205 protein-coding genes, 5 tRNA genes, 2 pseudogenes and 1 riboswitch (2 of these 213 only partly in view) are annotated in these 230686 nt (G+C 70.8%); of the genes and pseudogenes, 83 read left to right on the forward strand and 129 right to left on the reverse strand.

Going from position 1 to position 230686, the window contains the following annotated elements:
* Together I2501_RS04155 and I2501_RS04160 are read right to left on the reverse strand one after the other, a co-directional pair.
* Nucleotides 1–301: the beginning of an FUSC family protein gene (locus I2501_RS04155; protein ID WP_328806190.1), read on the reverse strand. It extends 737 nt beyond the left edge of the window; the window shows 301 of its 1038 coding nt (coding positions 1–301); the start codon lies at nucleotides 299–301; its stop codon lies beyond the left edge, outside the window.
* Nucleotides 302–609: 308 nt separating this feature from the next.
* Complete coding sequence (locus tag I2501_RS04160; protein WP_215909265.1) at nucleotides 610–1788, reverse strand: lactonase family protein; 1179 nt, start codon at nucleotides 1786–1788, stop codon at nucleotides 610–612.
* Between the two features lie 511 nt (nucleotides 1789–2299).
* Here I2501_RS04160 and I2501_RS04165 point away from each other — a divergent pair.
* The gene (locus I2501_RS04165; protein WP_196192447.1) at nucleotides 2300–4021 is read left to right on the forward strand and encodes an MOSC and FAD-binding oxidoreductase domain-containing protein; all 1722 of its coding nucleotides are present in this window, start codon (nucleotides 2300–2302) and stop codon (nucleotides 4019–4021) included.
* Between the two features lie 20 nt (nucleotides 4022–4041).
* On the opposite strand, the gene I2501_RS04170 is transcribed toward I2501_RS04165, so the two are convergent.
* Entirely contained in the window at nucleotides 4042–4569 is a 528-nt protein-coding gene (locus tag I2501_RS04170) for a CGNR zinc finger domain-containing protein (RefSeq protein WP_196192448.1), read from the reverse strand.
* Nucleotides 4570–4721: 152 nt separating this feature from the next.
* On the opposite strand from I2501_RS04170, the gene I2501_RS04175 reads away from it, so the two are divergent.
* From I2501_RS04175 to I2501_RS04230, 12 genes are all read left to right on the forward strand, one after another.
* Complete coding sequence (locus tag I2501_RS04175) at nucleotides 4722–5588, forward strand: alpha/beta fold hydrolase (RefSeq protein WP_196192449.1); 867 nt, start codon at nucleotides 4722–4724, stop codon at nucleotides 5586–5588.
* 44 nt (nucleotides 5589–5632) lie between these two features.
* On the forward strand, nucleotides 5633–6328 hold the full coding sequence (locus I2501_RS04180) for an alpha/beta fold hydrolase (protein ID WP_196192450.1): 696 nt from the start codon (nucleotides 5633–5635) through the stop codon (nucleotides 6326–6328).
* A 52-nt stretch (nucleotides 6329–6380) separates the two neighbouring features.
* Nucleotides 6381–7346 carry a hypothetical protein gene (locus I2501_RS04185; protein WP_196192451.1) on the forward strand — a complete coding sequence of 322 codons (966 nt, stop codon included), beginning with the start codon at nucleotides 6381–6383 and terminating at the stop codon, nucleotides 7344–7346.
* Complete coding sequence (locus tag I2501_RS04190) at nucleotides 7343–7975, forward strand: DUF5134 domain-containing protein (protein WP_196192452.1); 633 nt, start codon at nucleotides 7343–7345, stop codon at nucleotides 7973–7975. Before I2501_RS04185 ends, I2501_RS04190 begins: the two co-directional genes overlap by 4 nt.
* Before the next feature lie 215 nt (nucleotides 7976–8190).
* Nucleotides 8191–9621: an alkaline phosphatase family protein gene (locus I2501_RS04195; protein WP_196192961.1), complete on the forward strand. Its 1431-nt coding sequence runs from the start codon at nucleotides 8191–8193 to the stop codon at nucleotides 9619–9621.
* Between the two features lie 151 nt (nucleotides 9622–9772).
* Nucleotides 9773–10444 (forward strand): hypothetical protein, encoded by a 672-nt coding sequence (locus I2501_RS04200; RefSeq protein ID WP_196192453.1) that lies wholly within the window; start codon nucleotides 9773–9775, stop codon nucleotides 10442–10444.
* A 131-nt stretch (nucleotides 10445–10575) separates the two neighbouring features.
* Nucleotides 10576–11451: a DsbA family protein gene (locus I2501_RS04205; protein WP_196192454.1), complete on the forward strand. Its 876-nt coding sequence runs from the start codon at nucleotides 10576–10578 to the stop codon at nucleotides 11449–11451.
* Nucleotides 11452–11482: 31 nt separating this feature from the next.
* Nucleotides 11483–12139: a vitamin K epoxide reductase family protein gene (locus tag I2501_RS04210; protein WP_196192455.1), complete on the forward strand. Its 657-nt coding sequence runs from the start codon at nucleotides 11483–11485 to the stop codon at nucleotides 12137–12139.
* Between the two features lie 539 nt (nucleotides 12140–12678).
* Nucleotides 12679–13239 carry a hypothetical protein gene (locus tag I2501_RS04215; RefSeq protein ID WP_196192456.1) on the forward strand — a complete coding sequence of 187 codons (561 nt, stop codon included), beginning with the start codon at nucleotides 12679–12681 and terminating at the stop codon, nucleotides 13237–13239.
* A gap of 97 nt (nucleotides 13240–13336) precedes the next feature.
* Entirely contained in the window at nucleotides 13337–13771 is a 435-nt protein-coding gene (locus tag I2501_RS04220; RefSeq protein WP_196192457.1) for a hypothetical protein, read from the forward strand.
* Between the two features lie 419 nt (nucleotides 13772–14190).
* Nucleotides 14191–14412, forward strand: a complete 222-nt coding sequence (locus I2501_RS04225; protein ID WP_196192458.1) for a hypothetical protein — start codon at nucleotides 14191–14193, stop codon at nucleotides 14410–14412.
* 468 nt (nucleotides 14413–14880) lie between these two features.
* Entirely contained in the window at nucleotides 14881–16059 is a 1179-nt protein-coding gene (locus tag I2501_RS04230; protein WP_328806191.1) for a nitric oxide synthase oxygenase, read from the forward strand.
* Between the two features lie 27 nt (nucleotides 16060–16086).
* Here I2501_RS04230 and I2501_RS04235 read toward each other — a convergent pair whose 3' ends face one another.
* A complete protein-coding gene (locus I2501_RS04235; protein WP_196192460.1) occupies nucleotides 16087–17256 on the reverse strand; it encodes an FAD-dependent oxidoreductase in 1170 nt (389 codons plus the stop codon).
* A 118-nt stretch (nucleotides 17257–17374) separates the two neighbouring features.
* Between I2501_RS04235 and I2501_RS04240 the strand changes: the two genes are divergently transcribed.
* The gene (locus I2501_RS04240) at nucleotides 17375–18064 is read left to right on the forward strand and encodes a TetR/AcrR family transcriptional regulator (RefSeq protein WP_196192461.1); all 690 of its coding nucleotides are present in this window, start codon (nucleotides 17375–17377) and stop codon (nucleotides 18062–18064) included.
* Between the two features lie 199 nt (nucleotides 18065–18263).
* Nucleotides 18264–20696 (forward strand): ricin-type beta-trefoil lectin domain protein, encoded by a 2433-nt coding sequence (locus I2501_RS04245; RefSeq protein ID WP_196192462.1) that lies wholly within the window; start codon nucleotides 18264–18266, stop codon nucleotides 20694–20696.
* A 78-nt stretch (nucleotides 20697–20774) separates the two neighbouring features.
* On the opposite strand, the gene I2501_RS40495 is transcribed toward I2501_RS04245, so the two are convergent.
* Complete coding sequence (locus I2501_RS40495; protein WP_196192463.1) at nucleotides 20775–21719, reverse strand: S16 family serine protease; 945 nt, start codon at nucleotides 21717–21719, stop codon at nucleotides 20775–20777.
* Between the two features lie 321 nt (nucleotides 21720–22040).
* Between I2501_RS40495 and I2501_RS04255 the strand changes: the two genes are divergently transcribed.
* The 4 genes from I2501_RS04255 (at nucleotide 22041) to I2501_RS04270 (ending at nucleotide 24289) form a co-directional block, all read left to right on the forward strand.
* Nucleotides 22041–22688, forward strand: a complete 648-nt coding sequence (locus I2501_RS04255) for a class I SAM-dependent DNA methyltransferase (protein WP_196192464.1) — start codon at nucleotides 22041–22043, stop codon at nucleotides 22686–22688.
* Nucleotides 22689–22882: 194 nt separating this feature from the next.
* Nucleotides 22883–23062 (forward strand): ribbon-helix-helix domain-containing protein, encoded by a 180-nt coding sequence (locus tag I2501_RS04260; RefSeq protein WP_196192465.1) that lies wholly within the window; start codon nucleotides 22883–22885, stop codon nucleotides 23060–23062.
* A gap of 1 nt (nucleotide 23063) precedes the next feature.
* Nucleotides 23064–23408 carry a VOC family protein gene (locus tag I2501_RS04265; RefSeq protein ID WP_196192466.1) on the forward strand — a complete coding sequence of 115 codons (345 nt, stop codon included), beginning with the start codon at nucleotides 23064–23066 and terminating at the stop codon, nucleotides 23406–23408.
* Between the two features lie 23 nt (nucleotides 23409–23431).
* A complete protein-coding gene (locus I2501_RS04270; protein ID WP_196192962.1) occupies nucleotides 23432–24289 on the forward strand; it encodes a class I SAM-dependent methyltransferase in 858 nt (285 codons plus the stop codon).
* 278 nt (nucleotides 24290–24567) lie between these two features.
* On the opposite strand, the gene I2501_RS04275 is transcribed toward I2501_RS04270, so the two are convergent.
* From I2501_RS04275 to I2501_RS04285, 3 genes are all read right to left on the reverse strand, one after another.
* Nucleotides 24568–25605 (reverse strand): hypothetical protein, encoded by a 1038-nt coding sequence (locus I2501_RS04275; RefSeq protein WP_196192467.1) that lies wholly within the window; start codon nucleotides 25603–25605, stop codon nucleotides 24568–24570.
* Between the two features lie 113 nt (nucleotides 25606–25718).
* Nucleotides 25719–26750, reverse strand: a complete 1032-nt coding sequence (locus tag I2501_RS04280) for an aldo/keto reductase (RefSeq protein WP_196192468.1) — start codon at nucleotides 26748–26750, stop codon at nucleotides 25719–25721.
* A 46-nt stretch (nucleotides 26751–26796) separates the two neighbouring features.
* Nucleotides 26797–27693 (reverse strand): helix-turn-helix domain-containing protein, encoded by an 897-nt coding sequence (locus I2501_RS04285; protein ID WP_196192469.1) that lies wholly within the window; start codon nucleotides 27691–27693, stop codon nucleotides 26797–26799.
* A 362-nt stretch (nucleotides 27694–28055) separates the two neighbouring features.
* Between I2501_RS04285 and I2501_RS04290 the strand changes: the two genes are divergently transcribed.
* From I2501_RS04290 to I2501_RS04310, 5 genes are all read left to right on the forward strand, one after another.
* Nucleotides 28056–28937, forward strand: a complete 882-nt coding sequence (locus tag I2501_RS04290; protein ID WP_196192470.1) for an aldo/keto reductase — start codon at nucleotides 28056–28058, stop codon at nucleotides 28935–28937.
* 36 nt (nucleotides 28938–28973) lie between these two features.
* Nucleotides 28974–29303, forward strand: a complete 330-nt coding sequence (locus tag I2501_RS04295; RefSeq protein WP_196192471.1) for a carboxymuconolactone decarboxylase family protein — start codon at nucleotides 28974–28976, stop codon at nucleotides 29301–29303.
* Nucleotides 29304–29346: 43 nt separating this feature from the next.
* A complete protein-coding gene (locus I2501_RS04300; RefSeq protein ID WP_196192472.1) occupies nucleotides 29347–29760 on the forward strand; it encodes a (R)-mandelonitrile lyase in 414 nt (137 codons plus the stop codon).
* A gap of 174 nt (nucleotides 29761–29934) precedes the next feature.
* A complete protein-coding gene (locus I2501_RS04305; protein WP_196192473.1) occupies nucleotides 29935–30411 on the forward strand; it encodes a hypothetical protein in 477 nt (158 codons plus the stop codon).
* A 151-nt stretch (nucleotides 30412–30562) separates the two neighbouring features.
* Nucleotides 30563–30838 (forward strand): hypothetical protein, encoded by a 276-nt coding sequence (locus I2501_RS04310; protein WP_196192474.1) that lies wholly within the window; start codon nucleotides 30563–30565, stop codon nucleotides 30836–30838.
* 9 nt (nucleotides 30839–30847) lie between these two features.
* On the opposite strand, the gene I2501_RS04315 is transcribed toward I2501_RS04310, so the two are convergent.
* The gene (locus I2501_RS04315; protein ID WP_196192475.1) at nucleotides 30848–33730 is read right to left on the reverse strand and encodes a M48 family metalloprotease; all 2883 of its coding nucleotides are present in this window, start codon (nucleotides 33728–33730) and stop codon (nucleotides 30848–30850) included.
* Nucleotides 33731–34327, reverse strand: a complete 597-nt coding sequence (locus I2501_RS04320) for a hypothetical protein (protein WP_196192476.1) — start codon at nucleotides 34325–34327, stop codon at nucleotides 33731–33733.
* A gap of 727 nt (nucleotides 34328–35054) precedes the next feature.
* On the opposite strand from I2501_RS04320, the gene I2501_RS39010 reads away from it, so the two are divergent.
* From I2501_RS39010 to I2501_RS04385, 12 genes are all read left to right on the forward strand, one after another.
* Nucleotides 35055–35543 carry a JmjC domain-containing protein gene (locus tag I2501_RS39010; RefSeq protein WP_328806192.1) on the forward strand — a complete coding sequence of 163 codons (489 nt, stop codon included), beginning with the start codon at nucleotides 35055–35057 and terminating at the stop codon, nucleotides 35541–35543.
* 378 nt (nucleotides 35544–35921) lie between these two features.
* On the forward strand, nucleotides 35922–38621 hold the full coding sequence (locus I2501_RS04335) for a BTAD domain-containing putative transcriptional regulator (RefSeq protein WP_196192477.1): 2700 nt from the start codon (nucleotides 35922–35924) through the stop codon (nucleotides 38619–38621).
* 383 nt (nucleotides 38622–39004) lie between these two features.
* The gene (locus I2501_RS04340) at nucleotides 39005–40039 is read left to right on the forward strand and encodes a LuxR C-terminal-related transcriptional regulator (RefSeq protein WP_196192478.1); all 1035 of its coding nucleotides are present in this window, start codon (nucleotides 39005–39007) and stop codon (nucleotides 40037–40039) included.
* Nucleotides 40036–40674 (forward strand): pyridoxamine 5'-phosphate oxidase family protein, encoded by a 639-nt coding sequence (locus tag I2501_RS04345; protein ID WP_196192479.1) that lies wholly within the window; start codon nucleotides 40036–40038, stop codon nucleotides 40672–40674. The genes I2501_RS04340 and I2501_RS04345 overlap by 4 nt, the downstream gene beginning before the upstream one ends.
* A gap of 150 nt (nucleotides 40675–40824) precedes the next feature.
* Nucleotides 40825–41697 carry a diiron oxygenase gene (locus tag I2501_RS04350; protein WP_196192480.1) on the forward strand — a complete coding sequence of 291 codons (873 nt, stop codon included), beginning with the start codon at nucleotides 40825–40827 and terminating at the stop codon, nucleotides 41695–41697.
* The gene (locus I2501_RS04355; RefSeq protein WP_196192481.1) at nucleotides 41694–42527 is read left to right on the forward strand and encodes a class-II aminoacyl-tRNA synthetase family protein; all 834 of its coding nucleotides are present in this window, start codon (nucleotides 41694–41696) and stop codon (nucleotides 42525–42527) included. Before I2501_RS04350 ends, I2501_RS04355 begins: the two co-directional genes overlap by 4 nt.
* Nucleotides 42524–42943, forward strand: a complete 420-nt coding sequence (locus I2501_RS04360; RefSeq protein WP_196192482.1) for a holo-ACP synthase — start codon at nucleotides 42524–42526, stop codon at nucleotides 42941–42943. Before I2501_RS04355 ends, I2501_RS04360 begins: the two co-directional genes overlap by 4 nt.
* Nucleotides 42944–42996: 53 nt before the next feature.
* Nucleotides 42997–43230: an acyl carrier protein gene (locus I2501_RS04365; RefSeq protein ID WP_196192483.1), complete on the forward strand. Its 234-nt coding sequence runs from the start codon at nucleotides 42997–42999 to the stop codon at nucleotides 43228–43230.
* A gap of 18 nt (nucleotides 43231–43248) precedes the next feature.
* Entirely contained in the window at nucleotides 43249–44073 is an 825-nt protein-coding gene (locus tag I2501_RS04370; RefSeq protein ID WP_196192484.1) for a class I SAM-dependent methyltransferase, read from the forward strand.
* Nucleotides 44073–45062 (forward strand): 3-oxoacyl-[acyl-carrier-protein] synthase III C-terminal domain-containing protein, encoded by a 990-nt coding sequence (locus I2501_RS04375; protein WP_196192485.1) that lies wholly within the window; start codon nucleotides 44073–44075, stop codon nucleotides 45060–45062. The genes I2501_RS04370 and I2501_RS04375 overlap by 1 nt, the downstream gene beginning before the upstream one ends.
* Nucleotides 45062–45328, forward strand: coding sequence for an acyl carrier protein (locus I2501_RS04380; protein WP_196192486.1), 267 nt, complete (start codon nucleotides 45062–45064; stop codon nucleotides 45326–45328). Before I2501_RS04375 ends, I2501_RS04380 begins: the two co-directional genes overlap by 1 nt.
* Nucleotides 45325–46194: a hypothetical protein gene (locus I2501_RS04385; protein ID WP_196192487.1), complete on the forward strand. Its 870-nt coding sequence runs from the start codon at nucleotides 45325–45327 to the stop codon at nucleotides 46192–46194. The genes I2501_RS04380 and I2501_RS04385 overlap by 4 nt, the downstream gene beginning before the upstream one ends.
* Nucleotides 46195–46357: 163 nt before the next feature.
* On the opposite strand, the gene rlmN is transcribed toward I2501_RS04385, so the two are convergent.
* The 6 genes from rlmN to rpsB form a co-directional block, all read right to left on the reverse strand.
* Nucleotides 46358–47491, reverse strand: coding sequence for a 23S rRNA (adenine(2503)-C(2))-methyltransferase RlmN (gene rlmN, locus I2501_RS04390; protein WP_196192488.1), 1134 nt, complete (start codon nucleotides 47489–47491; stop codon nucleotides 46358–46360).
* A gap of 120 nt (nucleotides 47492–47611) precedes the next feature.
* Complete coding sequence (locus I2501_RS39015; protein ID WP_196192963.1) at nucleotides 47612–48793, reverse strand: phosphatidate cytidylyltransferase; 1182 nt, start codon at nucleotides 48791–48793, stop codon at nucleotides 47612–47614.
* A gap of 233 nt (nucleotides 48794–49026) precedes the next feature.
* Nucleotides 49027–49584, reverse strand: coding sequence for a ribosome recycling factor (gene frr / locus I2501_RS04400; protein ID WP_196192489.1), 558 nt, complete (start codon nucleotides 49582–49584; stop codon nucleotides 49027–49029).
* A 137-nt stretch (nucleotides 49585–49721) separates the two neighbouring features.
* The gene (pyrH, locus tag I2501_RS04405; protein WP_196192490.1) at nucleotides 49722–50471 is read right to left on the reverse strand and encodes a UMP kinase; all 750 of its coding nucleotides are present in this window, start codon (nucleotides 50469–50471) and stop codon (nucleotides 49722–49724) included.
* A gap of 149 nt (nucleotides 50472–50620) precedes the next feature.
* The gene (gene tsf / locus I2501_RS04410) at nucleotides 50621–51454 is read right to left on the reverse strand and encodes a translation elongation factor Ts (RefSeq protein WP_196192491.1); all 834 of its coding nucleotides are present in this window, start codon (nucleotides 51452–51454) and stop codon (nucleotides 50621–50623) included.
* A gap of 164 nt (nucleotides 51455–51618) precedes the next feature.
* Nucleotides 51619–52551 (reverse strand): 30S ribosomal protein S2, encoded by a 933-nt coding sequence (gene rpsB, locus I2501_RS04415; RefSeq protein ID WP_196192492.1) that lies wholly within the window; start codon nucleotides 52549–52551, stop codon nucleotides 51619–51621.
* 459 nt (nucleotides 52552–53010) lie between these two features.
* Here rpsB and I2501_RS04420 point away from each other — a divergent pair.
* A pseudogene (locus I2501_RS04420) lies at nucleotides 53011–53406 on the forward strand (peptidoglycan DD-metalloendopeptidase family protein); the annotation flags it as partial.
* A gap of 80 nt (nucleotides 53407–53486) precedes the next feature.
* Here I2501_RS04420 and I2501_RS04425 read toward each other — a convergent pair.
* From I2501_RS04425 to proS, 18 genes are all read right to left on the reverse strand, one after another.
* The gene (locus I2501_RS04425; protein WP_196192493.1) at nucleotides 53487–54083 is read right to left on the reverse strand and encodes a TetR/AcrR family transcriptional regulator; all 597 of its coding nucleotides are present in this window, start codon (nucleotides 54081–54083) and stop codon (nucleotides 53487–53489) included.
* 83 nt (nucleotides 54084–54166) lie between these two features.
* The gene (whiG, locus tag I2501_RS04430; RefSeq protein WP_196192494.1) at nucleotides 54167–54994 is read right to left on the reverse strand and encodes an RNA polymerase sigma factor WhiG; all 828 of its coding nucleotides are present in this window, start codon (nucleotides 54992–54994) and stop codon (nucleotides 54167–54169) included.
* Between the two features lie 127 nt (nucleotides 54995–55121).
* On the reverse strand, nucleotides 55122–56354 hold the full coding sequence (gene dprA, locus I2501_RS04435) for a DNA-processing protein DprA (RefSeq protein WP_196192495.1): 1233 nt from the start codon (nucleotides 56352–56354) through the stop codon (nucleotides 55122–55124).
* 153 nt (nucleotides 56355–56507) lie between these two features.
* Entirely contained in the window at nucleotides 56508–58118 is a 1611-nt protein-coding gene (locus I2501_RS04440) for a YifB family Mg chelatase-like AAA ATPase (RefSeq protein ID WP_196192496.1), read from the reverse strand.
* Between the two features lies 1 nt (nucleotide 58119).
* The gene (locus I2501_RS04445; protein WP_196192497.1) at nucleotides 58120–58503 is read right to left on the reverse strand and encodes a YraN family protein; all 384 of its coding nucleotides are present in this window, start codon (nucleotides 58501–58503) and stop codon (nucleotides 58120–58122) included.
* A 212-nt stretch (nucleotides 58504–58715) separates the two neighbouring features.
* Nucleotides 58716–59042 carry a DUF2469 domain-containing protein gene (locus I2501_RS04450; protein ID WP_196192498.1) on the reverse strand — a complete coding sequence of 109 codons (327 nt, stop codon included), beginning with the start codon at nucleotides 59040–59042 and terminating at the stop codon, nucleotides 58716–58718.
* 13 nt (nucleotides 59043–59055) lie between these two features.
* A complete protein-coding gene (locus I2501_RS04455; RefSeq protein ID WP_196192499.1) occupies nucleotides 59056–59574 on the reverse strand; it encodes an NUDIX hydrolase in 519 nt (172 codons plus the stop codon).
* Between the two features lie 67 nt (nucleotides 59575–59641).
* Complete coding sequence (gene lepB / locus I2501_RS04460; RefSeq protein ID WP_236045864.1) at nucleotides 59642–60439, reverse strand: signal peptidase I; 798 nt, start codon at nucleotides 60437–60439, stop codon at nucleotides 59642–59644.
* A gap of 224 nt (nucleotides 60440–60663) precedes the next feature.
* A complete protein-coding gene (gene lepB, locus I2501_RS04465; RefSeq protein WP_196192964.1) occupies nucleotides 60664–61650 on the reverse strand; it encodes a signal peptidase I in 987 nt (328 codons plus the stop codon).
* 226 nt (nucleotides 61651–61876) lie between these two features.
* Entirely contained in the window at nucleotides 61877–62764 is an 888-nt protein-coding gene (gene lepB / locus I2501_RS04470; RefSeq protein ID WP_328806193.1) for a signal peptidase I, read from the reverse strand.
* A gap of 4 nt (nucleotides 62765–62768) precedes the next feature.
* Nucleotides 62769–63635, reverse strand: a complete 867-nt coding sequence (gene lepB, locus I2501_RS04475) for a signal peptidase I (protein WP_196192502.1) — start codon at nucleotides 63633–63635, stop codon at nucleotides 62769–62771.
* 71 nt (nucleotides 63636–63706) lie between these two features.
* The gene (gene rplS, locus I2501_RS04480) at nucleotides 63707–64057 is read right to left on the reverse strand and encodes a 50S ribosomal protein L19 (RefSeq protein ID WP_196192503.1); all 351 of its coding nucleotides are present in this window, start codon (nucleotides 64055–64057) and stop codon (nucleotides 63707–63709) included.
* Nucleotides 64058–64219: 162 nt separating this feature from the next.
* Nucleotides 64220–65041 carry a tRNA (guanosine(37)-N1)-methyltransferase TrmD gene (gene trmD, locus I2501_RS04485; RefSeq protein WP_196192504.1) on the reverse strand — a complete coding sequence of 274 codons (822 nt, stop codon included), beginning with the start codon at nucleotides 65039–65041 and terminating at the stop codon, nucleotides 64220–64222.
* Nucleotides 65041–65664, reverse strand: coding sequence for a ribosome maturation factor RimM (rimM, locus tag I2501_RS04490; RefSeq protein WP_196192505.1), 624 nt, complete (start codon nucleotides 65662–65664; stop codon nucleotides 65041–65043). The genes trmD and rimM overlap by 1 nt, the downstream gene beginning before the upstream one ends.
* Before the next feature lie 164 nt (nucleotides 65665–65828).
* Entirely contained in the window at nucleotides 65829–66068 is a 240-nt protein-coding gene (locus tag I2501_RS04495) for an RNA-binding protein (protein WP_196192506.1), read from the reverse strand.
* A 2-nt stretch (nucleotides 66069–66070) separates the two neighbouring features.
* Nucleotides 66071–66514 (reverse strand): 30S ribosomal protein S16, encoded by a 444-nt coding sequence (gene rpsP, locus I2501_RS04500; RefSeq protein WP_196192507.1) that lies wholly within the window; start codon nucleotides 66512–66514, stop codon nucleotides 66071–66073.
* 340 nt (nucleotides 66515–66854) lie between these two features.
* Entirely contained in the window at nucleotides 66855–67454 is a 600-nt protein-coding gene (locus I2501_RS04505) for a hypothetical protein (RefSeq protein ID WP_196192508.1), read from the reverse strand.
* Between the two features lie 266 nt (nucleotides 67455–67720).
* The gene (gene proS, locus I2501_RS04510; RefSeq protein WP_196192509.1) at nucleotides 67721–69133 is read right to left on the reverse strand and encodes a proline--tRNA ligase; all 1413 of its coding nucleotides are present in this window, start codon (nucleotides 69131–69133) and stop codon (nucleotides 67721–67723) included.
* 200 nt (nucleotides 69134–69333) lie between these two features.
* Here proS and I2501_RS04515 point away from each other — a divergent pair, with 200 nt between their 5' ends.
* Nucleotides 69334–70179, forward strand: coding sequence for a methyltransferase domain-containing protein (locus tag I2501_RS04515; RefSeq protein ID WP_236045866.1), 846 nt, complete (start codon nucleotides 69334–69336; stop codon nucleotides 70177–70179).
* Nucleotides 70180–70319: 140 nt separating this feature from the next.
* On the opposite strand, the gene ftsH is transcribed toward I2501_RS04515, so the two are convergent.
* The 3 genes from ftsH to ffh form a co-directional block, all read right to left on the reverse strand.
* Entirely contained in the window at nucleotides 70320–72251 is a 1932-nt protein-coding gene (gene ftsH, locus I2501_RS04520; protein WP_196192510.1) for an ATP-dependent zinc metalloprotease FtsH, read from the reverse strand.
* Nucleotides 72252–72271: 20 nt separating this feature from the next.
* Nucleotides 72272–72808, reverse strand: coding sequence for a GNAT family N-acetyltransferase (locus I2501_RS04525; protein WP_196192511.1), 537 nt, complete (start codon nucleotides 72806–72808; stop codon nucleotides 72272–72274).
* A 124-nt stretch (nucleotides 72809–72932) separates the two neighbouring features.
* Nucleotides 72933–74486 carry a signal recognition particle protein gene (ffh, locus tag I2501_RS04530; protein ID WP_196192512.1) on the reverse strand — a complete coding sequence of 518 codons (1554 nt, stop codon included), beginning with the start codon at nucleotides 74484–74486 and terminating at the stop codon, nucleotides 72933–72935.
* Nucleotides 74487–74658: 172 nt separating this feature from the next.
* Between ffh and I2501_RS04535 the strand changes: the two genes are divergently transcribed.
* A complete protein-coding gene (locus tag I2501_RS04535; RefSeq protein ID WP_196192513.1) occupies nucleotides 74659–75207 on the forward strand; it encodes an LbetaH domain-containing protein in 549 nt (182 codons plus the stop codon).
* Here the strand turns inward: I2501_RS04535 and I2501_RS04540 are convergent.
* The 4 genes from I2501_RS04540 to nsdA all read right to left on the reverse strand — a co-directional run bounded on the left by I2501_RS04540 (nucleotide 75141) and on the right by nsdA (nucleotide 81318).
* Nucleotides 75141–77729, reverse strand: coding sequence for a [protein-PII] uridylyltransferase (locus tag I2501_RS04540; RefSeq protein WP_408022703.1), 2589 nt, complete (start codon nucleotides 77727–77729; stop codon nucleotides 75141–75143). The genes I2501_RS04535 and I2501_RS04540 overlap by 67 nt on opposite strands.
* A 103-nt stretch (nucleotides 77730–77832) precedes the next feature.
* Nucleotides 77833–78171 (reverse strand): P-II family nitrogen regulator, encoded by a 339-nt coding sequence (locus I2501_RS39020; protein ID WP_236045925.1) that lies wholly within the window; start codon nucleotides 78169–78171, stop codon nucleotides 77833–77835.
* A gap of 1 nt (nucleotide 78172) precedes the next feature.
* Nucleotides 78173–79546 (reverse strand): ammonium transporter, encoded by a 1374-nt coding sequence (locus tag I2501_RS04545; RefSeq protein WP_196192515.1) that lies wholly within the window; start codon nucleotides 79544–79546, stop codon nucleotides 78173–78175.
* Between the two features lie 311 nt (nucleotides 79547–79857).
* Complete coding sequence (nsdA, locus tag I2501_RS04550; RefSeq protein WP_196192516.1) at nucleotides 79858–81318, reverse strand: transcriptional repressor NsdA; 1461 nt, start codon at nucleotides 81316–81318, stop codon at nucleotides 79858–79860.
* A gap of 386 nt (nucleotides 81319–81704) precedes the next feature.
* On the opposite strand from nsdA, the gene I2501_RS04555 reads away from it, so the two are divergent.
* Complete coding sequence (locus I2501_RS04555; RefSeq protein WP_196192517.1) at nucleotides 81705–82232, forward strand: bifunctional DNA primase/polymerase; 528 nt, start codon at nucleotides 81705–81707, stop codon at nucleotides 82230–82232.
* A 28-nt stretch (nucleotides 82233–82260) separates the two neighbouring features.
* On the opposite strand, the gene I2501_RS04560 is transcribed toward I2501_RS04555, so the two are convergent.
* The 19 genes from I2501_RS04560 to I2501_RS04650 all read right to left on the reverse strand — a co-directional run bounded on the left by I2501_RS04560 (nucleotide 82261) and on the right by I2501_RS04650 (nucleotide 102211).
* The gene (locus tag I2501_RS04560) at nucleotides 82261–83037 is read right to left on the reverse strand and encodes an SDR family oxidoreductase (RefSeq protein WP_196192966.1); all 777 of its coding nucleotides are present in this window, start codon (nucleotides 83035–83037) and stop codon (nucleotides 82261–82263) included.
* Nucleotides 83038–83235: 198 nt separating this feature from the next.
* Entirely contained in the window at nucleotides 83236–84450 is a 1215-nt protein-coding gene (ftsY, locus tag I2501_RS04565) for a signal recognition particle-docking protein FtsY (RefSeq protein ID WP_196192518.1), read from the reverse strand.
* 79 nt (nucleotides 84451–84529) lie between these two features.
* Nucleotides 84530–88255, reverse strand: a complete 3726-nt coding sequence (gene smc / locus I2501_RS04570) for a chromosome segregation protein SMC (protein ID WP_196192519.1) — start codon at nucleotides 88253–88255, stop codon at nucleotides 84530–84532.
* A gap of 244 nt (nucleotides 88256–88499) precedes the next feature.
* Entirely contained in the window at nucleotides 88500–88700 is a 201-nt protein-coding gene (locus I2501_RS04575) for a hypothetical protein (protein WP_196192520.1), read from the reverse strand.
* A gap of 392 nt (nucleotides 88701–89092) precedes the next feature.
* Complete coding sequence (locus tag I2501_RS04580) at nucleotides 89093–89371, reverse strand: acylphosphatase (protein ID WP_196192521.1); 279 nt, start codon at nucleotides 89369–89371, stop codon at nucleotides 89093–89095.
* A gap of 26 nt (nucleotides 89372–89397) precedes the next feature.
* A complete protein-coding gene (locus tag I2501_RS04585) occupies nucleotides 89398–90159 on the reverse strand; it encodes a hypothetical protein (RefSeq protein ID WP_196192522.1) in 762 nt (253 codons plus the stop codon).
* Complete coding sequence (locus I2501_RS04590) at nucleotides 90159–91295, reverse strand: WXG100 family type VII secretion target (RefSeq protein ID WP_196192523.1); 1137 nt, start codon at nucleotides 91293–91295, stop codon at nucleotides 90159–90161. Before I2501_RS04590 ends, I2501_RS04585 begins: the two co-directional genes overlap by 1 nt.
* A gap of 2 nt (nucleotides 91296–91297) precedes the next feature.
* Nucleotides 91298–91612: a hypothetical protein gene (locus I2501_RS04595; protein WP_196192524.1), complete on the reverse strand. Its 315-nt coding sequence runs from the start codon at nucleotides 91610–91612 to the stop codon at nucleotides 91298–91300.
* A 118-nt stretch (nucleotides 91613–91730) separates the two neighbouring features.
* Nucleotides 91731–92315, reverse strand: coding sequence for a hypothetical protein (locus I2501_RS04600; RefSeq protein ID WP_196192525.1), 585 nt, complete (start codon nucleotides 92313–92315; stop codon nucleotides 91731–91733).
* 7 nt (nucleotides 92316–92322) lie between these two features.
* The gene (gene mutM / locus I2501_RS04605; protein WP_196192526.1) at nucleotides 92323–93189 is read right to left on the reverse strand and encodes a bifunctional DNA-formamidopyrimidine glycosylase/DNA-(apurinic or apyrimidinic site) lyase; all 867 of its coding nucleotides are present in this window, start codon (nucleotides 93187–93189) and stop codon (nucleotides 92323–92325) included.
* Between the two features lie 41 nt (nucleotides 93190–93230).
* Entirely contained in the window at nucleotides 93231–93977 is a 747-nt protein-coding gene (rnc, locus tag I2501_RS04610) for a ribonuclease III (protein ID WP_196192527.1), read from the reverse strand.
* Between the two features lie 18 nt (nucleotides 93978–93995).
* Nucleotides 93996–94169: a 50S ribosomal protein L32 gene (rpmF, locus tag I2501_RS04615; protein ID WP_196192528.1), complete on the reverse strand. Its 174-nt coding sequence runs from the start codon at nucleotides 94167–94169 to the stop codon at nucleotides 93996–93998.
* Nucleotides 94170–94171: 2 nt separating this feature from the next.
* A complete protein-coding gene (locus I2501_RS04620; RefSeq protein ID WP_408022704.1) occupies nucleotides 94172–94768 on the reverse strand; it encodes a YceD family protein in 597 nt (198 codons plus the stop codon).
* Between the two features lie 203 nt (nucleotides 94769–94971).
* Nucleotides 94972–96123 carry a cell division initiation protein gene (locus I2501_RS04625; RefSeq protein WP_196192529.1) on the reverse strand — a complete coding sequence of 384 codons (1152 nt, stop codon included), beginning with the start codon at nucleotides 96121–96123 and terminating at the stop codon, nucleotides 94972–94974.
* A gap of 63 nt (nucleotides 96124–96186) precedes the next feature.
* Nucleotides 96187–96702 carry a pantetheine-phosphate adenylyltransferase gene (gene coaD, locus I2501_RS04630; RefSeq protein WP_236045868.1) on the reverse strand — a complete coding sequence of 172 codons (516 nt, stop codon included), beginning with the start codon at nucleotides 96700–96702 and terminating at the stop codon, nucleotides 96187–96189.
* 11 nt (nucleotides 96703–96713) lie between these two features.
* Nucleotides 96714–97292, reverse strand: a complete 579-nt coding sequence (gene rsmD / locus I2501_RS04635; protein ID WP_196192530.1) for a 16S rRNA (guanine(966)-N(2))-methyltransferase RsmD — start codon at nucleotides 97290–97292, stop codon at nucleotides 96714–96716.
* Nucleotides 97293–97563: 271 nt separating this feature from the next.
* On the reverse strand, nucleotides 97564–98076 hold the full coding sequence (locus tag I2501_RS04640) for a hypothetical protein (protein ID WP_196192531.1): 513 nt from the start codon (nucleotides 98074–98076) through the stop codon (nucleotides 97564–97566).
* A gap of 128 nt (nucleotides 98077–98204) precedes the next feature.
* Nucleotides 98205–100445, reverse strand: a complete 2241-nt coding sequence (gene recG, locus I2501_RS04645; RefSeq protein WP_196192532.1) for an ATP-dependent DNA helicase RecG — start codon at nucleotides 100443–100445, stop codon at nucleotides 98205–98207.
* Nucleotides 100446–100540: 95 nt separating this feature from the next.
* A complete protein-coding gene (locus I2501_RS04650) occupies nucleotides 100541–102211 on the reverse strand; it encodes a DAK2 domain-containing protein (RefSeq protein ID WP_196192533.1) in 1671 nt (556 codons plus the stop codon).
* Nucleotides 102212–102467: 256 nt separating this feature from the next.
* Between I2501_RS04650 and rpmB the strand changes: the two genes are divergently transcribed.
* On the forward strand, nucleotides 102468–102653 hold the full coding sequence (gene rpmB / locus I2501_RS04655; protein ID WP_035846000.1) for a 50S ribosomal protein L28: 186 nt from the start codon (nucleotides 102468–102470) through the stop codon (nucleotides 102651–102653).
* Nucleotides 102654–102762: 109 nt separating this feature from the next.
* Here the strand turns inward: rpmB and thiD are convergent, their stop codons facing one another.
* The 3 genes from thiD to I2501_RS04670 all read right to left on the reverse strand — a co-directional run bounded on the left by thiD (nucleotide 102763) and on the right by I2501_RS04670 (nucleotide 105765).
* Complete coding sequence (gene thiD, locus I2501_RS04660) at nucleotides 102763–103578, reverse strand: bifunctional hydroxymethylpyrimidine kinase/phosphomethylpyrimidine kinase (RefSeq protein WP_196192534.1); 816 nt, start codon at nucleotides 103576–103578, stop codon at nucleotides 102763–102765.
* Nucleotides 103579–103643: 65 nt separating this feature from the next.
* The gene (locus tag I2501_RS04665; protein WP_196192535.1) at nucleotides 103644–104669 is read right to left on the reverse strand and encodes a 6-phosphofructokinase; all 1026 of its coding nucleotides are present in this window, start codon (nucleotides 104667–104669) and stop codon (nucleotides 103644–103646) included.
* A gap of 124 nt (nucleotides 104670–104793) precedes the next feature.
* A complete protein-coding gene (locus tag I2501_RS04670) occupies nucleotides 104794–105765 on the reverse strand; it encodes a thiamine-phosphate kinase (protein ID WP_196192536.1) in 972 nt (323 codons plus the stop codon).
* A gap of 225 nt (nucleotides 105766–105990) precedes the next feature.
* On the opposite strand from I2501_RS04670, the gene I2501_RS04675 reads away from it, so the two are divergent.
* On the forward strand, nucleotides 105991–106224 hold the full coding sequence (locus I2501_RS04675; RefSeq protein ID WP_196192537.1) for an Lrp/AsnC family transcriptional regulator: 234 nt from the start codon (nucleotides 105991–105993) through the stop codon (nucleotides 106222–106224).
* 19 nt (nucleotides 106225–106243) lie between these two features.
* On the forward strand, nucleotides 106244–106771 hold the full coding sequence (locus tag I2501_RS04680; RefSeq protein ID WP_196192538.1) for a DUF3515 domain-containing protein: 528 nt from the start codon (nucleotides 106244–106246) through the stop codon (nucleotides 106769–106771).
* 86 nt (nucleotides 106772–106857) lie between these two features.
* Here the strand turns inward: I2501_RS04680 and I2501_RS04685 are convergent, their stop codons facing one another.
* The 3 genes from I2501_RS04685 to I2501_RS04695 all read right to left on the reverse strand — a co-directional run bounded on the left by I2501_RS04685 (nucleotide 106858) and on the right by I2501_RS04695 (nucleotide 109923).
* Complete coding sequence (locus I2501_RS04685) at nucleotides 106858–108018, reverse strand: D-alanine--D-alanine ligase family protein (protein ID WP_196192539.1); 1161 nt, start codon at nucleotides 108016–108018, stop codon at nucleotides 106858–106860.
* Between the two features lie 106 nt (nucleotides 108019–108124).
* A complete protein-coding gene (locus I2501_RS04690) occupies nucleotides 108125–109129 on the reverse strand; it encodes an NAD(P)H-dependent glycerol-3-phosphate dehydrogenase (protein ID WP_196192540.1) in 1005 nt (334 codons plus the stop codon).
* Nucleotides 109126–109923, reverse strand: coding sequence for a lysophospholipid acyltransferase family protein (locus I2501_RS04695; protein WP_196192541.1), 798 nt, complete (start codon nucleotides 109921–109923; stop codon nucleotides 109126–109128). The genes I2501_RS04690 and I2501_RS04695 overlap by 4 nt, the downstream gene beginning before the upstream one ends.
* Nucleotides 109924–110094: 171 nt before the next feature.
* Here I2501_RS04695 and cofC point away from each other — a divergent pair, with 171 nt between their 5' ends.
* Nucleotides 110095–110922 carry a 2-phospho-L-lactate guanylyltransferase gene (gene cofC, locus I2501_RS04700; RefSeq protein WP_196192542.1) on the forward strand — a complete coding sequence of 276 codons (828 nt, stop codon included), beginning with the start codon at nucleotides 110095–110097 and terminating at the stop codon, nucleotides 110920–110922.
* Between the two features lie 327 nt (nucleotides 110923–111249).
* Here cofC and I2501_RS04705 read toward each other — a convergent pair whose 3' ends face one another.
* The 4 genes from I2501_RS04705 to leuC form a co-directional block, all read right to left on the reverse strand.
* The gene (locus I2501_RS04705) at nucleotides 111250–111936 is read right to left on the reverse strand and encodes an HU family DNA-binding protein (RefSeq protein WP_196192543.1); all 687 of its coding nucleotides are present in this window, start codon (nucleotides 111934–111936) and stop codon (nucleotides 111250–111252) included.
* A gap of 125 nt (nucleotides 111937–112061) precedes the next feature.
* Complete coding sequence (locus tag I2501_RS04710; RefSeq protein WP_236045870.1) at nucleotides 112062–112340, reverse strand: SCO5555 family protein; 279 nt, start codon at nucleotides 112338–112340, stop codon at nucleotides 112062–112064.
* Nucleotides 112341–112476: 136 nt separating this feature from the next.
* Nucleotides 112477–113073 (reverse strand): 3-isopropylmalate dehydratase small subunit, encoded by a 597-nt coding sequence (gene leuD / locus I2501_RS04715; RefSeq protein ID WP_196192544.1) that lies wholly within the window; start codon nucleotides 113071–113073, stop codon nucleotides 112477–112479.
* Between the two features lie 6 nt (nucleotides 113074–113079).
* The gene (leuC, locus tag I2501_RS04720; RefSeq protein WP_196192545.1) at nucleotides 113080–114504 is read right to left on the reverse strand and encodes a 3-isopropylmalate dehydratase large subunit; all 1425 of its coding nucleotides are present in this window, start codon (nucleotides 114502–114504) and stop codon (nucleotides 113080–113082) included.
* Nucleotides 114505–114627: 123 nt separating this feature from the next.
* Here leuC and I2501_RS04725 point away from each other — a divergent pair, with 123 nt between their 5' ends.
* Entirely contained in the window at nucleotides 114628–115341 is a 714-nt protein-coding gene (locus I2501_RS04725) for an IclR family transcriptional regulator (protein WP_196192546.1), read from the forward strand.
* Nucleotides 115342–115447: 106 nt separating this feature from the next.
* On the opposite strand, the gene I2501_RS04730 is transcribed toward I2501_RS04725, so the two are convergent.
* From I2501_RS04730 to I2501_RS04765, 8 genes are all read right to left on the reverse strand, one after another.
* Nucleotides 115448–115519: transfer RNA gene (locus I2501_RS04730), tRNA-Gln, on the reverse strand.
* A 4-nt stretch (nucleotides 115520–115523) separates the two neighbouring features.
* Nucleotides 115524–115596: transfer RNA gene (locus tag I2501_RS04735), tRNA-Glu, on the reverse strand.
* A 20-nt stretch (nucleotides 115597–115616) separates the two neighbouring features.
* Nucleotides 115617–115689 (reverse strand) — tRNA-Glu (locus I2501_RS04740).
* Nucleotides 115690–115709: 20 nt separating this feature from the next.
* Nucleotides 115710–115782 (reverse strand) — tRNA-Glu (locus I2501_RS04745).
* A gap of 17 nt (nucleotides 115783–115799) precedes the next feature.
* Nucleotides 115800–115874, reverse strand: a tRNA-Gln gene (locus I2501_RS04750).
* A 76-nt stretch (nucleotides 115875–115950) separates the two neighbouring features.
* Entirely contained in the window at nucleotides 115951–116706 is a 756-nt protein-coding gene (locus I2501_RS04755) for an HAD family hydrolase (protein ID WP_328806195.1), read from the reverse strand.
* Nucleotides 116699–117466 (reverse strand): fumarylacetoacetate hydrolase family protein, encoded by a 768-nt coding sequence (locus tag I2501_RS04760; protein WP_196192547.1) that lies wholly within the window; start codon nucleotides 117464–117466, stop codon nucleotides 116699–116701. The genes I2501_RS04755 and I2501_RS04760 overlap by 8 nt, the downstream gene beginning before the upstream one ends.
* Before the next feature lie 158 nt (nucleotides 117467–117624).
* Nucleotides 117625–117816 carry a hypothetical protein gene (locus I2501_RS04765; protein ID WP_196193027.1) on the reverse strand — a complete coding sequence of 64 codons (192 nt, stop codon included), beginning with the start codon at nucleotides 117814–117816 and terminating at the stop codon, nucleotides 117625–117627.
* A 779-nt stretch (nucleotides 117817–118595) separates the two neighbouring features.
* On the opposite strand from I2501_RS04765, the gene I2501_RS04770 reads away from it, so the two are divergent.
* The 8 genes from I2501_RS04770 (at nucleotide 118596) to I2501_RS04805 (ending at nucleotide 129295) form a co-directional block, all read left to right on the forward strand.
* Entirely contained in the window at nucleotides 118596–122087 is a 3492-nt protein-coding gene (locus tag I2501_RS04770; RefSeq protein ID WP_236045872.1) for an ATP-binding protein, read from the forward strand.
* A gap of 14 nt (nucleotides 122088–122101) precedes the next feature.
* Nucleotides 122102–122515 (forward strand): roadblock/LC7 domain-containing protein, encoded by a 414-nt coding sequence (locus I2501_RS04775; protein ID WP_196192549.1) that lies wholly within the window; start codon nucleotides 122102–122104, stop codon nucleotides 122513–122515.
* 239 nt (nucleotides 122516–122754) lie between these two features.
* Nucleotides 122755–123123, forward strand: a complete 369-nt coding sequence (locus I2501_RS04780) for a DUF742 domain-containing protein (RefSeq protein WP_196192550.1) — start codon at nucleotides 122755–122757, stop codon at nucleotides 123121–123123.
* Nucleotides 123104–123688 (forward strand): GTP-binding protein, encoded by a 585-nt coding sequence (locus tag I2501_RS04785; RefSeq protein ID WP_196192551.1) that lies wholly within the window; start codon nucleotides 123104–123106, stop codon nucleotides 123686–123688. The genes I2501_RS04780 and I2501_RS04785 overlap by 20 nt, the downstream gene beginning before the upstream one ends.
* 366 nt (nucleotides 123689–124054) lie before the next feature.
* Nucleotides 124055–127513 carry a sensor histidine kinase gene (locus I2501_RS04790; protein ID WP_328806196.1) on the forward strand — a complete coding sequence of 1153 codons (3459 nt, stop codon included), beginning with the start codon at nucleotides 124055–124057 and terminating at the stop codon, nucleotides 127511–127513.
* A gap of 14 nt (nucleotides 127514–127527) precedes the next feature.
* Nucleotides 127528–127941, forward strand: a complete 414-nt coding sequence (locus tag I2501_RS04795; protein WP_037610761.1) for a roadblock/LC7 domain-containing protein — start codon at nucleotides 127528–127530, stop codon at nucleotides 127939–127941.
* 183 nt (nucleotides 127942–128124) lie between these two features.
* Nucleotides 128125–128718, forward strand: a complete 594-nt coding sequence (locus I2501_RS40500; RefSeq protein WP_328806197.1) for a DUF742 domain-containing protein — start codon at nucleotides 128125–128127, stop codon at nucleotides 128716–128718.
* Nucleotides 128699–129295, forward strand: coding sequence for a GTP-binding protein (locus I2501_RS04805; protein WP_196192553.1), 597 nt, complete (start codon nucleotides 128699–128701; stop codon nucleotides 129293–129295). The genes I2501_RS40500 and I2501_RS04805 overlap by 20 nt, the downstream gene beginning before the upstream one ends.
* Before the next feature lie 229 nt (nucleotides 129296–129524).
* On the opposite strand, the gene cimA is transcribed toward I2501_RS04805, so the two are convergent.
* The 4 genes from cimA to I2501_RS04825 form a co-directional block, all read right to left on the reverse strand.
* A complete protein-coding gene (gene cimA, locus I2501_RS04810; protein ID WP_196192554.1) occupies nucleotides 129525–131114 on the reverse strand; it encodes a citramalate synthase in 1590 nt (529 codons plus the stop codon).
* Nucleotides 131115–131370: 256 nt separating this feature from the next.
* Complete coding sequence (locus I2501_RS04815; protein ID WP_196192555.1) at nucleotides 131371–132468, reverse strand: branched-chain amino acid aminotransferase; 1098 nt, start codon at nucleotides 132466–132468, stop codon at nucleotides 131371–131373.
* A 177-nt stretch (nucleotides 132469–132645) separates the two neighbouring features.
* Nucleotides 132646–133692 carry a 3-isopropylmalate dehydrogenase gene (locus tag I2501_RS04820; RefSeq protein ID WP_196192556.1) on the reverse strand — a complete coding sequence of 349 codons (1047 nt, stop codon included), beginning with the start codon at nucleotides 133690–133692 and terminating at the stop codon, nucleotides 132646–132648.
* Between the two features lie 83 nt (nucleotides 133693–133775).
* Nucleotides 133776–133925 carry a hypothetical protein gene (locus I2501_RS04825; RefSeq protein ID WP_196192557.1) on the reverse strand — a complete coding sequence of 50 codons (150 nt, stop codon included), beginning with the start codon at nucleotides 133923–133925 and terminating at the stop codon, nucleotides 133776–133778.
* A 208-nt stretch (nucleotides 133926–134133) separates the two neighbouring features.
* On the opposite strand from I2501_RS04825, the gene I2501_RS04830 reads away from it, so the two are divergent.
* Nucleotides 134134–134769, forward strand: a complete 636-nt coding sequence (locus tag I2501_RS04830; RefSeq protein WP_196192558.1) for a DUF2461 domain-containing protein — start codon at nucleotides 134134–134136, stop codon at nucleotides 134767–134769.
* 195 nt (nucleotides 134770–134964) lie between these two features.
* Here I2501_RS04830 and serA read toward each other — a convergent pair whose 3' ends face one another.
* The 20 genes and pseudogenes from serA to I2501_RS04930 all read right to left on the reverse strand — a co-directional run bounded on the left by serA (nucleotide 134965) and on the right by I2501_RS04930 (nucleotide 161260).
* Nucleotides 134965–136557, reverse strand: coding sequence for a phosphoglycerate dehydrogenase (gene serA / locus I2501_RS04835; protein WP_196192559.1), 1593 nt, complete (start codon nucleotides 136555–136557; stop codon nucleotides 134965–134967).
* Nucleotides 136558–136828: 271 nt separating this feature from the next.
* Nucleotides 136829–137827, reverse strand: a complete 999-nt coding sequence (gene ilvC / locus I2501_RS04840) for a ketol-acid reductoisomerase (protein ID WP_196192560.1) — start codon at nucleotides 137825–137827, stop codon at nucleotides 136829–136831.
* 157 nt (nucleotides 137828–137984) lie between these two features.
* Complete coding sequence (gene ilvN, locus I2501_RS04845; RefSeq protein WP_196192561.1) at nucleotides 137985–138509, reverse strand: acetolactate synthase small subunit; 525 nt, start codon at nucleotides 138507–138509, stop codon at nucleotides 137985–137987.
* A 23-nt stretch (nucleotides 138510–138532) separates the two neighbouring features.
* Nucleotides 138533–140365, reverse strand: a complete 1833-nt coding sequence (locus I2501_RS04850; RefSeq protein ID WP_196192562.1) for an acetolactate synthase large subunit — start codon at nucleotides 140363–140365, stop codon at nucleotides 138533–138535.
* Between the two features lie 257 nt (nucleotides 140366–140622).
* Entirely contained in the window at nucleotides 140623–143604 is a 2982-nt protein-coding gene (locus tag I2501_RS04855) for a putative bifunctional diguanylate cyclase/phosphodiesterase (RefSeq protein ID WP_236045874.1), read from the reverse strand.
* A gap of 249 nt (nucleotides 143605–143853) precedes the next feature.
* Nucleotides 143854–144780, reverse strand: a complete 927-nt coding sequence (locus I2501_RS04860; protein ID WP_196192563.1) for a 2-hydroxyacid dehydrogenase — start codon at nucleotides 144778–144780, stop codon at nucleotides 143854–143856.
* Between the two features lie 198 nt (nucleotides 144781–144978).
* On the reverse strand, nucleotides 144979–148041 hold the full coding sequence (locus I2501_RS04865) for a helix-turn-helix transcriptional regulator (protein WP_196192564.1): 3063 nt from the start codon (nucleotides 148039–148041) through the stop codon (nucleotides 144979–144981).
* A gap of 29 nt (nucleotides 148042–148070) precedes the next feature.
* The gene (locus I2501_RS04870; protein ID WP_196192565.1) at nucleotides 148071–148259 is read right to left on the reverse strand and encodes a hypothetical protein; all 189 of its coding nucleotides are present in this window, start codon (nucleotides 148257–148259) and stop codon (nucleotides 148071–148073) included.
* Nucleotides 148260–148501: 242 nt separating this feature from the next.
* A complete protein-coding gene (gene gatB / locus I2501_RS04875; protein ID WP_196192566.1) occupies nucleotides 148502–150013 on the reverse strand; it encodes an Asp-tRNA(Asn)/Glu-tRNA(Gln) amidotransferase subunit GatB in 1512 nt (503 codons plus the stop codon).
* 34 nt (nucleotides 150014–150047) lie between these two features.
* On the reverse strand, nucleotides 150048–150287 hold the full coding sequence (locus I2501_RS04880; protein ID WP_196192567.1) for a hypothetical protein: 240 nt from the start codon (nucleotides 150285–150287) through the stop codon (nucleotides 150048–150050).
* Entirely contained in the window at nucleotides 150284–151777 is a 1494-nt protein-coding gene (gene gatA / locus I2501_RS04885; RefSeq protein WP_196192568.1) for an Asp-tRNA(Asn)/Glu-tRNA(Gln) amidotransferase subunit GatA, read from the reverse strand. Before gatA ends, I2501_RS04880 begins: the two co-directional genes overlap by 4 nt.
* Before the next feature lie 5 nt (nucleotides 151778–151782).
* Nucleotides 151783–152079, reverse strand: a complete 297-nt coding sequence (gene gatC, locus I2501_RS04890) for an Asp-tRNA(Asn)/Glu-tRNA(Gln) amidotransferase subunit GatC (RefSeq protein WP_042429343.1) — start codon at nucleotides 152077–152079, stop codon at nucleotides 151783–151785.
* A gap of 348 nt (nucleotides 152080–152427) precedes the next feature.
* Entirely contained in the window at nucleotides 152428–152844 is a 417-nt protein-coding gene (locus tag I2501_RS04895; protein WP_328806199.1) for a lasso peptide biosynthesis B2 protein, read from the reverse strand.
* Nucleotides 152841–153092 (reverse strand): lasso peptide biosynthesis PqqD family chaperone, encoded by a 252-nt coding sequence (locus I2501_RS04900; RefSeq protein ID WP_328806201.1) that lies wholly within the window; start codon nucleotides 153090–153092, stop codon nucleotides 152841–152843. The genes I2501_RS04895 and I2501_RS04900 overlap by 4 nt, the downstream gene beginning before the upstream one ends.
* Nucleotides 153093–153095: 3 nt before the next feature.
* Nucleotides 153096–154958, reverse strand: a complete 1863-nt coding sequence (locus tag I2501_RS04905) for a lasso peptide isopeptide bond-forming cyclase (RefSeq protein WP_328806202.1) — start codon at nucleotides 154956–154958, stop codon at nucleotides 153096–153098.
* A gap of 157 nt (nucleotides 154959–155115) precedes the next feature.
* Nucleotides 155116–155244, reverse strand: coding sequence for a lasso RiPP family leader peptide-containing protein (locus tag I2501_RS04910; protein ID WP_196192569.1), 129 nt, complete (start codon nucleotides 155242–155244; stop codon nucleotides 155116–155118).
* Nucleotides 155245–155485: 241 nt separating this feature from the next.
* Nucleotides 155486–156955 (reverse strand): annotated as a pseudogene (locus tag I2501_RS04915) (putative bifunctional diguanylate cyclase/phosphodiesterase); the annotation flags it as partial.
* 351 nt (nucleotides 156956–157306) lie between these two features.
* A complete protein-coding gene (gene ligA, locus I2501_RS04920) occupies nucleotides 157307–159460 on the reverse strand; it encodes an NAD-dependent DNA ligase LigA (RefSeq protein ID WP_328806203.1) in 2154 nt (717 codons plus the stop codon).
* Between the two features lie 40 nt (nucleotides 159461–159500).
* Nucleotides 159501–160514 carry a methionine synthase gene (locus tag I2501_RS04925; protein ID WP_196192572.1) on the reverse strand — a complete coding sequence of 338 codons (1014 nt, stop codon included), beginning with the start codon at nucleotides 160512–160514 and terminating at the stop codon, nucleotides 159501–159503.
* A 56-nt stretch (nucleotides 160515–160570) separates the two neighbouring features.
* Nucleotides 160571–161260: an SDR family oxidoreductase gene (locus I2501_RS04930; protein ID WP_196192573.1), complete on the reverse strand. Its 690-nt coding sequence runs from the start codon at nucleotides 161258–161260 to the stop codon at nucleotides 160571–160573.
* A 159-nt stretch (nucleotides 161261–161419) separates the two neighbouring features.
* Here I2501_RS04930 and I2501_RS04935 point away from each other — a divergent pair, with 159 nt between their 5' ends.
* A complete protein-coding gene (locus tag I2501_RS04935; protein WP_196192574.1) occupies nucleotides 161420–163150 on the forward strand; it encodes an NAD-binding protein in 1731 nt (576 codons plus the stop codon).
* Here I2501_RS04935 and I2501_RS04940 read toward each other — a convergent pair.
* The 3 genes from I2501_RS04940 to I2501_RS04950 all read right to left on the reverse strand — a co-directional run bounded on the left by I2501_RS04940 (nucleotide 163129) and on the right by I2501_RS04950 (nucleotide 166299).
* Nucleotides 163129–163659 carry an LOG family protein gene (locus I2501_RS04940; protein ID WP_196192575.1) on the reverse strand — a complete coding sequence of 177 codons (531 nt, stop codon included), beginning with the start codon at nucleotides 163657–163659 and terminating at the stop codon, nucleotides 163129–163131. The genes I2501_RS04935 and I2501_RS04940 overlap by 22 nt on opposite strands.
* Before the next feature lie 243 nt (nucleotides 163660–163902).
* Nucleotides 163903–165057, reverse strand: coding sequence for a tRNA 2-thiouridine(34) synthase MnmA (gene mnmA, locus I2501_RS04945; protein ID WP_196192576.1), 1155 nt, complete (start codon nucleotides 165055–165057; stop codon nucleotides 163903–163905).
* A 63-nt stretch (nucleotides 165058–165120) separates the two neighbouring features.
* Nucleotides 165121–166299, reverse strand: a complete 1179-nt coding sequence (locus I2501_RS04950) for a cysteine desulfurase family protein (RefSeq protein WP_196192577.1) — start codon at nucleotides 166297–166299, stop codon at nucleotides 165121–165123.
* Between the two features lie 186 nt (nucleotides 166300–166485).
* On the opposite strand from I2501_RS04950, the gene I2501_RS04955 reads away from it, so the two are divergent.
* Nucleotides 166486–167232: an IclR family transcriptional regulator gene (locus I2501_RS04955; protein WP_196192578.1), complete on the forward strand. Its 747-nt coding sequence runs from the start codon at nucleotides 166486–166488 to the stop codon at nucleotides 167230–167232.
* 153 nt (nucleotides 167233–167385) lie between these two features.
* A complete protein-coding gene (locus tag I2501_RS04960; protein WP_196192579.1) occupies nucleotides 167386–168147 on the forward strand; it encodes an enhanced serine sensitivity protein SseB C-terminal domain-containing protein in 762 nt (253 codons plus the stop codon).
* A 105-nt stretch (nucleotides 168148–168252) separates the two neighbouring features.
* On the opposite strand, the gene I2501_RS04965 is transcribed toward I2501_RS04960, so the two are convergent.
* The 5 genes from I2501_RS04965 to I2501_RS04985 form a co-directional block, all read right to left on the reverse strand.
* A complete protein-coding gene (locus tag I2501_RS04965) occupies nucleotides 168253–169356 on the reverse strand; it encodes an ABC transporter ATP-binding protein (protein WP_196192580.1) in 1104 nt (367 codons plus the stop codon).
* 24 nt (nucleotides 169357–169380) lie between these two features.
* Nucleotides 169381–170439, reverse strand: coding sequence for an ABC transporter ATP-binding protein (locus tag I2501_RS04970; RefSeq protein ID WP_196192581.1), 1059 nt, complete (start codon nucleotides 170437–170439; stop codon nucleotides 169381–169383).
* A gap of 67 nt (nucleotides 170440–170506) precedes the next feature.
* Entirely contained in the window at nucleotides 170507–171499 is a 993-nt protein-coding gene (locus I2501_RS04975) for an ABC transporter permease (RefSeq protein WP_196192582.1), read from the reverse strand.
* Between the two features lie 135 nt (nucleotides 171500–171634).
* Nucleotides 171635–173311, reverse strand: a complete 1677-nt coding sequence (locus I2501_RS04980; RefSeq protein WP_196192583.1) for an ABC transporter substrate-binding protein — start codon at nucleotides 173309–173311, stop codon at nucleotides 171635–171637.
* Between the two features lie 78 nt (nucleotides 173312–173389).
* Nucleotides 173390–174430: an ABC transporter permease gene (locus tag I2501_RS04985; protein WP_196192584.1), complete on the reverse strand. Its 1041-nt coding sequence runs from the start codon at nucleotides 174428–174430 to the stop codon at nucleotides 173390–173392.
* 489 nt (nucleotides 174431–174919) lie between these two features.
* On the opposite strand from I2501_RS04985, the gene I2501_RS04990 reads away from it, so the two are divergent.
* Complete coding sequence (locus I2501_RS04990) at nucleotides 174920–175579, forward strand: trimeric intracellular cation channel family protein (RefSeq protein WP_196192585.1); 660 nt, start codon at nucleotides 174920–174922, stop codon at nucleotides 175577–175579.
* Nucleotides 175580–175663: 84 nt separating this feature from the next.
* Here I2501_RS04990 and I2501_RS04995 read toward each other — a convergent pair whose 3' ends face one another.
* Nucleotides 175664–176428: an enhanced serine sensitivity protein SseB C-terminal domain-containing protein gene (locus I2501_RS04995; RefSeq protein WP_328806205.1), complete on the reverse strand. Its 765-nt coding sequence runs from the start codon at nucleotides 176426–176428 to the stop codon at nucleotides 175664–175666.
* A 130-nt stretch (nucleotides 176429–176558) separates the two neighbouring features.
* Nucleotides 176559–176688: riboswitch (glycine riboswitch) on the forward strand.
* A 203-nt stretch (nucleotides 176689–176891) separates the two neighbouring features.
* Here I2501_RS04995 and gcvT point away from each other — a divergent pair.
* From gcvT to I2501_RS05015, 4 genes are all read left to right on the forward strand, one after another.
* Nucleotides 176892–178010, forward strand: coding sequence for a glycine cleavage system aminomethyltransferase GcvT (gcvT, locus tag I2501_RS05000; protein WP_196192587.1), 1119 nt, complete (start codon nucleotides 176892–176894; stop codon nucleotides 178008–178010).
* Between the two features lie 141 nt (nucleotides 178011–178151).
* Nucleotides 178152–178529 (forward strand): glycine cleavage system protein GcvH, encoded by a 378-nt coding sequence (gene gcvH / locus I2501_RS05005; RefSeq protein ID WP_196192588.1) that lies wholly within the window; start codon nucleotides 178152–178154, stop codon nucleotides 178527–178529.
* 73 nt (nucleotides 178530–178602) lie between these two features.
* Nucleotides 178603–179871 (forward strand): serine hydroxymethyltransferase, encoded by a 1269-nt coding sequence (locus I2501_RS05010; RefSeq protein WP_196192589.1) that lies wholly within the window; start codon nucleotides 178603–178605, stop codon nucleotides 179869–179871.
* A gap of 156 nt (nucleotides 179872–180027) precedes the next feature.
* The gene (locus I2501_RS05015) at nucleotides 180028–181395 is read left to right on the forward strand and encodes an L-serine ammonia-lyase (RefSeq protein ID WP_196192590.1); all 1368 of its coding nucleotides are present in this window, start codon (nucleotides 180028–180030) and stop codon (nucleotides 181393–181395) included.
* Here I2501_RS05015 and I2501_RS05020 read toward each other — a convergent pair.
* Entirely contained in the window at nucleotides 181382–182293 is a 912-nt protein-coding gene (locus I2501_RS05020; RefSeq protein ID WP_196192591.1) for an alpha/beta hydrolase, read from the reverse strand. The genes I2501_RS05015 and I2501_RS05020 overlap by 14 nt on opposite strands.
* 108 nt (nucleotides 182294–182401) lie before the next feature.
* Here I2501_RS05020 and I2501_RS05025 point away from each other — a divergent pair, with 108 nt between their 5' ends.
* Nucleotides 182402–182911 carry a MarR family winged helix-turn-helix transcriptional regulator gene (locus I2501_RS05025; RefSeq protein WP_196192592.1) on the forward strand — a complete coding sequence of 170 codons (510 nt, stop codon included), beginning with the start codon at nucleotides 182402–182404 and terminating at the stop codon, nucleotides 182909–182911.
* Nucleotides 182912–182937: 26 nt separating this feature from the next.
* Here I2501_RS05025 and I2501_RS05030 read toward each other — a convergent pair whose 3' ends face one another.
* Nucleotides 182938–183627 carry an aspartate/glutamate racemase family protein gene (locus I2501_RS05030; protein WP_196192593.1) on the reverse strand — a complete coding sequence of 230 codons (690 nt, stop codon included), beginning with the start codon at nucleotides 183625–183627 and terminating at the stop codon, nucleotides 182938–182940.
* 74 nt (nucleotides 183628–183701) lie between these two features.
* On the opposite strand from I2501_RS05030, the gene I2501_RS05035 reads away from it, so the two are divergent.
* Nucleotides 183702–184022: a MazG-like family protein gene (locus I2501_RS05035; RefSeq protein WP_328806206.1), complete on the forward strand. Its 321-nt coding sequence runs from the start codon at nucleotides 183702–183704 to the stop codon at nucleotides 184020–184022.
* On the opposite strand, the gene I2501_RS05040 is transcribed toward I2501_RS05035, so the two are convergent.
* The 5 genes from I2501_RS05040 to I2501_RS05060 form a co-directional block, all read right to left on the reverse strand.
* Nucleotides 183949–184932, reverse strand: a complete 984-nt coding sequence (locus I2501_RS05040; protein ID WP_328806207.1) for an oxygenase MpaB family protein — start codon at nucleotides 184930–184932, stop codon at nucleotides 183949–183951. The two genes, I2501_RS05035 and I2501_RS05040, sit on opposite strands and share 74 nt — an antisense overlap.
* 338 nt (nucleotides 184933–185270) lie before the next feature.
* The gene (locus tag I2501_RS05045) at nucleotides 185271–185771 is read right to left on the reverse strand and encodes an ATP-binding protein (protein WP_236045877.1); all 501 of its coding nucleotides are present in this window, start codon (nucleotides 185769–185771) and stop codon (nucleotides 185271–185273) included.
* Nucleotides 185772–186031: 260 nt separating this feature from the next.
* Nucleotides 186032–186808: an enoyl-CoA hydratase/isomerase family protein gene (locus tag I2501_RS05050; RefSeq protein ID WP_196192595.1), complete on the reverse strand. Its 777-nt coding sequence runs from the start codon at nucleotides 186806–186808 to the stop codon at nucleotides 186032–186034.
* A gap of 154 nt (nucleotides 186809–186962) precedes the next feature.
* Nucleotides 186963–188207, reverse strand: coding sequence for a L,D-transpeptidase (locus I2501_RS05055; protein ID WP_236045878.1), 1245 nt, complete (start codon nucleotides 188205–188207; stop codon nucleotides 186963–186965).
* 182 nt (nucleotides 188208–188389) lie between these two features.
* On the reverse strand, nucleotides 188390–188824 hold the full coding sequence (locus I2501_RS05060) for a nuclear transport factor 2 family protein (protein ID WP_328806208.1): 435 nt from the start codon (nucleotides 188822–188824) through the stop codon (nucleotides 188390–188392).
* A 143-nt stretch (nucleotides 188825–188967) separates the two neighbouring features.
* Between I2501_RS05060 and I2501_RS05065 the strand changes: the two genes are divergently transcribed.
* Nucleotides 188968–189858: a LysR family transcriptional regulator gene (locus I2501_RS05065; RefSeq protein ID WP_196192596.1), complete on the forward strand. Its 891-nt coding sequence runs from the start codon at nucleotides 188968–188970 to the stop codon at nucleotides 189856–189858.
* Nucleotides 189859–189985: 127 nt separating this feature from the next.
* On the forward strand, nucleotides 189986–191113 hold the full coding sequence (locus I2501_RS05070; protein WP_196192597.1) for a hypothetical protein: 1128 nt from the start codon (nucleotides 189986–189988) through the stop codon (nucleotides 191111–191113).
* A gap of 35 nt (nucleotides 191114–191148) precedes the next feature.
* On the opposite strand, the gene I2501_RS05075 is transcribed toward I2501_RS05070, so the two are convergent.
* Nucleotides 191149–192339, reverse strand: coding sequence for a L,D-transpeptidase (locus I2501_RS05075; RefSeq protein ID WP_328806209.1), 1191 nt, complete (start codon nucleotides 192337–192339; stop codon nucleotides 191149–191151).
* A 262-nt stretch (nucleotides 192340–192601) separates the two neighbouring features.
* Between I2501_RS05075 and glgX the strand changes: the two genes are divergently transcribed.
* On the forward strand, nucleotides 192602–194857 hold the full coding sequence (gene glgX / locus I2501_RS05080) for a glycogen debranching protein GlgX (protein ID WP_196192598.1): 2256 nt from the start codon (nucleotides 192602–192604) through the stop codon (nucleotides 194855–194857).
* Between the two features lie 19 nt (nucleotides 194858–194876).
* Here the strand turns inward: glgX and I2501_RS05085 are convergent, their stop codons facing one another.
* Nucleotides 194877–195455 (reverse strand): COG4315 family predicted lipoprotein, encoded by a 579-nt coding sequence (locus I2501_RS05085; protein WP_196192599.1) that lies wholly within the window; start codon nucleotides 195453–195455, stop codon nucleotides 194877–194879.
* A gap of 137 nt (nucleotides 195456–195592) precedes the next feature.
* Here I2501_RS05085 and I2501_RS40145 point away from each other — a divergent pair, with 137 nt between their 5' ends.
* The 4 genes from I2501_RS40145 (at nucleotide 195593) to I2501_RS05105 (ending at nucleotide 200804) form a co-directional block, all read left to right on the forward strand.
* Nucleotides 195593–196126: a sigma-70 family RNA polymerase sigma factor gene (locus I2501_RS40145; RefSeq protein WP_196192600.1), complete on the forward strand. Its 534-nt coding sequence runs from the start codon at nucleotides 195593–195595 to the stop codon at nucleotides 196124–196126.
* Complete coding sequence (locus tag I2501_RS05095; RefSeq protein ID WP_196192601.1) at nucleotides 196123–196830, forward strand: anti-sigma factor family protein; 708 nt, start codon at nucleotides 196123–196125, stop codon at nucleotides 196828–196830. The genes I2501_RS40145 and I2501_RS05095 overlap by 4 nt, the downstream gene beginning before the upstream one ends.
* Nucleotides 196831–196998: 168 nt before the next feature.
* Nucleotides 196999–198900, forward strand: a complete 1902-nt coding sequence (locus I2501_RS05100; protein ID WP_196192602.1) for an ABC transporter ATP-binding protein — start codon at nucleotides 196999–197001, stop codon at nucleotides 198898–198900.
* Nucleotides 198897–200804: an ABC transporter ATP-binding protein gene (locus I2501_RS05105; RefSeq protein ID WP_196192603.1), complete on the forward strand. Its 1908-nt coding sequence runs from the start codon at nucleotides 198897–198899 to the stop codon at nucleotides 200802–200804. The genes I2501_RS05100 and I2501_RS05105 overlap by 4 nt, the downstream gene beginning before the upstream one ends.
* A gap of 127 nt (nucleotides 200805–200931) precedes the next feature.
* Here the strand turns inward: I2501_RS05105 and I2501_RS05110 are convergent, their stop codons facing one another.
* Nucleotides 200932–201717, reverse strand: a complete 786-nt coding sequence (locus I2501_RS05110) for a hypothetical protein (RefSeq protein ID WP_196192604.1) — start codon at nucleotides 201715–201717, stop codon at nucleotides 200932–200934.
* Between the two features lie 182 nt (nucleotides 201718–201899).
* Between I2501_RS05110 and I2501_RS05115 the strand changes: the two genes are divergently transcribed.
* Together I2501_RS05115 and I2501_RS05120 are read left to right on the forward strand one after the other, a co-directional pair.
* Entirely contained in the window at nucleotides 201900–202412 is a 513-nt protein-coding gene (locus tag I2501_RS05115) for a SigE family RNA polymerase sigma factor (RefSeq protein WP_196192605.1), read from the forward strand.
* A complete protein-coding gene (locus I2501_RS05120; RefSeq protein ID WP_196192606.1) occupies nucleotides 202405–203196 on the forward strand; it encodes a hypothetical protein in 792 nt (263 codons plus the stop codon). Before I2501_RS05115 ends, I2501_RS05120 begins: the two co-directional genes overlap by 8 nt.
* Nucleotides 203197–203281: 85 nt before the next feature.
* On the opposite strand, the gene glgP is transcribed toward I2501_RS05120, so the two are convergent.
* Nucleotides 203282–205972 (reverse strand): alpha-glucan family phosphorylase, encoded by a 2691-nt coding sequence (gene glgP, locus I2501_RS05125; protein ID WP_196192607.1) that lies wholly within the window; start codon nucleotides 205970–205972, stop codon nucleotides 203282–203284.
* 701 nt (nucleotides 205973–206673) lie between these two features.
* On the opposite strand from glgP, the gene I2501_RS05130 reads away from it, so the two are divergent.
* The 5 genes from I2501_RS05130 (at nucleotide 206674) to aroA (ending at nucleotide 216113) form a co-directional block, all read left to right on the forward strand.
* Nucleotides 206674–208806: an alpha-1,4-glucan--maltose-1-phosphate maltosyltransferase gene (locus tag I2501_RS05130; protein ID WP_196192608.1), complete on the forward strand. Its 2133-nt coding sequence runs from the start codon at nucleotides 206674–206676 to the stop codon at nucleotides 208804–208806.
* Nucleotides 208803–210632 (forward strand): maltose alpha-D-glucosyltransferase, encoded by a 1830-nt coding sequence (gene treS, locus I2501_RS05135; RefSeq protein WP_328806212.1) that lies wholly within the window; start codon nucleotides 208803–208805, stop codon nucleotides 210630–210632. The genes I2501_RS05130 and treS overlap by 4 nt, the downstream gene beginning before the upstream one ends.
* Nucleotides 210633–210790: 158 nt before the next feature.
* Nucleotides 210791–212353, forward strand: coding sequence for a maltokinase N-terminal cap-like domain-containing protein (locus I2501_RS05140; protein ID WP_196192609.1), 1563 nt, complete (start codon nucleotides 210791–210793; stop codon nucleotides 212351–212353).
* 303 nt (nucleotides 212354–212656) lie between these two features.
* Nucleotides 212657–214846: a 1,4-alpha-glucan branching enzyme gene (glgB, locus tag I2501_RS05145; RefSeq protein WP_328806251.1), complete on the forward strand. Its 2190-nt coding sequence runs from the start codon at nucleotides 212657–212659 to the stop codon at nucleotides 214844–214846.
* Nucleotides 214847–214874: 28 nt separating this feature from the next.
* Entirely contained in the window at nucleotides 214875–216113 is a 1239-nt protein-coding gene (aroA, locus tag I2501_RS05150; protein ID WP_196192610.1) for a 3-phosphoshikimate 1-carboxyvinyltransferase, read from the forward strand.
* 27 nt (nucleotides 216114–216140) lie between these two features.
* On the opposite strand, the gene I2501_RS05155 is transcribed toward aroA, so the two are convergent.
* Nucleotides 216141–216749 carry a pyridoxamine 5'-phosphate oxidase family protein gene (locus tag I2501_RS05155; protein WP_236045879.1) on the reverse strand — a complete coding sequence of 203 codons (609 nt, stop codon included), beginning with the start codon at nucleotides 216747–216749 and terminating at the stop codon, nucleotides 216141–216143.
* A 377-nt stretch (nucleotides 216750–217126) separates the two neighbouring features.
* On the opposite strand from I2501_RS05155, the gene I2501_RS05160 reads away from it, so the two are divergent.
* A complete protein-coding gene (locus I2501_RS05160; protein WP_328806213.1) occupies nucleotides 217127–218620 on the forward strand; it encodes an APC family permease in 1494 nt (497 codons plus the stop codon).
* A 184-nt stretch (nucleotides 218621–218804) separates the two neighbouring features.
* Nucleotides 218805–219779, forward strand: coding sequence for a hypothetical protein (locus I2501_RS05165; RefSeq protein ID WP_196192612.1), 975 nt, complete (start codon nucleotides 218805–218807; stop codon nucleotides 219777–219779).
* Between the two features lie 16 nt (nucleotides 219780–219795).
* On the opposite strand, the gene I2501_RS05170 is transcribed toward I2501_RS05165, so the two are convergent.
* Nucleotides 219796–221037 carry a hypothetical protein gene (locus I2501_RS05170; RefSeq protein ID WP_196192613.1) on the reverse strand — a complete coding sequence of 414 codons (1242 nt, stop codon included), beginning with the start codon at nucleotides 221035–221037 and terminating at the stop codon, nucleotides 219796–219798.
* Nucleotides 221038–221296: 259 nt separating this feature from the next.
* Between I2501_RS05170 and pta the strand changes: the two genes are divergently transcribed.
* From pta to pyk, 3 genes are all read left to right on the forward strand, one after another.
* Entirely contained in the window at nucleotides 221297–223462 is a 2166-nt protein-coding gene (gene pta, locus I2501_RS05175; protein WP_196192614.1) for a phosphate acetyltransferase, read from the forward strand.
* Nucleotides 223459–224670 (forward strand): acetate kinase, encoded by a 1212-nt coding sequence (locus I2501_RS05180; protein ID WP_196192615.1) that lies wholly within the window; start codon nucleotides 223459–223461, stop codon nucleotides 224668–224670. Before pta ends, I2501_RS05180 begins: the two co-directional genes overlap by 4 nt.
* Before the next feature lie 74 nt (nucleotides 224671–224744).
* On the forward strand, nucleotides 224745–226169 hold the full coding sequence (pyk, locus tag I2501_RS05185) for a pyruvate kinase (protein WP_196192616.1): 1425 nt from the start codon (nucleotides 224745–224747) through the stop codon (nucleotides 226167–226169).
* Nucleotides 226170–226311: 142 nt separating this feature from the next.
* Here the strand turns inward: pyk and I2501_RS05190 are convergent, their stop codons facing one another.
* From I2501_RS05190 to I2501_RS05210, 5 genes are all read right to left on the reverse strand, one after another.
* Nucleotides 226312–226962: a spherulation-specific family 4 protein gene (locus I2501_RS05190; protein WP_328806214.1), complete on the reverse strand. Its 651-nt coding sequence runs from the start codon at nucleotides 226960–226962 to the stop codon at nucleotides 226312–226314.
* Nucleotides 226963–227045: 83 nt separating this feature from the next.
* Nucleotides 227046–228431: a hypothetical protein gene (locus I2501_RS05195; RefSeq protein ID WP_196192617.1), complete on the reverse strand. Its 1386-nt coding sequence runs from the start codon at nucleotides 228429–228431 to the stop codon at nucleotides 227046–227048.
* Between the two features lie 2 nt (nucleotides 228432–228433).
* Nucleotides 228434–228958: a DUF6114 domain-containing protein gene (locus I2501_RS05200; protein WP_196192618.1), complete on the reverse strand. Its 525-nt coding sequence runs from the start codon at nucleotides 228956–228958 to the stop codon at nucleotides 228434–228436.
* Nucleotides 228959–229089: 131 nt separating this feature from the next.
* Nucleotides 229090–229728, reverse strand: coding sequence for a DUF6230 family protein (locus I2501_RS05205; RefSeq protein ID WP_196192619.1), 639 nt, complete (start codon nucleotides 229726–229728; stop codon nucleotides 229090–229092).
* A gap of 552 nt (nucleotides 229729–230280) precedes the next feature.
* On the reverse strand, nucleotides 230281–230686 hold the 3' end of the coding sequence (locus tag I2501_RS05210; RefSeq protein WP_196192620.1) for a tetratricopeptide repeat protein. 575 nt of this gene lie beyond the right edge of the window; only the last 406 of its 981 coding nucleotides appear in the window; its start codon lies off the right edge, out of view — the gene reads right to left on this strand; the stop codon is at nucleotides 230281–230283.

Genomic DNA, 230686 nt, shown 5'->3' on the forward strand with positions numbered 1-230686 from the left:
GCAGGGCGGTGGCGAATCTGCGCGCTCCGAACGCGATCGCCAGGCCCGCTACCAGGGTGACCGCGAAGGCCGCCAACACGAGCCAGCCCCAGGCGTCTGCCGCGATGCCGAACCCGAGCGCCGTCACGCCCGCACCGATGAGCCCGAAGGCAGCGACGTGGGAGGCGATGTGCCCGAAGCTGCCCCCGGGGTCGCTCAGGCCTGCGAAGAGCAGCCCGAACAGCGCGCTGAGGAGGTACTCCTCGTGGCCGATCGCCCAGAAGACCACAAGCGGGATGAGCGCGATGTCCAGGAACGCCACGCCTCGACGCCAGTCGATCCCTGCGGGGCTGACCGCGAACACCTTCGCCAGTCGGCGCCTGGCCCCTCCCCGGTGAACGGCCCTTCGGGATTGTCCGATCGGAGTTGCCATGGCCGCCTCGCTCGTTTGAGTCGCCAGGTGTGCCGCTCCCTTCCAGTCTTATGCGGTCCGACCCGGCACGCGCGTCGGGCACCGCACAGCACTGCCGCAGCGTAGGCAGACCACGCCGCCCGGAGGCGCAGAAGGCCTCCGGGCGGCGCGGTCGTGTGCTGCTGTGGCTGGAACTCCGGGTCTCCGGGGTGGTGGGCTCAGAAGGCGACGATGCCCTCGCTGCCCGGGCCGTCGGGGACGGTCGCCGTGCCGATGGGGGTGAGGTTCCCGTTGTGGGCGACGGAGAACTCGTCGACGACGCCCTCGACGCCGGTCAGGACGTAGAGGTAGCGGCCGTCCGCGGAGGCGGCGGCGTCGATGGGGCCGGGGTTCCCGGTGCTCTCGTAGCCCAGCGGGGTGAGCTGGCGGCCGCGGTCGGTGGCGCGGAAGGCGCTGACGTTGTTGCTCCCCGCGTTGGAGGTGAAGAGCAGGTCGCCGATGGCGACGACCCAGCAGGTGGCGGCCTGTCCGGTGGCCGCGAAGGCGGTCTGCGTGGTGGTCCCGTCGCGGTGGATGTCGAGGGTGACCAGGGCGTTGGGCCCGGCCTCGGTCAGGAAGACGCCGTCGCGTCCGTTGGGCACGAAGCCGAACGGCACCGCGGCGGGCAGGTTGGTGACCTGCGGGGTGTCGGAGGGGGCCCCGGAGCGGTCGACGGCGAAGACGTCCACGTTGTCGCCGTTGGCCTTGGTGGTGACGACCAGGTGGTCGCCGTCGTTGGTGAAGCCGACCTGTCCGGGGGTGTTGGTGAACTGCGGGGTGGCGTTCGGGTCCAGTCCCAGGCAGCGGTGCCAGGCGGCGTGCTCGCGCAGGTGGTCGCCCTCGACCGTGTAGCCCTGGATGGATCCGCCGTCGAGGGCGTTGAGGACGTAGACCACGTCGCGGTGGACCGCGACGCTGACCGGGAAGGTGCCGCCGGAGTCGATGACCTGACGCAGGTGCAGCCGGTCACCGTCGACCGAGAAGACCGAGACCGAGTCGGACCCGGCGTTGACGGCGTAGAGCAGCCCGTGGTCGCGGTCGTAGGTCAGCGCGCCCTGGGACGCCAGGTGGTCGGCGACCGAGCCCGCCAGCTGGCCGCCGTTCCCGCCGGTGGCGTAGCTGCCCGCCTGGCTGAGCCGGCCGTTGTCGGCGCGGTGGTAGGCGACGATGTGGTTGCCCGACGGACTGTTGGTCTGGACGAACACGGCGTGGACGCCGCCGGCCCGCACCGCGCCGACACCCGCTGCGCCGGGCGCGGCGGTGGCGGCGGGTGCGGCAGGTGCGGTGGCGACCAGCGCCGTCATGGTGGCCAGGATCGTGGCGACAGCCGTGCCGAGACGTCGAGTCCGTGCACGCATGGGGTACCTCCGGGAGGAGTGATCACGCGGATCTGCTGGGGAGGGAGGGTGGCCCTTGTCCGACGACGCGGGTGGCATGCCAACGGGGCCAGGACAAGGAGGTCTGGCATGGAAGCTCTGGCGGACCGTCGCGTGGTGACGGGATCCGGTCCCTGACGATATGTCGGTTATGACTGTCTGTCAGGGAGGCGCTGTCTACGGCGTGCCGCGGATGTGTTCCGAGTCGACCCACACGCGGTGAGCGGCAGAAACGTTGCATCTCCCGCCGACCGGGTGCTCGCTCTCAGCGTCCCGGCGGCGGGGCTGGCGCTGTGGGTCGCGCAGAGCAACGGCCACGGAACAAGTCGATCATGCTGTGACTAACCTGTCAAGCTGTCTATGATGGTTAGCATTCGTTGCGCCCTCGGGCTCTGTCCTGAGCTGGGGCCGGGTGTCCCTGCAGCTCGCAGCGAGCACGCAGGCCCGCTCTGCCGTAGCGTGCGCAAGGTCGGTCGCACTCAGGAGAGAACTCATGGGGACGCTGCTGTCCGTCAACGTAGGCCTGCCCGCCGACGTCACCTGGCAGGGGCGGACCGTCCGTACGGGGGTGTGGAAGTCGCCGGTGCAGGGTCCCCGGCGGGTGCGGCGCCTCAATGTCGAGGGCGACGGACAGGGCGATCTCGCGGGGCACGGGGGTGAGATCCGGGCCGTGCTCGTCTACCAGGCCCAGTCCTATGCCTATTGGGCGCGGACACTGGACCGCGACGACCTGAGGCCCGGCATGTTCGGGGAGAACTTCACCGTCGACGGCCTGCCCGACGACCAGGTGTGCATCGGGGACCGCTACCGGATCGGCGAGGCCGAGTTCGAAGTGACCCAACCCCGCGTCACCTGCTATCGGGTCGGCATGCGCCTGGGCCGACCCGACATGGCCGCGCTGCTGGTCTCCCACCACCGTCCCGGTTTCTACCTGCGCGTTCTCGTCGAGGGGCGGGTGCAGGCGGGCGACGGGATCGAGTTGCTCGCCCAGGGCCCGGAGAAGATGACCGTCGCCGAGGTGGACGCCCTTCTCTACCTGCCTGGCCGCGACGCCGACAGCTTGCGGCGGGTGCTCAACATCCCGGCGCTCAGCCCGGGTTGGCGGCAGTCGTTCAAGGAACTGCTCGAACCGCCCAGGCCCGCTCGGCCGACCGGCTGGCCGGGCTTCAGGCCTCTGCGCGTCGCAGTCGTCGTCCCCGAGACGCCCACGGTCTGCTCGATCCACTTCGAAGACCCGGACGGCGGCCCGCTGCCGGCGGCGCAGGCCGGGCAGTTCCTGTCCGTGCGCGTCCGGCCGGGCAACGGCCCTGCCGCGGTGCGCAGTTACTCGCTGTCCTCCGCGCCCGGGGCGGACGCGTACCGCATCAGCGTCAAACGGGAGCGGCACGGCCTGGTCAGCGGCTACCTCCACACCAGACTCGGCGCCGGGGACGTCGTCGACATCGCCAGCCCACGCGGCAGCTTCGTCCTGGAAGTGGGGACCCGGCCCGTCGTCCTCGTCTCGGCGGGCATCGGGGTCACCCCTGTGCTGGCCATGCTGCACCAGTTGGCCGCCGTGCAGGACTCCCGCCCGGTCTTCTGGATCCACACGACCCGCGACCGCGGCCACCACGCCTTCGCCGACGAAGCGCACGCGCTGCTCCAGCAGCTCCCCAACGCACACGAGCACGTGTACTACACCGCAGGCGAAGCCGCCGCCGGGCTCGTCGCCGCCCCGAAGGTCAGCCAGGGTCGGCTCACCCTGGCGTCCCTGGCCGACATCGGCGTCCCCACCGAGGCGGACGCGTACCTCTGCGGACCCGCCGGGTTCATGGGCGATGTCACGGAACACCTGACCGCGCTCGGGCTCGCTCCGGAGCGGATCCATAGGGAGCTGTTCAGCGCCCTGCCTCCGGTCAACCCGGGCGTGACCGCGCAAGCGGCGCTCCGACCGCACCAGCCGGCGGGGCCGCCGGGAGACGGCCCGCTGGTCACGTTCGGCCGTAGTGGCATCAGCGCTCCCTGGCCGGAGGGGGAGGGCTCACTGCTCACGCTCGCCGAGGCGTGCGACATCCCCACCCGGTGGTCGTGCCGCACCGGTGTCTGCCACACCTGCGTGACCCCGCTGGTGTCCGGCGAGGTCGCCTACGTCACCGAGCCGCTGGAAGCCCCCGAGCCGGGGAACGTCCTGGTGTGCTGCAGCAGACCGGCCACCGAGGTCGTCCTCGACCTGTAGGGACGACTCCGCCGCCCCCGCTACGCGTCGGGGGTCTGCTCCTGCGCTGCCTCCCGGGCGCGCTGGTAGTGGCGCCGCACCTTCATGCGGTTGCCGCAGACCGCCATCGAGCACCAGCGGGCCTTGTTGCCCTTGCTGCGGTCGAGGAGGAACAGCCTGCACTCCGGATTCGCGCACGGCCTGAGTCGGCCGGGCATCGTCTCGTGGACGGCGCTCCACGCCAGCACGGCCTCGACGGCCAGCCTTCGCTCGTCGGGCACTTCCACCTGCCAGGACACCCCCTCGGCCGAGACGAGGGGCCTGGACACGACGCCCTTCAGGAGCGCGCTCAGCGAGTCGGAGGGCCTGTCGCCGCGGATCACGTCCTGAAGGCCGTCGCGTGCCCGGATCAGACTGCGCCGCTCGTGCGGGGACCCGTCGCCGCCGTGGGCCAGTTGCCAGGCGCGGGCCGCGTCCGGGTCCGTCAGCTGGTCCTCGACCGCGCCGTTCACCACGGGCGTGCTGTTGAGCAGGTCCAGCAGGGCCTCGTGCTGCTCGCTGCCGTCCACAGGCTGCCTCCTAACCGTCAAACGTCGATTCGAAGGTTACATGAGTGCGCGCGTCGCCTGGGATGCCTAACCATCTAAATCGTCTTGACAGGTTAGGTGGGCGCTGCTTGACTCGAACTCGTCCCCGCAAGGCAACCGAGGAGATGAGTGCGATGCGTGATGCCGTGACCTACCGATCCGTCGACGTCGACGGAGTGGACGTCTTCTACCGCGAGGCGGGGCCCGAGGACGGGCCCGTGGTGCTGCTGCTGCACGGGTTCCCGAGCGCGAGCCACATGTTCCGCGACCTGATCCCGCGGCTGGCCGACCGCTACCGGGTCATCGCGTCCGACCTGCCGGGCTTCGGGCAGTCGGCCATGCCCGACCGGAGCGAGTTCGACTACACCTTCGACAACGTCGCCCGCGTGATCGACCGGTTCACCGAGGTCGTCGGGCTGGACCGGTTCGCCGTCTACGTCTTCGACTACGGCGCGCCCACCGGATTCCGCCTGGCCGCCGCCCACCCCGAGCGGATCGCGGCGATCATCTCCCAGAACGGCAACGCCTACGAGGAGGGGCTCAGCGACGGCTGGGCGCCGATCCGCGCGTACTGGAAGGACCGCTCCGCCGCCAACCGCGAGGCGCTGCGCGCCTTCCTGGCCCCGGAGACCACCGTGTGGCAGTACACCCACGGCACGCCCGACCCGGCGTCCGTCTCCCCGGACGGCTACACCCTGGACAACCACTACCTGGCGCGGGCCGGAGCCGACGAGGTGCAGCTCGACCTGTTCGGCGACTACGGGACCAACGTCGACCTGTACCCGAGCTTCCACGCGTACTTCCGCGCCCACACGCCGCCGCTGCTCGCGGTCTGGGGCCGCAACGACCCGTTCTTCCTGCCGGCCGGAGCCGAGGCGTTCACCCGCGACAACCCCAACGCCCAGGTGCGGTTGCTCGACACCGGGCACTTCGCCCTGGAGACCCACGCGGGCGAGATCGCCGAGGCGATCCGCGACTTCCTCGCGACGGTCGAATTCTAGAAGTCCCCATCGAGAAGTCCCCACCACCCAAGGAGTGTTGAGACATGTCCAAGGACGTCACCGTCGTCCTCGCCCACGGTGCCTGGGCGGACGGCTCCAGCTGGAGCAAGGTCATCGAGCGGCTGCGGGCCAAGGGCATCCGCGCCGTCGCGGCACCGCTGCCGCTGACCTCGCTTCCCGACGATGTGGCAGCGCTGGAGCGCACGCTCGACCATGTGGGAGGCCCGGTCGTCCTGGCCGGGCACGCCTACGCGGGCGGCGTCATCGGATCCGTCACAGCCGGGCACGTCCGTGCGCTGGTGTACGTCGCGGCGCTCGCCCCGGACGAGGGTGAGAGCGTCGGCGAGGTCTTCGGACGCACCGCCCCGCACCCGGACGCCCCGGCGCTGACGCCCGACGAGCAGGGCTTCGTCTGGCTGCCCGACGAGGCGTTCCCGAAGGCGTTCGCCCAACTGGCCACCCCGCAGGAGCAGGCCGTGCTCCGCGCGGTACAGCGGCCGATCGCGCTCGCCGCCATCACCACCCCCGTCGGCCGCCCGCTGTGGAAGGACGTGCCCACCTGGTACCTGGTGGCCGAGCAGGACCGAATGATCCCGGCCGAGAACCAGCACTTCATGGCCGACCGCATGGGCGCCACGGTCCGGGTCCACGACGTGGACCACACGCCGCTCGTCACCGCTCCCGACGTCGTCGCCGACCTGCTGACGGAGGTGGTTGAGCAGACCAGGAAGGGCTTGTAGCCCCGGGCGGGCTTCCAAGGGAGTTTTCACCAACGTCTGCGACCATCCCCGCGTGACGACACACAGCACGGTGCCCGGCAAGCACCACGACGGCCGCATACCCGCCCCGGTGGCTGCTCGGCCGCTCGACCCGCGAAGGCGCCTGCAGCTCGCGCTCGCGGCGGTGTGGCTGCTCGACGGCATCCTCCAGTTCCAGCCGTACATGTTCACGCTGAGCTTCGGCAAGATGACGCTGTACCCGATGGCCTCGGGCAACCCGGTGTGGGTGGCCGGCCCGGTGCACTGGGTCACCACGATGAACGCGGACCACCCGGTCGCGACCAACGCCGTGTTCGCACTGGTCCAGGTGCTGCTGGGGATCGGCATCGCCTGCCGGCCCACCGTCAAGCCCGCGCTGCTCGCCTCGACCGTGTGGGCGGTCGGCGTGTGGTGGCTGGGGGAGGGACTCGGGGGGCTGTTCGCCGGCACCGCTAACCCGCTGACCGGCGCTCCCGGTGCGGCGGTGCTGTACGGGCTGCTCGCCGTCCTGCTGTGGCCCAGCGAGCGGCCTTCGGCCTTTCCCGCTGCGGCACGGATCGGCGAGCGGCCCGCCCGAGCGGTATGGGTGCTGCTGTGGGCGGCGTTCGCCTACCTCGTGCTGCAGCCCGCGAACCGGGCGCCCGGGGCGGTTCAGGGCGCCGTCACCAACGCGCTGACCGGTGCGCCGGGTTGGCTGGTCCAGCTCGGCAACCATGTCGGCAAGCTGGCCGCCGGTCACGACCTGGCGATCTCGGTCGTGTTGGCTGTCGCCTTCGCCCTCGTCGGGCTGAGCGTCCTGCTGCCCTGGCGTCGGGCGGTGACGGCGGGCCTGGTCGGCGCGGTCGTGCTCGCCGCGCTGATCTGGGTGTTCGGTGAGGGATTCGGTATGCCGTTCCAGGGCATGGCCACCGACCCGAACTCCGGGCCGCTGCTCGTTCTCCTCGCGGCCGCCTACTGGCCCGCCCGCCGCTCGATCCGAACGGAGACCGCGACCGCATGAGTGCCCCGGACTGGCTGGTCAACCTGCTCGCGACGGCGATGCCGGCCATCGCCGCGCTCTTCGTCTGGCGGATGGTGACGGCCCGGACGTCGCAGCGCCCCCGTGACTATGCGTCAGATGCCTTCCACGCGCTGACGGCGCTGGCTCTGGCCGGGATGCTGGTGAACTGGGCTGCCACGCTGCCGCGCGCGGTCTGGGCCGTGGTCTTCGCCGCCGGGGCCGTCGCCTTCGCCGTCCGCTGGGCCCGCGCCCGGTCGACGGGCGGTTCGGCGCCGGGCCGCGACGTGGTCAACGCGGCGACGGCCGTGGTGCTGGTCTACATGCTGCTGGCCGGTGTGGCGCCCTCGGATCTCTCGCGCTCCACCGCCGGCCTGTACGTCATGGCCGGGATGCCCGGCATGATCCAGGACAACACGATCCACTTCCCCGCGCTCGGCATGGTGTTCGCGATCGCCGCGGTCGGCTACGTGGTCGTCATGCTCGACCGGGTCTCCCAGGTCGGCCCCGCGCCGCTCTCCGGCGACGCCGCGCGGGCGGTTGCGACGCCGCTGGCACCCCGTCTCGCGGAGTGCTGCCGTCTCTTCCTGTTCGTCACCATCGCCTACGCGATCTTCGCCAAAGTCGTCTGAGCGCGCACGCGGCAGTCATTCCCATCTCTTCCGCCATGTCGGTGTTCCTCTGACAGTTGGTCGTACGTTCACCGACCTTTCCTGGATTCCCTCAACCTCCCGCGCCAGAGTCGTCTGGTGCCTCTGTGGACATGTCACCGCGTGCTCCACTGCGGGCTTCTGACGATCCGACGGAGAGGGAGGGCCGGCCAGTGCCGGAGACCAACACGACGGGGATGACCAGGCGTCGCCTGCTCGGTTCGGCGGCCGGGGCGATCGGCGCGGGAGCGGCGCTGGCGCTGCTCCCGCCGAGCGTGCAGCAGGCCGTCGCGGCAGGCGTGCCCAGGCGCGGATCGCTGCGTGACGTGGAGCACGTGGTCATGCTGATGCAGGAGAACCGCTCCTTCGACCACTACTTCGGCACGCTGTCCGGGGTGCGCGGCTTCCACGACCCGCAGGCGCTGCAGCTCTCGACCGGACGCTCGGTCTTCTACCAGCCCGACACGGTCAACCCCGACGGCTACATCCTGCCGTTCCACCTGGACACCCGGACCACCAGCGCACAGGCCATCCCCTCCACCAGCCACGCCTGGGCCGTCCAGCACCAGGCCTGGAACGGCGGGCAGATGGACCAGTGGCTGCCCGCGCACCGCGCCGCCGACGGCGTCAACGGCCCCTACGTGATGGGCTACTACACCCGCGAGGACATCCCTTTCCAGTTCGCGCTGGCCGAGTCCTTCACCGTCTGCGACAACTACTTCTGCTCGGTCCTCGGCCCGACCTGGCCCAACCGGCTCTACTGGATGACCGGCTCGATCGACCCGTCCGGCCAGTACGGCGGCCCGATCACCAGCAACATCGCACCCACGCCGTACCGGTGGAAGACCTACGCGGAGCAGCTCCAGGCGGCCGGGATCTCCTGGAAGGTCTACCAGGAGTCCGACAACTACGGCACCAACATGCTCTCCGAGTTCCAGACCTTCCAGGACGCCCAGCCGGGCGACCCGCTCCACGACCGCGGCATGGTGGCGCAACCCGCCGGGACCTTCGAGGACGACGCGCGCAACGACCGTCTCCCGGCGGTGTCCTGGATCCTGCCGACCAGCTACCAGTCGGAACACCCGAACTACCTGCCCGCAGCGGGCGCGGACTTCGTGGCCTCCAAGATCGAGGCCATCGCGTCCAACCCGGAGGTCTGGGCCAAGACCGTCTTCATCCTCAACTACGACGAGAACGACGGCCTGTTCGACCACGTGCCGCCGCTCACCGCCCCCGCCGGAACGCCCGACGAGTACGTGGGCGGGCTGCCGATCGGCAGCGGGTTCCGGGTGCCGTGCATCATCGTCTCGCCCTGGACGGTGGGCGGCTGGGTGTCCTCGGAGGCGTTCGACCACACCTCCGTCCTCCAGTTCCTGGAGTGCTTCACCGGGGTCCGGGCCGAGAACGTCACCGACTGGCGCCGGGAGACGTTCGGCGACCTGACCTCCGCCTTCCAGTTCCGCGGCCCCGGGCGCCAAGCACCGCCGCTGCCCGGCACCGCCGCCCAACTGGCCCTCGCCGAGCAGGAGGTGGCCACGCTCCCGGCGCCCACCCTGCCCGGCGCCGACCAGAGCTTCCCGTCCCAGGAGCGAGGCTTCCGCCGTCACGTCGGCCCCGGCCGCCGCTGACTCCTGCCGCCTCGCTCCTCTTGGTTCCTCCTCGTTCCTCTTCGCTCGAACATCCCGGACCTGCCACGGCAAAGGAGGCAAAGGAAATCCTCACCCTCGGGTCGATTCCTTCCCTCTCCATGTCGCCGTGGCAGGTGGGATACTCCGTTCGATGGACGGATTCGGGCTTCGGTTCTCACGCGCGGTGGTGTTCGCCGCGGTGTCCGTCCTGCTCGCCGTCGGGTCGCGCCTGGTGGTGACCGGGTTGCCGGTGCCGCTGGACGTCATCGGGATGGCCTTCGGCCTCGCGCTCGGGGTCGCGATGATCCTTTTCGCCCGAGGTGAGCGGCGCTACCCGGCGATCATCGCCGTGATGGTCCCGGTCCAGGTGGGCCTGAACGCCCTGTTCAACGTCGGCCAGCAGAGCTGCCCGCCCGGACCCGGCAACGGTGTCGCCGTGTCCGGCTGGGGCGCGCTGGCATGCGGTGGCGGATCGATCCGGCCGAGCCTGCTGGGACTGACCGAGCAGGCGCCCCGCGCGCTGGTGTCGTTGACCGGTGCCGGGGCGCTGCTGCTGCTCGCCCTGCACCTGGTGCTGGCGCTGGTGGCGGCCTGGTGGCTGCGCCGGGGCGAGGCGGCCGTGTTCGCGGTCCTGCGCACGGTGGCCGTCGTGTCCTGGTCGGGTGTCGCCGCGCTGCTCGCATGGCTGGTCACGCCCGTCGCGTTGCCCGAAGGACCGACCTGGGTGCCGCCCGCGACGGGTCCGGTCCCGTCCGGTCCGCAGGACGCGCTGCTGTCGGCCGCGTCGCGGCGCGGTCCACCGGTTCTCGCACGGGCCTGCTGAACGGCGCCTGCCCTCCGATCTGACCACGCTCGTCCGTAGCGCACCCCACGGTGTGCCGCCGGGCTGTGCAGCACTGCCGTTCCAGGCCCGCTTCCTCACCTTTCCTGACCTTTTCGTCTGTGAGGACGGCCATGAGCGAGAACACGAACCCGAACGATCAGAACGATCAGAACGACCCGAACAAGCCCAACACGCCCGGCAGGTCCGGCAGGCCGACGAAGCGCGAGGCCCGTGCCTCGGCGCGGGAGCGACTGGCCGAGCAGCGGGCCCGTGAGCAGCAGGTGCAGGCGCGCAGGCGCAAGGTGGCGATAGGCGCGGCCGTCGTCGCGGTGGTCGCGATCGCGGCAGGCATAGGCCTGGCGGTCGGCAACGGCAACAGCGGCAAGAGCGCCGCCAGTGGCCCGCTGGTCGTCCCGGCGCACGCGTCTGGCCCGAACGGGACGGTGATCGTCTACGGGAACCCGAACGCCAAGCACACGCTGGACGTCTGGGAAGACTTCCGCTGCCCGATCTGCGACAAGCTGGAGAAGGCCGACGGCCCGACCGTCCAGCAACTAGCCGACAACGGCACGTACAAGATCCAGTACCACATGGCGACTTTTCTGGACAACAACCTCGGCGGCACCGGGTCGATCGACGCGTTGCAGGTCGCGGGCGCGGCACTCAACGAGGGCGGCCCGACGGCGTTCAAGGAGTTCCACGACGTCCTCTACGCCAACCAGCCCCCGGAGGAGACGGACGGCTTCGGGAACGTCAACACGCTGCTCGACCTGGCCAAGAAGGTCCCGGGCCTGGTCACCCCGACCTTCACCAAGGACGTGCAGGACGGCGTCTACGCGCCGTGGGCGCAGAAGGTCTCGGACGCCTTCAACTCCAGTGGCATCCAGGGCACGCCCACGCTCAAGCTAGACGGGCAGCAGCTGACCGTCTTCGACAGCCAGGGCAACGCGATCACGCCCGCCCAGTACATGGCGCTGGTCCAGCAGACCATCGCGTCCGGCAAGTGAGCCGCACCCCATGGACCGGAGAGGGAACCCGATGACCACCGACCACGCCGCCGACGGCGACGCCACCACCGGGGAGCGGACGGACCGGCCCGACTCGTGGGTGGCCGCCAGCCGCGGCTACGCCTGGCTGCTGCTGATCGCGGGCGCCTTCGCGCTGGCCGCCGCGACCCAGCTCACCCTGGACAAGATCAAGATCCTGGAGAACCCCAACTACAGTCCCAGCTGCAACATCAACCCGATCATCAGCTGTGGCTCGGTGATGCGGACCTGGCAGGCGTCCGCGTTCGGGTTCCCCAACTCCCTGATCGGGCTGGGCGCGTTCGCCGTGGTCGTCACGATCGGGGTGGTCGCGCTGACCGGTGCCCGGCTGCCGCGCTGGTTCTGGCTGGGCCTGCAGGCCGGAACCCTGTTCGGGCTCGGCATGATCTGCTGGCTGATCGGCCAGACCCTGTACTCGATCGGCGCGGTCTGCCCCTACTGCATGGTCGTCTGGGTCACCACGATCCTGCTGTGCTGGTACACGACCGTCCACAACCTGCGCACGGGCGTCATCCCGAGCTCCGACCGCGCACGGGCGAGGCTGGCCTCGGCGGCGGGGTGGTACTGGCTCGTCCCGGTGGCGTGCTACCTCGTCATCGCGCTCCTGGTGCTGAACCGCTTCTGGTACTACTGGTCGACGCTGCTCTAGGGGGTAGGCGTTCTTCTCCGAGAGCGGGTCTGCACTGCAGAAACTGTGTGTCTAACCGTTTCTGACGGTGTCTCCGTATTTCACTCCGAGACCCCCGGGCTGCCCGGGCTTCCACAGGGACTCCCCAAGAAATGCTCTGAAACAGCAGGTCGTCCCCAGCCCAGCGCCCTTGGGCTGGGGGCGTCTTGCAAGCTAGCCAGCGGCTGCCTCCCGAGGAAGCCACCGGCTGCCGCCTCGCCCCCGCTCGACAACCCCCGCCAGGGGCAACGAGCGGGCGTGGCGCGAGTACGAGCGGCTCGTCGACCAGTACTTCGCCGCCGTCCAGACCCCGACCGACAACCAGATCGCCGCCTGAGGAAATCCAGTCGGTTCGTGTGGCCCAGCGCAGATACATTCGGCTCGTGGTCCCGCACTCCAGGCACGGTTTGAAGATGTCCCACTGATTCATCGGCGCCTCGCAAGCCGCTGAACCCCCCTCGCCTCAGGGTGGAGGCCGCAAGTGCACCCCGCACCCCGCACCCCGAAGGAGAACCATCCTCATGCGCAAGATCCCCACCATCTTCAAGCGTGACCCCGACGACCGTGCCCACGTCCTGTCCGAAATCAACCCTGACTGCCAGTGGGTCTTTGACGGCGAGGGCAAGCCGACGCGCAAGTACGACGGTATCTGCGTCATGCTCGACGACGCGGGGGAGTGGTGGGCGCGCCGGGAGGTGAAGCCCGGCAAGACCCCGCCGCCGAACTTCGCCCCGGTCACCACCGACGAAGTCACCGGGAAGACCATGGGCTGGGAGCCGATTGGACAGTCCGCGTTCGCGAAGTACCACGCGGAGGCCATGGCGGAGCCCGGCGCGGGTGGCTGGAAGCCGGGCACCTATGAGCTTGTCGGACCGAAGATCAACGGGAACCCGGAGCGAGAGCGCCACCACCGACTCATCGCACACGCCGACGCCCAGAGCCTTCCCAACCCGGAGCTGACCTTCGAAGGCATCCAGGCGGCGGTCCTCACGTACGGCAGCTTGGGCGCCGAGGGCATCGTCTGGCACCACCCCGACGGTGTCCGCTTCGCGAAAATCAAGGCAAGGGATTTCCGCGCGTGACGACACGGTTGTCGACGTTTCGCCGCACGCTCGACCGCGCCCCGGAAATGCGGCCGACCAGCGCAGGCTGCTACGACGCCCAGAAGGGAGCGACCACATGACTACCCGTCCGATCCGCTGCGGGAACGACCGGCGCACCCAGCTCACTCCCGGCGACCTGGCCGAGGTCGAGAGGTACGCCGCTCACCTCACCGAGTCCGAGCAGCCACAGCCGCCCGTGGTGTGCATCTGCGGCAGCACACGCTTCCAGCAGCAAATGGCCGAGGCCGCGCACGTCGAGTCCCTGGCCGGGCGGATCGTCGTTATGCCCCACGTGAGCATGAAGCAGTGGGACGGCGAGGTCGAGGACATGGACCAGGTGAAGACCGGCCTGGATCGGCTCCACCGGGCGAAGATCCGCATGGCCCGGGAGATCCTCGTCGTTGGTGACTACGTCGGTGACTCCACCCGCGCGGAGATCGAATACGCCCGCTGTCTTGGTCTGCCCGTGCGCTTCACACATCCCGAAGTCGACCCGGTGAGGGAGGCCTGACGGGCATCACCGAACGCGCGGCGGAGCAAGCGATCCGGCGGTACGGAGCCGCGCCGGCCGTCGTCATGAAGGGGCATGAGCGACAGCACGACGAAGACCGGGCAGCCGCGGCGTCCGCTGCCGATCCAGCCCCGGTAGTCCCGGAGTGACTGTGTATCAGGGTGCCTGCTGGGCATGGGGAATCTCGCTGTCGCGGCCGCATGGACCACGCACTTCTGCGGTCCCGTCGGCCGCCGGCACCATACCCCGGGTGGGAATGTACGACGAGCGCACCGGCGCACGACCACGTGCGCCGCGTGCGCCGATCGAGCGCCGTCCCCGGGCGTCCGGGGCGGCGGTGGAGGGTAAGCCGACACCGACCGGGCAGAGCCCGTAGATCGCGGGTCGCTCCGGCAACGGGAAGCATGGAGGCGAGCACCATGAGCAGCACCGACCCCACCGGCCTGGAGCCGATCGCGACGTTCTGCGGCAACTGTGACTGCGGCTGTCCGCAGCTCTTCGTCGACCCCACAGCGCCGGCCGAGCGGCGCGTCGTCCTCACCGACGACTTCGGCCAGCGCGTCCAGATGAGCGCCGACCAGTTCGCGTCCCTGATCGCCGACGCGAAGGCCGGCCACCTCGACCAGGCGGCCTGTGCCTGACCGCGCGCCGAACGCCTGAGAGGGGCCCACACCGGGTCTCACGGTCTCCGCCGTCCTGAGGTGCGGACGGCGGAGACCTATCACCTGAACGCATCCCGTGCGAGGCTACGCGTCAGTAAGGGTAAGAACCTTCTGAGCGATCCACGCCTCGGACAGGACGAGACGTCGACGAACCACCCGTGACGCAAGCGGCTGTTGAGGCGGTCCGGCCGCCGGTGCACTCCTGGGAAGAACTCGGCAAGCCGTAGAGGATCTTCCGGTTCCCTTGTTCGCCCGCCCTGTCGGTGGCTAGCGTTCACGCCTGGCCCGATGGCCACGTTCCGCACACACCGTGCATCCGGAACGTCCACACGGATGCCGCCGGCATCTGCCCCGAAGGATCGGACGTCGCGTGAACCCTCCCTTGCTGGACCACAATCGGGGCGGCCGATGAGGTTCGGAAGGCGACGGTCCAAAGAGGTTCCCACTGTGGCGGCCGCAGCGGATGTGGCGGCTGCGGGCGGCGGCCGGAGCGTGACCGGCCTGGAGTCGGAGCAGGCGCGACTGCTCAAGGCCGCCGAGACGTTCGTGCGTGACTACGCGCGCGAGCATGCCGGAGCCGTGGACCCCGACGCCCGGCTGCGGGAGATCGCCGACGAGGTGGCCGCGAAGGGAACCTACGCGCACACGCCGGAGGAACTCACCTACGGCGCCCAGGTGGCCTGGCGGAACTCCGCGCGCTGCATCGGGCGGCTCTACTGGAACAACCTGATGGTGCGTGACCTGCGGCACCTCGCCCATCCCGACGACATCGCGCGCGAGTGCTTCGAGCATCTGCGCCTGGCCACCAACGGCGGCCGGATCCGGCCCGTCATCAGCGTCTTCGCCCCTGACGCGCCGGGTCGCCCGGCCGCCCGGATACTCGGCGAACAGCTGGTGCGCTACGCGGACGACCCGCGCAGCGCGGAGCGCCGCGCACGTGCGCAGGAACTCGGCTGGAAGGGCGGCGAGGAGCCGTTCGAGGTGCTGCCGCTGCTGATCCAGGCCACCCCCGAGAGCGACCCGGAGTTCTACGAACTCCCGGAGGACGCGGTGCTCGAAGTCCCGCTGACGCACCCTCACCGTCCCGACTTCGCGGCGCTCGGACTGCGCTGGTACGCCGTTCCCGCCGTCGCCGACATGACCTTGGAGATCGGCGGCATAAGTTACCCCGCCGCGCCCTTCAACGGGTGGTACATGGGCACGGAGATAGGCTCACGGAATCTCGCCGACGCCGATCGTTACGACCAACTGCCCGCCGTGGCCCAGCTGTTCGGTCTCGACGCGTCGGACGAGCGCACCCTGTGGCGCGACCGCGCCCTGGTGGAGCTGAATCTGGCGGTCCTGCACTCCTTCGCCCGTGTGGGCGTGACGATAGCCGACCACCACACGGAGTCGACCCGGTTCCTCGCCCACATCGAGCGGGAGAACCGGCATGGCCGCGCCGTCCCGACGGACTGGACCTGGATAGTGCCTCCGCTGTCCGGCGCGGCGACCGCGGTGTTCCACCGCTACTACGACCCGCCCGACCCGCTGGCGCGCCCGGCCTTCCTGTACCGGCCGACACCGTGGGCCGAGGCCGAGCCCGCCCGTTGTCCGGTCTCCCGGAGCGTCGTCGCGCAAGGGTGAGACCGAGCCGCCGCGTGGCTCACGTTCTCAGCGTGCGCCGTCCGGGGCCTCGGCTCGTGCCGCGTCCGCCGCCTCCGCTCGTGCTCCGGACATCATCGCGAGGGTGTTGTAGGGGGCGTTGTCGTCGATCATGAGCGAGTACATGTCGTCGTCCTTCTCGACGGCCGCCGCGCGGGCGAACATGCCGTGCTCGAACGCGGCGAGTGCGGCCTCCACATCGCCGGGGTGGGCGGCGAGCGCCCGGCCGAGTTCGGCGCCGTCCTGCATGGCCAGATTCGCGCCTTCGCCGTTCGGCGCCCGCAGGTGGGCGGCGTCGCCGAGCAGCGTCACGCCCGGCGCGCGGTCCCAGCGGTGCCCGGCCGGGAGCGCGAAGATGCGGCGCAGGACCGGTGCGGTGTCGCCCGCGGTGACCAGGGCGGTGAGTTCCGGCGCCCAGCCGTCGAACTCCGCCGCGAGCTGGGAGGCCAAGGTGGCGGCGTTCGGGGTGTCGTCGGCGGCGAGCCAGTCCTCCGGCTTCCGCAACTGGGCGTAGGTGTGCAGGGTTCCGCCGCGTTCGCGGTGGGCCAGCAGCCCCCTGCCGGGCGCGAGGGCGAACAGCGATCCGCCGCCGACTGCCTCGGCGCTGGCGGGGTGGCGGGTGTCGGCGTCGAGCAGGAAGGTCTCCACGCTGCAGACGCCGACGTACTCGGGGCTGGCCGCCGACAGCAGCGGGCGCACCCGTGACCAGGCGCCGTCCGCGCCGACGAGCAGGCTCGCGACCACGGTGCTGCCGTTGGCGAAGCGGACCGTGTGGCGGCCGTCGTCGAGGGCCTGCACGCCCGTGGCCTTGTGCCCCCAGCGGACGGTTCCGGCGGGGAGGGAGTCGAGGAGCAGCTGCCGCAGCTCGCCGCGCGGCACCTCGGGACGTTCGCCGGTGCCCTGGTCGGGCAGGTCGAGCAGCACGGTCCCGGCCCGGTCCATGACCCGGTAGGACTCGCGGCCGGGCAGGACGAGCCTGCGGAAGCCCTCGGTCAACCCGGCTGTCTCCAGGGCCTGCTGACCGTTCCAGGGGTGGATGTCGAGCAGCCCGCCCTGGCGGCGCGCGTCCGGCGAGGGGTCCGCCTCGTAGACGCTCGCCTCGATGCCGTGCAGGTGCAGTACGCGGGCCAGGACGAGGCCGCCCAGTCCTGCTCCGATGATCGTGACCGATGTCGTCATGGTGTGCCTCCACAGGGGCGCCGGACTCGCTCCGGCACCGTATCGGGTCCTTTGGATCGCCGATCCAAAACGCTAGCACGACTTTGGAGCGGCGATCCATCCGTGCGACACTCTGGGCATGGTGAAGAAAGCTGCGCAGACCTCGCCGCGGAGCCCGCGGCGCACCGACAGCCTGTCCCGGGAGGTGATCGTCCAGGCGGCGACCGAGCTGCTCGACGGCGGCGGCGAGGCGGCGCTGACGCTGCGCGCGCTCACCGTGCGCCTGAACACCGGCTACGGCGCGATCTACCACCATGTCGAGGACAAGGGCGACGTCCTCGCGGCGGCCACCGACGACGTCATCACCCGCGTGCTGGCCCCCGTCGTCGACCATGCGGACCCCCGCGAGGCCCTGCGCCGCCTCGCGCTCGGCCTGTTCGACGCGATCGACGCCCACCCCTGGGTCGGGGCCCAACTGTCCAGCGAGCCATGGCGACCCGCCCTGCTGGACTTCTACGAGAGCGTCGGCGGCCTGCTGGACGCGCTCGCCGTCCCCGAGCGGGCGCGCTTCGACGCGGCCGGAGCCCTGGTGAACTACGTGCTCGGGGTGGCCGGACAGAACGCCGCGCACGCCCGCCGCCGCGCCGAGAGCGGTGACATGGACCGAGCGGCCTTCCTCGACCACGCCGCCTCGCAGTGGGCCCAACTGGACCCCGCCAGATACCCGTTCGTCCGGGCCGCCGTCACGCAGCTCCGGGAGCACGACGACCGGGAGCAGTTTCTCGTCGGCGTGGACATCTTCCTGGCCGGTATCGAGTCCTTGACGTAGGCGTGGCGTGGGCGTGGCGTGGGCGGTGGCCGAGCCGATCTTCGGGTCCGGGCGAGGTTGATTGTGTGGAGTAATGGGCCATCATGCTGGATTCTGGTGAGATCTGTTGACGGGTGGTCAGGTCCCCGTCATATTTGAGCAGCTCGGCAGTCCAGCTCCCCTCGCCCACTCCCCACCCACCTCGCCCGGGAGACCGCCCATGCGTCGCAGACTCCTGCCCTCGGTGTTACGCGCCTTGGGCGCAACGCTGTTGCTTCTCGGCACCATCAACGGCCTGGCCGCCGCACCGACAGCCCAGGCCGCCGCTCCGCAGGCTTCCACCACCTCGAAAGCCGAGGTCTCCACCGCCATCACGGTGGACGGCTCCAAGCCGGGCCTGGCCTTCGACGGCGTCGGCGCGATCTCCGGAGGCGGCGGCAACTCCCGCCTGCTGGTCGACTATCCGGAGCCCGAGCGCAGCCAGCTGCTCGACTACCTGTTCAAGCCCGGCTACGGCGCCTCGCTGCAGGTGCTGAAGCTGGAGATCGGCGGCGACACCAACTCCACCGACGGCGCCGAGCCCAGCATCGAGCACACCAAGGGCGCCGTCGACTGCAACAACGGCTACGAATGGTGGCTCGCCGAACAGGCCAAGGCCCGCAACCCCAACATCAAGATCTACGGCCTGGCCTGGGGCGCGCCCGGCTGGATCGACAACGGCTCCGGCAACTTCTGGTCCCAGGACACCATCACCTACCTGATGGCCTGGATGGGGTGCGCGGCCCAGCACCATCTGAGCGTCGACTACCTCGGCGGCTGGAACGAACGCGGTTTCAACGCGACCTGGTACGAGAACCTGAAGTCCGCGCTGGTCGCCGCCGGTCACAGCACCACCAAGGTCGTCGCCGCGGACAGCGACTGGTCGGTCGCCGACGCCATGGCGACCGACCCGGCGTTCAAGAACGCGGTCGACATCGTCGGCGTCCACTACCCCTGCGGCTACCTCGGCTCCTTCACCTCCTGCCCCAGCACCGCGAACGCCCAGGCGCTCGGCAAGCCGCTGTGGGCCAGCGAGAACGGGTCGGAGGACACGAACCAGGGCGCTCCGGCGGTGGCGCGCGCGATCAACCGCGACTACGTCGACGGCAGGATGACCTCGTACATCAACTGGCCGGTCATCGCCGCTCTCTACCCCAACCTGTACTTCTCGACCGACGGCATGTCGATCGCCGACCAGCCCTGGTCGGGCAACTACAGCATCGGCAAGACCACCTGGGTCACCGCGCAGACCACCCAGTTCGCGCAGCCGGGGTGGCACTACATCGACTCCGCCAGCGGCTACCTCGGCGGCTCGAACGCCAACGGCAGCTACGTCACGCTGAAGTCCACGAACAACAGCGACTACAGCACCGTCATCGAGACCATGGACGCGACGGCTCCCCAGACGGCGACCTTCTCCGTCACCGGTGGCCTGTCCACCGGGGCCGTCCACGTCTGGGCCACGAACGTCGACTCCGCCAACTCGGCGGACTGGTTCGTCCACACCCAGGACGTCACCCCGACCAACGGCAGCTACACGCTGACCCTCCAGCCGGGCTACGTCTACACCGTCACCACGACCACCGGCCAGGGCAAGGGCACCGCCACGTCCCCGTCCGCCGCCCCGCTCGGACTCCCGTACAGCGACACCTTCGAGAAGCCGGCCACCACGACCTCGCCCAAGTACTTCTCGGACATGAACGGCGCCTTCCAGACCGTCCCCTGCGGCGGCGGACGCGCGGGCACCTGCCTGCGGCAGATGGCGGCGACCACACCGATCCGCTGGACGAACGAGCCCTACGACGCCCCGTACACGATCATGGGCGACGGCAGCTGGACCAACTACACCGTCACTGCCGACACCCTCTTCGAGCAGTCGAGCACGATCGAGCTGCTGGGCCGGGTCAACCAACAGGGCCGCAACAACAACGGCCTGAACGCCTACCACCTGCGCGTCAGCGACACCGGCGCCTGGTCCATCGTCAAGAGCGACACCAGCTGGAACTTCACCACCCTCGCCAGCGGCACCACCACCGCTGCGCTCGGCACCGGCAGTTGGCACACGGTCTCGCTCTCCATGCAGAACACCACCCTGACTGCGAGCATCGACGGCGTCACGGTCGGCAGTGCCACCGACGCGAGCTTCACCAACGGCCAGGCCGGGCTCGGGGTGACCGGCTACCAGACCGACCAGTTCGACAACTTCTCCCTCACGCCCGGCACCCCGGCGAACTACACGGGCCCGGTCACCTCAGGCCTGACCGGCAAGTGCGTCGACGACAACGGCGACTCCGACGTCGACGGCACGGTCGTGCAGCTGTGGGACTGCAACGGCGGCCCCTCGCAGGTGTGGACCTGGGCCAACGGGATGCTCACCCACGACGGCAAGTGCCTCGACGTCATCGGCCAGGGAACGGGTAACGGCACGCTGGTCGACCTGTGGGACTGCAACGGCGGCGCCAACCAGCAGTGGACGCCCCAGGCGAACGGAACCCTGGTCAGCGCCCAGTCCGGCCGGTGCCTCGACGACCCCGGCTTCACCACCACCAACGGCACCCAGCTGGAGATCTGGGACTGCAACGGCGGCGCCAACCAGCAGTGGAAGCTGCCCTGACGCCAGCCCCGCGTGTGCATCACCGTGTGTCGGTCCGCCCCGCCCCGCCCCGCCTCGCTGCGGGGCGGGGCGGACCGGTCAGTGACCCTTCACCGCACGCCTGGCGAGGGCCTTGTGCAGGGCCTCGTCCACGTGCCCGGCGAAGACGAGCTCGACGCCCTGACGCCGCCGCTGCCCGATCTTCGTCGCCTCCGCCTGATTGCCGGCCGGGGCGACGAGAACGGTCGCGTAGCTGTGCTTGGCCGCGTCCAGGGCCTCTCCGAAGTCGTCGACCGGCACCAACTCGCCGGTCGGCGTGACCGCGCCGGTCACCGCGACCTCGGGCCGCACCAGGTGCCCGCCGAGGTAGGAGACCAGCGCCGCGACCACCGCCGCCCCGGCGGCGTGGCCGTCGGCGACGGTCGCGCCGACGGGGACGTTGCCGTAGGCCTGGACCACCTGCACGTCGTTCGTGGAGAACCAGGCCGCGTCCAGCTCCGGCAGCAGCCGGGCGGCGTTGGCCCGGACGTATCCGACCGCCGCCTGCGCGGGCTCCTCCAGCAGCGCCGACCACTTGCGCGGGACCGTGAGCCGCCCCTTGCCCTTGGCCGCGGTGACCTCCACCGGCACGAGCTCCCCGGAAATGGGAGTCCAGGCCATGCCCAGCCGGTTGTCGTGACGATGCATCAGCAGGTCGGCGTGGGCGAGGGCGTGTATCTGGCTGTCGACGTCGGCCTCGTAGTCGACCACGACGCGCGAGTGGTCCTCCGGGTCGAACCAGACCGGGAGGTGGCTGCCCTGCCACTTGAGCGTGTGCACCCGGGACTTCACGGTCGCCTCGAACGGCGGCTGCGAACGGTCGACAGGCTGCACCAGCAGCTTCAACGAGCAGTCGAACCAACTGGTCGTGAGGTCCTCGTCCGACGACCACGCGGACCGCGCGTTGCTGCCTTCGCCGATGGTCCGCATCGAGAGAATCTCGGCGTCACCCCGGCGCCCGTGCTCACGCAGGTCCTTGAGCAGATGCTTGTGCTTGAAGAACACGACAACCCCCTGGCGGTGACACTGACACCCCTCGCACCGGACCGATCCCCGGAGCCCCGTCTCTGCGGGCGGGCGCGCAGATTGTGCCACGTTCCGGCCCGCCCGCGCAGGGTGCTTGACCGGTGCGGCGATCGGCAGGTTCGGCACATGTGCGGCGCACGGGGACGCTGTTGTGGCGGAGACGAGGGGGAGGGTCCGAGCGGACAGATCCACCGTGTTGTGACCTCCTGACACGGCACCAGAGCGGCCTGGCCCCACCACGATGCGGGTCGCGTCGAGCCGAGCGCTGCCGGTGTCAGTGGCACCCGCTACATTCCCGGCATGGTCGAACTGGACTCCCTCCCCACCACCCGTGACGCCTACGACGCCGTCGCAACGCGCTACGCGCAGAACTTCACCGACACTCTGCGCGACCGGCCGCTGGAGCGTGCGCTGCTCGCCGCGTTCGCCGAGTCGGTGCGCGCCGGTGGTGATGGCGAGGTCGCGGATCTGGGCTGCGGACCCGGGCATATCACCGCTCATCTACGACAGTTGGGACTGCGTGCTTTCGGTGTCGACGCGTCGCCCGCGATGATCGGGCTGGCCCGGGAGGCCAACCCGGAGCTGCGGTTCGAGGTGGGCTCGATGGCGGCGCTCGACATCGCGGACGGCTCGCTGGGCGGGGTACTGTCGCGATCCTCGATCATCCACATCCCACCGCAGGACCTCCCGACGGTGATCGCGGAGTTCGCCCGGGTCCTGGCTCCTGGCGGCCACCTGCTGATCAGCTGCTTCGCCACCGACGACGTCGCGATCCCCACGCAGTCCTTCGACCACTCGGTGGTGACGGCTTATCGCTGGTCGCCCGACCGCCTGGCGGAGCTGCTGCGCGATGTCGGCGTGAGTGAGATAGCCCGGGTGCTGTGCGAGCCGCAGCCCACCTACAAGCGGCAATTCCGGGAGTTGCAGTTGCTGGCGGCCAAGAACTAGCGAGCCGATGAGTGGGTTCGCTGACCCGGTGGCACCGCTGGTCAAGCACGAAGGCAGGCGTGCAGCCCCCGCGCGCGTGCAGCCTGGCTGAAGTCGCCGAGCAGTTCCAGCTTCCGCCGCGAGGCTCCCTGTGTCTGCCCGATCGCGGTCGCCACTAGCTTGCTAGCAAGCTAGTGGCGAGTTAGCCTTGACGCGTGGGCGATGAGGAAGTCAAGCAGTTCAATGTGTACCTGCCGATCGGGCTGATCAAGCAGGTGAAGTTCCGCGCCATCGAGTCGGGCATGTCGCTGTCGGCACTGGTCGCCGAGGCGCTGCGTGCCTACCTCGACGGCGCCCATGAGAAGGAACGCCCATCGACTGAGAAGGAGGCCTGACATGGCGACCGAGGGAATCGAAGCCCTGTTCCTGGAGACACACAACTGGGGCAAGGCAGCACGTTTCTTCCAGGCGCTGGGCTACGAGCTGGAGTTCGACACGGGCCACAGCTCCGGCCAACTGCGCAACGGCGACGGGCCTTACGTCTTCATCGCGGAAGTCCCCGAGGATCGGGAGCCTCAGACGCAGGTCGTGCTGAAGGTCCCGGACGCGGACGCGTTCGCAGCCGCTCCGGTCGTCGAGGTGGTCACGCCGTTCGAGGAGACGCATTTCGGGACCAGGTTGATGACGGTTCGCGACCCTGACGGGCGCCTGTGGAGCCTTCAGGCTCCGGTCAAGAACTGACGGCGAGACAGAAGGGGAGCGCAATGGCAGACCAACCTCACGCGACGCCGGACGGCACGGCGGTGCGGACCGCCCTCTGGAGGGCGATGCACGTTCAGGTCGATCCGCTGCCCCATGTGTTCGAGGACGAGATCGGCCTGCGGCTGGCGGCACCCGACGACGACTGGCGCGGGCGTCCCGACATGGACCCACACCTCACCAGCGGGTTCCGGGCGGCGATGGTGGCTCGCGCCCGGTTCGTCGAGGATCTCGTCGTCGAGCATGCCGATCGCGGCGTCACCCAGTACGTCATCCTGGGAGCTGGGCTGGACACCTTCGCCCAGCGTATGCCGGAGACCGCCTCCCGCCTGCGGGTCTTCGAGATTGACCAGCCCGGCCCGCAGGCGTGGAAGCGCCGTCGGTTGGTCGAACTGGACTACGGCATCCCCAGCTGGCTGCAGCTGGTGCCGGTCGACTTCGAGGCCAGCGAGGACTGGCTGAAGAAGCTGGTCGACGTCGGCTTCGACCCTGGTCAGCCGGCGTTCATCGCGTCCACCGGCGTCACGATGTACCTCACCAAGGACGCCATCGCGGCCACTCTGCGCCAGGTCGCCGGGCTCGCACCCGGTTCCACGTTTGCGATGACCTTCCTCGTGCCGCCGGAAATGCTCGACGAGGCCGATCGCGCCGGCCTGCAGGCGAGCAAAGAAGGCGCGCGAGCGTCCGGGACGCCGTTCATCAGCTTCTACACCCCGGAGGAGATGCTGGCACTCGCCCGTGAATCCGGGTTCGCGGACGCTCGACACGTGTCTGGGGCCTCGCACGCCGAGCGCTACTTTGCCGATCGCACCGACGCCCTCCGCCCGTCGACCGGAGAGGACATTCTGCTCGCCACCACCTGACCCTCGACAATCCGTCGAGCCGCCGCTGAGCGACGCCGGGATCGAGGCCGTCGCCAGAACCTTCCGCGCCACTGCGACCTGGAGCTGAGCGCCATCCCGGATGTGGCCGAGCTCGGCTCGGCCGCATCGGCATCGAAGTCGCGGAAAGGGCCACCGAGTTCTTCCGGCCGCCACAGCATGCAGCACCGGGGGCTACTGGACCCGCACCTTCGTCCCCGCACACGAGGTCTGCTCCCGGTAGCGGACGCCTGGCGACAATCGATGGCACGGTCTCCCCTTCAGCTCTCGCTGGCGGGGGGATCGTCGTTGCCCGGGCCGCCGGACCGCAGGTCCTGGAGGGCGCCCCGCTGCTCCGTCAGCGTCTGCCGGATGAGCGCGGCCTTGCGGCCGGCGGCCTCCGCGGCGTGGCGGGCGGTTGCGTCGCTCTCCTGCGCCGTGGTGACCGCGTTGCGGGCCTGGGCGAGGTCCTGCTCGGCCAGTTGGATTCGCTCCTGGCTCACCCGGAGCTGCTTGGCGGCGTGCTTCGCGCGCTCGCGGGCGTGCTCCAGGTCGATGTCAGCGGCGTGCCGTTCGGCTTCGAGCAGGTGCACGGTCTGCTCGGCGGCGGCGAGACGACGCTGGTGCTCCTCCCGCGTCGCCTGGTGATCGGGCTGCTCGTCCGTGGCCTTGGTTCGCGCCCTGGAGGGGCCGTCTGCGGGTGGGTGTGCCGGCGACGTCGTTGCTTGCGGTGCTGCCTGGGCGGCCTGGGCTGCCGGGGCTGACGTGAGGCCGGGCAGCGTGCTGTCGGGCGTGAGGGCGTGCGTGAGGCGGCCGGTGGCGAGTTCGTCGGCGGCCTGCGGGGCGGCGAGGACGGCGCGGAGGGTCTGGTCGATCTCGGCGACGGCCTGCTCGCCGAGCGGATTCCCCGCCGCCAGCGCTTCACCCCGGGCCTGCCTGGTGAGGGTTCCCACCAGCACATTGCGCTGCGCGCCGAGTTCCCGGAGCTTCCCCGCTTCGCGGTCGGTCTGCGCTTGGAGCAGGTCCTCTCCGAGCTCGCGGAGCTGTTCGACCAGCTCCGGGTGGTCACGGACGAGCAGGTTGAGCGCGTACGCGGCCGCGGTCGGACGGCGCAGCGCCTGGATCCGGGCGGCCAGGTCCCGTTCACCGGCCTGTCGGGCCTGCCCGACGGCCGCGTTGCGCGCCGTGGTGAAGTCGGTGGGCGCGAGGGCGTAGAGCGTGTCGGCGACGCGGTCGAACGCGGAGACGGACGGGTTCGGGCGCGCTGAGGCGTCCCCGGAGTTGCCCTGCCGACGGCTCGTTCCTGTCACGTCTGTCACGTCCCGAAGTGGTGACCTTCGTTTCGCACTCCTACTGATCAGTGTCATCGCAGCAGGTCAGGTCAGCTACTTCGCCGGGCGACGGCGGTTCGTCCGTGGCGCCCGGGACTCTCTCAGCGCCGCCGCTGGTCGGCCCGCAGCTCGAAGTCGCCGTAGCTGTTGTCGGCGGGATTGACGGTCACTCCGGGTGCCACGATCTCGTCGATGCGGTCGAGCACGTTGGCGGTGAGGGCGACGTCTGCGGCGGGGAGGAAGGCTTCGAGCTGCTCCATGGTGCGTGGCCCGATGATCGCCGAGGTGACGCCGGGGTGGTTGACCACGAAGGCGACGGCCAGCTCGATCAGGGAGAGTCCGGCCTTCTCGGCGAGGACGGCGAGCTGTTCCGCGGCGTCGAGCTTGCGCTGGTTGGCCGCGCTGCCCATGTCGAAGCGGGCCGGTGGGCGCATCGCGGAGGCGGGCCCAGTCGCTAGGTCGGAGGAGGCGTCCTTGCGGTAGCGACCAGAGAGCCAGCCGCCCGCGAGCGGGCTGTAGGTCAGGGTGCCCATGCCGTGACGGCGCACGGTGGGCAGCACGTCCTCTTCGACGCCGCGGACCAGGATCGAGTACGGCGGCTGCTCGGTCACGAACCGCTCCAGGCGGCGCTCGCGCGAGACCCACTGGGCCTCGACGATCTGGGAGCCGGAGTAGGACGAGGACCCGATGTATCGGATCTTGCCCTGGTGCACCAGGTCGGAGAGGGCGCCGAGGGTCTCGGCGACGTCGGTGTCGGGGCTCGGGCGGTGCACCTGGTAGAGGTCGATGTAGTCGGTGCCCAGGCGCCGCAAGGAGTTCTCGACCTCCCGGATGATCCAGCGCCGCGACCCGCCCCGGGCGTTGGGGTCGTCCTGGCTCATCGGCATGAAGAACTTGGTCGCCAGGACCACGTCGTCCCGTCGCCCCTTGAGAGCCTTGCTGACGATCTCCTCCGAGACCCCGCCGGAGTACACGTCGGCGGTGTCGACAAAGTTGATGCCCGCGTCGAGGGCGCGGTGGATGATCCGCACCGAGTCGGCTTCGTCCTCGTTGCCCCACGGGCCGAACATCATCGCGCCCAGGCAGAGCGGACTGACCTGGACGCCGGTGCGGCCGAGCGGTCGGTACTGCATGACGAGGTTCTCCTTTTTGCGTCGTGCGTCAGTGGTCGCGTGTGCGTCAGCGGTTGCGCGAGGGCGCGGCCGTGCCTGCGTCGGCCCAGCTGGCGAGGAGGTCGAGCGCCTCCCGCGCGGGGGAGTCCGGCTCGGGGGTGTAGAAGTTGAGGCGCAGCCCGGGATCGGCCGGCAGGTCCATCGCCTCGTACGGCAGCGCGAGATCGCCGACCAGCGGGTGATGCAGTCGCTTCACGCCGGAGCGGTGGATGTTCACGTCGTGGCGGGCCCACCGGCGTGCGAACTCCTCGCTCTTGGTGGTGAGCTCTCCGATCAGGTCGGTCAGCGCCTTGTCGTGGGGCGCTCGGCCGGTCTCCGAGCGCAGGAAGGCGACGGAGTCGTCGGCGGCCTTGTTCCAGTCGGTCCAGAAGTCCTGGCCGGCGGGGTCCAGGAAGAGGAACCGGGCGGTGTTGACCGGCCCTCGCTGGGCGAAGAGCGGGGAGTCGAAGACCGGCGCGTACAACGCCCGGCCCAGCGCGTTGGCGGCGAGGACGTCGAACCGTGCGTTGCGCACGTAGGCCGGCACATCGGTCATCGAGTCGAGCAGCCGCAGAATCGTGGGCCGCACCCGCGACGCGGTCACCACGGGGCGCCGGCTGGAGGGGTTGGACGCCCGTGCGAGGTCGTAGAGGTGGGTGCGCTCGGCCTCGTTGAGCTGCAGCGCGCGGGCGAGCGCGTCGAGGACGGAGTCCGACGCGCCGCTGAGGTTTCCGCGTTCGAGCCGGATGTAGTAGTCCACGCTCACCCCCGCGAGCAGTGCGACCTCCTCGCGGCGCAGACCGCTGACGCGGCGGTTCCCGCCGTAGACCGGCAGTCCGGCCTGCTCCGGCGTGATCCGTGCGCGTCGGGTGCTCAGGAACTCGCGGACTTCGGCGGCCAGGTCGGTCCGGTTGGTGTCAGCCATGGTCAGGTCTCGAAGACTTCCTCGGGTGGTGATTCCTGTACTGGCTTCTTCACCGTAGATGCGCCGGTCGGGGCGTGCGAGGTACTGCCATTACCTGGAAGAGCAGTGACTCCCACCCGCATGTGGACGCGCGGTTTGCTGGAGCAGACGGACCGCACCGAACCCGGCCGCGGCTTCGACCGAGCGGCTGACCTCGACGGCGTGCCGGAGGGCTACCGGGCCGCGGACGTGCGCGAGGGCGCTGAAAGTGCTCGTGCGGCCGTGACCGGCCCGCCGTCCTGCCGGTCCTGGCCGTCATCGTCACGGCCACGCTCATCGTTCCGGGACGCGGCACACGGCACACGCAACGAAAGGCCCCTGTGATGCAGACGCTCACCCTCAACAACGGCGTCACGATGCCCGCCCTCGGATTCGGCGTCTTCCAGACCCCGCCCGACCAGACCCGCGCCGCCGTCACTGCCGCGTTCGAAGCCGGTTACCGGCACATCGACACCGCAGCGGCGTACGCCAACGAGCGTGAGGTCGGCCAGGCCATCCGTGACAGCGACGTCCCCCGCGAGGACGTCTTCATCGAGACCAAGATCTGGATCAGCGACTACGGGTACGACCAGACCCTGCACGCCTTCGACAAGAGCGCCGCAAAACTCGGCGTCGACCGGATCGACCTGCTGATCCTCCACCAGGCGCTGCCCACGGCCTTCGACCGGACTGTGGCCGCCTACCGCGCCCTGGAGAAACTCCTCGACGACGGCAAGGTCCGGGCCATCGGCGTCAGCAACTTCATGGTCGACCACCTGACGGCGCTCCTTGACGCGACGTCCGTCGTCCCCGCGGTCAACCAGCTGGAGATCCATCCCTACTTCCAGCAGCGTGCCGTACTCGACTTCGACGACGAGCACGACATCCTCAACCAGGCCTGGTCACCCATCGGCGGCATCACCAGCTACCGCGGGACCGGCACCAGCATCAGCACCTTCGACGACCCGACCATCGCGGGCATCGCCGCCGCACACGGCAAGACCCCGGCCCAGGTGATGCTGCGCTGGCACCTGCAACAGGGACGCTCGGCCATCCCCAAGTCCGTGCGGCCCGAGCGGATCGCCGAGAACTTCGACGTGTTCGACTTCGCCCTCACCCCGGACGAGCTGGCGGCGCTGGACGCCCTGGACACCGGACGCCGCGGAGGTCCCGAGCCCGAGGACATCACCTTGCAGGCCTACGGCCGCGCCATCCCGGAAGCCTGATGCACCTTCACCTCTGCCTCTACCGAAGGGAACCTCATGACTGACCCGCAGACCCCGGCACAGCGGCTGCTCGGCGACTTCGCCCCCAAGATGGTGCAGCTCACCGACGACGTGTTGTTCGGCGACGTCTGGGCCCGGCCCGGCCTGTCCCGCCGCGACCGCAGTCTGATCACCGTCGCGGTGCTGGCCGCCACCTATCGCCCCGACCAGCTGAACAGTCACCTGCGCCTGGCGCTGGAGAACGGTCTCACCCAGGAGGAACTCGTCGAGGCCCTCACCCACCTGGCGTTCTACGCCGGCTGGCCCTCGGGCATGGCCGCGCTGACCCAGCTGAAGAACATCTCCGCCGAAGCCGCGAACAAGTAGCAAGTACCAAGTGACAAGTACCAAGTAATAGGAGGAACTGAACATGGAACGTCTGCAACGGAAGTCCACCACGAAGCTCCCGGCCGAGAGGTTCACTGGCGACGCCTGGCTGGACATGCTCGCCGTCGGCACCGAGCCTTCCCGGCTGACCGTCGGCCTGGTCCGCTTCGCCCCGTCCGCCCGCACCGCCTGGCACCGCCACGCCGTCGGCCAGACCCTGCACTGCGTCTCCGGCACCGGCCTGGTCGCCACCCGCGACGGCAAGGTCATCGTGCTGCGCCCGGGCGACACCGTCCACACCCCGCCCGGCGAATGGCACTGGCACGGCGCCGCCCCGGACGCCTTCATGGAACACCTCGCCATCTCCGAGGGCTCCGGCAACCCCGACATCCCGGACGTCGACTGGGTTGAGCACGTGAGCGAGGAGGACTACCGCAACGCGGCGGGCACGGCCTGACACGCGCCGGCCGACGTCGGGTCAGTCATCCTCAGCACCAAGAGGTGTCAGTCGTGCCGGGTAGCCTCCTTCGCGTGGACACCCGCAGGCTCGTGGAACAGCTCGGTGCCGGGACCGTCGAGCGGCGTAGGAGTGCGTGCGTGCGTGCGAAGAGATTGAACGGCGGGTGATGGCGTGGGCTACGAACTGCAAGCCGTGATCGGCGGGCGCGAGGCGCTGCGCCAAGCCGTCGAGGGGTTGTGTGCGGCGCGGGTCGTCGAGTTGGAACAGGGCTTGGCGATGGTGCCCATGACGGAAGCGCTCTTCGACGAGATGGCGGATGCCACGCAAGACTCCTCCGGCCTGGGCTTCTGGTTTCTACCGGGAGGCTTCGCCCATGTTCTCGCCCATTGGTCCAGGGCCGGGGCCGTCGCCTACGTCGAGGCGGAGTACTTCGGGGGAGTCGGTCGGCAATGCGCCGCCGTCTGGTCCGACGGAACGCTCTCGCTCGGACCGCTGACCTTGGACGAGGACCAGCACATACCCGCGCAGGGCACCCCGGTTTCCGTCGCCCTACGATCCCTCGGGGCGCTGCGCACAACTGGAGCGGATGAGTTCGCGGCCGTCGGTCTGCAACGTCACCGGGAGACGGAGAGCTGGGGCTCGTCCTGAGGTTGGCTCAGACTTGGGCGTCCGGTGCCAGCCGAAGGCCGGACATGGCGAGGAAGTCGGCCAGTTCGAGGTAGCCGCCGTCGGTTCCGTCGTCCCACAGCGTCCAGAGCCGGGAGCTCTCGCCGTCCCATGTTGGGACGTCGTCGCTGGGATGCTGCTCGACGCTCCCCTCGCCGTGCCGGTAGCGGAGGTGCAGGTACTGGCCGCTGGTCGTCCATGCGTCCCATTGGGCCGGGTGACTCCGGGAGGTCTGTACGACGCGGGCGAGGACGATGTCCTCATGAAGATGGGCCTCGACGGCGCCCAGGTGCTGATCCTGGGCGATGACGAGATCGTCGGTGAGGGCGAGCAGGCGGATGCTTCAGAACGTCGAAAGTCGAGAGGTCAGGACCGGAATTTTCGAGCGGCACAGCCGGAACCCTTGTGATCTTCCCGCTCAATTGCTCCGCGCGTACTCATCGGTCTCCGTCTTAATGGCCGAGTACGCTGCATTGATGTGATCCACCGAATCGGGGATCGTGGACACCGCGGACATGAATGCCGGGCCGTCCCCCTGTTGCAACGACTTAGTGCAGGTGCTTGCCGCGTTCGCTGCCTCGGCGATCGCCTGCGCCAAGTTCAGCTGAAGGCGCGAGTCGGGTACGGGGAAGTAGGCTTCCGCAGCCCGGGCGCTGCGGTCGAGGTCGCGGCAGTCGGCCATGAGCGTCGAGACCCACTGCGTGCTGAGGATTCCGGACGGCGAGGCTGTAACCGCCTGGCCGAGGTGCCTGCCGAACCGGCCCAGTTCCTGGCTCCACTGCTGGAGGATCTGCCCGCCGCCGAACTTGTACCACGCTGTCAGCTGGAACGCCCGGATCAACTTCGGCTCGTTTGTCGGCGTGTCGGCCGTTTGGGCCTCCTCATCCAACGTCTGCGAACTGACCGGGGAGCTGTGAATCTGGATCGCTCGTGCCGTCGGGATTGCCGTGGCGCCGATGGCGACCAGCACGACAATGGCAGCCCCGATCACACGGACGACGTGCCGCCGCGTTCCGGGATCGTGGGCGTGCGGGCTCGGCCGCGGTGTGGGCTCCCGGAACCTGCTATTCAGCTTTGCCACCGCCGAGACGACGAAGGCGGTGGCGAACGCGGCCAGGATCGAGAAGCTCAGGGCGGCGATCATCAGTTGAGCCGTCAGGCTCCAGCCTGCGCTCGGTACCCACACGCAGACATCCATGGAATCCGCGAGCGGGCGCACGCAGCCGTCAGCCGACTCGGTGAAGAAGGTGGCCACCAGTCCGAACGCAGTTGTTCCCGTGGCCGCGACCAACGCGACCGGCAATCTGTGCCACGGTACGAGCGCCGCTGCTATCGCGGCAGCCGCAACTGCCGCGAAGACGATGGCGACACAGATCCAAGAGAGGGTCATGACGGCGAACAGGGCAGTGAAACGATCGGGAGCCGGGACGGTTGAATGCATTGCCGCCTTCGCCACCGCTATCCCACCGATCGAGGTCACCGCACCGACGGTCAGCGCCCAGGCGATCGGCCGCGCGAGCGACGGACCGCGTCCGTCCGACCCGCCAGGTATATCCGCGGTGGGTCGGCGGCGAACCGCACCGATGACGATTCCGATCAGCGGCACGAGCCACAGAACGCCGTCCGCAAGCACGTTCAACGTACCGTTCCAGCCAACCCAGACAGGTGCGAGCAGTGCCAGCGCATGCAGCAGACCCCGATGGGCAGAGACCTTACCGGGGAAGGCCTGCTCCACCTGCTCGGTCAGGGTTCTAACGCTCTGAAGGCCCACTGTGTACGTCGACGCCTCAGTCGACCACCAGTAGAGCCAGGCGGTGGCCAGGAGTCCGGCCGCGACGAGCATAAGGGCTAGAGCGGGGCGCTTGTCCGCGCCGGGCCACACGGTAAGCCACAGCCGCGCGCAGACCGCCATCCACCAGCAGAATCCGATCCCCGCGCACAGAACAACGAGCCCGAGCCAGGGCCGCGAGGGGACGAACTGGAGCTTCGAGAGCTGCCCTGTCTCCCATTCGGCGAACGCGAGGCCCGCACCGAACCACAAACCCGCCGAGATCCCTGATGGCACGCCGGGTAGGTCATTAAGCACCGCGTACGCGACCGCGCGCCAGAGCGCTACTCCGGCCACCGCGATGGCTGCTGCGGCAGCGAGTAGGGCGGGGCCCCATACAATCCAGTCATTCGTGTCTGACAGGTAGATGCCGCTGTCCGCGGCGATCATGATCGCCGCGGCGCCGGCCAGGAACATCTGCAGCGGGTTGATCCGGAATAGTGCCTCTGGCCCGGCGAGCGCGCTCCTGCGCAGCGACAGACGCGGGTGCGATCGGCCCGCGTCGCGCAGCATATGCAGCAGCCTGCGGAATCCTGATGTGCCGGATTCGGGTCGCTCCCAGGCATGCTCCGAAGCTCCCCAGCGCCGCGCTGTGCGGTCCGCGTACATTTCCCGCGCACGCAGCACGTCCGCTCGGGAGAGAAATGCCAGTGCGGTGAGCAGGATTGGGTAGACCAGGTCCCTGATGACGGTAGGCCACTCGCCGGACCAGAACGGATCACTGGTCAGCGATCCGGAGAAGAGCTGCCACAGGTTCAGGCCGAGGCCGGGCAGAGCAACGAGCAGGAGATAGACGCGCCACACGGCGAGGGTGGCGGTGGAGACAGTGACGTCGCGGTTCCTGATATGCGCGAGCTCGTGTAGTAACACCGCGTCAAATCCGGTGCGATCGCGTTCAAGGGCAGCGACGAGGTCAGCGTCCAGGCACAGGATCGGGTGGGAATCGCGGCCGAAGACCATGGCTCCATTGCCCCGGGAGAAGGGGTCGAAGACGAGCTCGGGCGGCCGCACCAGGCCGGCTCTCGCAGCAGCGTCAACGGCAGCTTCGCGCAGTTTGCCCGAAGGATCGACCTCGGCCAGCGGCATGAGGTGCCGCCAGCGTCGGGTGAGCTTGGGCAGCAGCAGCGTCAGAAGCCCAGCGAGCAGCACCATCGCGAGCGGCCAGACTGCGTTGCCCCAGACTGGCGGTGCGGGCTCGTACCGTGCGTAGCAGGCGGTCAGCTCGGCGTTGTGAGTGAGGAGTGGGACGTAGTTCGATGCGACGTCGCCGCTGTTCACGTCGAATCCGGCCGCGAGAAGGCAGCCGAGGCCGCTGAAGTGATCAGGGCTCGTCGTGACTTGCCAGAAAGTGGACAACAGGGATGCGCTGCTGATCACGAGAAGCGCGACTAACTGGATGAATCGCGTTGTCGTTCCCGCCGCGATTTCGCGCTCATCCACCCGATACGGCGGCTGTTTGATGTCAGCACTCACCTAGCTCCCCTGCCGCCGTGTGCCACCCGCCTCGGGGCCACCGCCGGTCTCCAACGGCCGGGGGGCCTCGGAGGCGTCGATCGCCGGAGCGTTCGCGATCGCAAGCGCGGCAACGATCGTGTCGGCCATCACGGCTCCCTTCCTCGATCCCACTCCGTGTCGGGCAGCCGATTTGACCGCCGTCGCGTGCACGACGGCGAGTTGCTCGCGCGTGAAGGTGATGACCTCGGGGGATGGTGGCTGGTCGCTCTGTCCCAGCTTGCGGCGGCTGAGCCTGCGCATGGCCCGCGCAAGGCGTTTGGAGACCCCTTCCCCGGCATTCGCACCCATCCGGCGCACCGCCTCGTTGACCGCAAGCCAGACCAGCGGTGAGACGAGGCCGACCGACGCCTCGATGCCGAAGGCCAGCGGATCGCGGCGGTGACGACGCGAGCGCAGGCGGCGCGCGACGAGCGACGGGCGCTGCCGGGCGTACGCGGCCACGACGGGAAGTTCGTCCGGGGCAATGCAAGCCACGATATCCCGGGCCAGCGCCTCGCGCAGCGATCCCGGCTGCAGAGCGGAATCCGCCCGTCCGTCCCCAGTTTTAGCGGACATCCTCAGCCACCCCCGTGGGTCCCCATCCGCCATCCCCTACGTCCGCGAAGGCTAGCACTCACCACGCGTTCGAGAACCCTGATTCACCCGATGCGGCGAGCGCGTATCGGGGCTTGAGCCCTGTGGGTTTCATAAACCCCATCGGTGCGGGTCAGGCAGCGCGTTAGTACCCGTGTAGGACGCCACCGAGTCGCTCGCTTCGTTTGATGCTGAGCTGGCCCGACTCTCGACATTCGCTGTTCTGGCAGACCTAGGCTCGGGTCGCTCGGTGGGGTGATGTGGCGTCATCTGGCCGCATGGGATGTCAATGTCCTCGACGACTCAGGCGTCGTTTGTCTCATGCAGGTCGGCCGCGGGCGCCCAGGCCCCGGCAGTGATCGGGTTTCCCGACTCGACGACGACGAACGGTTCACTGCCCTCGTGCGCGTAGCGGCCCCCGTGGCTGCCGACTTCACCCCGAAGAGCAGCACCTGAATCCAAGCTCCCGGCCCGATCGCATCGAGGGCCAGGGAACGGAGCCCGCCCTGTATGGGCTCCGGCACCACCGCTGTGACTCCTGGCTTCACGCTCGCCCGCGACAGGGGCTGCCGCGCAACCCGATGGACCAGCCAGTCGGCCGGTCCCCGCCTACGGCTACACCCGGCCTGTCGTCACCCGCCGCAGCACTGTCTGGCAGCGTCTCCAGCCCGACGGCCTGCAGGAGCAACTCGCCGCCGGAGCAACGCTGGTGCTCAACGGCGTCGACGAGCTCCACCCTGGCCTGCACCACCTCGCAGCCGAACTGGAGCGTTGGCTGCGCACCTCCTGCCAGATCAACCGCTACGCCTCCAGGACCAGCACCGAGGGCTTCGGCACCCGCTGGGATGACCACGACGCGGTCGTCGTCCAGCTCGACGGCACCAAGCGCTGGCGGTTGTACGGGCCCACGCGCACCCACCCATGCACCGCGACTTCGAGGCACCCGAACCGCCAACGAGCTGCTGTACAGGGCGTTCACCACTCTGGAGGAAGCCTGCGGCGACGGCCAGATCCGTGCGTATGGCGTCTCCACCTGGAGCGGCTTCAGCAGCAGGCTGTTCGACATCCCGACCCTGCTGGGAGCCGCGTTCCGCGCAGGAGGAGCCGACCACCACCTGCGCGCCGTCCAACTCCCGCTGTCCATCGTCCATCTCGGCCCGATCGCCCAGGCCCTCGAAGGCCGAGGCGTTCTCGCTGACGCCTGCGCCGCCGGTCTGACCGTCTTCGCCTCAGCGCCTCTGCACGGCGGCCTCGCCCCGCAGTGCTTCCCGAACCACCGAGCCGATGGTGCCCGCCGCCCCCGTGATCGCCACGGTCCCAAGGCTCACGTTGCCTCCTCACGTGTCCACAGTCCAAGCATCGTTGCTCTCGTCGATCCACTGATCAAGCTCCGGCAAAGCCGCACTGCCGGCTCATCGTCGGTATGCGGTGCTTCGCCCCAGCGTGCGGGTCTTCCCTTGGTTCATTGGTCTAGTCCAAAATGATCGTTGACGAAGTCACGGCAAAACCGGCCGCGCTCGGCGGCTGCGCCGCGCGCGGTCGTGGCGGGTCGCGGGCACCGGATGAGGGGGATGCGATGTCGGAGTGGGCCGGGGGGCCTTCCAGGGGAGGCGGGGCAGCCGAGGCCGGACAGTTCGGGACGACGCTCCAGTTGTTCCGCCAACGGGCCGGGCTGAGCCAGGAGGTGGCCGCGTCGAGGGCAGGGATCAGTACCAGGGCGCTGCGTGATATCGAGCGCGGCCGGGTCCAGCGCCCCCACACGCGTACCCTGCAGCGCCTGGCCGAGGCGCTGCAGCTGACTCGGGGTGAGCGGGCGGACCTGTTGGCGGTCGGGCGGACCGTGCCGCCTCGCGGTGTGGGTCGGCCGCGGCTGCTGATTCTCGGCCCGCTCTCGCTCCAACGGGGTGATGCCTCCGTGTCGGTCACCAGTCCGATGCTGCGCCGTCTGTTGGGCCTGTTGGTCCTCAAGTATCCCGAGCCGTCCACCCAGCAGGAGATCACCGACGTCCTGTGGCCGTCCGGGCCGCCCAGTTCTCATCAGAGCCTGATCCACACCTATGTCAGCCAGGTCCGCCAGCTGCTGGAGCCGGGCGACCTGTCGACGGTCCCGCCCCCGACACTCCCGCCGCCGACGGTCGCCCGTACGCCCACCGGCTACGTGCTGAAGGCGTCCCGGGGCCAGATCGACCTGGGCCATTTCGACGAGCAGTTGGCGCAGGCGAAGCGGTTGCGCCGGGTGCCGGACCCGGGGGCCGCGTACGCAGCGCTGACGCAGGCGCTGCGGTGGTGGCGCGGTCCGGTGCTGGCCGACGCGGATCCGGTGCTGCGTCAGCATCCCGCCGCGGTGGCGGCCGACGAGCGGCGCGTCGAGGCGGTGCTGCTGCACGCCGACACGGCGCTGCTGCTGGGTCGGCACGAGGAGGCCGTCCCGGTGCTGCGGGACCTGGTGAACACCGAGCCGCTGCACGAGGGTCTGCACGCCCGGCTGATCCTGGCGCTCGCCAGTTGCGGGGAGCAGGCCGCCGCGCTCCACGTGTTCAGCCGCCTGCGTGACCGGCTCGACGAGGAGTTGGGCATCGCGCCGAGCGCGGAGCTCCGTGACGCCCACATGCGGGTGCTGCGTCAGCAACTGCCCACGGCATCGCCCACCGCATTACCCACTGCACTGCCCACCGCGCGGCGCCTGGTCGGACCCGCTCCTGCCAGCCGTCCGGTGCCGGCCGGTCCGCCCCCGGCCCAACTGCCCGCCAGGACCGGCACCTACGTCGGGCGGGGACGGCAGATGCGGGAGTTGGACGACCTTGTCTCGACCGACCCGGCGCGGCGCTCCCAGCTGGTGGTCGTGGTCGGGCCGCCCGGGGTGGGCAAGACCGCGCTCGCCAAGCACTGGGCGCACACGCGGCGGGAGCACTTCGGGGACGGGCAGTTGTTCGTCGACCTGCGCGGCCACTCACCGCTTCCGACGCTGCGCACAGGCGACGTGCTGGCCAAGTTCCTCCGGGCCCTCGGCACCCCGGCCGACCAGGTACCGGCGGACGAGGACGAGGCCGCCGCGCTGTACCGCACGCTGCTCGCGGGCAGGCAGATGCTGATCATGCTGGACAACGCGCGGGATGCCGAGCAGGTCAGACCGTTGATCCCGGGCGCGCAGGGTTGCGTGGTGATGATCACCAGTCGCAGTCAGCTCGCTGGGCTGGTCGCGAGCGACGGTGCCCGACGCCTCGCCCTGGACGTGCTCGATCCGGACGAGGCCTGCCAGTTGTTGGGCAGCATCGTCGGCGACTGCCGGGTCGCGGCCGAGCGGGAGGCGGCCCGTCGGCTCGTGCAGGCGTGCGGCGGGCTGCCGTTGGCGATCCGGATCGCCGGGGCCAACGTGGTGGCCCGCAATGCCGGGATCGCCGACTACGGTGCCGAACTGGCGGGCAGCGACGTGCTCAGTCGGCTGTGCGTCGAAGGAGACCGGCGCTCGACCGTGCGGGCCGCCTTCGACCTCTCCTACCGCGCGCTGCCGACGGCGTGTCAGCGGATGTTCCGGCTGCTCAGCCTGATGCCGGGCCAGGACGTCACGGTGCCCGGCGCGGCGGCGCTGGTGGACTCGACGTCGGCGGAGACGAGCGGACTCCTGGTGAGCCTGACCGACGCGCATCTGGTGCAGGAACGGGTGCCCGGCCGGTTCGGGCTGCACGATCTGCTGCGCTCCTACGCTCGTGAACTGGTCAGCAGGGACGAGGCGCAGGCCGCCCAGCAGCGGCTCTACGACTGGTACCTCTACCACGCCGACGCCGCCGTCCGACTGCTGTACCCGTCGGAGCCTGCCTCGGACCGGTCAGAGGCAGGCTCCGCGCCGTCGGCCGCGCTGGTCTTCTCGGGACACGGCCAGGCCGCGCAGTGGTTGGCCACGGAGCGGGAGAACCTCACCAGCGCGGTCCTGCAAGCGTCCGGCGCCGGATTCCCCAGCGTCGCCTGGCGGTTGGCGGAGAGCCTGCACAGTCATCTGTCGGCGCGGAGGTACACGGGCGACTGCCTCAAGGTCGCGACGGCCGGCCTGTTCGCCGCAGTCGCCGACGGCCAGCTGCGGGCGCAGGCGGCGGCTCAACTGCGGCGTGCTGAGTGCCGTTCGGCGATGGCGCAGGGTGCGCAGGCCCTGGAGCTGCTGGACAGCGCGCTGGAGCTCGCGCGGCAGGCGGGATGGGACGACGGGCTGGAACTGGCGCTGCGTCGCATCGCTGCCGCGCACCAGGAGGACGGCGCCGTTTGCCTTCCGCCGGTTCCGTGAGGATTCCGGGACCGGTACCGGTACCGGTCCCCGAGAGCGACGCAGGCGATCCATGGCGCGGCGGAAGGGCAACTGTTGCGGTAGGTACCGCAGTTCTGCCGGTTCCCTGCCTGCCGGTCCACAGCGGCCGGCAGAACCGCAGGTCAGGGGAGGCCTGTGGGCCGGGTGCGGCAGTCTCAGGGGCTCGCGGCCCTCTGGTCCGGCTGTAGGAGCCTGAGCAGGCCCGCTGCGTACGGTGATCACCGCAGGCTGTTTCCGCCGATCCATGAGGTGAACACGTTGCGACAGCTCATCGCGCCCCTGACAGCTGCCTCAGTGAGGCGGCACAGGCTACTGCCCTGCGGTCGAGTCGGCCTCGAGCACGCGATCAGAAGGAGATGACGATGGACCTCTCTCCGGAGAACCCGCGTCAGGGTGCCCAGCGGGTCGCCGAGGTGGACGACTTCGTGATCGCGTTCTACGAACACGCCCTCGGACTGCCCGACTTCACTCCCTCCGATGTCGCCGAGGCGCTCGGCGTCGCACCGCAGCGTGCCGACCGGGCGGTCGCCGCGCTGCGCGATCTGCGCCTGGTCAGGTCGGCCGAGCGCGGCACGGACCGGCTGGTCGCGGTCAGCCCGGAGGCCGCACAGACGGAGCTGCTGATCCCGCTGGAGCGGGAGATCCTCGACAGGCGTCGCCGACTGGCGGGCTTCAAGGGGACGTTCAGCTCCTTCATGGCGGCGTTCGAGAAGCAGAAGCAGGCCGGTGCCCGTGGGAAGGCGGTGGTGATCACCAACGACCCCGAGGAGATCGAACTGCGGCTGCTGGAGGCCGCGCAGAGCTGCACCACCGAGGTCCTGGTCATGCAGCCCTGTGTGGCCCAGGAGACCCGCGAGTTGCGGCTGGCACGTCCGCTCGTGCTGGAAGCCGCGCGCCGGGGCGCGCAGGCGCGGGTCCTCTACCCGCACACCGCCCGAGGCGACTCCGACACCCGTGCGCACATCGGCGAACTCCTGCCTGCGGGCGGGCAGGTGCGGACCACCAACGAGGTGCGGGACCGGTTCCTGGTCTTCGACCGGAAGACGGCCTTCATCCCGGCCGGTGACGGCGACGAGATCGCCGTCGTCTACGAGGGCGTGGTCGCGGCCTTCCTGGCGGGACAGCACGCGCGGGCGTGGGAGTCCGCGTTCGCCGTCGACTCCGGGGCGGCCGGCTACGCCGGGACGCTGGAGGATCTGAAGGCGACGCTGCTCGACCTGCTGGCGTCGGGGGCCAAGGACGAGGTGATCGCGCGCCGGGTGGGCATGTCCGATCGGACGTTGCGCCGCCATGTGGCTTCGATCATGGAGGAACTGTCGGCCACCAGCCGGTTCCAGGCCGGCGTGCTGGCCGCCCGGACCGGCCTGGTCGACGCGGCATTGAGGAGCGTCGCATGAGCCGCTACGACCGACTTGCGTACACATCGTCGGTGCGCAGGGTCCAGCAGGAGATGGGCAGCGCCACGGCGGCCGACCGCCGTCTGCGGGGCGCGGAGGGTGACGAGGCCGAGCCGCTCACCGCGTCCGTGGCCGAGTTCATCCGCAGTCTCGACGGCTTCCTGTTCGCCAGCGTGGGTGAGACCGGTTGGCCGTACATCCAGTTCCGCGGCGGCCCGCCGGGGTTCGTCCATGTCCTGGACGCGCACACGCTCGGCTATCTGGACGTCCGCGGCAACCGGCAGTACATCACCACGGGCAACGTGCGCGGTGACGACCGCGTCGCGCTCTTCTTCATCGACCACGCCCGCCAGGCCCGGCTCAAGCTGTTCGGTCACGCCACCGCCGTGCCGGTCGGCGACGATCCCGTGCTCGCCGAGCGCCTCGGTTCTCCGCGCACCGAGGGGACGGTCGAACAACTCGTCACCATCCGGGTGGAGGCCTTCGCCTGGAACTGCCAGAACCACATCACCCGCCGATTCAGCGAGCGCGAACTCTCCGACGCGCTGGCTCCCGTCCACGAGCGCCTCGCGCGGCTGGAGCGGCTGGAGCGGGAGAACGCCGCGCTGCGCGCGGAACTCGCCGCCCGGGACTGACTGCCTGGAATCGACCGTCCGGAACTGACCGGCCAGTGGTCGTCCACTGGCCGAATTCGGCAGCCGGATCCGGACATTGAGAAAGGTACAGACCAATCCCTAGGGTGGAGGCACACCACAGAGCCCCGCGGCGAACGGAGTCCTCGCCCCATGGTCAGCGATGTGATCGACCGCAACAGCCGGTTCCAGGAAATCATGGACCGCCTCACCGCCAAGTCGATCGACGACTACTACAACCCCTACCGGCTCTTCGCATGGCCCGACCGGCTGCCCGAGGACATCTGGTGGATGAGCCCCGAACTCACCACCACTCACGGCACGGAACTCGCCGAAACGCTTTCCCCGGAACAGCTCCGCACCCTGTCCCGGTACGAAAGCATCAATTTCTACAGCCTGAACGTGCACGGAATCCGGGAACTGCTGACCGAGGTCGTCAACCGGATCCACACGGCCGGATTCGAGAAGCCCTCGGAGTTCTTCCACCACTTCATCGGTGAGGAGAACGAGCACATGTGGTTCTTCGCGGAGTTCTGCCTGCGCTACGGCGGGAAGATCTACCGACAGCCGGCCGGCGGCGCGGAGGCCGTGGGCCACTCCGCCAAGACGGAGAGCCTGCTGGTCTTCGCCCGGATCCTGATCTTCGAGGAGCTGGTGGACCACTTCAACTCGACCATGGCCACCGACGAACGGCTGCACGAGACGATCCGGGCGATCAACCGGATCCACCACCAGGACGAGTCGCGGCACATCGCCTTCGGCCGTGAGCTGGTCGACCTGCTCTACCAGGACCTCAAGCAGACCGCGTCCGAGCAGGAGCTCAACGACATCTCGACCTACCTGCGGCGCTATCTCACGCACAGCTTCGACTCGCTGTACCACCCGCAGGTCTACCGCGACGCGGGACTGGACAAGCCGCACGAGCTGCGCCGACTGCTGATGGAGTCGCCCGCCCGTGCCGAGGCCGAGCGGCGCACCTTCCGCAAGACCACCAGATACCTGGAGAGGACGGGACTCATCCGATGAACCGCCTGACCGGGAGCGACGGCGCGCCCGCGCTCGCCATCCTCGGGCCGGACGCCACCCGGCTGATCAAGGAGCTCGACCGGGTCTTCACCGGCTGGGGCCTGGCCGCCGGAGCGGACGAGATCAGCCCGCCGCCGCTCTACCCGGTGACCGACCTGGAGAAGTTCGACGTCTACACCAACTTCCCCCAACTCGCCTGGGTCGCCGGCTCCCTGGACCTGACCCGGGATCAGCACAAGCCCACCGGAGGCCGCTTCGCCCCCGAGGCGCTGCGCGAGGCCCGCTACGGGCTGCCGCACGCCACCTGCTACGGCGCGTACCTGTACCACGAGGGCGGGCGGGTCGCCGACGACACCCTGGTGACCCTGGTCAACCGCTGCTTCCGCAACGAGGACCACTACAGCGGGCTGCGCCGCCTGGCCAGCTTCCAGATGCGGGAGATCGTCGCGCTCGGCAGCTACGAGCACACCCAGCAGGCCCTGCACGGCTTCACCGAGCGGATCCTCGCCTTCGCCGCCGCGCTCGACCTGGACCTCGGCAAGGCCCCGGCCGGTGACCCGTTCTTCCGGAACGACGGCGCCCGCGCGCTGATGCAGAAGCTCAACCCGGTCAAGCACGAGTTCCAGTACGGGGACCTCGCGATCGCCTCGGTCAACACCCACCGGAACTTCTTCGGCGAACGCTGCGACATCACGCTCGCCTCCGGCGAGCACGCCTACACCTCCTGCACCGCCTTCGGGCTGGAGCGCTGGGTCGCCGTGCTGACCGAGCACTTCGACGGAGACCTGAGCGCCGCCCTCGACGCGGTCCGCGCCGCCGACCGAGGGTGAGCCAGCCGCGTATCGGCGTCGACCTGGTCCCGCTCGCCCGGGTCGGCGAGCTGCTCGGCGAGCTGCTCGGTTCCGGGAGCCGTCCGCTGCTCGGCCGCATGCTCTCCGAGCACGAGCTGCGGATCTCCGTCACCCCCGACGGCGCTCCGGACCCGGCGGGCCTGGCCGGTCGGCTGGCCGCCAAGGAGGCCGTCTTCAAGCTGTTCGGCGCCACCGGACAGCCGGTTCCCTGGCAGGGGATCGAGATCCTGCGCGGTCCGGGCGGACGACCCGAAGTCCGGCTGGCCGGCCCCGCCGCCGACCTGGCCGCCCGGGCCGGACTCGGCCCGATCGACATCAGCATCAGCCACGACGGCGGCTTCGCGATCGCCGTGGCGGCGGCCGTCGCCGTCCCTGTCGTCCCCGCCGTCCCCTGACGTTCTCTCACCACCCGTGACCGACCCTCCAATTCGTCCCGAAGGGATCAGCCATGAGCTCCGCCGGTATCGACAAGGTCCGCGACTGGATCCTCGGCCGTCACCCCGGCCGCACCGAACTCGCCCTCGACGTCAACATCATCGAGAGCCGCCTGGTCGACTCGCTCGCCTTTGTCGAGCTGGTCTACACGATCGAGGACGCGGCCGGAATCGAGATCGACTTCGACGCCATCGACATCGAGGACTTCCAGTCGCTGGCCACCATCCAGAAGGCGTTCTTCGCCTGAGCCCGAGGAGGGTTCCCCATGCACGCTGTCTCCTACACGGCCCAGTGGATGGCCGCCGCCCGCGCCCAGGAGTCGGAGCGCGACGACGCACTCTTCGTCGACCGGCTGGCCCGCGACCTCGCCGCCCCCAAGGGCTTCGAGCTGATCGAGCGTTACGCGGGCGGCGGCCTGCTGCCCTTCATCTCGATCCGGACCAAGTACCTCGACGACGCGATCACGACCGTGCTCGCCGAGGGCGAGATCCAGCAGGTCGTACTGATCGCCGCCGGAATGGACGCCCGCGCCTTCCGGCTGGACTGGCCCGACGGCGTCGAGGTCTACGAGGTGGACCACGGGCCGCTCATCGCCGAGAAGCGCCGCCGCCTCGACGCCCTCGGCGCCGAGCCGCGTACCGACCGGCGCGAGGTCTCCGCCGACCTGACCGGCGATTGGCTGCCCACCCTGGAGGCGGCGGGTTTCGACCGCAGCCGCCCCACCCTGTGGGTCGCCGAGGCGCTGACGTTCTTCCTCACCGAGGAGCAGGCGGCCGGCCTGCTCCGACTGCTCGCCTCCGCGTCCGCGCCGGGCAGCCAGCTGGCCTTCGACATCCTCGGCCGTGCGCTGCTGCGCAGCCCGTTCTCCAAGCCCTTCCTGGACACCCTGGCCGCCGACGGCACCCCGTGGATCTTCGGCAGCGACGAGCCGGAGGAGTTCGTCGCGGCGAACCTGTGGAAGGTGGTGGACCTGAGCGAGCCCGGCCAGCCCGGAGCCGGCCAGGGCCGCTGGCCGTACGACGTCCAGCCGAGGAACCGCCGCGGCGCCAACCGGCTGTGGCTGATCCGCGCACAGATCGCGGCGGCCTGATGAGCCGTCCGACCGCAGGCCGTCCGACCACGGAGCGCCCGATCACCCTGGAGCGGATCGAGTCCTACCTGCCCGAGCGCAGCGTGCGGATCGACGACCTCGGTGGGCGGCTCGGCCTGCGCCGCGCCCAGCTCGGCGTGTTCCGCAAGTTCTACGGGCTGGACACGCTCCGCTTCGACCCCGACCTGCCGCTGCTCGACCTGCTGCGGCCCGCCGCGCGCAGCGCCCTGGCCGCCGTGCCGGAGGGCGGCCGGGTGGACTTTCTGGCCTACGCCCACACCACGCAGGCGGTGGCCCCGGCCGATGTGGACGTCGCCCAGCTGGTCCGCGACGACCTCGGCCTGGGGGACACCGAGGCCTTCGGCCTCAGCCACCAGGCCTGCGTCAGCAGCCTCGGCGCCATCGAGGTGCTCGGCGAACTGCTGCGCGCGGAGGGCACCGAGGGCGCGTACGCGCTGATGGTCACCGGTGAGCAGGCGTACGCGCCGATCGTCCAGCACATCCCCAACACCGCGATCATGGCGGACGCCGCCGCCTCCTGCCTGATCACCCTGGACGGCGACGGCGACGTGGTCCGGTCCTTCGCGATCCGGACCCTGGGGGAGTACGCCCAGTGGCTGGAGCTGACCCCCGAGCAGAACACCGAGTTCGGTGAGCAGTACGGCGCCAGGATCGCCGAGGTCATCCACCAGGCCCTGGCAGACGCCGGGTTGACGCTCGACGAGATCGACCTGGTGATCCCGCACAACGTCAACATGCTCGCCTGGCGGCAGACCATCAAGGAGCTGGAGGTGGCTCCGGAGAAGGTGTTCCTGGACAACGTGCCGCGCTACAGCCACACCTTCGCCTCGGACGTCTTCGTCAACTACACCACGCTGCGGGACGCCGGCCGGCTGGTGGACGGCGGGCACTACCTGCTCGTCTCCGTCGGCCTGGGCGCCACCTTCGGGGCGATGGTGATCACGCACCGGGAAGCGGGTGAGCACTGATGGACCGTCAGGAGATCGTGGCTGTGATCGAGAAGGCACTCGGCGAGGTCCTGGAGCGACCGGTCACCGGACTCACCGAGGAGACCGCGCTCTTCGACGAGCTGCAGCTGCAGTCGTTCCACGTGTTGGGCCTGCTGATGACCGTCGAGGAGGTGACCGGTATCGCGGTCGACCCGGAGCAGCTCGACGTCGACGACCTGCGGACCATGCGGTCCTTCACCGACTACGTCGAGGCCGCACTCCGCCAGGCGGAGGGGACGTCATGACCGGCCTCTACCTCCGCGCCGCCACAGCGGTGCGCTCGCCCAACGGCCGCGCACCGGGTGACGACATCTCGGCAGCCGTGCTGGACTACCACCGCGACCTGCTCGCCCCCTTCGACCAGAAACCGGACGAGGAGGCGCTCGCCCGCGGCGCGCACGTCCACCACCGGGACCTCGCGGACCTGCTCGCCGCGGACGACGGCGTCGGGCGCAGCCGACCGGAGCTGCTGATCGTCACCCACGCCCTCCCCGACGTGGTGCCGTTCACCGCTGTCGCTCCCTATCTGACCGATCGCCTCGGCGGCCGGGCGACCAACTTCGCCATCGGTCAGCAGGGCCTGGCCGCGCCCTTCACGGCGCTGCGGATCGCGTCGGCCTACCACCGATCGGGACGGGCCGCGGAGGCGGTGGTGGCGGTACTGGAGCAGACCACCCTTCCGACCCCGTTCCCGCTGGAGCCGCAGACCCCGCTCATCGACTCGGCCGCGGCGCTGGTCCTCGGGCCCGCGCCGAGCCCGACCGGCCTGCGGTTCGTCCGGGCGACCTCGGCCGCCACCGCTGCGGAGGCGCTGGAAGCGGTCACCCTGGCTGCGGACGCCCTGGGCCTGGACGCCTCGGGCCAGCACGTCGAGGCGGACGGCACGCTGCTGGTGCTCGGCCCCTGGGTCACCGGGGACGTCGCCGTCGCCGTCCCGCAGCACAGCGAGGTGCACCGGGTGGAGCCGGGCAGCTACTGCACCAGCCTCTGGCTCGCTTTGGCCGACCACTGGCAAGAGTGGCAGCAGACCTACCGGCGGATCGTGCTCTGCGACACCGACCCGCGCTCCGGCCGCAGCCATGCGGCGCTCTTCGCCGCAGGCGAGGGGTGACTCCTCACCGCACGGCGGGGGGGGGGCGGGGGGCCCCCCCCCCCCCCCGGCCCCCGGGGGCCCCGCCCCCCCCCCCCCCCCCCCCCCCCGCCCCCCCCGCCCCCCCGCCCCGCCCCGCGCGCGCCCCCCCCCCCCCCCCCCCCTTCTCGCGTGCGGTGCTCGCTCAGCCCGCGGCGGCCAGCTGGCCGCAGGCGCCGTCGATTTCCTGGCCGCGGGTGTCGCGGACGGTGACCGGGACGCCGTGGGACTGGAGGCGGCGTACGAACTCGCGCTCGTCCTCGGGACGGGAGGCGGTCCACTTGCTGCCCGGGGTCGGGTTCAGCGGGATCAGGTTGACGTGCGCGTTGTGGTTCTTCAGCAGCCGGCCCAGCAGGTCGGCCCGCCAGGCCTGGTCGTTGATGTCCTTGATCAGCGCGTACTCGATGGAGACCCGACGTCCGGACTTCGCCGCGTAGTCCCACGCGGAGTCCAGCACCTCCTGGACCTTCCAGCGCGTGTTGACCGGCACCAGCTCGTTACGGAGCTCGTCGTCCGGCGCGTGCAGGGAGACGGCCAGGCGGACGCTCAGGTTCTCCTCGGACATCCGGTTGATCGCGGGGACCAGACCGACCGTGGAGACGGTGATGCCGCGCTGCGACAGCCCGAAGCCGGAGGGGGCGGGGTCGCAGAGGCGGTGGATCGCGGCGATGACGCGCTTGTAGTTGGCCAGCGGCTCGCCCATGCCCATGAAGACCACGTTGGAGAGCCGGACCGCGCGCGCCTCGCCGTCCTCGCCGTCCTTCACGCCGCCGAAGTCGCCCGCTTTGATCGCGCGCATGCCCGCGGCGATCTGCTCGACGATCTCGGCGGTCGACAGGTTGCGGGTGAGGCCCGCCTGACCGGTCGCGCAGAAGGGGCAGTTCATGCCGCAGCCGGCCTGCGAGCTGATGCACATGGTCACCCGGTCCGGGTAGCGCATCAGCACCGACTCGACGAGCACGCCGTCGAAGAGCTTCCACAGCGTCTTGCGGGTGGAGTCGTCGTCGCAGGAGACGTGCCGCACCTCGGTCATCAGCTCCGGCAGCAGCGCCTCGGCCAGCTTCTCGCGGGACGCGGCGGGGATGTCGGTCCACTCCTCCGGGCGCGCGGCGAGGCGGCCGAAGTACTGGCGCGACAACTGGTCGGCGCGGAAGGGCTTCTCGCCCAGCGCGACGATCGCCTCCTTCCGCTCGGCGGCGGAGAGGTCGGCAAGGTGACGCGGGGGCTTGGCACCGCGGGGCGCGACGAAGGTGAGTTCACCCGGGAGTGGCTTAGGCATGATTTCCCCAGTGTCTCAGGTCGGAGACGCTGTCCGGAAATGGTGCAGGCAAAGACGCCGCAGGCCCCGCCGGGAAGGGCGGGGCCTGCGCAGGTCGAGGGTGTCGGAGGGCGGGAGGGCTCAGCCCGCGCCGACGAAGCCGACCAGGACCAGCCAGACGACCGGTGCGGTCGGCAGCAGCGAGTCGAGCCGGTCCATGATGCCGCCGTGGCCCGGCAGCAGCGTGCCCATGTCCTTGATGCCGAGATCGCGCTTGATCATCGACTCGCCCAGGTCGCCCAGGGTGGCGCTGACCGCGACGCACGCGCCGAGGACCAGGCCCTGCCACCAGGTGCCGTTGGTGATCATGAACTGCATGCCCGCCGCACCGGCGGCCATGCAGAGCAGGACGCCGCCGACCAGTCCCTCGCGGGTCTTGCCGGGGCTGATCCGCGGGGCGAGCTTGTGGCGGCCGAAGCGGGAGCCGGCCGCGTAGGCGCCGGTGTCGCTGCAGATGGTCAGCACCATGAAGAGCACCACCCGCTGCGGACCGTCGTCCGCCGCCAGCATCAGCATCACGAAGGTGGCCAGGAACGGCACGTAGAAGGCGGTGAAGATGCCCGCCGTCACGTCCCGCAGGTAGTTCTCCGGTGGCTCGGTCATCCGCCAGACCAGCACCGCGAGGCTGGTCAGCGCGAGCGCCACAACCGCCGCCTCGGGGCCGCCGAGGTAGGCGGCGATCTCCATCGCGGCACCGCCGACCAGCAACGGGATCAGCGGCACGCGGATGCCCTTGGCCTCCGTCAGACGGGTGGTCAACTCCCACATGCCGACACCGACCGCGGCGACCACCACGCCCACGAAGAGCCACTTGACCACGAACAGCGAGGCCACGATGACCGCGCCGAGACCGAGGCCGACGCCGATCGCGGCACGCAGGTCGCGACCGGCCTTGCCCGCGGGCTTCGGCTGGGCAGGGGCGGTCGGCTCACCGGGCCGACCGGGCTGCTGACCGGGTTGGCCTTGCTGACCCGGGTGGCCCGGCTGGCCGGGGTACCCGGACGGGCCAGGGCCGGGGTGGCCCTGCTGGCCGTGCGGCCCCGGAGCGCCCTGGGGCCCCTGCGGTCCTTGCGGTGGTCCCTGCTGCGCGTACTGGCCGTACTGGTTGAACTGCCCGCCCTGCGCTCCCTGCGAGCCCTGTGCACCCTGGTCGTACTGCCCGTACTCGTCGTACTGGCCGTGGCCGGGCGGGGTCGGCTGCCCGGTCGGCCCGGAGGGCTGCCCGGTGGACGCGGCGAGCGGCTGCTCGGGGACGGGGGGCATGTACTGAGTGTGCGCCATGCCGTCGTCGCTGTGCGAAACGAAGGGCTGCTGCTGGTGGGCCGGGTGACCGGCCGGACCGACCTGCGGGTGCGGGTCGGTCACCGGCGGCAGCAACGTGGTCGCCTGATCGTCGCCGAGCGGCGCCGATCCCTCCGGCGGCGTTCCGTGGCCCTGTGCGTGGGCCCCGGCACTCGTGTCTCCGCGAGTGGGCCCCCAGAAGGAATCGTCGTTCATCAGACTTCGAGCAGCTCGGCTTCCTTGTGCTTGAGCAGCTCGTCCACCTGGGCGACGTACCGCCCGGTGACGTCGTCGAGCTCCTTCTCGGCGCGACGGACCTCGTCCTCGCCCGCCTCGCCGTCCTTGACCAGCTTGTCGAGGGTGTCCTTGGCCTTGCGGCGGACGGCGCGGATGGAGATCTTGGCGTCCTCGGCCTTGTTACGGGCCACCTTGATGTACTCCTTGCGCCGCTCCTCGGTGAGCTGCGGGAAGTTCACGCGGATGATCGAACCGTCGTTGCTCGGGTTGACGCCGAGGTCCGAGTTGCGGATCGCCTCCTCGATGACGCGCAGCGAGCTCTTGTCGAACGGCGAGACGACCGCCATCCGCGGCTCCGGCACCGAGAAGGAGGCCAGCTGGTTGATCGGCGTCATGGTGCCGTAGTACTCGGCCACGATCTTGGCGAACATCGCGGGGTGCGCACGGCCGGTGCGGATCGCGGCGAAGTCGTCCTTGGCAACCGTGACGGTCTTCTCCATCTTCTCCTCGGCCTCGAGGAGGGTCTCTTCGATCACAATCTGCTCCTGTCCGGGCGGCCCGGTCTCGAACCTGCTGGTGGTGCTGTTCGGATGGTGCTGGGCGTTGCTGGTAGTGCTACTGCTCCGGCCGGGACGTGTCCATCCCCTGCGGCGGTCGCCCCTGCGGGCGTCGCTCAGGCCGTCGGAGCGTCGCTGCTGATCAGTGTGCCGATCTTCTCACTGCCGACGGCGCGGGCGATATTGCCCTCCTTCAGCAGTTCGAAGACCCGGATCGGCAGGTTGTTGTCCTTGCACAGGGTGATCGCGGTCAGGTCGGCGACCTTGAGGTCCCTGGCAATCACCTCGGAGTATTCCAGGGAGTCGAACTTGACGGCGTCCGGGTTGGTCCGCGGGTCGGAGTCGTAGACACCGTCGACGCCGTTCTTGCCCATGAGCAGGACCTCGGCGTGGATCTCCAGCGCCCGCTGGACGGCGGTGGTGTCAGTGGAGAAGTAGGGCATGCCCATACCCGCGCCGAAGATCACGACGCGGCCCTTCTCCAGGTGCCGCACGGCGCGCAGCGGCAGGTAGGGCTCGGCGACCTGACCCATGGTGATCGCCGTCTGGACCCGGGTCTCCACGCCCTCCTTGTTGAGGAAGTCCTGGAGCGCCAGGCTGTTCATCACGGTGCCGAGCATGCCCATGTAGTCGGACCGGGCGCGGTCCATGCCGCGCAGCTGCAGCTCGGCGCCGCGGAAGAAGTTGCCGCCGCCGATCACGACGGCCACCTCGGTGCCGCCTCGGACCACGGTGGCGATCTCGCGCGCGATCGCGTGGACCACGTCGGGGTCGACGCCCAGGCCGCCTCCGCCGGCGAACGCCTCGCCGGAAAGCTTGAGCAGTACGCGACGTCGCGAGCTGCCCTCGTCAGCGGACTTCTGCATCGGACCCTCCTTGAAGCACAGGTACACAAGAAGAGGCCACCGCCGCGGGCACCGGTTCGGTTACCTGCACGGCAGTGGCCTCCTCGTCGTTCTCACGACTCACATCGTAGGGGCTGGCCGGGGCCTGCCCCGTCGCTCGATCGCAGGGATCAGGCGCCGACGCGGAAGCGGGCGAAGCGGACCAGCTTGACGCCGGCCTCGTCCAGGACCTTCTGGACGGTCTTCTTGTTGTCCTTGGCGTAGGCCTGCTCCAGGACCGCGTTCTCCTTGACGAAGCCGGTCACGCGACCCTCGACGATCTTCGGCAGGGCAGCCTCGGGCTTGCCCTCCTCGCGCGCGGTGGCCTCGGCGATGCGGCGCTCGTTGTCGAGCACCTCGGCCGGGATGTCCTCGCGGGACAGGTAGGTCGGGCCGAAGGCGGCGATGTGCTGCGCGACGCCCTTGGCCACCTCCTCGTTCTCGCCGTCCAGCTCGACCATGACACCGATGGCCGGCGGCAGGTCCGGGTCGGTGCGGTGCATGTAGACGTTGACGTAGGCGCCACCGGTGAACTGGGCGAAGCGGCGGAAGACGATCTTCTCGCCCAGGCTGGCGTTGGCCTCGTCCACGAACTGCTGGACGGTCTGGCCGGGCTTGATCTCGGACGCCAGGGCGGCGTCGATGTCGGCCGGGGAGGTCTTGGCGACGAAGGCGGCCAGCTCGTTGGCGACGGCCACGAACTTGTCACCCTTGGCGACGAAGTCGGTCTCGCAGTTCAGCTCGACCAGGACGCCGGAGGTGCCCTCGATCAGGGAGACGACGGCGCCGTTGGAGGCGTCGCGGCCCTCACGCTTGGCCACACCCTTCTGGCCCTTGATGCGGAGGAGCTCGACGGCCTTCTCGACGTCGCCCTCGGCCTCCTCGATCGCCTTCTTGCAGTCCATCATCCCGGCGCCGGTGAGCTCACGGAGCTTCTTGACGTCCGCGGCGGTGAAGTTCGCCATGGTTCCTGAATCTCTTCTCGCGTGTCGCGTTGTCTGGGAAGTGAGCGAAGCTCGCGATCAACTGCCTTGCGGGCAGCGTCTGCCTTGTGAGCAGTGTCGCGATCGTTCGACACACGGGAGGGGTACGCCGGCGCTCGCCGCCGTACCCCTCCCGATCAGGCGTTTCAGGCCTGCTCGGCCTCGGCGGCGGGCGCCTCGGTCGCAGCAGCGGGGGCCTCGGCCTCGGCGGCGGGCGCCTCGACGGCAGCGGCCTCAGCGGCGGGGGCCTCGGACTCGGCGGCCTCAGCGGCGGGGGCCTCGGACTCAGCGGCCTTCTTCTCGGCGCCGGCGAGCTGCTCGAGCTCCCACTCGGCCAGCGGCTCGGCCGCACCGGCGTCAGCCGGCTTGACGTCGCCCTTGGCAGCGCCGGAGCGGGCCATCAGGCCCTCGGCGACGGCGTCGGCAACCACGCGGGTCAGCAGGGTGACCGAGCGGATGGCGTCGTCGTTGCCCGGGATCTTGTAGTCGACCTCGTCGGGGTCGCAGTTGGTGTCGAGGATCGCGACGACCGGGATGTGGAGCTTGCGAGCCTCGCCGACGGCGATGTGCTCCTTCTTGGTGTCGACGATCCACACGGCGGACGGCACGCGCTGCATGTCGCGGATACCGCCGAGGGTCTTCTCCAGCTTCTCGTACTCACGCTGGAGAACGAGGAGCTCCTTCTTGGTGAGCCCGGAGCCGGGCACATCCGTGAAGTCGATCTCGCCGAGCTCCTTGAGGCGCTGCAGACGCTTGTAGACGGTGGAGAAGTTGGTCAGCATGCCGCCGAGCCAGCGCTGGTTGACGTAGGGCATGCCCACGCGCGCGGCCTGCTCGGCGATGGCCTCCTGGGCCTGCTTCTTGGTGCCGACGAAGAGGACGGAACCGCCGTGGGCGACCGTCTCCTTGACGAACTCGTAGGCGCGGTCGATGTAGTTCAGCGACTGCAGGAGGTCGATGATGTAGATGCCGTTGCGCTCCGTGAAGATGAAGCGCTTCATCTTCGGGTTCCAACGACGGGTCTGGTGACCGAAGTGGACGCCGCTCTCCAGCAGCTCCCGCATCGTGACGACGGCCATGGCCGTACTCCTTGAAATTGCTCGGTTGTCCGCCAAGGCCGGTGGCCGAGGCGCCTGACGCCCTGGTCATGCCGGTTCCTGGGGCTCCTGAGCGGCTTCCCGCAAGGAGGTTGTCCGAGGACCGAGCGGCACTGCGCCGGAGGACCGGCGCTGGGCGTGCGAAGTCGACCCGGCACGCCGGGTCGCGAATGAAGTGTACGGGAAGGTCCGGACGCCGAGCGACTCGCGGCCAGGGGCAGGCTCACTCGTCCGGGTGGCCCAGTTTTCCACAGCGGGCAGTTGTCCACAGGACGGCTGCGGTGGGTGGGGCTTGTCGGGCCTGGAGAGCAGAGTGCGGGCATGGCGCACGGCACTGTTTCTGCTCGCAACGACCGCCCTGGAACCTGTCCCGCTCTGCCGTCCTGGTGGTCGGGAGGACGGCGGGTGCTGCTCGTCGTGGGGTTGGTGCTCTGGGGTGCCATGGCGGCGGTCGGGGCGCCTGCCCACGCGCACAACCCGGGCTGGACGGCGGGCGGGCCATTGGTGACGGCAGGCGGGCCCTTGGTGCGGCCGTTGCCGACCCGCGGGACGTTGGCTGACGTGCTGCGCCGCTTCGATCCGCCGCCGGTGCGGTGGGCGGCCGGGCATCGCGGGGTCGATCTGGCCGCGGCGCCGGGCACAGTGGTGCGCTCGGTGCGGCCGGGGGTGGTCTCGTTCGTCGGCGTGATCGCGGGCAAGCCGGTCGTCGCGGTCGAGCTCTCCGGCACCGGCTCACCGCCGCTGCGGACCACCTTCGAGCCGGTGACGGCGACGGTCACGGTCGGGCAGTCCGTGGGCGCGGGTCAGCAGCTGGGCACGGTCGGGGACCACGACGGGCACTGCCCGGTCGGCTGCCTCCACTGGGGCTTGCTGCGCGGGCACCACTATCTCGACCCGCTCGCCCTGGTGTCCGTCGGTCAAGCCCGGCTGCTGCCGCTGACCCCGTCCAGCACCAAGGCCACGGCGGCGTCGATCACCACGTCCGGTTCCTCGACGGCGTCGCCGAGCTCCAGGCGCTTGGCTGCGGCCTCGACGGTCCCCTGGAGCAGCGAGGCGGCGAGGGCGGGGCTCGGGTGGCCGAGTTCGGTCAGGGCCGTGACGATCGGGCCGGCCAGCTGCCCGTGCGCGGCACGGATCCTCTCGCGGGCGGCGTCGTCCAGCTCCATGGCCGAGATGGCGGCGATCGCGCGGTGCCGCGGGTCTCCGGCCAGGGTGAGCTGGGCGCGGACGTAGGCCTCCACGCGGGCCACCGGGGTCGGCTGGGCCGCCACGGCCTCGGCCACGTCGACGGCCCAGGCCGGGAAGTCGACGGCGCAGAGCTCCTCGACCACGCCTGCCCGGGACTTGAAGTACTCGTAGACCGACGACCTCGCCAGACCGGTCCTGGCGGCGAGGTTGGGGAAGGTCAGCGCCTCCATGCCGCCCTCGGCCAGCAGCTCGCGGGCGGCGGCCAGCAGGGCGTCACGCTGCAGCCGACGGTGTTCGACGAGGGTGGCAGCTCGAATCTTCGGCACGGGGGCAAGGGTAGCCAAGGACTCTGTGAGCCGGTTCTCCCCTACCGGACATCGGCCGGTGTGGGGCGCGGCGAAGTGCGCGTTCAGCGCGCGTCGGAGAGCTTGGCGCGGAGTTGGAGCACGGCCTTGGTGTGGATCTGGGAGACCCTGCTCTCGGTGACCCCGAGGACCTGGCCGATCTCCGCCAGGGTCAGCCCCTCGTAGTAGTACAGGCTGACGACGGTCTTCTCCCGCTCCGGGAGCGTGTTGATCGCGCCGGCCAGCAGTCGCCGCACCTCGCGGCTCTCGGCGACCTCCTCCGGGTCGTCGGCCGCGGTGTCGACCAGCGTGTCGACGAGACTGCCACGCGCGTCGCCGCCCTCGCCCGAGCCGTGCAGCAGCTCGTCCAGGGCGACCACGTTGGCCAGCGACAGCTGGCTGAAGATGCCGTGGAGCTCCTCGACCTGGATGCCCATGGCCGCCGCCACCTCGGAGTCGCCCGGCGTGCGGCGCAGGCTGACCTCCAGGGTGGCGTAGGCGCGCTCGACCGCGCGGGCCTTCTGTCGGATCGAGCGCGGGATCCAGTCCAGCGCCCGCAGTTCGTCGATGATCGCGCCGCGGATCCGGCTGATCGCATAGGTCTCGAACTTGATCGCCCGCTCCGGGTCGAACTTCTCGATCGCGTCGATCAGCCCGAAGACGCCGGAGGAGACGAAGTCCGCCTGCTCGACATTGGCCGGCAGGCCCACGCCGACGCGGCCGGCGACGTACTTGACCAGCGGTGAGTAGTGCAGGATCAGCTGCTCCCGCAGACGCGGGTCGCTCGACTGCTTGTAGGCGTGCCAGAGCTCGTCCACCGTGCGCACCCGCGCGTTGCGCGGGCCGGGGATGCTGCGGGGCTCCCCGGTCGGGGAGCTGGCGTAGCTGGGCATGCGTCGTCGTGAGCCGTTCTACCGATCCATCGGGCGCGATCCGTCGGGCCGTTCAACGGACCGGTTGTGCCATTGGGCCATTCAACGGAACGTTGTGAGCGTAGCGTCACCGGATGGTTTCCGAGCGCTATCGGGACCCCTTGCACGCCGGATTCAGTCTCCAGTGCGCTCCCAGGCGTTCGACCATGCCGAGCGAGACCAGCTCGTAGAGCCGCTGCAGCACCACGTCGGGGGCCAGCAGCGAGCGTTGGACCAGCGACTCCACGGTTGTTCCGCGTGACGAGGCGGGCAGGGATTCGAGCACGCGCAGTGTCTCGGGAGCGAGCGCGTCCCGCAGGCGTTCACGCCCCTCCGGAGTGGCGGCGAGGTCGGCGCCGATCTCGCCGATCTGTTCGACGATCTCTGCATGGTCGCTCACCAGAACCGCGCCGTTGCGGATCAGCGCGTGCGTCCCCGCGGAGAGCGAACTGGTGGCCGCACCCGGAACCGCCATCACGTGCCGGGCCAACTCCCCCGCCCAGCGGGCGGTGTTGAGCGATCCGCTGCGCCGGGCGGCCTCGACCACGACCGTCCCCCGTGTCAACGCCGCGATCAGGCGGTTGCGTTGGAGGAACCGCGGCCGGTTGGGGTGCGCGCCGAGTGGCAACTCGCTGAGCAGCAGACCGGTTTCGCTGATCCGGCGCATCAACTGGTCGTTGGAGCGCGGGTAGGCCTGGTCGACGCCGCAGGCCAGGACGCCGATGGTCGGCCCCGACACGGCGAGTGCGCCCCGGTGGGCGGCGGCGTCCACGCCGTGGGCGGCACCCGAGACGACCGTCCAGCCGCGCTCAGCCAGCGCGGCGGCGAGCTCCGCGGCCATCCGCTGCCCGTAGCCGGTGCAGGCACGGGCGCCGACCACGGCGACGGACCGTACCGCCAGAACCCGCAACGCGGCGCTGCCGCGCGCCCAGAGGGCGACCGGTCGCACCGGCCCGAGATCGTCCAGCTGCGACGGCCACGCCGCCTCTCCCGGGCAGATCAGCCGTGCCCCGATCAGCCGCCCATGGGCCAACTCCCGTGCGCCGTCCGGCGGCGCGAGGCCCACGGGCAGCCCGCGGACCAGGCGGGCGAGTGCACCCTGCGGCCCGAGCTCCTCGATCAACCGCCCGGCCCGCTCGTCCCCCGGCTCCACGATCCGCCCGAGCGCGGCCCGGGCGACGCGCACCGGGGTGTCGGGGAGGTCGGACGCGTCGGGGAGGTCGGACGCGTCGGCGGCGACGGCTCCGGTGACGGTCCCGGTGACGGCAGCCTCGGGGGTGGCCGCTGCGAGAGGTTCGGCACTGGGGTCGTCGAGCAGCGCCGGCTGGTGAACGAGCGTCATGGAGGCTCCTCGGGCGGATGGTGTGCGAGGCGAGGCGTGACGGTGAGGGGCAGAGCGGGGCCTGACCGGTGAGGGGTGGGCACCGTGCCGAAGGCTCGCTTCTGGGACGAGCCCCGGCACGGTGCCGGTCTGGTGGGTGGAGGTGACGGAAGGTCAGAAGTGCGGCTCGGTCAGGGGTGCGTCGCGGATATGCGCGCCGCGAAGGGCCAGAGCCGAGCGGACGTGGGTGCGGTCGGGGCGGTCCGCACCGGCGAGGTCGGCCGCCGTCCAGGCGACGCGGACGACGCGGTCGAGGCCGCGCGCGGTGAGGAAGCCGCGTTCCATCTCACGCTCCGCGTCCTGGAGGGATCCGGGGCCGAGCGGATAGCGGGTGCGGAGCTCGTGCCCGGGGACCTCGCCGTTGACCCGCCACGGGGTCTGGGCGTATCGGGCCGCGGCCCGCTCGCGCGCGGCGAGGACACGGGCGGCCACCACCGCCGTCGACTCCGCCGAGGACTCCTTCTGGAGCAGCTCGACCCTGCTGACCGCGTCGACCTCGACCCGGAGGTCGACGCGGTCCAACAACGGGCCGCTGAGCCGGGCTTGGTAGCGGGTGACCATGGTGGGCGTGCACTCGCAGGCATCACCGCGACGGGACCACCTCCCGCACGGGCACGGATTGGCTGCAAGAAGCAACAGGAACCGCGCCGGGAGCCGGAGCGAGCCCGCGGACCGGGCGACGACGACCTCGCCCGACTCCAGCGGCTGGCGGAGCGCGTCGAGGACCCGGACCGAGAACTCCGGCGCCTCGTCCAGGAAGAGAACACCCCGGTGGGCCAGGGACGCCGCCCCGGGGCGGGGCAGGCCGCTGCCGCCCCCGACGATCGCGGGCATGGTCGTGGAGTGGTGCGGGGCGCAGTACGGGGCCTGCTGGACCAGCGGGCGGCCCGCCGGCAGCAGGCCGGCGATCGAGTGGATCGCGGTGACCTCCAGCGCCTCGCGTCGGTCCAGCGGCGGGAGGATGCCGGGCAGGCGCTCGGCCAGCATGGTCTTGCCCGCGCCCGGCGGACCCTTCAGGAAGAGGTGGTGGCCCCCGGCCGCGGCCAGCTCCAGGGCACGCCGCGCCTCGAACTGGCCCGCGACATCGGCGAGATCCTTCTTCCAACCGCCCACGTCGAACTGACGGATCCCCAGCCCGGGCAGCGAGAGACCCGCCAGCGCGGGATCGGGCCCGGTCGTGCCGAGCCGCTCGGGCGGCTCCTCCGGTTCGGGCTCGCCGCAGAGCAGGGCGATCAGCTGACGCAGGGAGCGCACCGGCAGCACCTCGATGCCGGGCACCAGCGCCGCCTCGGCCGCAGTCGCCTCGGCGACGGCGACGCGATCGTAGCCGGCGTCGACCGCCGCCAGCACCGCGGGTAGCACGCCACGGACCGGGCGAGCCCGGCCGTCGAGGCCCAGCTCACCGACGAGCAGCAGCCGCTCGATCGTCTCCGGCCGGAGCCGCTCCGCCGCCGCGAGCACCGCGCAGGCGATGGCGAGGTCGAAGCCGGAGCCGCTCTTGGGGACGGAGGCGGGCGAGAGACCCACGGTGAGCTTCTTGAGCGGCCACTTCTCGCCGCTGTTGACCACGGCCGCGCGCACCCGGTCGCGCGACTCGTTGACGGCCTTGTCCGGCAGCCCCACGATCGTGAACGCGGCCAGACCCGGCTCCAGATCCGCCTGGACCTCGACCACCACGCCGTCCACGCCCAGCAGGGCCACCGCTCCGGTGCGGGCGAAGGCCATCTCAGCCCACCGCCCCGCGCAGGTGCGTGATCCGCGCAGGACCGCGTCGGCCGTGGACCACGCAGATCACGTCGACCCGGACACCACCGGGTGGCGGCGGCCCGGACCAGCACTCGGCGAGCCAGCGTTCCGCCAGCGCGAGCAGGCGCTCCGCCTTGACCTCGCCGACGGCCTCGGCCGGGCTCTGCGCGCCGTGCTCGCTGCGGGTCTTCACCTCGCAGACGGCGAGCGCGGGGCCGCCCGGCTGAGGGTCCAGGGCGACGATGTCGAGCTCGCCGGCGCGGCAGCGCCAGTTACGGGCCAGGACGCGCAGGCCCGCGGCTTCGAGATGGCGGGCGGCGGCCTGCTCGCCGTAGCGGCCGAGGGCCTGGGTGCGTGCGGTCATGTCGGTCACCTCCGCCGAGAAATCTCCCGGTTGCGGAGGTGCCGGGCCAGCGGGCCGTCGCCGGCCTGTGGACAACCCGCGGCTGTGGAAAACGCCGCCACCCTGCCAGGTGAAACCGATGCGCGGCACGGCAAACGCGCCCGCGTCGGCCGCGCCATGCCCGCACCCGTCCCCGCGTCGGCGCGCCCGTCGGCGTCAGCGCCCGCGTGCGGCTACCGCCCGAAGCCGGCGTCGTCCTGGGGCAGCTCCAGCTCGCTCTTGGCGAGCTCCTCGACGTTGACGTCCTTGAAGGTGAGCACCCTGACCTGGCGGACGAAGCGCGCCGGACGGTACATGTCCCACACCCAGGCGTCGGCCATGGTGACCTCGAAGAAGACCTCGCCCTGCAGCGAGTGCACCTTGAGCTCGTAGTCGTTGGTCAGGTAGAAGCGCCGCTCCGTCTCGATGACGAACTTGAACAGCCCGACGACATCTCGATACTCCCGGTAGAGCTTGAGCTCCATCTCGGTCTCGTACTTTTCGAGATCCTCGGCACTCATCCCCACGTTCCCCTCAGCTGTGCGTACGTCCAACCATTGTGGACCACAGGCGCGGCCCGGAGAGCCTGACCGGGCGGGGAGGCGGGCCCTCCCTCAGCACGCGCTGCAGCAGCTTCGCCAGCGCGTTCGGATAGATGGTCTCCTTGGTCGCCAGCAGCTCCGCCAGGGTCCACCAGCGCAGTGCGTCGGTGGTGCGGAGCTCCAGCTCGGTCTGGCCGGAGGTGTCCGTCTCGACGGTGTCCGTCCGGGCCAGGTAGTACCACTCGTCCTGGGCGTACATCCGGCCGTCGAACTGGAACTCGGTGGCGCGGGTGGCGAGCAGTGCGCCGAGCTGCGCGTCGCGGATGCCGGTCTCCTCGGCGATCTCCCGGTGCGCGGCCTCGGCCAGGTCCTCGCCCTCCTCGACGCCGCCGCCCGGGGTGAACCACCACTCCCGTCCCGGCTCCTCCGGGTCGAAGCCGTGCAGCAGCAGGATCCGGTCCTGCGGATCGAGCAGCAGCACGCGCGCCGCGCGGCGACGCTTGGGTGGCATCCGGGAGTCGCTCCTCAGCGGTCAGGTGACGGGGGGCGTGAGCCAGGTCCGCGTCCAGGGTCGGCGGTCAGGGCGTTCCCGCGGAGGCCGCCGACCTCGACTCGCGCGGACCGTCGGACGGGCCGGACGGGCCGGACGCGCCGGGGCCGCCGGACCTGCGGGAGCGGAAGCGGTTCGCCATGCCTGCGAAGCTACCCGCTGCGGCGGTGATCAACACCAGCGCCGCACCGCCGAACGTCGCCCAGGTCGCCGCGACCAGCGGCCCGTGCGCGCTCGCGTCCTGGCCGGGAACGGCGTCGAAGGCGCTGGTGCGGTCGATCCCGCTCATCGAGCCGAGCGGCCAGGCCACGCCCTCGACCCGCGCGACCACGTCCGAGGCCGGGACGGTTCCCCCGAGCTGGTCGAGGTGGACCCGGGAGTCGGCGGAGACGGCGCGGTTGTCGCCCATGAGCCAGAGCCGACCGGCCGGGACCTTGGCGGTGAACTGCTGCGGGACCTGGCCGATCGCCTGTCCGGCCGGCTGGTCGAGGTAGGGCTCGTCCACCGGGACGCCGTTGACGGTAACCCGGCCCTTGGCGTCGCAGCACTTCACCGTGTCGCCGCCGATCGCGATCACGCGCTTGACCAGGTCGGAGTTCTCCCAGGCCGGGTCGTTGAAGACCACGATGTCCCCGCGTCCGATCGCGCCCGGCGTCGCGCCGGAGACCGTGTGGGCCAGGACCGTGTCGCCCGCGGCGATGGTGGGTTCCATGGAGTCGGTCGGCACCGAGTACGGCCGGTACTGCAGCGCGATCAGCAGGAAGCCGCCGATCATGGCGACCAGTCCGATGCCGATGCCCAGTCCCTGCACCACGCTGCCCGCCATGGGCCTACGTCCTGCCATCGCCCGTTCGCTCCCGTGCCCTCGTGGCGCGCACGGCGGAGGGCCGTGGCATGTCCGAGCAGATTACTCGGCGATGCCACGGCCCCCGCAAGAGAAGAACGTGGAGATTTCGCGCTGTACCGGCCGCTCCGGAGTGCTTCGCGGCGCTTCCGGGCTCTTCCGGTCGCTTCCGTGTCTTTCCGGGTGGTACCGGCCGCTTCCGCCGACTACTTCTGGCGCAGCTTCCGGCGGCGGTTGAGCAGCGTGATCGGGACCGCGCCCGCCAGGCCGAGCAGGGCCGGCGACGAGCCCGCGGCGAGCGCCGCGGTCTGGGTGCCGATGCCGGGCTGGGAGAAGGTGTCCGGGATCGGCAGGGTCTTCCAGTGCGAGATCGGCCAGGCCACGACGATCGCGCGACCGACGACCTTGCTGTCCGGCACCGAGCCGCCGCCGGGCTCGTCCATGTGGTACCGGGAGTCGAGCGAGTCCTGACGGTGGTCGCCCATCACCCAGATCGAGTTGGCCGGGACCGTGAGCGGACCGAAGTTCTTGTCACCGCAGGCCGTGCTGCCGGGGAACAGGTAAGGCTCGTTCAGGGCCTTGCCGTTGACGTAGACCGGACCGTTGCCCTTGCAGCTGATGGTGTCGCCGCCGACCGCGATGACGCGCTTGATCAGGTCCTTCTCGTTGACCGAGGGCATCAGGCCGATGAAGGACAGCGCGTCCTGGACGCCGCGGACGATCGGGTTGCTGCTGGGCTGCTCGCCCGGCTCGCCGGCCAGCCAGTCGCTCGGGTCGTGGAAGACGACGACCTCGCCACGCGACGGCTTGTCACCGAAGTTGGGAGTCAGCTTGTCGACAAGGACGCGGTCGCCGATCTGCAGCGTGTCCTCCATCGAGCCGGAGGGGATGGAGAACGCCTGCACCAGGAACGTCTTGATCAGCAGCGCCAGCACCAGCGCCACCACGATCAGGATCGGCAGCTCCTTCCAGAAGGAGCGTGGCTTCTTCGCGTCCTTGGCGTCCTTGCCGCCCGTGCGGGAGCCGCCCTTTCCGTTGCCGCCCGAGGCCGAGGCCGAGCGCGGCGCACGACCGTTGTCGTCGTCGCCCGCGTCACCGCCGCCGGGGCCCTCGTTGTCGAGGATGTCGGACGCACCCGAGCCGCTCACGCCCTCGGTGTTGCCCGTGGTGGCACCGCCCACCTGGTCGCCCATCTGCGCTTCCTCGCTCTTCCCTTGGGCGGCTTCCCCGCGTCCCTTGTCGTCCACGGACCCTACGGTACGGCCGTCGGAGTCCTCGGGCTCGCCGACACCAGAGTGGGCACCGATCAACACGTCCCCCACGTCGCCTCCTCTGCTGAACGGACGGGAACCCGTCCACGCACATCTCTACCACCAGGGCCATACGGAGCCCGTCAGTAGCGAGGAGGAGACGAGTGTCTCAAAGGAACTCTCGACGAACTCTCAACGCACGTCTGGCTCGGGGCGTGGCCACGACCACACCCATAACGAGCGGAAGTTCCCCGGGAACCGGCCCGAGCGGTCCCTGGGAAGAAACTTGACGAACACTTTGCTGGCCGCCCGGCAGGGTCTGCCAGTGCGAGACCGGCCAGACGACCGCGACCGCCCTTCCCACCACGTCCTTCTCCGGCACGAACCCGCCGCCTGGCTCGGTCATGTGATAGCGGGAGTCGGCCGAGATGTCGCGGTGGTCACCCATGACCCACAACTCCCCCGCCGGGACGGTCACCTTGAAGGGGATCCGGGACGGCGGGTTGCCGGGATAGAGGTACGGCTCGTCGATCGGCTTGCCGTTGACGGTGATCCGGCCGCTTCCGTCACAGCAGACGACGGTGTCGCCGGGCAGCCCGATCACACGCTTGATCAGGTCGCGGTCCGAGGGCAGCAGTCCGAGGAAGGTGAACGCGCTCTTGAGTGCGCCGACCACCGGACTGGACGTCGGCACCGGGTCGTTCTTCAGCCAGTCGCTCGGGTCGTTGAAGACGATGACGTCACCGCGCTGCGGCTCCCAGCCGAACCACGGCGAGAGCTTGTCGACGGCGACACGGTCGCCGATCGCGATGGTGTTCTGCATCGACCCGGACGGGATGGAGAAGACCTGCACGAGGAAGGTCTGCAGCAGCAGCGTGATCGCCAGGGCGACCACGATCACCATCGGGATCTCCCGGGCGAGCGAACGGCGGCGGCGCCGCTTGGCGCGCTTGGCGCTACGGCGACGCTCGGCACGGCCCCGGCCGGCGCGGACGCCCTCCGGCCGATCGGCCTCCGCCGCCACCTCCGCGTGCGACGACCTGCCCCTGCTGCCCACCGACTCAGCCTCCCGACGTGCCGGCGCGGCGGCCGGTCCGCTCATCCGACGCATTGATCTCACGGTCGAGGGTCGCGAACACCGACGGCCGGGCCAGCGAACGCCAGTGGCCGACCGGAAGGATCACCCACTCGACCCGGCCGATCACCTTGTCGACCGGGACGAAGCCGCCGCCGGGGTCGCCCATGTGGTCCCGGGAGTCGGCGGAGACGGCGCGGTTGTCGCCCAGCACGAACAGCTTGCCCGGCGGCACCTTGACCACGAAGGGGAACGCGGAGGGCTTGGCCCCCGGGTAGAGATAGGAGCTCTCGTCGAGCGGAATCCCGTCGACGGTGACCCGGCCCTGGGCGTCGCAGCACTTCACCGTGTCGCCGCCGATGCCGATCACGCGCTTGACGAAGTCGTTGCCCGAACTGTCGCCCGTCGTGTCCTGGGAGTAGGTGTCGATGAACGAGCCGCGCCCGTCGAAGACGATCACGTCGCCGCGCTGCGGGCTGCCGCCGAAGTCGTAGGAGAGCTTGTTGACCAGCACCCGGTCCCCGACGGCGAGGTTGTTCTCCATCGAGCCGGAGGGGATGGTGAAGGGCTGCGCGACGAATCGGTTCACCAGGACCAGGACCACGGCGCAGACGACCACCAGCAGGGCCAACTCGCGGGCCCAGTACGGCCAGGTGCGCAGTCGCAGCGGCGAGAAGGGCACGGATTCGGTGTCTGCGCCCTCCTCCGCGGTGCCGTCCGCGGTGCAGTCCGTGGTGCCGTCCGTGGTGCCGTCCGTGGAAACGCCTGAGGACCGCGAGGACGTCGTCGCCCCTTCGTCGTCGACGGTGGGCGGGACGCTGTCGCGGTCCTCGGGAAGCTGCTGCGTTTCCATTGCCGCGCCAGCCTAAGCCATCAGGCTGGGCGGCCATGGACACGAGCGGATGAGCGGATGAGCCGAGAGGCTCAGCTCTCGCGCTTCTCCTTGATCTTCGCAGCCTTGCCGCGCAGGTCACGCAGGTAGTACAGCTTGGCGCGACGCACGGCACCGCGGGTCACGACCTCGATCTTCTCGACGATCGGGGTGTGCACCGGGAAGGTGCGCTCCACGCCGACGTTGAAGCTGACCTTGCGGACCGTGAAGGTCTCGCGCACGCCCGCGCCCTGGCGACGGATGACGACGCCCTTGAACTGCTGGATACGGGAGCGGTTGCCCTCGATGACGCGAACGTGGACGTTCACGGTGTCGCCGGGGCGGAAGGTCGGGATGTCCGCGCGGACCGACGCGGCGTCGATCTCGCTGAGCAGGTTGCTCATGATCTCTCCATCACAGGCGCCACAGGCCACCCGCGGAATCGTGTTTGATGATCCGCTGTGTGTCGCCCGGTTTCCGTCGTCTCCCCTGTGGCAGAGGCGACGGTCCTGCACGGTCCCTCCGAGGAGGAAGACCGCGTTCGGCCGAGGACAGGCAGCAAGGAGCTATTCTGCCATGTCCTCGGTGGCCTGGAGAAATCGGCCTTCGGCCTCGTCCCACCAGACCCCGAGCCCGGCCAGCGCCTTGAGGTCGTGCTTGTCCATCATGCCGCGCTCCCAACGGGCCACCAGGTCGGGCCGGTTGGCAAGCGTACGGACGAACGCCTGCTCGCGCCGCCAGCGCGCGATCTTGGCGTGGTTGCCGCTGAGCAGCACCTCGGGCACCTCGTGGCCGCGCCACTCGGCGGGCTTGGTGTAGACGGGGCCCTCCAGCAGGTCGGCCATCCGGCCGGGCGCGAAGGAGTCGTCCTGGTGCGACTCGGCGTTGCCCAGCACGCCGGGCAGCAGCCGGGCGACGGCCTCGACGATCACCAGCACGGCCACCTCGCCGCCGGCCAGCACGTAGTCGCCGATGGACACCTCGACCACCGGCATCCGCGCCGCCGCGTCGTCGATCACCCGGCGGTCGATGCCCTCGTAGCGGGCCGGCGCGAAGGCCAACCACGGCTCTGCGGCGAGCTGCTGGGCCAGCTCCTGGGTGAACGGGCGCCCGCTCGGGGTCGGCACGACGAGGGTCGGCACGGCGCCCTCGCCCGGGCCGGAGGCGACCACCGCGTCCAGGGCCTCGGCCCAGGGCTGCGGCTTCATCACCATGCCGGGGCCGCCGCCGTACGGGGTGTCGTCCACGGTGCGGTGCACGTCGTGGGTGAACTCGCGCAGTTCGTGCAGGCGCACGTCCAGCTGGCCGCGGGCCCGGGCCTTGCCGACCAGGGAGAGGTCGAGCGGCGCGAGGTACTCGGGGAAGATCGTGACGACGTCGATCCGCATCAGGCGTCGGCCTCGCCGGTCTTCTCGTCGTTCTTCTCGTCGTTCTGGACGGTCTCGTCGGCCTCGTTCTCGTCGGCGTCCGACTCCGGACGCGTGGTGGCGACGACGGCGTCGGCGGGGTCCAGGAGGCCGGGCGGCGGGGTGATCACGACCCGCTGCTCATCGATGTCGATCTCCGGGACGAACGCGTTGACGAAGGGGACCAGCACCTCGGTGCCGTCCGGCTTGGTGATGTTCAGCAGGTCCTGGTAGGGCAGGTGCAGGACCTCGGTCAGCTCCCCGACCGGCGTGCCGTCGGCGAGCTGGACGTCCATGCCGACCAGCTGGTGGTCGTAGAACTCGTCCGGGTCCTCGGGGCTCTCCTCCGGGTCGATCTCGGCGATCAGCAGGGTGCCGCGCAGCGCCTCGGCCGCGTTCCGGTCGTCGACCCCCGCGAAGCGCAGCAGCAGGCGTCCGCTGTGCACCTTTCCGGACGCGACGGTCAGCGGACCGGCGGAGCTCGGGTCCGTCATCAGCACCGCGCCGGGGCCGAGCCTGAGCTCGGGCTCGTCGGTGCGCACCTCCACCGAGACATCGCCCTTGATGCCGTGGGCGCGGCCGATCCGGCCGACGATGAGCTGCACTGTTCCTGGTCTCCTTCAGGAGAGGTGAGATGAGGTCGCAGGTCCGAGACGGACGAAGCAGAAACGGACGAGGCAAAAAGCAGAAGGGCCGACTGGGATCAAGGATCCCAGCCGGCCCCGAGAGGCGCCTTTCGGCGAACCCCAAGCGATCCAGCGCGAGCGCGTCAGCGCACGCTGTCCACGTCGACGAGGTCGACCCGGACACTGCGGCCGCCGAGCGCGGTCACCACGGTGCGCAGCGCACGCGCGGTCCGGCCGCCACGGCCGATGACCTTGCCGAGGTCCTCCGGGTGCACGCGCACCTCGAGGATCCGGCCCCGGCGCAGCTCGCGCGAGCGGACCTGGACGTCGTCCGGGTTCTCGACGATCCCCTTCACCAGGTGCTCAAGGGCCTCTTCGAGCATGATCACGCCTCGGCGGAAGCGTCGGACTCGGCCGCGGCGGCGTCCTCGTCCTTCTTCTCCGTCTTCTTGGACTTCGGAGTGATGGCCACACCGGTGGTCTCGCTCTCGAAGCCGGCAACGGCCTTGGCGAACAGGTGGGAGAAGTCCGTCACCTTGGGCTCGGCGACCTTCAGCGGCGCCGGGGCCTCCAGGCCCTTGAACTTCTGCCAGTCGCCGGTCAGCTTCAGGATGGCGAGGACGGCCTCGGTCGGCTGGGCGCCGACACTGAGCCAGTACTGCGCGCGGTCGCCGTCGACCTGGATGATCGAGGGGTCGTAGGTCGGCTGGTAGATGCCGATCTCCTCGATCGCACGACCGTCACGCTTGGTGCGGGCGTCGGCGACGACGATGCGGTAGTGCGGGGAGCGAATCTTGCCGAGACGCTTCAGCTTGATCTTGACTGCCACTGGAGTGGTTCTCCTGGTTTTGACGTGGGTGAGCAGCCACGCATTCCACGTGGGGTTGCGGCTGCCGGCTGCTCTACGGACACGTCAGCCGGAGGAGAGAGGGGTCCTGCTCGGCTGCCGAGTACTCAGCTGTCCATTCTGCCATATCGCCGGGATACCCCTGACCGCGGTGGGCCGGTGACGACGAGGCCGGGCGCGTGCGCAGCACGAAGGCGCAGTCGGCACGGGGAGACGACTGCGTGGGCGTCGGTCGCGGGTCGGGCAGGACCCACGACGGGCGCGGTTCGGTGCGACGGCACCGTTCGGTGCCACGGGACGGACGGACGGAGGAGCGACGGCCTCAGCGGCGCGTGCGCGGCTCGGCGATCTGGAAGACCTCACCGCAGTTGCCGCAGACGATAGGGGCCTGCGACAGCACGGACGGGACGACGCGGACGTTGCGCCCGCAGCCGCAGACCGCCTTGACCCGGACTCCGCCACCGGACGAGCCGTGACGCGTGGCCGGACCACGGAAGGTGCGCGACCGGTCGAGCGTCCCGCTGGTCGCCGCGGCGTGGTCGCCGAGCGCCTGCTGCAGGCGATCAATCGTTTCCGCGTAACGATCACGGGTGTCCGGGCGCATGGTCACCAGGGAGAAACCGGAGCTCGGGTGCGGATCGGCGTTGTGGTCCAGGCCGAGTTCGTCGGCGAGGGCCAGGAAGCGGCGGTTGTGGTAGCGCCCGGCCCGGGAGGTGTCCCGGATTCCGCGCGCGGCGGCGAGGCCGTGGGCGGCCTCGTGCAGAAGCCGTTCGAAGCCCAGCTCGGTGCCGCATGCCGAGGACGACTCCCCGATCAGCGACTCCGGGGCTGCGAGATTCGGCAGGTCGGAGTGGAAGCGCTGGATGTCGCTCCAGGCGACGGCCAGCTCGGCGGCGAGAACCAATGGTTGTGTCGTGCTCACGCAACGCAAACGAGGGAGGGTTCCGCGATGTTCCGCAGAATTCATGATTGTTGAAGGCTTTATTTTTTCGTGACCTGCGCCACATCCCGGCGTCAATCACCACAAAGACATCACTCTTCCGTCATCTCCCTTTTGGGGGAAGAGAGTTGACGAAAATGGACGAGCCGGCCCGGCACTCCCCAGGTGGGGAGGCCGAACCGGCTCGACTACGTCATTCGACCGACCGTCATCTCAACGTTCGAGATGACCGCGTGCTGTCGAAGGGCTCAGTACGCGCGGGCGACGATCGCGATGTTGCCCGCCTGGTCGTCCGTGGCCGGGACGGAGCCGTCCTCGGCGACGATGCAGCGGACCGAGACGCCCTGCTCGGCCAGCTTGGCCTCGCCCTCCGGGCCGAGCTCGGCCCAGGACATCCGGCCCCACCCGGTCGCGGCGGCCTCGACGGCCTCGTCCAGCGTGGAGACGTCGACGGTGCGGGACTCGCGGCGCTCGCGGGACTGGCGCAGCAGCAGCGCCTGGTCCTCCTCCAGGATCGTCGGCACCAGGGTGGCCAGCGCGTCGGTGCTGACCGGCTCCTTGCCGCCGGCGATCCGGCGGACCAGCATGGCGGTGCCGTTCTCCAGGTCGCGCGGGCCGACCTCGATACGGACCGGGACGCCCTTGAGCTCCCAGTCCACGGCGCGACGGCCGAACGGGGTGTCGGTCTTGTCGTCGACGACGACGCGGACCCCGGCGGCCTCCAGCTCGGCGCCGATCTCGCGGACCTTGGCCAGCACCGCGTCGTCGCCCTTGATCGCCAGGACCACGGCCTGGACGGCGGCGAGGCGCGGCGGGACGCGCAGGCCGCTGTCGTCGCCGTGCGACATGATCAGGCCGCCGACCATACGGGTGGAGACACCCCAGGAGGTCTGCCAGACGTGCTCGCGCTCGCCCTCGCCCTTGAGGTAGGTCGTGTTGAAGGCCTTGGCGAAGTTCTGGCCCAGCTCGTGGCTGGTGCCCATCTGCAGGGCCTTGCCGTCGCCCATCATGCTCTCGAGGGTGAGGGTGTTGATGGCGCCCGCGAACCGCTCCTTGGCCGTCTTGCGGCCGAGGACCACGTCGATGCCGAGGATGTTGGTCATGAAGTCGCCGTAGACGTCCGTGTGGATCAACGACGCGTACGCGTGCGCGTCCTCGTAGGTGGCGTGGGCCGTGTGGCCCTCCTGCCAGAGGAACTCGGTGGTGCGCAGGAAGACGCGGGGACGCAGCTCCCAGCGGACCACGTTGGCCCACTGGTTGATGAGCAGCGGCAGGTCGCGGTGGCTCTGCACCCACTTGGAGAAGTACTCGTTGATGATCGTCTCGGAGGTCGGCCGGACAACGATCGGCTCCTCCAGGTCCTTGCCGCCACCGTGGGTGACCACGGCGAGCTCGGGCGCGAAGCCCTCGACGTGCTCGGCCTCACGGGTGAGGTAGGACTGCGGGATGAACAGCGGGAAGTAGGCGTTCTGCGCGCCCGCCTTCTTGATCCGCGCGTCCATCTCCTGCTGCATCCGCTCCCACAGGCCGTAGCCGTACGGTCGGATGACCATGGTGCCGCGCACCGGACCGTTGTCGGCCAGCTCGGCCTTGCTGATCAGATCCTGGTACCAGCGCGGGAAGTCGTCCGCCTGGGGGGTGAGAACGGGAGCCTTTGCCATGGGGCGAATGGTACGGGGCATCCCGGGGTGGGCTCCAATCCGTTCCACGCCGCGCCGAGTCTGCGCCGCGCTCGTCTTCTTGGGAAGAGCCCGCCCGGCCTATGGACGCCGGGCGGCTCCCGCGCTTGATTGGAGGCAGGTCCCGGGCGGCGACGCCGGGGCCCTCCCCCGGGCTCGACCGAAGGTGAGGAGCCGTCAGCATGGCCTTGGCTCAGGTGACTCCGCAGGTGACTCCGTTGACGGGCTCGTCGGGCGCACGGGCCCGGCAGCGGGCGCGCGACTGGGCGGAGATCCAGGAACGCATGCTGGTCCCCCTCTACCAGGCGGTCTACGACCGGCTGGAGGTCGGCGCGGCGACGTCCGTGCTCGGTCTCGGCTGCCGCTCCGGCCTGGCCCTGTTGCTGGCCGCGGCGCGCGGCGCGGAGGTCGCGGGCCTGGAACCCGAGGCGGAGCTGCGGGCGCTGGCGCAGGGCCGCGAGCTGCGGGTCCTCGCGGAGGTCTGGCGTGAGGTCGGGCGTGACGTCGGGCGTGAGGTCGGGCTCGGCGGCGGTGGCGCGTCTCAGCACTCGCTGGTCACCGCGTTCGAGCACCTCACCTGCACCGCGGATCCGCAGGCACTGGTCCACGACGCGGCCCGGCTGACCGTGCGCGGTGGCCATGTCGCGCTGGCGACCTGGGGCCCGGAGGAGCGCTGCGAGTCCGCGCCCGTCCTCGACATCGCCCGCCGCCTCGCGGACCCGCTCCGGCGCGGCGGCTACGCGCCCTTCGCGCTGAGCGCGCCCGGCGCGGTGGAGCGCCTCATCGAACGCGCGGGCCTCCGGCCCGCCGGGGGCGGGCGCGTCTGCTGCCCGTACGCGTACCCCGACCTGGAGTCGGCGGTGCGCGGGCTGATGTCCACGGGCGTCTTCGAACCGGCGGTGGGGTTCTCCGGCGAGCGCCTGGTGGAGAAGGAGCTGCGCGAGGCGCTGTTCCCGTGGGTACGGGAGGACGGCACGGTGCGGATGGAGAACGTCTTCCGGTACGTGATTGCTGAGCGGGTCAGGTAGCGCTATCGCAGGTGGCTGCACTACCTGGGGGCGCGGGGAACTGCGCGAGCAACCGCCCTGTGCGGATGGCCCTGTACGTTCGGCGCATCACCTGGGTGGGTGGCTTGTCGCGCAGTTCCCCGCGCCCCCGGGGTGTCCTCTCAGCCGATCTGCTCCGCGTCCACCCGCCGGTGGACACCGGCGATGCGGTAGGCGTCCTCCTCGTCCAGCGTCTCGTGTTCCATCAGCGCCTCGGCCAACGCGTCGAGCTTCTCGCGGTGTTCGACCAGCTTGCGGCAGGCCTCCTCGTAGCACTCGGAGACGATGCGCCGCGCCTCCTGGTCGACCGCGTCCAGCGTGCTCGGGGCAGCCGCCAGGCCGTACGCGCCCTGGGTGTCGTTCGGGATCGCGGTCAGGCGGCCGACCCGGTCGCTCATGCCCCAGCGGCCCGCCATGCCGCGGGCCAGGTTGGTGACCTGCTCCAGATCGCTCTCCGCGCCCGTCGTGATCACGCCGTAGACGACCTGCTCGGCCGCCATCCCGCCGAGTGCGCCGATGATCCGGCCGCGCAGGTACTCCTCGGTGTACGAGTAGCGGTCCGCGTCCGGGGTGGAGAGCGTCACGCCGAGGGCGCGTCCGCGCGGGACGATGGTGATCTTGCGGACCGGGTCCGCTCCCGGCTGCAGCATGCCGAGCAGCGCGTGCCCGGACTCGTGGTACGCCGTGCGCAGGCGGTCCGCGTCCGGCATCACCAGCGTGCGGACCGCGCCGAGCTGGACCTTCTCCAGTGCCTCGGAGAAGTCGCGGGCGGAGACCTGGTCGTCCTTGCGCTTGACCGCGAGCAGCGCCGCCTCGTTGGCCAGGTTGGCCAGTTCCGCGCCGGTCATGCCGGGGGTGGTCTTGGCGACCTGCTCCAGGTCGACATCGTCCGCGAGCGGCTTGTCGCGGGTGTGGATCTTGAGGATCGCCTCACGGCCGGTCCGGTCCGGCGGGCTGACCATGACCGTGCGGTCGAAGCGACCGGGCCGCAGCAGCGCCGGGTCCAGCACGTCGGAGCGGTTGGTCGCGGCGAGGACCACGACGCCCTCGGAGCCGGAGAACCCGTCCATCTCGGTGAGGATCTGATTGAGCGTCTGCTCGCGCTCGTCGTGACCGCCGACGGAGTTGCCACCGCCGCGGGCGCGGCCGATGGTGTCGATCTCGTCGATGAAGATGATCGCGGGGGCGACCTTGCGCGCCTCCGCGAAGAGCTCGCGCACCCGGGACGCGCCGACGCCGACGATCATCTCGATGAACTCCGAGGCCGAGGCGGAGAAGAACGGGACGCCCGCCTCACCGGCCACCGCGCGGGCCAGCAGCGTCTTGCCGGTGCCGGGCGGGCCCGCGAGCAGGACACCGCGCGGCATCTTCGCGCCGAGCTTGCGGTACTCGTCCGGCCGGCGCAGGAAGTCGACGACCTCGGTCAGCTCGCCCTTGACCTCGTCGATCCCGGCCACGTCGGCGAAGGTGGTCCGGATGCCGCCGGGCAGCGTCTCGACCGGCTTCGGCGGGGCCTTCCTGGCCAGTCCGCCCATGCCGCCGCCGGCGCTCATCCGGCGCGCGATGAAAACCCAGAGCAGGACAAGAAGCAGCATCGGCGCGAGCGAGAGCAGCAGGTTGGCCAGGAAGCTGCGCTCCTTGACCACCGGCTCGGCGTCGACCTTGACGTTCTGCGCGGTCAGCTCGGACCAGAGCTGGTCGTTGGCGAAGGTGGGCCGCTGGGTGCTGAACTGCTGGTACGTCTTCTTGCTGTCGTCGGGCTGCGGTTGGGCGCTCTTGAGCTTGCCCTGGATGCTGTCGCCCTTGGCGTAGATCTCGGAGACCTGACCGGCGTTCAGCTGCTTGGTGAACTCGGTGTACGGGACGCTGATGCTGCCGCCGTTGCCGAAGAGGTTCAGCAGCGCGTCGACCAGGAGGAAGACGATCAGCGCGGTGAGCAGCATGCTGAACCAGCTGCGGCGCGAGGGTTTGTTCGGGGTGGGCGGAGGGGGTGGTGCCCCCTCCGAGCGCCAGAGCTTGTCGGGATCCTCGCGGGGCGGCACAGGGCTGGTCACCCTTCGGACAATACGGACAATCAGGACCTTGATCCAGCGCCCGCGCCGGGCCACTCCTCCACCGTCAGCGCGTAGCGCTCGTGGTCCCGCCAGGCGTTCTGCAGGAAGAGCATGCGCGGCGAGTAGCCCTCCAGCCGGAAGCCGAGCCGCTTGGCCATCGCGATGGACGGACCGTTCTCCGGCTGCACGTTGATCTCCAGCCGGTGCAGGCCGAGACCGCCCTCGGTCTCGGGCCGGAAGGCCGTGTCGACGACCAGGCGCATGCCCTCGGTCATCCGGCCGGTCCCGTTGTACGGGAGGTAGGAGTTGTAGCCGAGCGAGGCGTTACGGAACCGCCCCCGCACGATGTTGGAGACGTTGCAGGTGCCGACCAGGCCGCGTTCCTCGACGTCGAAGATCAGGAACGTCCGCAGCGTGTCCCCCTGCCGCCGCACCATGTCCGGCAGTGCGTCCGGCTCCACCGGATTCCACCGCCCGACGTGCTCGGCGGACCGGTTCACCGCGTCGGCGTAGACGACGGCGTCGGCGATGCGGGGGTAACGGATCTCTACACGCATGCATGAACGCTAGCGCGTGCAAGAGGATCAGTTGCAGCATTTAGGGGCGCGGGGAACTGCGCGGAACACCACCGCCCGCAAATGCTGCAACTGGCTGCAACTGGCTGCAGGAGCAAAAGCCCGACTACAGCAGGTCCTTGAACTCCTTGGGGAGTTCGAAGTCCGACGGGCCCTGGCCCGGGCCGAGGCCGAAGGCGCCGCCGGGCTGGGCGGCCGTCTCGTCCTTCTTCTGGGCCGCCTGCTGGGCCTCCTGCTGGCGCTTGAGCGGGTTGCCGCTCTGGCGGCGGCCCTTGGCCGCCTTCTGCTGCTTGGGCTTGCGCGACGCGCCGCCACCCATGCCCGGCATACCCGGCATGCCGGGCATGCCCTTGCCGCCGGCCATCGCGGACATCATCTTGCGCGCCTCGAAGAAGCGCTCGACCAGGCTGGAGACCTCGGAGACGTGGACGCCCGAACCCCTGGCGATACGGGCCCGGCGCGAGCCGTTGATCAGCTTCGGGTCGTCGCGCTCGGCCTGGGTCATCGACTTGATGATCGCGCCCACGCGGGCGACGTCCTTGTCGTCGATGTTGTTGATCTGGTCGCGCATCTGCGCCATGCCGGGCAGCATGCCGAGCAGCTTGGTGATCGAGCCCATCTTGGAGACCTGCTCCAGCTGGGCCAGGAAGTCGCCGAGGCCGAACTCCTTGCCGCCCTTGCTGGCGAGCTTGGCGTGGACCTTGGCGGCCTCCTCCTGGGAGAAGGTCTTCTCGGCCTGCTCGATCAGCGAGAGGACGTCACCCATGCCCAGGATGCGCGAGGCCATCCGGTCCGGGTGGAACGCGTCGAAGTCGTCCAGCTTCTCGCCGTTGGAGGCGAACATGATCTGGCGGCCGGTGATGTGGGCCACCGAGAGCGCGGCGCCACCGCGGGCGTCGCCGTCGAGCTTGGACAGCACCACGCCGGTGAAGTCGACGCCGTCGAGGAAGGCCTGCGCGGTGGTGACCGCGTCCTGGCCGACCATGGCGTCGACGACGAAGAGGACCTCGTCCGGGTTGACGGCGGCGCGGATGTCCGCGGCCTGCTGCATCATCTCGGCGTCGATGCCGAGGCGACCGGCGGTGTCGACGATGACCACGTCGTACTGCTTGGTCTTGGCGTACTCGATCGAGTCGCGGGCGACCTTGACCGGGTCGCCGACGCCGTTGCCCGGCTCGGGGGCGTAGATCGCGACGCCCGCGCGCTCGGCCATCACGCCGAGTTGGGTCACCGCGTTCGGGCGCTGGAGGTCACAGGCGACCAGCAGCGGGGTGTGCTTCTGGTCCTTGAGCCACTTGGCCAGCTTTCCGGCCAGGGTGGTCTTACCGGCACCCTGGAGGCCGGCGAGCATGATGACCGTCGGGCCGGTCTTGGCGTAGCGGAGGCGGCGGGTCTCGCCACCGAGGATGCTGATCAGCTCCTCGTTGACGATCTTGATGACCTGCTGGGCCGGGTTCAGCGCGGCGGAGACCTCCGCGCCGGAGGCACGCTCCTTGATCCGGGCGATGAAGGCACGGACCGCCGGGAGGGCGACGTCCGCCTCCAGCAGGGCGATCCGGATCTCGCGGGCGGTGGCATCGATGTCCGCCTCGGACAGGCGGCCCTTGCCCCGAAGGTTCTTGAACGTCGCTGCGAGGCGGTCGGAAAGTGTGTCGAACACGTCGGTCGCGGGTCCTTGTGACTCGGGGGCGGGTAAGGCTGTCGCCCCCCAGGGTATCCGGACGGCCGCGTGTCCTCGGAACGCACCCGGAAGCCACCCGTACGGCGGCACCCTGCGCCCACCCCACGCGAGCCTGCGCCCCCGGCCGCCCCACCGTCACCAGCATGGGCCTATGTCGCTGGTTGCCAAGCTGATCTACGCCCGTCGGAATCCGCTGCTGAAACGTCTGGTGCAGGAGGTGCTCGCCCTCTACGGCGTGGAGGTGCCCGCCGCCGTCGAGATCGGGCCGGGGCTGCTCGTCTTCCACCGGGGCTTCGGGCTGGTGCTGCACCCGTACACGACGCTGGGCGCGGACGTCGTGCTCTACAACAACGTCACCGTCGGCCGCGCGGACCCCTGGGTGCCGCAGGAGCTGAGCCGGATGGAGCGGGTCGTCGTCGAGGACGGGGCCGTGCTCTGCACCGGCGCGCGGGTGGTCTGCAAGGAGGGCGTGCTGACCGTGGGCCGGGGGACGATCGTCGGCGCCAACGCCGTGCTGACGCGGTCCACCGGACCGAACGAGATCTGGGCCGGGGTTCCGGCCCGCCGAGTCGGCTTCCGGCAGCCGCTCGACGGGACACCCGACGGGGCGCTCGACGAGGCCGTGCCCGAGGTTCAGGCCACCAGCGCGCGCTCGACCGACTGCGCCAGCTCCGTCGCCGCCGCGTCCGACAGCGGCTGACCGGACCGGTCGGTGAGGTAGAAGGCGTCCACCGCGTCCGCGCCCAGGGTGGAGATCCGGGCCCGGTGGACGCGGATGCCGTTCCCCTCCAGCGCGACGCCGATCCGGTGCAGCAGACCGGGGGCGTCGTGGGCGCGGACCTCCAGCACGGTCGCCGACGCGCTGCTCCCGCGCGCCACGGTGACCCGGGGCGGCGGGGCGACGCTGCCGCGACGGCGTGGCGCTGCGGCGTCCCGCTCGGCGAGGCGGCGGGTGACGTCCAGGCCGCCGTCGAGCGCGCGGCGGATGTCGGCGCGCAGCCGGGCCGCCTCGGGGACCTCGCCGAACTCGGCCGCGACCTTCCAGGTCAGCACCAGCACCACGCCCGCGCCGACCGGGTCGAGCTCACGGATCGCGGCCGCGCGGACGGTGAGCCGGTGCAGGGCCAGCACCCCGGCCACGGTCGGCAGCACGGACGGGCGGTCCGGCAGTGCCAGCGTGAGCTCCACGCCCATCGGCTCCGAGCCGTCGGCGCTGTAGGTGGTGCTGTCGTCGACGCCGCTCTCGACGCGGCCCTCGGCCTCGGCGCGGACGGAGAGGACCGGGCCCCCGGTGCGAGCGGCCTCGACGGCGAGGCGCTCCTCCTCGGTGGTCGGCTCCAGGGCCGTCTCCGGCGCGGGCGGCTCCCCGGCCAGGACCGCCGCCGCGCGCTGCACCAGGTCGGCGACGAGCGTGGCCCGCCAGGTGCTCCACGCCGCCGGACCGGTGGCCAGCGCGTCGGCCTCGGTGAGCGCGTGCAGCAGCTCCAGCGTCCCCGCGTTGCGGACGACGGAGGTGATCGCCTCGATCGTGGCCGGGTCGTCTGGGTCACGCCGCATCGCGGTCTCGACCAGCAGCAGATGGTGGCGGACCAGCAGCGCCAGCGTCTCCACGTCCGCCTTGTCGAAGCCGAGACGGGCGGCGACGTCGCGGGTGATCACCTCACCGGCCTCGGAGTGGTCGCCCGGCCAGCCCTTGCCGATGTCGTGCAGGAAGGCGGCGACCAGCAGCAGGTCGGGGCGGGCGACGCGGCGGGTCATCGCGGCGGCCCTGACCGCCGTCTCGACCAGGTGCCGGTCCACGGTGAAGCGGTGGACGGCGTTGCGCTGCGGGCGGCAGCGGACCCGTTCCCAGTCCGGGAGCAGCCGGGCGACCAGACCCTCCGCCTCCAGCGCCTCCCAGACCGGGATCGCGCTCTCCCCCGCGCCGAGCAGCGTGATCAGCTGCTCGCGCGCCTCGTCCGGCCACGGGACCGGCAGCGGCTTGGTCTCGGCGGCCAGACGGCGCACCGTCGACGGCGCCAGCGGCAGGTCCGCCTGCGCGGCTGCGGCAGCGGCCCGCAGCGGCAGCACCGGGTCCTGGCCGGGACGCGCGGGCGCGGCGAGCACCGCCTCACCGTCCATTTCCACCACGCCCTCGGCCAGCGGCCGACGCGGAGCCGGGCCGCGTCCGGCCGCCGCGCCGAAGCCGTTGCCGCCGATCCCCCCGATACCGCCGATGCCTCCGAAGAGCGCGCGGCGGGTGCGTCCGCTGCGGGACCGCAGCACCCGCTCCACCTCGCGCCAGGTGACGTCGGAGGCGTAGGCGATGACGCGGGCAGCCTCGTACACCTCGCGGAGCAGGATGTCCGCGTCGAGCAGGCCGAGTCGCTCGGCGACGGCGTCCTGCTCCTGGAGGCTGAGCCGGTCCGTGGCGCGTCCGGTGACCAGGTGCAGTGCGTCGCGGACGTCGCGCAGCCGCCCGGCCGCCTCGCTCAGCCCGGCGCGCGGCGCGTCGGCGATCCAGGAGGCGGCGACGGCGCCGAGCGCGGTGACGTCCCGCAGCCCGCCGCGTGCCTCCTTCAGGTCGGGCTCCAGCAGGAAGGCCAACTCACCCTGGCGCTCGGCGCGTTCGCGGCAGAGCTGATGCAGTTCGGGCAGCCGCTTGGGCGCGCCGGCCCGCCAGTCGGCGAGCACGGTGGAGCGCAGCTGCGCGGTGAGTTCCGGGTCGCCCGCGACATGGCGGGCGTCGAGCAGGCCCAGCTGGGCCTTGAGGTCCTCGGCGGCGACCTTGCGGGCCTGGCCGAGGTCCCGGACGGAGTGGTCCAGCGCCAGGCCCAGGTCCCAGATGGGGTACCAGAGTTGCTCGGCCAGCGAGGCGACGGCGGTGCCGCGCATGCCCCGCGCGCCACCGTCGTGGAGCAGCAGCACGTCGACGTCGCTGCGCGGGGAGAGCTCGCCGCGACCGTAGCCGCCGACGGCGACCAGGGCGATACCCCGGGGAGTCTGCGCGTTCTGGCCGTCCTGACCGACCTGGCCGCTCCCGCCGGACTGACCGGCCTGTCGCTTCAGCGCGTCGGTGAACAGCCCGGCGAGCCAACGGTCCGTCAGTTCGGCAAGTGCGGCCCGGCGTTGGGCACCGTCCAGGGCGGCCTCCTGGCCGTCACCCGCCCGGCTCCCGTCGGCCCGCAGCAGCGCCAGCCGCTGGGCGGCGTACCCGGTCTCCTCGCCCTGCTGGTCCGTCACGTCGCTCGCTCCTCCGGTGTGCGGATACGGCGGAGCGGATCCGCGGCCCTCCTCGGCCCTCGGATCCGCCCCACCTCTTGCTGCCTGCCGGCCGTTGTCGCGACTACAGCGCGTCCGGGCCGCGTTCGCCGGTGCGGACCCGCACCGCCGTCTCGACGGAGGTGCTCCAGACCTTGCCGTCGCCGATCCTGCCGGTGCGGGCGGCCTTGACGATGATGTCGATGACGCCATCGGCGTCGTCGTCCTCGGTCAGCACCTCTATCCGGACCTTCGGCACCAGGTCGACGGTGTACTCCGCGCCCCGGTAGACCTCGGTGTGGCCGCGCTGGCGGCCGTAGCCGCTGGCCTCGGTGACGGTCAGGCCGTGGACGCCGAAGGCCTGCAGCGCCTCCTTGATGTCGTCCAGCCGGTGGGGCTTGACCACTGCGGTGATGAGCTTCATCTCAGGCATCGACCTTCTTCTCGGCCTCGGCAGGGCTCGCGGGGGCGTCGGGTTCGGCGTCGCCCACCGCGGTGGTCGACGCTACCGCCACGGGCTTCGGAGCCAGCGCCTTGGACAGCGCCGCGCCGACCGCACTGAAGTCGTAGGCGGACTCGGCGTGCTCCGCCTGGTCGATACCGGCCAGCTCGACCTCCTCGGAGACCCGGAAGCCGATCGTCTTGTCGATGGCCTTGCCGATCAGCCAGGCCAGCGTGAAGGAGTACACCGCGACCACGCCGACGCCCAGCGCCTGCTTGCCCAACTGCGTGAAGCCGCCGCCGTAGAAGAGACCCTTGGCCGGCGAACCGCCACCACCGGTGGCCAGCAGGCCGATCAGCAGCGCGCCCGCCGCACCGCCGACCGCGTGGACGCCGACCACGTCGAGCGAGTCGTCGAAGCCGAACTTGTACTTGAGGCTGATCGTCCAGGAGCAGAGCGCGCCGCAGAGCAGGCCGAGGAAGATCGAGCCGAGCGGGCTGATGTAGGCACAGGCCGGGGTGATCGCCACCAGGCCGGTGACGGCGCCGGAGGCCGCACCCAGCGTGGTGAACGCGCCGTGCTTGATCTTCTCGTAGGCCAGCCAGCCGATCATGGCCGCACCGGTCGCGATCTGGGTGTTGATGAAGGCGAGACCCGCCAGGCCGTTGGCGGCCAGCGCCGAACCGGCATTGAAGCCGAACCAGCCGAACCAGAGCAGCCCGGAACCGAGCATCACCAGCGGCAGGCTGTGCGGACGCATCGGGTCCTTCTTGAAGCCGATCCGCTTGCCCAGCACCAGTGCCAGCGCCAGACCGGCGACGCCCGCGTTGAGGTGGACCGCGGTGCCGCCCGCGAAGTCCAGGACGCCGTTGCGGTCGCCCAGCCAGCCACCCTTGCCGTTGTCGAACATGAAGACCCAGTGCGCGACCGGGAAGTAGACGATGGTCACCCAGAGCGCGACGAAAAGCGCCCAGGCGGAGAACTTGGCCCGGTCCGCAATCGCGCCGGAGACCAGCGCCGGTGTGATCACCGCGAACATCAACTGGAATGCGGAGAACGCGAACACCGGAATGGTTCCGGACAGAGAGTTCATCCCGATGTGGCGCATGCCGAGCATCGAAAGATTACCGATCAGGCCGTGGAACGCGTCCGGACCGAACGCGATCGAATAGCCGTAGAGCACCCACAACACTGTGACGATGCCGAGCGCGATAAAGCTCATGACCAGCATGTTCAGGGTGCTCTTCACCCGGACCATGCCGCCGTAGAAGAAAGCGAGGCCGGGGGTCATCAGCATGACCAGTGCCGCGCTTATGAGTACGAAGGCGGTGTCTCCACCACTGAAGCCGCTGGGCATCGGCGTCTCCTCGAATGTCGGGCCGATCAGTCCCCGGGCATCCGTCCCGTGCCCCCGGGGTCGTCGGCTGATGCTGAGGAGATTGACGGAGGCCCGTTTCCGTCGATGCGTGCGGATGTTTCGCGGGCGTGACGAAGCTGACGCCGGTGTTACGCAGGGGTGAACCGGAGCTCACAGAAAACCGGCCGCGAGAACCGTCCGAATGACCTGGCGTGGGGGTGCCGAGTCGGGTGAAGGGGGACGGGCCTCGCGGCCGGGGTCTCTCCGGGGAATTCCGGGGTTCTTCGAGGATTTCCGCAGGTTCGCGCTGGTCAGGCGGAGTTCCGCTGGGCCAGGGAGTCGGGGAGGGTCTGGTCGATCTGCTCGCGCAGCTCCCGCACCCGCTCGACGCCCTTGAACTCGCGGACGGCCGCCTCGGTCGTCTTGCGCAGGCGCGTGTTGACACGCTCGGAGCGGATCTGCGCGGCTATCTCCATGGCCTGCTCGGCGGAGTCGGCCGCGGCCTCCGGCTGCCGCTGGAGCAGGTGGACGCTGGCCATGCCGATCAGGTTGAGCGCGTACGAGCGCTTGTGGTCCCCGTCCTCCGCGAAGAGCTCGACGGCCTGCGAGATCTCCGGCTCGGCCTGCAGCGCGTACACCTGGCTGCGGCCGGTGTGGTAGCAGAGGTCGCGGTAGGAGTGGCCGTTCTCGGCGTGGAGTTCGGCCTCGGAGAAGAAGGTCAGCCAGTCGGGTGTGACGTCCTTGGCGCCGGCGTCGTCGAAGGCGTCCTCGGCGTGACGGGCCGCCCGGTAGCACTTGTTGGCCTCGCCGAGGTTGGCGTAGGCGCGCGCCTCCATGGCGTGCATCAGCGCGAGTTGGCGCGAAGTCGCCGTGTCGCGGGAGCCGTACTGGGCGAGGTGGATGAGTTCCAGGGCGTCGTTGGGCCGGTTGAGGTGGATCATCTGCCGGCACATGTCCGTCAGCACCAGCCCGCCGAAGGGCCGGTCACCGGCCTCCTTGGCGGCGTGCAGGGCGAGCACGTAGTACTTCTGGGCGCTCGGGTGCATGCCCACGTCGTAGGACATCCAGCCCGCGAGATGGGCGAGTTGGGCCGTGGTCTGGAAAAGGCGCTTGGTGGTCTGCGGGCTGTAGCTCTCCTGGAGCAGGTCGCAGACCTCGTGCAGCTGGCCGACCACGGCCTTGCGGCGCAGGCCGCCGCCGTTCTGGGCGTCCCACTGACGGAACATCACCACGGTGGACTCGAGCAGGTCCAGCTCGGGGGCGGAGAGGCGGCCGGTCACCGGGGCGCCCTCACGGGCGGCGGTCAGCGCGGTGGTCGGCATGCCGTTGGCTGCGGGGCTCAGCCAGCGCTGCATCGGCTCGATCAGGGCGGAGCCCGCGGTCAGGGCGAGGGAGGTGCCGAGGAAGCCCCGGCGGTTGAGCATCAGGTCGCTGCGGGAGTACTCGGAGATCAACTGGACGGTCTGCTCGCCGTTCCACGGCAGGTCGATGCCCGACCCGGCGGTGAGCGGGGCGACCGCCTTGAGGCCGAGGTCCTCGATCGGGACCGGCGAACCGAATCGGTCGGAGAAGAGCTCGGAGAGGATCTTCGGAATCGGCTCGCGCGGCTGTTCGCCGTCCAGCCAGCGGCGCACCCGGGAGGTGTCCGTGCTGATGTGCGCGGCGCCCATCTGCCGGGCCCGCCGGTTGACCTGCCGGGCCAGCTCGCCCTTGGACCAGCCGCTCCTGACGAACCACGCCGTCAGCTTCTCATTGGGTTGCTTGTCGCCCACCGCGGAACGCCCCCATCCCGGGCTCTGTCTGACCGTCAGATTCCTTGTCAGCGCGGAAGGTTGGCATCAATGCCAGTGGCATACCCGCTGACGTGCTCATGTCTGCGAGAGTCCTCGACCCTGCACCAGGAACGTAGCGCGATTTGCGCCGTCCGGGGGAGCGAGTGCACGGAAACGCCACCTTTCGCCACCCCTACGAGTGAACTTCCGGCGCTGGTCTCACGCTTCACTGGTCATCAGGTCCGCTGCAGCACAGTGAGGTTCCTGGATAGCACGACGGTCCTCGATCCCGAGGTGCGGTCCGAATTGTCCCGGCGTGCATCAGGCTCCGATGCGCCCCTGCGTAACCAAGGCATCCCCCGATCGGTTGGAGGTGAGTGGACTTGATGAGCACCGACACCCTCTTCAGCGAGCGCTTCGGCGATGTCCGGCTCCGGGGTCAGCGCCGTCGCGCCCGTGCCCACCAGGGCGAGGCCGCGGCGGAGTACGCCACGCGCTGGGGCTGGTCCGTCGCCTTCGACGGCCCCTGGGTCCGCCTGCTCACCGGCCGCGGCTTCGACGTCCTCGACGTCCCGGAGTCCGCCGGACGCGAGTCGCTGGTCCGGCTCGAACGGATGGGCGTCCGTCCCGGTCCGGTGCTGGCGTCGGGCTCGCGCGCGCTCTTCCTCGTCGGCCCGGAGACCGCCCGGCAGCTGCCCGAGCTGCTCTACCGCACGGGCTGGGACGACGCCGAGCTCGACCTCGTCTGCCACGGCCCCGGCGGCTCCGTCCCCGCGCCGCCGTCCCCGGACACGCGGTGGCTCCGCCCGCCGACCCCCGAGAACGCCACCCGCCCGCCGCACGCCAAACTGCTGCTCGGCACGCTCGCCTACGCCAGCCACCGCGGCGTGCCGGAGCTGGTCGGGCGGCGCTGAACCGCACCGGCCCAGCCCAGGGCCCCGCTCACGCGGCCGTTCGCGTGTGCTCGGCGAGGTAGTCCTCCCAGCTGCGGTGGCCGACCGTGGTCCGCTCCCCCAGCGCGAGGTTGTCCCCGTCCCGGTAGGCGCGGCCGACCTTGCCCGGCAGGTGGAGCGGGAGCAGCGGCCGGTGCTTCCCCTGCGCGGCGAGGTAGCTGCGCGCCAGCTCCCCCATCGAGTACACCGTCGGGCCGGCCAGGTCCGGGGCCAGCCCGGCGGGCTCGCCGAGCGCCAACTCGGCCAGACGGTCCGCTACATCACGCGGGTCGACCGGCTGCCACCGCATCCCGCCGGGGGCCGGGACCACCGGCATCCTGGTCATCTTCTCCATCGTCAGCAGCACCAGGCTGTGGAACTGGGCCGGGCGCAGCACGGTGTACGGGATGCCCGAGTCGACGATCGCCTGCTCCGCCGCCAGCTTCATCCGGAACCAGGCGAGCGGGACGGTGTCCACGCCGATCACGGAGACGTGGACCAGGTGCCGGACGCCACCCGCCCGCTGCGCCGCGGCGACCAGGTTCCGGGCCACGGTCCCGTCGCCCTTCGCCGCGCCCGCGATGTGCACCACGGTCTCCACGCCCGCCAGCGCCGCGTCGAGGCCCTCACCGGTCAGCAGGTCCCCGACCACGTACTCGATCCCCGGCTCGGCCGCGTGGGCGTGCCGGGAGACGATCCGGACGTCGCGCCCGGCGGCGCGCAGCTGCGGGACGACCAGGCTGCCCAGGGTTCCGGTGCCGCCGGTGACCAGGACGGGTGAGGTCATTGCGCTCTCCAGGGTCTCGAAGGTCTCGGGGTTCTCGAAGCTCTCTGCGTTCTCTCCGGTGTCGTTCACACAGCGATGACCCCGGCCGGCCCGGGAGTGTGACAGCCGCGCGGGAAATCGCGCGGGAAATAAGGCGGCCCGCGCCGTCCGGGAGGACGGCACGGGCCGGGGAAGGCGAGGTGGACTCGGCCTGGCGGCTCAGCCGAGCAGCGCGTCGACGAAGGCCGCAGGGTCGAAGGGAGCCAGGTCGTCGGCGCCCTCGCCGAGACCGATCAGCTTGACCGGGACGCCGAGCTGCCGCTGGACGGAGATGACGATGCCGCCCTTGGCGGTGCCGTCGAGCTTGGTCAGCACGATGCCGGTGATGTCGACCACCTCGGCGAAGACCTTCGCCTGGACGAGACCGTTCTGGCCGGTGGTGGCGTCCAGGACGAGCAGCACCTCGTCGACCGGGCCGTGCTTCTCGACGACGCGCTTGACCTTGCCGAGCTCGTCCATCAGGCCGGTCTTGGTGTGCAGGCGGCCGGCGGTGTCCACCAGGACGGTGTCCGCGCCCTCGGCGATGCCCTCCTTGACCGCGTCGAACGCGACGGAGGCCGGGTCGCCCGCCTCCGGGCCGCGCACGGTGCGGGCGCCGACGCGCTCGCCCCAGGTCTGCAGCTGGTCGGCCGCGGCGGCACGGAAGGTGTCGGCCGCGCCGAGGACGACGGTGTGGCCGTCTGCGACGAGCACGCGGGCCAGCTTGCCGCTGGTGGTGGTCTTGCCGACGCCGTTGACGCCGACGACGAGCAGGACCGCCGGGCGGGCCGGGGTCTCGTCGTCGTGGCGGGCGACGTGCAGCGTGCGGTCGAGGCTCGGGTCGATGAGGGTGATCAGCTCCTCACGCAGAAGGTTGCGGAGCTCCTCCGGCGTGCGGGTGCCGAGCACCTTGACGCGGGTGCGCAGCCGCTCGACCAGCTCCTGGGTCGGCTGGACGCCGACGTCGGCGGTGAGCAGCAGCTCCTCGATCTCCTCCCAGGTCTCCTCGTCGAGGCGGTCCCGGGAGAGCAGGGTGAGCAGACCCTTGCCGAGGGAGTTCTGCGAACGCGACAGGCGCGACCGCAGCCGGGTCAGCCGGCCGGCGGTCGGTTCCGGGACCTCCAGGGCCGGAGCCTCGACCGCCTCGGCGGCCTCGCCCGGGAGCTCGACCTCCGGGGCGGTAGGGCTCTGCTCGGGTGCCGTGACCGCGGCATCCTCGCCGACCTGCGGCTCCGCCGTCGGCTCGGCCGTGGCGGCGGGAGCGGGCTTGGTGATCTGCGGCTGCGCCGGAGGAGCGGGCGGCAACTGCTTGCGCCGTCGGCCGTTGACGACGAGACCGGTGGCCGCCCCGAGGACGACCACAGCGATGACTACAGCAAGAATGACGTATTCCATGGCCACCCCAGTATCGGGCACAGCCGTCGGCGACCTGCCGCTGTGTGACGTTTGTCCAACAAGTCACCCGTTCGTCACGTTATTCGGCTGCTGCCCCGACGGGCTCGACCTCCGCAGCAGCCGCGTCGGCGTCAGCCCCGACGTCGGCCTGCACGTCGGCGTCAGCCTGCACGTCGGCGTCCGGTCGGCGGATCCGGCGCGGGGGCTTGCGGGGCTCGTCGCGCAGGCGCTGGCTGATCACCTGGGAGATGCCGTCACCGCGCATGGAGACGCCGTAGAGCGCGTCGGCGCACTCCATGGTCAGCTTCTGGTGGGTGATCACGATCAGCTGGGAGCTGTCCCGCAGCTCCTCCATGATCGAGATCAGCCGGCGCAGGTTGGTCTCGTCGAGCGCGGCCTCGACCTCGTCCATCACGTAGAACGGGCTGGGCCGGGCCTTGAAGATCGAGACCAGCAGGGCGACGGCGGTCAGCGAGCGCTCGCCGCCGGAGAGCAGCGAGAGCCGCTTGACCTTCTTGCCGGGCGGACGGGCCTCGACCTCGATGCCCGTGGTCAGCATGTTCTCCGGGTCGGTCAGCACCAGCCGTCCCTCGCCGCCCGGGAAGAGCCGGGAGAAGACGCCCTCGAACTCGCGCGCCGTGTCGTGGTACGCGGCGGTGAAGACCTGCTCGACCCGCTCGTCGACCTCCTTGACGACGGTGAGCAGGTCGCGGCGGGTGGTCTTCAGGTCCTCCAGCTGCTCGGAGAGGAACTGGTGGCGCTCCTCCAACGCGGCGAACTCCTCCAGCGCCAGCGGGTTGACCTTGCCGAGCTGGGCGTAGGCCTTCTCCGCCGCCCTGAGCCGCTTCTCCTGCTCGGCGCGGCGGTACGGACGCGGCTGTCCCGCGGCGGCAGCCGCTGATGTCGCAGTGGCCTCCGGTTCCTCGCCCTCGACGGGCAGGGACGGCGGGACCGGCTGGTCCGGGCCGTACTCGGCGAGCAGCGCGGCGGACTCGATGCCGTGCTCCTCCAGCGCCTTGGCCTCCAACTGCTCGATCCGGAGCCGCTTCTCAGCGCGGAGCACCTCGTCGCGGTGCACCGTGTCGGTCAACTTGTCGAGCTCCGACTTCAGTTCACGGCTGCGGACGCGTTCGCGGCCCAACTCCGCGTCGCGGGCGGCGCGGTCCTGCTCGGCGGTGGTCCGGTCGGACGCCGCGGCGGTGAGCGCGTGCTCGACATGGGCGAGGAGTTGGCGGGCGCCCTCGGCGACGGCGGTGGCGACCTGCGCCTCGTGCCGGGCGCGGGCGGCACGAGCGGCGGCGCGGGCGCGGGCCTCGCGCTCGGCGCGTGCGCCCCGGTCGAGCGAGTCGGCGCGCCCGGCGAGTCCGCGGACGCGCTCCTCGTGGGTGCGGACGGCCAGCCGGGCCTCCATCTCACCCGCACGGGCGCGGGCGGCCTCGGCGTCGAGCTGGTCCCGGCGGCCGGTGTCCGGCTCCTCGTCGCCCGGGAGCTCTTCGGCGACCAGCAGCCGCTCCTCCAGCTCGGCCAGGTCCATCGCGGCCTGCTCCTGGGCGTCGGCGGCCTTGGCGGCTGCGGCGGCGAGCCGTTCGGCCTCGCCCGACGCGCCACGTGCCTGACCGGCGAGTCGACCGACCTGCTGCGCTATGGCCGCCTTCTCCTTCTCGGCGGCGCGCCGCACGGCGGAGACCTCCTCGACCTGCGCGGCGAGCTCCTTGCGGCGCGCGGTCGCGGCGTCGACCTCCTCGCGCAGCGTCTCCCGTCGGGCGACGAGCGCGGTGAGCCCGGCCTCGGCCTCGTCGACGGCGGCCTGCGTCTCCAGCACGCTCGGCGCGCCGGCGGACCCGCCGTAGGCGTAGGCGGCGCCGAGCACGTCGCCCTCGCCGGTGACGGCCGTCAGCTCGGGGTGGGTGGCGACCAGCGCCTCGGCCTCGTCGAGCGTCTCGACGACGACGTAGCCGTGCAGCAACGTCCGTACGGCGGACAGCAGTTCGTCCGCACCCGAGACCAGCGTGGCGGCCCGGACCGCTCCGGCGGGCAGAGCCGCGGTCTCGTCTGCCGGGCCCTCGCCTGCCGGGCCGTCGCTGGCGGCTCCGCCGATGAGCAGCGCCGCGCGGCCCGCGTCGTCCTTGCGCAGCAGGCGGAGTGCGTCGGCGGCGGAGGCGACCGTGGTGACGGCGATGGCGTCGGCGGCGCGGTCGAGCGCGGCAGCGACGGCGGTCTCCGCGCCCGGGGCGATGGTGAGGTGTCCGGCCGCCGGGCCGAGCAGGCCGGTCAGCCGGTCGGTGGCGGCGAGCAGCGCGCCGCTGCCGTCCTTGCGCCGGAGCGCGAGCGCCAGTGCTTCGCGACGCGCGGTGAGCGCGGCATGCTCGCGGTCGGCTGTGGAGAGCGCGTCGCGGGCCCGCGACTGGGCCTCCTCGGCGGCTGACAGGGCGTCACGCAGCCCGGCGAGTTCGGCGTCACGGGCGTCGGCGGCGGTGTCGAGGGAGTCGGCCTGCTCCTGCAACGCCTCGTACTCGGCCTGCGCCGCCTCCGCGCGCTCGAGCGCGGCGTCGCGGGCCTCGGCCAGGCGACCGATCTCCTCCCCCGCGCCCGCCGCACGCGAACGGGCCGCCGCCACCTTGCCCTGGAGCCGGGCCAGCCCCTCGCGGCGGTCGGCCAGAGCGCGGGCCGCCGCACGCAGGGCCTGCTCCTCGGCGGTCAGTTCGCGCTCCAGCTCGGCCCGGCGCTCGACGGTCTCGGCCAGGGCGTACTGGGCCTGTTCCAGCGCCTCGGCCAGCTCGGCCTCCTCGGCGCGGATCCGGGCGGCCTCGCGCTCCATGTCCTCGGGGTCGCGGCCGCGCCGCTCCTCCGCCTGCGGCGAGCGGGCGTGCCGGACCTTCGCCTCGGCCAGACCGATGGTGCCGCGCACCCGCTCGGCCAGAGACGAGAGCTCGAACCACGCCTGCTGCGCCCGCTCCACGGCCGGGCCGAGCTGCGCGACCTGCGCCTCCAGCACCGCCTCGCGCTGCTGCAGCTGCGCCAGCTCCTGCTCCACGCCGCTGCGCCGCAGCCGCAGCGCCATCTCGTCGGCGATCTCCTCCTCGACGGCCTTGCGCAGCGTCACCAGGTCGTCCGCGAGCAGCCGCAGCCGCGCGTCGCGCAGGTCGGCCTGGATCACTGCGGCGCGGCGGGCGATCTGCGCCTGGCGGCCCAGCGGCTTGAGCTGTCGCCGCAGCTCCCCCACCAGGTCCTGAACGCGCGTCAGGTTGGCCTGCATCGCGTCGAGTTTCCGCAGCGCCTTCTCCTTGCGCTTGCGGTGCTTGAGGACGCCGGCGGCCTCCTCGATGAAGGCGCGGCGGCCCATCGGGTCGGCGTGCAGGACCGAGTCGAGCTGGCCCTGGCCGACGATGACGTGCATCTCCCGGCCGATGCCGGAGTCGGAGAGCAGCTCCTGGATGTCGAGGAGTCGGCAGGTGTCGCCGTTGATGGCGTACTCGCTGCCGCCGTTGCGGAACATCGTCCGCGAGATGGTGACCTCGGAGTACTCGATCGGCAGCGCGCCGTCGGTGTTGTCGATGGTGAGCGCGACCTCGGCGCGTCCGAGCGGCGGACGGCCGGTCGTGCCGGCGAAGATGACGTCCTCCATCTTGCCGCCGCGCAGCGACTTTGCGCCCTGCTCGCCCATCACCCAGCTGAGCGCGTCCACCACGTTCGACTTGCCGGAGCCGTTGGGGCCGACCACGCAGGTGATGCCGGGCTCGAAGCGGAGGGTGGTCGCGGAGGCGAACGACTTGAACCCGCGCAGCGTGAGGCTCTTCAGATGCACCGGCGCCGACCTCCTACGTCCCTTTTCGCAGACACCCTAGTCGTCGCCGACCCTGGAGCCCGGTGACGGCTCGGTTTCATCCGAGTGTGTAAGGGGCATCTCTCCGACGAGGGATCGACAACGGGGTGTGACACGGCGGGGACGATCGGTGGCGGTGCCCGGGAACGACGAAGGGACGCCGGGTAGGCGTCCCTTGCACAATCCAGCGGCGATGCCGTGTGCGCTGCTGACCTTCGCGGAAAGGTCAGGAGTAAGCCGGTACCGCCTGGGCTGCGTCAATGCGGAGCAACTGCTCGTGGTCCGCGACGGCCTGCAGCGCGTCGTTCTCGGCCTGCATCCGTACAAGCTCGGATTCCAGGTCCTGGACACGCTGCTGGAGACGCCGCATCTCGGCGAGCAGTCGGGGGTCGGGTCCGCCGACGTAACCGAGAAGCGCCTTTGCCATGATGGATGGTCCTCCACGCTGAGTGACCGACCGCAGAAGTGGGGTCGTGTGAAGTGGGCCGCACCTACGACGCGCTCTCGCAAGGCTGTACGGGGCCGATAAGCCTTGAGCGGACGTACTGGTGCGCGGGTTTCCAGCGTCTCACCAAACGCGCAGGCGGTCAACACGATCACAGCGTGCTACAACCGCCGGGCGACCCGGGCAGCGGATTCGTCACGCTGCGTGCCTCGGCGATATTGCTGGTGCGCAGTCAACCACGGACTTCCTGGAAACGCAACCAGTCGTTCGCCGGAGCTGCAGGTCAGCGTCATGACGGTGACTGATAGAGCCTGACTCACAGTTGACGGTTCACACGGATATGGGGCCGTCCCCGACCGTCATCAGGTCGGGGCTCAGCGGATCGCGAAGCCCTCGTAGCCGCCCTCCGGCTTGCCCCAGATTTCTGTCACACCGTCCACGCGGCCGGGAGTGTCCCCGTGCCGCAGCAGGTGCAGCAGCTCGTCGCACTGCTCCCGGCTGCCCTCGGCGACGACCTGGACACGGCCGTCGCCGAGGTTGGACGCGTAGCCGAGCAGCCCGATCTCCAGCGCCCTCGACCGGGTCCACCAACGGAAGCCGACCTGCTGCACGGATCCGCGTACCCAGGCGGTCATCCGGACGTCCTCAGTCATGGGCGACAGTCTCTCATCGCCCTCGACTACCCGGGCTGTCCGGCCGTGGGGCCTGGCCAGGGGTTCGGCTGTGCGGCGGCCCGCTGCAGCACCCCCGCCGGGAGGCGGCCGACCAGGGCGGCCGCCTCGTCGACGAGTTGCAGCATGCCCTCCGGCTTGCGGTGCCATCGGATCGAGAGGACGACCGCGTGCCCCTCCATCCGGATCGCCCGACCGTGCTGCCGCACTTCGTCGAGCTGATCCGCCGTGAACAGCGCGGCGGCTGCCTCCGGGTCCGCCGCCTGGCCCTTCACGCCACGCCAGTCCGGCTGTCCGGGAAGGCCCGGCTGCTGCCGCTGGTCAGCCGGGTGCTCGTCGTCGGGGCCGAGCAGGACGGTGGGCAGCACGAAGGGGAAGACCACGGTGGCGATGGTGCTGAAGCGGGTACCGCTGGCACTGCCGCTGGTGTACAGGCTCTCCACCTGGAACACCTCGGCGCGCTCTCCCCCCGGCAGCGGCCCGGCCATCAGCCAGTGGAACTTACGCGTCTTGTAGTGCCAGGTCAGCGCATGCTGGTAGCGCGTCCGCGCCGGGGAGGCGTCCTTCTCCACGGTCCACCCGGGCCGCCGTGCCACCAACTGCCGCGCCTGCCGGGCGGTCTTCCGATCGCCTGCGGCCGCCCACAGGGAGAACAACCCGGCGATGACGAGCAGCGCGGCGATGAAGGCCACGACTTCCGTCACCGACACGGAGCCGTGCGCCGTACCGGACAGCACCGTTGCGGTGTTCACCATCCCGGATTCGGTCATCAGCTGACTTCCTGCATCGCACCGTCGGGGTTCTTGCCCTGCTGCGGGAGCGTGGGGTTCTGGTTCACGGCGTTCTCCAAGCCGCCGCCGGCCCAGCCCGACTCGGCGTTGGCGCCGAGGTCGAATCCGATCGGCGTGTACGGATCGCCGGGCGCCGCGTGCCGGCCCTCGCTCGGCAACGGGTCGACCTTGTGGTTGGCCGTGGCGTCCGAGGCCGCACCGCCGGAGACGAGGTTGGTGACCGCGTCGGCGGCGATGTCCCGGCCGCCCTTGTGCTGAACACCGTCGGCGATCGCGCCGCCACCCGCATTGGTGAGGCCGCCCATGGCGACGTTCGAGAAGCCGGTGTCGCCCTGCAGGAAGGCGCCGATCTTGCTTCCGGCCCCGTCCTCGGCGGCTCCCTTGGCGATCTTGCCGCCCAGGGCCCCGGCGATACCGGACAGTCCAGCGCCTCCGGCACCGCTCAGGGCTGCGCCCTCCAGGTCCGAGCCCTTGAGCGCCAGTCCGTGACCGGACATCACATTGCCGAGCTCGGTGCTGCCCAGGTTGGACACGGTGTTCTTCAAGGCGTCCATCGCGATGCGCGGCAGCATGCCGAGCTTGCGGATGTCCTCGATGAGCTCGGTGATGACCTTCTCCGCCTTCTCGGCCATCTTGATGAACTTGTCGATCAGTTGGACGATCTTCAGCGCCCGCTCGCCGGAGGCCGCGGCGGAGACCGCGTCCGAGATGCCCGCCGTGAAGACGGTGAGCAGCGCGCCCGCAAGCTCGAACTCGGCGATCTGGAGCGCGATGTCGACGATCGCCTCGATGATCGACTCGGCCTGGTCGGCGTAGGCCTCCAGCTCCTTCGCGACCTGCCGGAAGCTCTGCGCGCTCTTGGCCATCGCGTCGTGCTGCTTCGACCAGTGCTGCTGGAACGCCTCCGCCGCCGCGCCCGACCAGTGCGGGCCGACGACGTAGCCGACCTGGACGTCGAGGTGCTGGGCGGTCTGCTCCAGCTCGGCCGCCATCGCGTTCCAGTTGCCCGCCAGGCGGCGCAGCGCGGCGGGGTCGCCGCCGGGCCAGGGGAGGTCGAGCAGCGAGAGGACCTGGGCGACCTTGCCCGCGATCGCGGCGTTGATGTCGAGACCCATGCTCAGTTCCCCCCGAGGAGCTGGGCGTTGAAGTGCTCGACCTGGCCGTACGTGTCCGCCGTGTTCGCCAGGCCGGCCGCGTCACCCGCCAGCGCCTGGACCATCTGGTTCAGACCGTTGACGGTGTGGTCCACCAACCCCTGGTACGACGAGAACGCACCGGTGCACGCGCCCAGCAGGCCGAAGGCCTCGGCGTCCACGATCGCGTTGCCCTGGAAGGACGGCGTCAGCGAAGCGAAGTTGTCGGACGCCGCCTGGAACTCCTTGGAGAGGTCCGTCAGATACTCGTTGCCGACGAAGTACTGGTCCCCGTTCAATCCACTTCTCCCCGGTGGTGTGCGTGATCTTCAGCGCACAGACACCTTGCCACAGACGTGGCGAATCACCGCCGTCGGGGCAGGCGTTGACACTTGCGACAGAAGCGGTCGGAACGGCTCAGCCGACGTGACCGCCGAGCCAGGCGAGGAAATCCACCAACGTCAGCATCTGCTGCGGCTGCATCACCTCGCGGACCACCCCGCACGCCCGGCTGCCGTCGAAACGCCAGTCGATCCGCAGCGCCCGGGTGCCCGTCAGCACCTCCGGAGTGAACAGCGCCGCACCCGCGCGCGGGTCGTCCGCGTATCCGCGCAGGCCTGCGAAGTGCGGGCCGCGCGTGCCCTGGGTCCACACCAGTCCGGCACCGGCGGCCGACGGTTGTGCGTCCGCGGGGTCCGACGTCGAGTCCAGCGAGACCGAGGGCAGCTCACGCGGGAACTCCACGGCGGCGAAGGTGTACCACCTCACCGTGCTGCCCTTGCCGCGCCCGTACCTGTGGCCGACACGGAAGGTCTCCGCGTCCGCACCACCGGGCAGCGGGCCGCGCAGCAGCAGGTCGAAGACGTTGTCGTGCCAGTCGAACGGGCGGCGGCTCCCGGCCGGGTAGCGCTCGCCCAACGCCCGCGCCTCGCGCCCGGACCCGGCCGTCCAGCCGGGCCGGTCCGCAAGCGCACGCGCCTTCGCCGTGGTGAACCCGAGCATCGTCCGATCACCTCTGCCGGGGCAGGCGTTGGCACTTGGGGCAGAAATAGCTGGAACGGTTCATCCACGACGCGCGCCGCATCGGCGTACCGCAGCGGTTGCACGCCTCCCCCTCGCGGCCGTAGGCGTCGAGGGAGCGGGAGAAGTAGCCGGACTCGCCGTTGACGTTGACGTAGAGCGAGTCGAAGCTGGTGCCGCCCTGGTCCAGGGCCTCGGTCATCACCGCGCGGGCGGAGGCCAGCAGCAGTTCGGCCGCCGGACGGGTCAGCGTGTCGGCCGGGCGGTCGTAGTGCAGCTTGCTGCGCCACAACGCCTCGTCGGCGTAGATGTTGCCGACGCCGCTGATCAGCGACTGGTCGAGCAGGGCGCGCTTGACGCCGCTGCTGCGGCGGCGGAGCGAGGCGATGAAGGCCGCGTCGTCGAAGCGCGGGTCGAGCGGGTCGCGGGCGATGTGCGCGAGGGACATCGGGGCGGCGTCCGGGTCGCTCGGGTCGGCGTCCTCGACGGCCAGACCGCCGAAGGTGCGCTGATCGACGAAGCGCAGCTCGGTACCGGCCGCGTCGTCGAAGCGGACGCGGACCCGGAGGTGCTTCTCGTCCGCCGCGCCCTCGGGCTGGACCAGCAGTTGGCCGCTCATGCCGAGATGGCCGAGCAGCGACGCGCCCGAGCCGGGCAGCGGTACCCACAGGTACTTGCCACGGCGCAGTGCCGGGCCGAGGGCGCGACCGCGCAGCTGCGCGACGAAGTCGTCCGGGCCCGCCGCGTGGCGGCGGACCGCACGCGGATGCAGGACCTCGACGGACGCGACCGTACGGCCGCTGACCCAGCGGTCCAGACCGCGGCGGACGACCTCTACTTCGGGAAGCTCAGGCACTCCGAAAGCCTAGTGCTTGAAAGCTCCCGGAGGAGACAGCCTCAGGACGAGGCCGTCTGCGACGCGCCACCGGCACCGTCGCCGTACTTCTCGCGGATCGCGTTCCAGGCGCTCTCGGCGGCCTTCTGCTCGGCCTCCTTCTTCGAGCGACCGGAGCCGGAGCCGTAGTCCTCGCCGGCCACGCGGGCAGCGGCGATGAAGGTCTTCTCGTGGTCGGGACCGGACTCGGTGACCACGTACTCGGGCACGCCGATACCGACGGTGGCGGTGAGCTCCTGGAGACTGGTCTTCCAGTCCAGGCCCGCGCCGAGGTTCGAGGACTTCTCGATCAGCGGGTCGAAGAGCCGGTGCACCAGCTCCGAGGCGGAGTCCAGGCCCTGGTCCAGGTAGACGGCGCCGATCACGGCCTCGAGGGTGTCCGCCAGGATGGACGACTTGTCCCGCCCGCCGGTGCCCTCCTCGCCGCGACCGAGGCTGATGAAGGTGCCGAGCTCGAGGCCCCGCGCCACCTGCGCGAGCGCACGCGAATTGACCACCGCGGCGCGCAGCTTCGCGAGCTGGCCCTCCGGGAGGTCGGGATGGACTCGGTAAAGGGTGTCCGTCACCACCAGACCCAGCACCGAGTCGCCCAGGAACTCCAGGCGCTCGTTGGTGGGCAGCCCGCCGTTCTCGTACGCGTACGAGCGGTGGGTCAGTGCACGCGTCAGAAGGGACGGCTCAAGCGTGTAGCCGAGCCGTCCCTCCAGGACGCTGTACCCGGTGTCGGCGTGCGACGCAGAGGCTGACATCGTGTATCTCTCCAGCCGTCAGACCGACAGGACCTGACGGCGGTTGTAGGTGCCGCAGCTCGGGCACGCGATGTGCCCCAGCTTCGGCTGCTGGCAGCGGTCGCACGCCACGAGCGCAGCAGCAGTGGCCTTCCACTGCGAACGGCGGTGGCGCGTGTTGCTGCGCGACATCTTCCGCTTGGGAACAGCCACAGCTACTTCTCCTGGTTCTCGGCGGCACCCTCCCGGGTGACGCTGTCCTCTGCACTACCGGTCGCGCTGGATGCGGCCGAGAGTCCCTGCAATGCCGCCCACCGGGGGTCGACGGCGTCATGGTGGTGGTCCGGGTCGTCCGTGAGCCGTGCTCCGCATTCGGAGCACAGGCCCAGGCAGTCGTCCTGGCACACCGGCTGCAGCGGCAGTGCGAGCACCACCGCGTCACGCAGCACCGGCTCGAGGTCGAACAGGTCGCCCTCGAGACGGGAAGCCTCGTCGTCCTCCTCCTCGTCGGAGTCGGACACTCCCCCGAAGCGGTCAGCCGCCTCGGGGTAGTAGTACAGCTCCTGGAAGTCCGCGTCGAGCTCGCGCTCGATCGGCTCCAGGCAGCGTACGCACTCACCCTTGAGCTCGGCCTCGGCGGTGCCCGTGGCGAGCACTCCCTCGATGACCGACTCCAGTCGGAGCTCCAGCTCGATGGGGGCGCCCTCTGCGACGCCGATCACCTCGTTGCCGAGGTTGGCCGGGGCCGGGACCGAGCGGGAGACCTTGCGCATCGCCCCAGGCCGACGGCCCAGCTCGTGCGTGTCGAACACGAGCGGGTTTCGGTGGTCGAGGCGGTTCAGCGGTCTTTCCTTCTCTGGTCGTCAGCCCTGGCCGGTCGGTGCCCGCGTACGGGGCCCACCTGGACGTGTTTGCCACTTCGAGGCAGCAGACATCGCCCAGCACAACAAGCCGGAGAGGTCAGAATACCCGACGCCGGAACCCCAACCCAACTCGCCGGGTCGTCACCCGGTTCTCAGTGCCCCTGGCCGTACTCGCGGAGCTTGGTCACGTCGATGAATCCGGTGTCGAAGAAGGACGTGACCTCCTGCGGCTGCTGCTCGTAGTGCTGCTGCTGCGGGATCTGCACGTGCTGCGGGTGCACCGGCTGGACCGCGTGCACCGCGTGGACCGGCTGCCCGTAGGCGTCGTAGGCGGGCTGCGGCTGGCCCTGCGGGTCCACGTAGCCACCGGTGTACGGGTCGTACGCGGGCTGCTGCGCGGGGACCTGCGGGTCCACGTAGCCACCGGTGTAGGGGTCGTAGACCGGCTGCTGCGGCTGGGCGTAGGGGTCCTGCGGCGGCCAGTACTCGACCTGCGGCTGCTGCACCTGGTGCATCTGCTGCGAGTCGTGCAGCTCGGGCATCTCGTGCAGCTCCGGCATGGACCGCTCCGACTCGGGCAGCAGGCCCTGGCGGCCCAGCTCGGCGGCGACCGCGGCACTACGGGCGTCGCCCTGCTCGATGCCCTGCGCCTGGTCGGCGGCGGCCAGGTACGCGCCGAGCTCGTCGATCGGGCGCTTGCCGAGGAGCTTGTCCCGGCCGCGGCCGACGGCCTCCAGCGTCTTGCTGAGCGCGGTCTCCAGTGCGGCGAGTTTCACATCGACGTACTCGTCGACCTCGGGGCTCGGCGAGCGGAACTCGTCCTGGGTGAACTCCTCGCCGTCCTCGCCCTCGACCGGACCGCCGGCCACCCGCAGCTTGGCGCGGCCACGGCCGATGGCGCCCAGCGTCTTGGTCAGCACGACCTCGAAGTTGGCGAGCTTGCTGTCGACATAGTCGTCGGCCTCACGGCGCTGCTCGTCCGACTCGGCGCGCGCCTCGGCGAGGACGCGGTCCGCCTCGGACTGGGCGCGCATCATCAGCTCGGTGCCGTTGATCAGCTGCTGGCGCTCCTCGTGCGCGGCGACGATCACGCGCTCCGCCTCGCGCCGGGCGTCCTCGACGACCTGGTCGCCGCGCTCGACCGTCTGCTGCGCCTGGGCGAGCTCGCTGGGGAGCGACTCACGCAGTTCGGCCAGCATTCCGGTCAGGTCGGCCTTGTTGACGACGATCGACGCCGACATCGGCATCGACCTCGCGCCTTCTACCAGCTGGGTGATCTCGTCGAGCTTCTGCTGCACGTCCACCGGGGGTCACGCTTTCCTCGAGGAGGCGTCGGAGCGACGCAGGAACTGAGTAACGAACTGTACTCAGTCGGAGGACGTCTTGGGCTCGGCGCGCATATCCGCGATGCGCTCGCTCAGCCGACGGAACACCAACTCCGGGACGAGATGGGACACATCGCCTCCGAGCGTGGCCACCTCCTTGACCAGCGAGGACGACATGAAGCTGTACTCGGGACTGGTCGGCACGAAGAGCGTCTCGACGCCGGAGAGGCCGTGGTTCATCTGGGCCATCTGCAGCTCGTAGTCGAAGTCGCTGACGGCACGGAGCCCCTTGACGATCGCCGGGATCTCCCGCTCCTTGCAGTAGTCCACGAGCAGGCCCTGGTGCGACTCCACCTTGACGTTGCCGTACGGCGCGGTGATCTCCTCGATCATCGCGATCCGCTCGTCGACGGTGAACATGCCGCGCTTGGACTTGTTTATCAACACGGCGACGTGGACCACGTCGTACAGGCGCGAGGCCCGCTCGATCACGTCGAGGTGCCCGTTGTGGATGGGGTCGAACGACCCCGGACAGACCGCTCGGCGAAACATCGTCATCTCCTCGCTCACTACCCGGCACCGTTGGAGGCGGCGCGACCGTACCAGAGGGTCGCCTCGCCGTAACGGCGCTCCCGGAGCGCCTCGAAGCCCTCCGGCCACGAGAACTCGCCGCCCCGGGTACTGCGCTCCACGGTGACGATCACGTCGCCGTCGATCCAGCCCCCTGAGGCGAGTGTGATCAGGATCTCCCGCAGGTCGTCGTCGGTGACGACGTACGGCGGGTCCAGGAAAACCAGGTCGTAGGGCACGCTCGGCGGCGCCCCGGCGATGAGGCGCTCGGCGCGCCCCGAACGGACCTCGGCGCCCGGGAGGGAGAGCGTGCGGACGTTGGCCAGGATCGTCTTCACCGCGGCCGGATCCTCGTCCACAAGCAGCGCGTGGGCCGCGCCACGGGACAGGGCCTCCAGCCCGACGGCGCCGGAGCCGGCGAACAGGTCGATCACCCGCGCGCCGGCGAGGCTGCCGCGGATCGCCTCCCAGCTGGAGAAGAGCGCCTCCCGCGCCCGGTCGGAGGTGGGACGGGTGCTGGTGCCTGGCGGCACAGCCAGCCGCCGACCTCGTGCGGCTCCGGCGATCACGCGGGTCATGCGGGGTCCTTGCTGGTGAGCGGGGCGGAACGATCGTCACATTCCACGCTAGTGCACTTCGTGCAGACGCGGGCAGTTGCACCATCTGGGGCGCGAGGAACTGCGCTGCCAACCGAGACGGCGAGTGACTGTGGCTACCGCATGCGGTTGCAGCACCTGGGGGCGCGGGGAACTGCGCGGCAAGCCACCCACGCAGCTGGCAGGCCGAACGAGCAGGGCTGTCCGCACAGGGTGGTTGCTCGCGCGGTTCCCCGCGCCCCTGGAGGTGCAACTAGCTCTCGTCGCTCACGGATCCCAGGAGCGCCGGGGAGGCGTAGCGGGACCAGGAGAGGCAGCCGTCGGGCGGGCAGTACTCGGGGCGGCGGGGGTCGTGGCCCAGCTCACGCAGCTTCGTGCGGACCGAGTCCGGCGTGCGGCCGAACCTCGCCGCGACGCGGGCTATCGTCTCGCCGTCGTGGAAGCGACGGACCAGTTCCTCCTCGTGCTGGGGGACCCACGGCGCGCCGTGGCCCGGGTAGAGCTCGCGCAGCACGTCGCGGTCGGGGATGGGCTCGGAGACGTCGGCGACGATGGCGAGGGCGCGGAGCGCCCGGTTGAGCGCGATGCGGAGGGAGGCGGTGTCCTCCACCGGCAGCCGGAGCTTGCCGGAGGCGATCGGCTCGGCGGCGTGGCCCTCCCGCCAGCCGGTGAGGGTGAGGGTGACCTCGCGGTCGTCCTCACTGGAGAGTTCGATGCGGAAGACCTTGTCGCCGAGCGGCAGCTCGTTGAGGTGACGGAAAGCCATGGACGTACCCCCTGAGACTGTTGGTGAATGGCAGCCGACCTGCACGGACAGCCGCGTTCTCAACACCTCTATTGTCGCGCGGGGCACTGACAATTCCGGGCCCGGGAAGGGCCTCGCGAGAGACTCGTTCAGCCCTTTTCGAGGTACTCCGCGCGCTCCGCGCCGAGCAGCGAGTCGAGCGCGCTGCGCAGTGCCGGATGGTCCGTCAGCTCCGGGTCGGCGTCGACCAGTCGGACCGCCTCGGCGCGGGCCGCGACGATGATGTCCTCGTCCTCCAGGACGGCCAGCACGCGCAGCGAGGACTTGACGCCGGACTGGGCCTGGCCCAGCACGTCGCCCTCGCGGCGCTGCTCCAGGTCGATCCGGGAGAGCTCGAAGCCGTCCTGCGTGCCCGCGACCGCGTCCAGTCGTTGGCGGGCCGCCGAGGCCGCGGGCATGTCGGTGACGAGCAGGCAGAGACCGGGAGCGGAGCCACGGCCCACCCGCCCGCGCAGCTGGTGGAGTTGGGAGACGCCGAATCGGTCGGCGTCCATGATGACCATCACCGTGGAGTTGGGCACGTTCACGCCGACCTCGATGACGGTGGTGGCGACCAGGACGTCCACCTCGCCCGCGGCGAAGCGCCGCATCACGTCGTCCTTGGCGTCGGGCGCCATGCGCCCGTGCAGCACCTCGACGCGCAGGCCGGCGAGCGGGCCGCCACGCAGCTCCTCCGCCACGTCGAGCACGGCCAGCGGCGGACGCCGGTCGCTCCCCTCCGCGCCGCCCTCGCCACCGTTCTTGGCGGACTTCTTCAGCGACTTCTCGTCCTCCTCGTCGCCGATCCGCGGGCAGACGACGTAGGCCTGGTGGCCCTTGCCGACCTCCTCGCGGACCCGCTCCCAGGCGCGCGCGAGGAAGTTGGGCTTCTCGACGGCCGGGACGACGTGTGAGGAGATCGGTGAGCGGCCGGCCGGGAGCTGGTCCAGCACGGAGGTCTCCAGATCGCCGAAGACCGTCATGGCGACCGTGCGCGGGATCGGCGTGGCCGTCATCACCAGCAGGTGCGGCGGGCGTTCGGCCTTGGCGCGCAGCGCGTCGCGCTGCTCGACGCCGAAACGGTGCTGCTCGTCGACCACGACCAGGCCGAGGTCGAGGAACTGGACCTTGTCCTCGATCAGCGCGTGCGTGCCGATGACGATCCCGGCCTCGCCGCTGACCAGGTCCAGCAGCGCCTGGCGCCGTGCGGGGACGCCCATCGAGCCGGTCAGCAGCGTGACCTTGGTGCCGTGCTCGGCACCGCCCAGCATGCCCCCCTCGGCCAGCTCGCCCATCATCTCCACCACGGAGCGGTGGTGTTGCTGCGCCAGCACCTCGGTGGGCGCCAGCATCGCCGCCTGGCCGCCGGTGTCGACCACGCCGAGCATGGCGCGCAGCGCGACCAGGGTCTTGCCGGAGCCGACCTCGCCCTGGAGCAGCCGGTGCATCGGGTGCTCGACGGCCAGGTCCGCGAAGATCTCCGCGGAAACCTTCTGCTGACCGTCCGTCAGCGTGAACGGCAGCTTGGCGTCGAACGCGTCCAGCAGGCCGCCCTTGCGCGGCACGCGCGCGACGGCGGGGCGCGCGGTGTCCTCGGCACGCCGTCTGGCCAGCGCGACCTGGAGCACGAACGCCTCGTCCCACTTGAGTCGCGCCTGCGCGGCGAGGCGTTCGGCATGGTTGCGCGGACGGTGGATCTGCTCCAGCGCGTCGCGCAGCGGGATCAGCCCGCGTTCGGCGAGCAGCTCGGCGGGGACCGGGTCGGGGACCTGGTCCCAGTCCATCTGGTCGAGGATCGTCTCGACCGCGAGCGCCAGCCGCCAGGACGGCACCTTGGCCGACGCCGGGTAGACCGGGATCAGCCGTCCGGCGAAGCGGCCGATGGCGTCCTTGTCGCCGCCGTCCCCCTCGGTGTCGCCGAACAGCTCGTAGTCCGGATTGGTCAGCTGCCGGGTGCGGTTGAAGACGCCGACCTTGCCCGCGAACATGCCGCTGCGACCGGGACGCAGGTCCTTCTCGCGCCAGCGCTGGTTGAAGAAGGTCAGCGAGAGCCGCCCGCGTCCGTCGGTGACCACGACCTCCAGCCGGTCGCCCTTGCGTCCCCGGAAGGGGATCACCGTGCACTTCTCGATCCGGGCGATCACTGTGACGTGCTCGTCGACCTCGAGCGAGTCGAGGCTGGTCAGTTCGCCGCGCTCGCTGTAGCGGCGCGGGAAGTGGTGGAGCAGGTCTCCGACCGTGTGCAGGTCGAGACCCTCGGCGAGGTGCTTGGCGGGGGCGCCGAGGTGCTTCTTGAGCGGTTCGTCGAGGGGGGACTGAAGCGGGGACTGAGCAGGCACAAGGTCAACCATGCACCATCGGACCGACAGGCCACCGTGACACGTGCCGTGCCGGACGTGTCACTCGACGCGTCACTCGTGCGTCGCTCGACGCGTCGCTCGACGCGTCATTCGACGCCGATGACCAGGGGCGAGGAGCCCTGGCCGCCCCGGTAGACGACGGTGTCGACCACCGGGTTGGACCGCCGGACGTGGGCCACCAACTCGTCGGCCAGCGCCGCGTCGGTGCCCTCGCCGAGGATCAGGGTGACCATCTCGCCGCCTGCCGCGAGCATCCGGTCCAGGACGACGGCCGCCGTGGCCGCCGTCGTGCCCGCGCCGCCGATCACGGCGACGTCGCCGTCGATCAGCCCGAGCACGTCCCCGGCCTGGCAGACGCCGGCCATGGTCCACGACTCGCCCTCCGCCAGGGCCAGTTCCGCGTAGCGGGTGGCTCCGGCGGCGGAGGTCATCGCGACCACGTCCTCGTCGAATCGGCGACCAGGCTCGTGGACGGCGAGCGCGGCCAGCCCCTGCACCGGCGAGCGGGTCGGGAGCACGGCCACCCGGACGCCCTCGTCGCGCAGTTGGTCGGCGGCGGCGCCGGCGGCGGCGCGCAGTTCCGCGTCGTTGAGCAGCAGCACCACCTCGCGGGCGCGGGTCAGCCGGATCGCGCCGGCCAACTCCGCGCTGCTGGGCGCGCGGTCGGGGTCCGCGTGCAGGACGGTCGCCCCGCAGCCACGGCAGAGCTCGGCCAGGCCCTCGCCCTGGACCACGCTGACGACCGCGCGCTGGTCTCCCAGCTCCCCCGCCTGCGCGCCGGTCATACCGACCGCGCCCAGTGCGGACGCGGACGCGGCGGCGGAGGCGAAGTGGGTGATCCTGATCCGGTGCGGACGCCCCGCCTCGATCCCGGCCTCCACGGCCGCGCCGGGGTCGTCCACATGGACGTGGACGTTCCAGAGCCCGTCGCCGCCGACCACGACCAGTGATTCGCCGAGCACGTCCAACCGCGCGCGCAGCGCGGGAAGCCTCTCGTCGACGGCGTCCAGGAGGTAGATGACCTCGTAGGCCGGTCCGTCCGCGAGCGCGACGGGCGGAGTCGCCGAGTCGTGGTGGTCGATGACGCCCGGATCGAGAGCGGGACGCATGCCGAGGGCCAGCGGGCCCATCGGCGACTGGCCGCTGACGGCGTCCGCCAACGCGCCCAGCACCGCGACCAGTCCACGGCCGCCCGCGTCCACGACACCGGCCCGGCCGAGGACGTCCAGCTGGCGTGGTGTGAGCGCGAGCGCGGTGCGTGCCGCCTCGTAGGCGCCCTCCGCCACGGCGTCGATCCCGCAGTCCGGCGGGAGCTGGGCGACCCCGTCGGCGGCAGCGGCGGCCACGGTCAGCATGGTGCCCTCGACGGGCCGGGCCACCGCCTCGTACCCCGCTTCGGCCGCGGCTCGCAGGGCAGCGCACAAGGCGTCGGCGTCGGCGGGCCCGTCCGCGACGGAGGCGGCGATGCCGCGCAGCAACTGCGAAAGGATCACTCCGGAGTTGCCCCGCGCGCCGAGCAGCGCGCCGTGGGCGAGGGCGTGGAGCGCGCTCCCGGTGCTGGGACGGGCGTCGTCCTCGAAGAGCGCCTCGACCCGCTGGGTGGCGGACTCGACGGTCAGATAGAGGTTGGTCCCGGTGTCCCCGTCCGGCACGGGGTAGACGTTGATGGCGTCGATCTCCTCGCGGGCCTGTCCCAGGGCGGCCAGCGAGAGCCGGCACCAGTTGCGGACGGCCTGGGCGTCGAGGGCGTGCGGCACCGGGAAGTCTCCTCGCAGGCAGGGGCGTCACTCGCAGGCTACCGCCCGGTTGTGTGGCGATGGCGGTCGGCGATGCGAGGTCGGGAGCCTGGTCATGGTAATTTCGTTGTACGGAGTCAGCCGATGTATGCTGCTCCGGTTGCCTGGGCGTCCGTCCAGGCCACCCCCAGGGAAGGCAGTGCGAGCTGCCAACCACGGCGCTCGCGTCGACGGGGTTGGAATCGTTAGTGCATCTGAAGTCTTTGGAGTGACTCCCGTGGCTGCCAACTGCGACGTCTGCGGCAAGGGGCCGGGCTTCGGCAACAACATCTCCCACTCGCACCGCCGGACCCGTCGTCGTTGGAACCCCAACATCCAGACGGTCCGCGCTGTGATCGGGCGTACGCCGAAGCGGCTCAACGTCTGCACCTCGTGCATCAAGGCCGGCAAGGTTTCCCGCTGACGCGGCCACGCCTCCGGCTTCGCAAGGGTCGGTCCACCGAAAGGTGGGCCGACCCTTTGCTTTTGTGCCCGCATGTGTTCACAGCCCCTGAGGACAGGGGCCGGACCGCTCAGGCCGTGCGCCAGCGCCAGGCGTGGTCGACCGGGCCGATGCCCGAGCCGAGCGGGAAGCCCGCCGCGATCGCGCCGGTGATGTACTCCTTCGACGCGGCGACCGCGTCCGGGACGTCCAGCCCCAGCGCCAGGTGCGAGGCGATGGCGCTGGCGAGCGTGCAGCCGGTGCCGTGGGTGTGCCGGTTGTCGTAACGCGGCGCCCGGAACAGCCGCTCGGCGCCGTCCGGCCCGCGCAGCAGGTCGACCGCGTCGCCCTCCAGGTGCCCGCCCTTGATCAGCACCCACTCCGGCCCGAGGTCCTGCACGGCCTTCGCCGCGTCGGAGAGTTCGGCCTCCCGGGTCACCTCGACGCCCGTGAGTTGCGCCACTTCGTGCAGGTTGGGCGTGGCGAGGGTCGCCTGCGGCAGCAGGCGGTCCCGGAGCACGGAGACGGCGGACTGGGCGAGCAGCGTGTCCCCGTGCTTGGAGACCCCGACCGGGTCCACGACGACGGGCACGCGCTCCGTGCTCTCCGCGAGCAGCGACGCGACCGCCTCGACCAGTTCGGCGCTGGCGAGCATGCCCGTCTTCACGGCCTGCACCCCGATGTCGTCCACGACGCTCCGGTACTGCGCGACGACGGCCTCGACCGGGAGCTCCCAGTACCCCTGCACGCCCACGGAGTTCTGCGCGGTGACGGCGACGATGACGCTCATACCGTGCGTCCCGAGGGCCAGCATCGTCTTGAGGTCAGCCTGGATCCCGGCGCCGCCGCCGGAATCGGATCCGGCGATGGTCAGCACGCGGGGCGGTGCGGAGGAGGGAGAAGCCATGGCTTCACTCTAGTGAGTCGGTAAGCCGGTGCCTTCGCTGCCGCAGGTGGTTGCCCTCTGCCCGGTCAGAGGACCGCCTCCGCCTCCGTCCAGCGGGACTCCGGGACGGTCTTCAAGTGGGCCACCGCCTCCGCGATCGGCGCGAGCCGGATCGTGGTGCCGCGGAGAGCGGTCATGTGGCCGAACGCGCCCGCGTGGACCGCCTCGACCGCGTGCCAGCCGAAGCGGGTGGCCAGGACGCGGTCCTGGGCCGTGGGAGTGCCGCCGCGCTGGACGTGCCCGAGGATGACCGGCTTGGACTCCTTGTTGAGCCACTGGGCGATCTCGCCCGCCAGCCGCGGGCCGATGCCGCCGAAGGTCTGGTGGCCGAAGGCGTCCGTGCCGCCGTGCTGGAACCGCATCGTGCCCGGTGCGGGCTGCGCGCCCTCCGCGACCGCGACGATGGCGAACTTCTTGCCGCGCGAGAACCGCTCCTCGACCATGCAGCAGACCGCCTCCACGTCGAACGGCCGCTCCGGGATCAGGATGCCGTGCGCGCCGCCGGCCATGCCCGCGTGGAGGGTGATCCACCCGGTGTGGCGACCCATCAGTTCCAGCACCATCACACGTTGGTGGGATTCCGCAGTGGTCTTCAGGCGGTCGATCGCCTCCGTGGCGACCCACACGGCCGTGTCGTGGCCGAAGGTCACGTCCGTCGCGTCGATGTCGTTGTCGATGGTCTTCGGCACCGCGACGACCGGGAGTCCGGCCTCGCTGAACAGGCGGGCCGCGGTGAGGGTGCCCTCGCCGCCGATGGTGATCAGCGCGTCGATGCCCAGGGCGGAGGCCAACTCCCCCGCGCGGCCGACGGCGTCGCGCATCCGCTCACGGGCGACGCGGGCGGAGCCGAGGATGGTGCCGCCGCGTGTCAGGATGCCGGTGACGGCGTCCAGCCCGAGGGGACGGGCGCGGCCCTCGACCAGGCCCAGGAAGCCGTCCTCGATGCCGATGACGGTGTCCCCGTGTTCGGTGACCGCCCGGTGGACCACCGAGCGGATCACCGCGTTCAGGCCGGGACAGTCGCCGCCGCTCGTCAGCACACCGATTCGCATAAGGGAAGACTATGCACAAAGGGGGTGCCCGCCCCGGCCTCGACGGGCCGTCGGTCCTGTCGAGCTCAGTCCTGTCGCGGTCAGGCTGTCGAGTTCGGCGTCGGGTCGTTCGGTCCGGTCGCTGTCAGGCCTGGACGGCGCCGCCGAAGTGGTCCCAGCCTCCGGTGCGGTCCCACGGTGCGCCGTCCACCGTCACGGTGCCCTTGCGGGACAGGCCCGCCGGGCGGACCACCTCGCCGACCACGCGCCAGCGCGAGGGCAGTTGGACGTCCGCCGGGAAGGTCGCCACCAGCGCGTGGTCCTCTCCCCCGGACAGCACCCAGGTCAGCGGGTCGACGCCCACGGCCTGGCCGATGTCGGACATCTGCGCGGGGATGTCGAAGTCGGCGGCGCGCAGGTCGATGACCACGTTGCTCGCCTCGGCGACATGGCCCAGGTCGGCGACCAGGCCGTCGCTGATGTCGATCATCGACGTCGCACCGAGCTGCGCCGCCGCCGGACCCGCGTGGTACGGCGGCTCCGGACGCCGGTGCGCCTCGACGAAGGCGCGCGGCGAGCGGAAGCCGCGCGAGAGGACGGTGAAGCCCGCCGCCGACCAGCCCAGCCAGCCGGTCACGGCGACCTTGTCGCCGGGCTTGGCTCCCGTCCGGGTGATCGCCTTGCGTCCCTGGAGGTCGCCCAGAGCGGTGATGGAGATGGTGATCACGTCGCCGCGCACCACGTCCCCGCCGACCACGGCCGCGCCCGCGACCTGGCACTCGTCCCGCAGGCCGTCCATCAGCTCCAGGGCCCAGGTCACCGGCAGCTCGGTCGGGACCACCAGGCCCAGCAGCAGCGCGGTCGGCACCGCGCCCATCGCGGCCACGTCGGCGAGGTTCTGCGCCGCGCTCTTGCGGCCGACGTCGTAGGCGGTGGACCAGTCGCGGCGGAAGTGGCGGCCCTCCAGCAGGACGTCGGTGGTGGCCACCACGCGGCCGTCCGGGGCCGCGACGACGGCGGCGTCGTCGCCGGGTCCGAGTTCCACGGCCGACGTCATCGGCAACCGGGAGGTGAGCTCCCGGATCAGTCCGAACTCACCGAGCTCGCCGACCTGCATGGGTGTCCTTCCGGATCTCGTCAACATCTCGTCGTTCTGGTCACTCTGGTCACGGGCGCGGACGCTCACGCACGCTCCCGCGCGCAGCGTACGCCCTGCGGGGGCGTCTCAGGTCTCGCTGAGCGGCACGCGGAGCGATAGCGTTGCGGTTCCCCGTTTCCTTCGGCACAGCCGGGGAACCACAACTTCCGCAAGATCTCCGTTTCGAGCCGCCGGGAGTCCCACGTGGTACAGGCGTACATCCTCATCCAGACAGAAGTCGGCAAGGCGTCCAATGTGGCCGAGGTCATCTCCGCGATCGACGGAGTGGTCCAAGCAGAGGACGTGACCGGTCCCTATGACGTGATCGTCCGCGCCGAGGCCGACACGGTCGACGACCTCGGACGCATGGTCGTCGCGTCGATCCAGAAGATCGAAGGCATCACCCGGACCCTGACCTGCCCGGTGGTCCATCTGTAGTGCCCGTTAGCATCGCCGGGTGACAAGGTTTGCCGCGTCGTCCGCGCTGCTAGCAGCAGCCGCCCTCTCGCTGACCGCCTGCGGCGGTGGCGGGGGCGGCAGCGTGCCCGTCTCCGCGCCGCGGACCACGGGCGTGGTCGCCCAGGACTGCACGGCACTCTCGAAGACCCTGCCGAAGACGCTGATGGGCCTGTCGCGGCGCGACACCTCACCGGCCAGCCCGAACACCGCCGCCTGGGGCGACCCCGCGGTGACGCTGCGCTGCGGCGCGGGTCTGCCCGGCATCATCGACCCGGCCTCCAAGGACTACGACCCCGAGGGCGAGAACGTCAGCGGAGCGCTGGTCGGCTCCGTCTGCTGGGTCTCGGTCTACAACCAGTCCGACCGCAGCTTCACCTTCTCGGCGGCGGACCAGCAGGCGATCGTCGAGGTCGACGTCCCCTCCGCGTACGCGGGCAAGCAGTCCCCGCTGACCGAGCTCTCCGGGATCGTGGCGAAGGCGAGCCCCTTCGACAGCGACAAGAAGTTCAACTGCTCGAACTCCTGACGCCTGCCGCCCTGACGCCTGACCTCTGACGCGGACGTCCCGCTCGCGTCGCCGCGAGCGGGACATCGCCTCCTCGGACGGACGCCTCAGCGCAGGCCGGTGGAGCGGCGCAGCGCGGCCTGGAGCAGGTGGTCGACCAGCTGCGGGTAGTCGAGGCCGGTGGCCTCCCACATCTTCGGGAACGCCGAGATCGGCGTGAAGCCCGGCATGGTGTTGACCTCGTTGACCACGAACTCGCCGTCCTCCTTGAGGAAGACGTCGACGCGCGCCAGGCCCTCGCAGGAGAGCGCCTCGAAGACCTCCGCGGCTAGCTTGCGCAGCCGCGCCGTCTCGTCGTCGGTCAGGTCGGCCGGGATCTTCACGTCGCTGGAGTCGATGTACTTGGCGTCGAAGTCGTAGAAGTCGAAGCCCTCACCGACGAGCACCTCGGCCGGCAGGCTGGCGCGCGGGCCGTCCTCGAACTCCAGGACGCCGCACTCCAGTTCACGGCCGCGCACGCCCTCCTCGACGATCACCTTCGGGTCGTGCTCCCGGGCGAACTCGATCGCGCGGTGAAGGTCCGCCGGGTCGTCCACCTTGGTGATGCCGATGCTGGAGCCGGCGCGGGTCGGCTTCACGAAGACCGGGTACTGCATCTCGTTGATCCGGGCGACGGCGGCCTCGCGACCGGCCTCGCTCTCCCACTCACGCGGACGGATCACGGTGTACGGACCGACGGGCAGGCCGAAGGCCTGGAGCACGCGCTTGGTGTACTCCTTGTCCATCCCGACGGCGCTGGAGAGCACGCCCGAGCCGACATAGGGCACCCCGGAGAGCTCCAGCAGCCCCTGCAGGGTGCCGTCCTCGCCCCACGGGCCGTGCAGCAGCGGCAGAACGACGTCGACCTCGCCGAGCGCCTTCGGCACGGAGCCGGGCTCGGTGTAGACGACCTCACGCGCGAGCGGGCTCGCGGGCAGGTTCACCTGCCCGTCGGCGGACTCGGCCAGCTGGTCCACGTCGGGCAGCTTGCCGTCGGTGATGGCCATGCGCTCGGGCTCGTCGGTGGTCAGCGCGAAGCGGCCGTCCGGGGTGATGCCGATCGGCAGCACTTCGTAGGCGTTGCGGTCGAGCGCGCGGAGGACGCTTCCCGCGGTGACGACGGACACGCCGTGCTCGGAGCTCCGGCCGCCGAAGACCACGGCGACGCGTGGCTTGCGGTGGCCTTCCGAGGCGGGGCGGGGGCTGGGAGAGGAAGGCTGAGTGCTCATATCCCGTAGGACACTACCCGCCCTGTCCAGCGAAGGCCCGTCAGGCGGGCGTTCGTGTGCGACGGGGCGCTGCACCACCTCGCCCCGGGGCGCGATCGCCCCGTACCTACCGGCGTTCGGGCTTGGCCGACCTGCCCATGAGCTCCTTGAGCGCCGTCTGCGGAGACTTCCCGCCGTGGACGATGTCGACCACCGTCGCCGTGATCGGCATGTCGACGCCGTGGCGTTGGGCCAGGTCGAGGACCGAGACGCAGGACTTGACGCCCTCCGCCGTCTGGCGCGTCGCGGCGATCGCCTCGTCAAGGCTCATGCCACGACCGAGGTTGGTGCCGAAGGTGTGGTTGCGGGAGAGCGGCGAGGAGCAGGTCGCGACCAGGTCGCCCATGCCCGCCAAGCCCGCGAAGGTGTGGGCGTCCGCCCCCATCGCCAGGCCGAGGCGGGTGGTCTCGGCGAGGCCGCGGGTGATCAGGGAGGCCTTGGTGTTGTCGCCGAGACCCATGCCGTCCGCGATGCCGACGGCCAGTCCGATGACGTTCTTGACCGCGCCGCCGAGCTCCGCGCCGACCACGTCGGTGATGGTGTACGGGCGGAAGTAGCCCGTCAGACAAGCCGTCTGGAGTCGGCGGCCGACCTCCGGGTCCGTGCACGCGACGACGCTGGCCGCAGGCTGCCTGCGGACGATCTCAGGCGCGAGGTTCGGGCCGGAGACGACCGCGATCCGATCGTCCGGCACACCGGCGACCTCGCCGATGACCTCGCTCATCAGCTTGGCCGTGCCGACCTCGACGCCCTTCATCAGGCTGACCAGCACGGTGTCCTTGGCCAGCAGCGGCGCCCACTCGGTGAGGTTGGCGCGCAGCGTCTGGGAGGGGACGGTCAGGACGGTGAACTCCGCCTCGGCCGCGGCCTTCGCGGGGTCCGTGGTGGCGGTGACGCCCGGCGGCAGCTCGATGTCGGGGTGGTACCACGGGTTCGTCCGGGTGCCGTTGATGGCGTCGACAACTTCCTGACGCCGTCCCCAGAGGTTCACCTCGCAGCCCGCGTCCGCCAGGATCATGGCGAAGGCCGTGCCCCAGGATCCGGTGCCGAAGACGGCGCAACGGGTGGTCACTCGGCGGACTCCTTCGCGTTCTCGCGCGTCTTCTCCCGGGTGGCGCCGGCACGGGCCCTGGCCATGTCGAAGCGCTCGGCCGGGGCCTTCTCGCCGCGCAACTGCTCCAGCAGCGCGGTGATGTCGTCCATGATGGCGTCCGTCGCCTCGCGCAGAACCGTTCCGGTGAGCTCCTGCCCACGCCAGCGGTCGAGGTCGACCGGCGGGCCCGCCAGGACCTTGACGGTGTGTCGGGGGAAGGGCTTGAAACGCCGGTTGCCCTTACCGCCCTTCGCGTAGCGCGGCATGATCTCGTGCGCGCCCCACTGGGCCACCGGGATGACCGGCGCACCCGTCGTCAGCGCGACGCGGGCGGCGCCCGTCTTGCCGGTCATCGGCCACAGGTCGGGGTCGCGGGTCAGCGTGCCCTCGATGTAGAACGCGACGCACTCACCCTCGTCGACGGCCTCGATCGCGGCCCGGAATGCGTGCGCCGCGTCGGCGGATCCGCGGTAGACGGGGATCATTCGGGCGCCGTGGAGAATCTGCTTCACGCCGGGCACCTTGAACACGCCCGCCTTCGCCAGAAATCGTGCCGGACGTCCCGAGTCGTACTGATAGTGACCGTAGACCAGCGGGTCCAAATACGAGTTGTGGTTGATCGCGGTGAGGAATCCGCCTTCGGCAGGAAAGTTCTCGTATCCGCGCCAGTCCCGCTTGGTCAGCACGAACAGCGGCGGCTTGGCGATGACCGCCGCCAGGCGGTACCAGAAACCGTATGTGCGGCGCGCCGCCCTGGTGCTGGAGCCGGGCACGAGCACTCCTCCTCGTTTGATTCGCTTGAATCCTCGCCGGGGACCCCGGGGAACTCGGATGTTCAACCGCACAAGTGTCGCCCCTGGCTCGACCGACTGTCGAGGCACCCCCGGCCGTACCGGTCCACCGCCGCGCGGACACGGGATCCGAGCGGGGCAGAATGGCCCCCGATGACCACCCCGCAGTACACCCTCGTGATACCGCTCAAGCCACCGGCGACGGCCAAGTCCCGCCTGGCCCCTGCGGTCGGCGCGCTGCGGCCGGAGCTGGCGCTGGCCTTCGCCCTCGACACGGTGGACGCGGCGCTGCGCAGCGCGTGCGTGGCAGGCGTGGTGGCCGTCTGCGACGACCCGGCGGCGGGCGCGGAGCTGGCCCTCGCGGGCGCGGTCGTGATCCCCGACGCCCCGGCGGCCGGTCTCAACGCGGCGCTCAACCACGGCGCGGAGTACGCGCGCAGCGCGCTGGGGGCGGGCGCGGTGGCGGCGATGTCGGCGGACCTCCCCGCGTTGCTCCCGGCGGAGCTGACGCGGGTCCTGACGGCGGCGCATCCGTTCCCCCGGGCGTTCCTGGCGGACACCCAGGGCGTCGGCACGGTGCTGTTGGCCGCGGGCGCGGGCGTGCGGTTGGCGCCGGCGTTCGGCGGCGAGTCGCGTGCCCGGCACGCGGCGTCCGGGGCGGTCGAGCTCACGCCGCTCGACGCGGCGACGGTCCGCCGGGACGTGGACACCGGCGCGGACCTCGCCGTGGCCCTGGCGCTGGGCGTGGGCCCCCGCACGCTGGCTACGCTTGGACGCATGCAGGCAACCGCGTACACGTACTCCCCCGACAGCCGCAGCGGCCAGGTACTTCTCGACGACGGCACGGCGCTGAAGTTCGACGCGGCGGCGTTCGACGCGGGCGGGTTGCGGCTGCTGCGGCCGGGGCAGCGCGTCCGCATCGAGACCGAGGGCGAGGGCGGCGAACGGCGCATCACGCTGATTACGTTGCAGACGTTCTGAACGGACCCGCACCGTCGCTCCCGCAGGTGGCTGCACCCTCCAGGGGCGCGAGGAACTGCGCGAACAACCACCCTGTGCGGATGGCCCTGCGCGTTCGGGGCTCTACCTCGCAGGGTGGCTTGTCGCGCAGTTCCCCGCGCCCCTAGGTGGTGCAACCACCCGCGGCAGCACACACCCACCTTCTCGCGCCCACGCGGCGGAGCCGCACATCAGCACAGCCCCGCGCCCCTAGGTGGTGCAACCACCTGCGGCAGCACACGCCCCCCTCTGCAAAAACGCCTCGGCTCCCCGCACGTGGGGTGCGGGGAGCCGAGGGTGTGGAGGGACTTACTTCTTGGCCGCGGCCTTGCGGGCCGGGGCCTTCTTGGCCGCGGTCTTCTTCGCGGCGGCGGTGGTCTTCTTGGCCGCGACCGTCTTCTTCGCCGTCGTCGCCTTCTTGGCGGCGGGGCGAGTGGCGGACGCGGTGACCGTCTTCTTCGCGGGGGCCTTGACCGCAGCCGCGGTCGTGGCCTTCTTGGCAGTGGTCTTCTTCGCGGCCGTGGTCTTCTTGGCAGCCGCCGTGGTCTTCTTGGCGGCGGCCTTCTTGACCGTGGCGGTGGTCTTCTTCGCCGTGGTCTTCTTCGCGGCAGCGGCCTTCTTCGCGGCCGGAGAACCGGCCGGCGCGACCATGCCGCTCTTGCCCGGAGTCAGCGAGCCCTTGGGGGCCTTCTTGACCGCGACGCCCGACTTCGGCAGCTTCTTCGAGCCGCTGACCAGGTCCTTGAAGCCCTGGCCCGGACGGAACCGCGGAACCGCGGTCTTCTTGACCTTGACCCGGTCGCCGGTCTGCGGGTTGCGGGCGAACCGCGCAGCGCGGTCCACCTTCTCGAAAGTGCCGAAACCCGTCACGGACACGCGGTCTCCCGCGGTCACCGCACGCACGATGGTGTCGAGCACAGCATCCACTGCCTCTGCGGCGGCGCGACGGCCACCAAGCTGCTCGGCCACCGCTTCAACAAGCTGCGCCTTGTTCACGTCTTCCCCTTCGGAAACGGTTGCCCGGAAGATTCTTTCTGGGCAATTCGCACGTTAGGCATGTATATACGCCATTTCAATAACCAAACGGGCGCATCACCCTTGTGTCGCAATGGATTCGGGTTTCAGCCCGCCGTCGGACCGGGTCGCCGACCGGCGTCCAGGTCCGCTACGAAACGCGCCAACCTCCGTGCTGCTTCCGGGAGATCGCGCTTCGCCGCCTCCGTCACAATGAGCAACGAACGGGTCAACGCGGCCCTCTCCGCGTCCGACACGTCCAGAGCACGCACACGGGCGTGTGCATCCTTGAGTCGGAGCGCGACCAGCTGGTAGAGCTCGGCGTCCGCGGCCTCCTCGAACCACTCCGCGTCGTCGTCGCCCGACGGCTGGTCGCTCCGACTCATGCGGAGATTGTGCCATCCGAGGCCAGTTGTTCTCCGCCGTAGTTCACAACGACCTTACACACAGTCACGAGCGGAACAGCAATCAGCCCCCCGGTGAAGACCGGGGGGCTGACGGAAAATCGCTCCTGTGAAGGCCTCAGGCCACAGGCTGCGTCGCGGGCTTGAAGCTCGGACGGGTCGCCTCGTAGGCGGCGATTTCGGCCTCCTGCTGCAGCGTGATGCTGATGTCGTCCAGGCCGTTGAGCAGGCGCCAACGCACGTTCTCGTCCAGCTCGAAGGGGGCGTTGACGCCCTCCGCGCGGACCTCGCGGGCCGTGAGGTCGACGGTCACCTCCGCCTGCGGGTCGGCCTCGACGACCGCCCACAGCCGCTCGACGGTCTCCTGCGGCAGGATCACCGTCAGCAGGCCGTTCTTCAGCGAGTTGCCACGGAAGATGTCGGCGAAACGGGAGGAGATGACGGCCTTGAAGCCGTAGTTCTGCAGCGCCCAGACCGCGTGCTCGCGGGAGGAGCCGGTGCCGAACTCGGGACCGGCGACCAGGACCGTCGCGCCCTGGTACTCCTGCTGGTTGAGGACGAACGCGTCGTCCTTGCGCCAGGCCTCGAACAGGCCGTCCTCGAAGCCGTTGCGGGTGACCTTCTTCAGCCAGTGGGCCGGGATGATCTGGTCGGTGTCGACGTTGCTGCGGCGCAGCGGAACGGCCCGGCCGGTGTGCGAAGTGAACTTCTCCATGGCGGTTCAGGCCTCCACGAGGGTCGGAGCGTCGGACAGGTCGGCGGGCGAGGCCAGGTGGCCCAGCACCGCGGTGGCGGCGGCCACCTGCGGGGAGACCAGGTGGGTACGACCGCCCTTGCCCTGGCGGCCCTCGAAGTTGCGGTTGGAGGTGGACGCGCAGCGCTCACCCGGGGCCAGCTGGTCCGGGTTCATGCCCAGACACATCGAGCAACCCGCGTGACGCCACTCGGCACCGGCCGCGGTGAACACCTTGTCCAGGCCCTCCTCGATCGCCTGCAGCGCGACCCGGACGGAGCCCGGGACGACCAGCATCCGCACGCCGTCGGCGACCTGGCGGCCGTCCAGGATCGACGCCGCTGCGCGCAGGTCCTCGATGCGGCCGTTGGTGCAGGAGCCCACGAAGACCGCGTCGACCTTCACCTCGCGCAGCGGGGTTCCGGCCGTGAGGCCCATGTAGCGCAGCGCGTTCTCGGCGGCGATGCGCGCCTGCGGGTCCTCGAACGAGGCCGGGTCCGGCACGTTCGCGCCCAGCGGGGCGCCCTGGCCCGGGTTGGTACCCCAGGTGACGAACGGGGTCAGCTCACTCGCGTCGATGAAGACCTCGGCGTCGAAGACCGCGTCCTCGTCGGTGCCCAGGGTCTTCCAGTACGCCACCGCGGCGTCCCAGTCCTCGCCCTTGGGGGCGTGCGGACGGCCTTCGAGATACGCGAAGGTGGTCTCGTCCGGGGCGATCATCCCGGCGCGGGCGCCGGCCTCGATCGACATGTTGCAGATGGTCATCCGCGCCTCCATCGAGAGCGCGCGGATTGCCGAACCGCGGTACTCCAGGACGTAGCCCTGGCCGCCGCCGGTGCCGATCCGGGCGATCACGGCCAGGATCAGGTCCTTGGCCGTGACGCCGTCGGGCAGTTCGCCCTCGACGGTGATGGCCATCGTCTTGAACGGCGCCATCGGCAGCGTCTGCGTGGCCAGCACGTGCTCGACCTGGCTGGTGCCGATGCCGAACGCCAGTGCGCCGAAGGCACCGTGCGTGGAGGTGTGCGAGTCGCCGCAGACGACGGTGGTGCCGGGCTGGGTCAGTCCCAGCTGCGGTCCCACCACGTGGACGACGCCCTGCTCGACGTCGCCCAGCGAGTGCAGCCGTACGCCGAACTCCGCGCAGTTGCTGCGCAGCGTCTCCAGCTGCACCTTGGAAACCGGGTCCGCGATGGGCTTGTCGATGTCCAGGGTCGGCGTGTTGTGGTCCTCGGTCGCGATCGTGAGATCGGTACGACGCACCTTCCGCCCCGCGAGACGCAGTCCGTCGAAGGCCTGCGGACTGGTCACCTCGTGGAGGAGGTGCAGATCGATGAAGAGGAGGTCGGGCTCGCCCTCGGCGCGCCGAACGACGTGGTCGTCCCAGACCTTCTCCGCGAGTGTGCGTCCCATCGCCATCCCTCCGACCGGCGACGTCGCCGGTACAGCCGTCGATTGCTCTCTGTTTTTCCAGAGTGGCGCAGATCCCAGAAGATTGAACTTGCGTCTCGCGATCCGAGACTGCAATATCAGGGCATGGACAACTCTAGTGGCGTCGGCGTTCTCGACAAGGCTGCTCTGGTGCTGAGCGCGCTAGAGGCAGGCCCCGCGACCCTGGCCGGGCTCGTCTCGGCAACCGGATTGGCGCGCCCCACCGCGCACCGGCTGGCGGTCGCTCTGGAGCATCACCGCCTGGTCACCCGTGACATGCAGGGCCGCTTCATCCTGGGGCCCCGCCTCTCCGAGCTCTCCGCCGCGGCGGGCGAGGACCGGCTGCTGGCCACGGCCGGCCCGGTGCTCACCCACCTCCGCGACGTGACGGGCGAGAGCGCGCAGCTGTACCGGCGGCAGGGCGATCTACGTATCTGTGTGGCGGCGGCGGAGCGGCTCTCCGGCCTGCGGGACACCGTCCCTGTGGGCAGCACGCTGCCGATGAAGGCGGGTTCGGCGGCCCAGGTGCTGCTCGCCTGGGAGGAGCCGGAGCGGCTGCACCGCGGCCTCCAGGGCGCGCGGTTCACCGCGACCGCGCTCTCCGGCGTCCGCCGCCGTGGCTGGGCGCAGTCGATCGGCGAGCGCGAGCCCGGTGTGGCGTCCGTCTCGGCGCCGGTCCGCGGGCCGTCCAACCGCGTGGTGGCGGCGGTCTCCGTCTCCGGCCCGATCGAGCGGCTGACCCGCCACCCCGGGCGCCTGCACGCGCAGGCGATCGTCGAGGCGGCCGGCCGCCTCACCGAGGCGCTGCGCCGCGCCTGATTCCCCCCGTAAAGCCAAAACGGGCGGACCGCCTCGGCGGTCCGCCCGTTCACATGCGTTTCGGAAAACAAAAAAGACCCTTGCGGGTCTTAAGGGTGTTTCAGAGCTGGGGTACCAGGACTCGAACCTAGACTAAATGAACCAGAATCACTCGTGCTGCCAATTACACCATACCCCAAAAGTACCCCCGACCGGATTCGAACCGGCGCTACTGCCGTGAGAGGGCAGCGTGCTAGGCCGCTACACAACGGGGGCTTTGGCCCTTGCGGACCGAGTACCCCCGACCGGATTCGAACCGGCGCTACTGCCGTGAGAGGGCAGCGTGCTAGGCCGCTACACAACGGGGGCGTTGGTCCCTGCGGACCGAGTACCCCCGACCGGATTCGAACCGGCGCTACTGCCGTGAGAGGGCAGCGTGCTAGGCCGCTACACAACGGGGGCAAGATCTATGAAGTTTATGGCTGGGATACCAGGACTCGAACCTAGACTAACTGAACCAGAATCAGTCGTGCTGCCAATTACACCATATCCCATCGCACTGTCCAGGTGATCTTGGTGAGGACCTCTCGGCTCTCCCCGTCCCTCCCGGGCGGCGCAACAAGAAGAACACTACCGGATGGTGGGCGGCGCTCCAAAATCGATAAGCCGCAGCAGCTCCGGCAGGTCAGCGAGGGTCCGCACGCGCGGCACGTCGGCACCCTCGCGCAGGCCGTCGCCGGCCCCGTTCCGGTCCAGCCAGACGGCGTGCAGACCGGCGGCCAGCGCTCCCTCGGCGTCGGTCGTCAGCCGGTCGCCGACATAGACCACGTGCTCCGGCGCCAGTCCGAGCGCGGCGCAGCCGGCCAGGAAGGCCTCGGGCGCGGGCTTGGCGAAGCCGATCTCGTCCGAGCAGACGAGCGAGACGAACCGGCCGCGCAGGCCGATCGCGGCCAGCTTGTCCTCCTGGTACCGACTTGACGAGTTGCTCAGCAACCCGTGCCGGTAGCCCCCGAGGGCGTCGAGCGCCGGTATCACGTCGTCGAAGACGCGACGGTGACGGGCGAAGGCGTCCAGGTAGCGGGCGAACCACTCGTCGGGGTCCGGGGTCGCGCGCCCGATCCGGGCGAGGAAGGCCTCGACCCGGATCCGGCGCTGCTCCTGGAAGCCGATCTCACCGGCCAGGAAGCGCCCGTAGGCCGCCTCCACGTCCGCGGTCCACCAGGCCTGGGCCTGCTCGGGCGAGGCGAACTCGCCCAGCAGGTCGAGCTCGGCCAAGTGCTCGAGAATGCCCGCGCGTTCGGCCCCCGAGTAGTCGAAGAGCGTGTCGTCGATGTCCCAGAGGACACCCCGGACGTCCTCGGATATACGGTCGAAACCGTCAACCACGCTTGACCACACGGTTGGTCAACGTGCCGATGCCTTCGACGTTGACCGAGACCTCGTCACCGATCTGCAGCGGGCCGACGCCTGCCGGGGTGCCGGTCAGGATGACGTCGCCGGGCAGCAGGGTCATCGCGTCGGAGATGTGCACGATCAGGTCGGCGATGGAGCGGACCATCTGCGAGGTGCGACCGGCCTGGCGGAGTTCGCCGTTGACGGTGCAGGTGACGGCGAGGTCGTTCGGGTCCAGTTCGGTCTCGATCCACGGGCCCAGCGGGCAGGCCGTGTCGAAGCCCTTGGCGCGCGCCCACTGGCCCTCGCGCTGCTGGATGTCACGCGCCGTCACGTCGTTGGCGCAGGTGTAACCGAGGATCACCTCGTTGACCCGGGCGTGCGGCACCTCGCGGCACATCCGCCCGATCACGACGGCGAGTTCGGCCTCGTACTGCACGTCCGAGGAGAACGGCGGGTAGGCGATGTTCTCGGTCGGACCGATGACCGAGGTGGACGGCTTGAAGAAGGTGAGCGGCGCCTCGGGCACCTCGTTGCCCAGCTCGGCCGCGTGGGCGGCGTAGTTGCGGCCCACCGCGACGATCTTGCTGGGCAGCATCGGCGGCAGCAGCCGGACGTCGGCCAGCGGCAGCACCTGGCCGGTCGGCTGCGGCTCGCCGAACGGGTGGCCGGCGAGCACGGCGACGGTCTCGGCATCGGCGTCGACCACGCCGAAAGTGACCGCCCCCTCGATGGAAAACCTGGCGATACGCACGGTGGGGACGTCTCCTTCTTGCTTGGACGCTGCTGGCTTGGACGCGGCTGGACGGTGATCGAACCGAGTTCAGCCTAGGCCCCCGCGCCCGGGCATGCCGAAGGCCCCGCCGGGGGCGGGGCCTTCGGGGACGACCTCGGGTGATCTCGAGGGAACGACTACTGGACCGTTCGCGGTTCCGGGGCGATCATGAGGTTGGTGCGGCGCGGGTTGGCCGTGTGCTGCGGGAGTTCCGCAGGCTCGGCGGCGGAGGCGCGCAGCGCGGGGCCGCCGTCCACGGGGAGGGCGTCGAGCTTCGTGCGACGGGGGTTGGCCGTCGGCCGGAAGCTCATGGTGGTCTTGAAGGTCACGGGGAACCTCACCTCGGAATCGTTCAGTGGCACATCCAGGATCTCATTCCACACCCGGGCCACCGAGCACTACCGAAACTGCTGTGAGTTTGCTCACTTTGCTTATGGGTAGGCAGCACAGTTACGACATTGTGCCCACTCCAATATAGCGGTCATAAAGCTCATATCGGACAAAATCATGACGCGGCGTCACGACCTTCGCCGCTTTGCTGGCCACCCGCGTGTCCGAAAGATACGGTTTCCCTGCGCCCAAGTCGCACGCAGCGTCACTCGGACCCCACGTGGGGTCACTCCTACCGTCACGTAGCGTCGCCCCTTGTTGGAGATCGGGCACTGTGCTGGAATGCCACGGACCGTCGGAGTCCGCCCCTCCAAACGCTGAACCGGCCGGGGCCGATCCGACGGCGGCATACGGGCGTCCACTCGGGCCCGACCGGGGCCCAACGCCCACCGAGAACTCGACACCGTCCCACCGCCTCGTGCGAGGGACGCCTGGTCCAGAGGTTGCGACGCTAGTGCAGGGACGTAATAAGAGGGGTGGCGGCGCGGGCAACCCGGCGGACCGCGGAGCCGCAGGCCAGCAGCCGTCGCCGAATGCCCCCCACGCCGCCGAGGGCTCCCGCCCCGGGCCTACGCAGAGCCGGCCCGAGGGCGATCCCAAGGGTGCCAAGCCCACTGCCAAGCCAACCGGCAAGAGTGCCGGCAAGGCCACTGGTTCGGGTGGAGACGGTTCGAACACGAGCCGAATAGGCAGAATCACGCCGCCGAAGGTCAGCGGCTTGCGCCGCTATGCCCTCAGCAACTGGAAGATCCGCACCAGGCTGACCGCGCTGCTGATCCTCCCGGTGATCGCGGCCATCGTCCTCGGTGGTCTGCGTATCCAGGGATCGCTGCAGACCCAGCAGCAGTTGGACAACGTGTCCAAGCTCGGTGACGTCGCCCAGGCGGCGACGCTGCTCGCGATCTCGCTGGAGAACGAGCGCGACGACATGGCCCTCGCCAGCGGTCCGGGGAGCAATCCCCTCACCGCCGACGCGGTCGTGTTCGACATGAAGCAGACGGCTACCAAGCAGACCAAGCTCACCACGCTGGTCGACTCGCTGGACAAGACGCAGCTTCCCGGCGGTGGTGTCGACATCAACAACGTCCTCACCCGGCTGAACCAGCTCCAGACGATCCAGAGCTCCGCGTTCCAGGCGACCCAGGGCGGTGACCTGCAGAAGACCATCGCCGCGTTCGACAGCCTGATCACCCCGCTGACCCAGATCACCCAGGACCTGGCCCTCGCCTCGTCCAACCTGCAGCTGGTCCAGGCGACCCGGTCGCTCCAGGCGTTCACCGCGTGGCACGAGGACATGGCCATCGTCCGGTCCACGCTGACCGCCGCGCTGGTCAACACCGACTCCAACAACGTGCCGGTCGCCAACGCGCTGCAGGCGAGCGACCGTGTCTACGCGCTGGCCGCGTTCCAGGACGCCGCCACCCAGCAGCACGAGTTCACCGCGCTCTACACCGCGGACAAGGCCAACGCGCTGATCGGTCCCTGGCAGAACAACTCGGTCTACCAGGAGACCACCCAGTTCGCGCAGCAGGTGCTGACCAGCACCCAGCCGCTCTCCGCCCAGCAGAACCTGCTGAACAGCCAGGACTGGTTCCAGAAGTCCGGCACGATCATGCAGCAGATGGGCCTGGACGAGAGCTTCCTGGTCCAGGAGCTCAACAACACCGCGGCCACGCTGCGTTCCAACGCGGCGACCGACGCCTACGTCAACGCCGGTCTGATCGTCCTGGTCCTCCTCGTCGCCGTCCTCGGCGCCGGTCTGGTGGCCCGCTCGATGGTCCGCACGCTGGCCAAGCTGCAGGAGACCGCCGAGGACGTCGCCGAGCACACGCTGCCGGAGATGGTCCGCAAGCTCTCCGAGGCCGATCCGCAGGACGTGGACGTCACGATCGAACCGATCGGCATCGACACCACGGACGAGATCGGTCACGTGGCCCGCGCGTTCGACAAGGTGCACAGCCAGGCGGTCCGACTGGCCGCCGAGCAGGCCCTGCTCCGAGGCAACATCAACGCGATGTTCACCAACCTCTCGCGCCGCTCGCAGGGTCTGATCCAGCGTCAGCTGTCGATGATCTCCGAGCTGGAGTCGCGCGAGGCCGACCCGGACCAGCTGGCCCAGCTGTTCAAGCTCGACCACCTGGCGACGCGTATGCGTCGTAACGGTGAGAACCTCCTGGTCCTCGCGGGCGAGGACCCGGGTCGCCGTTGGACCCGCCCGGTCCCGCTGGTCGACGTGCTCCGCGCCGCCGCGTCCGAGGTGGAGCAGTACGAGCGCATCGAGCTCGCCTCGGTGCCGACGGCCGACGTCGCCGGCCGCGTCGTCAACGACCTCGTCCACCTGCTCGCCGAGCTGCTGGAGAACGCGACCTCGTTCTCCAGCCCGCAGACGCGGGTCAAGGTCACCGGTCACGCGCTGCCGGACGGCCGGGTGCTGGTCGAGATCCACGACACCGGTATCGGCCTCTCCCCCGACGACCTGGCGGAGATCAACGAGCGACTGGCCAACCCGCCGGTGGTGGACGTCTCGGTCTCCCGCCGCATGGGTCTCTTCGTGGTCGGTCGACTGTCGCTGCGTCACGGCATCCGGATCCAGCTGCGCCCGAGCGACTCGGGCGGCACCACCGCGCTGGTCATGCTGCCGGTGGACGTCACCAACGTGGCCGAGCGCCGCGCCGGTTCGGGTGCTCCTGCGGCTGGTGCCGCGGGACAGCGTCCGGCCGCGCCGGGCGGTCCGCAGCGCACCCCGCTGGGCTCCGGCCCGCAGGGCGCGCCGGGCGGTTCCGGTGCTCCGGGTGCTCTCGGCGGCTCCGGCCTCGGTGGTCCCGGCAGCCTGGCCGGCGGCCCGAACCCGCGCCCGTCGCTGCCGCAGCAGTCTCAGCAGCCGGGCCTGCCCGCCGGTGCGGGCGCGCCCTCCGGCTCGACGCAGAGCGGCCTTCCGCGCCGTGGCGGTCAGCCGCAGGGCGGCGGCCAGACGGGCGGCTTCGACGGCGGTCAGACCGACGGCCGCGGCATGCCGACGGCTGCGTCCGCGCAGTCCGGCCTGCCGCAGCGCGGCGGTCAGCCCGGCCAGTCCGGACAGTCCGGCCAACCCGGACAGACCGGCCAGCAGGGGCAGTTCGGCCAGCAGGGCCCCGGCCAGCAGCAGGGCGGCTGGAACCCCGGCCAGACCGACGGCCGCGGCCTGTCGATCCCGGGCGCCGGTCAGAGCGGTGACGCCGACTTCGGCGCCGGCTCCGGCCTGCCGCAGCGCGGCGGTCAGCGGTCCGGACAGCAGCCCGGCCAGCAGCCGGGCGGCTTCGACCCGAGCCGTACCAACGGCCGTGGCATCCCGATCCCCGGCCTCGGCCAGGGTGCCGACTCCGGCCCCGGCGCGGGCGGTTTCGACCCGAGCCGCACTGACGGCCGTGGTCTGCCGATCGACTCGGGCTTCCCGGCGCCCGCGCAGCCGCAGGCTCCGCAGCCGCCGGTCGCGCAGCCGCCGCAGCCCTACGAGGGCGGCCTCTGGTCCGAGCAGCCGCAGCACGGTTCGCCCGCCGGGCAGCCGCTCGGCGGTGACACCGGTCAGTTCCCGCGGTCCCGTTACGAGGAGGAGGCGCCCGCGCGTCCGGCCCCGGCCGAGCCGCAGCCCTTCCCGCAGCGTCCGCAGCCGGACGCCTCGGACCCGCTGACCCGCGCGCTTCCTGCTGCCGAGACCGGGGCGAACAGCTCGTCCCCGATCTTCGAGCAGATGGAGACCACCTGGTTCCGCGCCGGTCGCGCCGAGCGGATGCGCGGCGTGCAGGTCTCCGCGGACGAACTGTCCGCGCAGCAGCCGGATCCGCGTCAGGCGCAGGCCCCGAGCCACGCCCAGCAGCCCGCACGTCCGGGGCAGCCGGCCGGTGCCAGCGCCGTGTCCGGCATGGGCGACGGCCAGGCGCCGTGGCGCAGTTCCGCGAATGACGAGACGTGGCGGCGGGCCGAGCAGGTCCGCGAGCCGAGTGCGGGCGGCATGATGCCGTCCGGTCTGCCGCGCCGCGTGCCGAAGGCCAACCTGGTCCCCGGCACCGCCGAGGCGTCCTCCCTTCCCGGCCCGCAGGTCTCCCGGTCCCCCGACGAGGTCCGCGGTCGTCTCACCAACCTGCGTCGTGGTATCCAGCAGGGTCGTGCCGCGGGGGCGGCCGGTCCTGACCAGGGCAACGGTGCGTACGGCAGCAACCCCCAGGAGCGTTGATCAAGATGACTCAGATGAGCCAGGCTGCTCACAACTTGAACTGGTTGATCACCAACTTCGTGGACAACACCCCCGGGGTGTCGCACACCGTGGTGGTCTCCGCCGACGGCCTCCTGCTCGCCATGTCCGAGGGCTTCCCCCGGGACCGCGCCGACCAGCTCGCCGCAGTCGCCTCCGGCCTCACCTCCCTGACCCAGGGCGCCTCGCGGATCTTCGAAGGCGGCAAGGTCACCCAGACCGTGGTCGAGATGGAACGCGGATTCCTCTTCATCATGGCCGTCTCCGACGGCTCCTCCCTCGCCGTCCTCTCCTCCCCCGACAGCGACATCGGCCTGGTCGGCTACGAGATGGCCCTCCTCGTCGACCGCGCCGGCGACGTGCTCACCCCGGCGCTCCGCGCCGAACTCCAGGGCAGCCTGCTGCACTGAGCTGAGCCTGGCTCTGATCGTCAACTGGTAACGGAACTTGACGAGATATCACCAAAGGTGAGAGATGCGCCACTCGGTGAGCGAATATCCGGGGTCGCCCGAATTTCGCTCACCGAGGCCCCGTACACTCCGTCCCGATTGCGCCACCGAGCACTGGCAGATCAGAGACCGTCAGGACCCAGCACGATCCACCTCGCCGCGGAGAGGCACGACGGCCGCTGCAGCACCAAGGAGGACAGATGACTTCACCACACGGAGGCCAGGGCGGCCGGCCGTTGGTGCGTCCGTACGCCATGACCGGCGGACGGACCCGCCCGCGGTACCAACTCGCCATCGAGGCGCTGGTCTCCGCAACCCCTCAGGCCTACCGGGCCGGTGTGCTGCTCCCCGAGCACGCCCGGATCGTGGACCTGTGCCGTGAGGTGAAGTCGGTCGCCGAGGTCTCCGCCCTCGTTCCGATGCCGTTGGGCGTCGCCCGAATCCTCGTGGCCGACCTGGCCGAAGCCGGCCTGGTCGCCATCCACCAGCCCGCCGCCGCAACCGACAGCGGCGGCGCGCCTGACGTCACACTGCTCGAAAGGGTGCTCAGTGGACTACGCAAGCTCTAGCCCGCCCGTTGCGTCCCGAGCCACGACCTCCGCGAAGATCGTGGTGGCGGGCGGCTTCGGCGTGGGCAAGACGACTCTGGTCGGCGCGGTGTCCGAGATCAACCCGCTCCGCACCGAGGCCGTGATGACCTCGGCCTCCGCAGGGATCGACGATCTGACCCACGTCGCCGGGAAGACCACGACCACGGTCGCCATGGACTTCGGCCGTATCACGCTGGACGAGGACCTGATCCTCTATCTGTTCGGCACACCAGGCCAGGACCGCTTCTGGTTCATGTGGGACGACCTGGTCCGCGGCGCGATCGGCGCCGTCGTCCTGGTCGACACCCGCCGCCTGGCCGACTGCTTCCCCGCGATCGACTACTTCGAGAACAGCGGCCTGCCCTTCGTCGTGGCGCTCAACAACTTCGACGGATACCAGTCCCACAATCCCGAAGAGGTGCGCGAGGCACTGCAGTTGGGCCCGGACACACCGATCATCAGCACCGACGCCCGTCGGCGCGACAGTGCGAAGTCGGCACTGATCACCTTGGTCGAGCACGCGCTGCTCGCTCGGCTGCGGTAGCCAGGGCAAGAGCGGGCGTTGAACTTTCCATAACGGTTCGACACGCATTTCCCACCCAGAACTCACCACCGGTGAGCGGATGCCTACGCAGCGCCGAATGGAGCGTGGGCATTCGCTGCCAGTGGCCCCTTATGTCCGATTTACCACCAGGAACCCATTCCCGTACGGGTGTTTGGCCAAGGCCACGGGCCCGTGCTGGAATGCCTGCCACCGCGGGTTGACCCCCGGATGCACGACAAGGCCGCCCCGGCCGAGAGGTTGAGTCGAGTGAGCCAGAACGAGGCAGCTCCAGGCGCCGGAAGCGCGCCCCAGGTACGGCCCGCGGGTCGGCTCTCGCTGAGCAACAGGCGTCTATCCTTCAAACTGGTGACGATCCTGCTGGTGCCGGTGGTTGCAGCACTGACCTTCGCAGGACTGCGGGTGCAGAGCTCGTACACCACCTGGAGGGCGGCCCAGGACGCGGTGAAGACCGCGCAGATCGTCGAGGCGGCGACCACGGTCGCACAGGACCTGGACGAGGAGCGCGACAGCTCCCTCCCGTACCTGATCAAGGGCGACGACAAGAATCCGGTGGTCGTCAACGCGCGCGCGACGAGTGACGCCGCGATCGCCACCTTCCAGAACCTGGCGGCGAACGCGCCGAACGTCGGCCACCTCCAGGAGCGCGTCAAGACGGCGAACGACCAGCTGAAGGGCCTCACGCAGCTCCGCGCCGGTCGCTACCAGGCCTACGACACCACGACGGAGGAGGGGTACTCCCACCTTCTGTCCGCTCTTCAGGCTCTGGACAACGAACTCGTCGTCGGCAACGGCAGCTCCATCAACTCCGACGCCCGCTCCATCTACGCGATCACGCTCACCAAGGACGCGATCTCGGTCGACCGCGCCATCGGGCTGCACATGCTGCTGGAGCCGACGCCGTCCAGCAGCGCGGACGTCGCCGGTCGCCAGAGCCAGATGATCCACCTGTGGAGCTTCCTCTTCCTCGAGCAGGTCGCCGAGAACGAGTTCGACAACGCGGCCGACCCGCAGTTCAAGCAGCTCCTCGCCCAGGACGAAGCCCAGGCCGCCCAGCAGGCCAAGGCCATGGCCGCGCAGGCCGCCCAGCAGGCCGCGCAGGCCCACCAGAGCTACGTTCCGCCGCCGGCTGACATCCAGACGATGGTGAACTACATCGCCAGCGGCTCGATGAGCAACCGCGAGCTGGCGGCGAAGGGTGTCACGGTCCCGAACTGGGACGCCGTGATGACGCTCTCCTTCAACGCCTTCCGCGGCGTCGAGAAGCAGCTCACCTCCACCTCCGTCAGCCAGGCCACGGCCGCGGCCGACCAGGCCAAGAACGACATGATCGTCAACGGCGCCGCAGCGCTGGGCGCACTGATCCTGGCGAGCATCGTGACCACGCTGGTCGCCCGGTCGATGACCCGCAACATGCGCCGCCTGCGTGACAGCGCCCAGCAGATCGCCAGCGAGCGCCTGCCCGACCTGGTCCGCCAGCTGTCGAAGACCGACCCCGGCCGCGTGGACCTTTCCGTCGCGCCGATCCCGGTCTCCGGCAAGGACGAGATCGCCGAGGTCGCCCGCGCGTTCGACGACGTCCACCGCGAGGCGATCCGACTCGCCGCCGAGCAGGCGCTGCTCCGGGGCAACGTCAACGCGATCTTCACCAACCTGTCCCGCCGCTCGCACGGCCTGATCGAGCGTCAGCTCGACCTGATCACGGACCTGGAGAACAACGAGGCCGACCCGGACCAGCTGGAGAACCTCTTCAAGCTGGACCACCTCGCCACCCGCATGCGCCGCAACGGCGAGAACCTGCTGGTTCTGGCGGGCGAGGACGCCGGGCGCACCTGGGGTGAGCCGATCCCGCTGGTCGACGTGCTCCGCGCCGCTGCCTCCGAGGTGGAGCAGTACGAGCGCATCGAGCTGGCCGGGATCCCCGAGACCGACGTCGTCGGTCCCGCCGTCACGGACCTCGTGCACCTGCTGGCCGAGCTGCTGGAGAACGCCACCACCTTCTCCAGCCCGCAGACCCGGGTCAAGGTCACCGCGACCCGACTTCCGGACCAGCGCGTGCTGGTGGAGATCCACGACAAGGGCATCGGCCTGACGGCCGACGACTTCGCCGAGATCAACGCCAAGCTGGCCGAGCCGCCGACCGTGGACGCCTCGGTGTCCCGGCAGATGGGCCTCTTCGTGGTCGGCCGCCTGGCCGAGCGCCACGGCATCCGGGTCCAGCTGCGCCCCTCCGGCGAGTCGGCGGGCACCACCTCGCTGGTGATGCTCACCGAGTCGCTGATCCAGACCTCGCACCCGGTGCTGCAGCCCGAGGAGCAGTTCACCGTCTCCCGGATCTACCCGGAGAACCCGCAGGAGCGCCAGCACGCCGCGTTCGGCGCCGGCCCCGACGGCGGCCCGATGCGGACGGCGAGCGACCTCGGCTTCGACGACAGCCGCTACAACCCGGCCGCGCAGCAGGGCGAGCAGCCCGTCGAGCAGACGCTGGCGCTGGACCCCGTGCAGCGCTCGCTGCGCCTGGGAGCGCGCCGCGAGCAGGCCGCGCTGGAGCCCGGTTCCGAGACCGGGAACGCGCCCGCAGCGGCGTCCTCCCCGGCTCCCCAGGCTCCGGCACCGGCTCCGGCGCCGCAGGGCTTCCCGGGCCAGAGCCAGGGCGGCCAGCACGGCCTCTCCGGTCAGCCCGGCTTCGGTCAGCCCGGTCTCGGTCAGCCGAGTCAGCCCGGCCAGTCCGGCCAGGGATTCGGTGACTTCGGCGACCAGGGCTACCAGCAGTCGCAGGAGTTCGCGGCGCAGGGCTTCTCCGACGGGTACCCGCAGAACAACGGCTACCAGCAGGACTACGGCACCGGCGAGTACGGCAACCAGTACGGCACGGACCAGCGCGACGACTACGGCCGGGACTTCGACGAGCGCTTCGGCTCCGCGTCCGCGTCCGGCGCGGGTGCCGGCTCGAACTTCGGTGCCGGCTCGAACTTCGGCGGCGGCAACTTCGGTGGCAACTCGAACTTCGGCGGCGGCGACTTCGGGGGCGACCGCTCCGGCGGGCCGTCCTACCCGGCGCGTGACGCGGGCTACGAGGCCGGGCGCTACACGGCGCAGAGCTTCGAGTCCGGTCCCGCCGAGCGCCGCCCCTACGGCGCGGAGTCCGGCGACGACAACTACCTGACCCCTGGCTCCACTCCGGGCATGCAGCACTACGGTGCGGGCGGCTCCGCGGGCGCCGGCGCGAACGCCGGCTTCGGCGGCGGCGCGGGCGACCGCGGCTTCGAGCCGGAGCCCATGCACGGGACCGGAGCCGTGGACCTGCCCGGCTCCGCCGGACTTCCGATGCGGCGTCCGGGCGCGGCCCTGGGCGGCGGTTCGGCCGGCGGCCAGGAGACCGGCGAGCGTCCCAACTGGTTCACCGGCGCCAAGGTCAGCGGCCAGTCGACCGCCTCCATGCCCGTCATGCCTTCGGCCCAGCAAACCGGTTCGACCGTCCCGACGGGCGGCCGCGGCGAGACGCCCGCGCTGCCCGCCACCCCCACACCTGGTCTCGCGACGCGCGAGACACTGACCGGCGGCACCACCGGAGCGGGCCTCCCGCGCCGTGTGCCGCGCCAGAACCTGCTTCCCGGACAGATCCAGGACCCGGCGGGCGCAGGCGTCCAGGAGACGCCTCAGCCGCCGTCCCAGCTGTCCCGATCCCCTGAGGAGGTCCGCGGTCGCCTGACGAACCTGCGCCGCGGCATCCAACAGGGCCACAATGCGGGCGACACCCCCCAACCGGGCAATGGCCCGTACGGCACCAACTCCCAGGAGCGTTGATCAAGATGAGCCAGATGAGCCAAGCGGCCCAGAACCTCAACTGGTTGATCACCAACTTCGTGGACAACACCCCCGGGGTGTCGCACACCGTGGTGGTCTCCGCCGACGGCCTCCTGCTCGCCATGTCCGAGGGCTTCCCCCGGGACCGCGCCGACCAGCTCGCCGCCGTCGCCTCCGGCCTCACCTCGCTGACCCAGGGCGCCTCGCGGATCTTCGAAGGCGGCAAGGTCACCCAGACCGTGGTCGAGATGGAACGCGGATTCCTCTTCATCATGGCCGTCTCCGACGGCTCCTCCCTCGCCGTCCTCGCCTCCCCCGACAGCGACATCGGCCTGGTCGGCTACGAGATGGCCCTCCTCGTCGACCGCGCGGGGACGGTGCTGACGCCGGCGCTGCGCGCCGAACTCCAGGGCAGCCTGCTGCACTGATCTCCCGAACTACTTCGCAGTAACCGCACAGACGCGCAAGAATCACACAAGCCTCTTAGGAGCAGCACCACCGCACGAGCCAGCAGCACCCCCGAACCGCACCGCAGTGAAGCGGCGTCAACTCCACTGACGCAGCTACGCAGATAGCCGCAATGCCACGTCGTAACAGTGTGAGGAGGAACCGTGACACCGCCAGAGGACCAGAACGGCCACTACGGCGCTGCCTACCCCGGTACAGGCCATGACGCGTTCGGCGGTCCCGTCGGCGGCGGCTACGGCGCCGCCCCTGGGTATCCCGGCTACGACCAGCCCGCAGGTCACGGAGGCCAGTCCGGTTACTGGCAGGACCAGCAGCAGGACTGGCCGTCGCAGCAGCAGAGCTCGATGCACCGTGGCATGGGGCGTGTGCCGACGCCGGAGCCGGAGCCCCAGGACGAGGAGCCGCTGATCCGGCCCTACGCCATGACCGGCGGCCGGACCCGCCCGCGCTACCAACTCGCCATCGAGGCCCTGGTTTCGACGACGGCCGCGCCGGAGCGGATCGGCACGCTGCTGCCGGAACACCAGCGGATCTGCGGCCTGTGCACGGAGATCAAGTCGGTGGCCGAGATCTCGGCGCTGCTGTCCATCCCGCTCGGGGTGGCCCGCATTCTTGTCGCCGACCTGGCCGAGTCCGGCCTGGTCGCGATCCACCAGCCCGCCGCCGGGGGCGAATCCGGCGGAACGCCTGATGTGACACTGCTCGAAAGGGTGCTCAGTGGACTACGCAAGCTCTAGGCCGACTGCCCCCGCCGCGACAGGGGGCCGTAGTACGACCTCCGCGAAGATCGTGGTGGCGGGCGGCTTCGGCGTGGGCAAGACGACCCTCGTCGGCGCGGTGTCCGAGATCAACCCGCTCCGCACCGAGGCCGTGATGACCTCGGCCTCCGCCGGGATCGACGATCTCAGCCATGTGAGCGGCAAGACGACCACCACGGTGGCCATGGACTTCGGCCGTATCACGCTGGACGAGGACCTGATCCTCTATCTGTTCGGCACGCCCGGTCAGGACCGCTTCTGGTTCATGTGGGACGACCTGGTCCGCGGCGCGATCGGCGCGGTGGTCCTGGTGGACACGCGCCGCCTGGCCGACTGCTTCCCCGCGATCGACTACTTCGAGAACAGCGGCCTGCCGTTCATCGTCGCGGTCAACAACTTCGACGGGGCCCAGACGCACACTCCGGAGGAGGTGCGGGAGGCACTGCAGCTCGACCACGAGACGCCGATCATCTCGACGGACGCGCGCCGCCGTGACAGCGCGAAGTCCGCACTGATCACCCTGGTCGAGCACGCCCTGCTGGCCCGCCTGCGCTGAGCTTTTAGGGGCGCGGGGAACTGCGCGAGAAACCACCCTGTGCGGATGGCCCTCCTCGTTGAGGACCATCTGTCGTGGGTGGCTTGTCGCGCAGTTCCCCGCGCCCCTTGCGTGCTGCAACTACCTGCGGGAGCACGGGCTCTGCTTGTCGCGCCCACGCGGCGGAGCCGCACATGAGCAGAGCCTCGCGCCCCTTAGGCGTTGCAACTACCTCATGGCATCAGGCACTTCACGGCGTAAGGCCGGCCCGGAGGAGGCCGAAGGTGTAGGCGTCGTCGAGGGCCTGCCAGGAGGCGACGATGACGTTCTCGGCGACGCCGACCGTGGACCAGGACGTCTCGCCGTCCGTCGTCTCGATCAGGACGCGGGTCTTCGACCCGGTGCCGTGCTGGCCCTCCAGGATGCGGACCTTGTAGTCCGCCAGTTCCAGCTTGGCCAGCTGCGGGTAGAAGCGGCCCACAGCGGCCCTCAGCGCGCCGTCCAGCGCGTCGACGGGGCCGTTGCCCTCGCCCGTGGCGACGATGCGCTCACCCTTCGCCCAGAGCTTCACCGTGGCCTCGTTCGCGACAGAGCCGTCGCTCCGCTGCTCGGCGATCGCGCGCCAGGACTCCAGCGTGAAGAAGCGGTCCGCACCGCCGTTCGTCTCGGCCCGGAGCAGCAGCTCGAACGAGGCGTCAGCCGCCTCGTACGTGTAGCCCGCCAGCTCCTTCTCCTTGACCCGGTCGACGATGCGGCCGACCAACTCCCGGTCGGCGGACAGGTCGTAGCCGAGCTCCTTGCCCTTGAGCTCGACGCTGGCGCGACCGGCCATGTCGGAGACGAGCATCCGCATGCTGTTGCCGACCAGCGCCGGGTCGGTGTGCTGGTAGAGGTCGGGGTCGACCTTGATCGCCGAGGCGTGCAGGCCGGCCTTGTGGGCGAAGGCAGAGACGCCGACGTACGGCTGGTGGGTGGAGGGCGCGAGGTTGACCACCTCGGCGATGGCGTGCGAGATGCGCGTCATCTCGGGCAGGCGGCCCTCCGGCAGCACCCGGCGGTCGTGCTTGAGCTCCAGCGCGCCGACGACCGGGAAGAGGTTGGCGTTGCCGACCCGCTCGCCGTAGCCGTTGGCGGTGCACTGGACGTGGGTCGCGCCCGCGTCCACCGCGGCAAGGGTGTTGGCGACGGCGCAGCCGGTGTCGTCCTGGGCGTGGATGCCGAGCCGCGCGCCGGTGGTGGCCAGCACGTCGGCGACGATGTCGCGGACGCCGCCCGGCAGCATGCCGCCGTTGGTGTCGCAGAGGACCACCACGTCCGCGCCCGCCTCGTGGGCGGCGGAGACGACGGAGAGCGCGTAGTCGCGGTTGGCCTTGTAGCCGTCGAAGAAGTGCTCGCAGTCGATGAAGACCCGGCGTCCCTGGGCACGCAGGTACGCGACGCTGTCGCGGACCATCTCCAGGTTCTCCTCCAGCGTGGTGCGCAAGGCCAGTTCCACATGGCGGTCGTGCGACTTGGCGACCAGGGTGACCACCGGCGCACCGGAGTTGACCAGGGCCGCCAGCTGCGGGTCGTCGGCGGCCTTGCCGCCGGCCCGGCGGGTGGCCCCGAAGGCGACCAGTTGGGCGTTGCGGAGCTGGAGTTCGTTCGCGGCACGGGCGAAGAACTCGGTGTCGCGCGGGTTCGCGCCGGGCCAGCCGCCCTCGATGAAGCCCACACCGAAGTCGTCGAGGTACCGGGCAATCGCGAGCTTGTCGGCGACGGTGAGGTTGATGCCCTCGCGCTGGGCTCCGTCGCGCAGCGTGGTGTCGAAGACGTGGAAGTCGTCGCTGTGGGAGGTCATGGCCGGTGGTCTCCTGTCGGTGGCTGCCCGTTCAACGAAAAAGACCCCCCGCGGATGCGAGAGGTCTGCACGCTGGCCTGTTCCTGCGAAGTCAGACCGGCGTGCTGCAGCTAATAATCAGTGCGAACGTAGGCACGATCGCAGTCTGACACAGCGCCGAACGAAAGGGACCGCGCATCTCGCATGGCAAGATGCGCGGCCCGCCACCCGGACGAGTGGTGTCACTCCCCCGTGATTCCCCTGGTGACAGGGGGTGTCAGACGATCGGGTGCATCCAGCCGTGGGTGTCCTCGCGACGGCCGGTCTGGAGCGCCAGCAGGGTCTCGCGCAGCTTGGCGGTGATCGGGCCGGGCGTGCCGTCGCCGATCGTCCAGTCGCCGCTGGCGGACTTGACCGAGCCGACCGGGGTGATCACGGCGGCGGTGCCGCAGGCGAAGACCTCGGTGAGGGTGCCGTCGGCGACGCCCGCACGCCACTCGTCGGTGGAGATCTTCCGCTCCTCGGTGCTGTAGCCGAGGTCGGCGGCGATGCTCAGCAGCGAGTCACGGGTGATGCCCGGAAGCAGCGAGCCGGACAGCTCCGGGGTGACGATGCGGGCGTTCTCCCCTTCGCCGAAGACGAAGTAGAGGTTCATGCCGCCCATCTCCTCGATCCAGCGGCGCTCCACGGCGTCCAGCCAGACGACCTGGTCGCAGCCCTTCTCGGCGGCCTGGGCCTGGGCGACCAGCGAGGCGGCGTAGTTGCCCGCGCACTTGGCCGCACCCGTGCCGCCCGGCGCCGCGCGGACGTACTCCTCGGAGATCCACACCGAGACCGGCTTGATGCCGCCCGGGAAGTACGCGCCGGCCGGGGAGGCGATGATCATGAAGAGGTACTCGTTGGCCGGGCGGACGCCCAGGCCGACCTCGGTCGCGAACATGAAGGGACGCAGGTAGAGGCTGGCCTCGTCCTGGTCCGGCACCCACGCCTGGTCCTGCTGGACCAGCGCCTCGACGGCGGCGACGAAGAGCTCCTCGGGCAGCTCCGGCATGGCCAGACGTGCGGCGGAGGCCTGGAAGCGGCGGGCGTTGGCCTCCGGGCGGAAGGTCTGGATCCGGCCGTCGGCGGTGCGGTAGGCCTTGAGACCCTCGAAGATCGACTGACCGTAGTGGATCGTCATGTTGGCCGGGTCGAGCTCAAGCGGGCCGTAGGGGACCAGCTGCGCGTCGTGCCACCCACGGCCCTCGGTCCAACGGATGGTCACCATGTTGTCGGTGAAGAAGCGACCGAAGCCGGGAGAGGCCAGGCGGGCCTCGCGCTCGGCGGCGGAGAGCGGGTGGGCCGAGGGCTTGAGCTCGATTGAGAGGGAGGTCATCGACGTTTGTCCTTCACCGTGTCGTCATGGCGGAAACCCCGACCGGGGCGGTTCCCACGGTCGATGGTCGCATTAATGAGGGCGACAGCGACAGCCGGTGCTTCGATGACACGCACGAACGCGCAGCACCGGGCCGTCGCCGGCCCGGTGCTGGGTACTACGTGAGGGGCCGGCGGGTCAGCCGGCTACTCGGGCGGCGAGCGCGTCGCCGATCTCCGAGGTGGTGCGCGGAGCAGTGAGCGAGCCGCGCTCCGCCAGGTCGGCGGTGACGGCGGACTCGATCGCCGCGGCCTGCTCGGTGTAGCCGAGGTGGCTCAGCATCATGGCGACCGACAGCACGGTGGCGGTCGGGTCGGCCTTGCCCTGGCCGGCGATGTCCGGGGCGGAGCCGTGGACCGGCTCGAACATGGACGGGAACGCGCCGGAGGGGTTGATGTTGCCCGAGGCGGCCAGGCCGATGCCGCCGGTGACGGCTGCGGCCAGGTCGGTGAGGATGTCGCCGAAGAGGTTGTCGGTGACGATGACGTCGAAGCGCTCGGGCTGGGTGACGAAGAAGATCGTCGCCGCGTCGACGTGCAGGTAGTCGGTGGTGACCTCGGGGAACTCGGCCGCGACCTGGTCGAAGATCCGCTTCCACAGGTGGCCGGCGTGGACCAGGACGTTGTTCTTGTGCACCAGCGTGAGCTTCTTGCGCGGACGCGCCTGCGCCCGGGCGAACGCGTCGCGGACGACGCGCTCGATGCCGAACGCCGTGTTGAGGCTGACCTCGGTGGCCACCTCCTGCTCGGTACCGGTGCGCAGCGAGCCGCCGTTGCCCACGTACGGGCCCTCGGTGCCCTCGCGGACGACCACGAAGTCGATCTGCGGGTCGCCGGCGAGCGGCGACTTCACACCCGGGAAGAGCTTGCCCGGACGCAGGTTGACGTGGTGGTCGAAGGCGAAGCGCAGCTTCAGCAGCAGCCCGCGCTCCAGCACGCCGGACGGCACCGACGGGTCGCCGATGGCGCCCAGCAGGATGGCGTCCGCGCCCTTGAGCTCGTCGAGCACGCTGTCCGGCAGAGTCTCGCCGGTGGCGTGGTAGCGGCGGGCGCCGAGGTCGTACTCGACGGTCTCCACCTTGACGTCGGCGGGGAGGGCCGAGGAGAGGACCTTCAGTCCTTCGGCGACGACCTCCTGGCCGATTCCGTCACCAGGGATCACTGCAAGGCGGAGAGTGCGAGACATGCGGAGACCATACTCCCGGGTCCATAGGCTGACATCATCCTGTCCGCCATACGGACGGCTGACGGTGCGTCGGATCGTCGGAACTAGTGGGCGGAACCGACGGAACCGTCCTGGTGTCCGGTGACGCCGCCGTTGTCCCGGCGGTCCAGCGCCCGCTGCAGGGCGGCGGCGGCCTGGGCGCGCTCGGCGGTGGCGTGGGGCGTACGGCGGGTACGGGGCTTCGGAGCGTTCATGGGGAGACTCCTGTGGTGTGTGCGGTCCGATCTGGGGAGGGCGGGCCGGACAGGGGTCACCTGTACTGGGGCCGAGTCGGAACCGGCCGTGGATACGGCAGACCGTCCGACTGCATGCATTTCACGGTACGACAAGCTCGTCGAACTGTCTCCAGAGATACTTGGATTTCCTACTATCCGAGACGGCACGTCCCCTGGACGGGTGATCATGAGCTTCCAAGGCTGGCCGGCGGAGGCCCTCGAGTTCTTCGAGGGCCTGGAGGCCGACAATTCCAAGACCTACTGGACGTCCCACAAGGACGCCTACGAGCGCTGCGTGCGCGAGCCGCTGGAACAGCTGTTGGAGGAGCTGGCGCCTGCCTACGGCGAGGGCAAGATCTTCCGCCCCTACCGCGACGTCCGCTTCTCGCCGGACAAGTCGCCGTACAAGACCCACATCGGCGCGATCCTGGAGGGCGGCGGGTACGTCCAGCTCTCGGCCGAGGGCTTGGGCGCGGGCAGCGGCCGCTATGTGATGTCGCCCGGCCAACTGGCGCGCTACCGCGAGGCGGTCTCGGACGAGCGGCGGGGCGCCACGCTGGAGGCGGTCCTCGCGAAGCTGACGCGTGGCGGCGAGATCGCGCTCATGTCCCACGACCGACTGAAGAGCGCGCCCCGGGGTTACCCGAAGGACCACCCGCGGATCGAGCTGCTCCGCAACAAGAGCCTGGCCGCGTGGCGGCAGTGGCCGGTCGAACCTTGGCTGGGCACGGCGGAGGCGAAGAAGCGCGTCGTGCAGTTCCTCAAGGCCACGCGGCCACTGAACGAGTGGCTGGAGGCCAACGTCGGCGGGGAGCCGGACTGACCTTAGGGGCGCGGGGAACTGCGCGAGCAACCACCCTCCCCCAGCCTTCGGCCGGGGGTACCCCCACCGGACAGCCCTGCTCGCTGAGCGACTCACCACGCTGGGTGGCTTGTCGCGCTCACGCGGCGGAGCCGCAGATCAGCACAGCCCCGCGCCCCTTGATGGTGCAACTACCTGCGGCAGCGCACGTTCCGCTTACGCGGACAGGTTCACGCTGCGCGCGAACTTCGCGCCGATCTCGGCGGCGATCTCGCCGAGCAGCCCCTGCGGGATCTCGCTGTCGACCGTCAGGGAGACGAGCGCGTCGCCGCCCTCCGCCTCGCGGGAGACCTGCATGCCGGCGATGTTGATGCCCGCATCGCCGAGCAGGCGACCCAGCGTGCCGACGACGCCCGGACGGTCCTCGTAGCGGAAGAAGCCCATGTAGTTCGTCAGGGCGACGTCCACGTCGAAGTCGTTGACGCCGACGATCTTCTGCTGGCGCTTCGGGCCCGTCAGCGTGCCCGCGACCGAGACCTCGCGGCCGTCCGTCAGCGTGCCGCGCACGGTGATGACGTTGCGGTACTCGGGGCTCTCGCTGGTGGTCGTCAGCCGCACCTCGAGGCCGCGCTCCTGCGCGAACAGCGGGGCGTTGACGTAGGAGACCGTCTCCGCCACGACGTCCTCGAAGACGCCCTTGAGGGCGGACAGCTCCAGCACCTTCACGTCGTGCTGGGTGATCTCGCCACGTACCTCGACGTCCAGGCGGACCGCGACCTCGCCCGCCAGCGCGGTGAAGATGCGGCCCAGCTTCTCGGCCAGCGGCAGGCCCGGACGGACGTCCTCGGCGATGACGCCGCCCTGGACGTTGACCGCGTCCGGTACCAGCTCGCCCGCCAGCGCCAGGCGCACCGAGCGCGCGACGGAGATGCCCGCCTTCTCCTGCGCCTCGTCCGTGGAGGCGCCGAGGTGCGGGGTGGCGACGACGTTGTCGAAGCCGAAGAGCGGCGAGTCGGTGCAGGGCTCCTTGACGAAGACGTCCAGGCCCGCGCCCGCGACGCGACCCTCCTTGAGTGCGGCGGCCAGCGCCTCCTCGTCGACGATGCCACCGCGCGCGGCGTTGACGATGCGGACGCTCGGCTTGACCTTGTGCAGCGCCTCGTCGCCGATCAGACCGATGGTCTCCGGCGTCTTGGGCAGGTGGACGGTGATGAAGTCGGCGACCTCGAGCAGCTCGTCCAGCGGAAGCAGCTTGACGCCCATCTGCGCGGCGCGGGCGGCCTGAATGTAGGGGTCGTAGGCGACGACCTTCATGCCGAAGGCGGACATCCGCTGCGCGACCAGCACGCCGATCCGGCCGAGGCCGACGACGCCGAGGGTCTTCTCGGCCAGCTCGACGCCGGTGTACTTGCTGCGCTTCCACTCGCCGTTCTTCAACGCGGCGTTCGCGGACGGGATGTGACGCGCCGTCGAGATCAGCAGACCGCAGGCGAGCTCGGCGGCGGTGACGATGTTGGAGGTCGGCGCGTTGACGACCATGACGCCGGCCTTGGTGGCCGACGGGACGTCCACGTTGTCCAGGCCGACGCCGGCGCGGGCGACGACCTTGAGCTTGCGGGCGGCGGCGATGGCCTCGGCGTCCACCTTGGTGGCCGAGCGGATCAGGATCGCGTCCACGTCCGCGATCGCGGCGAGCAGCTCGGAGCGGTTGGCACCGTCACAGTGGCGGATCTCGAAATCCGGGCCGAGGGCGTCGACGGTGGCGGGGGAGAGCTCTTCGGCGATGAGAACTACAGGCTTGCTGCTCACGACAGTTGTCCTTACTGTCCGGTGTCCCCGAAGCCGTGCGTGGGGGTGGCACCCGCGTTGCGGTGACGGCATGGAGGGGGAGGGTGGCATGCCGCGTTGGAGACGCACGACGCTGTGAGCCTGACGCGCAGAATTGAGTCTATCGGCGGAGGCGCATCCACCGAGCGCCCGAGCGGAAGAATCACCCGCCCGAGACCATACGTTCCGTACAAAGCCCTGTCGTACAAAGCCGCAGGGGCGGTCCGGAGACCGCCCCTGCGGACGAGGCGACTTACGCCTCCTCGTCGACCCAGCTCATCAGCTTGCGCAGCTTCTTGCCGGTGGTCTCCAGCAGGTGCTCGCTGTCGGCCTTCTTGTACTCGTTGTACTTCGGCAGACCGGCCTTGTACTCGGCGATCCAGGTGTTGGCGAAGGTGCCGTCCTGGATGTCGCCGAGGACCTTCTTCATCTCGGCCTTGGTCTGGTCGGTGATGATGCGCGGACCGGTGACGTAGTCGCCCCACTCGGCCGTCTCGGAGACGGACCAGCGCATCTTCTCCAGGCCGCCCTCGTACATGAGGTCGACGATCAGCTTCAGCTCGTGGAGGCACTCGAAGTAGGCGATCTCGGGCTGGTAGCCCGCCTCGACCAGGGTCTCGAAGCCGGCCTTGACCAGGGCGGCGGTGCCACCGCAGAGGACGGCCTGCTCGCCGAAGAGGTCGGTCTCGGTCTCCTCGGTGAAGGTCGTCTTGATGACGCCGGCGCGGGTGCCGCCGATGCCCTTCGCGTACGAGAGCGCCAGCGGCAGGGCGTTGCCCGTGGCGTCCTGCTCGACGGCCACGATGCAGGGGACGCCGCGACCCTCCTCGTACTGGCGACGGACCAGGTGGCCCGGGCCCTTCGGGGCGACCATGCAGACGTCGACCTCGGCCGGCGGCTTGATGAAGCCGAAGCGGATGTTGAGGCCGTGGCCGAAGAAGAGGGCGTCGCCCGCCTTCAGGTTCGGCTCGACGACCTCCTTGTAGACGTCGGCCTGGATCGGGTCCGGCACCAGGATCATGATCACGTCGGCCTCGGCGGCGGCCTCGGCGGGGGTGACCACGCGCAGGCCCTGCTCCTCGGCCTTGGCGCGGGACTTGGACTCCGGCAGCAGGCCGACTCGGACGTCGACCCCGGAGTCACGCAGGGAGAGCGCGTGCGCGTGGCCCTGACTGCCGTAGCCGAGGATGGCGACCTTGCGGCCCTGGATGATGGACAGATCGGCGTCGTCGTCGTAGAACAGCTCGGCCATCGCTGGCTTCTCCTTGCGGGATGGATTCCTTGGGCACACCGTACGCCGAAGGCATTTTCGGGACGGTGGAGTCTCAGAGGGTGAGACTAGCGTCTCACCTCAGGGGCGCGGAGCTCAGTCCCCGCGCCCCTGAGTGGTGCGACTGAATGTCGCGCTGTCAGGCGCTGCGCTCGACGGCGCGGAGGGAACGGTCCGTGATCGACCTCGCTCCGCGGCCGATGGCGACCATGCCGGACTGCACGAGTTCCTTGACCCCGTACGGCTCCAGCATCTTCAGCATCGCCTCCAGCTTGTCGCTGCTGCCCGTCGCCTCGATGGTGACGGCGTCCGGGGAGACGTCGACCGTCTTCGCGCGGAAGAGCTGGACGATCTCGGTCACCTGCGAACGCGTCTCCGCGTCCGCGCGGACCTTGACCAGCATCAGTTCGCGGCGGACCGACGCGGACGGGTCCAGCTCGACGATCTTTATCACGTTGATCAGCTTGTTGAGCTGCTTGGTGACCTGCTCCAGCGGGAGGTCCTCCACGTTGACCACGATGGTCATCCGGGAGACGTCCGGGTGCTCGGTCGGGCCGACCGCCAGGGAGTCGATGTTGAAGCCGCGGCGGGAGAACAGGGCCGCGATCCGGGCGAGGACACCTGGCTTGTTCTCGACCAGGACGGAGAGGGTGTGCTTGGACATGGCTTTCTTAGGGCCCCTTCGTCTCAGTCGTTCTCGTCGCCGAAGTCCGGACGGACGTCGCGCGCGGCCAGGATCTCGTCATTGCTGGTGCCTGCGGCGACCATCGGCCAGACCATCGCGTCCTGGTGGACGATGAAGTCGATGACGACCGGGGCGTCGTTCAGCTCCATCGCCTTCTCGATCACCGCGTCGAGGTCCTCCGGGCGCTCGCAGCGCAGCGCGTGGCAGCCCATCGCCTCGGAGAGCTTGACGAAGTCCGGCAGGCGGGTGCCCGCCGCCGGGCCCTTGCCGTCGTGCTCCGGGCCAGCGTGGAGGACCGTGTTGGAGTAGCGCTCGTTGTAGAAGAGCGTCTGCCACTGGCGGACCATGCCCAGCGAGCCGTTGTTGATGATCGCGACCTTGATCGGCAGGCCGTTCAGCGCGCAGGTGACCAGCTCCTGGTTGGTCATCTGGAAGCAGCCGTCGCCGTCGATCGCCCACACCTCGGTGTCGGGGCAGCCGGCCTTCGCGCCCATCGCTGCCGGGACGGCGTAGCCCATCGTGCCCGCGCCACCGGAGTTGAGCCAGGTGGCCGGCTTCTCGAAGTTGATGAACTGGCTGGCCCACATCTGGTGCTGGCCCACGCCCGCCGCGTAGATCGCGTCGGAGCCGACCTTCTGGCCGATCCGCTCGATCACCTGCTGCGGGCTGAGCATGCCCTCGGGGGCCGGGTCGTAGCCGACCGGGTAGGTCTTGCGCCAGGCGTTGAGCTGCTCCCACCAGGCGTCGTAGTCGAAGCGCGGCTCGCCCTCCTTCGCGGCGGCCTGCTCCTGCTGGACCGCGACGATCAGGTCGGCGATGATCTCGCGGGCGTCGCCCACGATCGGCACGTCCGCCGTGCGGTTCTTGCCGATCTCCGCCGGGTCGATGTCCGCGTGGACGATCTTGGCGAACGGCGCGAAGGTGTCCAGGCGACCGGTGACCCGGTCGTCGAAGCGGGTGCCGAGCGCGAAGAGCAGGTCGGCCTTCTGCAGCGCGGTGACCGCGGCGACCGAGCCGTGCATGCCGGGCATGCCCAGGTGCTGGTCGTGACTGTCGGGGAAAGCGCCCAGCGCCATCAGCGTGGTGACGACCGGGGCGCCGGTCAGCTCGGCCAGGATCCGCAGCTCCGCCGTGGCCTGGGCCTTGAGCACGCCGCCGCCGACATAGAGGACCGGGCGCTTGGACGAGGCCAGCATCCGGGCCGCCTCGCGGATCTGCTTGGCGTGCGGCTTGGTCACCGGACGGTAGCCCGGCAGCTGCTGCTCGACCGGCCAGCGGAAGATCGTGCGGGCTTGGAGCGCGTCCTTGGAGATGTCCACCAGCACCGGACCCGGCCGACCGGTCGAGGCGATGTGGAACGCCTCCGCGATCACGCGCGGGATCTCCGCCGCGTCGGTCACCAGGAAGTTGTGCTTGGTGATCGGCATCGTGATGCCGCAGATGTCCGCCTCCTGGAAGGCGTCCGTGCCGATCGCCTTGGAAGAGACCTGGCCGGTGATCGCGACCACCGGGACGGAGTCCATGTACGCGTCCGCCAGCGGCGTGACCAGGTTGGTCGCGCCGGGACCGGACGTCGCCATGCAGACGCCGACCCTGCCGGTCGCCTGCGCGTAACCCGTCGCCGCGTGGCCCGCGCCCTGCTCGTGGCGGACCAGGATGTGGCGGACCTTCACGGAGTCCATCAGCGGGTCGTACGCCGGGAGGATCGCGCCACCCGGGATCCCGAACACCGTCTCCGCGCCGACCGCTTCCAGGGAGCGGATGAGCGACTGGGCACCGGTCATCGGTTCTGGACCCGAGTGCGGCGGGACGGGCGTTGCTGCCTGCTCAGTCATCTGCTGATTCCTATCGGGACTGCTCGGAGTTCTCGGAGTGGTGGTCTTGGCGGTACGCCACGCGCGCTGCCCTGCGGCAACAAAAAACCCCTCGTGCCCAGTGTGGGCATGCGAGGGGTGGCGCGTCGGCACTTCCTGCTCGGGAATCACTCCCGAATCAGCCGACGCGCCCGCCAATTACGAGAAGTCGGGTGCGCATGCTGACGACCTTCCTCCGACGGCCCGTGGGGTGTCAAGCCGATCGGGATCGTGTCTCATCATGCGATACCTCCGTCGGACACCCGTGCGCCAGGAACACCCCCGAACGGCCCATTTGCCAGGAGTTTCGCCAGGTCGGACTCGTTCATCGGCTCGCCGAAGCAGCCTCCAAGGCCGTGTGTGCAGCCCAGTTCGCGGAGCAGTTCGGCCTGGGCGGGCGTGTCCACGCCCTCGGCCACCGTGTCCAGGCCGAGCTCCTGACCGACCCGCAGGACGGACCCGGCCAGGGTGCGCAGAAAGGCCGAGTGGGGCAGTCCGTCGACCACGCCGCGCTCCAGCTTGAGCGCGTCGACCGGCAACCTGCGCAGCCCGCTGAGCGGGGTGGTGCCGCCGAACCCGTCCAGCACCACGCCGACACCGAGGCGCTTGAGCTGGTTCAGGCGCTGCACCAGGTCGTCGAAACCGTGGGCACGACCGTCCGGCACTCCCCCGCCGACTCCGCCGACCCCTCCGACCGAGCCGACCCCGCCACCGTCGGCCAGCTCGATGTGCAGGCGCGCGGGCGGCAGTCCGGTCCGCCGCAGGGACGTCTCGACGGCCTCGAAGAGCCCCGGCGCGGCGACCACGCGCGCGGGGAGTCGCACCGAGACCGGCAGGTCCACCTCGCGCTCGGCCGCCTGCCGCAGCGCGTGGTCGACCGTCCAACGGGCGAACCGCACCGCGCGCTCACCGCCGCCGGAGGCGTGCAGGAACTCGGCGGGGGTGAGCACCTGCCCCTGTGCCGAGCGCCAACGTGCCTGCACGGCAAGACCGGTGACCGCGCCGTCGGCCAGGTCGACGACGGGCTGGTGCAGCAGCGCGAACTCGCCCTCGCGCACCGCGACGCGCAGTCGCTGGTCCAGCTCCGTGCGGCGGCGCAGCTCGGTGCGGAGCTCCGGCGAGTACTCGCTGACCCGGTCCTTGCCGCGGCGCTTGGCCTGGTACATGGCCAGGTCCGCGCTGCGCAGCAGGTCGGCCGCGCCCTCAGGGGTGGCCTCCGCGTCGGCGAAGGCGATGCCGATGCTGGCGGCGACCGCGTGCTCCTCGTTGCCGACCTGGTACGGCGCGGAGACGGCGACCCGCAGCCGTTCGGCGACGGCGAAGGCCTGGTCCCGGTCGACCTCACCGACCAGCAGCACCGCGAATTCGTCACCGCCGAGCCGGGCGACGGTGTCGCCGGAACGGACCGCCTCCTTGAGCCGGCGCGCGGCCTGGATCAGCAGCTCGTCGCCGACCTGGTGCCCGGCGGTGTCGTTGACCGCCTTGAAGCCGTCCAGGTCGACGAAGAGCACGGCCACCTCGGGCCGACTCTCCGAGGTGGCCGCCAGCGCGCTGCGGCTGCGCTGCAGGAAGAGCGCGCGGTTGGGCAGGTCGGTGAGCGCGTCGTGGAACGCGTTGTGCTCCAACTGCGCCTGGAGCCGTACGCGTTCGGAGACGTCGCGGCAGTTGAAGATCAGCCCGTCACGGTAGCGGTTGACGGTCGACTCGACGTCGAGCCAGCCTCCCGAGCCCGAGCGCACCCGGCACTCGATCCGGGCGGTGGGCTCGGCCGGGGCCTTGGCCAGGTAGCGCTGCACCTCCCAGAGCACATGGCCGAGGTCGTCGGGATGGACCATCTCCGGCAGCAGGGTGCCGACCAACTCCTCGGCGGGACGCCCGTAGACGCCGGCGGCGGCCGGACTGACGTAGCGGAGCACGCCGTCCGGGTCGGCGATCATGATGACGTCGCTGGACCCCTGCACCAGCGAGCGGAAGTGGTTCTCCTGGTGGCTCAGCTTCTGTGCCAGGGACAGGTTGTCGAGCAGCATGACGCCCTGCCGCAGGATCAGCGCGATCACCACGGTGCAGCTGACCACCAGCACGAACCGGTCCAGATGGTGCTGCCCGAGCGCGTTGTAGAGCAGCCCGACAGTGCAGACGCCGGTCGCCGCGTACGGGGTGAGCGCGCTGAAGGTGGACGCGACGCGGGGGCGGCGCAGCGTGCCCTGGGCAGGTTGTGTGCTCGACCGGCCGCCACCGGCCCAGGGCGCCCAGGCGAGCAGCATCGATCCGCAGAACCAGCCCGCGTCGAGCAGTTCGCCGGAGTGGTAGGTGTCCTGGAAGGACTGGCTGGTGAAGACGGCGTCGCAGAGCACCGTCAGCGCGAGGCCCACTATGGCTGTGTGCACCGCCGCCCGGTTGCTGTCGGGACGCCGGAACCGCAGCCCGAGGACCATGCTGATCAGCAGGATGTCCAGCACCGGGTAGGCGAGGCCCATCGCCAGCCGCAGCGGGCTGTGCTGGTCGCCCGCGGCGGTGCGGCCCAAGGCCAGGCTCCAGCTCAGCGTCAGCAGGGACCCGGCGATCAGCCAGCCGTCCAGCGCCAGGCAGAGCCAACCGGCGGCGTTACGCGGGCGGTTGGCGAGCAGCAGCAGGCCCAGGATGGCGGGCGGGGCGAAGAAGAGGAACGCGTAGTCGGCGATCGACGGCGACGGCAGGGTACGCGCCAGGACACACTCGTACCACCCCCAGATGCCGTTGCCGACGGCGACCATCAGTGAGCTGAGGCCGAAGCAGAGCCAGGCGGGGCGGCTGCGCCCCCCGGACGCCAGGCCGTAGGCGAAGCAGGAGACCGACGCGGTCAGCGCGGCTCCGGCCAGGCCGAAGTCGCCCATGAAGTCGGCCAGGCTCTGGGACCCCCAGCCGTAGGCGGCGCCCGCCAGGTACACCAGGCAGACCAACATGATCAGTATCCGCGGCAGCCGGGCCGCGGCCTGGGACAGCCGCAGCGACTCCGGGAGGTGCGGGTGCGCCGTGGCGGGATCGGCCACGACGTCGTCGAACCCCGGGTGCGCGGCTCGGTACGCGGGGTCTCCGTACGCTGGGTCTCCGTAGGCGAACGGGGAGAGCGCGGCCGTCGCCGTACCCGCCCGCCCCGGCGGCCCCGGGAAGCCGGAGCGTCCGGCGCTCGACCAGCGCTCCTCGGTCCAGGAGCCAGGCGGCAACGTGTCAGTGCTCAGCATGGGCAATCCCCCTCCGGCCCCGGGTGCGATCGGACCAGCGGGGCGGACAACTCCGTACCGGGTCTCCCGGTCGGGAACCTACACCACAGTCGTCACTCAGAGACATGCACACTCAACTCAGAGTAATGGCGAGTGACGAGGTAGCTGTACCCGATTCGGACGAAAGCGGGCGGTGCGTGCGCAAAACAAGGAGAAGCCGTGGGCGCACGCCGGGGGCGCATGGTTGCGCGAGGGGATCGTTCCGGTGGTTCAGACCATAGGAATGACGTTGGCCAAGGCCTCCCCGCCCGCGTAACGCAGCACCTGCGCCCGGAGCAGGCGCTTGGCCCGCGGCAGGAACGCCGAGCTGGGACCGCCGACATGAGGGGTGATCAACGTTCCCGGCGCGTGCCACAGCGGATGGTCGGCGGGCAGCGGCTCCGGGTCGGTCACGTCGAGCGCGGCGTAGAGCCGCTGCGCGGTCAGCTCCTTGAGCAGTGCGTCGGTGTCCACGACGGGACCGCGCGCGACGTTGACGAGCAGCGCACCGTCCTTCATCCGCGCCAGAAACGAGGCGTCGACGAGGTGCCGCGTCTCGGGCGTGAGCGGCGTGAGCAGGACGACCACGTCGGCGGCCGGAAGCAGCGTCGGCAGCTCGGCGACGGCGTGCACGCCCTCGTCGGGGCGCGCGGTCCGGGCGACGGGCATGACGGCGCACTCGAACGGCGCGAGACGCGCGGCGAGCGCGCGGCCGATGGAACCGTGCCCCAGGATCAGCACGTTCTTGTCGGCGAGCGACTGGTGGAACTCCTGCGACCAACGGCCTTCGGCCTGGAGCCGGGTGAAGCGCGGGATCCCGCGCAGCGAGGCCAGGATCAGCGTCACCGCGAGCTCGGCGGTGCTCGCGTCGTGCAGCCCGCGCGCGTTGCACGCGGTCACCCCGGCGGGCACGTGCGGCAGCACGTCGTCCATCCCGGCGGTGAGCGTCTGCACCACCCGCAGGGCGGGAAGGCTCGGGATGAGACGGAGGGCCACGGGGTGGCGCATGTACGGGAGGCAGAAGAACTCGACACCTGCCAGCGCTTCGGCCGCGGGCGCGGGGCTGTCCCCGTCCCAGACGAGCACGCTCTCTGCGAGGCCCGCCGGAAGCGGGGCGAGATCGTCGGGGGCGTACGGAAGCAGGTAACGAGCGCTCATACGGCGAGCCTAGCCTCCGACAACGGAGTGCTTCCGGAGCGTCCAGGGGCGCGATGCTTCTGCAGCTGGGGAAGTTGCACTATCTGGGGGCGCGGGGAACTGCGCGACAAGCCACCCACGCAGGTAGAGCACCGAACGAGCAGGGCCATCCGCACAGGGTGGTTACTCGCGCAGAGCCCCGCGCCCCTGGTAGTGCAACTATCCCGCCGGCACCAGGCGAAGCCGGTGGGCGACGGCTGCCGCCTCGCCACGGCCCGTGACCTCCAGCTTGGCGAGAATGTTCGAGACGTGCACGCTCGCCGTCTTCGGCGAGATGAACAGCTCCTCCGCGATCTGACGGTTCGTCCGTCCCAGGGCGAGCAGTTTCAGGACGTCCCGCTCCCGGGGGGTCAGGTGGAACGCGTCCTGGAACGTGTCGTCCGGCTCCGGCCCGGCCTCCGACGCGGCAGCGTCCAGGCTCAGCCGGGCCCGCTCCGCGAGGCTGCGCAGTTCGCGCTGCATCAGCTGGTCGCCGTGGCGGCAGGCCAGCGCTGCGGACTCGCGGGCCGCCGCGCTCGCCGCGGCCTTCTCGCCGGTCGCCGCGTACGCCTCGGCGAGGCGCAGCAGGGCGAGGTCGCGCGGGAACGGGCACTCCAGCTGGGACAGCGCGTCGGCCGCGCGGCGCCAGTCCGCGACCCCGGCCGTGCCCTCCGCGCGGGCCAACTCCGCGGTGAGGACCGCCGACCAGCCCTCGTACAGCGGCACGCCCTGGGCCAGCCCCGCGGCGACCTCCCGGATCCGGGCGAGGATCTCCGCCCGGCCCGCGGCCATCGTCGGCAGGTGGCGGGCGTCCGCCTCGACCCCGGCGGCCGTCGCCAACAGGGCCCACCAGGAGCGGTCGTGGCCCTCGGCGCGTCCGGCCTCCAGCAGCGTCAGCAGTTCCGCCCGCGCGTCGGCGTAGCGGCCCTGCGCGGCGGCGATCCGCATCGCCAGCAGCGTGACCGGCAGGTACTTCTGCGGCTGCCAGACCGTTCCCGGACGACGGGCCTCGGCGAGGTGCTCGGTCGCGGTGACCAGGTCTCCGCGCAGGTAGGCGATCTCGCCGCGGAGCCGCTCCATGAAGTCGCGATGGGCGCGCTGCCCGGACCAGTCGGGCTCCTCGGCCAGGAGTTGGGCGGCCTCGTCCAGCTCGCCCAGCGAGATCAGCGGCTCGGCCAGGTTGCCCAGGATGATCGTGCCCGCGTACCCGGCCATGCCGTTGGCACGGATCACGGCCAGCCCGGTGCGGGCCACCTCGATCGCGCGACGCGAGCGGCCCTGGAGCTCGTGGTGGCTGGAGAGGTTGGTGTAGACGCGCGACCGCAGGTCCATGTCGTCGGAGGCTTCTGCCTGTTCCTGGACCTCGGCGAGCAGCGCCGCGCCGGTCTCCAGCTCGCCGAAGGCACAGTGCAGCACGCCCAGGGTCAGCCGGGCGTGCAGGAGCACGGACGTCGCGCCGACCTGTTCGGCGATCTCGGCCGCGCGGCGGGCGGTGTCAAGGTGCTCCCGGCGCGGGGCGCTCAGCATCCCGTCGGCGGCCTGACGGTGCAGCAGTTCGGCCAGGACCGCGCTCGGCTTGCGGCCTTCGAGCAGTTCGAGCGCTCCCTGCAGGTCCTCGTGCGGGCGTGAGCCGCGGTCGTAGCGCAGCGCCCGCGCGCGGGCCAGCCGGAACCAGGCGGCGCGTTCCGGGGTGCGCTGCTCGTCGAGCAGGCGCAACGCGCGCTTGGTGTAGCGCAGGCCGCGGTCCGTCTCCCCGCTGAGCCGGGCCGCGACCGTGGCCTCGGCCAGCAGGTCGATCAGCTGGATCGCGCCGCAGTCAGCGCCGCAGTCGTCGTGGTCGCAGCTGCAGGACGGGTAGCTCTCGTCGGCGCGGTCGTAGTCGCGCAGCGTGGCGCGGACCTCGTCAGGGACGTCGTCCCACAGCTCCAAGGCGCGGTCCAGCATCCGCAGTTGCTCGGCGAAGGCGTTGCGGCGGCGGGCCTCGCGGCCGGCGTTGAGCACGGCGGGGACGGCGCGGGCGGCGTCGTGGGCGCAGTACCAGTAGCCCGCGAGCCGGGCCGAGCGCTGGTCGGCGGAGACCAGGGGCGGGTCGGCCTCCAGGGCCATGGCGTAGCGGCGGTTGATCCGGGTGCACTCCCCCGGCATCAGGTCGTCGCTGACCGCCTCCCGTACCAGGGCGTGCCGGAAACGGTAACCGTCGCCGTCGGAGGTGGGCTGGATGATGTTGGCGCCGACGGCGGTGCGCAGGGCGTCGATCAGCTCGTCCTCGTCCAGCACCCCGGCCGATTCGAGGACCGCGGCCAGCAGGCCGTGCTCGACGCGGGAACCCCCGGCCGCGAGCACGCGCAGCATCGTCTGGGTCTCCTCGGGCAGCGCCTCCATCCGCACCAGCAGCAGGTCGCGCAGCGAGTCGGTGAGCCCCGTGCTGCAGCCCTGCTGGTGGGAGACGGCCAACTCCTCGACGAAGAACGGGTTCCCCTCGGAGCGGCGGAAGATCTTCTGGACCAGCTCGGCGGAGGGCCGGGACGGGCTGAGGATTCCGGCCAGCTGACGGGCCACCTCGCGCTGGGCCAGACGCGGCAGTTCGAGCCGCTGGACGGTGCGCAGCCGCTCCAGCTCGGCCAGGTAGGGCCGGACCGGGTGACGTCGGTGCAGGTCGTCGGTGCGGTAGGTGCCGAGCAGCACCAGCCGCGCCCGGTGCAGGGTGCGCACCAGGAAGGCGAAGAGCTCCCTGGTCGAGCGGTCGGACCAGTGCAGGTCCTCGACCGCGAGGACGAGCGTGCGCTCGGCCGTGAGCTGCTCGAAGAGCTGCGCGGTGTGGTCGAAGAGCCGCGCCCGGGCGTACTCGTCGTGCGACTCGGCCGGCGCGTCGCTCATGTCCGGCAGCATGTCGGGCAGCAGCCGGGCCAGGCTGCTCTCCCGGCCGACCGCGGCGAGTTCGAGCCCGGGCCCGAGCTCGCCGCGGTGCAACCGCCGCAGGACGGTGGCGAACGGCGCGTAGGGCAGGCCCTCCGCGCCGATCTCCAGGCATCCCCCGACCGCCACCGAAGCCCCCCGCGCCTCGGCGGCGTGCTGGAACTCCTCCAGCAGCCTGGTCTTACCTACCCCCGCCTCTCCCCCGATCAGCAGTACCTGCGGCTGTCCCCCGTCAGCTCGCTGCAACGCCTGGGTGAGGGCGGCCATCTCCGATCCGCGTCCGATGAACACGGGACTGACAGATATCCGCTCCACGCTCGGCAGCATGGCACATCTCCGGGCTGATCAGCTGTTATTTAGCGGGCAACCGAGTGGAGGACGTCGCGTACCGAGCCCCTGCGGCTCCGACGCGACTCACCCGCCCCCCGGTCCTTGGTGCTGCGGTTGCTGCGGTTGGCCCGCATCGCCTCGCGAGCCAGTCGGTGCTGGTCGGCGGCGGCGATCAGCTCGTCCTGGCGGGCCTGGATCATCTGGAACTCGAACATCGTCGTTCTCCCCTGTGAGTGGTCTGTCCGGGGACGCCCCCTTGACGATGTCCAATCTCCTCTCCCAGTGGGGTCTCCCACATGGGGCGCATGCCCGATCTTGATCCACCGGAGGTCCTTAGAAACGACGGACCGCCGCCCCGAGTACCCGATGAGTACTCAGAACGGCGGTCCGTTCGGCCTAAGACGCAGGGCCTTAGGCGGCGAGGTCCTTAGACGCGGAGCGCGATGGACCCGGGGGTCTACTCAGGCGTCACGCCGAGCTTCTCGAAGATCAGCTCCTTGACCCGGGCCGCGTCGGCCTGGCCACGGGTGGCCTTCATGACCGCGCCGACCAGCGCGCCCGCCGCGGCGAACTTGCCCGAGCGGATCTTGTCGGCCACGTCCGGCTGCGCCGCGAGCGCGGCGTCGATCGCGGCGGTGAGCGCGGAGTCGTCCGAGACGACGGCCAGGCCGCGCTTGGCGACGACCTCGTCCGGCTCACCCTCGCCGGCCAGCACGCCCTCGATCACCTGACGGGCCAGCTTGTCGTTCAGCTTGCCCTCGGCCACCAGCGCCGAGACCCGGGCCACCTGGGCCGGGGTGATCGGCAGCGCACCGAGCTCGACGCCGTCCTCGTTGGAGCGGCGGGCCAGCTCGCCCATCCACCACTTGCGGGCCTGGTCGGACGGGGCGCCTGCGGCGATCGTCTCCAGGATCAGGTCGATGGCGCCCGCGTTGAGCGCGGACTGCATCTCGGCCTCAGAGATGCCCCACTCCTGCTGCAGCCGCTGGCGGCGGACCCGCGGCAGCTCCGGCAGCTCGCCGCGGAGCTGCTCGACCCACTCGCGCGAGGGTGCGACCGGGACCAGGTCCGGCTCGGGGAAGTAGCGGTAGTCCTCCGCCTCCTCCTTGATCCGGCCCGAGGTGGTGGAGCCGTTCTCCTCGTGGAAGTGGCGCGTCTCCTGGACGATCGTGCCGCCCTCGTTCAGGACCGCGGCGTGCCGCTGGATCTCGAACCGGGCCGCGCGCTCGACGCTGCGCAGCGAGTTGACGTTCTTGGTCTCGCTGCGGGTGCCGAACTTCATGGCGCCCTTGGGCATCAGCGACAGGTTGACGTCGCAGCGCATCTGGCCCATCTCCATGCGGGCCTCGGACACACCGAGGGCACGGATCAGCTCACGCAGCTCCGCCACGTAGGCGCGGGCCACCTCGGGCGCGCGGTCGCCCGCGCCCTCGATCGGCTTGGTGACGATCTCGATCAGCGGGATGCCGGCCCGGTTGTAGTCCAGCAGCGAGTACTCGGCACCGTGGATACGGCCCGTGGCACCACCGACGTGGGTGGACTTGCCGGTGTCCTCCTCCATGTGGGCGCGCTCGATCTCCACGCGGAAGACCTCGCCGTCCTCCAACTGGACGTCGAGGTAGCCGTTGAAGGCGATCGGCTCGTCGTACTGGGAGGTCTGGAAGTTCTTCGGCATGTCCGGATAGAAGTAGTTCTTCCGGGCGAAGCGGCACCACTCGGCGATCTCGCAGTTCAGCGCGAGACCGATGCGGATCGCCGACTCCACGCCGATCGCGTTGACGACCGGCAGCGAGCCCGGCAGCCCCAGGCAGGTCGGGCAGACCTGGGTGTTCGGGTCCGCGCCCAGCGCGGTCGAACAACCACAGAACATCTTGGTCTTGGTACCCAGCTCGACGTGGACCTCAAGGCCCATCACCGGGTCGTACGAGGCCAGGGCCTCCTCGTACGGGACCAGGTCAATGACGCTCACAAAGGCGTCCTTTCAGGGTGTGGCTTGCGGTCGGTCAGTCGGCGAGTACGTCGTCCCGGCCCAGCTGGCGCAGCTCGCGGACGAGCAGCAGGGTGCTGGTCACCAGGGCGAGGGCGCCCACGGCAGCGTTGATCAGCTTGAGGGTGTCGGCCTCGGCGCGGGCCTTCTTCAGGTCCTTGACGATGCCGAAGGCACCGAAGGCGCTGCCGCCGATGCCCACCATCAGGCCCGGCTTGGTGTGCTTAAAGCCTTTGGCCGCTTCGAGCTTGCTCATAGTGCCGGTGCCTCCTCCAGCAGGGGGTGTCCCCACTTCTCGTTGAGTGCCGCCTCGACCGCCGCACCCACGCGGTACAGCCGGTCGTCGGCCAGCGCGGGGGCGATGATCTGCAGGCCGACCGGGAGATTGTCCTCCGGAGCCAGCCCCACGGGGACCGACATGGCCGCATTGCCCGCCAGGTTCGACGGAATGGTGCACAGGTCCGCCAGGTACATCGCCATCGGGTCGTCGGCGCGCTCGCCGATCGGGAAGGCGGTGGTCGGCGTGGTCGGCGAGATCAGCACGTCGACGTCCGCGAAGGCGCGGTCGAAGTCGCGGGTGATCAGCGTCCGGACCTTCTGGGCCGAGCCGTAGTAGGCGTCGTAGTAGCCCGAGCTCAGCGCGTAGGTGCCGAGCATGATGCGGCGCTTGACCTCGGGACCGAAGCCGGCCTCGCGGGTCAGCGCGGTGACCTCCTCCGCCGAGCGGTTGCCGTCGTCGCCAACGCGCAGGCCGTAGCGCATCGCGTCGAAGCGGGCCAGGTTGGAGGAGCACTCGGACGGCGCGATCAGGTAGTACGCCGGGAGCGCGTAGGTGAAGGACGGGCAGGAGATCTCGACGATCTCGGCGCCCAGCGAACGGAGCAGTTCCACCGACTCGTGGAAGCGCTGCATCACGCCCGGCTGGTAGCCCTCGCCGCCGAACTCCGTGACCACGCCGACGCGCATGCCCTTGACGTCCGCCTGACGGGCGGCGGCCACGACCTGCGGGACGGGGGCGTTGATCGAGGTCGAGTCCATCGGGTCGTGCCCGGCGATGGCCTCGTGCAGCAGCGCCGCGTCCAGGACCGTACGGGCGCAGGGACCGCCCTGGTCCAGCGAGGACGAGAAGGCGATCAGGCCGTAGCGGGAGACACTGCCGTAGGTCGGCTTGACGCCGACGGTGCCGGTGACGGCGCCCGGCTGGCGGATCGAGCCGCCGGTGTCGGTGCCGATGGCCAGCGGCGCCTCGTACGCGGCGAGCGCGGCGGCGGAGCCACCGCCGGAGCCGCCCGGGATCCTGGAGAGGTCCCAGGGGTTGCCGGTCGGGCCGTAGGCGGAGTTCTCGGTGGAGGACCCCATGGCGAACTCGTCCATGTTGGTCTTGCCGAGGATCACCACGCCCGCCTCCTTGAGGCGGCGGGTGACGGTCGCGTCGTACGGCGGACGCCAGCCCTCGAGCATCTTCGACCCGGCGGTGGTCGGCACGCCGCGGGTGGTGAAGACGTCCTTCAACGCGAGCGGGACGCCGGCCAGCGGGCCGAGCTCCTCGCCTGCGGCGCGCTTCTCGTCCACGGCGCGGGCGGCTGCGAGGGCACCTTCGGTGTCGACGTGGAGGAAGGCGTGCACCTTCTCGTCCACGGCGTTGATGCGGTCCAGGTGCGCCTGCGCGACCTCGACGGCGGAGACCGTGCCGGAGGCGATGGCCTCGGCGGTCTCGGCGGCGGTGTAGTGGATCAGGTCGGCCACGGTTCTCAGTCCTCCCCGAGGATCTGGGGGACACGGAAGCGCTGCTCTTCCGCGGCGGGCGCGGCGGCCAGCACCTCGTCGGGGCTGAGCGAGGGGCGGACCTCGTCGGCGCGCATGACGTTGGTCAGCGGCAGCGGGTGCGAGGTCGGCGGGACGTCTTCGGCGGCGATCTCGCTGACGCGGGCGACCGCGTCCACGATGTCGTTCAGCTGCTCGGCGAAGTGGTCAAGCTCTTCGCTCTTGAGCTCCAGCCGCGACAGCCGGGCGAGGTGGGCGACCTCCTCGCGCGTAATGCCAGGCATGCAGCGATCCTCTGGTGGGTGAAGGAAACGGACCTGGCCGAGTCTATTGACACGGAGGTGTCCCCATCCTACGGAGGTCAGGGAAGCGCTGCGCGCACTATTCCGGTGGTGGGACTTCAGCGTTCCGGGCGCTGGGAAGGTGCACTATCCAGGGGCGCGAGGCTCTGCTGATGTGCGGCTCCGCCGCGTGGGCGCGACGGGTCACCGACGCTCCCGCAGGTGGTTGCACCGCCAGGGGCGCGAGGAACTGCGCGACAAGCCACCCACGCGAGTGGAGCCCCGAACGCGCAGGGTCATCCGCACATCAGTGGTTTCTCGCGCAGTTCCCCGCGCCCCTGGGTAGTGCAACTACCTCTTCGGCTCGACCGCGAGGAGCGGGTGAAAGAAGCCCGCCGGGTGGGGTTCGCCGATCGGCTCGCCGTCCACCTGGATCCACGCGTGTGCCGCGAACGGGTGCGTGCGCACCCCCGTGCACCACGTCGGCCAGGTGCCGCGCACGCGGCACAACAGCGCTGAGGCGATCGACCGCTGGAGGCAGTTGTTGCCCGCGCAGCGCGCGCTCACGGCCACGACCTGCTCCCGCGCCGCCGCTGCCTGATCCGTCGTCGCGGCGTCCGCGCCGCGGCGGGTGAACTCCAGTACCTTCCGCAGCGTCGCGGGCTTGACCCGCGCCAGTACGCGAGCGGCACCGACGGCGAGCAGCGGTGCCGGGCGGCGCCACAGCGGCAGCGCCTCGCGGTGGTCGAGTGACATCTGCACGCTCACGGCAGCATCAGCTCCGCCGTGGCCAGCTGGCCCAGGACCGCCTTGACGTCGGCCTTCGCGCGCTCGGCGCTGATGCCGTGTGCCGCCGCCAGCATGGTGGCGAGCTCGGTCGGGGCGCGCCCGGCGAGCAGGCCCCGGAGGACCTCGCGGCCGGTGGTGTTGAGCTGCCAGTAGCGGCCGGTGCGGCCGTGCAGCAGGACCGTGCCGTCGTCGGTGTCGGTCATCGAGACGTCGGGGTGGAGTCGCACGGGTCAGGCCTCCTGGGCTGCGGCGGAAGGGCTGGAGACGGCGGAAAGGGCGGAGAGGGCGGAACCGGTGGTCGGACGGTGGGCCGCGCGCAGCCAGCTCTCGCAGCCGAGGAGGTTCTCCAGCGCCTGGACCGCGGCGTTGTCCGCCTGAGGACCCGTCAGGCGGGCGCGCAGCTCGAACGGGTCGATCAGGCCGCGGGAGGCGAGCTCCGAGTCCGGCCCCAGCAGCTCCAGCACCGCCGGGAGGTGGCGGCGCAGACCGCGGCGGACGTCCTCGCCGAACTCGCCCTTGGTGGTGCGGTTGCGCACCTGCTCCGGGACCAGCCCGGCGACCGCCTCGGTCAGCAGGGGCTTGAACCGCCAGGGCCCCGCGTGCTCGTACGGGCGGACGCGCAGTACGGCGTCGAGCACCCGGTCGTCCAGGTACGGCGACTCCAGCTCGATGCCGTGTTCGGCGTAGAGCCCGCTGAGGAGGCGGTAGGTGACCGTGTTGGAGCGGACGACCAGCAGCGTCTGATGCGCGCCGATGTCGTCGGCCAGCGGCACGGCGTGCTCGGCGGTGTCGCGCAGCGCGGTGCGGGCGAGGTCCGCCGCGTCGGGGGTGACCCAGGACGGCGCGCGCATCGGGCCGAGGCCCCAGCCGAGCGGAGGGAGCCGCCGGGGCGGTCGCGGGTCGGTCAACCGCTCGGCCTGCTCGGTCCACCAGCCGGTGACGGTTCCGGGGCGGAGCAGTTCGCCCAGGGTGGGACGGAGCGGCCAGCGGCGCAGCGCGCAGTGCGCGCGGACGTGGCGCACCGCGGTGAGCGGGCGGCGGCGCAGCAGGCCGTGGAGGTAGCCGGGCATCGGGCAGAACAGCTCGTCACCGCCGTGTCCGGCCAGGTGCCGGACGGAACCGTGACCGGCCAACAGCGCGGCGCTGTGCCGGATCCGGGCGGTGGCGCGGGTCAGCGGGCTGGGCAGATCGCCGGGGACCGGCGCTCCGGGCGCGGCGAACATGTCCGGTAACTCGTCCTGCGGGACCACGAGATGGTCCGCGCGGTCGAGTTCCTTCCGCGCGAATTCCGCGAACTGCGCGTCGTCGTTTCCCGACTCCGCCTCTCCCCAACGGAAGGTCAGCAGGTCGGGGACCTCGCGTGCGGTGAGAAAAGCGAGCGAGGTGGAATCCATTCCGCCCGAGAGATCGGTGCTCAGTCGCCCGCTTTCCGGCCGCATTCCGGCGGTCGCGGCGAGAAGCGCCTCACGGACGACTTCGGCGCCTTCCGAGAGGTCGAGGACGGGTTCGGGCGCTTTCCACCACGTGATTTCCCTGACCTGGCTACCGTCCCACTCGACGGCGTTTTCGGGAGCCACCGCAGTGATTCCCGACCACATCGTCACGGCATTAGCGGGGTACGGCAGTTGCAGGCCGCAGGCGACGCGCAGGGCGAGGGTCTGCGCGTCCAGCGGCGCGTCGGTCAGCGCGGCGAGCAGGTCGGCGCGGTCCGCGGCGACGGTGACGCCGGCAACCTGGGTACGGAAGACGCGCCGGAGTCCGGAGGCGCTGCCGTGGAGGCGCACGCGTCCGGGGAGGGACAGGGCGAGGTGGCAGGACCCGCGGAGCGGAGCAAGGACGCGTCCGGCGTCGGAAAGGCGCTGGATACGGCCCGCCAACTGCTCCAACTCCCCTACGGGCAACGGGCAGCGGCCGATCACCGCGAGGAGCGTCGAACCGGCGGCGGCGAGCGTCACCGCGCTGGGCGTCCAACTCCCCACCAACCAGGGGCGCCCCGAGGCGTGCGGGACGACCTGTGCGCCCGCCGCCACGTGTTCCGCGATGATCTCCTGCGCGCCGGGGCAGTCGGGCAGGACCATGAAGCCGGGACCCATCTCTTGCCGCCACCACCGTTCAAGTCGCAGGGACGTTCGGGAAGTTGCACAGTCATTCGACAATGCGCCGCACACCGGACGGTGACGCAGGCCGGCGGGGGGAATGGTGATCCGGCCTGCGCCACCATTCCGCACGGTGTGCGGAGGACAGCCGTGACTACCAGTTCATGTTGAAGAACCAGTCCGGCACGGTTCCCAGTCCACCGAGGGTGTCCTCGTTGAACTCTCCGACCTCGACAAGCGCCGGCGGCATGTATTCGTTCGACTGCTCCGTGACCTCAACCATGAGAACCTCCCGGATACACAGACATGAATGGCACGCCCGAGGAATTCCTCGAACGCGCTGCAATCTAGCATGTACACGGTCAAGGAATAAGTGATCCACATCACACGCTTTTCGGCCGACACTTTTCGGCCACACGCAGAGAATGCGCAGGTCATCAGAGGAGAGCGAGAACGTTGAAGATTCGTCAAAGAACTGTTCCCGCTGGTCAACTGAGCGAATGCTCAGGAATGCGCACGAACAGTCAGGCGTGCGCGCTCGTCACATGCGTCCGCAGCCACGCGGTGGCCTGGTCGGCCGGGAGGGCGGCAGAGACCAGCCAGCCCTGGACCGCGTCGCAGCCCATCCCCTGGAGCCGCTCCCAGGTCTCGTCGTCCTCGACGCCCTCGGCGACCACGGTCAGCCCGAGCGAGTGCGCCAACTGCACCGAGCAGCGGACCACCGCGGCGTCGTGGTCGTCGGCGACCATGCGGCTGACGAAGGACCGGTCGATCTTGAGCTCACCCACCGGCAGTCGGCGCAGCCGGACCAGCGAGGAGTAGCCGGTGCCGAAGTCGTCCAGCGACATGCCGACGCCGTGCTTGCGCAGCTCCTCCAGCGTCTCGGCGGCCCGCTGGCCGTCCTCCAGCAGCAGGCGCTCGGTGATCTCCAGCTGGAGCGCGTCCGCCGGAACCCCGTGCCGGGCCAGCCGGTCGGCCACGCCCACCGCGAACCCGGGACGCAGCACGTCCCTGGGCGAGACGTTGACCGCGACCTTGACCCAGATGCCCTCCTCCCGCCAGCTCGCCAGCTGCGAGACGGCGGCCTCCAGGACGTAGTCGGTCAGCTGCGGCATCAAGCCGCTGGACTCGGCCAGGCCGACGAACTCCTCCGGGCTCACCGGCCCGCGCCCCGCGCGTGACCAGCGGACCAGCGCCTCCAGGCCGACGACGCTGCCGTCGAAGGCCACCTTGGGTTGGTAGTGGATCTGCACCTCGCCCAGGTCGAGCGCGCGTCGCAGATCGCCCAGCAGGCCGAGCCGCAGCGGGGTGTCCTCCTCCTGGCCCGCCTGGTAGACGGCCACTCCGGCCCGGCTGCGCTGGGCATGCGCCATCGCGATGTCGGCGCGGCGCAGCAACGATTCTGCGTCCGGGGCGTGGTCGGGCAGGACGGCGATGCCGCTGCTGGACTCCAACACCAGTTGCAGCCCGTCCACATGGATCGGCACGGCCACGCCCGCGGTGAACCCGCGGGCCAGCCGCAGCAGTTCGGCGGACTCACGCGGCGGGTCCGGCACCAGCACGGCGAACTCGTCCCCGCCCATGCGCGCCACCAGCGCTCCGTGCTCGGCGGCCAGCGTGCGGAGCCTGCGGGCGACCTGGACCAGCAGCCGGTCTCCGGCCAGGTGTCCGAGCGTGTCGTTGAGCGAGCGGAAGCGGTCCAGATCGAGCAGCAGCAGCCCGTACCGGTCGCGCGTGTTGCCCGCCTGGGCGGCGGCCAGCCGCAGCCCGGAGCGGTTGGGCAGGCCGGTCAGCCGGTCGGTGACCCCCTCGCGCAACCGCTGCCGTCCGAACCACCACGCCGCGAAGAGCACGGCCACCGGCACGACGAAGAGCGGCAGCAGCAACGGCTCGTGCTGCCCGACGACCTGAGCCAGCGGCACCAGCGGCGCCGCCCCGGCGACGGCCACGCCGAGGAAGATCGCAACCCGGGCCGCAAGCCCGGCGCGGTCAGGCCTGGACGTGCGCTCCATGGGTGTTCCTCTTGCTTCCCCGCTCGCCCCGTGGGGACCGAATGGTCCAAATCGACCGGGTCGGAACCAGCGTAAGCCGCGTCCCTCATATGTGAGCGACAATCGGACGCCCTGTGACCGACCGGTGTCCTATCAGTGGCTTGAATGACCTGTTTGTCCGTCAATGACCGTTCTTCAGTTCGCTTCACGTGACGTGATGCGAATTCACCATGAAGCGGACCGCCGACGCAGACCAATGCTGACGGACACTCAGCGCGCGACATCCAGCCGACACCAGAGGGGAACGTCGGACAGCAGCCCGCCGTTCCCCCCGGCCGTGAAACGTGGTGGGGGTTACTCCTCCACGGGCAGCGCCGCCGCGCGGGCCGCCTCCGGTCCGTCGGAGAGGAGGACGGCGAAGCCGGCGTCGTCGAGGATGGCCAACTTCAGCTGGACCGCCTTGTCGTACTTGGAGCCGGGGTTGTCGCCGACGACCACGAAGTCGGTCTTCTTCGAGACCGAGCCGGTCACCTTCGCCCCGCGCGCCTGGAGCGCGTCCTTCGCGCCGTCGCGGGTGTGGTCGGCAAGCGTGCCGGTGACGACGACGGTCAACCCCTCCAGCGGGCGCGGACCGGACTCCTCCGCGGAGGCCTCGTCGACGAAGCGGACGCCCGCCGCGCGCCACTTCTCGATGATCTCGCGGTGCCAGTCCTCGGCGAACCAGTCGACGACGGCCTTGGCGATGCCGGGGCCGACGCCCTCGACCACCGCGAGTTCCTCCTCGCTTGCGTTGGCGATCCGGTCGAGATCCCGGAACTCGCGTGCGAGGGCCTGGGCGGCGACCGGGCCTACGCGACGGATCGAGAGAGAGTTGAGCACCCGCCAGAGCGGCTGCTGCTTGGCCGCTTCCAGGTTCTCCAGCATCTGGGTGGTGGTCTTCTTCGGCTGGCCCGCGATCGTCGCGAAGAAGGAGACGACCTTCTGCTCCCCCGTCTCCTCGTCGATCTTGGGCAGGCCCGTCTTGGCATCGCGCACCAACGCCTTGATCGGCAGCAGGTCGTCGACGGTCAGGTTGAACAGGTCGCCCTCGTTCTCGATCGGCGGGATGGCCGGTTCGAGCGGCTGGGTGAGGGCTACAGCGGCGACGTAGCCGAGATGCTCGATATCCAGTCCCTCGCGGCTGCCGAGGAAGGCGACGCGCTCGCGCAACTGCGCCGGGCAGTGACGAGCGTTGGGACAGCGCAGGTCCTTGTCTCCCTCAGCCATGGGGCGCAGCTCGGTACCGCACTCGTGGCAGTGGGTCGGCATCACGAAGGGCCGCTCCGAGCCGTCGCGCAGCGCGACGACGGGGCCGAGGATCTCCGGGATCACGTCGCCCGCCTTGCGGATGACGATGGTGTCCCCGATCAGCACACCCTTGGCCTTGACCACGTCCTGGTTGTGGAGCGTGGCGTACTGGACCATGGAGCCGGCGACCTTGACCGGCTTCTCCAGTACCGCATAGGGCGTGGCCCGTCCGGTCCGGCCGATCCCGACCAGGATGCGGTCGAGCTTGGCGTTGACCTCCTCCGGCGGGTACTTCCAGGCGATCGCCCAGCGGGGTGCCCTGGAGGTAGACCCGAGCCGCCCCTGGAGCGCGATCTCGTCGACCTTGATGACCACGCCGTCGATCTCGTGCTCGACGCTGTGGCGCTGCTCGCCATAGCGCTTGATGAACTCCTTGACCTCGTCGAGCGTGCTCACCACCGCGTTGTGACGGGCGGTGGGCAGCCCCCACGACCGGAGCAAGTCGTACGCATGCGACTGGCAGTCGATGTCGAAGCCGCGCCGGGCCCCGATACCGTGCACGATCATGTGCAGGGGGCGGGACGCCGTAACGGACGGGTCCTTCTGACGCAACGATCCCGAGGCGGAGTTCCGGGGGTTGGCATAAGGCGGCTCACCGGCCGCCACGCGGGCGATGTTGAGCGCGTCGAAGTCCTCGATCGGGAAGTAGACCTCGCCACGGATCTCAACCAGCTCCGGCGGGTTCTCCCCTGCCAGCCGGTGCGGAATCTCCTTGATGGTGCGCACATTGGGGGTGATGTCGTCGCCGATCCGGCCCGTACCACGAGTCGCCGCCCGCACCAGGACGCCGTTCTCGTAGGTCAGGTTGACCGCGAGGCCGTCGATCTTCAGCTCACACAGGTAGTGGAACTCCTGGCCAGCGAGGTCGCGCTCGACGCGCTCCGCCCAGGCGTCCAACTCCTCATCGTTGAACGCATTGTCGAGGCTGAGCATCCGCTCCAGGTGCTCGACCTTGGCGAACTCGGCCGTCGTCTCCCCACCGACGACCTGCGTGGGCGAGTCCGACGTGCGCAGTTCGGGGTGCCGATCCTCGATCCCCTCGAGCTCGCGCATGAGGAGGTCGAACTCGGCATCGCTGACGGTCGGAGCATCCTCGTTGTAGTACCGGTACCGGTGCTCTTCGATCTCCTGGGCAAGCTGCGCGTGCCGTGCGCGATCCACTTCCAGCGACACCAGCTTTTCCGACGACACCGTCCACCCCTCACTCAGGATTGTCGGCCAGACTCTGCGCCGCGATGACGCTGTGTGACAGCGCAGTGCGCGCATACGCCGGAGACGCCCCGGCCAGGCCGCAGGTCGGGGTGACCACGACGGAACGTGACAGCAGCGCCGGGTCCAGGCCCAGCCGCCGCCACAACGTCCTCACACCGCTGACACTACCGGCCGGGTCTGACAATTTTCGGTCGGCGGACGGCACGACACCGAGCAGAAAGACCGTCCCTCCTTCCACTCCCTCACCGATCGCGTCGTCGTCACGCTCCGTCAGCAGAGATGCGTCCAGCGACACCGCCGAGGCGCCCGCGCGGCGCAGCAACTCGATCGGTACGCCGGGCGCGCAGCTGTGGACCGCGACCGGGGCGTCGAGGGAGCCGATCACGTCGCGCAGGACCTCCTGCGCGACGCCGCGGTCGACCGCACGCAGGCGCTGCCAGCCGCTGGCCGTCTTCACGGTCCCGGCCAGGACCGCGGGGAGCGACGGCTCGTCGAGCTGGAGCAGCACCTCCGCACCGGGGATGCGGCGGCGGACCTCGGCCAGGTGCAGCCGCAGGCCCTCGGTCAACGAGGCGGCGATGTCGCGGACCGCGCCGGGGTCGGCCAACGCCTTCTCGCCGCGCTGCAGTTCCACCGACGCGGCCAGCGTGAACGGACCGACGGCCTGGACCTTAACCGGGCCGGTGCGCTCCTGGGTGAACTCCTCGAGCGCGTCCAGGTCCTCACCGAGCCAGGAGTGGGCACGGCGGGTGTCACGGCCGGGGTGGTCGCCGAAGCGCCAGCCGGACGGTTCGACCCGGGCGTAGAGCTCGACCAGCAGGCCGAGGCTGCGGCCGATCATGTCGGCGCCCGGTCCGCGCGCGGGCAGCTCCGGCAGGTACGGCAGCGCCTCCAGCGAGCCGGCGACGGTCTTGGCCGCCTCACGGGCATCCGTACCGGGCATGGAGCCGATGCCGGTCGCGGCAGGACCGGTGAGGGGAGGGAAGATCGACTCGCCGCTCATCCTCTTTCCTTTCGCGCTTCGCTTCGACTCCGCTTCGCTGCGTCTCAGCTCGCCGCTCATCGGCCCGGCCGAACAGACAAGTCGGTGATCTCCGCGTCACGTGGCAGGTCGATCGCGGTGAGGATGGCCGTGGCCACCGACTCCGGCGCGATCCACGCGTCCGACTCGTAGTCCCGCCCCTCCTGGGCGTGCACCTTGGCCTGCATCGGTGTGGCCGTGCGGCCCGGGTAGACGGTGGTGACGCGGACGCCGTTGCCGTGCTCCTCCTCGCGCAGCGAGTCGGCCAGCGCCTTCAGGCCGAACTTCGATGCCGCGTAGACACCCCACTCGGCGCTCGCCCGCAGGCCCGCGCCGGAGTTGACGAAGACGACATGGCCGCGCGCCGCCCGGACGGTCGGCAGCAGCAGCCGGGTCAGCTCGGCAGGAGCGAGCAGGTTGACCGCCATGGTCTCCTGCCACACCTTGACGCCCATGTCCCCGACCTGCCCGAGCTCGACGACGCCGGCGATGTGCAGCAGCGAGTCGATCCGCTGCGGCTGCTCCTGGTGGCCCAGCGCCCAGCTCAGCCGCTCCGGCTGGCCGAGGTCACCGACCAGCGTGCGCGCGCCGGGGAACTGCTCGCGCAGCTCCGCCGCACGGCGCGCGTCGCGGGCGAAGAGCCACAGCTCCTCGCCGCGCTCGCTGAGCTTGGCGGCAACCGCCGCGCCGATGCCGGAACCCGCTCCGGTGATCACATGCGTACCCATGGGTTCATCAGTACCACGCCCGCACGCTCCGACGTTGCGCCACCATGGTCCCCAGCACACGCCGACGAGCTGGGGGAATCGGTGCCGGACGGTCTGCAGGACCATCTCACGCGGAGCGCGACACAGAGCGCAGCGGAATCCGCCGACGGACGCGGTCACATGGTCGTGGTCGGCAACGACGCGCTGACCCACCGTCTTGCCGCCGACCTCGCGGCGCTCTACGGCGAGCGGGTGGTCCTCATCGTCCCCGAGCCGCACCAGAGCCACGGCCAACAACTCATGGCCCTGCACGACGAGACGGGACCCATCACCGTGCTCGGCGGCGAGCAGCCGGACGCCGCGACGCTGCGCCGGGCGGACCTCGGGTCCGCGGACGCGTTGGCGCTGGTCCTGGACGACGACCAGGCGGTCACCCAGGCCGCGTTGATCGCCCGCAGCATCAACCCGACCGTTCGGCTGGCGCTGCGCGTCCACAGCGGTGCGCTGGGCCAGCGGCTGCGTGCCCTGCTGGACCGCGACGACGCGCCGACCACGGTCGCCTCCGCGTCGGCGACGGCCGCTCCCGCGCTGGTCTCGGCGGCGCTGCCGAGCCACCGTCAGGTGATCCCGATCAACGGCGGCACCTGCGCCGTGGTCACCGAGGTACTGCCGGAGGACGCGACCGGCCTGCCGGACGGCGAGGGCGTCCCGATCGCGGTGCTCACCGAGGACAGCGGCACCCTGCTGCCCGGCCCCGACCTCGTCCCCTCGGACGCCAAGACCACGGTCGTGCGCCTGCGCCACCTGGAGGACGCGCCGCCACCGCCACGCGAACGGGCCTGGGACGGACGGCGGTTGCTGGCGATGGTCCGTGGCTTCTTCTCCCGCAAGCTGCAGGTCGCGGCGGTGGCGCTGGCCGTGCTGGTGGCCCTGCTCACGGTGCTCACCTGGCAGTTGACCGGGACCAACCTCGGACTCTCGCTCTACCTCGTGCTGCTGGACCTCAGCTCGGCGGGCAACCCGGCCTTCGGGCAGCCGTTGGCCCGGCAGGTCCTGCAGATCATCACGATGTTCACCGGCATGCTGCTGCTCGGCCTGGTCGCGGCCGTGGTCCTGGACAGCGTCGGCGCGGTGCGGCCGACGTCGACCGTGCGACGGGTCCGGCGGACCGTCTCGGACCACGTGCTGCTGATCGGGCTGGGCAACGTCGGACGCGCGGTGGCCTCGCGGCTGGTGGACATGCGGGTGCCGGTCGTCGCCGTCGAGCGCAACGCGTCCGTACCGGGGGTGGCCGCGATGCGGGCGCTCGGCGTACCGGTGGTGGTCGGCGACTTCACCCGCGAGTCCGTCTTCCGCGCGGCACGCGGCGACCGGGCGGCGGCGCTGACGGCGCTGACCAACAACGACAGCGCCAACCTGCAGGCGGTCCTCTTCGCCCGCGAGCAGCGCCCGGACCTGCGGGTGGTGCTGCGGCTCTTCGACGAGGCGTTCGCCCGCACCGTCTACGACGCCCTGCGGCAGGCCCATCCGGAGGCGCGTACCCGCAGCCGCAGCGTCTCCTACCTGGCCGCGCCGGAGTTCGCGGCCGCGATGATGGGCCGTCAGGTCCTGGCCGCGATCCCCGCCCGACGGGAGCTGCTGCTGCTTGCCGACGTCACGGTGCAGGACGGCGGCGAACTCGCCGGACGCACGGTCACCCAGGCGTTCCGCCCCGGCGCGTGGCGGGTCGTCGCGACGCCGCGGAAGAACGGCGGCGCCGGGCTCAACTGGACGCCGAAGGACAGCCGCGAGCTGCGTGACGGTGAGCGGGTCATCGTCGTCGCGACCCGCGAAGGCCTGGGCCGTCTGCTACGGCGCGACGCGGGGTCGGGTGGGGTCGTCGTTCCCGCTCAGACGCCGCCCTCGGCGTAGCGCAGCGCCTCTTCGCCGTCGGCGGCGAACCGCACCAACTCGCGTACCGGACGCGGGAGGAAGCCCTCGCTCTCCATCCGCTCCAGCTGGGTGCGCATGCCGTCGTAGAACCCGTCCGTGTCGAGCAGGACGACCGGCTTGTCGTGCAGTCCGTGCTTCTTGAGCTCCAGCACCTCGGTGACCTCGTCCAGAGTGCCCAGCCCGCCGACGAGCACGACGATCGCGTCGGCACGCTGGAACAGCAGCGTCTTGCGCTCGGGCAGGTCCGCGGCGGTGATCAGCTCGTCCGCACCCCGGTACGCCTTGTGGCGCAGCATCTCGACGGAGATGCCGACCAGCTTGGCCCCCGCGGCCTTCGCCTCGTCGGCGAGGACACCCATCAGACCCGCGTGCGACCCACCCCACACGAGCGTGTGCCCGTGCGCGCCGAGGGCACGCGCGAAGTCCCGCGCGGGGGCGGTGTAGCGGTCGTCGAGGTCGGCGGCGGAGCAGAAGACGGTGATATTCACCCGATGATTATCCCATTACGACGCAAGCCATTTGCGCTTCCAGGGGCGCGAGGCTCTGCTGATGTGCGGCTCCGACGCGCGGGCGCGACAGGGCGGGCGGGCGCTACCGCAGGTAGTTGCAGCATGCCAGGGGCGCGGGGAACTGCGCGCCAAGCCACCCACGCAGGTAGAGCCCCGAACGTTCAGGGCCATCCGCACTGGGGGTTCTCGCGCAGTTCCCCGCGCCCCTGGAGCGTGCTGCAACTACAGCTCTGCTGCGGCCCGCTCCGTGCTCGCGATCGTCGCGGACCCCACCACGCGCGTGCCGTCGTACAGGACCACCGCCTGCCCAGGCGCGATGCCGCGCTGTGGCTGGTCCAGGACGACCCGCAGTCCGCCGTCCTCGGCAAGCTCAGCCGAGACCGGGACCGGCTCGCCGTGCGCGCGGAGTTGGGCGGTGTAGCGGGCCGTGCCCGCCGGCGCCGCGTCGCCGCACCAGCGGGGCTTGACCCCGCTCAGCGCGGAGACGTCGAGGGCCTCCGCCGGGCCGACGGTGACGCGGTTGTCGACCGGGGAGATGTCCAGGACGTAGCGCGGCTTGCCGTCCGACGCCGGACGGCCGATGCGGAGGCCCTTGCGCTGGCCGATGGTGAAGCCGTAGGCGCCGCTGTGCTCGCCCACAACCGTGCCGTCGACGTCGACGATCTCCCCCGCCGACGTACCGAGCCGCTGGGCGAGAAAGCCCTGGGTGTCGCCGTCGGCGATGAAGCAGATGTCGTGGCTGTCCGGCTTCTTGGCGACGGCCAACCCGCGCTGCTCCGCCTCGACGCGGACCTGCTCCTTGGTCGTGTCGCCGAGCGGGAACATCGCGTGCGCCAACTGCTGCGCGTCCAGCACGCCGAGGACGTATGACTGGTCCTTGGCCGGGTCGACGGCCCGGTGCAGCTCGCGGCCACCACCCGGCAGGTCCACCACGCGCGCGTAGTGGCCGGTGCAGACGGCGTCGAAGCCGAGGGCGACCGCCTTGTCCAGCAGGGCCGCGAACTTGATCTTCTCGTTGCAGCGCAGGCAGGGGTTCGGCGTGCGGCCGGCCGCGTACTCGGCGACGAAGTCGTCGATCACGTCCTCGCGGAAGCGCTCGGCCAGGTCCCAGACGTAGAAGGGGATGCCGATCACGTCGGCCGCGCGACGCGCGTCCCGGGAGTCCTCCAGCGTGCAGCAGCCGCGCGCGCCGGTGCGGAAGGACTGCGGGTTGCTGGAGAGCGCCAGGTGCACGCCGGTGACCTCGTGTCCCGCTTCGACCGCGCGCGCGGCGGCGACGGCGGAGTCGACGCCGCCGGACATGGCGGCGAGGACGCGGAGACGCCCGCCGGGCAGGCCGACGGCGGGCTGGGCGGGGGCACCAGGGAACTCAGACATAGTGCCTACCAGGGTACGGGCTGCCGACCCGCACCCGTCCCTCCTCAGGGTGAACGCGCCGCCCTACCGCCGGGTCGCCGCGCCGGCCTGGCGGGCGCGGTCGACGACCGGGCCGATCGCCTCCGCCAGCGCCTTCACGTCCGCCTCGGTGGAGGTGTGGCCGAGCGAGAACCGCAGCGACGCACGGGCCATCGCCGGTTCCGCGCCCATGGCCAGCAGGACGTGGCTGGGCTGCGGCACCCCGGCCGAGCAGGCGGAGCCGGTCGAGCACTCGATGCCGCGCGCGTCGAGCAGCATCAGCAGCGCGTCGCCCTCGCACCCCGGGAAGGTGAAGTGCGCGTTGGCGCTGAGCCGACCCGCCGGGCTCGGGTCGCCGTTGAGGACGGCGTCCGGCACGGCGGCGCGGACCGCGTCGATCAACTGGTCGCGCAGGCGGCCGATCTCCTCGGCGAACTGCGGCTGCCGGTCCACCGCGACCCGCGCGGCGGCGGCGAAGCCCGCGGTCGCGGGGACGTCGAGGGTGCCGGACCGGACGTCGCGCTCCTGGCCGCCGCCGTGCAGCAGCGGGACCGGGGCGGCCTCACGGGACAGCACCAGCGCGCCGACGCCGTACGGGCCGCCGATCTTGTGGCCGGTGACGGTCATCGCGTCCAGGCCGGAGTCCGCGAAGGAGAGCGGCAGCTGACCGAACGCCTGCACCGCGTCTGCGTGCATCGGAACGCCGAACTCCCGCGCTACGGCGGCCAGTTCGCGGATCGGCTGGACGGTGCCGACCTCGTTGTTGGCCCACATGACGGTCGCCAGCGCGACGTCGGCGGGGTTGCTCGCGATCGCCGCGCGCAGGTCCTCGGGCACGACGCGGCCGAGCGGGTCGACGGGGAGCCACTCGACGAGCGCGCCCTCGTGCTGTTCCAGCCAGAGGACGGCGTCCAGGACGGCGTGGTGCTCGACGGGGCTGCAAAGGATCCGGCGCCGGGCCGGGTCGGCGTCCCGGCGGGCCCAGAACAGGCCCTTGACCGCCAGGTTGTCCGACTCGGTGCCGCCGCCGGTGAAGACGATCTCGCTCGGGCGGGCGCCGAGGGACGCGGCAAGGCTCTCCCTGGACTCCTCGATCACCCGACGGGCGCGGCGTCCGGCGGCGTGCAGGGACGAGGCATTGCCGGTGCTGCCGAACTGCGCGGTCATCGCCTGGGCCGACTCCGGCAGCATCGGAGTGGTGGCGGCGTGGTCGAGGTAGGGCATGGCGGCCCAAGTGTAGTGCGCCCACCGACAGACTCGGTGGGCGGTGCGGTATTCGGACGCGCCGGGCCATGGCCGCACGTCGAAATGGTTCCGAATACGCATCATCCATTGCAGCCCGCGCAATGGCCTCCCTACGCTCACAGCACTGTCGGGGGAGTAGAGCAGTCGAGCACAACGGGGCGGGGCATGTCGCAGTCGGTGGACCGGGCGCTGACCGTGCTCGCGTCGCTGGCCGAAGGGCCGGTCTCGCTGGAGCAGGCCGCCGCGCGGATCGGGGTGCACAAGTCGACCGCGCTCCGCCTGCTGCGGACGCTGGAGGAGCACGGCTTCGTGCACCGTCAGGCCGACTACCGCTACCGGCTCGGCGGACGCCTCTTCTCCCTCGCCCAGCTCGCCCTGGAGAGCATCGACGTGCGCGGCGTCGCGGCCCCGCACCTGGCCGCGCTGAACGACCGCTGCGGCCACACCGTGCATCTGGCCGTCTACGAGGACGGCGAGGCCACCTACGTGGACAAGCTGGAGAGCCGCTACCCGGTGCGGATGTACTCGCGGATCGGCAAGCGCGCGCCGCTGACCGCGTCCGCCGTGGGCAAGGTGCTGCTGGCCGGTCTGCCGGAGGGCCGCCGGACGGAGCTGGCCCGGCGGCTGGAGTACCCGGCGTACACGCCGCGCTCGCTGCGCACGCCGGAGGCGTTGCTGGCCGAACTGGAGTCGGTACGGGACCAGGGCTGGGCCATGGACCGCAGCGAGTACGAAGAAAGCGTCAACTGTGTGGCCGTGCCGATCCGGGGTATCGACCGACAGGTGATCGCCGCCTGCTCCATCTCCACCCCGACCGTGGTCGCGCCGCTGAGCGCACTGCGTCGCCTGATCCCCGACCTGCTGGCCACGGCGGAGGCGATCTCCCACGAGTACGGCGGCCGGACCGGATGAGGACCGGATGATCTCCTCCCTGCCCCGCCCCTACGCTGTGGCGGGCGGCACCATCACGGCAGTTCACACAGCAGTTCAGGCAGTACGAGCGGCACCGGCAGCACGAGCGGCACGGCACAAGACCCGGGCGGACCAGGAAGGGGGCGCGAAGCCATGATCGAGCAGGCCTTGCAGGAGGTCTTGCCGGGTCGGTACGACCGCTACGAAGCGCTGCTCCAGGCCATCGCCCAGGGGGAGCTGTGGATGCTGCTCTGGCACGGCACCCCCGGCAGCCCGGACGCCCAGTACGGCAGCCTTGAGGTCGGCGGCTACGGCTACGCGCCCTGCGTCACCTCCGCCGAGCAGCTCGCGGCCTGCGGATGGACCCGGCAGCACAAGGTCTGCTCGGGGCCCGAGGTCGCCTCGGCGCTCTACCACGAGCGTTGGGGACTCTGGCTCAACCCGCACCAGCCGGGCGGCGGGGTCGGCATCCCGTGGGCGGACCTGAGACGCGTCGCCGGTGGACTCGACCGGCTCCCCGCGGGGCCGCTGAACCTGACCGCGGTCGGCTCTCCCCCGCCCGCCGTACCGTCGAGCGTGAGCTCGATGGCGGCGCTCACCCCGTTCTGCGACCGGCTCACCGCCGAGGCCCGCGAGACGCCCGCGGTCCGCACGCTGCGCCGGGCCTGGGTGGAACCCTCCTGGGGCGACCCTTACCTGGTCATCGGGCTGGACCTGCACGACGCGTCGGCCGCGGCGGCGGAGACGGTCCGGCAGATGGTCGAGCGCTCACTGACGTCGGCCCCGGAGGAGCTCCCGCTGTCGACGGTGGCGATGTCCGACCCGTACGACCCGGTGGCCACCTGGCTCTCCGCCCGCGTCCCGGCCTTCTACGACCGGGAACGCGACGTCGACCTTGCCCCGTCCAGCAGTTGACGCAGTTCAGGCAGTTGACGCAGTTGACGCACCCTCAGGAAAGCCCGAACGGGGCCGACCCGGACGCATCCGGATCGGCCCCGCTCGACGACTGACCAGTCGGTGTCACTCCGCCGACGCGGGCGCGGAGGGGATCTCCTCCGGCGCGACGACCTGCTTGACCTCGGGGAAGTGGCAGGCGGCCTGGTGGCCCTCGGCCGAGCCGACCAGCTGCACCAGCGGCGGCTCCTGGCTGGCGCAGATGTCCTGCGCCTTCCAGCAGCGGGTGCGGAACCGGCAACCCGACGGCGGGTTGATCGGGCTCGGCACGTCGCCGGTGAGGCGGATCCGCTCGCGGCGCGACTCACTGTCCGGGTCGGCCTCGGGGACCGCCGAGAGCAGCGCGTGGGTGTACGGGTGCTGCGGACGGGAGTAGAGCGTCTCCCGGTCGGCGACCTCGACGATCTTGCCGAGGTACATCACCGCGACGCGCTCGGAGAAGTGGCGGACCACCGCGAGGTCGTGCGCGATGAAGACGAACGCCAGGTTGAACTCGCGCTGCAGGTCCTGGAGCAGGTTGACCACCTGCGCCTGGATGGACACGTCCAGCGCGGAGACCGGCTCGTCCGCGACGATCAGCTTCGGCTTGAGCGCGAGCGCGCGGGCGATGCCGATGCGCTGGCGCTGGCCGCCGGAGAACTCGTTCGGGTAGCGGTTGTAGTGCTCCGGGTTGAGACCGACGATCTCCAGCAGCTCCTGGGCCCGCTTGCGGTGGCCGCCCTCGGGGTTGATCCCGTTGAGCCTCATCGGGGTCTCGATGATGGTCCCGACCGTGTGCCGCGGGTTCAGCGACGAGTACGGGTCCTGGAAGATCATCTGCAGGTTCTGACGGGCGGCCCGCATCGAGGAGACGCGCTTGTGCGTGATGTCCTCGCCGTCGAAGCGGATGGTGCCGCCGGTCGGCTCCAGCAGACGGGTGACCAGTCGGCCGGTGGTCGACTTGCCACAGCCCGACTCCCCCACAAGGCCGAGCGACTGACCGGCGCTGACGCTGAAGTCGAGACCGTCGACGGCCTTGACCGCGCCGATCTGCCGCTGCCAGACGATGCCCTGACGGATCGGGAAGTGCATCTTGAGGTCCTTGACCTCAAGCAGCGCCTCGCCCTCGGAAGCCCCCGGAGTAGCCCCGTCGCGGGGGCCAGGAATGGTGTCGGTGTCGGTGGTGCTCACGGCATGCTCCTGTTCGTCCGCGGCTTACTTCGCGGCCTTGCGGATCTCGATCTTGCTCTCCCCGCTGAGGTGACACGCCGCGATGTGGCGGTCCGAGTCGAGCACCGGCAGCAGCTCGGGCCGCTCCGACATGCAACGCCCGTCCGGGACCTGGTCCTTGAAGGCGCACCGGGGGTTGAAGGCGCAACCGCTCGGGAGGTTGATCAGGCTGGGCGGGGAACCAGGGATCGGGTTGAGCCGCTCGTTGACGTCGCCGCCGAGGTGCGGCATCGACTGGAGCAGGCCCCAGGTGTACGGGTGCTCGGGGGCCTTGAGCACCTCGTGCACGCTGCCGTACTCGATGCGCCGGCCGCCGTACATCACCAGGATGTCGTCGGCGATCTCGGCGACCACACCCAGGTCGTGGGTGATGATGATGACCGCCGAGCCGAACTCCTCCTGCAGGTCCCGGATCAGGTCCAGGATCTGCGCCTGGACGGTGACGTCCAGGGCGGTGGTCGGCTCGTCGGCGATCAGCAGCTGCGGGTCGCAGACCAGCGACATGGCGATCATGGCGCGCTGGCGCATACCGCCGGAGAACTCGTGCGGGTAGCTCTTCGCACGCCGCTCCGGCTGCGGGATGCCGACGCGCTTGAGCATGTCGACCGCGCGGACGTTGGCCTCCTTCTTGGAGACCTTGTGGTGGACCCGGTACGCCTCGGCGATCTGCGAGCCCACGGTGAAGAACGGGTGGAGCGCGGAGAGCGGGTCCTGGAAGATCATGGACACCTTGTTGCCGCGCAGCGGGCGCATCTCGCGCTCGTCGAGCGCGACGAGCTCGTCGCCGTCGAGCCAGATCTCGCCGGAGACCTTCGCCCTCGTTCCCTTGTGGAGACCGAGCAGGGCAAGGCTGGTGACGGACTTTCCGGAGCCGGACTCGCCCACGATGCCCAGGGTCTTGCCGTGCTCCAGGTTGAAGGAGACCCCGTCCACGGACTTGACGAGTCCGTCCTCGGTCGGGAAGTGCACCTTCAGGTCGCGCACCTCCAGGAAGGTGGACGGCGGGCTGACAGGGACGGCTTGCGGCGAGATTTCGATGGCCACTGGTAGTTCCTCAGTCGACAGGGGGTCGGGATCGCCGACCCGCGCCGGATGGTTCTGGCCCGGCTGCTCAGGCGAGGCGGACGCGGGGGTCGATGATGCCGTACACCACGTCGACGACGACGTTGGCGAGCACGACGGCCACGGCGGCGAAGAGCGTGGTGGCCATGATGACGGGGAGGTCGACGTTCTCCACGGCGTTGACGGCCAGCTGGCCGATGCCGGGGATGCCGAAGACGCTTTCGGTGATGACTGCCGAACCGCCCACCAGGGTGGCGAAGTCCATGCCGAAGATGGTGACGATCGGCGTGATCGCGGCGCGCAGCGCGTGCTTGAAGATCAGGGTTCGCTGGCCCAGGCCCTTGGCACGGGCGGTGCGGATGAAGTCCTCGCCCAGGGTCTCCAGCATGCTGGAGCGGGTGAGCCGGGTGTAGTACGCGAGGAAGCCGATGGTCAGCGAGGCCCAGGGGAGCAGAAGGCCCTGGAACCACTGGCCGAAGCCCTGCGAGATCGGGGAGTAGTTCGGGGTCGGCAGCAGCTGCCACTTGTCCACGAAGAAGTACTGCAGCACCAGCGCGAGGAAGTAGATCGGCAGCGAGATACCGACCATCGCCAGTCCGACGGCGACCTTGTCCACCAGCTTGCCCTTGCGGATGGCCGCGAGGATGCCGAGGCCCACACCGGTGATCAGGAAGGCCACGGCCGCACCGAACGCCAGCGAGATGTCCGCGGGCAGACGGTTCATCAGGGTCTGGTAGACGTTGGAGTCGTCGTGGAACGAGATGCCCAGGCAGGGAGCCGGGCACTGGACCGCGGTCGCCCCGTCACCGATGGTCCGGCCGGCGAAGACGCCCTTGAGGAACTCGAAGTACTGCGTGAAGAGGCTCTTGTCGAGCCCCAGGGAGTGCTTGATCTCCAGGATGCGGCCCGGGTTGCAGGCCTTGCCACAGGCCAGGACGGCCGGGTTGCTGGGCACCGCGAAAAAGATGAGGAAGGTAACGAGGCTGACCATCAGGATGATGGTGAAGGCGCTGAGCAAGCGCCGGATCAGATAACGAGTCATGTGGTGCTTGGACCGGGCTCTGCCTGGCCCGCCTCCCTCTCGCTTCGGGCGGCCGGGTGTGACCTGCGCGCGGAGTGATGGTTCGGACGTGGGTCCGGGCGGCGGCGGGTACGCCGCCGCCCGGACCCGGGGGTGTTACTGCTTCACGAAGACGTGCGCGAGGTTCATAACCGCGAGCTCGGGGTCGGTGGGACGACCGCCGACGTTCTTGCCCTGCAGCTCGTAGAAGGTCATGTAGACCAGCGGCACGACCGCGGCGTCGTTCTGCAGCAGCTGGGTGTCGAGCGCGCCCCAGGCGGCGTTGGCCTGGTTCGGGTCGGCCATCTTGTTGATGTTGTCCATCTGCGCCTCGGCGGCCGGGTCCTGCAGCTGCGAGAAGACCTGGTTGCCCTGGGGGATGATCTGGCGGCCGTCGAAGAGCGGCGGCAGGATCGTGCTGGCGTTCGGCCAGTCGGCGATCCAGTCACCCCAGATCAGGTCGTAGTGGTTGGACAGGTTCCCGACAGTGTTGAAGTAGGTACCACGGTCGATCTGCTTGATGTTGACCGTGATGCCGATCTGCGCCAGGGAGTTGGCGATCGCGGTGGCGACCTTGCCCTGGGTCGGGGTGGCCTCGACCGCCAGCGACAGGGTCAGGTTCTTGACGCCGGCCTGCGCCATGAGCGCCTTGGCCTTGGTCAGGTCACCGGCCGGGTCGCTGCCGTACGGCGCCGCGTTGTCCTGGCGGCCCTGGGTGCCCGGCGGCAGGAAGACCGTGGCGTAGGGACCGTAGGCCTCGCCGCCGAAGGCGCCGCGGACGGTCTGCTTGTTGATCGCGTACTCGATCGCCTGACGCACCTGGAGGCTCTTCACCGTGGTGGTGTTGATGGCCATGTAGTTGGTGCCGGGGGCGGCGATCTTGTGCAGACGCGACTGCAGCGTCGGGTCGTTGACGAAGGAGTTCAGGTCGGTGCCCGCGATCGGGTCCTCGATGATCGCGTTCTGCGCGTCCGGACCGTCGGCCTTCATCAGCTGGTCGATGGACGCCATGTCCTGGCCCATCTTGACGTCGATCTCGTCGACGTTCTGGTCCCGCAGCGGGTCGTTGGCCTTCGACCACTCCGGGTTCTTGACCAGGATGAGCTCCTTGCCCTGGGTGTAGGACTTGAGCTCGTAGGGGCCGTCCGACCACACGTGCGTGTCGTAGGTCGCGCCCGTGTCCTTCGCCTTCGGCACCGCCGAGGACCAGGTCATGGCGGTGGCCTGGTTGAAGTCGTTGACCGGGGTGCTCAGCTGGAAGACGATCGTGCTGGCGTCGGGGGTCTGGATCGAGGCCAGGTCGCCGCTCTTGGTCGGGCCCTTGTAGCCCTTGTCGCCAGCCAGCCACTGCTGCGCGTAGGTCGGGCCACCGGACAGGTCCGGGTCGAAGGTGCGCTCGACGCCGTACTTGACGTCCTGCGACGTGACGGTCGTGCCGTCCTGCCACTTGACGCCCGGACGGATGTGGAAGGTCCAGGTCTTGTCGCCGTTGGACGCGGTGCCGGTGTCGGTCGCCAGGTCACCCACGAGCTTCGGGGTGGCGTCCGGGTTGCTGGCGTCCTGGGTCCAACCGGTCAGCGAGCGGTAGATCTCACGACCGATGTTCTGGCCCTGGGTGGTGTAGGTACGCCCCGGGTCGACGTGGTCGAAGTCGCTGGGCGCGTAGTACGTCAGGGTGCCGCCCTTGGTGGGCGCTCCACCGGTGGTGCTTCCGCCGCCACCACAGGCGCTGGCCCCCAAGGCGACGGATATCGCGATAGCGGTCATGGTGACCGTGCGCTTGCTGCGCATCATGGGTGAGTCTCCTCTTTGTCTTCTTGGTTGCCCCGCCTCGCCCGGCCGACGGGTGGGTCGGCCCGGAGGTGCGGAAGTTCAGCTGCGGTTGGCCCGCGGGTCGAGCGCGTCGCGGACGCCGTCACCCAGGAGGTTCATCGCCAGGACCACGACCAGGAGGGCCACGCCGGGCACGGCCAGGTAGGTCGGGTCGTAGAGGTAGTACTGGGTGGCCGCGTTGAGCATCCCGCCCAGGTCGGGGTTGGGCGGGACGACGCCGACACCCAGGAAGGAGAGGGCCGCCTCGGTGGCGATGTTGATCGGCACCGCCAGCGCGAAGGAGATCAGGATCGGCGCCCAGAGGTTCGGCAGCAGCTGCTTGAACAGGATGTGCCGCCAGCCGGCGCCCATGATCCGCGCCGCGTCGATGAACTCCCGCTCACGCAGGGAGAGCACCTGACCGCGCACCAGTCGGGCGGTGTAGGCCCAGCCGAACAGCGCGATGATCGCGATGATGGCGCTGAGCTGCAGCGTCTCGCTGGTGCCGCCGTGGGCGTTGGTGGTGAAGGCGTTGGTGATCACCGGGGTCACCGCGATGATGAACAGCAGCTGCGGGAACGCGAGCATGACGTTCATGATCCAGTTGAGCGCGGTGTCGATCTTGCCGCCGAAGTAGCCCGCCGCGAGGCCGACCACCACGCCGATAACCGTGGAGATGACCGCCGCGGTAATGGCCACGATCAGCGACGTCCGAAGGCCGTAGATCAGCCGGGAGAACACGTCGAAACCGGTTCCGGGCTCGACTCCGAGCCAGTGGTGACCACTGACGCCACCGAATGATCCGATCGGGAAATTACCCGTGTCCGGATTGATGGCCTTCAGGTCCGGCTGTATCGGCCCCCAGCCCTCCACGGAGGAGAGAAGCGGCGAGCAAACGGCAGCCAGAATGAATAGCACGGTGACGACCAGAGCGATCATCGAGGCACGGTCGCGCTTCAGTCGCGTCCAGGCCTGCTGTGCCGGCGAACGGCCTGCGGAGGAGTCCGCCAGGACCGCCGGAGCCTCTTGTTCGGCCGTAGGTTCAGCCACCAGGGTCGACGATTCCCCTGCGGGATCGGTCGGTTGGGGTTGCTTGGTCATGGTGCGGACATCCCCGGATCTCAGTTCAGGTGTGCATGGCGCGGCGCGGTGAGGGGACTCTACGCACGTGGCTTTTCTCTGCTCAAGAGGCCGCGAGCCGCCGAAACCAGAATGAGATCATGCGAGATACAGCTGTTGTGATCCAATGTCCGTTTTGCTGCCTTATATAGACTTGACACGGGCCAAACGGGGTGCTTGTGATCAAGCATTTCGCCCGGTTTGCCCGCATTTGTCGGAGACACCCCTTCCGATGGTGCTCAATGCCAAGAAACGTTCCGCGATTCACTATGTGAGACAAACGGGCTTTCCGGGGCCCGTGGGACGGAGAGCCTTGTCGAGATGAATGGACACATTCAAAAGGGCCCTCTTTCGAAAGATTCACAGAAGGCCGCACGGTGACTTCGCGAAGGCTGTGAGCAGGCTGTGTGAACGCGCACCCCGGCCCCGCGCTCCCCCGCCCACCAGGTCGCACCCTGTAGAAAAGGCGACGTGGCCTCCCAGATCTTCGCCCCGGACGTCGAGCAGGTGCTCGACGTCTCCGGCATCTTCGTCTTCGCCCTGTCCGGCAGCCTCCTGGCCGTGCGCAAGAACTTCGACGTGTTCGGCATGGCGGTGCTCGCCGAGGCGACGGCGCTCGGCGGCGGGGTCATCCGCGACCTGATCATCGGCGCGGTACCGCCGGTGGCGTTCACCAACACCGGCTACTTCCTGACCCCGCTGCTCGCCGCGACGGTGGTCTTCTTCCTCCACCCCGAGGTCACCCGGATCAACCGCACCGTGCAGACCCTCGACGCCCTGGGCCTGGGCCTCTTCGCCGTCACCGGGACCGCCAAGGCGCACGACTACGGCCTGGGCGTGATCGCCTCGGTGGCACTCGGGCTGATCACCGCGGTCGGCGGCGGCGTCATCCGCGACCTGCTGGCCATGGAGACGCCGTCGCTGCTGCGGTGGGACCGGTCGCTCTACGCCGTCCCGGCCATGCTGGGAGCGGGCATCACCGCCGCGCTCATCGCCTTCGACGACCTCAACGCCGTGACCGGCACCGCCGCCACGCTGGTCGCGTTCGGCCTGCGGATGCTGGCGCTGCACTACAACCTGCGCGCACCGCGCGCCTGGCGCCGCGGCAGCTCGCAGACGGGTGAGGCGTAGGGAAGTCCTCCCTACGCCTCACCCGTCACGCCTCGCCCGTCGCTGTTCGTTCGGAGGACCCGAGGGGTCACCCCTGCGCGGAGATCACCCCTGCGCGTAGAAAGGGGTGACCGTCGACAGCATCCACTGCACGGTCGGGTCCTCGGCCACCACGTCCAGCAGGATCAGGGAGACCTCGTACCCCAGCGGGGCCACGCCGAGCGCACGCCCGAGCGCCAGGCCCACCGCCTCGTGGTCGCCCGGCTCGTACCGGGCCAGCTGCACGCCCACGAACAGCTTCGGCGCGTCGCCCTCGACCTGCACCAGCGCCCGACGTGCCGTCAGCACCACGGGCAGCACGGCGAGTTCGCTCGCCGCGGCGGCCAGGAAGTCGTACGGCTCCTCGTGCGGCTCCGGCTCCCACGCCGTGGCGCGGACGCCCTCGTCACCGCCGCCGCACAGGTCGGGGACACCGGCGGCGGGGACCGGCAGGCCGACCGCGCCCTCCGGGTTCACCGCGATGCCGACACCCTGCGGCAGACCGCGGGCCAGCTCGCGCACCGGCGCGATCGCGTAGGGCATGGTGTCGCCCGCGACCGCCTTCAGCTGCGACTCCGAGCTGAAGACCGGGACGAACGGCTGCCCGGCCAGCTCCGTGGTGGGCATGTCGAGGGTGACGCCGTCCCGGGTCGGCCCGGCGGGCAGGGGGACCCAGACCTGGCTGCGGCCGAGCACCTCCATCAACCGGGGCGTGGCCCCGGGGTCGCCCACCGACGCGGCCAGCGCCAGCTCCAGCTCGTTCTCCGGCCAGCTCCCCGGCTGCCCGAACTGGTGCGCCCCCTGCTGCGGGATGCCCGCGTACTGATCCACCCTCGTCCTCCGCCCGTTACGCCTGTCGTTCGCCGCAGCTTGTCCGCCGGGGCCCGTACGCCACAGCTTGTTCGCCACAGCCCCGGCGCCATGCCATGATGAGCCCACCCACAATCGCATACCGGCCGTTCGAACCCGCGCGGGAGAGCTCGGCGACACCCCTGCACCCACCGCACCAGCGGTTGCGCAGCGGGAGTACGCTGGCGCCGAAGGAGCAAGGCCTCCCCCGAATCTCTCAGGCACCACACCGCACGGGCGAGGCAGTTCTGGAAAGCGACCAGTCGCAGGAAGCGACGGAGAGGGCGCGGACGACACCGTCCGCGTCGTGGCTCCGTACCGCGCTGGTCCACCCACGGTGCAAGCCGCCCACGCCCCGCGCGTCGGCGCGGTGAAGCTCTCAGGTCGCAGCGACAGAGCGGGAGGGCCCTGCCGCAGCATGCCCTGATTGCTAGGAGATCACCGAATGTCTCTCCGCCTGACCGCGCTGGACAGCCTCCACCGCTCCCTCGGCGCCACCATGACCGACTTCGCGGGCTGGGACATGCCGCTGCGCTACGGCAGCGAGCGCGAGGAGCACACCGCCGTCCGTACCCAGGCCGGTCTCTTCGACCTGTCGCACATGGGCGAGATCACCGTCAGCGGTCCGCAGGCCGGCGAGATGCTCGACCACGCGCTGGTCGGCTTCGTCTCCGCACTCGCGGTCAACAAGGCCCGCTACACCATGATCTGCGCCGCGGACGGCGGCATCCTGGACGACCTGATCGTCTACCGCACCGGCGAGGCCGAGTTCATGGTCGTCGCCAACGCCTCCAACGCCCAGCTGGTCCTCGACGAGCTGACCGCCCGCGCCGACGGCTTCGACGCCACCGTGCGCGACGACCGCGACGCCTACGCGCTGATCGCCGTCCAGGGCCCGAACTCCCCTGCGATCCTCGGCTCGCTGACCGACGCCGACCTGCCGGGGCTGAAGTACTACACCGCTCTGCCCGCCACCGTGGCCGGCCGTCCGGCCCTGCTCGCCCGCACGGGCTACACCGGCGAGGACGGCTTCGAGCTCTTCCTCGCCCCCGGCGACGCCGAGCACGTGTGGACCGCGCTGACCGAGGCCGGCTCCTCCCAGGGCCTGATCCCCTGTGGCCTCTCCTGCCGCGACACCCTGCGCCTGGAGGCCGGGATGCCGCTCTACGGTCACGAGCTGACCACCGAGCTGACCCCGTTCGACGCCGGTCTGGGCCGCGTGGTCCGCTTCGACAAGACCACCAACGAGGGCGCGTTCGTCGGCCGCGAGGCGCTGGAGAAGGCCGCCGAGCAGGCGCTCGCCAACCCGCCGCGGGTCCTGGTCGGCCTGGTCTCCCCCGGCCGTCGCGTGCCGCGCGCCGAGATGAACGTGGTGGACGCCGCTGGCGCCGTCATCGGCTCGATCACCTCGGGCGCGCCGTCCCCGACGCTGGGCAAGCCGATCGCCATGGCCTACGTCGACGCCGCCCACGCCACGCCCGGCGCCTCCGTCTTCGTCGACGTGCGCGGCACGCACGAGCCGGTCGAGGTTGTCGCGCTGCCGTTCTACAAGCGCGCCCGCTAGTCCGACCGGCGCCTCCGTGCTCCCTCGCACTCCCTAGCACTCCCTCGCGAAGGTCGACCTGCCGGTCCACCTCGCAGAACACGCCCGGGGTCGCCGACCCCCGTTTCGCCGTACCCACACCTCATCCGGGAGAATCACGTCATGAGCAACCCCCAGAACCTCACGTACAGCAAGGAGCACGAGTGGCTGACCGCCGCCGTGGACGGCGTGGCCACCGTGGGCATCACCGCCTTCGCCGCCGACGCGCTCGGTGACGTGGTGTACGTCGACCTCCCCGAGGTCGGCCGTGTGGTCGAGGCTGACGAGACCGTGGGCGAGCTGGAGTCGACCAAGTCCGTCAGCGACCTCTACACTCCCGCCGCCGGCGAGGTCGTCGAGGTCAACCAGGCCGTCGTCGACGACCCGGCCCTGGTCAACTCCGCCGCGTTCACCGACGGTTGGCTGTTCAAGCTGCGCCTTGCCGGCGAGCCCGAGGGTCTGCTCAGCGCCGACGAGTACACCGCCCAGTTCGGCGGCTGAAAGTCCGGCGGCTGACAACAGACGTCCGCCGAAACGACGTCCGACGACCGACGACCTGAGGGATCTCACCGTCATGACCGTCCTGAACCAGTCCCTGCACAGCCTCGACCCCGAGGTCGCCGCCGCGGTGGACGCCGAGCTGCACCGGCAGCAGTCCACCCTGGAGATGATCGCCTCCGAGAACTTCGCCCCCGTGGCGGTTCTGGAGGCCCAGGGCTCGGTGCTCACCAACAAGTACGCCGAGGGGTACCCCGGCCGCCGCTACTACGGCGGCTGCGAGCACGTCGACGTGGTCGAGCAGCTCGCGATCGACCGCATCAAGGCGCTGTTCGGCGCCGAGCACGCCAACGTGCAGCCGCACTCCGGCGCGCAGGCCAACGCCGCCGCGATGTTCGCGCTGATCCAGCCCGGGGACACGATCCTCGGCCTGGACCTGGCCCACGGTGGCCACCTGACCCACGGCATGAAGATCAACTTCTCCGGCAAGCTCTACAACGTGGTGGCCTACCACGTGGACGCCGAGTCCAACCTGGTCGACATGGCCGAGGTCGAGCGTCTGGCCAAGGAGCACCGCCCGAAGCTGATCGTCGCCGGCTGGTCCGCCTACCCGCGCCAGCTGGACTTCGCCGAGTTCCGCCGGATCGCCGACGAGGTCGGCGCGCTGCTCATGGTCGACATGGCCCACTTCGCTGGCCTGGTCGCCGCCGGGCTGCACCCGTCCCCGGTGCCCTACGCGGACGTGGTCACCACCACCACGCACAAGACCCTGGGCGGTCCGCGCGGTGGCGTGATCCTCTGCAAGGCCGAGTACGCCAAGAAGATCAACTCCGCGGTCTTCCCTGGCCAGCAGGGTGGTCCGCTGGAGCACGTGATCGCCGCCAAGGCCGTGTCCTTCAAGGTCGCCGCCTCGGAGGAGTTCAAGGACCGCCAGCGCCGCACCCTGGAAGGCGCCAAGATCCTCGCCGAGCGGCTCACCCAGCCGGACGCGGTCGAGGCGGGCGTCTCCGTGCTGTCCGGCGGCACCGACGTGCACCTGGTCCTGGTGGACCTGCGCAAGTCCGAGCTCGACGGCCAGCAGGCCGAGGACCGTCTGCACGCGGTCGGCATCACGGTCAACCGCAACGCGGTCCCGTTCGACCCGCGTCCGCCGATGGTCACCTCCGGCCTGCGGATCGGCGCCCCGGCGCTGGCCACCCGCGGTTTCCAGGCCGAGGACTTCCGCGAGGTCGCCGACATCATCGCCGAGGCGCTCAAGCCGTCCTTCGACGACGCCAAGGCCGCCGAGCTGTCCGCCCGCGTGAGCGCGCTGGCCGCGAAGCACCCGCTGTACCCGGAGCTGTAATCCTCCGGTCCGGGATTCGTCATCCCCGACGTGATCCCTGAAAGGTGGGGGCACCGCGCACACTGGAACCAGACAGTGCGCGCGGTGCCCCTACCCATGACACCGCTCGTACCCCTGCCCCGCTTCCTGCCCCACCCACAAGACAAGGGCGTCCTCGTGGCCATCAGCGTCTTCGACCTCTTCTCCATCGGCATCGGCCCGTCCAGCTCGCACACGGTCGGCCCGATGCGGGCGGCCCGGATGTTCGCGCGCCGCCTGAAGTCGGAGGGCCTGCTGGCGGACGTCCACGCGATGCGGGCCGAGCTCTTCGGCTCCCTCGGCGCGACCGGCCACGGCCACGGCACGCCCAAGGCCGTCCTGCTGGGCCTGGAGGGCAACTCGCCGCGCACGGTCGACATCGAGCAGGCCGACCTGGACGTCGCGCGGATCAAGGAGACCAAGCGGATCTCGCTGCTGGGCACCCACGAGATCGCGTTCGACCCGGACAACGAGCTGATCCTGCACCGGCGTCGGTCCCTGCCGTACCACGCCAACGGCATGACGCTCTGCGCCTACGACGCGGCGGGCGTCCCGCTGCTGGAGAAGACCTACTACTCGGTCGGCGGCGGCTTCGTCGTCGACGAGGACGCGATCGGCGCGGACCGCGTCAAGCTCGACGACACCGTGCTCACCTATCCGTTCCGTACGGGTGCGGACCTGCTCCGGCTGACGGCCGAGACCGGCCTGTCCATCTCCTCGCTGATGCTGGAGAACGAGAAGGCCTGGCGCAGCGAGGCGGAGATCCGGGCGGGGCTGCTGGAGATCTGGGCCGTGATGCAGGAGTGCGTCCGCAACGGCATGCACCACGAGGGCATCCTCCCGGGCGGCCTCAAGGTCCGCCGCCGCGCGGCGTCGGCCGCGCGTGCGCTTCGCGTCGAGGGCATCGGCCCGGCCAACGCGATGGAGTGGGTCACCCTCTACGCGATGGCGGTCAACGAGGAGAACGCGGCGGGCGGGCGCGTGGTGACCGCCCCGACCAACGGCGCTGCGGGCATCATCCCGGCGGTGCTGCACTACTACCTGAACTTCATCCCGGGTGCGGACGAGGACGGCATCGTCCGGTTCCTGCTCGCGGCGGGCGCGGTGGGCATGCTCTTCAAGGAGAACGCCTCCATCTCCGGCGCCGAGGTCGGCTGCCAGGGGGAGGTCGGCTCCGCCTGCTCGATGGCCGCGGGCGGCCTCGCCGAGGTCCTCGGCGGCACGCCCGAGCAGGTCGAGAACGCCGCCGAGATCGGCATCGAGCACAACCTCGGCCTCACCTGCGACCCGGTCGGCGGCCTGGTCCAGATCCCGTGCATCGAGCGCAACGGCATGGCGGCCGTCAAGGCCGTCACCGCCGCCCGGATGGCGCTGCGCGGCGACGGCCGCCACCACGTCTCCCTCGACAAGGCGATCAAGACCATGAAGGAGACGGGCGCCGACATGAAGGTCAAGTACAAGGAGACCTCCCGCGGCGGCCTGGCGGTCAACGTCATCGAGTGCTGACCGGGGCGGCCTCCAGGTGGGTCGCGAAGAAGCGGGCGACGCGGTCGAGTGCGGCGTCCGCCTCGTCCAGGCGGCCGTAGTGGTGCTGGAAGACGTGCGGGAGTCCGGCCCCGATCTCCAGGGTGACCTCGACGTCGGCGGCGCCCGCGCGGGCGGCCAGCCGGACCGCGTCGTCGAGCAGCACCTCGTTGGCTCCGACCTGCACCAGCAGCGGAGGCAGCCCCGCGAGGTCGGCGAAGAGGGGGCTGACCAGCTGCTGCGCCCGGTCGCCCGCGCCGACGTAGAGATCGGCGTAGTCGCGCAGGTCCGCCTCGACGAAGATCGGGTCGGCCTCCTCCTTGGACCTGATGCTCGCGCCGCTCAGGGTGAGGTCGGCCCACGGCGAGAAGACCACCGCGGCGGCCGGCAGCGGCAACCCGGCCTCGCGCGCCGCCAGCAGGGTGGCGAGGATCAGGCCGCCACCGGCGGAGTCGCCGCCCACGACGAGGTCACGCGGGTCGGTGCCCGCCTCCAGCAGCTCGCGGTAGGCAGCGAGGCCGTCGTCGAGGGCTGCCGGGAACGGGTGCTCCGGCGCCAGCCGGTAGGCCACCGACGTCGCCAGGATCCCGGCGCGGCGGGCCAGTTCACCGACCAGCCCGGCATGGGTGTCCGGTGAGCCGATGACGTAGCCGCCGCCGTGCAGGTAGAGCAGCCGACCGCGGCCGGTGACTCCGGCGGGCTCCAGCTCCAGCGCGGGCCGCCCTCCCAGGACCGTGCCGCGGACGGCCACACCCTCCGGCGCGGGCCGGCCGACGCCTGCGGCGAAACCGCTGCGCTGCTCCTCGACGGTCGGCGGCGTCTCGCTGCGCGGGAGCGAGCGGAGCAGGGCGTCCAGGGCCTCACGCTGCTGTCGGGACATGGCGAACCTCCATGGATCGGGATGAGAGGATGCATTCCGAGGAATCCATCTGCCTGCATCCAACCACATTCCAGGGAAGAGGATTCCCGGGAATCTATTGGAGGATTTGTGACCCCCGTCACACCCGTCTTCATGGACCTCGTCCGCGTCGAGACCCGGCTCTACAACGCGGCAGGAGCCCGGCTGCGCGCCGAACTGGGGTTGTCCATCGGGCAGTTCGAGTTTCTGGAGATCATCGACCGGGTGCCGGGGTGCCGCGTGCTCGACATCGTCGCCGAGGTGGCGATCACTGTGGGAGCCGTCAGCAAGGCGGTCGACCGCTTGGCCGCCGCAGGCTGGTGCGAGCGGGCCGCGCACCCCCAGGACCGACGCTCGTCCATCCTCCGCCTCACGCCCGAGGGCAAGAGGCTGCTGACCGCCTCCCGACCCGTCGTCGAGAGCGAACTCGCCTCACTGACCGAGGCGGTCTCCCCGGACGACCTCGCCCGCATGGCTGCCACCCTGGCGACGCTGCGGGCCTCCCTCGAAGCGGGCTCCCACGGCCAGGCGGGCCAGCCTGGGCAGCCGGGCCAGCCGGGCCAGCCGGGGCAGCCGGGGCAGCCGGGGCAAGCGGACTGACGGACCGCCGGACGCGTCGCCCCGGTTCACGCCAGCGCGAAGTCCACGGCGACCTCGGCGTGCAGACGGGCGGTGGGGAAGACCGGGACGGGGCTGTCGGCGGGCCCCACGAGCAGCTCGATCTCGGTGCAGCCGAGCACGATGCCCTCGGTGCCCCGGGCGACCAGCTCCGCGATGACCTGCCGGTACAGCTCGCGCGAGGCGTCCGTGACCACGCCGAGGCAGAGCTCGTCGTAGATGACGCGATGGACCGACGCCCGCGCCTGCGGCCCGGGGACGTCGACCACGAGGCCATGCCCGGCCAGACGGTCGCGGTAGAACGACTGCTCCATGGTGAACGCGGTTCCCAACAGCCCCACCCGGCGCAGACCTTGGGCCCGGACAGCGGCGGCGGTGGCGTCCGCGAGGTGGAGCAGCGGCACCGAGACGGCGTCGGTGATCGCGTCGGCGACCTTGTGCATGGTGTTCGTGCAGAGCACCACGACCTCCGCGCCCGCGGCCTCCAACGAGCGGGCAGCGTCGGCGAGGAGCGCTCCCGCCTCCTCCCAACGGCCCTCCGTCTGGAGGCGTTCGACCTCGGCGAAGTCGACCGAGTAGACCACGCACCGCGCGGAGTGCAGCCCGCCCAGACGCTCGCGGACGCTCTCGTTGACGATGCGGTAGTACTCCGCGGTCGACTCCCAGCTCATGCCGCCCAGCAGGCCGATGGTCCTCATGCCCGGAACTGTAGTCCGCGGCGGGCGGTCCGCAGCCTAGGTCCACTGTCGGCGGTGGGTTCTACGCTGACACGGTGACTGACTCCCCGTGGAACGTGATCGCCGAGCTCGAACACTGGCTGTCGAAGGACAGCAAGCTCCCCGCCGAGACCCGGACCATCCTGCAGATCCTGAAGATCACCGAGGAGGCCGGGGAGGTCGCCGAGGCGGTGATCGGGGCCACCGGGCAGAACCCCAGAAAGGGGTTCTCGCACACGTGGGAGGACGTGGAGAAGGAGCTGTGCGACGTCATCATCACCTCGATGGTCGCGCTGACACGGGTCAGCCAGGATCCGGAGGGGACGTTCGCACGGCAGTTGACGCGGGTCGCAGAGCGCGCGCTCGGGCCGTCGTGATGACGTCGGAGGGTTCGCAGCCGTAGCGCAGCACCGCGGCCAGCGCGCGGACGGCGGCCCGGACGGCGGTGACGCCGAGCACGGACCGTGTGGGCAGCCGGAGTTGAGCTCGAGCCCAGTCCGGCAGCAGGTCGATCCCGCCGTCGACCAGGATCCGCATCGCCGCCGCGCTGCCGGGGTCGGAGACGAACGTGCCGGGCGCGCGGAGGAAGTCGACCGCCGCCGATGCGGCCTCGGTAAGCGCGAGTTGGGGACGGACCTCGCGCAGGTAGGCGTGGACCTCGGCGAGCGAGTGCGGCACGTCCGTCGCGCCGAGGCGCTCCGCCGTCCGGGCGACTTCGTCGAAGTAGCGGTCCTGCTCGGAGCGGCTGAGCGGCCTGGGGGCGTAACGCTGGTAGCCCGCCAGGAAGCAGCACGTCTCGGCGACGTGGACCCAGCGGAGCAGCTCCGGGTCGCCCGCGTCGTACGGGCGGCCGTCGGGCGCGGTGCCGCGGACGTGCTCGTGGATCCGGCGGACGCGGGCGATCGCGGCCTCCGCCTCCGCCGCTCCGCCGTAGCTGGTGACGGTGACGAAGCCGGCCGTGCCGTTGAGCCGGTCGATCGGCCGCTCGCGGTAGTCGGAGTGCTGGTCCACCCCGGCCATGGCGAGCGGGTGCAGCGACTGGAGCAGCAGGGCCGCGATGCCGCCGGTGAACATGCCCGGCATGTCCCCGTGGACCAGCCACACCATGCTGTCGGGCCCGAACAGGCCCGGGTCGCCGTCCGGCCGGTCGTAACGGCCGAAGTCGAGGCCGTCGCCGTGGACGGTGGCGTAGACCTGGCGTCGGATCCGGCCGCGGATCGCGTCGCGCAGGTGCGGGAGGGAGAGCGGGAGGGAGAGCGGGAGCGGACTGAGACGGTCAGCACACACACGCCTAGATCTACCTGAACGATCCAAGGTTTGCCAGGTAGCCGGCAAGGGAAATGTAAGCAAATGGTGGAGCATTCCTTGTGATCCACGGCACGCCATGGCGAAATAACGCCATATGTCCCTTTTGCACTTTGCCCATATGTCGGGATTCGTGCCATAGTCGGTGACCGGAACGCCTCTGACCCGAGCTTCCGATGCCACGGCAGCAACACCCCCTTGGCTGCCCGGCCCACGATGCAGGGGCCCCGAGGATCAACGGATCCATGGGGCCCCGCATGACGTTCCGGGCCCCTTCGATGTCAGGCCCAGGCTACGCCGTCATTGCTGCGCCGTCGTCGCTACGCCGTCGTCGCCGCGCGGACCTTGAGCTCGAACCACACCGACTTGCCGCGCGAGAGCAGGTCCACGCCCCAGCGGTCCGCGAGCACGTCGACCAGCCGGAGACCGCGCCCCGACTCGTCCTCCGCGTCTCCCTTGATCAGACACGGCAACGCCCGCGACGGGTCACGCAGCTCGACGCGGACGCGGCCGGAGCCGCGCAGCACCCGCAGGACGAAGCTGCGACCGCCCGTGTGCCGGATCGCGTTGGCCACCAGCTCGGCCACCAGCTGCTCCGCCACCTCACCTTGTCCGCCCAGTCCCCAGGACTCCAGGGCGGACAAGGTGAGCCGGCGGGCGCGCGCGGTGACACCCGGGGCGGCGACCAGACAGGAGCCGTCGCCCTCGGGGGAAAGGAGCCGGGCAGCGTCGTCGAACTCGACGGATGCAGCCGAATCGGCCGAATCCACCCGCTCGTTGATCACTGTCCGCGCCCGCACCACTTCGCCCTGTACTGCCATGAGGCAATGATGGCGCGTCAGGAGTGCTCTGTGGAGCCGAATCGGCAAAAAATCATCTATTGCTTCGGGCATATGCCAAAGAGGTTTGCATACGCCCAGCTCAGCCGGGTGGGCCCGGCGGAAGAGACAACCGGTGCCGGTGGGACCAGAGTTGACACACCGCGTTGACCGGAGGAGTTACCGGCGGGAAACCGGTGGGGAAACCGGTGTGTTGACCAACGGTTACCCCACCAGGGCACCAGGGACGCCTCAACGACCGGTCAGTTGAACTTGGCCTTGCCCGGGCCTTCCTCGACGAAGCTGCGCATGCCGATCTCGCGGTCCTCGGTGGCGAAGAGGCCCGCGAAGAGGTTCCGCTCGATGGTCAGACCGGTGTCCAGGTCGGTCTCCAGACCGCGGTCGACGGCCTCCTTGGCGGCGCGCAGCGCGAGCGCGGGACCGGCGGCCAGCTTGGCGGCCCAGGCGTGCGCGGTGGCGAAGACCTCCTCGGCGGGCACGACCTGGTCGGCCAGGCCGATCCGGTGGGCCTCGACGGCGTCGACCATGCGGCCGGTGAAGATGAGGTCCTTGGCCTTGGCCGGGCCGACCAGGCGCGAGAGCCGCTGGGTGCCACCGGCGCCCGGGATCAGGCCCAGCAGGATCTCCGGCTGACCGAACTTGGCGTTCTCCGCGGCGACCCGGATGTCCGCGCAGAGCGTCAACTCGCAGCCGCCGCCGAGCGCGTAGCCGGTGACCGCGGCGACCACCGGCTTGGGGATCCGGGCGACCGCGTCGAACGCCGCCTGCAGCGCGCCGCCGCGCAGCACCATGTCGGCGTGGCTCATGCGCTGCATCTCCTTGATGTCGGCGCCGGCCGCGAAGACCTTCTCGCCGCCCCAGAGCACCACCGCGCGCACGTCGGCGCGCGCGGTGGCCTCCTCGGCGACCTCCTTGAGCTGGTCCTGCATCGCGATGTCGAGCGCGTTCATCTTGGGGCGGTCGAGCCGGATCACACCGACGGCGTCCTGGTCGACCTCGAGCGTCACGAAGCGGTCCATGTACGTGCCTCCCCGGGCGGGATGAAGAAGGGGCGCAGAGCGCCGAGCAGTGCGCAGAGTGAACCGATGTTAACGCGGGCCCGGGGTGGTCACGAGGAGCGGGAGGGGTGCAGGTGGAGTGGGGTCGGTTGGGCTGGGGTCGATTGGGGTCCGGTCAGTTGGACGTCCAGGCGGACCAGCTCATGTTCCAGCCGTTCCACCCGTTGTCCGGGCTGACGACCGCGTCCGGCGCGTTGACGACCTGGACCACGTCGCCGATCAGCGAGTTGTCGTAGAACCACGCCGCGGGCGTGTTCGGGTCGCCGCCGCCCTGGACGTCCTGGAGGCCGACGCAGCCGTGGCTGGTGTTCTGGCTGCCGAAGGTCGAGGCCGGACGCCAGTAGTTGCCGTGGACGAAGGTGCCCGAGGTGGTCAGCCGCTGGGCGTGCGGGACGTCCGGGATGTTGTACGCGTTGCCCAGGCCCACCGTCTGCGAGTTCATGTCGATCGTCGAGTACTTCTCGCTGATCACCATCTTGCCGTTCCAGGTGGTGTGCTCCGGGTCGCCGAGGCTGGCCGGCAGCGTCCGGCGGACCACGCCGGGGGCCGAGTAGACGATCATGGTGTGCGCGTTGTTGTCGGCCACACTGACCTGGTAGCGGCCGACGGTGAAGCTGACGTCCTTGTTCTGCTGGCCGTACTCCTGCGAGCCGGTGCGGACGCCGTTCAGATGCAGGTGCAGGGTGACCTGGGTGCCGGGCGCCCAGTAGTTCTGCGGACGGAAGTCCACGCGGCTGTCGCCGAACCAGTGACCCTCCACGTCCACCGAGGGGTTGGCGGTGACGGTGACCGACTTCAGCACGTCCGCCTGGTACTGCTGCGCCACCGGGTCGTTGAACTGCAGCGAGACCTCCATGCCCACGCCGTAGGTCTCGCCCGGGTTGATGTTGAAGTTGGCGATGTCGGTGGCCGCCGGCGTCAGCGTGGTGAACGAGGAGCGCTGGGTGGTGGTGCGTCCCTGCGAGTCGGCCGCGGTGGCGACGACGCTGTAGCGGGTGCCGGTGTGCAGGACCCCGCTGGGCGCCCAGCCGGTCCCGTCGCCGGTTATCGCACCGCTGACGGTGCTGCCGTCGGCGCCGGTGACGGCCACCGAGGTGAGCCGCCCGGACGCGGCGCTGACGTGCAGCGTCCCGGTCGTGTCGACGCCGGTCGCGCCGCTCTTCGGCAGGATCGTCACGGAGGCGGCGGGCACGGCCACCGCGGTCGCGCCCGACGTGCCACCGCCCGAGCCTCCCCCGGAGTGGCCCGGGGTAGTGGTTCCCCCGCAGGCACTGGCCCCGAGGACCAACGCCCCGGTGGCTATACCGAGCAGACCTCGTCGGACGTGTGCGGCGTGCAGGACACCGATGCGCGCGAACAACCGTTTCTCCCCTCACGGCAGCTGCAGTGGTTTTGTCCCTTTTGGGCGCTGCGGCGAGGATAACCTCGCAAGCTGGGAACTCCCCGAAAACGGGGACGCCTATGCCTGGGAGAGCGGTTCCACCGTCGTTCCCCACGTTCCCGGCGTCCCGGCGTTGCCCGCGTTCCCCGCGTTCCCCGCTCTCAGTTGGCGGGGCCGCGCAGCGCGTGCTCCCAGTGCTGGGTGTCTGCGTACTCGCGGGCGGAGACGATCCTGCCCTCGCGGACGGTGAAGACGGCGATGTTCTGGTTGCGGTACGGGTTTCCGTTGCGCACGGTCCCCTGTGACGCCCATTCGACGATCACGTGCTCACCCGCCGGGTAGACGCCGGTGACCTCGACGGAGACCGGCTTCTCCGGGTCCAACAGCTCGAAGGCGGCGGCGAGGAAGCCGTCGACGATGCCGTCCGGCCCGGTCCAGGTACCGGACATCGGCAGGTCGGCCGGGTAGGTGAAGGTGGCGTCGGCGGCGAAGCTGTCCCGGACGACGTCCTGCCTGCCGTTGGCCAGGGCGTCGAAGTAGCGCAGGACGACCTGCTGCTCGGCGGTCATGGCGGTGGTGGTGCTGGAGGTGTTCACAACTTCCCTCTTTCATCGGGTCCTTGAAGGCTGCTTCCTTGCGCTCCGTGTTCAGTTCACCGCGATCGACGTCCCTGACCAATGAGCACCTCGCTCCTACACTGATCGACGATCGTGATGAATGACGGCGCTTGGGGGCGAGCGTGGAACTGCGCCAGCTGCGGTACTTCCTCGCGGTGGCCGAGGAGTTGCACTTCGGACGTGCCGCCGAGCGACTGCGCATCGTCCAGCCGACCGTCAGTCAGCAGGTGCGCCGACTGGAGCGGGAGCTCGGCCTCGACCTCTTCGACCGGACCACCCGCTCCGTGACGTTGACGGCTGCGGGCAGCGCGTTCCTGCCGCACGCCCGCGCCGTCCTCGGGGCCGAGCAGGCCGCGACGGAGGCGATGGCCACCCTGCGCGCCGAACGCGCGACGGTCCTGCGACTCGGCACGAACGTCGGGTTGGGCACGCGTCTCGAACAGGTGCTGACCACCATGGCCGCACACGCCCCGCACGTCACCGTGGAGCTGCACAGCGCCGACGCCGCGACCCGCCTGCGCCTGGTACGCGAGGGCGAACTCGACGCGGCCTTCGTCCGCGGTGCGCGCCGCAGCCCCGATCTGGAGCTCGTCCCGGTCTGGACCGACCCACTCGTCGCCGTGCTCCCGGCCAACCATCCGCTGGCCGCGCGGGAGTCCGTGGCCCTCGCCGACCTGGCGGCCATGCCCCTGCGGATCACCCCGCGCGAGAACAACCCGCACCTGGTCGAGCTGGTCACCGACGCCTGCCGAACGGCGGGCTTCGAACCCGTCCTGGGCCCACCGTTCACCACCGACCAGGACACCCTCGCCGCGATCGGCACCGGCCGCCCGACGTGGACCGTCTTCTACGCCGCCCAGGCGGAAACCCTCCCACCAGGCCGCACCACCGCGGTCCGCCCCTTCACCCCACCGGTACCGACCGTCCGCACCTACCTGGCCGTGCGCCCCAACGCCCCGACCGACCGCCTCGCCCCACTCCTCGACGCCTGCCGCGCCGAGGAGCGGGGCTGACTCGCCCATGCCCGCCCTCCCCCTCAGCATCGCCCTCCTCGGCTCAGCACGGTGCGGACAGCTGGGACCGGCCGAAGCGGCAACACGCCTCCGTCGGCTGGCAAACGATTCCCCGGTCCTCGGGCGGGTGATCCCGCCGCACACGCTCGCCGCACTGCTGCTCGACCACCACTCCGAGTCGACACGTGGTCAGCACCTGCTCCCCGGGGCGGAGCTCCTCCGGTTCCCGACGGACGTGGCTGAACACCTGATGTCGGAAGCCGGGGCACCCGTGCCCGACTACGCCGAACTTCCCATGGTCGACTGGGAGTCACGCGTGCGCTTCCAGCGCATCCACGACTTCAACGCCTACTTCGACGACACGGCCGACCTGCACGACCCAGAACGCATCCACACCGCTGTCACCAGCGAGCATCCGCACTGCTGCGACGAGCTCTCGCAGATCCTCGGACAGGCCGAGGAGGCGGCGGCCCTGTTCCCCGACGAAGCACTCGCCGAGGCAAACCTCGGACGCTGGCTGGCTTTCGGCGGGAGGCGCGGCGGTGACGGCTACTGGCGCACCTGGCTGCGCATGATCGTCCAGGAGGGTGAGGCTCATCTGCGGGAGTTCCACGCCGGGACGAGCCCACCTCCTCAGCCCGTCGCGGCAACCGCAATGTCATACGACGCAAGCGGCGAAGACCCGGGCCGTGATCCTGGTTCCGGCTCCGGTCCCGTGGCCAGCCTGATCGATCTCCTCGGCGATCGCGGCGAGGACGAGGTCGAGGACCGCCTCATGCGGTTCCGCCGCGTCTGGGACCGGCGGACGCTCTGGAGCGTCCTCCCCAGGTCCGCAGCGATCCGACTGATCCGCAGCGCGACGACCTCGTCTTCGCTGAATTCACCGGACGGCTCGCAGAGCCTCACCCCCGAGCAGAGGAATCTGCTGGCCCTCACAGCCGACCTGATCGATCTGGACTTCTACGCCCCCGAGTTGGCGTCGCTTCCGATGAACGGCTGGGAGACCGGGGAGCGCTTCCCCTCTCTGTGCCGGTTGGCCGACCTCAACCGCTCGACAGATCTGCGCGCCGCACTGGCGCGTCTCAACCACGCAAGGCGCTCCCCGCTGGCCGCGCTCCTCGGCGAGGCCACTGAGGCACTGGCCCTGTTCCCGAATCACCACGCAGCGGAAGCCAACCTCGCGCCCTCCCTGGGTGCCGGGGTGCGCGACCGGCTCACGCGTGTGCGGTTCCTCGCACGTGAAGAGCTCGCGTAGACCTGCTCCCTCGCGCCCGCTCCCCAGACGAGTGCTCAGCTCTTGGTCCAGTCCGCCCAGGACATGTTCCAGCCGCTCATGCCGTTGTCCGGGGCGACCTGGTCGCCGTCGGAGCCGACGACGCGGACCACGTCGCCGATCATCGAGTGGTCGAAGAACCAGCCCGCGGGGGTGCTGTCGCTGTAGCCGCCCGCGACGTCGTAGAGGCCGATGCAGCCGTGGCTGGTGTTCTGGCTGCCGAAGACCGAGGCCGGGCGCCAGTAGACACCGTGCACGAAGGTGCCCGAGTCGGTCAGGCGCATCGCGTGCGGGACGGCCGGGATGTCGTACTCGCTGCCGAGGCCGACCGTCGCCGAGTTCATCCGGGTGACCTGGTCCTGCTCGGAGATCACCATGGTGCCGTCGTAGGTGGAGTGGCCGGGGCCGCCCGCGGAGATGTAGAGGGTGCGCAGGGTCGAGCCGTCGCGGACGACCGTCAGCGTGTCGGAGTCCGTGTCGGCGGTGGAGATCTGGCTACGGCCGACGGTGAAGGTGATCGACTTCTGCTGGGTGCCGTAGACGCCCGGCGCGCCCTCGACATGACGCAGGTTCAGCGCGAGCGTCACCACCGTGCCCGGGGTCCAGAACTTCTGCGGGCGGAAGTCCAGCCGCTGCGCGCCGAACCAGTGCGGCGCGATCGGGACGGCGGGCTTCGCGGTGACGCTGATCGCCTGGAGGACCGCCGCCTGTTCCGTGATCGCGCGGTTGAAGCGGATGCTGACGATGAAGCCGACCCCGACCGTGCTCTTGTCCACCGGGTTGTAGAACCCGATGAAGGTGTTCTTGGGCACGAAGGTGGTGAAGCTGGCGTGCTTGGCGGCCTGGAGGCCGTCCTTGTCGACCGCTACCGCGTTGAGGGTGTAGCGGGTCTCCGGCAGCAGCTTGCCGGTCGGCTGCCAGGAGGCGCCGTTGGCGCTGACGGTCCCCGGGACCGCGTGGCCGTCGTCGTCCTTGAGGGTGACCTGGGTCAGCCGCCCGTCGCGGACGGTGGCCTGGACGCCGCCCTGCGCGGGGACCTCGGACGCGTTGTCACCCGGCGTCAGCGTCACCTGCGCGGCTGAGATCCGCGCGGTGTCGCTGCTGGCGTCGGCGCCCGCACCCGAGCAGCCCGCCAGCAGCAGAGTGAGCGGGAGAAGGGCCCCCACCGCCGCGCGCCTCATCCGTCCGGCCCACACGTTCACGCTCACTCCCGCCTCACTCCTGTGCTTGACCCGAAGGGCTCAACGAGGAGTCGAATCGAACGACACGGGCACGTCACCTTCTGGCCCGCACGGAAGTTGACCTCTTCCGCCCCGCCACCCCGCGCCTCACCCGGCTGCACAGCAGCACCCCGCCCAAGGGTTCTCGCGGGACCGAACGTGACCGGGCGGGTGACATCTGACGGCCAGTGGGGAACGTAACCGTAAGCCGGGGGATCGGGACGTTCACCGGGACGGGGAGGTGGGGTTGATGGCGATGCCCGCTGAGCTGAGACTGACGCAGGAGGAACCGGAGGGGCCCCACGCACCGGAGACACCACCCGCCGAGCCGGGCGACAGAGCCCCGAAGCGCGCCGTGCTGCCCGGCAGTTGGCAGCCGTTGGGCGCGCGCTACCACCAGGGGCCGGACGGGCGGCCAGGGACGAACTTCGCGGTCTGGGCGGGCGGCGCCGAGGCGGTCGAGCTCTGCCTCTTCGACGAGGAGGGCCACGAGACCCGCCATCCGCTGCGCGAGCAGACCTTCCAGGTGTGGCACGGCCACCTCCCGGACGTCCGGCCCGGACAGCGGTACGGGTACCGGGTGCACGGGCGCTGGGACCCGTGGACCGGCGCCCGGTGGAACCCCGCCAAGCTGCTCCTCGATCCCTACGCGCGGGCCGTCGACGGCCCGTTCGTGCTCCACGACTCCGCCTACGGCCACGTGCACGGCTGGCCGGAGGCCGACGTCGCCGACACCGTCAGGGACAACCGCGACTCGGCCCGCCACGTGCCCAAGGGCGTGGTCGTGCACGACGGCGACGACTGGCTCGACGACCGGCGTCCCAAGACGCCGTGGGCCGACACCGTCCTCTACGAGCTGCACGTCAAGGGCTTCACCCAGAACCTCCCCGGCGTCCCGCCCGAGCTGCGCGGCACCTACGCGGGCCTCGGCCACCCGGCGACGCTCGACTACCTGACCGGGCTCGGCGTCACCGCCGTCGAGCTGCTGCCGGTGCACCAGTTCGCCGACGAGGAGCACCTGCAGCGGCGCGGGCTGCGCAACTACTGGGGTTACAACAGCATCGGCTACTTCGCGCCGCACGCCGCCTACTCCGCCTCTGGCTCGCGCGGCGAGCAGGTCGGCGAGTTCAAACGGATGGTCAGATCCCTGCACGCGGCGGGCATCGAGGTGATCCTCGACGTCGTCTACAACCACACCGCCGAGGGCGGCGAGGGCGGGCCGACCTGGTCGCTGCGCGGGTTCGACAACGCGGGCTACTACCGGCTCCAGCCGCACAACCGCCGTGGCTACCAGGACTTCACGGGCTGCGGCAACAGCCTGGACGCCGCCCAGCCGCAGACGCTCCGGCTGATCACCGACTCGCTGCGCTACTGGGTCACCGAGATGGGCGTGGACGGCTTCCGCTTCGACCTGGCCGCCACCCTCGCCCGGACCGGCTACGACGTGGACATGCGCGCGCCGTTCCTCGGCGCCGTCTTCCAGGACCCGGTGCTGAGCCGGGTGAAGCTGATCGCCGAGCCCTGGGACGTGGGCCTCGGCGGCTACCAGGTGGGCAACTTCCCCCCGCTGTGGACGGAGTGGAACGACCGGTACCGGGACACCGTCCGCGACTTCTGGCGCGGGGCGCGCCCGGACGTGCGGGACCTCGGCTACCGGCTGGCCGGCTCCTCCGACCTCTACCAGCGCGCCGGGCGGCGGCCGTTCGCTTCGGTCAACTACGTCACCGCGCACGACGGCTTCACCCTGCGCGACCTGGTCTCCTACAACGGCAAGCACAACCAGGCCAACGGCGAGGACAACCGCGACGGGACGGACGACAACCACTCCTGGAACTGCGGCGCGGAGGGCGACACCGAGTCCCCGTCGATCAACGCGCTGCGCCGCCGCCAACTGCGCAACCTGATGTCCACGCTGCTGCTGTCCACAGGTGTGCCGATGCTGGTCGCGGGCGACGAGTTCGGCCGCACCCAGGGCGGCAACAACAACGCGTACTGCCAGGACAACGAGGTCGGCTGGGTGGACTGGTCGCTGCTCGACTCACCGGAGTGGCGACCGCTGCACGACCTGACCGCGCGGCTGATCCGGCTGCGCCGGACCCATCCGGTGCTGCGGCAGCGGGCCTTCTTCTCCGGCCGTCCCGCGCATCCGGGCGGGGTGCCCGACCTGACCTGGTTCACCGCGCGCGGCAAGGAGATGACCGAGGCCGACTGGTACGAGCCCGGCGCGACCCTGGCCATGCTGCTCTCCGGCGACGACCTCACCGAACGCGACCCGTGCGGCGAGCCGCTGCAGGACGACAGCTTCCTGCTGATCCTGCACGCGCACCACCGGGCGACCCGGTTCACCCTGCCCGGCCTGCCGTGGGCCCGCTGCTACGAGACGGTCGTCGACACCGCGTCGGAGCAGCAGTCCACGCCGGACGGCCGGCACTGCCCGGCGGGCGAGCCGATCGTCGTCCCCGGACGCTCGCTGCTGCTGCTCCGCGTCTGCGCGGGCGAGGAGTGACGCGGTTCCGACCCGGCTGTCAGTACCCGCCGTAGCCGCCGCTGGGCGCGGTCGGGGAGGGCGTCGCGGTGCCGGCCGTGGCCGTGGTCACCGCGTGCCAGCTGAAGGACTGCCCGGAGAAGGAATCCTTCGCGCCCTGCCCGAAGGCGTCACTCGTGGTGGTGTCCCGGGAGAAGGTGTAGACCGGGTGCCCCTCGGCGGTCAGCTGCGTGGTCCCGTCCGGGCGGGTGACCGTGCCGAAGGTGACTCCGTCCACGGAGGCGGGAGTGGACGTGGTGGTGACCGGGACCCAGACGGCGGCGCAGCCTCCGGTGCAGACGATCTTGCCGGTGGTGTCCCGGTTGTCGAAGTAGACGGTCCTGCCGTTGGCCTCGACCACCGTGCCGACGCCGTTCACCGTGTGCGTGGTCAGCGCGAGCGGACTGCTTCCACCGCCGCCGCTCGTCGGCGCGGAGGCAGGTGCGGAGGCCGGGCCGGAGGTCGCTGCCGGAGCGCTGCTCGACGCACTCCCGGACGTCGAGCCGCCGGACGAGCACCCGGCCGCCACTCCCCCGGCCAGCAGCACGGTGGCGGTCACTACGAGAACACGGGTCTTCATGGTCGCCCCCAAGGGCTCGCGGGAATCCTGCCTTCGGCCACGCCGGGACAGCCCGCGGTTCAGTCGGAAACTCCTGCGGTGCGGATTCGTCTCCTCTCCAGCTTGAACCGCCGACCGCCGGAGCGCGTACTGAAGGTGTGGACCACCCACCGACCTCGGACGCGGCGTTCGTCTCCGCGCTCTACGCGCGCTACGGACGGTCGGTGCTCGGACACGTCCTGCGCCTGGTGCACGGCGACTACCAGCGTGCGGAGGACCTCACCCAGGAGACCTTCCTGCGCGCCTGGCAGCACCGCGAGGCGCTCGACCTGGACCGGGCGGGCCCGTGGCTGCACACGGTCGCCCACAACCTGGTGGTCTCGGCGTACCGCAAGACGCAGGCCCGGCCCCCCGAGACGCCGCTGCCGGACGACGACCGCGGCGGCATCGAGGACCTCGGCGGCGAGGCCGAGCTGGACCGGATGCTGGAACGCTGGCAGCTGCTGGAAGCCATGCGCGGTCTGCGCCAGGAGCACCGCGAGGCGCTCATCGAGGTCTACTACCTGCGCCGCACGGTCGCCGAGGCGGCCGAACAGCTCGGCATCCCGCCGGGCACGGTCAAGTCACGCTGCTTCTACGGGCTGCGGGCACTACGGAACGTTCTGGAGGAGAGAGGAGTGACCTCACGATGACGACCTGTCAGGAGAGCGTGCAGTTGGGCGCCTACCTGCTCGGGGCACTCGATCCCGAGGAGCGGTCCGCGATGGAGGCCCACATCTCCACCTGCCCGCACTGCCGCGAGGAACTGCTGGCCATGGCCCCGCTCCCGGGCCTGCTGCGGCACACCCCGTTCGAGGAGCTGGACGAGAGCGCCGCGCTGGCGGAGTCGCTGACGCCGCCGGACGCGACCCTGTCGGCTCCGGCGGGCCACGCGCCGACGGCCTCGGGTGCCCTCGCGCCGACAGCCCCCGTCCCGCAGCGGCCGCCGCGGCGCCGGGTGCTGGTGACCGCCGGACTGGCGCTGGCCGGGGTGGCGGCAGTGGTCGGCGCATGGGTGTATGCCGGGGGCGTGCACAGCGGTACGCCTGCGCCCCCGGCGGCAGCGATGACGTGGACCGGCAGCAACCCGTCCACCCATGTGACCGCGACCGCCGCGCTGACCCCGGAGTCCTGGGGCACCCAGATGGAGCTGTCGCTGGGCAACCTCCCGCCCGGCATCACCTGTCACCTGGTCGTTCACGCCCGCGACGGGCAGAGCGAGACGGCCGGGACCTGGGGCTCGGGCTACGTCGCCAAGGCCGACGTCCCGGCGTCCACCTCGATCGGGCCCTCGGACATCGCGGGCCTGGACGTCGTCGACGGGAGCGGCACGGTGCTGGTCCACGTCCAGGGCTGAGTCCCGGACCGGGGGGACCTGGGGATGTGACCGGGGGGACCTGGGGATGTAAGGGGCGGAAAATAGGGTGAGGGCTGTCAGTGCTCCGGTCTAGGCTCCAAAGACTGTCTTGCGAACCACCCTTACGTCGCCCGTTTCGCCACCTCGTGATCCCTGGATGCAGAGCCGATGACTGAGCTGTCCACCCAGCCGCAGACGTCCCTCGACCCCGACCGACCCGCCCCCGACCGACCCGCCCCCGATTCCCCCGCCCCTCCGAGCGGGCCCGCCGCGAAGGCGGCCGTGCCGAAGCACTCCGCGATCCGGTCGCTGCTCCGGCTCCGCCCCTACGTCCGGCCGATCCGCTGGTACCTGGCCGGTTCGACGCTCGCCGCGCTGCTCGCCTCGCTGGCCGCGCTGGTGATCCCGCTGGTGCTGAAGGACATTGTCGACGGCCCGGTCGCCCACCACGACACCGCCGGGCTCTGGCAGCAGGGCGCGCTGCTGCTGGTGCTGGGCATGATGGAGGCCGGGCTCTTCGGCACCCGCCGCTGGCTGGTGGCCCGCCCGCTGGCCGGCGTCGAACGGCGGATGCGCGGCGACCTCTACGCCAAGCTGCAGAAGCTGCCGGTCTCCTTCCACGACCGCTGGGCCTCGGGGCAGCTGCTCTCGCGGGCCACCTCGGACATGTTCACCATCCGGCTGTTCCTGGCCTTCCCGCTGGTCTTCCTGATCGTCAACTCGATGGTCTTCCTGACCGGCATCGGCATCATGTTCAGCCTGGACTGGCAGTTGGCGCTGATCACGGTGGTCCCCGCGGTGCCGCTGATCCTGCTCTGCTCCTACTTCGAGGGCCGCTACTCCGCCGCCGCCCGGCTCTCCCAGGACCAGAACGGCGATCTGGCCACCGTGCTGGAGGAGTCGGTGCTCGGCATCCGCATCCTCAAGTCCTTCGGCCGCCACCGCACGATGGCCTCCCGCTACCGCGTCCAGGCCGAGCTGCTGCGCGACACCGAGCTGCGCAAGGCGCGGCTGCTGGCCGACCTCTGGGCGGTCATCGTCGGCCTGCCCGAGCTCGCGCTCGGCTGCTCGCTGGCGGTCGGCGTGGTCCAGGTCGCCCACGGCAGCGTCACGGCGGGCACCCTGGTCGCCTTCCTCTCCACGGCGCTGGGCCTGCGCTGGCCGGTCGAGTCCCTCGGCTGGCTGCTCGCCTACAGCAACGAGGCGTCCACGGCGACGGACCGTTTCTTCGAGGTGATGGACACCGAACTAGCCGAAGACCAGGACGAACCCGTCAGCGGCTCGACCGACCTCGCGGACGTCGAGCAGCAGGCCCGCGACGGCATCCGCTTCGAGGACGTCCACTTCCGCTACCCGGACGCCCCGGACGACACCCCGGACCTGCTGCGCGGCGTCGAGCTGCACGTCCGCTCCGGCGAGACCATGGCCCTGGTCGGTCTGACCGGCAGCGGCAAGACCACGCTCACCGCCCTGCTGCCCCGCCTCTACGAGACCAGCGGCGGCCGGATCACCCTGGACGGCACGGACATCCGCGACCTGCCCCGGCCCCGGCTGCGGGAGCTGGTCTCGATGGCCTTCGAGGAGCCGACCCTCTTCTCCGCCTCGGTCCGCGAGAACGTGCTGATGGGCGCGCCCGGCGCGTCGCCCGAGGCGCTCGACCGGGCCCTGGACGTGGCCCAGGCCGGCTTCGTCCGCGGTCTGCCGGAGGGCGCCGGGACGCAGGTGGGCGAGCAGGGGCTGAGCCTCTCCGGCGGCCAGCGTCAGCGTCTCGCGCTGGCTCGGGCGGTGGTCGGATCGCCGCCCTTCCTGGTGCTGGACGACCCGCTCTCCGCACTCGACGTGCACACCGAGGCCCTGGTCGAGCAGGCGCTGCGCGACGTGCTCAAGGGCACGACGGCCCTGGTCGTCGCCCACCGGCCGAGCACGGTCATGCTGGCCGACCGCGTCGCGCTGCTGGCCGACGGCCGGATCGAGGCGGTCGGCACCCATCACGAACTGCTGGAAACGAACCCGGAGTACCGGGAACTGATGTCGGGTGAGCGGGCCGAGGACGGGAGCCTGACGCGATGAGCGTGACCGATACCGAAGAGGCCGAGCTCCTGGAGGAGCTCGAACCGGACCGTGGCGCGCTGGCCGACGAGGACGCCCCCGCCACCGGCAGCGAGGACGGCGAGGACATCCCCGTCCCGCCCGGCGCGCCACGCGCGTTGCTGCGTTCGCTGCTGGGCCCGCACAAGGCGCGGGTCGTCCTCGCGATGCTGATGATCACCGTCCAGCAGGGCGCGCTGCAGGTCGGCCCGCTGCTGGTCTCCTACGCGATCGACCGCGGCATCCCGGCCCTGCAGCACCACGACGCGGGCCCGCTGGTCGCGGTGACGGCCGGTTACCTCGGCTGCGCTGCGGTCGCCACTCTGCTGCAACGTTCCTTCATCCGGCTCTCCGGCGTGCTCAACCAGGCCATCCTGCTGGAGATGCGCCGCCGGATCTTCCGGCACGCCCAGGCGCTGAGCCTGGACTTCCACGAGCGCTACACCTCGGGCCGGATCATCTCCCGTGCCACCAGCGACGTCGACACCGTGCGCGAGCTGCTCAACGAGGGCCTGCAGGAGCTGCTCTCGGTGATCCTGTCGCTGATGTACATCAGCGGCCTGCTGTTGGTGCTGGACTGGCGGCTCGGCCTGGCCTCGCTCTCGTCGATCCTGCCGATCTACTACTTCACCCGCGCGTACCGACGCCGCTCCCAGGCCATCTACCGCCGCTCGCGCACGGCGGTGGCCACCGTCATCGTCCGCTTCACCGAGACGATGAACGGCATCCGCCCGGTCCAGGCGTTCCGCCGCGAGGCCGCCAACGAGCAGGCCTTCGGCGTCGCCAACGCGGACTACGCGGACGCCAACGCGGGCGGTCTGCTGTCGATGGCCCAGTTCGTCGCGACCTCCCGCGCGACGGCCAACATCTGGATCACCGGCGTGGTCGTCTGGGGCGCGTACCTGGTCGCCGACGGCGGGCTGCAGCTCGGTGTGCTGGCCGCGTTCGTCCTGTACCTGCGACGGCTGTTCGACCCGATCGACCAGGTCGCGATGTTCCTCAACAGCTACCAGTCGGCGTCCGCCGCACTGGAGAAGATCGCGGGCCTGCTCGCCCACGAGCCGTCCGTCCCCGAGCCGACCGAGCCGGTCGCCCTTCCCGACCTCGCCAGGTCGGGGCAGGGTGAGCTTGCCGGAATCGCAGAACTCGCCGGACGCACAGTCGACTTCGACGGCGTCTCCTTCGCCTACCGCAACGGCCGCGAGGTGCTGCCGCGCTTCGACCTGCGGATCCCTGCGGGCCAGAGCGTCGCCGTCGTCGGCGCGACGGGAGCCGGCAAGTCGACCCTGGCCAAACTGCTGGCCCGGTTCTACGACCCCTCCTCCGGACGGGTCGCCCTGGACGGCGTCGACCTGCGCGACCTCGCCACGGCGGAGCTGCGACGCGGCGTGGTGATGGTGACTCAGGAGTCGTTCCTCTTCTCGGGAACGGTCGCCGAGAACATCTCCATCGGCCGCCCGGAAGCGACCCGTGAGGAGGTCGAAGCCGCGGCGCGCGCGATCGGAGCGTACGACTTCATCGCGGCGCTCCCGGACGGCTTCGACACCGACGTCCGCAAGCGCGGCGGCCGGATCTCCGCGGGCCAGCGCCAGCTGGTCGCCTTCGCCCGCGCCCTGCTGGCGGATCCGGCGGTGCTGATTCTCGACGAGGCGACGTCCTCCCTGGACGTCCCGGGCGAGCAGGCGGTCCAGCGGGCGATGGCAACGGTCCTGGCCGGCCGTACGGCCGTGATCATCGCCCACCGCCTCTCCACGGTGGAGATCGCCGACCGCGTCCTGGTCATGGACCAGGGCGAGATCGTCGAGGACGGCACGCCGACGGAGCTGATCGCAGGCACGGGCCGCTTCGCCGGTTTGCACCGGGCCTGGAAGGACAGCCTGGTCTAGTGCGGTGACGGGCTGCTGACCTCGCGTCAGGTGCGCGGTGGTGGTGCCCCGGTCAGGTCGGGGCACCACCATCGGTCCCGGGCGGCCGGCAGCGCCGGGCGAACCGGCCCCCTTGAGCCCGCGCGTACTACGGCTTGGCCGTGGGCTCCGTCACCTGGTCGTAGATCTCCTTGCCGGCCGCGTTGTAGGCGTGGACGTACGGGGCCGGGGAGAAGGCGTTGCCTTCGATGCCGGAGAGGGCGGCGGTGTAGACGAATGCGCCGTCGGCCATGACGGCGGGGTACTCGGTCGGGTCCTGGCCGTAGCTGATGGTGACCTTGGCGACGTCGGACGTGTAGTGCCCGGCGCCGAGCGCGAGGTACCGGCCGCCGTCGGCGGGCTCGCCGAAGCTGTCGAAGAACTCGATCAGGTGACCGGTGCCCCACAGGCGGTCGTTGATGAACGTCGGCGGCATGGACATGCTGCTGCCCTTGTCGCCCTTCGCCTCGCACTGCACGTACTGGCGGGCGGAGTTCACCGCGACGACCACACCGTCCGTGTCCTGCGCAGCCACGGACGAACGAACCGCGATCACCGCGTGGTAGTCCGAGGCGTCCGAACCCAGGCAGGAAGCCAGGATCCCGGCCACAGCCCCAGCCCCGATCGGCGTGGTCCTCGTGCTGGCGACGGTGAACGGAACGGGGGTGATGGTCACGCGGGTCGCGGAGACGCCGGTGCTGCCCGAGGCCTTCGAGACTCCGGCCGAGCCGGTGCCGTGCGCCTTGACGGCGGGCGCGGCGGACGGCTTGCCGTGGGCCTTGGCGGCGGGCTGGGCGCCGGGCTGAGCGGTGCCGGTCGCGGCGCTGGCCACTCCGCCTGCCGTCGCGATGGCGGCGGCGGTGGCTGCGATGATCATGATCGGGCGGAGACGCATGAATCCGTGTCCTTTCCTGCGGGCGTCCGGTTGATGCCCGCACCCCGGTACGCCTGCCGATGCCCGTCCGGTCGCACCCCGAGCCTGTGGTCCATGTCACATGCCGTGGATGCGACCTGGGGGCCGTGCTCGTGCGTACAGGCTCAGGTCCTGCCGATCGACAGCACCAGGAGAGGCCCTTGATGACGCCACAGGAGTACGACGCGTTCTACGCCGCGTCCTTCTCCCGCCTGACCGGGCAGCTCTACGCGCTGACCGGCGACTGGTCCGAGGCGCAGGACGTGGTGCAGGAGGCCTTCATCCGCGCGTGGGACCGAAGGCGCACGTTCGACCCGGACGAGGCCCCTGAGGCATGGATCCGGACCACGGCCCGGCGGCTGGCCGTCTCACGCTGGCGACGGCTCGCCCGGGGGCTGCACCTGGCCGGACGTCACCACCGCCATGAACCACCCACCGTCGAGCCGCCCACGGAGGAGCACCTGATGCTGGTCGCCGCGCTCCGCGACCTGCCCGAGGCCCAGCGCAGCGCCATGGTCCTGCACCACATGTGCGACCTGTCCGTCGAGCAGGTCGCGGCCGAGACCGGCGCCAGCGTCAGTGCCGTCAAGAGCCGCCTCGCCCGCGGCCGGACCGCTCTGGCGGCCCGGCTCGGCGACCAGTCCTCGACCAGCGAGGAAGGACGACTTCGTGTCTGACCCCCGCCACGACGCCCTGGGCGACCGGTTGCGGCTGCTCGGCACCCCGGCGCCCGCACCGGCCCTGCCCGCCGCGGAGATCCGCCGCCGCGCCGACCGGCGCCGTCGCCGTCGGCACGCCCTGGGCGCGACTGCGGCCTGCACCGCTGCGGCCCTGTGCCTGGCCCTCGCGTCCGTGCTGAACTCGCCCGAGCCGCTGCACGAGGCAGCCCCCACAGAGACGTCCTCGGTGTCGGCTTCCCCCGGCCTCCCGGTCGAGTCCGCCGTTGCCAGCACGAGGACGACGCCGATCGGGGCTGGGGCTGTGGCCGGGATCCTGGCTTCCTGCCTGGGTTCGGACGCCTCGGACTACCGCGCGGTGATCGCGGTTCGTTCGTCCGTGGCTGCGCAGGACACGGACGGTGTGGTCGTCGCGGTGAACTCCGCCCGCCAGTACGTGCAGTGCGAGGCGAAGGGCGACAAGGGCAGCAGCATGTCCATGCCGCCGACGTTCATCAACGACCGCCTGTGGGGCACCGGTCACCTGATCGAGTTCTTCGACAGCTTCGGCGAGCCCGCCGACGGCGGCCGGTACCTCGCGCTCGGCGCCGGGCACTACACGTCCGACGTCGCCAAGGTCACCATCAGCTACGGCCAGGACCCGACCGAGTACCCCGCCGTCATGGCCGACGGCGCATTCGTCTACACCGCCGCCCTGTCCACCGCACCGACCGCGTACGTCCACGCCTACAACGCGGCCGGCCAGGAGATCTACAACCAGCGGACCGACCACGCCGCCCGGTAGCAGCAGCCCGGCAGCCGTCGGGGTACCAGCGCCCCCGCCTCGATCAGGCGGGGGCGCCGTCATGCGTTCGGTCCCCGACTCGCGGCTACCGCAGGACGCCGTCCGCCAGCCCGGCCATCTCCGCCGGGACGGCGACGAGTCCCAGCTCTGCCTCGTTCGCCAGCAGGCGATGGCTCGGGAGGATCCGGACCGTGTACCCGAACGGGCCGGTGCGGCTCAGCTCCAGCGGGCCCTCGTAGCGCCAGCGGCCGTCGACGTCCGCGCGGTCGGCGGGCTTCAGCGAGACCGTCGCGACGTCCGAGATGACGTCCGCGTCGTCCACCCGGCCCGACACCACCTGCACGTCGACGTCGGACGGGTCCAACCCGTCGAGCCGGACCTGCACCCGCAGGGTGAGCGTGCTGCCCAGCTCCGGCGCGTCCGCGCCGCCCGCCGCCTCGACGTGTTCGACCCGCACCTGGGACCAGCGCGAGCGGATCCGGGACTTCCACTCCGCCAGCTCCCTGGCACCGCAGTACGCCGTCACGACCGCGCCGGGGGCCGCGACCCGCTCCGCGGCCAGCGCGCGGTTCGCCTCCGCCGCCGGGGCGTACAGCCGTTCGACGTACTCGCGGACCATCCGGCCCGCCAGGACCTTCGGGCCGAGCGTGCTGAGCGTGTGGCGGACCATCTGGATCCACCGGCGCGGCAGCCCGTGCGCGTCACGGTCGTAGAAGCGCGGGGCGACCTGATGCTCGATCAGGTCGTACAGCGCCGCCGCCTCGATCTCGTCGCGGCGGTCCTCGTCGGGCTCGCCGTCGGCGGTCGGGATGGCCCAGCCGTTGCTGCCGTCGAACCACTCGTCCCACCACCCGTCGAGCACCGACAGGTTGAGCGCGCCGTTGAGCGCGGCCTTCATACCGGATGTGCCGCAGGCCTCCAGCGGACGGAGCGGGTTGTTGAGCCAGACGTCGCAGCCGGGGTAGAGCTTGGCGGCCATGTCCATGTCGTAGTCCGGCAGGAAGATGATCCGGTGCCGCACCTCCGGGTCGTCCGCGAAGGCGACCAGCTTCTGGATCAGCGCCTTGCCGCCGTCGTCCGCCGGGTGCGCCTTGCCCGCCACCACGATCTGGATCGGCCGGGTCGCGTGCAGCAGCAGGCCGCGCAGCCGTTCGGCGTCGCGCAGCATCAGGGTGAGCCGCTTGTAGGACGGCACCCGCCGGGCGAAGCCGATGGTCAGCACGTCCGGGTCGAGCGCGTCACCCGTCCAGCCCAACTCGGCGACGGCCGCGCCGCGCTGACGCCAGGACGCGCGCACCCGCGCCCGCGCCTCGTCGACCAGCTGGGCGCGGAGCCGACGCCGCATCTCCCAGATCTCGCCGTCGGCGATGGCGTCCAGGCCGTCCCAGCGGCGGGACTCGCCGAGCACCATGGCGTCCTCGATCCGCTCGGCGCCCAGCTCCCTCGCGGCCAGCCGGACCACCTCGGGGTCGATCCAGGTGGCCGCGTGGACGCCGTTGGTGATCGAGGTGATCGGCACCTCGGCCGCGTCGAAACCGGGCCAGAGGCCGTTGAACATGGAGCGGCTCACCTGGCCGTGCAGCAGGCTGACGCCGTTGGCGCGCTGGGCCAGGCGCAGGCCCATCGCGGCCATGTTGAACAGCGCCGGATCACCGCCGGGCCAGCTCTCCGCGCCGAGCGCGAGCACCCGGTCGACGGGGACGCCGCCGAGCGGCTCGCCGGAGCCGACCGGGCCGTCGGTGGCGAAGTGACGGTGGACCACGGACCGGTCGAACCGGTCGATGCCCGCCGGGACGGGCGTGTGGGTGGTGAAGAGCGTGCCCGCCCGCACTGCCTCCAGCGCGGCGTCGAAGTCGAGACCCGCGCCGCCGTCTTCCGCCGGACGAGTGAGTTCGCGGATGCGTTCGACGCCGAGGAATCCGGCATGCCCCTCGTTGGTGTGGAAGACCTCGGGGTCGGCGTGGCCGGTCAGCCGGCAGAAGGTGCGCACCGCGCGGACGCCGCCGATACCCAGCAGCATCTCCTGGAGCAGCCGGTGCTCGCTGCCACCGCCGTAGAGGCGGTCGGTCACGTCACGGGCTCGGGAGTCGTTCTCCTCGATGTCGGAGTCGAGCATCAGCAGCGGGACCCGGCCGACCTGGGCCCTCCAGATCTGCGCCTGCAGCGAGCGGCCGCCGGGCAGGCCGAGGGCGACGGTGCAGGGGCTGCCGTCCTCCTCGCGCAGCAGGCTGACGGCCAGCTCGTTCGGGTCGAGCAGCGGGTAGCGCTCCTGCTGCCAGCCCTCGCGGGACAGTGACTGGCGGAAGTAGCCGTGCCGGTAGAGCAGGCCCACCCCGATGATCGGCACGCCCAGGTCGCTGGCGGCCTTGAGGTGGTCGCCCGCCAGGATGCCGAGGCCGCCGGAGTACTGCGGCAGGGTGGCGGTGATCCCGAACTCGGGCGAGAAGTAGGCGATGGCCCGGGGCAGCTCGCGGTCGGACTGCTGCTGGTACCAACGGGTGCCGGTCAGGTAGTCGCGCAGGTCCTCGTGGGCGTCGTGCAGGCGGCGCAGGAAACGGCGGTCGGCGGCGAGTGCGGCCAGGCGCTGGCCGGAGACCACGCCGAGCAGCCGCACCGGGTCGCATCCGGTCGACTCCCAGACCTCGGGATCGACGGAGCGGAACAGCTCGCGCGTCTCGGGGTGCCAGGACCAGCGCAGGTTGAGCGCCAATTCACCCAGGGCCTGGAGGGGTTCGGGGAGGACGGTGCGGACCGTGAAACGTCGGATTGCCTTCACCCCAGCGACCATAGCCGCGCCCACTGACCCGACGTTAGCGGCGCAGCGCGGCACTGCCCGCCGTTCGGCGCATTGGTGCGATCGGAGGCGTCAAGCTTCACTCTTCCGGGGGTACGGCACGCGCGGGCGCACGCCGGAGTGAGGGGGCGCGCGGTCGTAGTAATTCACACCGCCGACATACGGCTGTCCGCCCGCGCGCGACCAACTGCCTTGATCTGTGGCCGAAATGAGTGGCTACTGGCACGTAGCGCGGCCCGGCGGTGCGAGGATCGAAGCAGGTCGGAATGGACGCACCGGGCTGTTGACGCCGGATGCGGAACGCCCGCGTCTGCGTGTCCAGCTGTCCCGCGCGATCGTTGTCAACACGACGGCGTTCGACCGACGGCGGGTTGCCCGGCGGGGCGACCGGGGAAGGCTCTCTGCGGTCCTCCTTTTGGCGCTCCGCCAGGCATCTTCGCAGATCATCACAGTGCGTCACCCTTCACCCTGCGTCATCGAACTCCGTGCGGCGTTACCGCTTTTGCACGAGCTTCGCCTGGTTTCATGGATTTGTTCGCTTTTCGGTTCTTCTGCTTGACGGCCCGTTTGCTCGCTTGCTCACCAGCTCGCCGGCGCGCTTTCGCACTCACTCGAGATCGCAGCTTGGAGCCTCGATGACCCGCCCGCCTCGCCAAACCACCCGGAAGGACGACCCCCCTCAGATGATCGGCCGGATTCCCGTACTGGATGTGACCCCTTCGGTGGACTGCGGCCGACGGCCGGCCAAGTCCGTGGTGGGCGAGGCGTTCGAAGTCAGCGCGACGCTGTTCCGCGAGGGCCATGACCTGATCGGCGCCAACGTCGTCCTGCGCGACCCGCGTGGCCGCAGCGGCCCCTGGACGCCGATGCGCGAGCTGGCGCCCGGCACGGACCGGTGGGGCGCCCGGATCACGGCGCACACGCCGGGCCGCTGGACCTACACGGTCGAGGCCTGGGCGGATCCGGTGGCGACCTGGGAGCACGCGGCCCGGATCAAGATCGCCGCAGGCGTCGACGTCGGCCTGATGCTGGAGGAGGGCGCGCTGCTGCTGGACCGCGCCGCCGCCGGGGTGACCAAGAAGGACGGCAAGGCCCACGTGCTGGCCTCGGCGGAGACGCTGCGCGCCACGGAACCGGCCATGGCGCCGATGGACCGTCTGGAGGCCGCCCTGACGCCGGAGCTGGCGGCAGCGCTGGCCCGGCACCCGCTGCGGGAGCTGGTCTCCGCGTCCCGGCCGGTGCCGCTCCAGGTGGACCGGCGCCGGGCGCTGTACGGGTCCTGGTACGAGTTCTTCCCGCGCTCGGAGGGCGCACAGGTCGATCCCGAACGCCGCAGTGCGCCGGTTTCGGGCACGCTGCGCACGGCGGCCGAACGGCTTCCGGCCGTCGCGGAGATGGGCTTCGACGTCGTCTACCTGCCTCCCGTTCACCCGATCGGCCGTGCGTTCCGCAAGGGTCCGAACAACACCCTGGACGCGGGCCCTGCCGATGTCGGCTCGCCGTGGGCGATCGGCTCCCAGGAGGGCGGGCACGACGCGATCCACCCCGACCTGGGCACGCTGGAGGACTTCGACGCCTTCGTCGCCCGCGCGGCCGAGCTCGGCATGGAGGTCGCCCTCGACTTCGCGCTCCAGTGCTCCCCCGATCACCCCTGGGTGGAGAAGCACCCGGAGTGGTTCACCGAGCGGGCCGACGGCACCATCGCCTACGCCGAGAACCCGCCCAAGAAGTACCAGGACATCTACCCCGTCAACTTCGACCGGGACTTCGACGGCATCGTGGCCGAGACCGTCCGGCTGCTGCGCCACTGGATGTCCCACGGCGTCCGGATCTTCCGGGTCGACAACCCGCACACCAAGCCCGTCGTCTTCTGGGAGAAGGTGCTCGGCGAGATCGCCCGCACCGACCCGGACGTGCTGTTCCTGGCCGAGGCGTTCACCCGCCCCGCGATGATGCACACCCTGGCCAAGGTCGGCTTCCACCAGTCCTACACCTACTTCACCTGGCGTAACACCAAGCAGGAACTGACGGAGTACCTGACCGAGCTGTCGGGCGAGGCCGCCGCGTACATGCGGCCGAACCTGTTCACCAACACGCCCGACATCCTGCACGCCTACCTGCAGCACGGCGGCCGCCCCGCGTTCGCGATCCGCGCGGTCCTGGCCGCCACCCTCTCCCCGAGCTGGGGCGTCTACTCCGGCTACGAGCTGTACGAGAACGCCCCCGCGCACCCCGGCTCCGAGGAGTACCTGGACTCGGAGAAGTACCAACTCCGCCCCCGCGACTGGTCGCGGACGGACACCCTCGCACCGCTGCTGACCACCCTCAACCGGCTCCGGCGCGAGCATCCTGCCCTGCAGGAACTGCGCGACCTGCGTTTCCACCCCATCGACAACGACCAGCTCCTCGCCTTCTCCAAGCGCGGCGGGGAGGGCGAGTCGGCCGACGAGGTCCTCGTCGTGGTCAACCTCGACCCGCACCGGGCCCACGAGGGCACGCTCACCCTGGATCCGGACGCGCTCGACACCCCGGCGCTCGACACCCCGGCAGGGGACGCCGCGGCCGGGCACGCCGGACCGGGCCACCCGTCCCACGCCCACGCCCACGCGACGGAGGGTGCCACCGGCCAGGCCCACGGAGCGACCCTGACGGTCGGTCAGCCGACTGCCGCTCAGCGGGCGGGCGCGGAGCCCGTGATCGAGGTCCACGACGAGCTCACCGGCGAGACCTACCGATGGGGACGCCACAACTACGTCCGGTTGGACCCCCACACCCGGCCGGCACACATCCTCACGGTCCGGAGGGCCACCCAGTGATCGTCAACGAACCCGTCCCCGACACCTTCGCCGACACCCCGCAGCGCGACCGCGACCCGGAGTGGTTCAAGCGCGCCGTCTTCTACGAGGTCCTGGTGCGCAGCTTCCAGGACAGCAACGGCGACGGCGTCGGCGACCTCAAGGGACTGACCTCCAAGCTCGACTACCTCCAGTGGCTGGGTGTGGACTGCCTCTGGCTGCCGCCGTTCTTCGCCTCGCCGCTCCGTGACGGCGGCTACGACGTGGCCGACTACACGGCGGTGCTGCCCGAGTTCGGCGACCTGGCCGACTTCGTCGAGTTCGTCGACGCCGCCCACCAGCGCGGCATGCGCATCATCATCGACGTCGTCATGAACCACACCAGCGACCAGCACCCCTGGTTCCAGGCCTCCCGCACCGACCCGGACGGCCCGTACGGCGACTACTACATGTGGGCGGACAACGACAAGCTCTACCAGGACGCCCGCGTCATCTTCGTCGACACCGAGACCTCCAACTGGACCTACGACCCGGTCCGCAAGCAGTACTTCTGGCACCGCTTCTTCTCCCACCAGCCGGATCTCAACTACGAGAACCCGAAGGTCCAGGAGGAGATGCTGGCGGCGCTGCGGTTCTGGCTGGACCTGGGCATCGACGGCTTCCGCCTCGACGCGGTGCCCTACCTCTACGCCGAGGACGGCACCAACTGCGAGAACCTCCCCGCGACGCACGAGTTCCTCAAGCGCGTGCGCACGGAGATCGACCGCGAGTACCCGGACACCGTGCTGCTGGCCGAGGCCAACCAGTGGCCGGAGGACGTCGTCGACTACTTCGGCGACTTCTCCTCCGGCGGCGACGAGTGCCACATGGCGTTCCACTTCCCGGTCATGCCGCGGATCTTCATGTCGGTGCGACGCGAGTCGCGCTACCCGGTCTCGGAGATCCTCGCCAAGACCCCGGCCATCCCCTCCGGCTGCCAGTGGGGCATCTTCCTGCGCAACCACGACGAGCTGACCCTGGAGATGGTCACCGACGAGGAGCGCGACTACATGTACGCGGAGTACGCCAAGGAACCGCGGATGCGCGCCAACGTCGGCATCCGGCGTCGGCTGGCCCCGCTGCTGGACAACGACCGCAACCAGATCGAGCTCTTCACCGCGCTGCTGCTCTCCCTGCCCGGCTCGCCCGTGCTCTACTACGGCGACGAGATCGGCATGGGCGACAACATCTGGCTCGGCGACCGCGACGGTGTCCGCACCCCGATGCAGTGGACGCCGGACCGCAACGCCGGCTTCTCCGCCGCCGACCCGGGCCGGCTCAACCTGCCGGCCATCATGGACCCGGTCTACGGCTACCAGGTGACCAACGTCGAGGCGCAGATGGCGAACCCCAGCTCGCTGCTGCACTGGACCCGCCGCATGATCGAGATCCGCAAGCTCAACCCGGCCTTCGGCCTGGGCTCGTACTCCGAGCTGCCGTCCAGCAACCCGGCGGTCCTCGCCTACCTGCGCTCCTACGGCGACGACCTGGTCATGTGCGTCAACAACTTCTCGCGGTTCGCCCAGCCGACCGAGCTCGACCTGCGCGAGTTCGAGGGGCTGCATCCCGTCGAGCTGATCGGCGGGGTGCGGTTCCCGGCGATCGGTGAGCTGCCCTACCTGCTGACCCTCGGCGGGCACGGCTTCTACTGGTTCCGTCTGCGCCCGGGAGACCCCCAGGCCACCGGATCCGGCTCGGCGGCGACCACGGCTGCGACCGTGACCGCCACCGTGTCCGCGACCGTCCCGCCGACCGGCGCAGCTCGCCTCGCCAACGGTCGACCAGCACCGCTGCCCGGCCTCCGCTAGCGCCGCGCCGGGCTCGCGCGTCCCCCGTCCTGCCCAACGACGTCCCCCGACGGGCGTGCCAACGATGCCCACGCCCTCACATTCCGGAAAAATGGTTCAACCGGCGATCAACCACCCTTGGTCGCCGGTTGCGCCGGCCTCTCCGGGGAAAGGGAGAAATGTCCGACACCTCCCGACCGCGTGCCGTCACCTCTCCTGTCCCAGCAGCCTCGGCCGTCGGCTTCGGCCCGCTCGTGGCGGCGACACTGCCGTTGCTGCGCGACTGGCTGCCGCGTCAGCGCTGGTTCGCGGGCAAGGGCCACCCGATCACCGCGATCACCCCGGTGGCGACCACTCTGCTGCCCGGACCGACGGGACTGGCCCGCGGCACCGGCGTCCTGCTGCATCTGCTGCTCCGCGTCGACCAGCACAACGCCAGCGGCGGGGCGCCCCTCAACGACATCTACCAACTGCTGCTCGGCGCCCACCCCGACGGGCTGCCCGGGATCGGCAGCGACACGGCCGTGATCGGCCGGATCACCAGCGGCCCCTACGACGGGCTGGTCACCTACGACGCAGCCTACGACCCGGCACTGACACGTCGTCTGCTGGCGCTGCTCTCCTCACCGCAACGGCTCGGGCCGCTGCGGTTCTCCACGCTCGGGGACCGTCCCCCCGCGCCCGCGGCCGGGCGGGTGGGCACGGCGGAGCAGAGCAACACCTCGATCATCTACGACGCGGGCGGCCCGACCGACGCGGCGATCCTCAAGCTCTTCCGCCGGGTCAGTCCCGGCCTCAACCCGGATCTGGAGCTCTCGCTGGCCCTCGGCCGGGCCGGGAGCAGCCGGATCCCGACGCCGGTGGCCTGGTTCGAGGCCGAGCTGCCGGACGCACCGGACGAAGCTCCGGCCACCCTGGGCCTGCTCCAGCACTACATGCGGGCCGCGGAGGACGGCTGGGAGCTGGCGCTCCGTCAGATCGCGATGCTGGACGCGGACCCCTCCCGGGTCGGCCATTTCGCCGCAGAGTCGTTTCTGCTCGGCCGGGCCACCGCCGACGTCCACCTCGCCCTGGCCCGCAGCCTGCCGGTCGCGGTGCTGCGCCGCGCCGAGATCGAGGAGATGGCGGAGGCGATGGCGCTCCGTCTGGACGCCGCCGTGCTCGCGGTCCCGCAGCTGGCCCCGCACCGCTCCGCGCTGCGGCAGATCTTCCGCGACCTGTCCGCCTCCGCCCGGGACGGCCTGCGGCTGCGGGTCCAGCGCGTCCACGGCGACCTGCACCTCGGGCAGGCGCTGCGCAGCACCCGCGGCTGGGTGCTGCTCGACTTCGAGGGCGAACCGGCCAAGACCCTGGAGGAGCGCCGCAAGCCGCAGCCCGCCGTCCGCGACGTCGCGGCGATGCTGCGCTCCTTCGACTACGCCGCCGCGCACGCCGTCATGGCCGAGCCGTCCGTGGCCGCGGCCTGGGCGGCGCGCAACCGCGAGGCGTTCTGCGCCGGCTACGCCGCGACGGGAGCGCCCGATCCGACGCTGGACCCGGTGCTGCTGCGTGCCTTCGAGACCGACAAGGCGGTCTACGAGGTGGTCTACGAGGCCCGCCACCGCCCCGACTGGGTCTCCATCCCGCTGACGGCCTGTGCCCGCCTGGCCGCCTCGGTCACCGAGCTGACGGAGAGTGCGAACGGCTCCGTCGCTCCCCCGCTGTCCCACCCCACGACGCCCACAATCCCACGGGAGGCATAGATCGTGACCGCGTTCGACGTACCCGACACCTTTCTCGCCGCCGTACCGGCCATCCTCAAGGCCGCGACCGGCGGGGCCACGCACGGCGGCGCCAGGACCGGCAGCGCCGCGGGCGGCGGTGCCGTCACGGACGCCGCCGTCGCGGTCGACGCGGTCACGAGCGACTCGCCGGACCTCACCCCGAAGCCCTTCGCGCCCGGCCCGGTAGCACCCGAGCCGGTCGCGCCCGCCCCGTTCGCGCCTGACCCGGTCACACCCGACCCGGTCGCAGACGCCCCCGTCGCGGCCGACGGCGCGATCCGGGTGCCGGAGGCCCCGCTCGCGCCCGGCGAGGTGGAGCGGCTGGTCGGCGGCTGGCACCACGACCCGCACGGCCTGCTGGGGTCGCACGACTCGGCCACCGGAACGGCCGTCCGCGTGCTGCGCCCGCTGGCCGAACGGGTCGTGGTGGACACCGGCATCGCCCGCTACGAGCTGACGCACCAGCAGGACGGCTTCTTCACCGGCCTGCTGCCCCGCACCGCCGTCACCGAGGGCTACCTGCTCCGGGTCACCTACGCCGGCAAGGAGTTCGAGCAGGAGGACGGCTACCGCTTCCTGCCGACCGTCGGCGAGACCGACCTGCACCTGATCGGCGAGGGCCGCCACGAGCAGCTGTGGCAGGCCCTCGGCAGCCACGTCCGGGTGCTGGACGGCGTGGCGGGTGTCGCCTTCTCCGTCTGGGCGCCGAACGCGTCCGGGGTGCGGCTGGTCGGTGACTTCAACGGCTGGAACGGCGCCGCGCACCCGATGCGCTCGCTCGGCATCAGCGGCGTCTGGGAGCTCTTCGTCCCGGGCATCGGCGAGGGCACCAGCTACAAGTACGAGATCGCCACCCGCGACGGCCGCCGCCTGCAGAAGGCCGACCCGCTGGCCCGCGCCGCCGAGTGCCCGCCGGCGACCGCGTCCGTGGTCACCGAGTCGCACTACTCCTGGCAGGACGCGGAGTGGATGGCCTCGCGCGGCAGGCTGCCGCACCACCAGGGGCCGTTCAGCGTCTACGAGGTGCACCTGCCGTCCTGGCGGCCGGGGCTGAGCTACCGTCAGCTGGCCGAGGTGCTGCCCGCCTACGTCCACGACCTGGGCTTCACCCATGTCGAGCTGATGCCGGTGATGCAGCACCCCTTCGACGGCTCCTGGGGTTATCAGGTCACCGGCTTCTACGCGCCCACCTCGCGCCTGGGCTCCCCGGACGACTTCCGCTTCCTCGTCGACGCGTTCCACCAGGCCGGGATCGGTGTGATCGTCGACTGGGTGCCCGCGCACTTCCCCAAGGACGAGTGGGCGCTGGCGCAGTTCGACGGCGCGCCGCTCTACGAGCCGGCCGACCCGCGCCGGGCCGAGCACCCGGACTGGGGCACGCTGGAGTTCGACTACGGCCGCACCGAGGTCCGCAACTTCCTGGTCGCCAACGCCGTCTACTGGGGCGAGGAGTTCCACGTCGACGGTCTGCGGGTGGACGCGGTGGCCTCCATGCTCTACCTCGACTACTCCCGCGAGAACGGCGAGTGGGCTCCCAACGAGCACGGTGGCCGGGAGAACTGGGACGCCGTCAGGTTCCTGCAGGAGATGAACGCCACCGTCTACCGCCGCTGCCCCGGCGTCGTCACCGTCGCGGAGGAGTCCACCGCCTGGACCGGCGTCACCGCGCCGACCGACCACGGCGGGCTCGGCTTCGGCCTGAAGTGGAACATGGGCTGGATGCACGACTCCCTCGTCTACATGAGCAAGGAGCCGGTGCACCGCAAGTTCCACCACAACGAGATGACCTTCTCGATGGTGTACGCGTACAGCGAGAACTACGTGCTGCCCATCTCGCACGACGAGGTGGTGCACGGCAAGCAGGCGCTGGTCTCCAAGATGCCCGGCGACTGGTGGCAGCAGCGCGCCAACCACCGCGCCTACCTCGGCTACATGTGGGCCCATCCGGGCAAGCAACTCCTCTACATGGGCCAGGAGTTCGCCCAGGGCGCGGAGTGGGACCACCACGAGGGCCCGCAGTGGTGGGTGCTGGACGAGCAGTGGCCCGCCCACGCCGAGCACGCCGGCGTCCGCGACCTGGTCCGCGACCTGAACCGGATCTACCAGGACACCCCGGCGCTCTGGCAGCAGGACACCGACCCGGCCGGTTTCGCCTGGCTGGACGGCGGCGCGGCGGACGACAACGTCTTCTCCTTCGTCCGCTTCGACACGATGGGCCGCCCGCTGGTCTGCGTCAGCAACTTCTCGCCGGTCGTCCGCCACGGTTACCGGGTCGGGCTGCCGACGGTCCGGGCGGACGTCCGGGACGCGCGCTGGCTGGAGGTCCTCAACACCGACACGCCGGTCTACGGCGGCGGCGGGATCGGCAACCCCGACCCGATCAAGGCCGAGCCGGTCGAGTGGAACGGCCGGGACACCAGCGCGGAGCTGACCCTGCCGCCGCTGGCCACCATCTGGTTGAGTCCGGCCTGACCGGCGGGCGGCCCGTATCCTCACGGGCATGACCGTCGTGCAGATCCCCGGCTCCAAGTCCGTCACCGCCCGCGCCCTCTACCTGGCGGCGGCTGCCGAAGGCACCACCACGCTGCGGCAGCCGCTGCTGTCGGACGACTCCGAGGGCTTCGCCGAGGGCCTGATCGCCCTCGGCTACGCGGTGGACCGGCAGCCGGGTGTCTGGACGATCGAGGGCCGCCCGGCCGGTCCGGCGGTCGACGCGGCGGACGTGTTCTGCCGGGACGGCGCGACCACCGCCCGGTTCCTGCCCGCGCTGGCGGCGACCGGGCACGGCTCGTTCCGCTTCGACGCCTCCGCGCAGATGCGCCGCCGGCCCCTCGGCCCGCTGACGCAGGCGCTGCGCGAGCTCGGCGTCGACCTCCGCCACGAGGAGAAGGAGGGTCACCACCCGCTGCGGATCGAGGCGTCCGGCATCAAGGGCGGGTCGATCACCCTGGACGCGGGACTCTCCTCGCAGTTCCTGACCGCGCTGCTGCTCACCGGCCCGCTGACGGCCGAGGGCCTCGACATCACGGTGACCGACCTGGTCTCGGTCCCCTACGTCGAGATCACGCTGGCGATGATGAACCGCTTCGGCAACCCGGCCCGGCGCGAGGGCGACACCTTCGTGGTCCCGCCGGTCCGCTACACCGCGACGGACTACCTGATCGAGCCCGACGCCTCCACCGCCAGCTACGTCTTCGCGGCGGCGGCGCTGACCGGGAACTCGGTCACCGTCCCCGGCCTCGGCACCGGTTCGCTCCAGGGCGACCTGCGCTTCGCCGAGGTGCTGGGCGAGATGGGCGCGGACGTGTCGATCACCGCGGAGGCGACGACGGTCACCGGCACCGGCACGCTGCGCGGCATCACCGTCAACATGCGCGACATCTCCGACACGGTCCCGACCCTGGCCGCCATCGCGCCCTTCGCCGACGGCCCGGTGCGGATCGAGGACGTCTACAACACGCGGATCAAGGAGTGCGACCGCCTGGCCGCGTGCGAGCAGAACCTCGCGGCCCTGGGCGTGCCGGTCGCAACCGGCCGCGACTGGATCGAGATCCACCCGACGCAGCCGCAGGGCCCGGTGGAGATCGCCTGCCACGGCGACCACCGGATCGCGATGTCGTTCAGCGTCGCCGGCCTCCGGGCCGAGGACATCACCCTGGACGACCCGGGCTGCGTCAAGAAGACCTTCCCCGGCTTCCACCAGGCCCTCGCCGAGCTCCGCGCGGAGTGGGGGGTCTGACCCGCTCGGAGGATCACTCGTAGCGCGTCAGGCCGTCCGCAGCGCCGCGATGTGGTCGGGCAGGGTGATGCCGTCCGCCAGGTCCGGCGCGGGGACGGGGGCGTCGAAGACGGTGCGGATCGGGACGTTGCCCGCCCACAGGCCCAGCTCGGCGTCGGGTCCTTCGCCGTCGTCGGGCGGGCCGACGGAGATCTTGACGGAGGCCTCGGCCAGGTCCAGCGCGAGCAGCGTGGTGGCGGCGAGCTCCTTGCGGTTGGGTCGCCGGGCGTAGTCCCACTGGCCCGGCGCGCACTGTTCGGAGAGCACCCGCAGGCCCTCCAGCTTCTCCTCGTCCGCGAGCACGCGCGGGACGCCGTAGACCATCGCGCAGCGGTAGTTGACGCTGTGCTCGAACACCGAGCGGGCCAGGACCAGTCCGTCCACATGCGTGACGGTCACGCACAGCTCGGCGGCAGGGTCCTGCTGCAGGCTGCGGCTGGCGACGGAGCCGTGGAAGTAGAGCGTGTCCCCGGTCGCGCCGTAGACCGTGGGGACCACCATGGGCGTGCCGTCCACGACCACTCCGAGGTGGCAGACGAAGCCGGCGGCCAGTACCGCGTCCAGATCGGCCTTGCGAACGCTGCCGTTCTCGCGCATTCGGCGATGACGCGTCCGTTCGGTAACCGCGAGTTCTGACATCTTCCACTCTTCCGCACGACGGTTTTCGTTTCCTATTTGCGATCCTGCCACGGAATCCGCATTCCTGGAAGCGACATAAACGAATTCCGCCAAAGCATTGCCAGCCTTGGTCCGCTGACGGCACCATGTGGCACGCGCTGGCACCAGAGGTGACCGAGCGGTGATCCCGCCTCCGGAAACTCAAGCGAAACAAGGCTGTTGCCCAGCTTGCTCTCCCACCTGCTTGAGTGCGGCTGCGACGTCCCCCCGCGCCGCTTCCCCCGCACCACCGTTCCCCCCGTGCCGCGACCGGCCCTGCCCCCACGCTCCCCTCGGTCGCGGAGGAAAGGTCCCCCGTGAGCGAGTACACCCCGACCGAGACCAGAGGCCTGAAGGCCAATGTCCTCGGTACCTTCGACACCATCGTCATGGCCATCGCGGGCAGCGCCCCGGCCTACTCGCTGGCAGCGAGCACGGTCGCCCTGCTCGCCGCGGCCGGACTGTTCAGCCCCGCCGCGCTGCTGTGGTGCGCCATCCCGATGCTGGGCATCGCCTGGGCCTTCAACTACCTGGGCCGGCTGGACGTCAACGCGGGCGCCAGCTACTCCTGGGTCGGCCGCGCGCTGCACCCGGCGCTCGGCTTCACGGCGGGCTGGTCGCTGGTCGTCTCGGCGCTGATCTTCATGGTCGCGGGCTCGCTCCCGGCCGGCCAGTACACCCTCTCGCTCTTCTCGGCCTCGCTCTCCAACAACACCTGGGCCTGCGTGGGCGTCGGCGCCTTCGTCTTCCTGGTGATGGCGCTGCTGGTGCTGCTCGGCGCGCGGATCACCGCGCACGCGCAGTGGATCATGACCGGCATCGAGGTGCTGATCCTGGCGGGCTTCGGCATCGCCGCGCTGATCCACGGCGGCAGCGCGGCCCACTTCCAGTGGTCCTGGCTGTGGGGCTTCGGGCACTTCGGCGGCTTCAAGGGCTTCGCCGGTGCGGCGCTGGTGGCGGCCTTCTACTTCTGGGGCTGGGACGTCACCGCCAACCTGAGCGAGGAGACCACGGACTCGCAGAAGAACTCCGGCATGGGCGGCCTGCTCGGTGTCGCGGCGGTCTTCGCGCTCTTCGAGATCGTCACCATCGCGGTCAACATGATGGTGAGTCAGAAGGACATAGCCAACGGCGCTCCGTTCCTCAACACCCTCGGCGAGGCGGTCTGGCCGGGCGCGGGCGGCAAGATCATGGTGCTGGCCGTCGTCCTCTCCACCGTCGCCACGCTGGAGACGACGCTGATCCAGGTCAGCCGGTCGCTCTTCGCCATGGGCCGCGACAAGACCCTCCCCGCCGTCTTCGGCCGCACCCACGCACGCTGGCAGACGCCGTACATCGGCCTGGCCGTCGTGGTGGTCGTCTCGCTGGGTCTCTTCGTGGCCTCCAGCGCGCTGGGTTCGGTCACCAAGATCCTCAACGACGCGGTGGCCGCCATCGGTCTGCAGATCTGCGTCTACTACGCGCTGGCCGGGATCGCGGTGGTCGTCGCCTACCGCAAGGTCGCCTTCAAGTCGCTGCGCAACCTGATCTTCGTCGCCGTCTGGCCGGGCGCGGGCGCGGTCTTCATGGGCTTCCTCTTCGTCGAGAACTGCATGAACCTGCCGCTGACCCAGATCCTGATCGGGCTCGGCGCGTTGGCGATCGGCATCGTCCCGCTGGCCGTCTACTGGGCCAAGGGCAGCGAGTTCTACACCAACCCGGGCGCCCGCCTGGACGCCGCGGTGGCCGAGGCGGTCGACGCCGAGTTCGGCGGCTCGAACCTGGCCACCGCCACATCCGACTCGACCGGCTCGATGGCCACCGACCTGTAGCCTCCCGCGCTACCCCGCAGCGCGCGCCCCACCCGCGCAACCGCACAACCCCCGCACCTGGAACCGCATCCCGGACACCGGCGTCCACTCACCGATCGACAACTCCACAACTCCACAGGCACGACGACCGGCAGTCCGACGACTGCCGGTCTGTCGGCTTTCCGCATCCGAGGGGCAGCCCGCCATGGCCCGAGCATCGCGCCGCCGCACCACCGCACCGCAGTTCGACCAGACCTACGGCGACGCCGATCTCGCCGCCGCCCGCCACGACCTGGCGGTCGGCCGCTGGCAGGGCGCGCGCGACCTGCTCCGCGACACCGGACGCGACTGGGACCGGCGCACCCACCGGGTCCGGCTGCTCGCCGACGTCGCCGCCTCCACCCGGACCGTCGAGTCCTGGCAGGCGGCCGAGCCGAACAACCCCGACGCGCTGGTGCTGCGCGCCGAGACAGAGGTGCAGCGCACCTTCTTCGCGGTCGCCGAGTCCCACCACCAGAACGGCACCCCGCCGCCGACCGAGGACGCCACCGCCCGCCAGGACCTGGACCGGGTGGCCAGGATCTGCCTCCAGGCCTCCGAGAAACACGCCCCGGACCCGGTCCCGTGGGTCTCCCTGATGACCCTGGCCCGCCTCTACGGCCAGGGTCATCAGCATGTCTGGCACTGGTGGCGCGAGCTGCAGGCCCGCGACCGGTTCAACCGCGAGGGCCACCACCAGGTGCTCCGTCACCTCTCCGCCCGCTGGCACGGCAGCCACGGTGAGATGTACAACTTCGCCCGCGACAGCGCGGCCTTCGCCCCGCCCGGGTCCCCGCTCGCGGCGCTCACCCAGGCCGCGCGCGCCGAGCACTACCGCCACCGGGTCGAGACCGAGGGCCCGTCGGCCGTCGGCCTCACCTACCACTGGACCCACGAGGTCGCGGTCCAGGCGCTGCGCAGCACCATGCGCCAGTGGATCGGGCCGCGCTCCGGCGCGGAGTACGCCCAGGACGTCGCCGACCTCAACCTGCTCGCGCACGGCCTGGTCTTCGCCGGGCTGGCCCCGGAGGCCAAGGAGGTCTTCGCCCACCTCGGCGACCGACCCACCCGGGTCCCCTGGGCCTACAGCGGCGACCCGCTCGCCCTCTTCCACCACTGGCACGCCCAGCTCGGTGGCTGAGGACCGCGCTGACGCGTCACCCCGCGGACTCGGCCCCCGCCTCGACTGCTGCTTCCACCGCGTCCAGTGCGCGCTCCGCGCGGATCGTGCGGGGGTGCTGGGCACCGAAGTGCGTGCGCCAGGACGCGACGTTGCCGCGCAGCAAGGTCAGCGCCTCCTCCCGGCGCTCGACGCGGGTCTGCGCGACGCATCGGCCCAGCAGCGTCTCCGCGGCGAGGGTCCGGTAGTGCGAAGGACCGTGGCGGCGGGCCAGCGACTCGAACGACGCGTGCGACACAGCCTCCGCCTCGGCGGTGCGGCCCAGGCCACGCAGGGCCTCGACCCGGACCGCGTGCGCCCGCTCCTCGTCGTCGGCAAGCTGCGACGGCTCAGGACGTCCAGCGAGCGCCTGCTCGGCGACGCGCAGCGCCTCCGCGTGCTCGCCGGACCGGTTGTGGAGTCGGGCCAGCAACACCTGGAACAGGAAGGCGGGGTAGCCGAAGTTAGGACCCCGTCTGGCCGCGGACGTCATCCCGGCCTGCGCCTCGGCCGCGGCCTCGGGCATGCGGTCGAGCTCCAGCAGGGCGGCGGCCAGGTTGTGCTGTGCCATCAGGCGCACGTACGCGGCAGGCTGCCCGCTGAGGGCGGTCGCCTCCTTGGCGACTGCCCTGTGTTCCGCCACGGCCTCCTCCAGCCGGCCCAGGTACATCAACTGGACGCCGCGGAGGGAGCGCAGCCGCAACCGGTCGAGAGGACCGTCCTGCAAGGAGTCGCTCAACGCGTCGGCCTCCGCGGTCGCCTCGGCATGGCGTCCCTGCCCCGCCACGGCCGCCACCAGCGCCAGGAGGAGCGGGCCCGACACGGAACCCGTGTGCTCTTCCTCCGCGGCCGCCATCCGTGCCTCCGCCTCCGCCTCCGCGAACCGAGCCTGGAGGAGCAGTGCCTGTGCCAGCGTCAGCCGGAGCGCCGACGTCCACGCAGCGGGCAGATCGGGCACCTTGGTCGCGCTGGCGAGCAGGTCCCGGACCTCCGCCTCCCCCTCCGCCACGCGCTGAAGCTGGAACAACGTGTGCGCCCGGTCCCGTCGCGCCGCGAACACCGGCGCAGAGGTCTGGGGGAAGACCGCCTCCGCGACCCGGACCGCCTCGGCGAGCACCTGCTCGCCCTCGCCCACCCGGGCCAGTTGACGCAGCCGTTCCGCCCGCTGCCGCAGCACGGCGACCGTGGCCGCCGCCTCCTTCTCCGCTCGCTGCTGCCGCCAGCCCGCGATGACGCCCATCTGCCCGCCCCTGCACCCTGTGGAATGTGTGGCCGGAAAGCTACCCGACCGCCGCATGAGCGCCGAAAGGCCCCTGCCCTTGGTCGATCGTCGGGACTTTCCGGGACCTACGTCGCGACTCGGGCAGCGGGCCGCACGCTGCCCGAAATGCGAAGGTAGTCTCGAAGCCGCTACATGCTCGAAAACTCGAAAGCCTGCTCGATTCAAACAAAGACGAAGCCGCGCAGGCGAACCGGAGAATCGCGATCGGAGTGCGTCGGTGGCCCGCAGCGTCTACGTGACCGGGATCGGCAGGGGGGACGGCCGTCAGGTCGTCGAGCTGGGCGTGATGGAGCTGCTCACCCGGCACGTCGACCGGGTCGGCATCTTCCGGCCGCTGGTGCACTCGTCCACCGACCACGTGGTGGAGCTGCTCCGTGGGCGCTACCGGGTCGACCTGCCGCCCGCGTCGATGTACGGGATGAGCTACGACGAGGCCGCCGCGATCCTCGCCGAGCGCGGGCAGGAGGAGCTGGTCGGCCAACTGGTCGACCGGTTCCGGGCGGTGGAGCGCGAGTGCGAGGCGGTCCTGGTGCTCGGCACCGACTACACCTCCACCAGCATCCCCGACGAGCTGGCCCTCAACGCGCGTCTGGCCAACGAGTTCGGCGCGGGCGTGCTGGTCGTCGTCGGCGGCCACCGCGAGAGCGCGGACACCGTGGTCAACGAGGTACGCAACGCGCACCGCTCCTACGCCGACCTGGGCTGCAACATCGTGGCGATGGTCGCCAACCGGGTCACCGGAGCCGACAAGCAGGCCGTCGCCCGTCGCCTCGCCGTGCGGCCCGCCGTGCCGGTCTACGTGATCCCCGACGACCCGGCGCTCTCCGCGCCGACGGTCACCCAGGTGGCCGAGGCCACCCGCGCCGAGGTGTTGCTCGGCGACCCGGCGGGCCTGGCCCGCGACGTGCGCGGCTTCGTCTTCGGCGGCGCGATGCTGCCGACCTTCCTGGACGCGATGACCGACGGCTGTCTGGTGATCACCCCCGGGGACCGCGCCGACCTGCTGATCGGCTCGCTGGCCGCGCACGCCGCCGGTGCGCCGCCGATCTCCGGCGTGCTGCTGACGCTGGGCGAGAACCCCGGCCCCAACGTGATGAACCTCGCCGCCCGGCTGGCTCCCGGCACGCCGGTGCTCTCCGTCAAGGAGGGCAGCTACCCGACCGCGATGCGCCTCTCCACCCTGGAGGGACGCCTCACCGCCGCGTCGCCGCGCAAGGCGGAGACCGCGCTGGGCCTCTTCGAACTCCATGTCGACGCAGCCGAGTTGACGGACCGTATCGAGCTGAGCCGGTCCGCGCGGGTCACCCCGATGATGTTCGAGCACGAGCTGCTGGAACGCGCCCGAGGCGCGGCGCTGCGCGACATCGTGCTGCCCGAGGGCGGCGAGGAGCGGGTGCTGCGCGCGGCCGAGGTGCTGCTGCGCCGCAACGTCTGCCATCTGACCCTACTCGGCAGCGAGGACGCGATCCGCCGCAAGGTCGCCGAGCTGGGCCTGAACATCTCCTTCGACGCCGAACCCGCCCCCGGCCGGGCCCGCGCGCGGATCATCGACCCGGCCACCTCGCCGCTGCGCGACCGGTTCGCCGAGGTCTACGCGGAGCTGCGTCGGCACAAGGGCATGACGGTCGAGCTGGCCCTGGACGTCGTCACCGACGTCTCCTACTTCGGCACCCTGATGGTCAAGGAGGGCCTGGCCGACGGCATGGTCAGCGGCGCGGTCCACTCCACGGCCGCGACGATCCGCCCGGCCTTCGAAGTGATCAAGACCTCGCCCGAGGCGAAGATCGTCTCCTCGGTCTTCTTCATGTGCCTGGCCGACAAGGTCCTCGTCTACGGCGACTGCGCGGTCAACCCGGACCCGGACGCGGAGCAACTGGCCGACATCGCCGTCCAGTCGGCGGAGACCGCGGCCCGGTTCGGCGTCGCGCCGCGGGTGGCGATGCTCTCCTACTCGACCGGCACCTCCGGCTCGGGCGTGGACGTGGACAAGGTCCGCAAGGCCACCGAGCTGGTCCGCGGGCTGCGTCCGGAGCTCAAGGTGGAGGGCCCGATCCAGTACGACGCGGCGGTCGAGCCGTCGGTCGCGGCGACCAAGCTGCCGGGCTCGGAGGTGGCCGGGCAGGCGACCGTGCTGATCTTCCCCGACCTCAACACCGGCAACAACACCTACAAGGCCGTGCAGCGCTCGGCCGGAGCGGTCGCGGTCGGCCCGGTGCTCCAGGGTCTGCGCAAGCCGGTCAACGACCTCTCGCGCGGCGCGCTGGTCCAGGACATCGTCAACACCGTTGCCATCACGGCGATCCAGGCCCAACAGGCGGCCCAGGCCCAACAGGCGGCCCAGGCCCAGGCATCGGCACAGCAGACCGAGGAGACACCCCAGTGAGCGACGCGACCCGGGTGCTGGTGCTCAACTCCGGCTCCTCGTCGGTGAAGTACCAGCTCATCGACATGGCCGACGGAGCCCGGCTGGCCTCCGGCCTGGTGGAGCGGATCGGCGAGGGCCAGGGCCGGATCGCCCACGAGCCGTCCACCGGCCCGGAGCGGGACCGGTACGAGCCGTTCCCCGACCACACCGCCGCGCTCTCCGCCCTCGCGGACGAACTCGCCGCCGACGGCATGGGCCTGGACTCGCCGCACCTGGCCGCCATCGGCCACCGCGCGGTCCACGGCGGAACGAGGTTCACCGAGCCGACGCTGATCACCGACCAGGTCGTCGAGGGCCTGCGCGAGCTCGTCCCGCTGGCACCGCTGCACAACCCGGCCAACATCACCGGCATCGAGGTCGCCCGCAAGCTGCGTCCCGACCTGCCGCAGGTGGCCGTCTTCGACACCGCCTTCCACGCCACCATGCCGGAGTACGCGGCCCGTTACGCCATCGACAAGGCCACCGCCGACGCCCACCAGATCCGCCGCTACGGCTTCCACGGCACGTCCCACCAGTACGTCTCCCGCCGCACCGCCGAGCTGCTCGGCAAGGCGCCGGAGGCGGTCAACGTGATCGTGCTGCACCTGGGCAACGGCGCCAGCGCCTCCGCCGTGGCGGGCGGACGCTGCGTGGACACCTCCATGGGCCTGACCCCGCTGGAGGGCCTGGTCATGGGCACCCGCTCGGGCGACCTGGACCCGGCGATCCTGCTGCACCTGCACCGGGTGGGCGGAATGTCGGTGGACGAGATCGACGCGCTGCTCAACCGCCGCAGCGGTCTGCTCGGCCTCTGCGGCGACAACGACATGCGCGAGATCGGCCGCCGGATGGGCGAGGGAGATCCGGAGGCACGGCTGGCCTTCGACATCTACATCCACCGGCTGCGGAAATACATCGGCGCGTACTACGCGGTTTTGGGCCGGGTGGACGCCATCGTGTTCACCGCCGGGGTGGGCGAGAACTCAGCCGCGGTCCGCGAGGCGTCACTCGCGGGCATGGACGCGATGGGCATCGCGCTCGACTCGGTGCGCAACGCGGTGCGCGGCAGCACACCTCGGCTGATCTCGGCGGACTCCTCCCGGGTCGCCGTCGCGGTGGTGCCGACCGACGAAGAACTGGAAATCGCGCAGCAGACCTTCGCGGTGGTCCGCCGTACTGCGGAGTAACACCCTTACTGCGCAGTAACGCCACCGAATTGCGGGGGAATGCACCTGAAAGGTATGCCGATAAGATGAGCCATATGCGCCGAGCCAAGATCGTTTGTACTCTGGGTCCCGCGACGGACGGATTCGAACAGCTCAAGTCGCTGATCGAAGCCGGAATGAACGTCGCTCGTCTGAATATGAGCCACGGCACCCACGCCGAGCACGAGCACCGCTATGCCAACGTGCGGGCCGCCTCCGAGGCCACCGGCCGTGCCGTCGGCGTGCTGGCCGACCTGCAGGGCCCCAAGATCCGTCTCGCCACCTTCGCGAACGGTCCGGTGACCGTCGAGAACGGCGACACCTTCACCATCACCACCGAGGACGTCCCCGGTGACCAGCACATCTGCGGCACGACCTACAAGGGTCTGCCGGGCGACGTGAAGCCGGGCGACCCGGTGCTCATCAACGATGGCGTCGTCGCCCTGGAGGTCGTCAGCGTCGACGGCCCCCGTGTGGTGACCCGAGTGGTCGAGGGCGGGGTGCTCTCGAACAACAAGGGCATCAACCTGCCCGGCGCGGCGGTCAACGTCCCCGCGCTCTCCGAGAAGGACAAGGACGACCTGCGCTTCGCCCTGCGGATGGGCGTCGACATGGTCGCGCTCTCCTTCGTCCGCAACGCCGCGGACATCGAGGACGTCCACGCGGTCATGGACGAGGTGGGACGCCGCGTCCCGGTCATCGCCAAGATCGAGAAGCCGCAGGCCGTCGACGCCATGGAAGAGATCGTCATGGCGTTCGACGCGGTCATGGTCGCCCGTGGCGACCTGGCCGTGGAGTACCCGCTGGAGAAGGTGCCGCTGGTGCAGAAGCGCCTGGTCACCCTCTGCCGCCGGAACGCCAAGCCGGTCATCGTCGCCACGCAGATGATGGAGTCGATGATCACCGCGTCCCGCCCGACGCGCGCCGAGGCGTCCGACGTCGCCAACGCGATCCTCGACGGCGCGGACGCGGTCATGCTCTCTGCGGAGTCCTCGGTCGGCAAGTACCCGATCGAGACCGTGCAGACCATGGGCCGGATCGTGGAGGCCGCCGAGGGCGAGCTGCTCTCGCAGGGCCTGCAGCCGCTCAACCCGGGCCGCAAGCCGCGCACCCAGGGCGGCTCGGTCGCCCGCGCCGCGTGCGAGCTGGGCGACTTCCTCAACGCCAAGGCGCTGGTGGCGTTCACCAAGTCCGGTGACACCGCCCGCCGGCTGTCCCGCTACCGCTCGCCGATCCCGGTGCTGGCGTTCACCCCCGACGCCTCCACCCGCAACCAGCTCACCCTGAGCTGGGGCGTCGAGACCTACGTGCTGCCGCAGGCTCCCAACACCGACGCCATGGTCGACCAGGTCGACGGCGCGATCCTGGCGCAGGGCCGGTACAGCAAGGGCGACACCGTGATCATCACGGCCGGCTCCCCGCCCGGCATCGTCGGCACCACCAACATGGTCCGCGTCCACCACCTGGGCGCCGGCGACTGACGCCTGCCACGCAGGCTTCACGACGACCTGACGGCCCCTCGGCCCGCTCCGCACCCCGCGGACGCGGGACGGGGGGCGTCGGGCTTTTCGGGCCGCTGTCGGAGCGACCCCTGGGAACGTCGGAGCGGCCCTGGGAACGGCCCTAACGCTCGCCCAACGGGCCCAGCACGGCCCAGGGGTTGGGCAGCGTGCCGGGCGTCGCGTAGCCGTGGACGGGGGCGTCCGGCGGCGCGGCGTGGACGAGGTGGCAGTCGCGGTCCGGGTCGAAGGGGGCGATGTCCCCGTCCTGACCCGGGAGGCCGCGGTAGGTGTCCCAGGAGCCCTCGAAGGTGACCACCAGGTCCGCCAGGTCGTGGTACGCCCAGTGGACGCGGGTGCCGGGGTTGAGGGCGACGAAGCCCGCGCCGAGGGAGCGGGCGGCGACGCCCAAGCGGGCGTAGTACGCGACGCCGTCCGGTCCCGCGAGGGTCTGGTCCAGGAAGACGCCGTCGACGTCGTACCAGGCGCGGTGGCGCTCGATCTCGGCGACCACCTCGCCGTGCGGGCGGCGGCCGTAGTCGGTGTCGACATAGCCGAGGACCCGGGTCTCCCGCAGCCCGGCGCGGACCTGCGTGTAGGCGGGGTCGGGGGCGTCGCCGGGGCCGCTCGCCGGGTTCAGGACGACGGCGGTCAGCCGTCGCGCCGCACGGCGCAAGGCGGCCCAGGCGTCCGGCTCGACGGCGGGGTGGAAGTAGGCGGGGACCAGAATCCGGGCGGCTCCGCCGCTTGGAGGGGATATCGCGTCATCACTCACGCCAGGACCAACGAGCCCGCCGGACACAAGAAACCCCCGCTACCGCCGGCCGACGGTGCGGGGGTTCTGCCGGAGCCTGGGACTCAGCTGCCGCCGAGCGGCGTGTAGTACAGGTGCATGCCCGGGATCGTCAGGTTGCCGCCGAACTGGCCCGCCTGAACCGCCGTCATGTTGCCCAGCTCCAGCTGCAGCGGGATCGGCACGGAGCCGATCAGGTTGTACAGCCACTGCGGCAGCGTGTCCGGGGTCAGGTCGATGCCGATGTTGAGGATCCCCAGCGGGATGCCCTCGGCCGCAAGGATGGTGCCCTTGAGCTCCTTGACGTACATGGTCACCGTGCCGCCGCGCATCGTCGAGGTGGTACCGGGACCACCCTTGACGTGGACCTCCTGGCCGCGCTGGTTGGCGGACATGTCCAGGTCGCCGATGTCGACGGCCTCGGCGGTGAACTTCAGCACCCGCTCGGTGCTGCCGTCCGCCAGCTGGATGGTGACCACGCCGTGGAACTCGGTGTTGATCAGCTTCAGGTCCGAGGACTTCAGCGTCCACGGCTCCACCGGCATGGTGCCGCCGGGCAGCTGCGAGGTGATCGAGGTGTCCAGCGGCGCTGCTACGTGGCTGATGTCGCAGAGCTTGTTCGCGGCCGAGCCGCCGGTCGCGGCACCGCCCGACGCCGAGCTGCTCGGCGTCGCCGACGGAGCGGGCGTCGAGGGCGCGGCCTTGGGCGTGACCAGCGACGTGACCGCGTGGGTCAGGGCGCTGACCGGCGAGGTCGCCGCAGCGGTCGGCGATGTCGCGGACGCGGCCGTGTGCGGCACCGCGGCCGTCGCCGCGTGCGCGGCGGACGACGCACTCGCCGAGGGCGAGGCGGAGGCCGAGGGCGTCGCGGACGACGCGGTCCCGTGGCTGGACGAGGTGGTGCTGTCCAGGCCGAGCAGCCCGCCGAGGCCGCCGAGAAGGCCGCCGAGGCCGCCCGACGAGCTCTGCGAGGGGCTGGGCGACGGCGTGGCGGAGGCCGACGGCGTCGTCGAGCCGGAGCCCTGCGGCGCGGGCGTCGCGCCGCCGCCTACCGCGGTGTGGCCGGTCGGCGTCCCGGGGGTCGCCGCGGGCTTCGGCACGGTCGTGGGCTTGGCCGCCGCAGACGTCTTGGACGGGCTGGGCACGGCCTTGCTCGGCGACGCGGACGGCGTGGCAGCGCCCGTCCCGGTGCCCGGCGCGCCCTTGCTGCAGTCGGCGCCGGTCGGCCCGGGGACCGCGTCCTGGACCGTGGGCGCGGCCTTCGGCTGGGTGTTGTTGTCCGCGGCGAACGCCAGCTTGGGGGCAAGCGTGCTCACCAGCAGGGCCGTGGGCATGGCGGTCAGCGCGATCGCCCGGCCGACGGGGCCTTTGATGCGTCCGCGCACGGTGAGGCGGGGAGCAGCGTGCCGACCGGTGGTCCGGTCGGGCGGCTGCTCGTTGTCGGTCGACACTCTTAGCTCTCCTCCTGCGCGTCCGGCGCGCCCTGCAGCTCGGCGGGCGAGGCCGTCTGTGCCTGGGCAGTCGGGGCCACCTGTGTCCCACCCGCCGCGTGCGCACCGGCCGCCTTCGGCTCCTTGAGCGGAGCCCAGGAGCAGATCAGGGCTCCCCCGACGATGCCGAGGATGAGCCCCATGCCGAAGCCGCCCATGTTGGAGATGGGCAGGGCGACCAGGCTGAGGATGATGGCGGCTATGCCCGCGAAGATGCGGATCAGCGGCTGGAACCAACTGGAGATGCCGAGGGCGATCAGCAGCAGGCCGATCACCGCGGAGCCTGCGCCCGCGGTGGTGGCCATGTGGATCCGCAGCGCGCCCAGGCTCAGCGTGGCGTACGGGAAGTAGAGGATCGGCCCCGCGGCGAGAAGGACCAGCAGACCACCCCAGAACGGGCGGGTACGGCGCCAGGTACGGAAGGAAAGGCGGTACTTGCTGAACCCGCCGATCGGATCGGGCTGCGCCTGCGTAGTCGCGCTGGTCACGTGGCAGCTCCCAGGGGATGTACGGGATTGGTGGAGACGGGAGCGGGGAGGGAGGAGATCCCCCTCCCCGCCGCGCGGCCGACCGTCACCGGCCGACCGGAAACCTCATGACGTCCGAGGGTGCGGGACCGTCAGAAGCAGGCGTTGTTGCCCTGCGCGAGGTTGAGGTGCATGCCGTTCAGCGAGAAGGTGCCGGCCGAGGTGGCCCACGCCGTCTGCTTCACGTTGGTGAGCGTCGCCGAGTCCGCTTCCTGGGCGAAGCTGCCGGCGAAGCCCTGCTGCTGCGACGAGGTCGAGTCGACCGGGCCCTTGGTGATCGCGCCGCCGGCAACACCGATGTTGATGTTGTTGAACGTCGCGGTGGTGGCCTGCAGGTCCGTCATGTCGATGAAGAGCTTCGACGCCTGGACCGGAGTGCCACCGCCACCCGCGGTGATCTTGAGGGTGTAGTCGCCGAGCACCGGGATCGGCACGTCGACGGACTGGCACAGGTTGGTGATGGTGGCGCTGTTGAAGCCAGAGACAGCAACCGGAAGCGGAGCCTTCGAACCGTCCTTGGTGGAGACGACGGTGTCGACGGTGCCGTACTGGCTGAAGCCCTGGCCCTGGAGCTGACCGGCGCTGACCTTGAAGGACGCACCGGAGACATCGAAGGACGCGGCGAGCGCGCCCTGGGCGATGCTGACGCCCACGGCCGCGGTGGCGGCCAGCGTCGGGACCATGACGACGGCGAACCGCTTCCAGCGGGTCTTGCCGAAGGTCTGGGACATGAGTCGAGATCCTCCTTCTCGGACGTACACCTCCCGGCCCGCCCGCTGGGGTCGGGGCCGGAGATGGGGAGAAGAACTACGTCCTCGGGAGGTGGGAACACCCCCGAGCGACAACCACACGAGCGCACCGGGGGGCACGCCCGTCAGTGAGTGCAGGCTTCGGACTGTCGACCGAAGACCCCCCTGCCCTCCGGGTGCCGGCGGACCGCCACCCCGCCCGGTGGGGATTCCAACGCTCCGTCCCCGACCGGCCGTCGGGTGCAAGGAGTAATGGACCGAGCGTGCTAGATCGTGGTCCATGTGCGCCCGCTGCACAAGTAGTTCATTACCGGGGAGTAAGGAGTGGGTTAACCGCAGCAGGCCATGTTTGAGCCAGGTTCTGACGCAGGGTGACCGGATTCATTCCGCTCTCCCGGTCAACCTGCAGGAAAACCGGGCACACATGGCAAAGGCGGTCACCCAGAGTGCCCGCCTCGCCGAAGTATCAAGATTTGATAAAGCTGATGCACGGGTCGACAGATCATCACAACACGCGCACAAACGTGACACCCGTCAGAAGAGCTTGCGTGCCAGTGCGCCCCGTGCCTTCACGACTCGCGCATCATCCGCACCGATGACCTCGAACAGTCCCAGCAGATGCGTACGCACCCGGTCCCGATCTTCACCGGCCGTTCGACCGACGGTGTCGACCAGGCGGCCGAAGGCGTCGTCGACATGACCGCCGACCAGATCCAGGTCGGCGGCGGCGATTTGCGCGGCCACGTCGCCCGGCTTCTCGGCGGCGTCCTTGCGGACGACGGCCGGGTCGAGGCCCTGGACCCGCTGCAGCAGCTCGGCCTGAGCCAGGCCCAGCTTCGCCTCCTCGTTGGCGGGCTGCTCGGTGAGGATGTTGCGGTAGGCCTGGATCGCGCCGCCCAGGTCGCCCTGGTCCAGCGCCTCGTGGGCCAGCGTCAGCGCC

Source organism: Streptacidiphilus fuscans (genome assembly GCF_015690355.1).
In the GTDB taxonomy this organism is placed as follows: domain Bacteria; phylum Actinomycetota; class Actinomycetes; order Streptomycetales; family Streptomycetaceae; genus Streptacidiphilus; species Streptacidiphilus fuscans.

Coding starts and splice junctions, on each gene's coding strand:
- I2501_RS04775 (WP_196192549.1), top strand. CDS start 122,102: ATGAGCCAGGCTGCTCACAACTTGAACTGGTTGATCACCAACTTCGTG.
- I2501_RS04670 (WP_196192536.1), bottom strand. CDS start 105,765: ATGCAGGTCGGCGAGCTCGGTGAGTTCGGACTGATCCGGGAGCTCACC.
- I2501_RS04220 (WP_196192457.1), top strand. CDS start 13,337: ATGACTACCCGTCCGATCCGCTGCGGGAACGACCGGCGCACCCAGCTC.
- I2501_RS04195 (WP_196192961.1), top strand. CDS start 8,191: ATGACCAGGCGTCGCCTGCTCGGTTCGGCGGCCGGGGCGATCGGCGCG.
- lepB (WP_196192964.1), bottom strand. CDS start 61,650: ATGGGCGACCAGGTGGGCGGTGCCACCACGGGCAACACCGAGGGCGTG.
- I2501_RS04880 (WP_196192567.1), bottom strand. CDS start 150,287: ATGAGCAAGCTCGAAGCGGCCAAAGGCTTTAAGCACACCAAGCCGGGC.
- whiG (WP_196192494.1), bottom strand. CDS start 54,994: ATGCCCAGCTACGCCAGCTCCCCGACCGGGGAGCCCCGCAGCATCCCC.
- I2501_RS04585 (WP_196192522.1), bottom strand. CDS start 90,159: ATGACCGAATCCGGGATGGTGAACACCGCAACGGTGCTGTCCGGTACG.
- I2501_RS04795 (WP_037610761.1), top strand. CDS start 127,528: ATGAGCCAAGCGGCCCAGAACCTCAACTGGTTGATCACCAACTTCGTG.
- I2501_RS04950 (WP_196192577.1), bottom strand. CDS start 166,299: ATGCCCTACCTCGACCACGCCGCCACCACTCCGATGCTGCCGGAGTCG.
- rplS (WP_196192503.1), bottom strand. CDS start 64,057: ATGAGCAACCTGCTCAGCGAGATCGACGCCGCGTCGGTCCGCGCGGAC.
- I2501_RS05100 (WP_196192602.1), top strand. CDS start 196,999: ATGACTGAGCTGTCCACCCAGCCGCAGACGTCCCTCGACCCCGACCGA.
- I2501_RS04205 (WP_196192454.1), top strand. CDS start 10,576: ATGAGCGAGAACACGAACCCGAACGATCAGAACGATCAGAACGACCCG.
- I2501_RS05205 (WP_196192619.1), bottom strand. CDS start 229,728: ATGTCCCAGACCTTCGGCAAGACCCGCTGGAAGCGGTTCGCCGTCGTC.
- I2501_RS04820 (WP_196192556.1), bottom strand. CDS start 133,692: ATGTCTCGCACTCTCCGCCTTGCAGTGATCCCTGGTGACGGAATCGGC.
- mnmA (WP_196192576.1), bottom strand. CDS start 165,057: ATGTCTGAGTTCCCTGGTGCCCCCGCCCAGCCCGCCGTCGGCCTGCCC.
- coaD (WP_236045868.1), bottom strand. CDS start 96,702: ATGACGATGTTTCGCCGAGCGGTCTGTCCGGGGTCGTTCGACCCCATC.
- I2501_RS04960 (WP_196192579.1), top strand. CDS start 167,386: ATGATCGAGCAGGCCTTGCAGGAGGTCTTGCCGGGTCGGTACGACCGC.
- I2501_RS04860 (WP_196192563.1), bottom strand. CDS start 144,780: ATGAGCGCTCGTTACCTGCTTCCGTACGCCCCCGACGATCTCGCCCCG.
- I2501_RS04160 (WP_215909265.1), bottom strand. CDS start 1,788: ATGCGTGCACGGACTCGACGTCTCGGCACGGCTGTCGCCACGATCCTG.
- I2501_RS04255 (WP_196192464.1), top strand. CDS start 22,041: ATGGTCGAACTGGACTCCCTCCCCACCACCCGTGACGCCTACGACGCC.
- rsmD (WP_196192530.1), bottom strand. CDS start 97,292: ATGACCCGCGTGATCGCCGGAGCCGCACGAGGTCGGCGGCTGGCTGTG.
- rnc (WP_196192527.1), bottom strand. CDS start 93,977: ATGTCAGCCTCTGCGTCGCACGCCGACACCGGGTACAGCGTCCTGGAG.
- I2501_RS04265 (WP_196192466.1), top strand. CDS start 23,064: ATGGCGACCGAGGGAATCGAAGCCCTGTTCCTGGAGACACACAACTGG.
- I2501_RS04555 (WP_196192517.1), top strand. CDS start 81,705: ATGAGCACCGACACCCTCTTCAGCGAGCGCTTCGGCGATGTCCGGCTC.
- lepB (WP_236045864.1), bottom strand. CDS start 60,439: ATGGCGGGCAGCGTGGTGCAGGGACTGGGCATCGGCATCGGACTGGTC.
- I2501_RS04340 (WP_196192478.1), top strand. CDS start 39,005: ATGGACCTCTCTCCGGAGAACCCGCGTCAGGGTGCCCAGCGGGTCGCC.
- ilvN (WP_196192561.1), bottom strand. CDS start 138,509: ATGTCCAAGCACACCCTCTCCGTCCTGGTCGAGAACAAGCCAGGTGTC.
- gcvH (WP_196192588.1), top strand. CDS start 178,152: ATGAGCAACCCCCAGAACCTCACGTACAGCAAGGAGCACGAGTGGCTG.
- cofC (WP_196192542.1), top strand. CDS start 110,095: ATGACCACCCCGCAGTACACCCTCGTGATACCGCTCAAGCCACCGGCG.
- I2501_RS05170 (WP_196192613.1), bottom strand. CDS start 221,037: ATGGGCGTCATCGCGGGCTGGCGGCAGCAGCGAGCGGAGAAGGAGGCG.
- I2501_RS04495 (WP_196192506.1), bottom strand. CDS start 66,068: ATGCTCGAAGAGGCCCTTGAGCACCTGGTGAAGGGGATCGTCGAGAAC.
- I2501_RS04925 (WP_196192572.1), bottom strand. CDS start 160,514: ATGAGCGGCGAGTCGATCTTCCCTCCCCTCACCGGTCCTGCCGCGACC.
- leuD (WP_196192544.1), bottom strand. CDS start 113,073: ATGGAGAAGTTCACTTCGCACACCGGCCGGGCCGTTCCGCTGCGCCGC.
- I2501_RS04180 (WP_196192450.1), top strand. CDS start 5,633: ATGTCCAAGGACGTCACCGTCGTCCTCGCCCACGGTGCCTGGGCGGAC.
- I2501_RS04385 (WP_196192487.1), top strand. CDS start 45,325: ATGACCGGCCTCTACCTCCGCGCCGCCACAGCGGTGCGCTCGCCCAAC.
- I2501_RS39015 (WP_196192963.1), bottom strand. CDS start 48,793: ATGCCCCCCGTCCCCGAGCAGCCGCTCGCCGCGTCCACCGGGCAGCCC.
- I2501_RS04955 (WP_196192578.1), top strand. CDS start 166,486: ATGTCGCAGTCGGTGGACCGGGCGCTGACCGTGCTCGCGTCGCTGGCC.
- I2501_RS04245 (WP_196192462.1), top strand. CDS start 18,264: ATGCGTCGCAGACTCCTGCCCTCGGTGTTACGCGCCTTGGGCGCAACG.
- thiD (WP_196192534.1), bottom strand. CDS start 103,578: ATGGCTTCTCCCTCCTCCGCACCGCCCCGCGTGCTGACCATCGCCGGA.
- I2501_RS04980 (WP_196192583.1), bottom strand. CDS start 173,311: ATGATGCGCAGCAAGCGCACGGTCACCATGACCGCTATCGCGATATCC.
- I2501_RS05165 (WP_196192612.1), top strand. CDS start 218,805: ATGGCCCGAGCATCGCGCCGCCGCACCACCGCACCGCAGTTCGACCAG.
- trmD (WP_196192504.1), bottom strand. CDS start 65,041: ATGCGGATCGACGTCGTCACGATCTTCCCCGAGTACCTCGCGCCGCTC.
- I2501_RS04975 (WP_196192582.1), bottom strand. CDS start 171,499: ATGACTCGTTATCTGATCCGGCGCTTGCTCAGCGCCTTCACCATCATC.
- I2501_RS39020 (WP_236045925.1), bottom strand. CDS start 78,171: ATGAAGCTCATCACCGCAGTGGTCAAGCCCCACCGGCTGGACGACATC.
- I2501_RS05020 (WP_196192591.1), bottom strand. CDS start 182,293: ATGTCCCGACAGCAGCGTGAGGCCCTGGACGCCCTGCTCCGCTCGCTC.
- rlmN (WP_196192488.1), bottom strand. CDS start 47,491: ATGCCTAAGCCACTCCCGGGTGAACTCACCTTCGTCGCGCCCCGCGGT.
- I2501_RS04370 (WP_196192484.1), top strand. CDS start 43,249: ATGCACGCTGTCTCCTACACGGCCCAGTGGATGGCCGCCGCCCGCGCC.
- I2501_RS04600 (WP_196192525.1), bottom strand. CDS start 92,315: ATGCTCGGGTTCACCACGGCGAAGGCGCGTGCGCTTGCGGACCGGCCC.
- I2501_RS04240 (WP_196192461.1), top strand. CDS start 17,375: ATGGTGAAGAAAGCTGCGCAGACCTCGCCGCGGAGCCCGCGGCGCACC.
- I2501_RS04175 (WP_196192449.1), top strand. CDS start 4,722: ATGCGTGATGCCGTGACCTACCGATCCGTCGACGTCGACGGAGTGGAC.
- pyk (WP_196192616.1), top strand. CDS start 224,745: ATGCGCCGAGCCAAGATCGTTTGTACTCTGGGTCCCGCGACGGACGGA.
- I2501_RS04985 (WP_196192584.1), bottom strand. CDS start 174,430: ATGACCAAGCAACCCCAACCGACCGATCCCGCAGGGGAATCGTCGACC.
- I2501_RS04300 (WP_196192472.1), top strand. CDS start 29,347: ATGGAACGTCTGCAACGGAAGTCCACCACGAAGCTCCCGGCCGAGAGG.
- I2501_RS05010 (WP_196192589.1), top strand. CDS start 178,603: ATGACCGTCCTGAACCAGTCCCTGCACAGCCTCGACCCCGAGGTCGCC.
- I2501_RS05030 (WP_196192593.1), bottom strand. CDS start 183,627: ATGAGGACCATCGGCCTGCTGGGCGGCATGAGCTGGGAGTCGACCGCG.
- I2501_RS05045 (WP_236045877.1), bottom strand. CDS start 185,771: ATGGCAGTACAGGGCGAAGTGGTGCGGGCGCGGACAGTGATCAACGAG.
- I2501_RS04200 (WP_196192453.1), top strand. CDS start 9,773: ATGGACGGATTCGGGCTTCGGTTCTCACGCGCGGTGGTGTTCGCCGCG.
- I2501_RS04935 (WP_196192574.1), top strand. CDS start 161,420: ATGGTCGTGGTCGGCAACGACGCGCTGACCCACCGTCTTGCCGCCGAC.
- gatC (WP_042429343.1), bottom strand. CDS start 152,079: ATGCCTGGCATTACGCGCGAGGAGGTCGCCCACCTCGCCCGGCTGTCG.
- I2501_RS04190 (WP_196192452.1), top strand. CDS start 7,343: ATGAGTGCCCCGGACTGGCTGGTCAACCTGCTCGCGACGGCGATGCCG.
- I2501_RS04375 (WP_196192485.1), top strand. CDS start 44,073: ATGAGCCGTCCGACCGCAGGCCGTCCGACCACGGAGCGCCCGATCACC.
- I2501_RS04310 (WP_196192474.1), top strand. CDS start 30,563: ATGCTGCTCGACGCTCCCCTCGCCGTGCCGGTAGCGGAGGTGCAGGTA.
- I2501_RS04910 (WP_196192569.1), bottom strand. CDS start 155,244: ATGGTTGAGGTCACGGAGCAGTCGAACGAATACATGCCGCCGGCGCTT.
- I2501_RS04345 (WP_196192479.1), top strand. CDS start 40,036: ATGAGCCGCTACGACCGACTTGCGTACACATCGTCGGTGCGCAGGGTC.
- I2501_RS04725 (WP_196192546.1), top strand. CDS start 114,628: ATGGACAACTCTAGTGGCGTCGGCGTTCTCGACAAGGCTGCTCTGGTG.
- I2501_RS04870 (WP_196192565.1), bottom strand. CDS start 148,259: ATGTTCGAGTTCCAGATGATCCAGGCCCGCCAGGACGAGCTGATCGCC.
- I2501_RS04930 (WP_196192573.1), bottom strand. CDS start 161,260: ATGGGTACGCATGTGATCACCGGAGCGGGTTCCGGCATCGGCGCGGCG.
- I2501_RS04365 (WP_196192483.1), top strand. CDS start 42,997: ATGAGCTCCGCCGGTATCGACAAGGTCCGCGACTGGATCCTCGGCCGT.
- I2501_RS04440 (WP_196192496.1), bottom strand. CDS start 58,118: ATGGCCTTCGCCCGCACCGGAGCGGTGGCCCTGCTGGGCGTGGACGGC.
- I2501_RS05085 (WP_196192599.1), bottom strand. CDS start 195,455: ATGAAGACCCGTGTTCTCGTAGTGACCGCCACCGTGCTGCTGGCCGGG.
- I2501_RS04290 (WP_196192470.1), top strand. CDS start 28,056: ATGCAGACGCTCACCCTCAACAACGGCGTCACGATGCCCGCCCTCGGA.
- I2501_RS05140 (WP_196192609.1), top strand. CDS start 210,791: ATGTCCGACACCTCCCGACCGCGTGCCGTCACCTCTCCTGTCCCAGCA.
- I2501_RS04350 (WP_196192480.1), top strand. CDS start 40,825: ATGGTCAGCGATGTGATCGACCGCAACAGCCGGTTCCAGGAAATCATG.
- I2501_RS04575 (WP_196192520.1), bottom strand. CDS start 88,700: ATGGCAAAGGCGCTTCTCGGTTACGTCGGCGGACCCGACCCCCGACTG.
- rpsB (WP_196192492.1), bottom strand. CDS start 52,551: ATGGCCGTCGTCACGATGCGGGAGCTGCTGGAGAGCGGCGTCCACTTC.
- I2501_RS04285 (WP_196192469.1), bottom strand. CDS start 27,693: ATGGCTGACACCAACCGGACCGACCTGGCCGCCGAAGTCCGCGAGTTC.
- I2501_RS04580 (WP_196192521.1), bottom strand. CDS start 89,371: ATGACTGAGGACGTCCGGATGACCGCCTGGGTACGCGGATCCGTGCAG.
- I2501_RS04850 (WP_196192562.1), bottom strand. CDS start 140,365: ATGACTGAGCAGGCAGCAACGCCCGTCCCGCCGCACTCGGGTCCAGAA.
- I2501_RS04710 (WP_236045870.1), bottom strand. CDS start 112,340: ATGAGTCGGAGCGACCAGCCGTCGGGCGACGACGACGCGGAGTGGTTC.
- cimA (WP_196192554.1), bottom strand. CDS start 131,114: ATGACCTCCCACAGCGACGACTTCCACGTCTTCGACACCACGCTGCGC.
- I2501_RS04535 (WP_196192513.1), top strand. CDS start 74,659: ATGTCGCTGGTTGCCAAGCTGATCTACGCCCGTCGGAATCCGCTGCTG.
- I2501_RS04445 (WP_196192497.1), bottom strand. CDS start 58,503: ATGACCGCACGCACCCAGGCCCTCGGCCGCTACGGCGAGCAGGCCGCC.
- I2501_RS05095 (WP_196192601.1), top strand. CDS start 196,123: ATGACGACCTGTCAGGAGAGCGTGCAGTTGGGCGCCTACCTGCTCGGG.
- I2501_RS04685 (WP_196192539.1), bottom strand. CDS start 108,018: ATGAGCACTCAGCCTTCCTCTCCCAGCCCCCGCCCCGCCTCGGAAGGC.
- I2501_RS04235 (WP_196192460.1), bottom strand. CDS start 17,256: ATGACGACATCGGTCACGATCATCGGAGCAGGACTGGGCGGCCTCGTC.
- I2501_RS04590 (WP_196192523.1), bottom strand. CDS start 91,295: ATGGGTCTCGACATCAACGCCGCGATCGCGGGCAAGGTCGCCCAGGTC.
- I2501_RS04355 (WP_196192481.1), top strand. CDS start 41,694: ATGAACCGCCTGACCGGGAGCGACGGCGCGCCCGCGCTCGCCATCCTC.
- I2501_RS04905 (WP_328806202.1), bottom strand. CDS start 154,958: ATGGGTCCCGGCTTCATGGTCCTGCCCGACTGCCCCGGCGCGCAGGAG.
- I2501_RS04210 (WP_196192455.1), top strand. CDS start 11,483: ATGACCACCGACCACGCCGCCGACGGCGACGCCACCACCGGGGAGCGG.
- lepB (WP_196192502.1), bottom strand. CDS start 63,635: ATGGAAACGCAGCAGCTTCCCGAGGACCGCGACAGCGTCCCGCCCACC.
- I2501_RS04830 (WP_196192558.1), top strand. CDS start 134,134: ATGAGCTTCCAAGGCTGGCCGGCGGAGGCCCTCGAGTTCTTCGAGGGC.
- I2501_RS04855 (WP_236045874.1), bottom strand. CDS start 143,604: ATGCTGAGCACTGACACGTTGCCGCCTGGCTCCTGGACCGAGGAGCGC.
- I2501_RS04815 (WP_196192555.1), bottom strand. CDS start 132,468: ATGACCTCCCTCTCAATCGAGCTCAAGCCCTCGGCCCACCCGCTCTCC.
- I2501_RS04270 (WP_196192962.1), top strand. CDS start 23,432: ATGGCAGACCAACCTCACGCGACGCCGGACGGCACGGCGGTGCGGACC.
- I2501_RS04165 (WP_196192447.1), top strand. CDS start 2,300: ATGGGGACGCTGCTGTCCGTCAACGTAGGCCTGCCCGCCGACGTCACC.
- I2501_RS05050 (WP_196192595.1), bottom strand. CDS start 186,808: ATGGACCGCTTCGTGACGCTCGAGGTCGACCAGGACGCCGTCGGTGTG.
- I2501_RS04335 (WP_196192477.1), top strand. CDS start 35,922: ATGTCGGAGTGGGCCGGGGGGCCTTCCAGGGGAGGCGGGGCAGCCGAG.
- I2501_RS04280 (WP_196192468.1), bottom strand. CDS start 26,750: ATGCAGTACCGACCGCTCGGCCGCACCGGCGTCCAGGTCAGTCCGCTC.
- I2501_RS04525 (WP_196192511.1), bottom strand. CDS start 72,808: ATGCGTGTAGAGATCCGTTACCCCCGCATCGCCGACGCCGTCGTCTAC.
- I2501_RS04780 (WP_196192550.1), top strand. CDS start 122,755: ATGACTTCACCACACGGAGGCCAGGGCGGCCGGCCGTTGGTGCGTCCG.
- I2501_RS04515 (WP_236045866.1), top strand. CDS start 69,334: ATGGCCTTGGCTCAGGTGACTCCGCAGGTGACTCCGTTGACGGGCTCG.
- glgX (WP_196192598.1), top strand. CDS start 192,602: ATGGCGATGCCCGCTGAGCTGAGACTGACGCAGGAGGAACCGGAGGGG.
- ilvC (WP_196192560.1), bottom strand. CDS start 137,827: ATGGCCGAGCTGTTCTACGACGACGACGCCGATCTGTCCATCATCCAG.
- recG (WP_196192532.1), bottom strand. CDS start 100,445: ATGGTTGACCTTGTGCCTGCTCAGTCCCCGCTTCAGTCCCCCCTCGAC.
- I2501_RS04225 (WP_196192458.1), top strand. CDS start 14,191: ATGAGCAGCACCGACCCCACCGGCCTGGAGCCGATCGCGACGTTCTGC.
- I2501_RS04825 (WP_196192557.1), bottom strand. CDS start 133,925: ATGAACGCTCCGAAGCCCCGTACCCGCCGTACGCCCCACGCCACCGCC.
- leuC (WP_196192545.1), bottom strand. CDS start 114,504: ATGGGACGCACACTCGCGGAGAAGGTCTGGGACGACCACGTCGTTCGG.
- I2501_RS05155 (WP_236045879.1), bottom strand. CDS start 216,749: ATGCGCGAGAACGGCAGCGTTCGCAAGGCCGATCTGGACGCGGTACTG.
- gcvT (WP_196192587.1), top strand. CDS start 176,892: ATGTCTCTCCGCCTGACCGCGCTGGACAGCCTCCACCGCTCCCTCGGC.
- I2501_RS04640 (WP_196192531.1), bottom strand. CDS start 98,076: ATGGCTTTCCGTCACCTCAACGAGCTGCCGCTCGGCGACAAGGTCTTC.
- I2501_RS04215 (WP_196192456.1), top strand. CDS start 12,679: ATGCGCAAGATCCCCACCATCTTCAAGCGTGACCCCGACGACCGTGCC.
- I2501_RS04865 (WP_196192564.1), bottom strand. CDS start 148,041: ATGCTGCCGAGCGTGGAGCGGATATCTGTCAGTCCCGTGTTCATCGGA.
- aroA (WP_196192610.1), top strand. CDS start 214,875: ATGACCGTCGTGCAGATCCCCGGCTCCAAGTCCGTCACCGCCCGCGCC.
- I2501_RS04320 (WP_196192476.1), bottom strand. CDS start 34,327: ATGTCCGCTAAAACTGGGGACGGACGGGCGGATTCCGCTCTGCAGCCG.
- I2501_RS05110 (WP_196192604.1), bottom strand. CDS start 201,717: ATGCGTCTCCGCCCGATCATGATCATCGCAGCCACCGCCGCCGCCATC.
- pyrH (WP_196192490.1), bottom strand. CDS start 50,471: ATGCAGAAGTCCGCTGACGAGGGCAGCTCGCGACGTCGCGTACTGCTC.
- I2501_RS05115 (WP_196192605.1), top strand. CDS start 201,900: ATGACGCCACAGGAGTACGACGCGTTCTACGCCGCGTCCTTCTCCCGC.
- tsf (WP_196192491.1), bottom strand. CDS start 51,454: ATGGCGAACTTCACCGCCGCGGACGTCAAGAAGCTCCGTGAGCTCACC.
- I2501_RS04295 (WP_196192471.1), top strand. CDS start 28,974: ATGACTGACCCGCAGACCCCGGCACAGCGGCTGCTCGGCGACTTCGCC.
- I2501_RS04545 (WP_196192515.1), bottom strand. CDS start 79,546: ATGCCCAGCGGCTTCAGTGGTGGAGACACCGCCTTCGTACTCATAAGC.
- I2501_RS04450 (WP_196192498.1), bottom strand. CDS start 59,042: ATGAGTGCCGAGGATCTCGAAAAGTACGAGACCGAGATGGAGCTCAAG.
- I2501_RS04455 (WP_196192499.1), bottom strand. CDS start 59,574: ATGCCACCCAAGCGTCGCCGCGCGGCGCGCGTGCTGCTGCTCGATCCG.
- I2501_RS04665 (WP_196192535.1), bottom strand. CDS start 104,669: ATGCGAATCGGTGTGCTGACGAGCGGCGGCGACTGTCCCGGCCTGAAC.
- proS (WP_196192509.1), bottom strand. CDS start 69,133: ATGGCAAAGGCTCCCGTTCTCACCCCCCAGGCGGACGACTTCCCGCGC.
- I2501_RS05105 (WP_196192603.1), top strand. CDS start 198,897: ATGAGCGTGACCGATACCGAAGAGGCCGAGCTCCTGGAGGAGCTCGAA.
- dprA (WP_196192495.1), bottom strand. CDS start 56,354: ATGACGCTCGTTCACCAGCCGGCGCTGCTCGACGACCCCAGTGCCGAA.
- ftsY (WP_196192518.1), bottom strand. CDS start 84,450: ATGGAATACGTCATTCTTGCTGTAGTCATCGCTGTGGTCGTCCTCGGG.
- I2501_RS05130 (WP_196192608.1), top strand. CDS start 206,674: ATGATCGGCCGGATTCCCGTACTGGATGTGACCCCTTCGGTGGACTGC.
- I2501_RS04560 (WP_196192966.1), bottom strand. CDS start 83,037: ATGACCTCACCCGTCCTGGTCACCGGCGGCACCGGAACCCTGGGCAGC.
- I2501_RS04380 (WP_196192486.1), top strand. CDS start 45,062: ATGGACCGTCAGGAGATCGTGGCTGTGATCGAGAAGGCACTCGGCGAG.